The sequence below is a fragment of the Pseudomonas koreensis genome, assembly GCF_012986595.1.
In the GTDB taxonomy this organism is placed as follows: Bacteria; Pseudomonadota; Gammaproteobacteria; order Pseudomonadales; family Pseudomonadaceae; genus Aquipseudomonas; species Aquipseudomonas koreensis.
In genome coordinates this window covers 738,345-956,496 of record NZ_JAAQYM010000002.1, presented here as the reverse complement: position 1 = coordinate 956,496, position 218,152 = coordinate 738,345, and the positions used below count along the sequence as shown (strand labels likewise).

The following is a 218,152-nucleotide window of genomic DNA, read 5'->3' as shown; positions in this document are numbered from 1 at the left end:
GAACTCAGAAGTGAAACGATGCATCGCCGATGGTAGTGTGGGGTTTCCCCATGTGAGAGTAGGTCATCGTCAAGATTAAATTCCGAAACCCCAATTGCGAAAGCAGTTGGGGTTTTGTTTTGCCCGCAGGAAAGTTTTTACTTAGCGTGCGAACAAATTTGCACAGTTATTTTCGAATCAGAACACTAGAATAGCCCCATCTTTTTCGGAGCCAATGCCTTTATGTCAGAGTCGGTTGACGCTTCCGGGCTGTCAGATTTGCCGCTGGAAGACTTGGTGGCCTGTCACGAGTGCGACCTGCTGATGCGCAAGCCAAAACTTGCCCACGGCGAGAAAGCCCTCTGCCCACGCTGCGGTTACGAGCTGTACGCCCACCGCCATAACGTGGTGCAGCGCAGCCTTGCCCTGGTCATCGCGGCATTGTTGCTCTATATACCAGCGAACTTTTTACCCATCATGCAGCTCAATCTACTCGGACAGTCTTCGAATGACACGGTCTGGAGCGGCGTGGTCGGTCTGTTCAACACCGACATGCAGGGCGTGTCGATCGTCGTGTTCCTCTGCAGCATGGCCATCCCGCTGATCAAGTTGCTGTGCCAGTTGATTGTGTTGGTGACGATCCGCTTCAACATCGGCCGCAGCTACGGCCTGCTGCTCTACCGCATTTACCACCACCTGAGAGATTGGGGAATGCTCGAGGTTTACCTCATGGGCGTCCTGGTGGCGATCGTCAAACTGGCGGACATGGCTGCAATCACCGTCGGCCTCGGGTTGGTGTGTTTCATTGCGTTGTTGTTGGTGCAGGTCTGGCTGGAAGTGGTGATGTCACCGCATCAGATCTGGCAGGCGCTATCAGGAGAAGACCCCCATGCGGGCGATTGATGCGGGCATTCTGATCTGTACCGAATGCCACGAGTTGAACAGGCAGGACGCGGACACCGACGAGCAAACCTGCACGCGCTGCGGAGCGCTGGTGCATGCCCGCCGGCCGAACAGCCTCGCTCGAACCTGGGCACTGCTGATCACCGCGGCGATTATCTACATTCCGGCCAACGTGCTGCCGATCATGACCGTCAGTTCACTGGGGCAGGGCGATCCGAGCACGATCATGTCCGGCGTGATCCAGCTGGTGCAGCACGGCATGATCCCGATCGCCGCCGTGGTGTTCATCGCCAGTATTCTGGTGCCAACCTTCAAACTGGTGGGCATCGCGCTGCTGCTGTTTTCGGTGCAGCGACGCCAGCCATTGTCTGCACGGCAGCGCATCTGGATGTACCGCTTCATTGAGTTCATCGGACGCTGGTCGATGCTCGATATCTTTGTGATCGCCATTCTGGTGGCGGTCGTCAACTTCGGCCGGCTTGCCAGTGTCGAAGCCAACCTTGGCGCCATCGCCTTCGCCAGTGTGGTGATTCTGACGATGCTTGCCGCAGTAACTTTCGATCCCCGACTGATTTGGGATAACACGGAGTCGGACGACGACCATGACTGATCTGCCTGTAGCGAAAACCCGACCGGCCTCGAACTGGTCTGCCATTTGGGTCCTGCCCCTGATCGCCCTGATCATCGGCGGGTGGCTCGGCTGGCGTGCCTATAACGAAACCGGCATCGAGATTCAGGTGCGCTTCGAAAGCGGTGAGGGCATCCAGGCCAACAAGACCGAGGTCATGTACAAAGGCATGTCGGTCGGTAAGGTGAAGACGCTGAAGCTCGACGACGAAGGCAACTCCAAAGGGGTGATCGCCACCGTCGAGATGAACAAGGACGTCGAACAATACCTCAAGACCAGCACGCGTTTCTGGCTGGTGAAGCCGAGCGTGACCCTGGCCGGTATCACCGGTCTGGAAACCTTGGTTTCGGGTAACTACGTCGCCATCAGCCCCGGAGAAGGCGAGCCGACCCGCAAGTTCAAAGCGCTGGCCGAAGAGCCGCCGCTGTCGGATTCCAAGCCGGGTCTGCACCTGACCATCAAGGCCGATCGCCTGGGTTCGCTGAACCGTGGCAGCCCGGTGTTCTACAAGCAGATCAAGGTTGGCCAGATCAAAAGCTACGTGCTCTCCGAAGACCAGAGCACCGTTGAGCTCAAAGTGTTCATCGAGCCGACCTACGCCAAACTGGTGCGCAAACACACGCGTTTCTGGAACGCCAGCGGCATCAGCATCGATGCCAACCTGTCCGGGGTGAAAGTCCGCAGTGAATCCCTGGCGAGTATCGTTGCCGGCGGTATCGCCTTTGCCACACCGGAGAACCGCAAGGACAGTCCGCCGACTGATCCAAGCCTGCCGTTCCGCCTGTATGAAGATTTCGACGCGGCTGCGGCCGGCATTCGGGTCAAGGTCAAACTCAGCGACTTCGAAGGCCTGCAGGCCGGCCGTACGCCGGTGATGTACAAGGGCATTCAAGTCGGCAACCTGAAAGCGTTGAAAATCGATCCGGACCTGAACAGCGCCACGGCCGAGCTCACCCTTGATCCTCTGGCCGAAGACTATCTGGTCGACGGTACGCAATTCTGGGTGGTCAAACCGTCGATTTCCCTGGCCGGTATTACCGGGCTCGAAGCATTGGTGAAAGGCAACTACATCGCCGTACGCCCCGGTGACAAGGGGGCCGCGCCGAAGCGCGAGTTCGAGGCCCGGCCAAAAGCCCCGCCATTGGATCTGCGTTCCCCGGGCTTGCACCTGGTGTTGTTCACCGACGTTCTGGGTTCGATCGAAGTCGGCAGCCCGATTCTGTATAAACAGGTCAAGGTCGGCTCGGTGCAGAGCTATCAGTTCTCCAAGACCAAAAAGCAGATTGTCATCGGCGTTCATATCGAGAAGGAATACGAAAACCTGGTCAACGCGTCGACGCGCTTCTGGAACGTCAGCGGCATCACGCTTACCGGGGGATTGACCGGCGGGATTCAAGTAAAAAGCGAGTCACTGCAGACGCTGATGGCTGGCGGTATCGCGTTCGAAACGCCACAAGCCAAGGCGCCGTTGCAAAAGCGTATTCCGCGTTTCCGACTGTTCGCCAACCATGATGAGGCCAACCAGAAAGGCACGCTGGTGACGATCAAGGTCGACCGCGCCGATGGCTTGCGCCCAGGTACGCCGATTCGTTTCAAAGGGCTGGACGTCGGCAAGATTGAAGACGTCGACCTGACCGACGATCTGCAATCGGTGATGATCACCGCGCGGATCACTGAAGTGCCGGAGAAGATTGCGCGGGTCGGCAGTCAGTTCTGGGTGGTGAAGCCTGAGTTGGGACTGATCAAGACCCAGAACCTGGAAACCCTGGTCACCGGTCAGTATCTGGAAGTGCTGCCGGCGGCAAAGAATCTTGGCCCGCAAAAGAACTTCGTTGCGCTGGCCAATCCACCTGAGGTGGTCAAGCAAGAGGCCGGTTTGAGTCTGGTACTGAGCGCGGCTCGCCGTGGTTCGCTGAAACCTGGCGTGCCGGTGACCTACCGCGAAATCACCGTGGGCAAGGTCACGGGTTATGAACTGGGCCAGACCGCTGACCGGGTGCTGGTGCACATTTTGATCGAGCCGAAATACGCGCCGCTGGTGCGCAGTGGCAGCCGTTTCTGGAACACCAGTGGTGTCGGTTTCGACATCGGCTTGTTCAATGGCCTGACGGTACGCACGGAGTCGCTGGAGACGGCGATTCAGGGCGGCATTGCCTTCGCCACGCCGGACGGTGAACGCATGGGCAACCCGGCGCGGGCTGAGCAGACGTTCCCGCTGTTCGACAAGTTCGAGGATGAGTGGCTGACGTGGGCGCCGAAGATTCCGCTCGGTAAGTAACCTTGCGGCGTCTGTAAGGACGCCATCGCGAGCAGGCTCACTCCTACAAGGGAACGCATTCCATCTGTAGGAGTGAGCCTGCTCGCGATAGGGCCCGTAAAATCAACACAAACCCCAAGCCATAAAAAAGGGCCGCGATCCCATCAGATCGCGGCCCTTTTTATTGTCTTCAGTTAACGCCGATCAAACCTCATCCAGCTCCGGTTCATCCGCTTCAACATTGACGGTGGCTTTCACCGCATCGTGGCGACGGATGTATTTCCAGTCCGCCTCGTCGATGTAGATGCCCGCCGGGCCGCTGCCGCCTTCCAGGTCGATGGCGACACTGGCGCAGACCTGCGGCTTCACACTTGCCAGAATCGGCACGAAGCCCAGTTGCAGACTGGTTTCCAGCAGCGCAGCCTGGTTCTTCTCGTCGATGTCTGCCGCCTCGTCGAGGTAGTACGGCAGGCGCACGCGACCGGCCAGATCACGGTCCATCAAGTGCAGCAACAAATACATGTTGGTCAGCGCCTTGATGGTCATGGTGGTGCCGTTGGAGGCCGCGCCGTCGATGTCGGTGTGGATCACCGGCTGACCATTGACCTTGGTGATCTCGAACGCCAGTTCGAACAAGTCCTTGAGGCCGAGCTGGTTGTGGTTCGCCGCCACCAGCCGTGCCAGATATTCCTTGGCCTCTTCGTTCTTGTTGTCCTGCTCGGCGCTCTGGCTCAGATCGAACACCGACAGGGTTTCGCCTTCTTCGTACTGGCCGGCGCTGTGGATGATCTGGTCGATGTGCTTGAGCGCTTCCTTGTTCGGCGCCAGGACGATGCGGAAGCTCTGCAGGTTGGAGACCTGACGCTTGTTGATCTCGCGGTTGAACAGCGCCAGTTGATGCTCGAGGCTGTCGTAGTCGCTGCGGATGTTGCGCAGGGTTCGGGCGATGTCGGTGACGGCCGCGCGGCGGGCTTTGCCCAGCGTCAGCGCCTCATCGGTACGGTGCGCGTAAGCGTTGATCAGCAGTGACAGACGGCGCTCCATATCGTCTTCGCTGTCGAACTTGGCCACGCCTTTGAGGCGCACCTGTGCGTACAGCGCTTCGATCTGACCGTCGGCGCGCAGCAGGCCTTGCCAGCTGTCCTGATAGTCGTTGAGCAGCGGCAGCAGGTTGTCCATCGAATCGTCGACCGGATCCATGAACGGCGTACCGAACGGCAGGTCCGCCGGCAGCAGCTGACGACGGCGCAGCGCGTCGTCGAGGGTGCGTTGCTTGGCTTCCATGTCGGCGATCTGCCGGCCGACCAGTTGCAGCTTCGCCGACAGTTGCTGGACGCGCTCGGTGAACGCATCGCTGGAGCGCTTGAGTTCGTCTTGCGCGGCTTCCATCTGCGCCAGTTGCTCGAGCTTGTCGCCTTCTTCGGCGCTCAGGGTCTGGGTGCGACGGAAGTCTTCCAGGGCTTTCTGCGCGTCGAGCACTTGCTGGTACAGCGCTTCGGTCTGGGTCTTGCTCGCGGCGCGGTCGGCGGCCACAGCCTGTTGGGTCTTGAGTTGCTTGAGTTCTTTTTCCAGACGCTCTTTCTGGTCGCGCAGTGCGGCGCGATCGGCCAGCGCTTGCAGAGCCGGCGGCTCGATGTGCGAGATGTCGATCGACAGGCCCGGCACTTCGAAACGCTCGCCCTTGAAGCCATCAAGGATCAGCTCGACCGATTTGACCCACTGGCCATCCTCGTCGAGGGTGATGCCATGTTCGCCCAGCGGCAGGCTGAACAGCGCACTGTTGAACAGGCGCATCAGGCGTTCGACGTCCTGCTGCGAGAACTCTTCGCGCAGACGGGCGTAGCTGTTGTTGTCCGCGTGATCGAGTTGCTGTTTCACCGACTTCAGGCGTTTTTCCAGATCGCGCAGACGCTCTTCCAGATCCTCGGCGCTGAACTGACGGGACTGTGCCAGCGCACCGGCCAGTTCGTCGTGGGCGTCCTTGGCCGCGAGCAATTGTTGCTCCAGCACTTTGACGTCATCGACCAGCGCGAAGCGGTTCTTCAGCACCGACAACTCGCCGAGCCAGCGCTGGATGCCGGAGATTTCCCGCTCCAGACGCATCAGCTCCTGCGTGCCGCCGCGTTGATCGTTTTGCAGATCGTCCTGCTCGCGACGGTAGTGCTCGGCCTGAATGGTCAGCTCTTCCTTGCGCGCACTGGCGTAGTCCGACCAAGTGCCGAGCAACGAGTCGAGCAGCGGCGACAGGCGATGCAGTTTGCCGCGTAGCACGTCGCGCTGTTTCACGCCATTGGCCAAGGCTTCGACCAGTGGGCCGGCAGCGACCAGCGAGTTGTAGTCCTGCTCCATGCGGCGCACGTCGCGGAAGGCTTCTTCGCACGCGGCGATGTAATCGACGCTGCCGGAACGCAGGCTGTGCTCGAAGGCATCGAGAAACAGTTGTTTCAACTTGGCCGCAGTGATTTCGCGCATGTGCAGCAGGTTGATGAACAGCGCGCGGAAGGTCTTCAGGCTCTGCTCGCTGGTGGAGCGCAGCGGGATCAGCGTCAGGTCCAGCGGGATCGAGGTGTGACCGCCGACCAGCAAGCGCCGCAGTTCGTCCGGCTTGAGCTCGTAGGCTTTCAGGCCTTCTTTCTCAAGGTTGCTGAACAGCTCTTTCTGGCGCAGGCAGGTGTCGTTCTTCTGGTAATGGGCCAGGTCGAGCTTGCCGGCATAGGCGAAGAACTGGTGACCGAAACCACCACCCGGGCCGCGACCGACCACGCCGATCACGTGCGGACCGTGCGGCAGGTTCACTTCGACGAGGATGTAGCTGGTGTCGGAGGCGAAGTAGAAGCGCCGCGATTGTTCCAGACTGTATTTGCCGAAACTCATGTCCGACATGCGCGCCAGAATCGGAAACTGCAGGGCGTTGATCGACGCCGATTTACCGAGGTTGTTCGCGCCGTAGACCGACAGCGGTTCTTCCAGCGGGAACAGGCCGAGGCTGTAACCGGCGGTGTTCAAAAGGGCAAAGCGGCGGATGCCGTAGCGTTCCTGGCTCATGCGTCAGACTCCTGTTCTTCGGCAATGGCGCGGGCCAGTGCGTCTTCTTCGCTTTCTTCTTCAAATTCGGACAGATCCAGCGGATCGTCGGTCTCGAGGAATTTGGCTTCGGCGGCTTCGTCGATCAGCACCGGGGCCGGCAATGGCAGAACGCTGTGCACGCTGGCGGCCAGATCGCGGTCTTGCTGCACCGACAGGCACACGTCGAGGAAACGGTGCATTGGCGGAAGGAAGCGGTACACGCCGTTTTCTTCGCCGGCGAAACCGAGCTGGGTCATGCGGCGCATGATTTTTTCTTCGAGCTCTTCAACCGTCTGCACTTCGGCCTGAATGAACAGGTCGCGGTATTTATCCAGCAGCGACGGCAATTCTTCGCGACCGAGACTGCCGCCATCGAGCACGGCGATCGGGTCACGGCCCTGGTCAGCCAGATGCTCGACAAGGATGAAGGTGAACAGCGCCAGACGCTGGGCCGTCTTGTTCACCGCCGCAGCGGCCATGTCCGGCACGAAGTAGTAGAAGCCACGGGTGTCGCAGACCAGCTCGAACCCCAGCGCCTTGAACAGCGTGCGGTATTGATCCTGGAAGTTCGACAGTTGCGCGTACAGTTCCGGGTCGCGGCGGCTGACGTGATAGCCCTTGAACAGTTCGCGGAAGATCGGCGCCAGTTGGGACAGTTCGGATAGATCAAGATGCATTTGGGATGCTCGCAGAATCCTCGGCGGCGGCAGGGTCGCGGGCCGAGAGCAGGGCGAAGGAGCGCAGGCTGACCTGGTGCTCGTGAGTGTGGTATTCGCGGCGTTCCAGACGCTCGCGCTTGAAGCGTTTTTCCCGCGACAGGCGCGAGAACCAATAAAGCAATTCGTCAGTGGCGCCGTCCGGTTCCTGCTCCAGCAGCCAGGTCATCAGATCCGGCATCGGCAGGGACTCTTCACAACGCTCGACCATCTCGCGCACGGTGCGTGGTGCACGTGGCGCGTCGCCGGATTTCTGCGTCTTGTGCGCCTTGGGGAAGCGCGCCGGTTTCGGCTCGAAACGCGCCAGGGCGTAGACGTAAGCCTCGACCTGACTGGCGCTGCCGAGGAAGGTGCTCTGCGGCCGGGTGAACAGCGGCATTGCCGCTTGCGGCACGGCATCGATGCCTTTACGGCGAATCGCCGCAAGCGCCAGCGCGGCGCCACGGGTCACGGCGTTGTGCCGGCGCGCCTCTTCACGCAGCGGCAGCAGCAGTTCGCGTGCGTGACGCAGGGTCAGTTGGGCGCTGGTCTGCATTTCGAGGATGCGCGCGTGGGTGCGCAGCAGCATGTCGTCGTCGACCAGATGACCGAGCCGCTGCTGTTCGCTGAGCATCTTCAGCAGCACGGTTTCGACCTTGCGTACGCCTTGTTCGAAGGCACCGTCGGCGTTCACCAGGTCGATCATCGGCTCGACGTATTCGTCCCAGGTCGCCAGTACTTCGGCGTAACGCTGGCGCAGCGGGATCTGCCGGTCGCTGGTCTTGGCCCGTTCGGCCACGGCCACCAGGGCCTGCTCGTCGTTATCGAGCTTTTTCAGCACGTCGCGCACGCGCATGTCGAGCAAGCGCAGCTGGCGGGCGAGATCGTTGCCGTCGCGAACGTCGAACGCGTCCTGAATGTAACCGGCGAGACGTTCGAGGTGGCGCAAGTAGGCTTCGATCTCCAGGCACAGGCCCAGCCGGTGCTCGCGGCGCAGGTAGGCGAGGAAGTCGTGGATCTGCGCGTTGAGCTCGAAACGGTTCGGGCTTTTCGCCACGGGGACCAGAATGTCGAGACGAATCCACACGTCGAGCAGGCTGGTGATGTCCTGCGGCGTGCTGTCCAGTTGTTGGGCGGCCAGTTGCGTGCGCAGTTCGTTGAGGCTCAGGGTGCCTTGGTCGAAGTGCTCGCACAGTGGCTCCAGAAGTGCCCAGTGTTCAGCGAGGGCGCGCAAGACGCGCTTGGGTTCGATCATCGGAATGGCCGGCTGGTTGGCGATTAAAAGCCGCGATTGTACTGCATCATGAACGCTGCGATTCACTCTCGGGACGGGCTGTCGCGTTTTCTGCGGCAAGCGCGTGGCCCAAGACGATCGATCAACAGCAAGCGATCTTGAGCGAAGGGCGGTAGAATCAGCGCACTTTCAGTTATCCACAAGTGGCCGACCTTTGCTTATCGAGTCCCGCCGCCGCGCCTATTTGAACGCCATGCAGGTGGTCAACTGGCTGCCGCGCACCGAATTGCCCTTCGCCGCCCCGTCGCGGCCCGAGCTGCTGGACATGCCCGAGCCCGAGCCAGAGGTGGCGCTGATGCCGGTCGTGCAGGCCGAAGCGGCGGTGCAACCGGCCGCGCGTCCGGTCGAGCGGCCGAAAATCGAAGTCCCGCGTCCGTCGCTTGCCAGTACCCGCAATGGCGCCAAACCGGTGGAAGAGGTTGAAGAGGCGCCGGTCGTCGTCAAACCCGCACCCGTGCCGCCACCGCGTTTCGCCCTGCAATTGCTGCGCGCCGGGGCTTGTCTGCTGCTGGTGGAGTTACCCACAGGCGAAGCGTTCCAGAGCCGTGACCCGGCCTATCTGCTGCTCAAAGACATGCTGCGCGCCGCCGGTCTGCCGGATGCGCCGCAAATCGTCGGCGAGCCGGTGCGCTGGCCATGGCTGAACCGCGGCACCATGGATCAAGGCCCGGAAGCGGCCCGCGACTTTGTGCAGGGCTTCCTCTCGGTGCAAATAGAAGCGGCGCCTTGCGCCTGCCTGTGGCTGATCGGCCTGCCGGCAGTGCGCTTTGCCGGTGAAGCGGACGCCGAAGCATTCAACAGTGAATTGCAGATTGAAGGCCTGGGCCTGGCCTGGGCTATCCCCGGTCTGGAATTGTTAATGGAAGAGCCACAGCGCAAAGCCGCTGTGTGGCAAGCCATGCGTCGGCTGATGGCGCGCTGGAAAGAATCGAATGAGTGAAGCTGTATCGTTCCGCCCGATGACCGAGGCGGACCTGGACGCGGTATTGAAGATTGAATACGCGGCGTACAGCCATCCCTGGACCCGCGGGATTTTTCTCGACGGACTGGGCAAGTACCAGATCTGGCTGATGTTCGAAGGCCAGCAGCAGGTCGGCCACGGGGTGGTGCAGATCATTCTGGATGAAGCGCACCTGCTGAACATCACGGTCAAACCGGAGAATCAGGGGCGCGGGCTGGGCCTGACATTGCTTGAGCATCTGATGTCGCGGGCGTATGCGGCCTCGGCACGGGAATGTTTTCTGGAAGTGCGTGACAGCAATACCGCAGCGTTCAGGCTGTATGAGCGCTATGGCTTCAACGAGATCGGCCGGCGCCGGGATTACTATCCGGCGGTGGGTGGGCGTGAAGATGCCGTGGTGATGGCCTGCACCCTGGTTGACTGAATACTGTAGGCGCTGCCGAAGGTTGCGATTTTTTGATCTTGACCTTCAAAAATCAAAGTCAAAAGATCGCAGCCTGCGGCAGCTCCTACAGGGGATCGCATGATGGCGGGTGATCAGCGGTTGCCATCAATCGGATCACGCCGCGCCAATTCCGCCTCATCCAGACCATTGCCGCCACCGATGTCATCTTCATCGACCACGCTCAAATCCCAATCCGCCGGATTGTCTTCGCCCGTTTCACCGGCGTCCCGTGCCCCATCTTCATGGATCAGTGTTTCCGGGCTCATATCATCATCAGTCGGTTCATGATCAGCAGTCGATGCACCTGTGAGCCCCGCCTCACGCACACGCTCCTCTGGCATCAACTGCTCGCGTTCGCGTTCGGGCAATTCATCACCGATCTTCGCGCTGGGCTGTTCGTCGTCGAAATCCAGCTCATGCACCGAGCCCATACGGTCTTCGTTATCATCGATGGGTTCAGGTTGCACCGCATCGTACGGACGTCGTGAATCAGTCATGGCTATTCCTCATACTGTGGGCCTTACTAGGTGGACTCACCGGACACCCAAGAATTCCAACGAAAACACTTTGCGATCCTTACGTGACCCCGACGGGTGGCCGTCTGTCATACCAGCGCATCTTTCTTGAGGCCTTACACCATGCACGACTTACAAGACCTGATTGATAACAACGAGCGTTGGGCTGACGCGATCACCAAGGAAGATCCGGAGTTCTTCGCCAAACTGGCACGCCAGCAGACCCCGGAATATCTGTGGATCGGCTGCTCCGACGCACGGGTGCCGGCCAACGAGATCGTCGGCATGTTGCCGGGCGATCTGTTCGTTCACCGCAATGTCGCCAACGTGGTGCTGCACACTGACCTCAATTGCCTGTCGGTGATCCAGTACGCGGTCGACGTGCTCAAGGTCAAACACATCCTCGTCACCGGTCACTACGGTTGCGGCGGGGTGCGGGCGTCGATGCAGGATCGTCAGTTCGGCCTGATCGATGGCTGGCTGCGCTCGATCCGTGACTTGTATTACGAAAAACGTGAAGAACTGGCCAAGCTGCCGACCGAGGAAGAGCAGGTCGATCGGCTGTGCGAACTCAACGTCGTCCAGCAAGTGGCCAACGTGGCCCACACCAGCATCATTCAGAACGCCTGGCATCGCGGGCAGAGTCTGTCGATCCACGGTTGCATCTATGGCATCAAGGACGGTCGCTGGAAGAGCCTGAACACCACCATTAGCGGTTTCGAGCAACTGCCGCCGCAGTACCGTTTGCGTCCGATCGGCGCGTTGTAAGTCCGGTCAGTGCGTATGCCACCAGCGCTGCAGGAAGTGCTGGCCCTCGATACTGGGTGGTTCATCGTAACCGGTGATCCACCCACGGCAGCGCGGCCCGCCGCAAGTACAGGCGAACTGCTGCAAGAGGCGGTCTTCGGTGGCGGTGAAGTCGATGGTCAGGCGTTCACCCTGATGAATATCGCGCAACGCCCATAGCCACAGTTCGCTCATGTCGAGGAACGCGTTCGGGTCGCAGGCATGTTCGAGCAGCCCGCAGAAGCGCGGGTCGTAGATATGGATGCCGGTGAGTAGCTGGCGGGTCTGGCGGCACCGATAGGGCAGCAACTGCCCGGAAATGCGGCACATGCGGGTGGTGCGCAAGAAATCCCGGCGTGCCACCACGGCCACAGGGCCATGCTCATCCTGAATGACTTCGAAATCGACGGTGGACGGGAAGCCCAGGCGCACAGGCAACCCGGCAAACGGGTAGATGCCGGGGGCATCGCGGGAGACGTGGTGCTGAAGTGCGTGAGTGTTCATAACGGTCCCTGTCAGCAAATGCTGCGACTTCTCTGGTCTGACATCCTGTCAGCGCTGCAACACTATTTAGATTCGATCATTTCGCGGATCTCACGATCCGTCTACTGTCAGATCTGACAGGCGAACTTCGCTACTTCCCGCGTCAGTCATCACTTACACGGGAAGTATTTTCAGCGAATCACAGGTGAGGCGCGGGCACCGCAGTGGCCGGCAATTCTCCCTGAAGCTGTTGCAGCTGCGCCTTGACCGGCGTGGTCGAGCACTTGGCGGCAGCCTGCGCCGGGGTCAGGTTGCGGATCGAGGTGTAGAACAACTCGCAAGTCTTGACCTTTTGCGTCACTTGCCAGGTCTGCGTGCAGCTGTTGAGCAGGGTTTTCGGATCGGTACCCGGTTTGCTGCCCATGCCCGCTTGCCAGCAGGCCGCACTCAAGTCCTGGCCCATTACTTTCAGCCCGGCGGCATCGGCCTTGGCTTCATCGCCGTTGTAGCTGGCCGGGTCGGCGGCGTACCAGATGTAACTCGGGTGGTTGGAGCCCAGCACCGGCACATTCACGCCCGTGCTCGGGCTGATGGTCGCCAGCCCCAACACGCCGACGGTCGGCCCGTATTGCTGCTTGATCCAGTTACGCACCGGCGCGCCGAAGGCCACCATCGGCAGCGTCGTGCCGCTGGTGGTCTGGCTGAACTGCTTGACCAGTGTGGTCTGGTAATCCTTGAAGTAGTCGTAGACCCCTTCCAGATCACTGCCAGCGTTGGACGGCGCCGCGATTGGCGCGATGTCGATGATGGTCTGATACGCCGGGGTCTGGTCAGCCGGAATGCCGTTGTCGCTCAGCAGGGTGGCCCAGCGATCAGTGGTGTTCGAGCGCAGGTAGTCCTGAGCCTGGGTCAGCGAATAGTCCGGCGGGAAGTGCAACAGCTCGACACTCTTGCGGTTTTCCAAAGCCATGCCCAGCGGCAGGAACAGGTACCAGCTGTAGGCCCATTTGCCATCGGCGTTGAGCTTGCTGGCGCCGTTATAGGCCAGATCGCCGGCATCGAGCAGCGCCGACAGCGGCTTGTCGTAGCCTTGCGGTACGCCGCTGATTTCGACGTAAACCTGCCCGTTATCATTCTTCACCAGCACCTTGGCATTGGCGTAGCCGTCGCGTTGCACGCTCTGGCTCAGGTAGTGGGCGACGGTCTGTTCCAGCGACCAGTTGCGATAGCAGATCACACTGCAGTTGTTGGGGTAGGCGAAGAGGCGGGTGACGCGTTCGGTGCTGCCCAGTTTCAGGTCGACATCGGCGTGGGCGGCCGCGCTCAGGGTGAGCGCGGCGAGGGCCATTGCAGCGGGGGTGAGTCCTGCGAGTTTGAACATGCTCAGATCCTTTTCAGCGTGGGTTCCCCGGAAGTTTGGGGCGCTTCATATTGGATCAGCCGTGTTGCACAGAGAAGCCGTCATTCACGGTTTTTTGCGTCAGCCCGCAGAACCCGATTTCAAGCCTGAAAATGCAGGGCGTTGGTCAAGTCGCCCATGGGTTTCTGACCGCGGGCGATCATCGCCTCGTCACGTTGTTTGAGACCGTCCAGGGTTTCCAGTTGAAACACCCGAGTGATCAGACGCAGGATCGACGCCGTGTCGTAGACCGTGTGATCCACCGTGCCTTTGCGCGCGAACGGCGACACCACCAGCGCCGGCACCCGCGACCCCGGCCCCCAGCGGTCACCCTTGGGCGGCGCCACGTGGTCCCACCAGCCGCCGTTTTCATCGACGGTGACGATCACCACCATGTTTTTCCACTGCGGGCTTTCGCGCAGCACCTTCAGGGCGCGGACGATGTGCCGGTCACCGGAGGCGACGTCGGCATAACCGGCGTGCATGTTCAGGTTGCCCTGGGGCTTGTAGAACGTCACCGCCGGCAGCTTGCCGGCCTCGGCATCGGCGAAGAATTTGTTGGTGCTCGATTCATCGCCCAGGCCGGCATCGCGCAGGCGTTTGTTGCGCTCTTGCGGGTTCTCCGGACCTTGCTGCTTGAAGTAGTTGAACGGCTGGTGGTGATACTGGAAGTTGGGGATCTTCGGAATCCCGCCGGAATCCTTGTACTGCTCCAGCGTTGCCTGCCAGGCGCCGGCGTACCAGGCCCAGTCGACGTTCTTCTTCGACAGCTTGTCGCCGATGTGTTCGTGGGTCTGCGGTACCAGTACGTTGGGCAGATCGGCCTTGGAATATTCCGGGCGTTCCGGGTCGCGAATCCACGTTGGCCAATAGGGCGGGGCGAGGGTGTTGACGCCAAAGCCGTCCGGGGTCAGTGCACTCGGGCCGAACTGCGGCGGGCCACTCATGGCGCTGGCCGGCGACTGCTCCAGCGGCTTGAGGCGCGGATCGGTCGGGTCATTACTTTGCAGCGTGGCGATCTGCGACTTGGCCACCGAATTGGCGGCGTCCGGATAGAACGGCGCGGTGGCGCTGATCAGGTATTGATGGTTAAGGAACGAGCCACCGAAGGTACCCTGGAAGAAGTTGTCGCACAGCACGAACTCCTGCGCCACATCCCACAGGCGCAGGGAATAACGGCTCTGGGCGTAGTGCCCCATGGTCAGGCCACCGGAGTCAGCCCAGGCGACGAAACCATCGTTCTTGCCGCCGTTGATCTGCATCTGGTTCTGATAAAACACGTGCCACAGGTCGCGGGTGACCAGGCCGAACGGCAGGTCTTCGCCATTCGGGCCTTTGAGGGCGAACGGCGCGTTGGGCAGGTTTTCCTGAAACTGCGTGGCGCTGGGGTAGGTCACGCCATCGAGGGTTTGCGGGCCAATCTGCAACACGCCGCCCCAGACCGGTGGCAGGGTCTGCAGCAGGCTGCCATCGCGGTCACGTTGCTGGTAATCGGCAGGCTTGAGCGCCGACAGCGGCTTTTCGACACCGGGGAAATCACCGAACAGGTTGTTGAAGCTGCGGTTCTCGGCGTAGATCACCACCACGGTTTTCACCTGCTCGCGCAGGGCTTTGTCCAGCTCGGTCGGGGTCAGCGGGCGTTCGGCTGGTTTGCCCGGCTGGTCGCTGGCGTTACCGCAGCCGGCGAGCGTGGCACCCACGCCGAGGACGGCAACACCGCCGAGAAAACGGCGGCGACTGGTGTCGGTGGGATCGTTGGATTCAGGTGCGTCAGTGCCGTCTTTCTCGTCTTTCATCTGTCAGCCCGTTCTGCTTAATTGTTTCAGATTGTTTCGGGCGGACGCTAGCAAGGGAATGTGACGGTTGGGTGACGATTTGAGGTGCGGCAAAAAAATGTGGGAGCGACCAGGTCAGCTCCCACAGGTATTCACTCGATTACAAAAGGCGCAACGCAAGCTCACTGCCTGCACGCAGGTATTCGACCTGGGCGGTGACCGCATCTTTGACAATGGCTTCGCCGGTGTCAGTCAATCGGGCTTTCTTCGCATCAATGACAGTGGTCTGCAGCAATTGCATCGCAACATCCATTGCTTTCTGGAAAGCCGTCAGGTTGTTGTGCTGGCCGAACTCTTGAATGACCGCCTCCATGCGTCGGTCGGCATCGTCGCGCAGTGTCTTGTACTCGACTACGGAGACGCTGCCGTCCTGATAAATTTCACGGATCAGTTCTTCAAGCGTTTTGGATATCGGTGTCATCGGTTCTTCCTTGGACAGGTTTTTGGTCCTGGACAAGCTAAACGAAGACACGGCCAGGAACTGTCAGCACTGTCCTGTGTGTTGCGTGGGACAGTGCGACAGCCTGTGTAAGAAGAGGATCTCTACGTTGTCGGAGTCCTCCAGCCCGCTGTTGTTCTAGCCGGGCATCAGCGAGTGCAAGGAATAGCCGAGCCTGCTGGCCGCCGTTATCGCGGTCATCACCACCAGAAACAGCAGTTGCAGCGGACTGAAGTGCGCCCAGTGCAGCGCGGTCAGCCAAGGGTGGTTATTGCTCAGCTGTGGGTCGAGCGACCCGATTCGTCGTTTGTGTACCAGTCCGATCAGGATCACGCCCATGTAAGTGAGCGCGCCCAACGGCCCGAGCAGCAGCGAAAACAGCAGCACCATGACCGCCTGCGGCACCCCGTGGCGTATTACCAGCCAGTGGGTATCAGGATTCCATCGGCGCGGAATCAGCCCTTCGGTCAGCCACAGATCGGCAACGATCACGTGAGATGTGAGCACCACCCACCAACTCAGCGCAAAACGAAAGAACCACACCGGCACGCACGCAAAGATCATCGGAATCAAGAACAGGGTTACCGCGTCTTTTTGGTGCGAGGGCAGATAGAACAGGAACAGCGCCAAGGCAATGGCCGTCCACACCCGCACCCAGGTTTCGGCAGCGATGGGCCGTGGCAAAAACCGCCGCCAGTAAAAAACGTCAGCGTAAGGCAATCGCGCGAGCAGCTGCGGGAAGCGCCATTTGAGCTTTTCCGACAGATCGTGGCAGGCCTGCCATTCATTCTGCCCAAAGCCGTCGATGATCTTCTTCTGTTGCAGGGGCTTTAACGGGTTGAGCAACAGATGCGCCGCCTGAACGTCGGCCGCCCACGTCCGGTCGCTTTCAGCCTTGGCCCGCAGGTTGTCGTAGAAACTTTCCTGATTGCAGCGTTCGATCAACGTTTCCCAGAGCCAGTCCGGTTGCGGGTGCAAGCCTTTGGTGTGATCCCAGCCGAACAATTGGCCGATCCGGTCGAACAGCGGCACGCTCCACTCATGGTCATTGAGCAGATGCAGCAGATTTTGCTGCCATTGCTCGCGGCGATCGAATACCTGGAGCCACGGCTGGCCGCTGTAGTGCTTGAGCAAGTTGAGAAACTCACGTTCGCTCTGGCTTTCGAGCAGCACCTGCAAGGCGTTTCGATAGTCGGCCATCAGGTTCTCGGCGAGCATGGCGCGCTGGCGATCATTCATCAGCACTTCTTGCCAGGGCCCCAACCATCCAAGCTGCTCCACGGCCCAGTGCAGTATCGGGCCGCGTAGTGGTTGATGTTCAATACACCGTTGCAGCAACAGCGTTTCGAAGGCCTTTGCGCAGCCTTGTTGTTGCGCCTGATCCCAGCGCTCGCCGAGGTTTTCTGGCGACAGGTTTTGAAGCAGTTGCCATGCGGCTTGCGCTTCAAGCCTGTACGCGTCGACGCCCCCGTCCGTAGTCAGCGGCTCGACACGCAGGACGTCGTCCATCGCTGGCGGCGCAAACGGCTCCGGGGCTGCCGGACTGACGGGCGAAAACCCCAGCGCGGCAAAATCCCACGGCTGGTTTTGCGCCTGGCCGGGGCTGTTGGCCAGTGCATTATCGAGCGCCAGCGCGGCAAACGCACTGGACGCGGTGGCGACTGGGACGTCGGTGTCATCGTCTTCCTGTTCGGCGTTTTCCAGGCGCCATTGGGCAATCGCCAGCGCGCGTTCGTAGGCTTCGCGCAAGCGCTGGAAGCCTTCGGGATCCTCATCAGGCCTGAAGGTTTTCAGCAGGCGCGCATAGCTGCGCTTGATATCGCGAACTTCGGCGTCATCGGACAGGTGCAGAACGGACCAGCAATCCATGGCCAGTCTCCTTATTGCCACGGTGTGCGATCAAGCTCGCTCAGACGCTTGCTCAGTTCGGTGCGCACCTCACGAATCTGACGCTCGTCCTGCGAGTCGAGCGCGATCTGGAATTGCTTGGCCCAATCGCCCATCTGATCGCGCAGGTCGCCCAGGCTTTCCTGGTAGAGCCGTTCCAGGCGGGCACTGAGCAGCGTGTTGACCTGCTGCTCGCGCGGATGAATCTTCAACTGCGCCAGGTTCTGCAGGCGTTGTTGAATCTCTTCAGGCGTGAGCACGCCGGGGTTGTTTTCGATGACCAGCGAATGCTGTTGCCCGGTCAGCGGAATACTCACCTGGGCCTCCAGCAGGCCGTTGTTGTCATAGGTGAAACGCACATCGAGGGACACTTCGCCGGCCTTGCGTTTCGGCACCTTGATCGCCAGTTCTCCAAGCGCCACGTTGTCTTTGACCAAGCGGCTTTCGCCCTGGAAGATCCGCACGACCACCTGTTCCTGATTGTCCTGCAGGGTGTACACGGTTTTGACCCGACTGACCGGCACGATGCTGTTGCGCTCGATGATCGGAAGATAGTGGCCGCTTTCATAATTGCGGCCGATCTGAGTCGAGGTCTCGATGCCCAGCGTGTAGGAGCAGACATCGGTCAGCACCACCTCTTCAAGCGCGGCCGAGCGGGCCTTGAGTGCTGCCTGAATGGCTGCGCCTTGCGCCACCACTTGATCCGGATCGAGGGTGATCGACGGAAATCGGCCAAACAACCCGGCGGCGAGTTTGCGCACCAGCGGCATCCGGGTGGTGCCGCCGACCAGCAGAATCTCATCGAGGTCGCTGACCCGGATGCGTGCGTCGCGCAGAGCCCGTTCGATCGGCGCACGCAGGCGCTCGAGCAGTGGCATGTAAAGCGTCGCCAATTCTTGCTGGGTGATGGTGTGGGTCCAGTGGCGGTCACCCAGTTGCAGCCGGAACTCGGCGCTGCTGTCCTGGCCGAGGGCCTTGCGCACGCGCTCAGCCTCGCGGCGCAGCGGCTGGATGACGCTGTTGCGATCAGGAAAGTCTGCGACCGAGCGGTGCTGGTCGATAAAGTGTTCCAGCAGCACGCTGTCGAAGTCTTCACCACCGAGGAAGTTGTCGCCGGCGCTGGCGCGGACCTCCATCACCCCTTCGAACAACTCCAGAATCGACACGTCGAACGTGCCGCCCCCGAGGTCGAACACCAGGAACGAGGTTTCCTTGTCGCGTTGGTGCAGTCCATAAGCGAGGGCGGCGGCGGTCGGTTCGTTGATCAGTTTCTCGACCTTCAACCCGGCCAGCTCGCCGGCGATCCGCGTGGCTTTACGTTGAGCGTCACTAAAATAGGCCGGGACGCTGATCACTGCTTCAGTGACGGTTTCGCCATAAGTCCGTTCGACGTCTTCTTTCAGACTTTTGAGCACCAGCGCGGACAGCTCTTCCGGACGAAACGCCTTGTCCGCCAGATAGACTTCCGTGGCGCTGCCCATGTGGCGCTTGAACAGCGAGGCGGTCAGGCGCGGATGCGTGTGCAGACGCTCGCGCGCAGCCTGACCGACCAGAATTCGCCCTTGATCATCCAGCCCCACCACGCTCGGTGTCAGGAACTGACCGAGGGCATTGGGCACCAACTCGGAGGATTCGCCACGCCAGACGGCGACGAGGCTGTTGGTGGTTCCCAGGTCAATCCCTACGATCATTGCAACAACTCCCTTGGCGCGTGGCAAAAAAATGAAACATATTTTCGGCGCGCAAGGATATTACCGAGGCTGTGATGCGGTAAAGGAAGATGATGGCTCGGAGCCATTATTTGCGACAGAAAGCCATGTCGGCGACGACACAGCGCTGTCAGGAAAGGAAGGCGGGGCGTCGGCGGATGGATCGCGCCCCGCACTGACTCAAGGGATAACGGGCGGCGTATACGCCAATGTCGTGCCCAGAACCCACAGCAAGAACAGCACCAGCGGCGTGTGCACCAGCAATTGCACGAACGAGAAACCGATCAGGTCCCGCGCCTTCAGGCCAAGCACGCCCAGCAGCGGCAGCATGTAGAACGGGTTGATCAGGTTTGGCAGCGCTTCGGCGGCGTTGTAGATCTGCACCGCCCAGCCGAGGTGGTATTGCAGATCGTTGGCAACTTGCATCACGTACGGCGCTTCGATGATCCACTTGCCGCCGCCGGACGGGATGAAGAAACCGAGAATCGCCGAGTACACGCCCATCAACAGCGCATAGGTGTCGTGGGACGCGATGCTGACGAAGAAGGTCGAGATGTGATGCGCCAGGGTCTGTGCATCGGCGCCTTTGACCGTGGTCAGCAGCGCGGCAATCGAGCCGTACAGCGGGAACTGGATCAGCACGCCGGTGGTGGTCGGCACCGCCCGGGCCACTGCATCGAGGAAGCTGCGCGGACGCCAGTGCAGCAGGGCGCCGAGCATGATGAACAAGAAGTTATAGGTGTTGAGCCCTGAGATTGCGGTGATCGCCGGTTTGGTCGAGAACTCGTGGAACAGCCAACCGGCCGCCAGCAGCACCAGCAGAATGATCAGCAGCGGGCTGTGCTCCAGCCATTCCCCCGGCCGGGTACGCGGTTGCAATGGCGGCAGGTTGAAGGCCGGGTCGATTCCGCAATCCTTGGCGTCGCGCGCAGAGTTCGGGCCAGGTGCGGTGGCGTAGGCGACGATGATCGAAACCACGATCAACGCCAGCAGCATGGCCCCGGACTGCCACAAGAAGATGGTCTGGGTGAACGGAATCACCCCGGTGATCGACAGGATCGCCGGCGGCAGGCTGGCCGGGTTGGCCTGCAACTGCGCCGCCGATGACGACAGGCCCAACGCCCAGACCGCGCCCAGGCCGAGATAGGCCGCCGCGCCGGCCGCGCGGTAATCCATTTTCAGATCGGTGCGGCGGGCCAGGGCGCGGACCAGCAAACCGCCGAACACCAGCGACAGGCCCCAGTTCAACAGCGAGGCGACCATCGAGATCAGCGCCACCCAGGCTACGGCCGAGCGGCCGTTTTTCGGGATACGCGCCAGTTTGTCGATCAGCTTCACCGCCGGCGGCGAGCTGGCGACCACGTACCCGCCAATCACCACGAAGGCCATTTGCATGGTGAACGGAATCAGGCTCCAGAACCCGTCGCCGAACGCCATCGCGGCATCGGTGGGTTTGGCGCCCATGGCCAGGGTGGCCAGCGCAACAATGATCACGGCCAACGCGGCGAACACCCAGGAGTCGGGGAACCAGCGTTCGGCAAAGCTTGAACAGCGCAAGGTAAAGCGCGCGGAGCGGCTATCTTCGATATCAACGGCCACAGGGAATACCTCGGATTTTTATGGTTATTGTGGTCCGCAGGAGCCGCCAATTCTGTCAGTCAGATCAATCTGTGGCGAGGGAGCTTGCTCCCGCTGGACTGCGTAGCAGTCCCCCTTCTTTCAAGGAGCAGAGGGGGCCGCTTCGCGACCCAGCGGGAGCAAGCTCCCTCGCCACAGAGGTGAAAACCGATTCAGGTGTGTCCTGCTGGACAGGCATTAACAGTAATTCAACTGCCAGTGCTTTGTGAGCAGGTTTTGCAAAACCGGGACTATGGTCTAACGGGTTGTCCCCAGGCAGATTTGCGTAGACCATGAGCGCCTTGGTTTTTTGCCTGCCAGAGTTCTTTGCCATGACTGCCCATTCCACAGCCCGACCGGCGCCGTTCAGCCGTTCCGACTACAAGACCCTCGGCCTTGCGGCCCTCGGCGGGGCGCTGGAGATCTACGATTTCATCATCTTCGTGTTCTTCGCCCTGACCCTCAGCCAGTTGTTCTTCCCGCCGGAAATGCCCGAGTGGCTGCGCCTGCTGCAAAGCTTCGGGATCTTCGTCACCGGTTATCTGGCGCGGCCGCTGGGCGGGATCCTGATGGCGCATTTCGCCGACAAACTCGGGCGCAAGAAAGTCTTCAGCCTGAGCATCCTGATGATGGCGCTGCCGTGCCTGCTGATCGGGATCATGCCGACGTATGCCCAGATCGGTTATTTCGCACCGCTGCTGTTGCTGGCGCTACGCATTCTCCAAGGCGCGGCGGTCGGCGGGGAAGTGCCGAGCGCCTGGGTGTTTGTCGCCGAACATGCGCCAACCGGCCATCGCGGTTACGCGCTGGGCTTTTTGCAGGCCGGGCTGACCTTCGGCTACTTGATTGGCGCGTTGACCGCGACCTTCCTTGCACAGGCGTTCACCCCGGCAGAAATCCTCGATTACGCCTGGCGTTATCCGTTTCTGCTCGGTGGGGTGTTCGGCGTGATCGGCGTTTACCTGCGGCGCTGGTTGAGCGAAACCCCGGTGTTCATGGCCATGGAAGCCCAGCGCGAGGCGCGGGTCGAACTGCCGCTGCGCACCGTGTTGCGTGAGCATCGGCTGGCAATGTTGCCGGCCATGTTGCTGACTTGCGTGCTGACTTCGGCGGTGGTGGTGTTCGTGGTAATCACCCCGACCATGATGCAGAAAACCTTCGGCATGACCGCCAGCCACACCTTCGCCCTCAGCGCGTTGGGCATCGTCTTCCTCAATATTGGCTGCGTGATTGCCGGGTTGCTGGTCGATCGCCTCGGCGCCTGGCGCACGGTCATGCTCTATAGCCTGCTGCTGCCCTTGGGCATCGGCGTGCTTTACAGCTGCTTGATCACGGGGGGCGACTGGGTGGGGCTGGCGTACGCCATCGCCGGTCTGGGCTGCGGTGTGGTCGGCGCGGTGCCGTCGGTGATGGTCGGGCTGTTCCCGGCGCGTATCCGGGTATCCGGCATTTCCTTCACCTACAACATTGCCTACGCCGCGTGGGCGAGTATCACACCGCTGTTGCTGATCGGTCTGATGCCTTGGAGCCCATGGATCTGCGTGATGTTCTGTGCGGTGATGGGTGCGGTCGGCATCGGCAGCGCGGCGTACTTCGGCTCGCGCATGAGTGGTGTCGGGCGCCAATCCGTGGCGCCCTGTTCCTGACCGCTGTCAGGTCAACCAGTGCCACCACAGCAACGTCCCGACCAGTCCCACCACCGAAACAATGGTTTGCAGGATCGACCAGACCCAGATCGTCTGTTTGAGCTGCAAGCCAAAGTACTCGCGAACCATCCAGAAGCCGGCATCGTTCACATGGCAGAAGAACACTGAGCCGGCACCAATCGCCAGCGCCACCAACGAACTTTGCGTCGCGGCGAGCCCTGCCATCATCGGCGCCAGAATCCCCGCTGTCGTGGTGGTGGCGACCGTCGCCGAGCCGGTGGCCTGACGCAACGCCACGGCAATCAGCCAGGCCAACAGCAGATACGGCATGTGCGCGCCTTCGGCGACTTTGCTGATGGTCTGGCTGACGCCGGCATCCAGCAAGGTCTGCTTCAGGCCGCCACCGGCACCGATGGTCAGCAACAGCACGGCAATCGGCGCCAGGCTTCTGCGCAGGGTGCCGCCGACTTGATCGCGCGGCATGCCGTTGGCCCAGCCGAGGCAGATCACCGCTGCCATCACCGCAATGCCCAGCGCCACCAAAGGCTCGCCGAGGAACTTCAGGGTCAGGGCGACGCTGCTTTCCGGGCTCATCGCGACTTTCGCCAGGGTGCTGCCGAGCATCAGCAACACCGGCAACAGAATGATCAACAACGACAGGCCGAAACCTGGCTGACGCGGCGCTTTCGGCGGGGCGCTGAACAGTGCGCCAAGCTCTGCCGGTTCATCGACGTGCATGCGTTTCGACAGCCAGTTGCCGTACAGCGGCCCGGCCAGAATCACTGCGGGAATGGCGATGCTGAACCCCAACAACATGGTCAGCCCAAGGTCGGCATGCAACGCGCTGACCGCGATCAACGGCCCGGGATGTGGCGGCATCAAGGCGTGCAGGGTGGTCATCCCGGCCAGCGCCGGAATCGCGATTTTCAACAGTGGCTGACCCGAACGGCGGGCCATGACGAAGATGATCGGCACCATCATCACCAGCCCTACCTCGAAGAACAGCGGCAGGCCGATCACCATCGCCACCAGCGCCATGACCCATGGCAGGGACTTGCCTTTGCCCAACCCGAGCAAGGTCGAGGCGATGCGGTCGGCGGCGCCGGATTCCGCCATCAGTGCGCCGAGCATCGAGCCCAGCGCAATGATGATCCCCGCCTCACCGAGAATCGCCCCGGCGCCTTTGCTGAACGCCTTGGCCACGTCTTCGGGCGGCAAACCGGCGCCGACACCGGCAATGAACGTGCCGATCAGGATCGACAGAAACGGCGGAAGTTTAGTGGCGCTGATCAGCACAATGATGGTGGCAATCGCCAGCAGGCAGCAAAGTATCAAGCGCGTGTCGTGAACCATCCAGGCAGCGGTCGATAAATCCAAAACGGCACTCCTTATCGGGCGGATACCTGCAACATGTTGTTGCAATTTGCCTTGAGGATACCTGAAGTGGCCGGGCCAGAGCGCTGGGTTTTACCTCCGGTCTTCGGGGGGTAAACCAGATCGATCGCCAGTCGGGATTATTTTTGACCGGCCGGTCTCAATCGCTCTTCAGAAAAGTTTTCCAAGGCCGATGGTTAGGCTGCATCCCGCTTTCTACCCTGCCTATCGGTACTTTCCCATGTTCAACAAACGCCTGAAGCAAGAGCTGGCCACTCTTCGTGAAGAACTTTCCAGCCTGCTGCAAGTGAAGGAAAGCCTGGAAAGCGAGATGCTGGTGCTGACGCTGGAGCCCGACGGACGCGTGCAGTCGGTCAATCAAAACTTTCTCGCCGAGATGCTCTACAAGAGCCAGGATCTGGTGGGGCGCGCCATTGAGGACATCGTTCCGGCGCATGTGAAGTCCGATGAATTCCATCATCGCTTCAAGGCTGCGCTGACCCGTGGCGAGCATTTCGCCGGGGCCGTGCGCCTGCTTCGCGGTAATGGCGAAGAGGCGTGGCTGCGCTCCATCGTGCAACCGGTGCGTTCTTCGGACGGGCGGATCAAGCATTTCTCGATTTTCTCCAGCGACCTGACCCGCACCATCGAAGCCTCCCGCGAGCACGAAAACCTGATTGGTGCGCTGGTGCGCTCCACCGCGGTGATCGAGTTCGACCTCAACGGCAACGTGCTCAACGCCAACGAGCGCTTCCTCAGTGGCATGGGTTACAGCCTGGCGCAGATCAAGGGCAAGCATCACCGGATGTTCTGCACGCCTGATGAGTACAACAGCGCCGAGTACCAGAATTTCTGGCGTCGCCTGAACAACGGCGAGTTTGTGGCTGAGCGCTTCAAGCGGGTCGACAGCCATGGCCGTACGGTGTGGCTGGAGGCGTCCTACAACCCGGTGCTTGATGCCAACAACAAACTGTACAAAGTGGTGAAATTCGCCACAGTCATTACCGATCAGGTCAATCGCGAACAAGCGGTAGCCGACGCGGCCAGCATCGCCTACAGCACTTCGCAGCAAACCGACAGCACCGCCCAGCGCGGCACCACCGTGGTGACTGAAGCGGTGAATGTGATGCGCGATCTGTCGCGACACATGCAGGCTGCCGGTGAAGGCATTGAGGCGCTGAACGAGCAGTCGCAGGTGATCGGCACCATCGTCAAGACCATCAGCGGCATTGCCGAACAGACCAACCTGCTGGCGCTCAACGCTGCCATCGAAGCGGCCCGCGCCGGCGAGCAGGGTCGAGGCTTTGCAGTGGTGGCCGACGAAGTGCGGCAACTGGCGTCGCGCACCAGCCAGGCGACCGAAGAGATCGTCACCGTGGTGCGGCAGAACCAGGAAATGGCCCGCAATGCTGTGGCCCTCATGACCGACGGCAAGCTGCAGGCCGAGCAAGGCCTGGCGCTGGCGGCAGAGGCGGGCACGGTGATCGTCGAGATTCAGGACGGCGCGCAGAAAGTGGTGGATGCAGTCGGCCAGTTTGCCAACCAACTCTCCAACTGATTTACACGCAGATCCCTGTAGGAGCTGTCGAGTGAAACGAGGCTGCGATCTTTTGATTTTGATCTGAATTCAAGCATCAGAGCCAGAATCAAAAGGTCGCAGCGCCTACAGTTTTTCACCAGCAGATCTTTCGGTGCTGGCGCTACAATCGGCTCCTTTTCCCCCGGAGCAGATCCCCATGAGCGCTTCCCACCGCCACCCGGTTCCCTTGAACAAAGCCTACCGTCTGCTCAATCACGGGCCGACCGTGCTGGTCAGCGCCGCCCATGACGGCCAGCGCAACATCATGGCTGCCGCCTGGGCGATGCCGCTGGATTTCGAACCGCCGAAAGTCGCGGTGGTTCTCGACAAGTCCACCTGGACCCGGCAGTTGCTCGAAGCCTCGGGCACCTTCGTGCTCAACGTGCCGTGCGCCAATCAGGCCGACATCGTGCAAACCGTCGGCAACACGTCGGGGCTGGAGATCCAGCAGAATCAGGGGCATGACAAGTTTCAGGCTTACGGCCTGCAAACCTTCGCCGGCGAAACAGTCGAAGCGCCGCTGCTCGAAGGCTGCGTCGCCTGGCTCGAATGCCGCTTGCTGCCGGAGCCGCGCAATCACGAGCAGTACGACCTGTTCCTCGCCGAAGTCATCGCCGCCCACGCCGATGAGCGCGTGTTCAGTGACGGGCGTTGGCATTTCGAAGGGCATGACGGTTTGCGCACGTTGCACCATGTGGCGGGCGGGCATTTCCTGACGATTGGCGAGGCGGTGGTTGGCAAGACGCTAGCGGTTTGAATAATAGCTTTGCGTTCATGTTTGACCTTTGACCCAATCAATAAAAATCCGATGCCTGTACGGGCATCGGATTTTTTATGCGCGGCAGTAACTACGCGTTGGGCAGAACGTTATCCAGCGCCTGATTCACCGCCAGCTCGCTCAACATGACGATTTGCGCAATACCCAGTGCGGTCTTGCGGTGCGAGGTGTCCAGTACGGCGGCGAAGTTGTTTAGCATCTCGGTGACCGAGCCGAGGGTTTCGCTGGCATTGGCCAATAGGGATTCTGTGTCGTACACCGGCCTGCCTTGCGGCAAGCCTTTTCTTCGCATCTTGTCGCCTCAATCCCCCAACGCTTCCCCTTCACGTCGTGGATCCGCACCACCCGTCAACGACGCTTTCCCTTGTGCATCCTTGACCCGCACGATGGCCTGGGTGCCGCTGGTCATGTCGATTTCATTCACCGTGTGACCTTTGTCCTTCAGCGCCTGAATCAGCGCCGGGCTGAACTGGCCTTGTTCCAGTTCGGTCGGGCCGTTGCGGCTGCCGAAGTTGGGCAGGCTGATGGCGCTTTGCGGGTCGAGGTTCCAGTCGAGCAGGCCGACGGTGGTCTTGGCCACGTATTCGATGATCTGCGAGCCGCCCGGTGAGCCGACGCTGGCGAGGAATTCGCCGCTGTGGCGATCGAAGATCAGGGTTGGCGCCATCGACGAGCGTGGGCGTTTGCCGGGTTCGACGCGGTTGGCGACTTTCTGCCCGTTCTCTTCGGGAATGAACGAGAAGTCGGTCATCTGATTGTTCAGCAGGAAGCCTTGCACCATCAGATGCGAGCCGAACGCCGCTTCGATGGTGGTGGTCATCGACACCGCGCCGCCCATGTCATCCACTGCCACCACTTGCGAGGTGGAGATGCGCAGCGGCGAGCGATCCGGGGCGTAGGCCACTTGTACGCCCGGCGGGGTGCCCGGCTTGGCGCTGCCCATGCTGCGTTCACCGATCAGGCTGGCGCGGCTGGCGAGATAGCCGGGGTCGACCAGGCCTTTGACCGGCACCGGGACGAAATCGGTATCGGCGACGTATTGCGCGCGGTCGGCATAAGCCAGGCGTTCGGCTTCGGCGATCAGGTGCACCGCTTGGGGATCGGGTTCGATGCCGGCCGGTTTGTTGGTTTTCAGCGGTTTGAGCGGAGTGAGTGACAGACGCGGGTCGCGGGTTTCCAGGGCCTGCAAGGTGCCGAGAATCTGCGCCACGGCGATCCCGCCGGACGACGGTGGCGGCATACCGCAGACCTGCCAGCGTTTGTAGTCAGTGCACAGCGGTGCGCGTTCTTTGGCCTTGTAGCCTTGCAGATCCTGCAACGACAGGCTGCCGGGGTTGCTGTGGCCTTGCACCTTGGCGACGATCTCTTCGGCGATCGGGCCTTTGTACAGCGCGTCCGGACCTTCGTTGGCGATGCGCCTGAGCACAGCGGCCAGCGCCGGGTTTTGCAGGCGGGTGCCCACGGCTTTGACGCTGCCGTCGCGGTTGAGGAAGTACGCGGCCATGTCGGGTGACTTTCGGATCACCGGGTCGGATTCCAGCAACGAATGCAGGCGCGGGGAAATCGCAAAACCCTGCTCGGCGAGTTTGATCGCCGGCTCGAACAGCGTGGCCCACGGCAGGCGACCGTGTTGTTGGTGCGCCAGCTCCAGCGCACGCAGCACACCCGGTGTACCGACCGAGCGCCCGCCGATCTGCGCCTGCGGGAACGGCATCGGTTGGCCGTCGGCTTGCAGGAACAGTTTCTCGGTGGCACCCGCCGGTGCGGTTTCGCGGCCGTCGTAGGTGCGTACCTGTTTGCCGTCCCACAACACGATCATCGCGCCGCCGCCGATTCCGGAGGATTGGGGTTCGACCAAGGTCAGCACCGCCTGCATGGCGATCGCCGCGTCGATGGCCGAGCCGCCCTTGCGCAGCATCTCGCGCCCGGCCTCGGCGGCCAGCGGATTGGCGGCAGCGGCCATGTGTTTGCTGGCATGACGGGTCTGCAGATCGGTGCGATAACCGGACGCAGCTTCCGGGGCCAGCGGCAAGGTCGAGGAGGGCGGGGCGTTGCACGCGGTGAGGGTCAGGGCGCTGATGATCAGCGTCAGGGCAGGCAGGCGAAAGCGGCTCAGGGGCAGGGCTGGAAACACGTGGTGCTCTCCGTCCATGGGGTGAAAGGTCTGACGGACTTTATCGACCGGTCGGTCGCGACGCAAACCGATGGGCATTTTTGTCTTTCTTTTCGGGGCGGATGTTCGCTAGGGTCAACCGCAATCGACCGACCGCACACGTCCTTTGTAGGAGTGAGCCTGCTCGCGATAGCGGTGGGTCAGTCAGCAATGATGTTGAATGTGATGAGCGCTATCGCGAGCAGGCTCACTCCTACAATGACTAGATCAACAAGAGACTGATATGCACAGCGAGTTCCCCACCGAATCCAGTTACCGCAATCAACGCGAGCAGTTTCTCACCGCCGCCCAGGCCGCCGGCGCCACGCTCACCTCGTACGCACATCCGCGATGCGGCCCTTTTGGCGAACCGCTGAGCACCGATGTCGCCGTGCTCGGCGATCCGCAGGCCAAACGGCGGCTGGTCGCACTCAGCGGCACTCACGGGGTCGAGGGCTATTACGGCTCGGATTGCCAGATCGAATGGCTGAAGACCTTTGTGCCGGGCTCGCTGCCCAAGGATGTCGCGGTGGTGATGGTGCACCTGATCAATCCGTGGGGCACCGCGTGGCTGCGGCGGGTCAACGAAGACAACATCGACCTCAACCGCAATCATCTGGATTTCGCCGGGCCGTTGCCGGACAACCGCGCTTACGCAGCCTTGCACGAGATTTACGCCTGCACCGATCTGAACGGTCCGGAGCGCGCGCGGGCCGACGCCTTGCTCGATGCGCAGATTGCCGAACACGGCTGGCCGGCGGTGATGTCGATAGTCGAGGGCGGTCAGCACAGTCACCCCGATGGTCTGTTCTACGGCGGCCGCGCGCCGAGCTGGTCGAATCGCACCTTGCATCAAATCATCGACGAGCACCTGGCAGGCGCTGAAACCGTGATGTGCTTCGACCTGCACACCGGCGCCGGCGAGTACGGCCATCCGATGTTGCTGACCATCACCCAAGCGTCTTATCCGGCACTCGCGCACGCCCAATCAATCTACGGCCCATGGCTTTACACGCTGCACACCGGAGCCGACACTTTGAGCGAAACCGGTGTCGCGGCGACCGCCACCGGCTACACCTCGCAGGCGTTGCTCAATGCATTGCCAGGCGTGCAACTGATGCCGTTCGTGATCGAGTGTGGAACGTATCCGGGACCGGAGGTGCATCGATATTTGCGCGATGACCAGTGGCTGCATCTGCATGGCAATCCGCTGGATGCGACGGGGCGGGCGATCAAGTTGAATCTGCTGGAGCAGTTTTATCCGGGCGATCCGGACTGGCGGGCGATGGTTGGTTTGCGCACTCGGCAGATCTGGGCGAAGGGGGTGGTGGCTCTGTCGGCAAAATAGGTTTGGCATCTCGCCAAAGGTTCGGTGGTTTTCTTGAGGTGTGGGGCGCTTATTGCTTGAAGCCAGCCAGTCCGTTGGCCTCGCGCCACCTTTTCACGGTTTCAATGATTCCTTCATTGGAATTATCCGCCCCATCTTCTGGGTAATAGATCAAATCCGTTCCATCTGGATGTCCGGTGATGGTGCAAAAGTGGCTTAACAGCGGGTCGAGAACTTCATCGGGAGCGTTTTTGTTGGCGGCTCTAATCTCTTGCAGAAAGCTTAGAAACTCTGCTTCGGTATAGTCAGAAAGACGGCTTTTCATTGAATTATTTCCGATGAATATCTGCGTGGTTTTTTGGCGTATTGATCCGTAAATTGTCTACGTGATAAACCTCGCCACCCTTTGAGACTGGATTGACATGATGAATTTCAAAGGAGCCTTTTGAGCCATTGGAATCCCTGTAGCGGGCTTTTGGCGCATTACCATTCTGCATTCGCTCAATATTGTCCGGGATGAATTGGCTGCGCAAACCTGGATCATTCACAACCTCGATCCAAAGCGCTTTTCTGAAGGCGTCAAAGGTTGAAAACTCCCGCCCTCTAAGCCTGTCCGCAATCCGTGTCGGAATCGGCGCACCGATCCCCGTTCCCGCTCCAGCAAGCCATATCCCCGGAACATCCTCGCCAATCCCCGTTACCGTACCCGGCGTCAGTCTGGCCGGCCTCGAAAACACCACATACAGCGACTTCAGCCCGGTGTCCGCCGGGAACACCAGAATACAATCCTCGGCAGTCATGTCCTCGCCGGGCAGGCCTTCTATCTGGCTATCCGTGTTCTCGGCGATCGGGTGCACGAGGATCGTGTTCAGTGGCTCGCCGTGGTCGGGATAGACCAGCGGCGGCATAGAACCGAGCGGGCCGCGTTGCGGCGTCCATAAAATCGTGATGCCGTTGAGCTTGGCTTCCATCGCCGTTTTGTCGCGGTTCCACTCGACTTGGACGGTGCGCACCGAGTCATCGCCCGAGGCGCCAGTGTGGAGGCCGTAGACCTGCATGACCCCTTCGGCATCGCGCCGAAACTGGAAGCGCACGCGAGTGGTGGCGCGGCTCATGCGGCGTAGCTGTTCGTCGGTGTGCAGCGTGCCGTCGCCCATTCGGGTCGGCAGCATCCCGAGCACGAACACGCTGGCCGGCCCACCCGCACCGCGAACTGCCCAGTTGAGGCGTTGTTGCAGAATCCCGCCGCCCGCCAAACGCCCCAAGGCCAGATCGGCACCAATCGCCGTCGCTACAGCAGTGCTGGGAGAGGGCAAGAGCATGGCACCGGCGACCATGATCTTGCCGAAGTTGGCGGCGGGTTCGAGGACCGTGCCAGCGTCGGTTCGACACCAGTTTCCCGCCGTGCAGGACTTGGCGAACACCAGATCTTGACGGGGCTTGGGCGTTGGCCATTCATCCTTTTCGATGTACACCGGCTCCGGCGCTTCAGGCACAGGCCACGAGCCCCATGAAGCGCCACCGCTATAGCGTTTCCAGAGCCAGTCATCATCGAAGAGGGATTTGAATCGAGCCATGACCACTCCCTGTATGGCTTTGAATCGAGCCAGGGGAGCTTGTCGGTCAATGGGGATTTCGGGCAAACCGATGGGGTGAGTTTCACGCGCCTGGATTTACGAAAAATCCAATTCGTACCTGGAACGAACCGGTTTCCTACAGCGCTCTCTGTTTATAAAGATCTGCTCGGGGTTCCCTCTCACGGAGACGCCCAGGCGCAGCTTGACCTCGACATGGTACCGAGGGCGGCAGTCCATCAATCCGCTTCCGAAGGTCCAACAGAAGATCATCGCGCAGATGCTCGACGGCCTGATCGCACAGGCAGCGATCAGAACGAGCAACGAGGAAAGAGAAGTTTGAAGTCAACCGAAGAACGCGGAACCAAGGTGCGACAACACCTTTGGAATAACCGACTACCGAGACTTTTCTCGGGGCATAAAAAAACGGCCTACCTTTCGGTAAGCCGTTTTTAGTACTTGGTGGCTACACAGGGACTTGAACCCCGGACCCCAGCATTATGAATGCTATGCTCTAACCAACTGAGCTATGTAGCCAAGTGGCGCGCATTATTCCCCTGAAATGGAAAAGCGTCAAGCGTAAATTTAAAATATTTCTTCTTATTTTCAACCGCTTATCCTCCAGCCCGGAAAATCCGGGCCGGGCGGGGCATCAACGCAGCTGAAATCTTGCCGTATTGGCGCTCAAGGCATGGCTGCCCTGGCTCAGGGTGTCCGCCGCCAGATTCACCGCACGCGCACCTTCCAGCAAACGCACGGCCGCTTGATCGACCTGCTGGATATTGCCGCTGACCTCATCGGCAGTGCTCGCCTGTTCCTCCACCGCCGTGGCGATCTGCGCCAGGGTGTCGGTGACGCTCTGTACCGCACTGGCGATTTCGCCCAAGCGTTCGCCCAGCCCGGTCACCGCTTCGGCGTCGGTTTGTGCCTGGCCGCACGCCGCTTCCATCAGGCTCACCGCTTCGTTGACCGTGGCGCGCAGGCTGTCCACCGTACCGGCGATCTGCGCGGTCGATGACTGGGTGCGTTGCGACAGGCTGCGCACTTCATCGGCGACCACGGCAAAGCCGCGACCCTGTTCACCGGCGCGTGCTGCTTCGATCGCGGCGTTGAGCGCCAGCAAGTTGGTCTGCTCGGCCACGCCGCGAATGGTGTCGACCACCATTTGAATCTGCTGGCCTTGTTCGCTGACCCGGCCCAGCGCCGCCGCCGTGTCGTTCAAACGTTGATTGAGCTGCTGAATGCTCGCCGTGGTGCGCTGGCTGTCGCGGCTGCTGTCGGCGGCGATGCGCCGGGTGTGCTGGGCGCTGCCGGCAGCCTGTTCGCAACTCTGCGCCACGCCTTGTGAAGTGGCGGCCAGTTGCGTCGCGGCGGCGGCGATCTGGCTGATCTGCAATTGCTGCGCTTCGACTTCGCTCAGCGCGCCGCTGGAGTGATCGTTGAGGCTGCGCACGGCGTGGCTCAGTTGCGAGGTTTCGTGATCGACGCCAAGCAAGCTGTTGCGCAGTTGCACCACGGCGACATTGAGCGCAGTGCTGATCGCCGCCAGCTCATCGCGGCCCACTACTGGCACTTGCAGGCTCAGGTTGCCGTCACGCAGGGCTTCGGCGAGCAAGGTGATGCCGCTGGCGCTGCGCCGGATCGAGGCTTGCAGGCAGACGAACAGATACAGCGCCGCCAGCAACAGGCAGCCGAACACCGCGGCGACCAGCATGAGCTGGCGAATCGCCGAGGTGTGATAGGCGTCGAGGCGCTGATCCAGCGACAGCAGCGATTGCTGGCGCAACGAGGCAAGATCGCCGAGCAGTGCATCGAGGCTGCGCTCGAAGTCTTCAGGCTTGAGGCTGATGCTGCCGCCGAACACCCCGTCATCCAGCACCTTGAGACCGGCATCAAGGCGTTTGAGGCTGTCGTGGTATTGGCCGGCCCAGGTCTGCAGATCACTCGGCAAACGCGCTTCGAGCAGGCCGGCGGTTTTCACCAGTTGTTCGCGGGCATCACCAATCCGGCCGCGCAGGTCGCGCAATTGCAGGCGGCTCTGCAGGGTGAACTGGCCCGAGACGACCGAAGCCTGACCGACCGCCGCGAGGCGGCCGACGCGCTCGATCAGGTCCGGGGCGTGCTGCGTGGAGATCTGCGTCAGCAGGTAGGTTTCCAGCCACGGTGCGAGGGTCAGGCGGTTGTCCATGACGATCTGCTCGCGCAATGCTTGCAGGGCGCTGAGGGCGTTGGTGAAACGGTCATAGCCATCCGGCCACCAGCCGACGCTGCTCAGGCTTTTCGAATCCAGACCGCCGAGTGCGCTTTGCAGGGCTTGATAGCGGACGAGGGTTTCACCTTCGGCACCTTCCTTGCTCAGTGCATTGCCGAGGTCGCTGGTGGCTTGCACGAGCGCCGGTTGCACGGCGTCGAACGCGGCCATCGCAGCGAGCGTGGCCGGAGTCGGCTGGCGATTGGTCTCGGTGGCGCGCCAGCGAGCGGCGCGGTCGCGCTGTGCGGCGAGCAGGTTGTCCAGCGCATCGAGGCTGAGCAACTGGCGCACGCCAGCACGTTCGCCGGAAATCAGGTTGAGCTTGTCGCGATAGTCCTGGCCGATCATCAACAGGCTGCCGGCCAACGGCAGAATGAACAACAAAAACAACAGCTGGAATTTACGCGCGAATCCAAACCGCCCCAGCAATTTGATCCCCGGTGACAAGAAAGCCTGCATGCCTCATGACTCCTCTGGACACCACGCACCAATGGCGTGCATCGCGGTTGTACAACCTCGATGTGGTGCCCTGCTAAAAGGCCTCGAAAGTTCACTCTCGCCCGCTCTGTAGGCCGGCTCTGTAGCGAAACTTCCCATTCTCGGCGACCTTTGTAAGGCCGCCGCGTTCGAGGGGAGAAGCAAGGCAAGATTCAGACCATGGCGTTGCGCTATCACCTGGGCGATCGCATATCCCATGTAGGAGCTGCCGCAGGCTGCGATCTTTTGACTGTGCTTTAAAAAAACAACATCAAAAGATCGCAGCCTGCGGCAGCTCCTACAGGGATTGATGGGTTATGGAGTTGGACGTTAGTTAGCTCGCTAAGGGGATGGCGTTGGCGCACCGAAAAATGGCACATTGACGCACCTGCCTGCGGGCACCCATCTGCTGTCCGGAAATTCCCATGGCTATCAGCAACGCTCAGACCGCCGCTGCCTCGGCGCCCGCTGCTCCGCAAAGCAGCCCACTGGTGATGCGCATCATCGGCGCCGTGGCGCTGGCGCATTTGATCAACGACCTGATTCAGTCGGTGCTGCCGTCGATCTACCCGATGCTCAAGGCCAACTATGGCCTGAGCTTCACCCAGGTCGGCCTGATCACGTTGACGTTTCAATTGACCGCATCGCTGTTGCAACCTTGGGTCGGTTACCACACCGACCGTCATCCGAAACCGTGGCTGTTGCCGGCGGGTTCGATTTGCACGCTGATTGGCATCGTGATGATGTCGGTGGTCGGCAGTTTCCCGCTGATTCTGTTGGCGGCGGCGCTGATCGGTATCGGTTCCTCGACGTTCCACCCCGAGGCCTCGCGGATTGCGCGGCTGGCGTCGGGTGGGCGCTTTGGTCTGGCGCAATCGACCTTCCAGGTCGGTGGTAACGCCGGCTCCGCGTTCGGCCCATTGCTGGCGGCGGCGATCATCATCCCGTTCGGCCAAGCCAATGTGGCGTGGTTTGGCCTGTTCGCGGTGTTTGCCCTGTTCGTGCTGTACCGCATCAGTCGCTGGTATGCCCATCACCTCAATCTGTTCAAGCTCAAGGCCGGCCAGGCCGCGACTCACGGGTTGTCGAAGGGCAGGGTGACCAGTGCGTTGGTGGTGCTGGGGCTGTTGGTGTTTTCGAAGTATTTCTACATGGCCAGCCTGACCAGTTACTTCACGTTCTACCTGATCGAGAAGTTCGACCTGTCGGTGGCCAGTTCGCAACTGCACTTGTTCCTGTTCTTGGGCGCGGTAGCGGCAGGCACGTTCTTCGGCGGGCCGATTGGCGACAAGATCGGGCGTAAGGCGGTGATCTGGTTCTCGATCCTCGGTGTGGCACCGTTCACGTTGCTGATGCCTCATGTTGATCTGTTCTGGACCACCATCCTCAGCGTGGTGATCGGCTTCATTCTCGCCTCGGCGTTCTCGGCGATTGTGGTGTACGCGCAGGAACTGGTGCCGGGGAATGTCGGGATGATTGCCGGGGTGTTCTTCGGTTTGATGTTCGGGTTTGGCGGAATTGGTGCGGCGTTGCTCGGGCATCTGGCGGACGTGCACGGGATTGAGTACGTGTATTTCCTGTGCTCGTTCTTGCCGTTGTTTGGCGTGTTGGCGATCTTCTTGCCGCGGACCCAAAAGGCCTAAGAACATGATTCCCCTTGTGGGAGCGAGCCTGCTCGCGAATGCGGTGTGTCATTCGCAGAGATGTGGCTGACACTCCCACTTCGCGAGCAGGCTCGCTCCCACAAGGAAAATGTGTTCAGGCATAAATTTCAGGCACAAAAAAGCCGCGTATCAAACGCGGCTTTTTCTTGGACGTATCGCTTACACGTTGAAACGGAAGTGCATCACGTCGCCGTCTTTGACGATGTAGTCCTTGCCTTCCAGGCGCCATTTACCGGCTTCCTTGGTACCGGCTTCGCCCTTGTACTGGATGAAGTCGTTGTAGGCGATGACTTCGGCGCGGATGAAGCCTTTCTCGAAGTCGGTGTGGATCACGCCGGCAGCCTGAGGTGCGGTGGCACCGACTTTGACGGTCCAGGCGCGGACTTCTTCGACACCGGCGGTGAAGTAGGTCTGCAGGTGCAGCATTTCGTAACCGGCGCGGATCACACGGTTCAGGCCAGGCTCTTCCAGGCCCAGGGCCTCGAGGAACATGTCTTTCTCTTCACCGTCGTCGAGCTCGGCGATTTCCGCTTCGATCTTGTTGCAGACCGGAACCACCATGGCGCCTTCTTCTTCGGCGATGGCCTTGACCACGTCCAGGTGCGGGTTGTTCTCGAAGCCGTCTTCAGCAACGTTGGCGATGTACATGACCGGTTTGGTGGTCAGCAGGTGGAAGCCTTTGATCACGGCTTTCTCATCGCTGCTCATGTTCTTCATCAGGCTGCGCGCAGGCTTGGCTTCGGTGAAGTGAGCGATCAGTTGCTCCAGCAGGGCTTTCTGAACGACAGCGTCCTTGTCACCGCCCTTGGCGTTGCGCGCGACTTTCTGCAGTTGTTTCTCGCAGCTGTCGAGGTCGGCGAAGATCAGTTCCAGGTCGATGATTTCGATGTCGCGCTTCGGGTCGACGCTGTTCGATACGTGGATCACGTTGTCGTCTTCGAAGCAGCGCACAACGTGAGCGATGGCGTCGGTTTCACGGATGTTGGCCAGGAACTTGTTGCCCAGGCCTTCACCTTTCGAGGCGCCGGCTACCAGGCCTGCGATGTCGACGAATTCCATGGTGGTCGGCAGGATGCGCTTCGGATTGACGATGGCCGCCAGTGCTTCCAGACGTGGATCCGGCATCGGCACGATGCCGCTGTTCGGCTCGATGGTGCAGAAGGGGAAGTTCTCGGCCGCGATACCGGATTTGGTCAGGGCGTTGAACAGGGTGGACTTGCCGACGTTAGGCAGGCCGACGATGCCGCAATTGAATCCCATGGTGTTTCCCCTCGGATTAGAGTCAGGCCTTCTGGCTGTGCAGGTTTTTCATCGCGCGGTTCCATTCACCGGCGAGGATATCCGGCAGCACGCCGAGGGCAAAGTCGATGCTGGCATCGAGTTTTTCCTGTTCGGCGCGTGGCGCACGACCCAGGACGAAATTTGAAACCATACTGGCGACGCCCGGGTGGCCGATGCCAAGCCGCAGGCGGTAGAACGTATTCTGATTGCCCAGTTGCGCGATGATGTCGCGCAACCCGTTGTGACCGCCATGGCCGCCGCCCTGCTTGAGCTTGGCGACGCCCGGAGGCAGATCGAGTTCGTCGTGCGCCACCAGGATTTCTTCAGGCTTGATGCGGAAGAAACCGGCGAGTGCCGCCACGGCCTGGCCGCTGCGGTTCATGTAGGTGGTGGGAATCAGCAGGCGAACATCCTGACCCTGATGCGAATAGCGCCCGGTCAGGCCGAAATATTTGCGATCGGCCACAAGGTTGACACCTTGCGCGGCTGCGATGCGCTCAACAAAAAGGGCCCCTGCGTTATGCCGGGTCTGGTCGTATTCGGCGCCTGGATTTCCCAGGCCAACGATCAGTTTGATGGCAGTCACGATAGGGGCCCTTCCTTGGAGTGGTGGATAACATCGCCGCGATCAGGGAAAGCGGCGAAAGTGGACGAAAAATGCTCATTTACCATGATGTAAACTCCGCGTTCTCGCCCGCTTTCTCGCTACGTTCCAGTCCGCGATGTTACTTGCTCACTCAGGCATGACAGAGTGAATTACTCTGCTGCGCCTTCTTCGGTAGCTTCTGGAGCAACACGTGGAGCGTGGACGTTGGCAACAGCCTTGTCATCGCCGTGTGCCAGAGCAACGAATTCAACGCCTTTCGGAGCTTTGAGGTCCGACAGGTGAACGATTGCACCGATTTCCAGAGCCGACAGGTCGACTTCGATGAACTCAGGCAGATCTTTCGGCAGGCAAGTTACTTCGATTTCGTTCAGGACGTGCGAGATCTCGCCGCCTTTCTTGACCGGAGCTTCTTCACCAACAAAGTGCACAGGCACGATAGCGGTCAGTTTCTGACCCGCTACAACGCGTACGAAGTCAGCGTGCATCACGTGGCCTTTAGCCGGGTGACGTTGCAGAGCTTTGATGATGACGTTCTGCTTTTTGCCGCCAACGTTCAGTTCGATAACGTGGCTGTAAGCAGCATCGTTTTCGAGCAGTTTGGCAACTTCTTTGGCCAGCATGCTGATGGATTCAGGGGCTTTGTCGCCACCGTAAACAACAGCTGGAACCAGGGCGGCGAGACGACGCAGGCGGCGGCTCGCACCTTTCCCCAGGTCGGAACGCACTTCAGCATTCAGAGTAAAATCGTTCATTTTGTATCTCCAAAATAGCCATGACCGAGTGGCGTTTGCGACCAGCGCCGAACACGGTATGGGCAAAAAAGCCCCGCCCCGGCAGGAATGCCGGGGCGGGGCGCTTTTCGTCAACGAGACATTTCGAGAAGGGCAGGGCCCTTAACGGAACATTGCGCTGATCGATTCTTCATTGCTGATGCGGCGAACCGCTTCGGCAACAACCGGTGCGATATCCAGTTGACGGATACGTGCACAGGCTTGTGCTGCAGCGGACAGCGGGATGGTGTTAGTCACCACCAGCTCGTCCAGCACGGAATTTTCGATATTCTCGATGGCCCGACCCGACAGCACAGGGTGTGTGCAGTAGGCAAAGACCTTGGCTGCGCCATGCTCTTTCAAGGCCTTGGCCGCGTGGCACAGAGTGCCGGCGGTATCGACCATGTCATCGACCAGAATGCAGGTACGCCCTTCGACATCACCGATGATATGCATCACTTCAGAGTGATTGGCTTTCTCACGGCGTTTGTCGATGATCCCGAGATCCACGCCCAGGGATTTGGCAACAGCACGTGCACGCACGACGCCACCAATGTCCGGGGACACGATCATCAGGTTTTCGAAGCGCTGATCTTCAATGTCATCCACCAGAACCGGGGAGCCGTAGATGTTATCTACCGGAATATCGAAGAACCCCTGAATCTGGTCAGCATGCAGATCAACCGTGAGAACACGGTCGATGCCGACTACGGTAAGCATGTCAGCGACGACTTTCGCGCTGATAGCCACACGTGCGGAACGCGGACGGCGATCCTGACGGGCATAACCAAAATAAGGAATAACAGCAGTAATACGAGTAGCCGAGGAGCGGCGGAAGGCATCAGCCATCACTACCAGTTCCATCAGGTTATCGTTGGTCGGAGCGCAAGTCGGCTGAATAATGAAAACGTCTTTACCGCGAACGTTTTCATTGATCTCGGCAGTAATTTCGCCGTCGGAGAACTTACCGACAGAGATGTCACCGAGAGGGATATGCAGCTGACGTACAACACGCCGAGCCAGATCGGGGTTAGCGTTCCCCGTAAAGACCATCATCTTGGACACGCGCAGTACCTAGAGGCTGAGGGTAACCTGGATGAGTATAGAAAATGGCAGGGGCGGCTGGATTCGAACCAACGCATGGCAGGATCAAAACCTGCTGCCTTACCGCTTGGCGACGCCCCTGTATCTGTTGCTTCAAGTGCCTGGCACTTGATTCCTTTTAGAGCAGACTTTGCAGCTTGCGATGCAACATCGAAACGTTGCTTCCTTTTGCTACAAACCCTGTAAGGGTCTCTGTCAGAAGGGCCGAGACTTTATCAGCTTCAGCTTTGCTTGGGAAGCCCCCAAACACACAACTTCCAGTGCCGGTGAGTTTTGCTTCGGTAAATTTACCTAACAAATCCAATGCGTTACGTACCTCTGGATAACGCCTTGCAACCACCGGTAAGCAGTCATTTCGACTGTTTCCCTCGGGAACGGGGCGCACTTTAATGGGCGGCGTGTTACGTGTCAACAAAGGATCGGAAAAAATTTCTGCCGTACTTACAGAGACTTGCGGAACGAGCACCAGATACCACGGTTCTTCGGGTTCGACCGGGGTCAGTTTCTCGCCCACGCCTTCGGCAAATGCCGCGTGGCCCCGGACGAAAACCGGAACGTCGGCACCCAAAGCCAGACCCAGTGCGGCCAGGCGATCTTCATCCCAGCCCAGCTGCCACAAGTGATTGAGCCCGAGCAGGGTGGTGGCCGCGTTGGAGCTGCCGCCACCGATACCGCCGCCCATGGGCAGCACCTTGTCGATCCAGATGTCGATGCCCAACGTGCAGCCGGATTGCTGTTGCAGCATTTTCGCCGCGCGCACGATCAGGTTGCTGTCGTGAGGCACGCCGGCAAATTCGGTATGCAACTGGATCACGCCGTCATCGCGCACGGCGAAGGTGATGTCGTCGCCGTAATCGACGAACTGAAAAATGGTCTGCAGTTCGTGATAGCCATCTTCGCGACGACCGAGAATATGCAACATCAGATTGAGCTTGGCTGGCGACGGCAGCGTCAGGCGTGGAGCGCTCATGCTTATTGCCCCAGCTTGCGCGGCTGCCAGGTCTTGATCACCAGCGTCACGTCCAGATCGGTGCCGTGCAGTTTGATCCGCTCGGGCAGCCAGTAACCGTTTTGCTCGGCGTAGCTGAGGTACTCGACCTGCCAGCCATCCTGTTCCAGGTTGGCCAGGCGACTGTTGTTATCGAGGGACAAGCGGCTTTTGCTGCTTGGCGCAGGCAGGCCACGAACCCACCAGGCCAGATTGGACACCGGCAGTTTCCAGCCGAGTTGCTCTTCGAGCAGCGCTTCTGGCGACTCGGCGTCATAGCGGCCCTGGTTGGCAACTTCCAGCGAAACCTTGCCCGGACGCCCGGTCAGACGCGCAGCGCCACGACCCAGCGGGCCGGACAGGCGAATGTCGTAGTAATCCTGACGCTGCAGCCAGAACAGCGTGCCGCTGCCGGAATCTTTCGGCGCGCGAATACCGATCTTGCCGTCGATCTGCCAGCCGTCGAGGCCGGTCAGCTGCTGCTTGTTCGCGGCCCATTGAGCCGGACTGCCGTGGCCCTCGACCGATTCGCGAGCGCCGAAGCCCGCGCAACCGGCGAGCAGGGCGATGAAGCTGAAAACAATAACGTGGCGCAAAAACATGAGTTAAAGAGTCTCGGATCCGGTCAGGCGCTTGATGGTGCTGCGCAGGATAGTGCTGTCGGGCTGATCCTTGAGGAACTTGCCCCAGATTTGTTTGGCTTCACGCTGATTGCCCTTGGCCCACAGGACTTCGCCCAGGTGCGCGGCAACTTCGTGGTCCGGGAAACGCTCCAGCGCCTGGCGCAGGTATTTCTCGGCATCGTCCAGATTGCCCATGCGGAAGTTGACCCAGCCAAGGCTGTCGAGCACGGCAGGGTCTTCCGGGTTGATCCGGTGCGCCTGTTCGATCAGATCCTTGGCTTCCGCGTAGCGGGTGGTGCGATCGGACAGGGTGTAACCCAGGGCGTTGAGCGCCATGGCGTTGTCCGGATCGCGCTTGATGATCAGGCGCAGGTCTTTTTCCATCTGCCCCAGGTCATTGCGTTTTTCCGCGAGCATGGCCCGGGTATAGAGCAGATTCAGGTCGTCGGGGTATTGCAGCAGGGCTTGCTGCAAGACTTTCCAGGCCTTGTCGTCCTGTTTGTTGGCCGACAGGGTTTCGGATTCGATCAGGTACAGCTGGATCGCATAATCCGGTTGCGCATCGCGCTCGGTCGCCAGTTTGCTTTGCGCTTCGGCGGTCTTGCCGTTGTTCATCAGAATGTCGGCCTGACGCAACTGCGCCGGCAGATAGTCATTGCCTGGGCCCACCTGCGCGTATTCGATCAGCGCGCCCTGCGGGTCGTTGCGTTCTTCGGCGATGCGACCGAGGTTCAGGTGCGCCGAATCGACGTGGCTTTCCCGGGCGATCAGGTCTTCCAGGTAACCCTTGGCCTCGTCCCAGGCCTTGGCTTCCAGGCACACGAGTGCCAGCGAGTAACGCAGTTCGTCGTCTTCCGGGTATTGCTGAACGAGGGTGGAGAACTCGACCTTGGCGTCGTCCATCCGGTCCTGTTCGACCAGCGTGCGCGCATAGGTCAGGCGCAGGCGCTTGTCCTCCGGGTACTTCTTGATGTTTTTGCGCAGCAGCGGCAGGGCTTCGTCGCCACGATTCATGGTTTGCAGCAGACGGGCGCGCAGCAGGATCGGAGCGATCTCGCCGTCTTCCGGCGGGTTGTCTTCGAGCAGGGTCAGTGCGGCCTTGTTGTCGCCGTCCTGTTGCAGCAGCAGGGCCTTGCCGAAAATCAGCTGGCTGTTCTTTGGGTGGCGCTGCAGCAGGCGATCGAAACTTTTCATCAGGCCGTTGCGGGTTTCCTGATCGGTGTCGGCGGCCGACAGCGCGAGGAAATCGAAATGGGTGTCGCCCTTGCCCTGCAGGACTTTCTCCATATAGACCATGGAGTCGTCATAACGCCCGGCGCGGGCCAGTTGCACGGCGGCGGCGCGTTGCGCTTCGAGGTCGTCCGGGGCGTTTCTTGCCCAGATCAGTGCGGTGTCCAGCGCAGGCTGGTCGGCGCCCAGGTACTCGGCGATGCGGAACGCGCGCTCGGAAACGCCCGGATCCTGGGTATTGATGGCCTGGGTCACGTAGTTGTCCAGGGCAATGTCGAAACGATTGCGCTGGCCGGCGAGTTCGGCGCTCAACAGGCTGAAAACGGTTTCCTCGCTGAACGAGCTGTAAACCTTGGGCTTTTCAGGCGTGGGCGTGGTGTCTTCGACCGGCGGGGTACCGTCCGGCGACACGGGTGCCATGGCCTGGCAGCCGCTGAGGAAGACAAAAGCAAGGAGCAACGCGGAAGATCTATTCATATAGGAAGAGGACGACTAACCTGCGGTCGGATCATCATGACACAAGCCTTCGGCCAAACATAACCGCTCAGGCAATTTACGCTATCCCGTGCAGGAGCTGCCGCAGGCTGCGAGCTTTTGATCTGGCTTCTGATCCGCAAAAACCAGAATCAAAAGATCGCCGCCTGCGGCAGCTTCTACGGGGGCGATGTGTACATGAACGAGAATGGATCGCAGCAGGCAGTGGATACAATAAGGGCGATAGATATCCAATAGTTGTTCTGAATCTGACGAAGTAGGACAATTGCCGGCTTCACGTCACCATCAGCGACCATGAATGGCCTTCCTTGCACTCGGTATTAACCACAAGACTGCTTCAGTAGACGTCCGCGAGCGCGTGGCCTTTACCCCTGAGCAGCTGGTGGAGGCCTTGCAGCAGCTCTGCCGACTCACCGACAGCCGCGAAGCTGCGATCCTCTCCACCTGCAATCGCAGTGAGCTTTATATAGAACAGGATCAGGTTTCTGCTGATCTGGTCCTGCGCTGGCTGGCTGATTATCACCATTTAAGCCTCGATGAGCTGCGCGCCAGTGCTTATGTGCACGAAGATGATGCGGCAGTTCGTCACATGATGCGCGTCGCCTCCGGGCTCGACTCGCTGGTGCTGGGCGAACCGCAGATCCTCGGGCAGATGAAATCGGCCTACGCCGTGGCCCGCGAGGCCGGCACCATCGGCCCGCTGCTGGGGCGCCTGTTTCAAGCGACGTTCAATGCCGCCAAGCAGGTGCGCACCGACACCGCCATCGGCGAAAACCCGGTGTCTGTGGCGTTTGCCGCGGTCAGTCTGGCCAAGCAGATTTTCAGCGACCTGCAACGCAGTCAGGCGCTGCTGATCGGCGCCGGCGAGACCATCACCCTGGTCGCCCGCCATTTGCATGAGCTGGGGGTCAAGCGCATCGTGGTTGCCAACCGTACGCTGGAGCGCGCCAGTCTGCTGGCCGAGCAGTTCGGCGCGCATGCGGTGTTGCTCTCGGACATTCCGGCGGAGCTGGTGCGCAGCGATATCGTGATCAGTTCGACCGCCAGCCAGTTGCCGATTCTCGGCAAGGGCGCGGTCGAAAGCGCGCTGAAGCAGCGCAAGCACAAGCCGATCTTCATGGTCGACATCGCCGTACCGCGGGATATCGAGCCGGAAGTCGGCGAGCTCGACGACGTTTACCTCTATAGCGTCGACGATCTGCACGAAGTGGTCGCTGAAAACCTCAAGAGCCGGCAGGGCGCAGCCCAGGCGGCGGAGGAGATGGTTTCGGTCGGCGCCGACGATTTCATGGTGCGCCTGCGCGAACTGGCGGCGGTCGATGTGCTCAAGGCCTATCGGCAACAGAGTGAACGCCTGCGCGACGAGGAGCTGCAAAAAGCCCTGCGTCTGCTGGCCAACGGCGGCAACGCCGAAGAGGTGCTCGGGCAACTGGCCCGTGGCCTGACCAATAAACTGCTGCATGCGCCTAGCGTGCAACTGAAAAAGCTTTCTGCCGAAGGCCGCCTCGATGCGCTGGCCATGGCCCAGGAACTCTTTGCCCTCGAGGGCTCACCGGATAGTTTTTCGGATAAAAAACCGCAATGAAAGCGTCACTGCTCAACAAGCTGGACATCCTCCAGGACCGTTTCGAGGAACTGACCGCGCTGCTCGGCGACGCCGAAGTCATTTCCGATCAGGCCAAGTTCCGCGCCTATTCCAAGGAATACGCCGAAGTTGAGCCGGTCGTCGCCGCCTATAAAAAGCTGCTCAGCGTGCAAAGCGATCTTGAAGGCGCCCAGGCGCTGCTCAAGGACAGCGACCCGGACATGCGCGAAATGGCCGTGGAAGAAGTCCGCGAAGCCAAAGAACTGCTGATCACGCTGGAATCCGACCTGCAACGCATGTTGCTGCCCAAAGATCCGAACGACGGGCGCAACGTGTTCCTCGAAATCCGCGCCGGCACCGGTGGTGACGAGGCGGCGATCTTCTCCGGCGACCTGTTCCGCATGTATTCGCGTTACGCCGAGCGCCGTGGCTGGCGTGTGGAAATTCTCTCGGAGAACGAGGGCGAGCACGGCGGCTATAAAGAAGTCATTGCCCGGGTCGAAGGCGACAATGTCTACGGCAAGCTGAAGTTCGAGTCCGGCGCGCACCGCGTTCAGCGTGTACCGGCCACCGAATCCCAGGGCCGCATCCACACCTCGGCGTGCACCGTGGCGGTGTTGCCGGAGCCGGACGAGCAGGAAACGATCGAGATCAACCCGGCGGACTTGCGCGTCGACACCTACCGCTCCTCCGGGGCCGGTGGTCAGCACGTGAACAAGACCGACTCGGCGATCCGCATCACTCACTTGCCGACCGGAATCGTCGTCGAGTGCCAGGAAGAACGTTCCCAGCACAAGAACCGTGCGCGGGCGATGGCCTGGCTGTCGGCCAAGCTCAACGATCAGCAGACCGCCGCAGCGGCCAACGCGATTGCCAGCGAGCGCAAGCTGCTGGTGGGTTCCGGCGATCGCTCCGAGCGCATCCGCACCTACAACTTTGCCCAGGGCCGGGTCACTGACCATCGCGTCAACCTGACCCTGTACTCCCTCGACGAAATTCTTGCCGGTGGCGTTGACGCGGTGATCGAGCCTTTGCTGGCCGAGTACCAGGCCGACCAACTTGCGGCGATAGGTGAATAAATGACCATCATTGCCAGCTTGTTGCGCGCCGCCGAACTGCCGGACTCGCCCACCGCGCGCCTGGATGCCGAGTTGCTGCTGGCGGCGGCGCTGGGCAAGCCGCGCAGCTTCCTGCACACCTGGCCCGAGCGCATTGTGCCCAGCGAAGCGGTGCTGGTTTTTACCGAGTATCTGCAGCGACGTCGCAGCGGTGAGCCGGTGGCTTACATCCTCGGTCAGCAAGGTTTCTGGAAGCTCGACCTGGAAGTCGCGCCGCACACCCTGATCCCGCGTCCGGACACCGAATTGCTGGTCGAAGCTGCACTGGAATTGCTGGCGGCAACCCCGGCAAGCGTCCTCGACCTGGGCACGGGCAGCGGCGCGATCGCCCTGGCCCTGGCCAGCGAACGCCCGGCGTGGCAGGTCACGGCGGTGGATCGCGTGCTCGAAGCCGTGGCCCTCGCCGAGCGCAATCGCCAGCGCCTGAACCTGAGCAACGCCACGGTGTTGAGCAGTCACTGGTTCAGCGCCCTCGCAGGCCAGCGTTTCAATCTGATCATCAGCAACCCGCCGTACATCGCCGCCACCGACCCGCATCTGGTCGAAGGCGATGTGCGCTTCGAGCCGGCCAGTGCACTGGTCGCCGGTGTCGACGGGCTCGACGATCTGCGCCTGATTGTCGCCCAGGCTCCGGAGCATCTTGAAGCCGCTGGCTGGCTGATGCTCGAACACGGCTATGATCAAGCCGAGGCCGTGCGTGATCTGTTGCTTACTCGCGGTTTCGAAGAAGTCCACAGCCGTACCGATCTGGGCGGCCATCAACGGATCAGCCTGGGGCGCCTGCCGTGCTGAATGATCAGGAGTTGCTGCGCTACAGCCGGCAGATTCTGCTGCAACACATCGACATCGATGGGCAACTGAAGCTCAAGGACAGCCGCGTGTTGATTGTCGGCCTTGGCGGACTCGGCGCGCCGGTTGCGCTGTATCTGGCGGCGGCGGGTGTCGGTGAGCTGCACCTGGCGGATTTCGACACGGTCGACCTGACCAACCTGCAGCGCCAGATCATCCATGACACTGACAGCGTCGGCATGAGCAAGGTCGACTCGGCGCTCAAGCGCCTGGGCGCGATCAATCCCGAGATTCAACTGGTTGCCCATCGTCAGGCGCTGGACGAAGACTCGCTGGCCGCCGCCGTTGCCGCAGTGGACCTGGTGCTCGACTGCTCCGACAATTTTTCCACCCGCGAAGCGGTGAATGCCGCTTGCGTCGCGGCGTGCAAACCGTTGGTCAGCGGTGCGGCAATTCGTCTGGAAGGGCAGTTGTCGGTGTTCGACCCGCGTCGCCCGGAAAGTCCGTGCTACCACTGCTTGTACGGGCATGGCAGCGAGGCCGAGCTGACTTGCAGCGAAGCCGGTGTGGTCGGGCCGTTGGTAGGGCTGGTCGGCAGTCTGCAAGCGCTGGAAGCGCTGAAGGTGCTGGTCGGTTTCGGCGAGCCACTGGTCGGCCGCTTGCTGCTGATCGATGCCTTGGGTTCACGCTTCCGTGAATTGCGGGTCAAGCGCGACCCGGGCTGCAGCGTTTGTGGTTCGCAGCATGCGTGAGGCACCAATCGCGGTGTTCGATTCCGGTGTCGGCGGCTTGTCGGTACTGGCCGAGATCCAGCGTTTGCTGCCCCATGAATCCCTGCTGTATTTCGCCGATTGCGGGCACATTCCCTACGGTGAGAAATCCCCCGAGTTCATCCGCCTGCGCTGTAACGTGATGGCCGGATTCTTCCGCGAGCAGGGCGCCAAGGCCTTGGTGATCGCCTGCAACACCGCCACGGTGGCCGCTGTCGCCGACCTGCGCCGGGATTTCCCTGACTGGCCAATCGTTGGCATGGAGCCGGCGGTCAAACCCGCCGCTGCCGCGACCCGCAGCGGTGTGGTCGGGGTGCTCGCCACCACCGGCACGTTGCAGAGTGCCAAGTTCACCGCGTTGCTCGACCGCTTCGCCACCGATGTGCGGGTCATCACCCAGCCGTGTCCTGGTCTGGTGGAGCTGATTGAAAGCGGTGATCTGCACAGCGCCGAGTTGCGCGCATTGCTGCAGCACTATGTCGAGCCGCTGCTGGCCAATGGTTGCGACACGATCATCCTCGGCTGCACCCACTATCCGTTTCTCAAGCCGATGCTCAAGTCGATGCTCCCCGAAAGCATCAGCCTGATCGACACTGGCGCGGCTGTGGCGCGGCAACTGCAGCGGTTGCTGGCCGAACGTGATCTGCTCGCCGCGGGGCCGAACCGACCGGTCAGATTCTGGACCAGTGCCGATCCTCAGTTCTTCCGCAACACCCTGCCCCTGCTGGGCCAAGTCGCCGGTGACGTTGAAAGATTCAGCTTGTAAAAAAAATGTGAAATATCTAAAAAGTCAGCTGAACTTCTTCTCAAGCGCTGATTTCTATACCGCTGGGTTTACTAGAAAACCAAACGATCGTTCCGGAAAAGGAAGTTTCAAAGTGAAGCGACTATTCTGCTTGGCCGCGATTGCGGCTGCACTAATGGGGCAAAGTTTTACCGCACAAGCCGCAGGCGTTGAGTTTGCAGTGGGTGCAACCAGCGATTCGACAATGACTTATCGCCTGGGCATGAATTTCGACTGGGATCAGAGCTGGCTGCAAAGTGATGTCGGTCGTGTGACCGGTTACTGGAGCGGCGCTTACACGTATTGGGAAGGCGACAAGACGTCGAGCAACAACAGCTTGTCGTTCTCGCCGGTGTTCGTCTACGAGTTTGCCGGTCAGTCGGTCAAACCGTATGTTGAAGCGGGGATTGGTGTAGCAGCGTTCTCCAACACCAAGTATGAAAGCAACAACATTGGCGGTTCCTTTCAGTTTGAAGACCGTATCGGTTTTGGCCTGCGTTTCACTGGTGGGCATGAAGTCGGTATCCGTGCGACGCACTATTCCAACGCCGGCCTGAGCAGTAACAACGACGGTGTAGAAAGTTACGCGCTGCATTACACGATGCCGCTGTAAAAGCTACACACCTGACCTTTGTGGGAGCGAGCCTGCTCGCGAAAGCGGAGTTTCAGTCACTATTGATGTTGGCTGATACACCACCTTCGAGAGCAGGCTCGCTCCCACATTGGTTTGTGGTGTTGCAAGATCAGCGGTACGCCGTGGCAATTCCTTTGCGCTCTTCAAGGCACTCCGGGGCGCCCATCTCGAACTCCCGGCAGATCAGCGGACGTTTCTCGTAGATCGTGCACATCATGCTGTCGCGATCCAGCGCCGCACACCAGCCGTCGTCCAGACGCAGCATGACTTCACCGCCCCATTCATCGGTATCGATAAAGCGCTCAGGCACGCCGGTATCGGTGATCAGCATCACTTCAAGCTGACAGCAACAAGCGGCGCAGGTCGAGCAGGTGACTGCGGGTTCGTCGATTTGATGGTGGGCAATGGTTTTCATGGCGGCAGTGTAAGGCAGTGGCCGGTGACTGTGTGAAAGCCCTGACAGACGCTCAGTGGCTCAGGCGCCGGGCCATGTAATGCAACAACGGAAACAGCAGCGCCCATAGCAGACCGATGCCGATCAGGGTCGGCCATTCGCCGTAGGGAAATTGCACCCCGGCCAACTGTCCGCCCCCGTAGTACGACACGGCACCGCCCACTGCACCGAGTACGCTGGCCAGCCACCACGGCCGGGCGCTCCATTGCAGGCAGTGGCGCAACGTGGTCGCGAGCAGGGCCCAGAGCAGCATCAGCCACAGTGGAATCAGCGGTGACGGATCCTCAAACGCGAACACCCCGGCGGCCCGCAACACGCTGTCCACCGCCGTGCCGACAAGCACCACGCTGAGGATCAAGCGACCTTCCGCCGCCCAACTGCTGATCCAGCCCAGATGGATCACCAGCACCGCCAGTGCCAACAGCAGCCACAGGCTGTTGCCGCCGATCACGCAGGCCAGCCAGCCGACCTGGAACAGCACGGCATTGGCCAGTCGTTCAGGCATCGAAGCGCCCGAGCAGCGGCGCCGGCATCGCCGCCGGTTTGGCCAGGACCAGTTGCGCGGTACCGATGGTGCGCTCCAGGAACCCGCCTTCGCAGTAGCACAGGTAAAACTCCCACAACCGCAGGAAGTAATCGTCGTAACCCAGCTCAGTCAGGCGCCCGTGGGCACGGCGAAAGTTTTCGTGCCACAGGCGCAGGGTGCGGGCGTAATGCAGGCCGAAGTCTTCCATGTGCAGCAGGTTCATGTCGGTCTCGCGGCCGACGATTTCCAGCATCTTCTGCACGCAGGGCAGGGCGCCTCCGGGGAAGATGTAGCGCTGGATGAAGTCGACGCTGCGCCGGGCTTGTTCATAGCGCTGCTCGCGGATGGTGATCGCCTGCAACAGCATCAAGCCGTTGCTCTTGAGCAGTTGCGCGCATTGCTTGAAATAGGTCGGCAGGAAGCGATGGCCGACTGCTTCGATCATCTCGATCGACACCAGTTTGTCGTATTCGCCGGTGAGGTCGCGGTAGTCCTTGAGCAGCAGCGTCACCCGATCCTGCAAGCCCAGTGCCTCTACGCGCTGGGCGGTAAATGCGTACTGCTCTTTCGACAGGGTGGTGGTGGTGACGCGGCAGCCGTAATGCTGCGCCGCGTAGATCGCCATGCTGCCCCAACCCGTGCCGATTTCCAGCAGGTGGTCGCTGGGCTTGAGGGCGAGCTTCTGGCAGATCCGTTCCAGCTTGTTCAGTTGTGCCTGTTCCAGCGTGTCTTCAGGGGTGAGGAACTGCGCGGCCGAATACATCATGGTCGGGTCGAGAAATTGTTCGAACAGGTCGTTGCCGAGGTCGTAATGCGCGGCGATGTTTTTCTGCGAACCCTTGCGCGTGTTGCGATTGAGCCAGTGCAGGCCTTGCACCAGTGGCCGGCTCAGGCGCGCCAGACCGCGTTCCATGGCGTCGAGCACGTCGAGGTTGCTGACGAATACGCGAACCACGGCTGTCAGGTCCGGCGAACTCCAGTAACCGTGGATAAAGGCTTCGCCAGCGCCAATCGATCCGTTGCCGGCCACCATCCCCCAGACCGCTGCATCCTGCACATGGATTTCGCCAAGCAGGTGGCTGCCAGGCGTGCCGAACATCAACCGCTCGCCGTCCTCGACTACCAGCAATTGCCCGTTTTTGAGTTGACTGAGTTGCCGCAAGACGCCGCGACGAAGCAGCGAACCGGTCAAACCGTTGGTGCTGAGGCGACTGACCGACAGGCTAGAGGATTTCATGGCGGTGCTCCTTGGGAGGCACAGTGGCGATTTGAAAGCTGCCGTCGGCAGCCTGATGAGCAAAAATCGGAGCACGCTTGAGCAACAGACGCACGGCCTGCCAATAAATCGCCAGGCAGGTTTTCGCGGTCATCCACGGAAAACGCCACAAGTAGCGATGCAGGCTGCGACGGTCGAGGGGCTCGCGCTGCAAGTTGAGCGTGGCGTCGAACAGTTTCTGCTCGCCTTGCCAGTCGGCCATGTGTACGCCGAGGGTTTGCGCGGCCGGGCTGAAACTCATGCGGTATTCAAGATCGCGCGGCAGGAACGGCGAGACGTGAAAGGCCTTGGCCACCGCGAAATGCTGGTGAAAGTCCTGCAGATCGACCGGTGCACGGGCCGGCAACACGTAGTGGTAACGCTCGCGCCACGGGGTGTTGGTCACCTCGCAGAGAATCGCCGCCAGCTGCCCATCGGCTTCATGGCAATAAAAGAAACTCACCGGATTGAAGGCCAGACCCCAACTGCGCGGTTGGGTCAACACGCAGACCGCGCCTTGCGGCTCATGACCGAGGGCGGCACCGACCTGTTGGCGCACCGCATCGATCAGGCGCATGCCGCTGCCGGTGAAGGTTTTCAGGTAGTCGGTTTCGCGAAACGAAAAGGGCGCAAAGCGGCTGCGGCTGGCGAGTTTCGATAGCCCGAACACGGCGTCCTGCTCGGCCAGATCGAGGTACAGCAGACCGATCCGGTAGCGGAACTCATGGCGTCTGGGCGCAAAGCGTCGATGGCCGATCCAGCCGCTGTACAGGGCGCTGTTCATAAGTTTTCCCCGAACGCGGCCGCCACACGCAATGCACTGACCACGCCGTCCTCATGGAAACCGTTGGCCCAATAGGCACCGCAATAGTGGGTGTGCTGTTCGCCATCCAGCTCGGCCCAACGATTCTGCGCTGCGGCCGCCGCGAGGCTGAATTGCGGGTGGGCGTAGGTGTATTTGGCGAGCACCTTGAACGGGCTGATGCCGGCGCTCTGATTGAGGCTGACGCAGAAGGTGGTATCGCTCTTGATCCCTTGCAGGATGTTCATGTCGTAGGTGACGGCGGCGTGGGTGTGGCCGGCGCCATTCAGCCGATAGTTCCAGCTGGCCCAGGCGAGTTTGCGGGTCGGCAGCAGGCGGGTATCGGTGTGCAACACCACTTCGTTATCGGCATACGGCAGGGCGCCGAGGATCGTACGTTCTGCCTGACTCGGGTCGGCCAACAGTTGCAGGGCCTGGTCGCTGTGGCAGGCAAGCACGACTTTATCGAAACGCTCGATGCCGGCCGGGCTGTGGATCACCACGCCGTGTTCGTCACGGTCGATGCGGGTCACCGGGCAGTTAAGGCGAATCTTGTCATTGAACGCCGCCGTCAGTGGCGCAACGTAGGCGCTGGAACCGCCCTCGATCACCTGCCATTGCGGGCGATCGCTGACCGACAGCAGGCCATGGTTCTTGAAGAAACGCACAAAGAACTGCAGCGGAAAATTGAGCATCTCGGCCATCGGCATCGACCAGATCGCCGACCCCATCGGCACGATGTAATGCAGGATGAAACGTTCGCCGTAGCCGCCGGCCTTGAGGTAATCGTCGAGGGTGGTGTCGGCGGCGATGCGCTGTTCGGCGAGGTCGCGCTGGGCTTCTTTATTGAAGCGCAGGATGTCGCGCAACATGCCCCAGAAACCCGGCGACAGCAGGTTGCGCCGCTGGGCAAACAGGCTGTTGAGGTTATTGCCGTTGTATTCCAGGCCGGTGTCCGGATCGGTCACCGAAAAGCTCATTTCGGTGGGTTTGAACGACACGCCGAGCTGGCCGAGCAAACGGATGAAGTTCGGGTAGGTCCAGTCGTTGAACACGATGAAACCGGTGTCCACGTTGTATTCGCGGCCATCGACGGTCACCTGCACGGTGTGCGTGTGGCCGCCGACCCAGTCGCTGGCCTCGAATACCGTGATTTCATGTCGGCGGTTGAGCAGGTAGGCGCAGGTCAGGCCTGCGATCCCGCTGCCGACAATGGCGATTTTCATAGTGGATCCCGCAGCGGTGGGTTGCTGCGCACCATGCGCTTGCCGATCGCCAGTTGCAGGCGCGCCGGCAATTTCGACAGAGGCCACAGTCCCGCCATGAACAGTGCTGGAAAGGCGATTTCCAGAGGGCGATCCTTGAGCTTGGCGAAAATGTGCCGGGCGGCTTTATCCACAGGCCAGCTCAATGGCATCGGGAAATCGTTTTTGGCCGTCAGCGGCGTTTCGACAAAGCCCGGGCTGATGATGGTGACTTCAATGCCCTCTTCCGCCAGATCAATACGCAGCGATTCAAACAGGTAACGCAGCCCGGCTTTCGACGCGCCATAGGCTTCGGCCCGGGGCAGCGGCAGGTAGGTCACGGAGCTGGCCATTCCCACCAGATGCGGCGCGGTGCCTTTGCGCAGCAGCGGCAGGGCGGCCTCGATGCAATAGCTGCTGGCGAGCAGATTGGTGCGCACCACGTGTTCGATGATCGAGGCGTCGAACTGCCGGGCGTCGACGTACTCGCAGGTGCCGGCATTGAGGATCACGCTGTCGAGCGAGCCCCACTCCTGCTCGATCTGCTGGCCGATCTCGCGCACGGTCTGACTGTTGGTCAAATCGCCCGCGACCACCAGCACTTGCCCCGGGTAGCGTTGCGACAACACTTTTAGCGGCGCCGTCTGCCGCGAACTGACAGCCAGGTGCGCACCGCTTTTCAAAATATCTTCGGCCAGCGCTGCACCGATGCCACTGCTGGCACCGGTCAGCCAATACCGCCGTGGAGCTGTACGACTCATCCCATTCTCCTTTTCAGCCAAGCGATCACCCGGCCCAATACGGGTAAATGTTCATAAAGCAGTGCCCCGGCATCGAAGTAATCCCGGTGGCGATAAACCTTGTCGCGCCACAACAGGTGCGAGCACCCGGCCACGCGAATCATTTGGCCACCCGCCAGCCGCGGGTGGCGGTAACTCATGACCCAGCGCAAGTAACCTTCACCGTCGCCGGTCTGGTCGAATCCGTGGAAGTCGAAGCGTAGTTCGCTGACGTTGGCGTACAGCTCGCTGAAGTAATGCCGCAGTTGCGTCAGGCCCTGGACTTCATGCAGCGGGTCGGTGAAATGAATGTCGTCGCTGTACAGCTCGCCCAGGCGTTGCAGGTTGTCCTTGTCCAACTCGGCAAACTGGCGGGCGAAGCGGCGCAGGAATTCACTCATGGAACTCTCCCGTGGACGCACGCGCGGGCAGGTTCTTGAAGGCGGCCAGCGCCCGTTCCCGTGAGGCCCCAAGATTGACGATCGGCGACGGATAGTCTGCGATGCCGAACAGCCCGCCGGCACTGGCCGGGTTGTGCACTTCTTTCTTGTTCAGCCCGGCCAGCTCAGGCAGCCAGTGCTTGATGAACAGGCCTTCGCTGTCGAATTTTTCCGATTGGCTCAGCGGGTTGAAAATGCGGAAGTACGGTGCCGAATCGGTACCGGTCGAAGAGCTCCACTGCCAGCCGCCGTTGTTCGCCGCCAGATCGCCGTCGATCAAATGTCGCATGAAGAAACGTTCGCCTTCACGCCAGTCGATCAGCAGGTTTTTCGTCAGGAACATCGCCACCACCATGCGCAGGCGGTTGTGCATCCAGCCGGTTTCCAGCAGTTGGCGCATGGCCGCGTCGATGATCGGCAAACCGGTGCGCGCCTCTTGCCACGCGGCCAGATCCTCGGGCGCGTTACGCCAGGCCAGGGCTTCGGTTTCCGGGCGAAAGGCGCGATGACGCGAGACCCGTGGATAACCGACCAGAATGTGCTTGTAGAACTCGCGCCACAGCAGCTCGTTGATCCAGGTCACGGCGCCGACCTTGCCGCTGTCGAACTCGCCCTGATTGCTTTGCAGCGCGGCGTGCAGACACTGACGCGGCGAGATCACCCCGGCGGCCAGATAGGCCGAGAGTTGGCTGGTGCCGGGCTTGGCCGGAAAGTCGCGCTCGCTCTGGTAGTAGTCGATCTGCGCATCGGCAAAGGTATCGAGGCGACGCCGGGCTTCCTGTTCGCCGGCCGGCCACAGTGCGCGCAAGGACTCGCCAGGCGTTGCAAAACCCTCGACGGATGCCGGTACCGGATCGCTGTCGATTTTCAGCTTCGCCTGTTTGCCCGGCGTCTTGACCAACGCGGGTATTGAGCGGTGCAGGCGTTCGTAACAGACCTTGCGAAACTGGCTGAATACCTGGAAATAAGTCTCGGTCTTGGTCAGGACCGTACCGGGCTTGAACAGCAGCTGATCAAGGTAACTGTGGAAGGCGATGCCTTTGGTCTTCAGGCTCACGGCCACCGCTGCGTCGCGACGGCTTTCGTGAATGCCGTACTCTTCGTTGACGTGCACCGCCTGGATATTCAAACGCACGCACAGGTCGAGCAGCACCGCCGGGGCCTGATCCCAATGGGCAGCCGTGCGGATCAGCAACGGGATGTTCAGCTCGCCGAGGGCGGCGCTCAGTTCACGCAGATTGCGCAGCCAGAAATCGACCTTGCACGCGGCATCGTCATGCTCCAGCCATTGCTGCGGACTCAACAGATACACGGCCACCGTCGGGCCGCGCGCAGCGGCAGCCTCGAGGGCAGTGTTGTCATGTTGGCGCAAGTCGCTGCGCAGCCAGATCAATTGCATGGCGGTGTCCATTAAATCAGCCCGCGCTGAACGAGTGCCTGGTGTGCCGAGAGCGAATCTTCAGCCAGGAACAAATCAGCGATTTCAGTTGTTCTTACGGACAACTCGGTCTGGTGGATGCATACCGTTGGTCCGACCAGCATTTTTGGAGCACTGACGCCATTCAGCAGTTTTGGCAGCTGCGCCAGGTTCATGGCTTTACTGGAATACAGCAGTACGCAACGTGCCTGCAGGTGCTCGACCGCCAGTGCCAGTTCTCCGGCCGGTAGCGGCCAGTCGAATACTTGCACCGGGCAATCGGCACTGCTGATCAGCCACGCGCACAGCCACAGGTGCGGTTCCAGTGGCAGGTCGGAGTGATTGATCAACAATAGCGGCGCGGTGTGCAGCTGTCGGTTGTTATGGTAGATGCGCGCACCGAATTTGCTGCGCAACCACGAATAAAAGAACACCCGTTCCATCTGCGCACCGAACTGGCCCTGCCAGCGCTGCTCCAGTTCTGTCAGCAGCGGCAGCAGCAATTGCTCGCACAGCGTGCGTGGCGGATACAGCGCCATGGCCTGGTTGATGTTGTCGTCGAGATCGCGTTCATCAAGCTGGGTGACGGCGCTGAGCAAGGCCTGACGCAGGCGTTGCCAGTCACTTTCCACCGATTCGGCGAAGGCTTGCGGAGTGTCGAGCAGGGGCTTGACCTGACTCACTGCCACACCGCGGTTAAGCCAGGTGAGGATGGTCAGGATTCGCTGCACGTGTTCGCTGGAGTACAGGCGATGGCCCTTGGGTGTTCGCTGCGGCACGATCAAGCCGTAACGACGCTCCCAGGCGCGCAGGGTGATGGCGTTGACGCCGGTCTGGCGCGCGACTTCGCGGATGGGCAGCCAGCCCTCGTCGAGGGCTTTCTTGAAGTCTGCACCCAGGTCTTCCCGGGCGCTGCTGTCGAGTGTGTCGTTCATTAAATGGCGTTTCGCAGGCTGAGGTTTTCCGGATGCGGCTGCAGGTAAACCTGCTGCGCAATGTAAGGATCCGGGTGTTGGCGAAAGTGATGCTTGAGCAGCGTCAGCGGCACCACCAACGGTACGATGCCGTGACGGTACTGGCCGATGATGTGCTGCACTTCCTGTTTGTCTTCGGCACTGAGGGCTTGCTTCAGGTAGCCGCTGATGTGCTGCAGGACATTGCTGTGGGTGCGGCGGGTGGCGCATTTTTTCAAGGCTGCCATCAGCTCACTGAAGTAGCGCGGGCCCAGCTCGACCGGATTGGTCTTGCCCATGTTGCCCAGCAGATTGCCCAGCGCTTTGTACTGCACCGGGTTGTGGGCCATCAGCAGGTATTTGTAGCGCGAGTGGAATTCGGTGAGTGCGCGACGGCTCAGGCCTTGTTTCAGCACGTGTTGCCATTCGCTGTAGGCGAGCACGCGGGTGATGAAGTTTTCTCGCAGCACCGGATCGTTCAGGCGCCCGGCTTCTTCCACGGGCAAATCCGGGTGTTGCGCACAGAACGCCTGAGCGTAGATGCCACGTCCGCCGCCGTTCACCGGTGCGCCGTTGGCGTGATAGACCTTGACCCGTTCCAGACCGCAGGACGGCGATTGCTGCATGAAGATATAGCCGCAGATGTCTGTGAGCTCTGCGGCCATTTTCTCGCCGTAGGCCGCCAAGGGCTGGGTGACGTTGATCGCCGGGTTGACGGTGCCGACTGCCTCAGGATTGTCCGGGTTGCCCACGAGGCGGATCGGCTCACGAGGAATCCCCAGGCCGATCGCGACTTCAGGACATACCGGGACGAATTCGAAATGCTCGGCCAGGGTGCGGCTGCACAGCCGCGATTCCTTGTGCCCGCCGTTGTAGCGCACTTCGGCGCCCATCAGGCAGGCGCTGATGGCGATTTTGGGCCGGATAGCAGAAAGGTCGGACATGCACACCTCGAATCTATTCCTGTACAGGATGTTATTCCTGTACAACTTTTAACAGCATAGATTCATGCGTGTACAAGTCAAATGGTTTGTATAAGTTTTTGCGGACTCCCCAATCCGCTGCAGGAGTGAGCCAACATTGGTGTTGAATGAAACGACGCCCTCGCTAGCAGGCTCACTCCTGCAGGATGTTTATTTCCAGCCCAATAGCCAGTGATCTTTGTTCTTCAGCGTCTGCCAATCGAGGCGTTCGGCGCGTTTGGTCAGCACTGCCTGCAACTCGATCTCCAGCACCGTGCCTTCCTCGTCGCAGAACAACTCGGTCACCAGAAAATGTTTTTCGCGGTTTTGCGGGCGGGCTGCTGTCCACTTCGACAGCAGCAATTTACGCGGATTGATACGGTTCACTGCAGATGCTCGTGCAAACGCCGCGCGGCTTCCTGACCACTGAGCCAGGCACCTTCGACGCGTCCGGACAGGCACCAGTCGCCGCAGGCGTACAGGCCCAGATCGGCATCGGCCAGTGTGCCCCATTCGTGGCCGCTCGCCGGGCGTGCGTAGAGCCAGCGGTGGGCGAGGCTGAAGGTCGGGGCGGGCATGGCGCTGTGCAGCAGTTCGGCGAACGCACCGTGCAGATGCTCGATCACCGCTTCCTTGGACAGGTCGATGTGTTGCCGGCTCCAGGCACTGCTGGCGTGCAGCACCCATGTGTCGCACGTCGTGTCGCGCCCAGGTTTGCTGCGGTTGCGCGCCAGCCAGTCGAGCGGGCTGTCCTGCACGAAGCAACCTTCGATCGGCGTATCCAGTGGCGTGTCGAAGGCGAGGGCGACGGCCCAGGTCGGGTCCATTTTCACTCCGGCGGCGGCGCCGGCGAGCTTCGGTGCGGCAGCCAGCAACGCGGTGGCTTGTGGCGCCGGGGTGGCGATCACGACATGGCTGAAGGGGCCATGGGTGAAGCCTTCGGCGTCCTGCAGGTGCCAGTGTTCTTCGCCGCGAAAGACTTCGGTGATGCGGCAGGCGAAGTGCACTTCCAGACCATCGAGCAAACCGCGGGTAATGGCGCTCATACGCGGCGTGCCGACCCAGCGGGTCTGCTCGTCCGGCGACAGATTCAACTGGCCGCCCTGATAGGTGTAGAGCTGCGGTTGCCATTCGGCGACCCAGCCCAGGCTTTGCCAGCGTTGCACCTCGGTGACGAAGCGCCGATCGCGGGCAGTGAAATATTGCGCGCCCATGTCCAGTGAACCGGCGTCGCTGCGTTTGCTCGACATGCGCCCGCCACTGCCTCGGCTTTTGTCGAAGAGTTGGACGGTATGTCCGGTCTCTGTCAGCGCCTGGGCGGCGGAGAGTCCGGCGATGCCGGTGCCGATGATTGCGATAGGTACAGTCATAGGGGCCTCGTTTACCTTTCTGTACAGACTACGCCGTGAATGAAACCTGTACAATTTTGTTTTTTGGTATAACTTCTAGCGTTCTCGATCTGACAGCTTGGCCTATGGTTAAACAATAGAGCCTGCCCGATAGAAAAGATCCCTGCTTATAAAAATAGACTAGTGATCCGGGTAAAACGCCACGCGAGGAAGATGTCATGCGCATATTGCTGACCGGCGGTACTGGTTTGATAGGACGTCAGCTCTGCCGACACTGGTCAGGGCAGGGGCATGAACTGACAGTGTGGAGTCGGCGTCCGGAAAAAGTCGCGCAAATCTGTGGTGCACAGGTGCGTGGCATCGCGCGTCTGGAGGACCTCGGTGACGAGCCGCTGGACGCGATCATCAATCTGGCCGGTGCGCCGATTGCCGATCGGCCATGGACCCATCGGCGCAAGGCGCTGTTGTGGAGCAGCCGCATCACCCTGACCGAAACCCTGCTGGCTTGGCTGGAAACGCGTGAGCAGAAGCCGGCGTTGCTGATTTCCGGCTCGGCCATCGGCTGGTATGGCGATGGCGGTGAGCGCGAGCTGACCGAAGATTCGCCGCCGGTTATCGACGATTTCGCCAGCCAGTTGTGCATTGCCTGGGAAGAAACGGCCCAGCGAGCCGAAGCCCAGGGCGTCCGCGTGGTGCTGGTGCGCACCGGGCTGGTGCTGTCGGCGGAGGGGGGCTTTTTGTCGCGGCTGTTGCTGCCGTTCAAACTCGGGCTGGGCGGGCCTCTGGGCAATGGTCGGCAGTGGATGCCGTGGATTCATATCGAGGACCAAATCGCCCTGATTGATTTTCTTCTGCACCGCAATCAGGCGAGCGGTCCTTATAATGCCTGCGCACCCAACCCGGTGCGCAATCGCGAGTTTGCCAAGACGCTGGGCAGCGTGCTGCACCGTCCGGCGTTCATGCCAATGCCGGCCCTGGCGCTGAAAGTCGGGCTTGGCGAAATGTCATTGTTGTTGCTGGGCGGCCAACGGGCCATGCCGGCACGCTTGCTGGAAGCGGGTTTCACTTTCCAGTTCACGGATTTGCGCGCGGCCCTGGATGATCTCTCCGGCCGCCTTTGAAATAGGACGATGCATGACCGATCACGCCTTGCTTCTGGTCAACCTGGGTTCGCCGGCCTCCACCTCGGTGGCCGATGTACGCCGCTACCTCAATCAATTTCTGATGGACCCGTACGTGATCGACCTGCCATGGCCGGTGCGGCGTCTGTTGGTGTCGCTGATTCTGATCAAGCGGCCCGAACAATCGGCCCATGCCTACGCCTCGATCTGGTGGGAGGAGGGCTCGCCGCTGGTGGTGCTCAGCCGTCGTTTGCAACAGCAGGTCACTGCGCAATGGAGCCACGGCCCGGTGGAACTGGCGATGCGTTATGGCGAGCCATCCATCGAGACGAAGTTGCTGCAATTGGTCGCTGCCGGGCACAAGCGCATTACCCTTGCGCCGCTTTATCCACAGTTCGCCGACAGCACCACCACCACGGTGATCGAAGAAGCCAGGCGGGTGATTCGCGAGCACAAACTCAGTGTTCAGCTTTCGGTGCTGCAACCGTTTTACGATCAGCCGGAATACCTCGACGCTTTGGTCGCCAGTGCGAAACCGCATCTGCAGCAGGACTACGATCACTTGTTGCTGAGCTTCCACGGCTTGCCCGAGCGACACCTGACCAAGCTCGACCCGACCGGCAATCACTGCTTCAAGAACGAAGACTGCTGCAAGAACGCTTCGCCGGCCGTGCTGGCGACCTGTTACCGCGCCCAATGCCTGCGCACGGCGGCCTTGTTCGCCGAACGCATGGGCTTGCCGGAGGGCAAATGGTCGGTGTCGTTTCAGTCGCGTCTGGGGCGGGCCAAGTGGATCGAACCCTACACCGAAGCGCGGCTCGATGAGCTGGCGAAAAGCGGCGTGAAGAAGATTCTGGTGATGTGCCCGGCGTTTGTCGCCGACTGCATCGAGACGCTGGAAGAGATTGGCGATCGCGGCAAGGAGCAATTCCGCGAAGCGGGGGGCGAGGAGTTGGTGCTGGTGCCGTGCCTGAATGACGACCCGCAATGGGCGAAGGCGTTGGCAACCCTCTGCGAACGAGCGCCGCTGGCCCTGTAGCAGTTGTGGCGAGGGAGCTTGCTCCCGCTGGGCTGCGCAGCAGCCCCAAACCCTGCGGACGCGGTTCAAAGCAATACCGCATCTGCCGAGTTTATGACTGCTTCGCAGTCAAGCGGGAGCAAGCTCCCTCGCCACAGGTAATAAGCCAGATTTTAGATCAGCGGCTCATCCGCCTTCTTGTGCTTCCAGCTGTCATTGCCCGGCAGAATCAGGTTCAGCGCAATCGCCACCACCGCGCACAGCGCGATGCCTTTGAGGCCGAAATCGTCCGGACCGGTGCCGGTGCCGACCAGCACACCGCCGATACCGAATACCAGGGTCACCGAGACGATCACCAGATTGCGCGCTTCGCCCAGATCGATCTTGTGACGGATCAGGGTGTTCATGCCCACCGCCGCGATCGAACCGAACAACAGGCAAAGAATCCCGCCCATCACCGGCACCGGAATGCTTTGCAGCAGCGCGCCGAACTTGCCGATGAACGCCAGGGTAATAGCAAAGATCGCCGCCCAGGTCATGATTTTCGGGTTGTAGTTCTTGGTCAGCATCACCGCGCCAGTGACTTCGGCGTAGGTGGTGTTCGGCGGGCCGCCAAACAGGCCGGCGGCGGTGGTAGCGATACCGTCACCGAGCAGGGTGCGATGCAGACCGGGCTTCTTCAGATAGTCACGGCCGGTCACGCTGCCGACGGCAATCACGCCGCCGATGTGCTCGATCGCTGGCGCCAGGGCTACTGGAACGATGAACAGGATCGCCTGCCAGTTGAACTCCGGTGCGGTGAAGTGCGGCAGGGCGAACCATGGCGCCGCCGCAATCTTCGCGGTATCGACCACGCCGAAATAGAACGACATGGCAAAACCGACCAGCACACCGGAAATGATCGGCACCAGACGGAAGATGCCTTTGCCGAACACCGCCACGATCAACGTGGTCAGCAGTGCCGGCATCGAGATCATCATCGCGGTCTGGTAGTGGATCAGTTCTGCACCATCGCCAGCCTTGCCCATCGCCATGTTTGCGGCAATCGGTGCCATGGCCAGGCCGATGGAGATAATCACCGGACCAATCACCACTGGCGGCAGCAGACGGTCAATGAAACCGGTGCCTTTGATCTTCACGGCCAGGCCGAGGAAGGTGTAGACGAAACCGGCCGCCATCACGCCGCCCATGGTCGCGGCGAGGCCGAACTGACCCTTGGCGAGAATGATCGGGGTGATGAAAGCGAAGCTCGACGCGAGAAACACCGGCACCTGACGCCCGGTGACGATCTGGAACAGGATCGTCCCCAGACCTGCGGTAAACAGTGCCACGTTCGGGTCAAGGCCGGTGATCAGCGGCATCAGCACCAGGGCGCCGAAAGCCACGAACAGCATCTGGGCGCCGGACAGCACCGTGCGCCAGAGCGGATCGTTGAACTCTTGCTGCATGCTCACGCGTCCTTCTGCTTGGTGCCGAAGATCTTGTCACCGGCATCGCCAAGCCCTGGGATGATGTAACCGTGTTCGTTCAGACGTTCATCGATAGAGGCGGTATAGATGGTCACGTCCGGGTGAGCCTTCTCGACGGCAGCAATGCCTTCCGGCGCGGCAACCAGCACCATCGCGCGGATGTCCTTGCAACCGGCCTTTTTCAGCAGGTCGATGGTCGCAACCATGGAGCTGCCGGTGGCGAGCATCGGGTCGATGATCATCGCCAGGCGTTCGTTGATTTCCGGAACCAGTTTTTCCAGGTAGGTGTGCGCTTGCAGGGTTTCTTCGTTGCGGGCGACACCCACAGCGGAAACCTTGGCACCCGGGATCAGGCTCAGCACGCCTTCCAGCATGCCGATACCTGCGCGCAGGATTGGCACGACGGTGATCTTCTTGCCGGCGATTTTCTCGACCGACACGGTGCCGCACCAACCTGGAATATCGTAGGTTTCCAGGGGCAGGTCTTTTGTAGCTTCATAGGTCAACAGGGCGCCGACTTCCTGAGCAAGCTCACGGAAATTCTTGGTGCTGATGTCAGCGCGGCGCATCAGGCCGAGTTTATGGCGGATCAGCGGATGGCGGATCTCGAGGATGGGCATGGAAAAACTCCGGCGGCGGGCAAAAAAACCGGCCTAGATTAATCTATCCGAGGGTGATGTCCTATAGGACATACAGTACGTTAGTCCACAAATGCTTGATTCGGCCGTGCTGGATGCGTACCTTTGGCCGCTTTTCCGAATTCCGCCACCCCTTGGAGAGCGCCAATGTCCGCTGATCTCGAGCATATCCGTCAAATCATGCGAGAGGCTGACTGCCTGTACACCGAATCTGAAGTCGAGGCCGCCATCGCCCGCGTCGGTGCACAAATCAACGAACAACTGGCCGACAGCAACCCGGTGGTGTTCTGCGTGATGAACGGCGGTCTGATCTTCTCCGGCAAACTGCTGACTCACCTGCAGTTCCCGCTGGAAGCGTCCTACCTGCACGCCACCCGTTATCGCAACGAAACCAGCGGCGGCGACCTGTTCTGGAAAGCCAAGCCGGAAGTTTCGTTCATCGACCGCGACGTGCTGATCATCGACGACATCCTCGACGAAGGTCACACCCTGGGCGCGATCATCGATTTCTGCAAACACGCCGGCGCGCGCAAAGTGCACACCGCCGTGCTGATCGACAAGGACCACGACCGCAAGGCACGTCCAGACCTGAAAGCAGACTTCGTCGGCCTGCCATGCGTTGACCGCTACATCTTCGGTTACGGCATGGACTACAAAGGCTACTGGCGCAACGCCAACGGGATTTTTGCCGTCAAAGGGATGTAATCCATGAACACGCCGGGCTTTCTTGATCAAACGCTGTTCGCTGAATTGGCCGAGAAAGCTGCGGCCAACCCTCGTGGGCGTCAGCACCACAACTTCCACCAGATGGAAGAGGCGTGCCATCGCATGGCCGTGGGCTTGCAACCGAGCACTTATATTCCGCCGCACCGGCATCTGGGTGAGAACAAGGCGGAAACACTGCTGGTGCTCAAGGGCCGGCTGGGTCTGCTGATCTTCGATGAAACCGGTGCCGTGGTGAAAAAGCAGGTTCTGCACGCCGGTGGCGAGTGTGTCGGTGTCGATCTGCCGACGGGCGTCTTCCATGGTCTGGTGGTTCTGGAAGCCGACAGTTTGATGTTCGAGTGCAAGGCTGGCCCCTATCGTCCGGTCGGTGAAGGCGAACTTGCTCACTGGGCCCCGCGGGAAGGCGAGGCCGGTGTGGCTGAATACCAGGCGTGGATGCGCGCGCAGTTCGATTGATGCGAGGCTGGAACAAAAAAGGTGCAGGCCGCTGATAACGCGACCTGCACCTTTTTTGCTTTGCAGGACTGCGCAAAACCCGGCTAGAGTGCTCGGCCCCGCCTCCGGAGCCTGTCATGCGCCTTCTGATCCGCAGCCTTGCCGCCCTGTTGTTGGCCCTCAGCTTGCCTCTGGCCGCCGCTCCGGCGCCGATGCACAGTCAATTTCTGCCGCCGGACGACCTGACCCTGCGCGATGCCGAACCCGAGCAGCAGCAACTGTTGCAGGTCACTGACTATTCGGTGGTGGTCGGCGCGCAACGCCAGTCCAATCAACAACCGATTCCGGTGACCTCTTCGCTGATGATCCGCCTCAAGGGCAAATCCCTGAACAAGGGCGCGTCCATCACCCAGGTATTGGTCAACTTCGATGGCGAAAGCAAAAGCCTGAAAAAACCGGTTTACGATGACAAGAGCAAAACCCTGACGCTGTATTACCCGCTGGCGCAATACCGGGTGGTGATCGACCTGCTGCGCAATGACACCGTGTATGTGCAGTTCCTCAGTTACGCCAACGGCCATATCTGGGCCGATTTGCACACCGGTGCCGTTCGATCGCGTTGAGCCCGGCGCCCGGGCAGGGGTAAACTGCCCGCCCCGTGTAATGTCTGCGAGCTGGAGTCGGCAATGCGTAAAGATAAGAAACAGGTGATTGGTGACGAGATCGGCGATGAGCAGATCAAGCTGTTCCTCGATTTCGAGCCGGTCGACGCCACTTCGCCTTCGCTGCACAAACTGGTCAAGGCCTACCGTGGCCTGCGCATCGACGATTTCGAGCGCTTCCTGACGTTCTTCGTGGCTGCCGGTTACGACGTGGATGGCAAGGATGAGCAGGGCCAGACGTTTGTTGACCTGATCAAGGATCAGCGCAACGCTCCGGACTACATCGAGTTGATCGAAAAAGCCCGCGGCTGATTGTTCGCTAACATCAATTTCTGTGGCGAGGGAGCTTGCTCCCGCTTGAGTGCGCAGCGCTCATAAGGTTTTGGGGCCGCTGCGCAGCCCAGCGGGAGCAAGCTCCCTCGCCACAAGGGTCGATGTTTTAAATGTTGGCCATAAAAAACGCCCCGCACTCACTGAGTACGGGGCGTTTTTTATGCCGCGAGATCAAGCGAAGCTTGGGGTCTCGCTGCTCTCTTCAACCAGTTCCAGCGCGATGTTGTTCTGCGTGTTGATCTTGCGATACAGCGCAGCATCGGTTTCCAGGACTTTTTCGCGGGCCGGGAAAATCTCTGCCAGTTTGGCAGCCCACTCACCCTTGGCCTTGGCCGGGAAGCATTTCTCGATCAGTTCCAGCATGATCGAAACGGTCACCGATGCACCTGGGGAAGCGCCGAGCAGGGCGGCGAGGGAGCCGTCTTTCGCCGCGACCAGTTCGGTACCGAACTGCAGGATGCCGCCTTTTTTCGGGTCTTTCTTGATGATCTGTACCCGCTGACCAGCCACTTCCAGACGCCAGTCTTCGGCTTTCGCCTCCGGGTAGAAACGGCGCAGGGAATCCAGGCGCTGCTCCATCGATTGCATCACTTCGCTGACCAGGTACTTGGTCAGGTCCATGTTGTTTTTCGCCACCGCCAGCATCGGCCCGATGTTGCCGGCGCGCACCGACAGCGGCAGGTCCATGAAGGAACCGTGCTTGAGGAACTTGGTGGTGAAACCGGCGTATGGCCCGAACAGCAGGGATTTCTTGCCGTCGACTACACGGGTGTCCAGGTGCGGCACGGACATTGGTGGCGAACCCACTGCTGCCTGGCTGTAGACCTTGGCCTGGTGGTGCTTGACCACGTCCGGGTTGTCGCAACGCAGCCACTGGCCACTGATCGGGAAGCCGCCGAAGCCTTTGCTTTCTTCGATGCCCGAAGCCTGCAGCAGCGGCAGGGCCGCGCCACCGGCACCGAGGAAGACGAATTTGGCGTCGACTTCACGGCTGCTGCCGCTGTTGACGTCCTTGATGCTGACGGTCCAGCCGCTGCCGTTACGCTTCAGGCCGGTCACACGCTTGCAGTATTTGACCTGGGTGTCGGGAGCGCTGGTCAGGTGCTTGAGCAACTGATTGGTCAGGGCGCCGAAGTTGACGTCGGTGCCGTTCATCACGCGGGTGGCGGCCAGCACTTCGTCCGGCGAACGGCCCGGCATCATCAGTGGCATCCACTCGGCCATCTTGGCCTTGTCTTCGGTGTATTCCATGTCGGCGAAGGCGTGGTGCTTGTGCAGCACGTTGAAGCGTTCCTTGAGGAACGACACGCCTTTGTCACCCTGGACGAAGCTCAGGTGCGGCACCGGGCTGATGAAGGATTTGCACGAGCCGAAGGTGCCTTTCTTGGTCAGGTACGACCAGAACTGCTTGGACACTTCGAACTGGGTGTTGATGTGCACGGCTTTCTTGATGTCGACGCTGCCGTCGGCCGCCTGCGGGGTGTAGTTCAGCTCGCACAGGCCGGCGTGGCCGGTACCGGCGTTGTTCCACGGGTTGGAACTCTCCGCCGCACCGGAATCCATCAACTCGACGACTTCCAGCTTGATCGCCGGGTCGAGCTCTTTGAGCAGTACTGCCAGGGTGGCACTCATGATGCCTGCCCCAACCAGAACTACGTCGACTGCTTCGTTATGCGCCATTTAACGCGTCTCCAAAATCTGCAGCACCAAATTGTCGGCATGGCTGCCAGGCGTTCCGGGACAGGTCAGTGATGCCCCAGGTAACGGTGGTCAGGTTCGCCATGTCCGAATCTTCGCAATTTTTCGCAACTTCGACGGATGCATGCGGCCTGGCTTCAAGAGCTCAATGAACTCATTTCAGCACGCGGCTGGCAATTCGACTTATGGTCGAGACATCCGTTTTGTGCAACCAAATCCGTAGCGGACAGGCTTCAGGCTCCGATGTTCGAGGTATCCCCGGTCCTGTGTCGTTGGGCTGTTTCAGACGCTAATGGTGCATGTTCAGACGCAAAACTATTCATTTGCTCGCCACACTCTTGTGAAGTTGTGAAAACCCGTTTTTTTCACGCTCTTTTGAAGACGTGAACCTCAAAAAAGGGCTGTCCCAGCCTGGCACCATGCCGCAAGGGCAAAACAACGCGGTGGCCGAGCGTATGACAGCTCTGCAGATTCGCGAAAAGCGGGGTTTTGCCGGAAGAACAGGCAAGCGCGCCAACTTCACTCGATCTGTGTGGGCGGCTCTCTGTGGGCGATTTTGAGTGCCAATGCCTGGGCATTGACGGTGTTGCGAGGCCCGATCAGGAGACGTCCTTATAATCGGGGGGAGATTGTATCGAAGAAATGCGGGCAGTTGGTCGAGTTTAATGACTTTTATTAGGCATCCGGTCAGATGCTCAACATCGCTTGCACCCGTGCGCGAGGCTGCGACGCTATGACGCGGGCACTGGCAGGCAGTGGCTGGTGCAACCAGTTGAGACGGATTTCTTCGATTTCCACCCAGCCATCGCCCATCGGTTGCAGGCTGCACTGCTTGAATGCCTGGCAATGACCGTTACGGTCGAGCAAGGCGAAGCAGCGGTGCAATGGGCGTGGGGCGAACAACGAGATCAGATAGCGCATGGCCGGGTACCTTGTCTGGAGGACTGGTTTGAAGCTTGCCGAGCGGCCGTGACGCCGAGGTGTATGGGCGGTGAATAATCTGTGACAGGAACCGCATTCCTCAGGGTTTGTCAGACATTTCAGTATTCACTGTCGAGTGCTGGTTACCCGCAGTGGCCCACCGCTATACTGCCGGCCTGTTTGTGCCTGATTCTGGAGAAAAGAGCATGTTGCAACGCCTGTTGTTCGGTTTGATCACTGTGACCAGTTTGACCCTGGTTGGCTGCGCCCACAGCCCGCAACAACTGAGCCCGGAACCGAAGCTGACCACGCAGCTGGCGCCGGTCGGCCATGGCCAGCAAGTGGTGGTGCGCGTGGTTGACGGTCGTCCGTCGCCAACCCTCGGCACCCGTGGCGGCCTGTACCCGGAAACCAGCGCCATCACCGTGCAGCGCGAGCAGATCCTGCCAAAGCTGCAGGCCCAGGCTGAAGCCGCCGTGCGTCTGCTCGGCTTCACCCCGACCAGCAACGCGATGAACGCGCCGCAACTGACCGTGACCCTGACCGAGCTGAAGTATCAGTCGCCGAAAGAAGGCATGTACGTGACCGAGGCCACCATCGGCGCGACCTTCCGCTCCGACGTGCAGAGCGGCAACCGTCGCTACAGCGGTCGCTACGGCGCTTCGCTGGACCAGCGTTTCGGCATGGCGCCGAACCAGGAAACCAATACCAAACTGGTCAGCGATGTGTTGAGCGATGCCTTGACCCGTCTGTTCAAGGACCCGACCGTGGGTCAGATCCTCGCCGAGTAAGCTGTACGGCTGATGTGAAAAAGCCCGGTGCCAGTGATGGCCCCGGGCTTTTTTGTGTCCACTGATTCCCCGCCAATCCGCTGTAGGAGCTGCCGCAGGCTGCGATCTTTTGATCCTGCTTTTGAAAATCAAAGTCAAAAGATCGCAGCCTGCGGCAGCTCCTACAGGAGGGGCGGTATTGCTCAAGCGGCCTGGGAGTAGAAGTCGAGGACACTCACGCCGGTCAGCAGGTCGGTCTCGGGCAAATCCGCATGCTGATGCCCGCCGAGCGCGCAATACACCAGCCAGTGGCGATCCTGGACATTGAAGGCGAGGCTGCCGACGAGGCTTTGTTGTTCGTCGGTCGGGGTGATGAGGTACAGGCGATCCTGGTTTTCAGCGTGGAGCATGTCGCGTTCCATGTGTGTTTCGAGGCGCGCATGGTGGCCGATGTAAATGACGATGCCGTGACACAGGGCAGCCATCGGTCGATTGTCAGGTTATTTGTCGTAAAGGGTAGGGTGGTGGCGGAGGGTTTCGGTAGAATCCGCGCCGCAGTCGTCGATCGGGCGCCTGCCACACCGATTCAGTTCCGAGGTCTGTGATGTCGCTGCACTTGATGACGCTATTTACCGCCCATCCCGCCAAATTGATCAACCTGCTGGCACTGGCGTTGGCCTTCCCGGGCAGTTGGCTGCTGCACGCGACCCGCCGTCGTGAACAACGCGCGATGGCCAGCATTGCTGCTCAGCGTCAGGCGCAACCTAACGCCGAGCCAATCCTCGATTGGGCGACGCTGCGCATGAACCGGTTTTTCTATCGTTTCGGGTTTGCCTGCCTGGGTCTGGCACTGATCATCTCCTGGATCAGCACCCGATTCTAAGGACAGCACAAACCCTTGTGGCGAGGGAGCTTGCTCCCGCTGGGCTGCGAAGCGGCCCCGATTCAGGTAAACGCGGTTTTTCAGGTATTCCGCGTGATGTGGTTTTGCGACTGCTGCGCAGCCGAGCGGGAGCAAGCTCCCTCGCCACAAGGGTTGATTGAATCAGATAAAAAAACGGCGCCCCGAGGGCGCCGTTTTTGCGTCGAGTGGAAAGCGCTTACAACGGCAACCCAGCCTTGACCCGGTACTGATTGCGCACCGGCGTCGCATATTGCAGCACCAGGTACGGACGGTGTTCTTCAGGGCAGGCATCCAGCCGGCTCTGCCATTCTTCCTGCGCCTTGGCCAGTTCCTCGGCCGGGAACACCTCGGCGGCTTTCGGCACATTCAGTTGCGGATCAGCCTCCGCCCACTGCGCGTACGCCAGGTAATGCACCGGGAACAGGCGATATCCGCCGAGAATCTGCTTGTCCATTTCGATCGCCAACTGCTTGGTGTCTTCGAACAATTCAGTGATCGGCGCGGCGAAGTTCACATGCACCCGGCCCTTGTAGCCGGTGATGCCCTTGGCAATGCTCACGTCATCCTCGCCCGGCGCCTTGGCGTAAGTGCCGGTGGTGGCGCGGATGTACAGCTCGCGGGCCTTGGCCTGGTCGCACGGGTCGTATTCGTAGCTGATCGACACCGGGGTCAGGTTCAGCGACTGGATGACTTCGCCGAACGGCTCATCCTTGCGGCTCATGTGGAACATCTTGAGGATCGCCGACTCGGTACGGTCGTCGCCGTCCTTGGCCCGGCCCTCGGCCTGGGCGATCCAGATCGAAGCGCAGTCATTGCGGATCGAGTGGTTGATGTACGCCGACAGCAGCTGGTACGCGGCCATTTTCTCGCGGCGGCCGGTGATTGAGCGGTGCACGATAAAGCTCTTGTTCAGACGCATCAGGTCGCTGACGAAAGGCTTCTGCAGCAGGTTGTCGCCGATCGCGATGCGCGGGGTCGGCAGGCCGGCGTGGTACACGGCGTAGTTGACGAAGGCCGGGTCCATCACGATGTCGCGGTGGTTGGCGATGAAAAGATAGGCGCTGCCGGACTTGAATTGCTCGACACCGGTGTAGGTCACGCCGTCGGTGGCGCGCTCGATGGTGTGGTCGACGTAGAACTCGACTTTGTCCTGCAACGTTGCCACCGAATTGACGTCGGCAAACTCACGACGCAGCCGATGGGCTATAAGTGGTTTGAGCATCCAGCCGAAGGCACCGGCGAAACGCGGGAAGCGGAAGTGGGTGAGGATATCTAGAAACGCCTTGTCGCCGAGCAGTCTTGCCAGTACCGCAGGTACTTCGCTGTCGTCGTAAGGTCGGATGGCATCGAATTCGCCCATCATGCTCTCTTGTTGGAAACGGCTAGGGTAAGTAAAGGTTTTGATCGAAAACCAACGGGGCACGGTCTGAAAAAGTAGCCAGACAAAAATAGCCCTGCAAATAGACCGGCGATTATACGCACAAGTCACCTGGGAGACCGCGATGCTGGAAAGCGCCTATTACGATTGTCCTTATTGTGGGGAAACGGTCGAGACAACAGTGGACTTGTCTGGCGGCGATCAGACTTACATCGAGGACTGTCAGGTGTGTTGTCGACCGATCACGTTTGTCTTGCAGGTGCATGGCGAGGATTGGTTTCTGGAAGCTTTCAGCGAAAACGAGTGAGGGGGCGCCCATGCAGCGAATCTACGAGCCGGAAAACCTGATGGAAGGCGAGATGCTCAAGGGCATGCTCGCCAGCGAAGGCATCGAGGCGCATCTGGTGGGCCGGGATCTGCTCGGCGGCACGGGTGAGTTGCCGATTTTTGGGCTGCTCGGCCTGTCGGTCGATAACGATCAGGCCGAGTACGCCCGCGAACTGATCACCGCGTACAATGCCGCGCTGCCGCTGCCCGGCGATGAACCGGAGAGTTTCCCCGGGACGCTGGTCTGTTAGGCTGACGTTCGTTTTACTTCTGAGTCGTGTTGCCCCATGTGTGGACGTTATGCCCTGTTTCGCTGGAACCGCGACTTCGCGGCCCTGCCTGGTTTTCCCGCCGATCAACAGGCGCAGTGGAACATTTCCCCCAATGATTCGGTGTTGATGCTGCGCGCCGAGGCCGACGGCCAGCGCTCGCTGGCCCGCGCCCGTTGGGGGCTGACGCCGCCGTGGCTGACCGATCTGTCGAAAACACCGGCGCATGCTCGGGCCGAAACCGTGGCCGAGCAACCGATGTTCCGCGAGGCGCTGCGCCTGCGCCGCTGCCTGTTGCCGGCCAACGGTTTCTACGAATGGCGTGGCACCGTGCGCAAACGCCCGTACTGGTTGACGCCGGGGGAGGGTTCTTCGCTGTTTTTCGCGGCGATCTGGGAAGCGTATCCGGTGCAGGAGCAGGTGTGGCTGAGTACCGCCGTCATCACCCAGCCGGCGGCCAGTCAGCGCCGGCCGCTGATTCTCGATGAAGCGGGGCAGGCCGCCTGGCTCGATCCCGAGACGCCGCTGCATGTGCTGCAGGGCTTGCTCGCCAGTGAGCCGGCGGCGTTGCGCGAGCGGGTGTTGGCGAATCTGGTGAATGATCCGAAGCTCAATGGGCCGGAGTGCCTGACCCCGGGTTGATGTGAAAAGCGAAAAGATCGCAGCCTGCGGCAGCTCCTACAGGGAAACGCATATCCCCGTGTAAGAGCTGCCGCAGGCTGCGATCTTTTGATCTTGCTCTTAAACCTTGAACTGATTGATCAGCCGCCGCTGCTGCTCCGCCAGTTTGGTCAGGCCGGCACTCGCCGAACTCGACTCATCTGCGCCACCCGCCACTTCATTGGCCACCTGACCGATATTGATCACGTTGCGGTTGATATCGTCAGCCACCGCGCTCTGCTCTTCCGCCGCACTGGCGATCTGCGTGTTCATGTCGTTGATCACCGACACCGCCTGGGTAATCGTCTCCAGCGCTTCAGCGGCTTTCGCGGCGTGCTGCACGCTTTCGTCAGTGCGGTTCTGGCTGTCTTCCATGACCCGCACCACATCGCGGGTGCCTTGTTGCAATTGCTGGATCATGCTCTGGATTTCTTCGGTGGCCTTCTGGGTTTTCTGCGCCAGATTGCGCACCTCGTCCGCTACCACCGCAAAGCCGCGACCCTGTTCGCCGGCCCGCGCCGCTTCGATCGCCGCGTTCAGTGCCAACAGGTTGGTCTGCTCGGCGATCCCGCGAATCGCGGTGAGGATCGCGTTGATGTTTTCGCTGTCCTTGGCCAGGTTCTGTACCACTTCCACGGCCTTGCCGATTTCCACCGCCAGCACGCCGATCGAATTCGACGTGTCCCGCACAATCTGCATGCCCTGGCCGGCGGCCTGATCCGCGTGACTGGCGGCTTGCGCAGCCTGGGTGGCGTTGCGCGCCACGTCTTGCGCGGTCGCGGTCATCTCCTGCACTGCGGTGGCGACCTGATCGATCTCGGCCATTTGTTTCTGAATGCCGATGTTGGTGCGAATGGCGATGTCGGCGGTGTGTTCGGAAGAGTCGCTGACGCTCTGCACTGACGTCACCACCTGCGTGATCATCGCCTGCAACTTGGCGAGGAAGGTGTTGAAGCCCTTGGCAATCGAACCCAGTTCATCGCTGCGATCACTGCTCAGACGACGGGTCAGATCGCCTTCACCTTTGGCGATGTCATCGAGCATGGCGACCATTTGTTTGAGCGGTCGGGCGATACCGTGACCCACCAGCCAGATCACCAGCAGACCGATGGCGGCGATGATCAGGCCGACCATGGCCATGCCGAAGGTGTCGGATTTGCGCTGGGCGTCGAGGTCGCCTTGGAGTTTCTGCAGATCGGCCATCACCGCGTTCAGCGGCAGTTGCAGCATCAGCGTCCAGCGCGCGTCGGTCTGGCCGATGCCGAACGGCAGGTACAGTTCGATGCGGCCCTTGTCCTTGTTGACGGAATAAGTGACTTCGCCGCGCTTGAGGTTGGCCAGGTTGGCGATTTGCTCAGCGTCGAGAATGTCGCTGACCTTCTCACCGAATTTGCTTGGATCCTTGGTGTAAGCAACGATCCGGCCATTGCCGCCGATCAGGGCCATTTGCCCGGCGCCGCTGTAGAGTTTCTGGTTGGCGCCCAGGAGCATTTCCTGGATGAAGTTCACCGACAGGTCGGCGCCGACGATGCCCTGGAACGCGCCATTGAGCATGATCGGCTCAATGAATGAAGCAAGCATCACGACCTTGTCGCCGACCTTGTAGGGCGCCGGGTCGATCACGCAGGATTTCTTGCTCTCTTTCGAGCACAGGTAGTACTCGCTGGCGCGCACGCCGGTGGACAGGACTTTCTGGTCGTCGACGTCCACCAGTTTATCCAGGCCGAGGGTGCCGTCGTCATTGCGGAACCACCACGGCAGGAAGCGCCCGTTGGCCGAGTCGATGCCGACCACGCTGGTGCCGACGTAGGCGGCGTCGTTGTGATCAAGGGCGTTTTTTTCCCAGCCGATGTAAGTGCCGAGAATCTTCGGGTTCTTTTCGACGTTCTCTTTGATCAGGCTGATCAGTTGTTCGCGGCTGACGGTCAGGCGCGGCTGGCCATCGGCGCCCGGCGTGCCGAGCAGGGCGTTGACCCGTACCAGGCCGCCGGCAATCAGCAGCGGCGCTTCGAGTTCGCGCTGGATCTGGCTGACCTGAGTCTGCGCCAGCGAGGTCAGGCGTTGTTCGATGACTTGCTCGAACTGCGCCTGGGTGCGCTGTTGCACCATCTCCTGGGTGCGGGCGCCGGAAAACAGCGCGTACAGCACCAGCGCGGCGACCACGCTGAGGACGATGGCGCCGGCCAGGGCGGCGACGGAAAACTGGATCGACTTGAACTTCATGGGAGCTCCGCACGCAAGAGGACGTCTGCGCTGTTGTATCGGCAGCGGGCATTGCGCCATGAGTGCCGAGCGGAACAAAGAGCGGGGCATGTCGCAAATGGATCGGTGCGCGACGCAGTGGGCGGGTCTGTCGGGTGCTGTGAATTTTTTACGACAGCAGAAGTGGGAAACATCCGAAAGACACTGCAACACGTCTGTTGTATCTGGCGCCGATACAATTACCCGCCTAGGATACGCGGCATGTTTTCAGGGAGCTTTTGAATGAACAAGACATTGGTTGTAAGTGCACTGAGCGCAGCGCTGTTGCTGGCCGGTTGTCAGTCGGTCAACACCACCAGCGGCGGAGCCGTAGGGGTGGAGCGCAAGCAGTACATGTTCAGCATGCTGTCCTCGCAAGAGGTCGACCAGATGTATGCCCAGTCCTATCAGAAGACCGTTGGCGAGGCGTCGAGCAAAGGCGTACTGGACAAGACCAGCCCGGAGGCCAAGCGGGTTCAGGCCATTGCCAACCGCCTGATCGCCCAGGCGCCGAATTTCCGCCCCGATGCCGCCCAGTGGCAGTGGGAGGTCAACCTGATCAAGAGCGATGAGCTCAACGCCAACTGCGGCCCTGGCGGCAAGATCATTTTCTACACCGGGCTGATCGACAGCCTGAAACTCACCGACGATGAGATCGCCGCGGTGATGGGCCATGAAATCGCCCATGCCCTGCGCGAGCACGGTCGTGAAGCGATGTCCAAAGCCTACGGGATTGAGATGGCCAAGCAGGGTGCCGGTGCATTGTTAGGTCTGGGTCAGGACAGCCTGGCGCTGGCCGACACCGTGGCCAACTACGGCATGACCTTGCCCAACAGCCGTGCCAACGAAAACGAAGCCGACCTGATCGGCCTCGAACTGGCCGCCCGCGCTGGGTACAACCCGAATGCGGCGATCACCTTGTGGAACAAGATGAGCAAGGCCTCGGAAGGCGCACCTCCGGAATTCATGAGCACTCACCCGGCCTCGTCCAGCCGGATCGCCTCGTTGCAGGCAGCGATTCCGAAAGTGATGCCGCTGTACGAAAAAGCCCCGAAGTCCTGAGTTCATCGCGGTTTCTGTGACTGATCTGATAAATGGACTGAAGGGATCCATTGTGGCGAGGGGATTTATCCCCGATGGGCTGCGAAGCAGCCCCAAACCCTAAACATGCGGTATGTCTGACACTCTGAGGCATCAGGTTTTGGGGGCGCTTCGCGCCCCATCGGGGATAAATCCCCTCACCACAGGTCTGTGTCAGATCAGAAAAAGGGGTTAAACCCAGCCACTGCTCTGCATCGCCTTGTACACCGCAACGATCGCCAGAATCAGGAATGCCGAAGCCGCCAGGCGACGGATCAGTGTCAGCGGCAGTTTCTCCGCGGCAAAGTTACCCGCCAGGACCACCGGCACGTTGGCAATCAACATGCCCGCCGTGGTGCCAATAATCACCAGCCACAGCTCAGGGTATTGCGCCGCCAGCATCACGGTGGCGATCTGGGTCTTGTCACCGATTTCCGCGAGGAAGAACGCAATCAGCGTGGTCAGGAACGGGCCGAACTTGCGTGCGGTGCTGGCTTCATCATCGTCCATCTTGTCCGGGACCAACGTCCACAGCGCAGTGGCGGTGAAGCTTGCGGCAAGAATCCAGTGCAGAACAGAGTCTGAGAAGAAACTGCCGAACCAGGCGCCGACCGCACCGGCTGCCGCGTGGTTGGCCAGAGTCGCGGCGACGATGCCGGCAATGATCGGCCAGGGTTTGCGAAAGCGAGCGGCGAGAATCAGCGCGAGCAGTTGCGTCTTGTCGCCGATTTCGGCCAAGGCAACGATTGCGGTGGGAACGAGTAACGAGTCCAGCATCAGGATTTCCTAAGGGGCGGGTCGACACGGCTATGACACGTACAGCCTTCCCGCCCCGGGTAAGGTGTGCGTGTCATAGGTCTTGTCAAACCCTGCGATCCGTCTGGTGCGGACGCTTGGGTCGCATACGCCATGATCTGAGGATCAAGTATGTTGACGTATGCCGGACGAGCTTGGCGCTCGTGGGAGACTACTCCCCTAGGACGGAGCGGATTCTGCCTAGGCAGAATCCATTCGGCAAGTGCTAATTTTCAGCCGCGCTTGGCCCGGTAAATCCGGAAACCATTGCCTTCGGCCTTGATCGCACACACGCCCAAGTGCTCTTCGATCAGCGGCTGATACTTCAGGAAACTGTTCGCCACCAGCCGCAGTTCGCCGCCGTTTTTCAGATGTTTGGCCGCTTTTCGCAGCAAGTTCTCGGTGGCGAAATAATCGGTGTGGACCCCGACATGGAACGGCGGGTTGCTCAGAATCGCGTTCAAACCCATCGGCGCGGCGTCGATACCATCACCGGTGATCACCTCGGCTTCCAGTCCGTTGGCCGCCAATGTCAGGCGACTGCTGGCGGCAGCAAAGGCATCGACGTCGAGCAAGGTCACTTGATTGTGCGGATACCGCCGTTTGACCGCCGCCCCCAGCACGCCCGCGCCACAGCCGAAATCGAGCAGATGGCCGCTCGGCAATTTGTCCAGATGCTCCAGCAGCAGGGCGCTGCCGCGATCCAGGCGACCATGGCTGAACACACCCGGCAGGCTGATAACTTTCAACGGGCCTTCGGCCAATGGCAGCTCATAAGTCTGCGCCAGGCTTTCCAGGGATTTGGTTTGCGGCGCGTTGGCCACGGTGACCTGCCACAGTTGGCAGTGGCGCGCGCTGTCGAGTTTGCGCGGCTTGCCGAACGGGTTGAGCTGTTTCGATGCGCCCTCGATGCCGCTGCGTTTTTCGCCGACCAGAAACACCTCACGCCCGGCCAGTCGTGCAGCCACGGCGTTGAGGATGTAGTCGGTCAGATCCTTGGACTTGGGCAAGAACACCACGGCGCTGTCGAACGCGCGCTCCGGCACGTTCACGCCAAAATGGCTGCGACCCTCGAAGCGTGCATCGAGTGCGGCCTGATCGCCGGCGTGCCAGCACCAGCCGAACGCATTGGGCAGGCGCCCGAGCAGATCGTCGGCAGGCAAACCGGCCAACAGCAGCGAACCCTGGAATAACTCGGCCTGACGAAGCAGTACTTCACTGCGCGGATCCATAACTGCTCCTTGAAAAAAAAGTGCCGCAGTTTATCAACTGACGACCCGCAGCGCTGTACCGCTGAAGAACGCCTGGGCGTTTTCGATCAATTGGCCGACGATGCGTTGCCGTGCCTCGCGACTGCCCCAGGCGTTGTGCGGGGTGACGATCAGCCGTGGAATGTCGGCGGCCAGCAATGGATTGCCGTTGACCGGCGGCTCGACACTGAGCACATCGGTGGCCGCGCCGCCGAGGTGACCGTTGCGCAACGCATCGGCCAAGGCCTGTTCATCGATCAAGCCACCACGGGCGGTGTTGACCACAAACGCGCCGGGCTTCATCGACGCCAGCTCGCGGGCACCGATGAAGTGGCGGGTGTGTTCATTGAGTGGGCAGTGCAGGGTCAGGGCGTCGATCTGCGGCAGCAATTCGTTCAGCGGCAGACGGTCCGGGCGGGCAGGGCGGCCGGGAATCTGCCCGAGCAGTACGCGCATGCCAAACGCTTCGGCCAGTCGCGCGACCGCGCCGCCGAGTTCGCCGTGACCGAGCAGGCCAAGGGTTTTGCCTTCCAGTTCGACGATCGGGTAATCCAGCAGGCAGAACTGTTTGGCTTGCTGCCAGCGACCTTCGCCGACGGCTTTCTGGTAGTCGGCCAGGCGCGTGGCAAGGTTGAGCAGCAACATGATCGTGTGTTGCGCCACCGATGGCGTGCCGTAACCCTGACAGTTGCACACGGTGATGCCGTGGGCGCGGGCCGCTTCCAGATCGACGTTGTTGGTGCCGGTGGCGGTGATCAGGATCAGCTTCAGGTCCGGGTTGGCGGCCATCGCGGCGGCGTCGATGCGGATCTTGTTGGTGATCGCCACGCTGGCACCCTGCAGGCGCTCGCTGACCTGTTCGGGCAAGGTCTGGGCGAACAGTTGCAGATCGCTGAAGCAGGCGCGCAACGGGCTGAGGTCGAGATCGCCGAGATCCAGAGACGGGTGATCGAGGAATACGGCGCGGTGCGGATTGCTCATCAACTGTACCTTTTGTGCGGTGAACGGAAGGCGTAATCTGCCGAGCCTACCAGATGAAACAATTGGTTACGCACAGCGCCCGCAATACCCTGTGGCGAGGGAGCTAGCTCCCGCTGGGCTGCGAAGCAGACCCAAACCCATTCACCGTACTGTGTCAGGCACACCGGTGTTTCAGGTTTTACGACTGCTGCGCAGCCGAGCGGGAGCAAGCTCCCTCGCCACAGGGTTTGAGCCAGTTGATGAATTGTTTTTACTCATTAAAGAGGAGCCCCCCATGTACTGGACCGAGTTCTTGACCGTTGCACTGATCCATCTGTTGGCCGTGGCCAGCCCCGGCCCAGACTTTGCCGTAGTGGTGCGCGAGAGCGTGACCCATGGTCGACGCGCCGGCACCTGGACCGCGCTGGGCGTGGGCTCGGCGATTTTCCTGCACGTGGGTTATTCGCTGCTGGGCATCGGCCTGATCGTGTCGCAATCGATCGTGCTGTTCAACGCCTTGAAATGGGCCGCCGCCGCTTACCTGCTGTACATCGGCTTCAAGGCCTTGCGCGCGCAACCGGCGCCAACCGTCACCGATGACCTGCACGAAGAAGCCGGTGTGCGTACTGCGCGCGGCGCTTTCACTTCGGGTTTCGTCACCAACGGCCTGAACCCGAAAGCCACGCTGTTCTTCCTATCGTTGTTCACCGTGGTGATCAACCCGCACACCCCGCTGGCGGTGCAGGCCGGATACGGGGTTTATCTCGCCGTTGCGACGGCGATCTGGTTTTGCCTGGTGGCGATGCTGTTCAGCCAACAACGCGTGCGCGCCGGCTTCGCCCGCATGGGGCACTGGTTCGACCGCACCATGGGCGCGGTGCTGATCGCCATCGGCGTGAAACTCGCGTTCACCGAGATGCATTGACCAACACTCACTTGTAGGAGCTGCCGCAGGCTGCGATCTTTTGATCTTGTCTTTGAGGATTAAAAGATCGCAGCCTCGTTTCACTCGACAGCTCCTACACGAGTTCGCTCAGCTTGCTCAGGGTATGCAGATATTCCCGAGGATTGTCCCCGAGCAAACGGCGAAACATCGCGCTGAACGCCCGCGCGCTGCCGTAACCCAAATCCTGTGCCACGCTTTGCACGCTGTCCCCGGCGAGCAGGCGCGGCAGGGCTTCCATCAGGCGCAGTTGCTGGCGCCAGGCGTTGAAACTCATCTTCAGTTGTCGCTGGAACAGCCGCGCCAGAGTGCGCGAGCTGGCGCCGACCTGCTGCGCCCAGTCTTCCAGGGTGTTGGGATGATCGGGGGTGTGCAGCAAGGCCAGGCAGATGTTTTGCAGGCGCCGGTCAGTGGGCATCGGAATGTGCAGCGGCAGGTTTTCCAGCCCGGCCAGTTCTTCCAGCATCAATTGCTGGATCAACGGATTGTCCGCATGCGGTGGACCCTGCACGGCGCGCAGGATCAACTCGCGCAACAGCGGCGTCACTGCCAGCACGCAGCACTGTTGCAGGCTGGCCGGTGACAGTTCGGGGGCGATGAACAGCGAGCGCATCTGCACATCGCCGGACATGAAAATCTCGTGCGCGACCTCCGGCGGAATCCATACCGCGCGGCTCGGCGGAATCACCCAGGCACCGAGATCGGTGACCACGCGCATTATCCCTCTGACGGCATACAGCAACTGCGCTTCGCGGTGCAGGTGCAGTGGTTGGTGGGCACCGTCCAGATAATCCCGGGGATAGGCGCTCACCGGGCCGTGTTCGAAATGGCTGATCAACATGTCGGGTTTGATGACCTGAATGGCAGATATGCGCTTTTTCGCCAATTTAGCATAGGCCGCTCATCACAATCCGCCCACAACACACCCAAGCGTGCTGCCATGAATCAAGCCCGAAACGTCATACGCTACGTCAACGCTGCCCATGTGATCGATCACATGTTCATGCTGATTTTTCCCGCCGCCGTGCTCGGCATGATCCAGGCCTTTGGCCTCGATTACGCCGCGCTGATCGGTCTGTCACTGGGCGGCTTCATTGCCTTCGGTGCCTGTTCGCTACCGGCCGGCTGGCTGGGTGATCACTGGAGCCGGCGGCAGATGATGCTGGTGTTTTTCTTTGGCATCGGCGCCTCGGCGATCTTCACCGGGTTGAGCAGCAGCCCGACGATGCTGGTAATCGGGCTGACCCTGATCGGCATTTTCGCGGCGATCTACCACCCGGTGGGGACCGCGATGCTGGTGGCCTATGCGCAGAACCGTGGCCGGGAAATCGGCATCAACGGCATGTGGGGCAACCTCGGCGTGGCGTTTTCGGCACTGCTCACCGGGTTGCTGGTGGCGCAATTGGGCTGGCGCTCGGCCTTTGTGTTACCGGGCGTGGTGGCGATCGTGCTGGGGTTCGGTTTTGCCTTGCAGGTGCGTGAAGAGCCGATCCCGCAGCGTCCGCACACCGCCCTGAAACGTGCTGCCGGTCAGCGGATTTCGATGATCATCGTGTTCGCTGTGCTGGCGCTGGCGACTGCCACTGGTGGTGTGGTGTTCAACGCCACCACCATGACCTATCCGAAGCTGTTTCAGGAGCGTTTGCATGACCTGTTCGCCTCGCCGCAAACCCTTGGCGTGGTGGTCAGCCTGGCGTATGCCTTCGGCGCGGTAGCGCAGTTGAGCATCGGGCAGGTGCTGCACCGGGTCAGTCTGAAATGGCCGTTTCTGGTGCTCACGCTGTTTCAGGCTCCGCTGCTATACGGCATGGCCTATGTCGACGGCTGGGCAGTGATCGTGCTCGGTGCGGCGTTCATGTTCGTGGTGTTCGGCCAGGTCACGGTGAACGACTCGATGGTCGCCAATTTCGTTGCACCGCAGTGGCAATCCCGGGTGTTCGCCCTGCGTTACTGCCTGTCGTTCGGTGCCAGTGCAACGGCGATTCCGCTGATTGCCTACGTCGAGCCGCGCCATGGTTTCGTCGGGCTTTACCTGATTCTGGCGGGTTTTGGTGCGTTGACCTTCCTCGCTGCTGTAGGTTTCCCACGTACACCCTCCGAAGCAGCTGTAGGACAAGCCGCCTGAGTGGAGCTGAATAGCGACAAATGCTGGCGCAAAGCTAGCATTTGTACGGCTGTGCAAATCATTCCTTTGGCTGATTTGGCTGGGGTATAACGGCTCTAGAGTTACGCTCTCTACGCCAACACCGTGCAGCCAGAAAAGGGATTCATATGTTGCAGACTCGCGTCATTCCCCCGGCCGATGGGGCCTACCAGTATCCATTGCTGATCAAACGGCTGCTGATGTCCGGCGCCCGTTACGAGAAAACCCGCGAGATCATCTACCGAGACCAGTTGCGCTACAGCTATCCGACCCTGATCGAGCGCGTGGCGCGGCTGGCCAACGTGTTGACGGCGGCCGGGGTGAAGGCGGGTGACACCGTGGCGGTGATGGACTGGGACAGCCATCGCTACCTGGAATGCATGTTCGCCATTCCGATGATCGGCGCGGTGATTCACACCATCAACGTGCGCCTGTCGCCGGAGCAGATCCTCTACACCATGAACCACGCCGAGGACCGCTTCGTGCTGGTCAACAGTGAGTTCGTCGGGCTGTACCAGGCCATCGCGCCGCACCTGACCACGGTGGAGAAAACCCTGCTGCTGACCGATCTGCCAGAGAAGACCGCCGACCTGCCGAACCTGGTCGGCGAGTACGAGCAACTGCTGGCCGCCGCGAGTCCGCAGTATGACTTCCAGGATTTCGACGAAAACTCGGTCGCCACCACGTTCTACACCACCGGCACTACCGGCAACCCGAAAGGTGTGTACTTCACCCATCGGCAACTGGTGCTGCACACCATGGGGGTGTCGACCATCATGGGCGCGATCGACAGCGTGCGCCTGCTCGGCACCAACGACGTGTACATGCCGATCACTCCGATGTTCCATGTGCATGCCTGGGGGCTGCCGTACGTGGCGACCATGCTCGGGCTCAAGCAGGTTTATCCGGGGCGTTACGACCCGGAATTGCTGGTCGAGCTGTGGCGCAAGGAGAAGGTCACGTTCTCCCATTGCGTGCCGACCATCCTGCAAATGCTGCTCAACGCCAAGGGCGCGCAGGGCACCGATTTCGGCGGCTGGAAAATCGTCATCGGCGGCAGTGCGCTCAACCGCACACTGTATGAAACCGCCAAGGCGCGGGGCATTCAGCTGACGGCGGCGTACGGCATGTCGGAGACCGGGCCACTGGTTTCCTGCGCGCATTTGAACGACGAACTGATGGCCGGCACCGAAGACGAGCGCACCACTTACCGGATCAAGGCCGGTGTGCCGGGGCCGCTGGTGGAAGCGGCGATCGTCGACAGCGAAGGCAACTTCCTGCCCGCCGACGGCGAAACCCAGGGCGAACTGGTGCTGCGCGCGCCGTGGCTCACCGAAGGTTATTTCAACGAACCGCAGAAGGGCGCCGAACTGTGGGCCGGCGGCTGGCTGCACACCGGCGATGTGGCCACCCTCGACAGCATGGGCGTGATCGATATCCGCGACCGGATCAAAGACGTGATCAAGACCGGCGGCGAATGGATCTCCTCGCTGGACCTCGAAGACCTGATCAGCCGTCACGTCGCGGTACGTGAAGTAGCAGTGGTGGGGATTGCCGATCCGCAGTGGGGCGAGCGGCCGTTTGCGTTGCTGGTGATCCGCGAAGGGCACGAGATCGGTGCCCGCGAGCTCAAGGAACACCTCAAGCCATTCGTGGAATTGGGCCACCTGAGCAAGTGGGCGATTCCGAGCCAGATCGCCCTTGTTACGGAAATTCCCAAGACCAGTGTCGGCAAGCTCGACAAGAAGCGCATCCGCCTCGACATCACCGAATGGCAGGCCAACAACAGCACCTTCCTCTCGACGCTCTGAGCGTCTGCTGGCGCGCCGAAAACGGCGCGCCAGACCCACCAAGCAAGCGCTTGGCTTGTTAAATCCGAATTTTCAGCCATCCTTGCCGTGCCGACATGTGTCGGACTGGCGAAAGGACTGTTCCAGAGTGGCCGGCAGCTGCAAATCACACTTTAGAGGGATCAAGCAGTAGCACCTGCTGGCTATAGTCCGCTCAAGGATTTTTAAGAACGGGGCACACGCACAAACGGGGCGATGCAATTTTGGAGTGACGTCGGGCGGCTACTGGCTCCCGGTCTTCCAGGCGTTTTTAAAAGTACTCACTGCCATAACAATAATGCACATGGAGTAGCGTCGATGACATCAGTAAACCAGTTCTGGCGCCGGGCTAAACTGCCTCTGGCCGTCAGTCTTGCCTCTACGCTCGCCGGGCCCGCATTCGGCGTCAGTTTCAACGTCGGTGAAATCGAAGGTCAGTTCGACTCCTCGCTCTCCCTGGGCATGAGTATTTCGACCCAGCAGCCGAACAAGGACCTTATTGGTGTCAACAACGGCGGCAAGGGCCTGTCCCAGACCTCCGACAACGGCCACCTGAACTTCAAGAGCGGGCAAGCCTTCTCGAAGATCTTCAAGGGCATCCATGATCTCGAACTGAAATACGGCGACACCGGGGTCTTCGTCCGGGGCAAATACTGGTACGACTTCGCGCTGCAGAACCAGGACCTGGAATACAAGGACGTCAGCAACCACAACCGCGATGTCGCGGCGCGTTCTTCCGGCGGGCAGATCCTCGACGCCTTCGTTTACCACAACTACTCGATTGCCGATGAGCCAGGTTCGGTGCGTCTGGGCAAGCAGGTGGTGAACTGGGGTGAAAGCACCTTCATCGGCGGCGGCATCAACTCGATCAACCCGATCGACGTGTCCGCGTTCCGCCGTCCGGGTGCCGAGATCAAGGAAGGCCTGATCCCGGTCAACATGTTCTACGTGTCCCAGAGCCTCACCGAAAACCTCTCGGCTGAAGCGTTCTATCAGATCGACTGGCAGAAGACCGTGACCGACAACTGCGGCACGTTCTTCTCGCAGCCGGACATCGTCACCACCGGTTGCGACGACAACCTGCGCGTACTGAACAAGCGTTCGACCATTCCGGCCATCGCACTCGGCCCGTTGGCTGGCGCTGGCGTCGACGTCAACGATGAAGGTGTGCTGGTGCGCCGTTCGCCTAACCGCAACGCGCGTGACAGCGGGCAGTGGGGTGTTTCTGCCAAGTACATGTTCGACCCGCTGGCCACCGAGTTCGGTGCCTACTTCATGAACTACCACAGTCGTGCGCCGATCTTCAGCGCGACCGGTGCGCCACAGCGGATCTATAACGGCGTGGCGGCATTGCCCGGTCCGTTCCAGGCACTGGGGCCATTGGTGGTGGCGGGTAACTCGAACTACTTCATCGAATACCCTGAAGACATCCGCCTGTACGGCTTGAGCTTCTCCACCACCCTGCCTACCGGTACGGCGTGGAGCGGTGAGGTCAGCTACCGGCCGAACGCGCCGGTGCAGTTGAACTCCACCGACATCCTGTTCGCCGGCGTGCGTCCGCTGGGTGGCGCGTTGACCAATGCGTCGATCCTCAACGGCGTGCCGGGCCAGGACCTGCACGGTTACAACCGTAAAGAGATCACCCAACTGCAAACCACCCTGACGCACTTCTTCGATCAGGTGATGGGCGCCAACCGTCTGACCCTGGTGGGTGAAGTCGGTGTGACCCACGTCGGTGGTCTGGAAAGCAAATCCGAAGCTCGCTATGGCCGCGATCCAGTGTTCGGCCCGGGTGAGTTGCCGTCGACCGGTGGCCTCAACACCTGCTCGCAGATCCTCAACACCTCCACCATCAACGGTGCCGGAGCCGGGGCTTCGCGGGATAACGTCTCCAGCAACTGCAACAACGACGGTTTCACCACCGCCACCTCGTGGGGCTATCGCGCTCGTGCGATCTGGGATTACAGCGACGTGTTCGCCGGTGTGAACCTCAAGCCGAACGTGGCCTGGTCGCATGACGTGAAAGGTTACTCGCCAGGTCCTGGCGGCAACTTCGAGGAAGGTCGCAAGGCCATCAGCCTGGGTCTGGATGCCGAATACCAGAACACCTACACGGCGAGTGTGGCCTACACCAACTTCTTTGGTGGCGACTACTCGACCGTGGATGACCGTGACTTCGTGGCCCTCAGTGTTGGCGTGAACTTCTAAGCACAGTTTTTTTCAGGACGAACATACATATGAAAATAACAAAGAGTCTGTTCCACGCCGGTGTTCTGGGATTGTCGCTGCTGGCAACCAGCGTGATGGCGGCCGTTCCCGCCGCCGAAGCCGACAAGCTGGGCAAGAGCCTGACCCCGATGGGCGCCGAGATGGCGGGTAATGCCGACGGTTCGATCCCGGCCTGGAAACCGCTGGCGAAAAATGCCGGCACCGTCGACAGCAAAGGCTTCCTGTCCGATCCGTACGGCAGTGAGAAACCGCTGTTCACCATCACCGCGCAGAACGTCGACCAGTACAAGGACAAGCTTGCGCCGGGCCAGTACGCGATGTTCAAGCGTTACCCGGATACCTTCAAGATGCCGGTCTATCCGTCCCATCGCGGTGCCACCGTGCCGGATGACGTGTTCGCCGCCATCAAGAAAAACGCAACGACTACCACACTGGTGGCCGGTGGTAACGGCCTGGAAAACTTCCAGACCGCCATCCCGTTCCCGATCCCGAAAGACGGTCTGGAAGTCATCTGGAACCACATCACGCGCTATCGCGGTGGCAGCGTGACCCGTCTGGTGACCCAGGCGACGCCGCAGACCAACGGCTCGTTCAGCCTGGTGTATTTCCAGGACCAGTTCGTGTTCCGCGACAAGATGAAGGACTACGATCCGGCGAACCCGGGCAACATCCTGTTCTACTTCAAGCAGAAAGTGACCGCGCCGGCACGTCTGGCCGGTACCGTGCTGCTGGTGCATGAAACCCTCGACCAGGTGAAGGAGCCACGCAAGGCGTGGGTTTACGCCACCGGCCAGCGCCGTGTGCGTCAGGCACCGCAAGTGTCCTATGACGGTCCGGGCACTGCGGCGGACGGTCTGCGGACCTCCGACAACCTGGACATGTACAACGGTGCACCGGATCGTTACGACTGGAAGCTTGAAGGCAAGAAAGAGATGTACATTGCCAACAACAGCTACAAGATTGATTCGCCGACTCTGAAGTACGCCGACATCATCAAGGCCGGTCATATCAACCAGGACCTGACCCGTTACGAGCTGCGTCGTGTCTGGCACGTGGTGGCCACCCTGAAACCGGGTCAGCGCCATATCTATGCCAAACGTGACTTCTACATCGACGAAGACACCTGGCAGGCAGCGGTCATCGACCATTACGACGGTCGCGGTCAGCTGTGGCGTGTGGCCGAGGCGCATGCCGAGGACTACTACGACAAGCAAGTGCCGTGGTATGCGCTGGAAACCCTGTATGACCTGCAATCGGGTCGCTACCTGGCACTGGGCATGAAGAACGAAGAGAAGCAGGCGTATGACTTCGGCTTCTCTGCTACCAAGAGCGAATTCCAGCCAGGCAACCTGGGCCAGGACGGTATCCGCTAAGCTTTGACCCGAGGCCGCATCCTCGAAAAAACGCCCCGACTGGTTCGGGGCTTTTTTTTGCTTTGATTTTGTAGGCGCTGCCGAAGGAGGGCGTAAGCTTGTGCTGGCTCGATCACGGCGTCTGACACCTTTGGTTGTAGTCTTTTTGTAGTCATTTGTAGCAATAACCTTCAAACCCTCTACGTTTACCGCTAGTCTGCGGACATCTGCTACGCCGCCAATAGCCCTACAAACAAGAGCCGGCCATGACTGATCTGTCCCCGCTTCCGGGTCCTGCAAGCGTTGCTGTCGCGACACTGGACGGGCGTTTTTTTCGCCCGCCGTTGCCCGAGGGTTACGTATTGCGACCGCGCCTGTGTGAACGCCTGAGCGCCGGGCTCGGTGGACGCCTGTTGCTGGTCTGCGCCCCGGCGGGTTTCGGCAAGAGTTCGCTGGCGGTGGAGTTCTGCCAGAGCCTGCCGGCGCACTGGCAAAGTCTGTGGCTGGGCCTGAGCCCGCGGGATAACGATCCGGGGCGGTTTCTCGAGCGGTTGCTGGAGGGGCTGCAGGATTACTTTCCGGATCTGGGCAGCCGCGCGCTTGGCCTGTTGAAGATGCGTCAGCGTCATCAGCCGTTCGCCTTCGAAGAATGGCTCGACGGCTTGCTCGATGAACTGGCCCTGCAACTGCAACCCACGGCGCCGTTGTTGCTGGTGCTCGATGATTACCATCTCGCCCAAGGCCCGGTGCTTGACCGCTGCCTGCAGTTTTTCCTCAATCATTTGCCCGATGGCTTGCTGGTCATGGTCACCAGTCGTCAGCGCCCGGACTGGCATCTGGCGCGCCTGCGCCTGTCGCGGCAGTTGCTCGAACTGCATGAACAGGATCTGCGCCTGACCCACGATGAAGCCCTGACGCTGCTTGATCGACACAGCAGTTCATTGCGCGGCGAGGCCCTGGAAAACCTGATCCAGCGCAGTGAGGGCTGGGTCGCCGGGCTGCGTTTCTGGTTGCTCGCGGTCTCCGAGGCCGGCAGCGAGGCGGCGTTGCCTCCGGCGCTGAACGGCGGGGAAGGGCTGATTCGCGATTACCTGCTGGAAGAAGTCATCGATTGCCTGCCGGCCGAGGTGCAGTCATTTCTCTACGACACCGCCCCTCAAGAGCGCTTTTGCAGCGAGCTGTGCGATGCGGTGCGCGAAGCCCACGACAGCGGCGAAATCCTGCGTTTTCTGTTGGCGCATCAAGTGTTTCTGGTGCCGTTGGACGAACACGGTCACTGGTATCGCTACCACCATCTGTTTTCCGATTTGCTGCGCAGCCGACCCGTCACGCAGACGCTGGTGCCGGCGGCCACCTTACACCTGCGCGCCTGCCGCTGGTTCAATGCCCAGGGGTTGCTGGACGAAGCGGTGGAGCAGGCCTTGCGTGCCGGGCATCTGGATGTGGCGGCGAATCTGGTGCAGAACCTGTCCGAGGAACAACTGCTCGCCGAGCAGAATGTCGGCATGCTGCTGCGCTGGAAAATGGACTTGCCCGACAGCCTGCTGATCAGCACGCCACGCTTGATCGTGCTGTACAGCTGGGCGCTGGGGCTGGCTTGTCAGCTCGATGCGGCTGAAGAGTTGTCCAGTCATCTGAGCCGCTTTCTGCCGGCGCCTTCGGCCTCCGCGCAGAAGTCGATGCTCGCGCAGTGGCTGGCGCTCAGCGGGATCATCGCCCGGGGCCGCGGGCATCGTGAGCTGACTCAGCGCTATTGCAGCGAGGCGTTGGAAAGCCTGCCGGTCAAGCGTTACGGGCAACGCCTGATGTGCCTGTCGACCTTGTCTAATCTGGCGATTGCCGACGGCGACCTGTGGCGGGCCCGGGGCTTGAATCGCGAGTCCCTCGAGCTGGCGCAGCGGGTAGGCAACCCGTTGTTCGAGGCGCTGGCGCATTACGACCGGGCTCGGGTACTGCAAGCGCGTGGAGAAATTCTGCGCGCACTGGATGAGGTGCATCAGGGCCTCGATCGTCTGAGCGGGCTGTCGGCGCAACGTCTGTACGCAGTGCGTGCGCGACTGGTCCTGTATGAAGGTTTTCTGCTGTCGATGCGCTTGCAGCCGCAGCAGGCCCGGGCGCGATTGCTGACCGGTCTGGCCGAAGCGCGGGCCTGTCGCGATATCAGCGTGTTGATCGGCCACTGCGTGATCGCCCGTCTGGACGGCAGCGCTGGCGAATTTGCCAAGGCCTTCGCCGAACTCGCCGAAGCCGAGCGCCTGATGCACATCTGGGACGTGCCGCCGATCTACTACCTGGCGATGATCACCCTGGTCAAATGCGAACTGTGGCTGGCGCAGGGCCGTACCGATCTGGCCGAGGCGTGGCTGGCGCGTCTGGGCCAGACCTACACCGGCGAGCGTGCAGCGGCGCCCCCGGAATTTCATCCTCAGCTGCCATTGCACGTCGAGCTGCAGCAGGCGTTGCTGGATGTGATTCAGGGGCAGCCGATGCTCGCTGAAGGGCGGTTGAATGTGTTGCTGGAAAACGGTCAGCAGACCGGACGACAGCTGCTGTGTGTGATGGCGCTGGCGCAGAAGGTGATGTTGCTGCTGGGCAGTGGTCGCGAACCCGAGGCGCGCAAGGCGTTGAACCAGGCGCTGGAAGCTGCGGTTGGCGGCGTGATACAGCCATTTGACGCCCTGGTCAGAGAACATCCGGATTGGCTTCGCAGCCAATTGCAGAACTCACCGGCGCTGGCGGGACAGCAGTTGCTGGCGCATTTTCCGCAGGTGGCTGCCCGGCCCGTGATTGAGTCTTCCGCCGCCGAACAACTCAGCACTCGCGAACTGGCGGTGCTGCGTTTGATTGCCCAAGGCTGTTCGAATCAGGAAATCAGCGAGCAATTGTTCATCTCGCTGCACACCGTGAAAACCCATGCCAGCCATATCAACAGCAAGCTGGGGGTCGAGCGGCGCACGCAGGCGGTGGCGCGGGCCAAGGCACTGGGGTTAATGATCTAGTGCCGGTAAAATCTTCGGCATCAGCGGGTTCCACCGCCGTCGAATATTGATCAGGATTATCCCATGACTGTTCCAGCGCCTGCGCTCATCCGCGAAACCTTCCCCGTCGGCCCGCTGCAGTGCAACTGCACGATCATCGGCGATCCGATCAGCAAAAAGGCTATCGTCGTCGATCCGGGCGGCAATCCTGACCTGATCATGGCGCGCCTCGATGCTCATGGTCTGAAAGTGGTCAGCATCATCCACACTCACGCACATCTCGATCATTTTCTCGCCTCCGGGCAGATGAAGGAAAAGACGGGGGCGACCCTCCATCTGCATAAAGAAGATCAGTTCCTGTGGGACAACCTTGAGATGCAATGCCAGATGTTCGGCGTGCCCTACACCCCGGTGCCGTCGCCGGATCGCTGGTTGAGCGACGATGAGGAACTGGCCTGTGGCTGTGGCGTGGCGCTACATACGCCGGGACATACGCCCGGTTCCATGAGCTTTTGGTTTTCCGAGGCTAAGCTGTTGATTGCCGGCGACACGTTGTTTCGTCGCGGGGTAGGGCGCACGGATTTGTGGGGTGGCGATCAGGCGACCATCGTGCGATCGATCAAACAGCGGCTGTACACCCTGGACGAAGACGCAACCGTGGTTACCGGGCATGGTCCGGACACGCGTCTTGGGGATGAAATGCGCGAAAACCCGTTCGTACGCGCCTAAACATTTTGTCACGAGTGTGCGGCGGAATTTTTGTGCATTGTCATGATCCAACGCCCGCAAAGGTCTATTGCCTAGGGCCGCTGCCACACAGAATGCAAAAACCAGGAGCTCTTCATGTTCACCACGCCTCGTTTGATTATTGTTGCTACCGCTGTGGCCATGTTGGCCGGTTGCGCCTCGCCTAACCCTTATGACAACCAGGGCCAGGCCGACGGCGGCGGTGTGAGCAAGACCGCCAAGTACGGTGGCCTCGGTGCTCTGGCCGGTGCCCTGGCGGGTGCGGCCATTGACCACAACAACCGTGGCAAGGGCGCCTTGATCGGCGCAGCAGTCGTCGGTGCTTCGGCGGCCGGCTACGGTTACTACGCCGACCAGCAAGAGAAAAAGCTGCGCGCCAGCATGGCCAACACAGGGGTTGAGGTGCAGCGCCAGGGCGATCAGATCAAGCTGATCATGCCGGGCAACATCACCTTCGCCACCGATTCGGCGAACATCGCTTCGAGCTTTTACCAGCCGCTGAACAACCTGGCGAACTCGCTGAAAGAGTTCAACCAGAACCAGATCGAAATCGTCGGCTACACCGACAGCACCGGCAGCCGCCAGCACAACATGGACCTGTCTCAGCGTCGCGCACAGAGCGTGGCCACCTACCTGACCTCACAAGGTGTCAGCGGTGCCAACCTGTCGGCCCGTGGTGCCGGTCCGGATAACCCGATTGCCAGCAACGGTGACGTCAATGGCCGCGCGCAGAACCGCCGCGTTGAGGTCAACCTGAAGGCGATCCCGGGCCAGCAGTATGGTGGTCAGCAGCAACCGCAGCCGGGTACGGTTCAGCAGTATCCGTAAGTGAGGCTTGAGTGAAGAAATGCCCGGTCCTGTGACCGGGCATTTTTTTTTCAGGCCTGTATGACCTCATCCACTCCTAGCGGGGAATGCATTTCAAAATGTAGGAGCGAGCCTGCTCGCGATGGCGATCAAATCGGCACCACAGAACCATCAGATACAAAAAAGCCCCCGGACAACCAAATTGTCCGGGGGCTTTTAGTTGGGCGCGAAACCTGATTACTTCTTCAGGCCGTAATGCTCATCAAGCATGCCCGGCGAGTTCGGGGCTTTCGGTGCGTAGTCGCGTGGCGGCTCCTGATCGCGCGGTGGCGTCAGGCGTTCGCGCGGTGCGTGCGCGGCATCGGCGTGCAAAGCGGCGATCAGGCGTTGACGGGTCTGCTCGTCCAGGGCCAGACGGTTGGCGCCCTCGGCGAGATGATCCTGCACTTCCTGATAGCTCTGGGTCAGCTTCTTGACCAGCGTCGCCGTGCTGTTGAAGTGGGTGACCACCTCGTTTTGATAACTGTCGAAACGCTCCTGGATATCATCCAGTTGACGCTGCGTGCGGCTCGGCGCGGCATTTGGCGCGACGCGAGCGATCAGGAATCCAATGGCGACACCCACAACCAGGGCAAGAGTCGGTAACAACCAAACTAAGAGCGAGTGTTCCACGAGTCCTTCCTCTATAAACGGCTTTGCTTTACGTTAACGGCTCGAACCTGCGCTGTATACCGCGATTCACTCGCAATAGATTGGCACAGACAATTTGCTAGACGAGTCGACCCGATTCGAGGTCACGGAGTTCCTTCCTTGCTGATGCGTGAAACCCCTGTAGTGATTGATGGCCCAGTCGGCCAAATCGAAGCGCTGTACCTCGATAACGAGCAGCCAAACGGCATCGCGCTGATCTGCCATCCGAACCCGGTGCAGGGCGGCACCATGCTCAACAAGGTCGTCTCGACCCTGCAGCGCACCGCGCGCGACGCAGGTCTGATCACCTTGCGCTTCAACTATCGCGGCGTCGGCGCCAGCGAAGGTGCTCACGACATGGGCAGCGGTGAAGTCGACGACGCGCAGGCTGCCGCCGCCTGGCTGCGGGAAAAGCACCCGGATCTGCCATTGACCCTGTTCGGTTTCTCCTTCGGCGGATTTGTTGCAGCAAGTCTCGGCGGTCGTCTTGAAGCTCAAGGCGTGCAGCTCAAACACCTGTTCATGGTCGCGCCGGCGGTGATGCGCCTGGGCGATCACGATCAACTGCCGCAGCACGGCGAGCTGACCGTGATCCAGCCGGAAACCGACGAAGTGATCGATCCGCAACTGGTTTACGACTGGTCCGAAAAACTCCAGCGCCCCCATGAGCTGCTGAAAGTGGCAGAATGCGGACACTTTTTTCATGGCAAGCTGACCGATCTCAAGGATCTGATCCTGCCGCGTCTCTCGAATTGATTGCAGTCTGACAAGCGATTACCCATGACGAACCGTACCCGTATCCTCACCGGCATCACCACCACCGGCACGCCGCATCTGGGCAACTACGCCGGCGCCATCCGCCCGGCGATCCTTGCCAGTCGCGACAGCAATGCCGACTCGTTCTACTTCCTGGCCGATTACCACGCCCTGATCAAATGCGATGACCCGCTGCGCATCCAGCGCTCGCGTCTGGAAATCGCCGCGACCTGGCTGGCCGGTGGTCTGGATGTCGATCGCGTGACCTTCTATCGCCAGTCCGACATTCCGGAAATCCCCGAGCTGACCTGGCTGCTGACCTGCGTCGCAGCCAAGGGCCTGCTCAACCGTGCGCACGCCTACAAGGCTTCGGTGGACAAGAACATCGAAACCGGTGAAGACCCGGATGCCGGCATCACCATGGGCCTCTACAGCTACCCGGTGCTGATGGCGGCGGACATCCTGATGTTCAACGCGCACAAGGTGCCGGTCGGTCGTGACCAGATCCAGCACGTGGAAATGGCCCGCGACATCGGCCAGCGCTTCAACCACCTGTTCGGTCAGGGCAAAGAGTTCTTCACCATGCCTGAAGCGCTGATCGAGGAAAGCGTGGCGACCTTGCCAGGCCTCGACGGGCGCAAGATGTCAAAAAGCTACGACAACACCATTCCGCTGTTCTCCAGCGCCAAAGAGATGAAGGACGCGATCTCCCGCATCGTCACCGACTCCCGCGCGCCGGGCGAGGCGAAAGATCCGGACAACTCGCACCTGTTTACCCTGTTCCAGGCATTCGCCACGCCGGCTCAGGCTGACGAATTCCGCAGCGAACTGCTCGGCGGTCTGGGTTGGGGCGAGGCGAAGAATCGTCTGTTCCAGTTGCTGGATAACCAGCTGGGCGAGTCCCGCGAGCGTTATCACCAACTGATCGAGCGTCCGGCAGATCTGGAAGACATCCTGCAACACGGCGCGAAAAAGGCCCGTGCCGTGGCGACACCGTTCCTCAACGAACTGCGTGAAGCGGTCGGCCTGCGTTCGTTTGTCAATCAGGTGCAAGTCGCGGCGACCACCAAGAAGAAGGCGGCAAAAGCTGCACGCTTCGTCAGCTTCCGTGAAGACGATGGCAGCTTCCGCTTCCGTCTGCTGGCGGCCGATGGCGAGCAACTGCTGCTGTCGCGCAACTTCGCCGACGGCAAAGCTGCAGGCCAGGTGACCAAACAGCTGCAATCCGGCCAGCCGCTGGATGTACGCAATCAAGACCTGAGCTTCAGCGTGTGGCTGGAAGGCGAGTGCGTCGGCGACAGCCCGGCGTTCGCTGATGCTGCTGCGCGGGACGCGGCTATCGAAGCTTTGCGTGTTGCACTGACCCCGGTTCAGGACTAATCCGCGGCACGGCCCGACCAAGGGCTGATTGCCATTCCTACGGGCCGTCGCTACAGTGACGGCCCGTTTTTGTTGCCTTGCTAACGAATTATGACGCCCCTAGAACGATACCAAGCTGATCTGAAACGCCCGGACTTCTTCCATGACGCCGCGCAGGAAACTGCTGTGCGTCATCTGCAGCGCCTGTACGACGATCTGATCGCAGCCGAGCAGAACAAGCCGGGTTTGCTGGGCAAACTGTTTGGCAAGAAGGATCAGACGCCGGTCAAGGGTCTGTATTTCTGGGGCGGCGTGGGTCGCGGCAAGACTTACCTGGTCGACACCTTCTTCGAAGCGCTGCCGTTCAAGGAAAAGACTCGCACGCACTTCCACCGCTTCATGAAGCGTGTGCACGAAGAGATGAAAACCCTCGGCGGCGAGAAAAATCCGCTGACCATCATCGCCAAGCGCTTCGCGGCCGAGTCGAGGGTGATCTGCTTCGATGAGTTCTTCGTCTCGGATATCACCGACGCGATGATCCTCGGCACGCTGATGGAAGAGCTGTTCAAGAACGGCGTGACCCTGGTCGCGACTTCGAACATCGTTCCGGACGGCCTGTACAAGGACGGTCTGCAGCGCGCGCGCTTCCTGCCGGCCATCGCGCTGATCAAGCAGAACACCGAGATCGTCAACGTCGACAGCGGTGTCGACTACCGTCTGCGCCACCTCGAACAAGCGGAGCTGTTCCACTATCCGCTGGACGAAGCCGCCCACGAAAGCCTGCGCAAGAGCTTCAAGGCACTGACCCCGGAATGCACGGCGGCGGTGGAAAACGATGTGCTGATCATCGAGAACCGCGAAATCCGTGCCCTGCGCACCTGCGACGACGTGGCCTGGTTTGACTTCCGCGAACTGTGCGACGGTCCGCGTAGCCAGAACGATTACATCGAACTGGGCAAGATCTTCCACGCCGTGCTGCTCAGCGGCGTCGAGCAGATGAGCGTCACCACCGACGACATTGCTCGCCGCTTCATCAACATGGTCGACGAGTTCTACGACCGTAACGTCAAGCTGATCATTTCTGCCGAAGTCGAGTTGAAGGACCTGTACACCGGGGGACGCCTGACGTTCGAGTTCCAGCGTACGCTGAGCCGCCTGCTGGAGATGCAATCGCACGAATTCCTGTCCCGGGCACACAAGCCTTAAACAGATTCGGCAAATAAAAAGGGCCTGCAATTGCAGGCCCTTTTTATTTGCACTGATTTCCCCTGTGGGAGCGAGCCTGCTCGCGAAGGCGGTGTGTCAGCCAACAATTTTGTTGAATGTGAAACCGAATTCGCGAGCAGGCTCGCTCCCACATTGGAATTGCGCTGTTGCAGGAAAGTTATGCAGCCTGCTGAAACTGCTGCCGATACTGATTCGGCGACAGTTCAGTGTGCTGGCGGAACAGCCGCGCAAAGAAGCTCGCATCGTCGTAGCCGACCTCATAACTGATGGTCTTGATGCTCTTGCGACTGCCGGACAACAGGCCCTTGGCGGTCTCGATGCGCAGGCGCTGCAGGTAGTGCAGCGGCTTGTCACCGGTGGCGGTCTGGAAGCGGCGCATGAAGTTGCGGATGCTCATGCCGTGCTCGCGGGCCACGTCTTCGAAGCGGAACTTGTCAGCGAAGTGCTCTTCGAGCCAGTGCTGGATCTGCAGGATGATTACGTCCTGGTGCAGCTTCTGCCCACCGAAGCCGATACGCCCCGGCGAATAGCTGCGCTGCACTTCGTAAAGGATGTCGCGAGCCACGGCTTGCGCCACGTTGGCGCCGCAGAAGCGTTCGATCAAGTAGATGTAGAGGTCGCACGCCGACGTCGTGCCTCCAGCGCAATACAGATTGTCAGCGTCGGTCAGGTGCTTGTCCTGATTCAGGTAAACCTTGGGGAAGCGTTCGGCGAAGGCATTGAAGAAGCGCCAGTAAGTGGTCGCTTCCTTGCCATTGAGCAATCCGGCCTCGGCCAGCCAGAACACCCCGGTGGCTTCGCCGCAGAGCACGGCGCCACGGGCGTGCTGTTCGCGCAGCCACGGCAGGATCTGTGGATAACGGCTGCACAATGTATCGAAATCGTCCCAGAACGCCGGGAGGATGATGACGTCGGCGTTTTCCAGGCCGCCGTCCACCGGCATCACCACGTCACTGAAACTGTTCACCGGTTTGCCATCGGGGCTGACCAGGCGCGTTTCGAACGCCGGTGTCAGGCCGTGGCCCAGTTGTTTGCCGTAACGCAGGCTGGCCAGATGGAAGAAATCCTTGGCCTGCATGAGTGTGGATGCGAAAACCCGGTCGATTGCCAGGATGCTGACGCGCCGCAAGGGCGTGGAGACTTGCTTGGACATAATTCAACTTTTGTTTTGTTTTTATAAGGGAAAGTGGTCACCAGACGGCTGGATCGTCTTATTTTTTGTCGGATGTGTCCAGTGTCCTGTATCAGAGGTGAGGCTTAGTCTCTGAGGGAGACATCCCTCCAACAAGACAGAAAGGTGCCGCATGATCCCCAGAACCTTGTTCAGCTCCGAGCACGAATTGTTCCGCGACAGCGTACGAACCTTCCTCGAAAAAGAGGCCGTGCCGTTCCATGCTCAGTGGGAGAAACAAGGCCACATCGACCGCAAGCTGTGGAACAAGGCAGGGGAGGCGGGGATGCTCTGCTCGCATCTGCCGGAAGAGTACGGTGGCCTGGGCGCGGACTTTCTGTACAGCGCCGTGGTGATCGAGGAGGTGGGTCGTCTTGGGCTGACCGGTATCGGTTTCTCGCTGCATTCGGACATCGTTGCACCGTACATCCTGCATTACGGCAGCGAGGCGCTGAAGCACAAGTACCTGCCGAAACTGGTCTCGGGCGAGATGGTCACGGCGATTGCCATGACCGAACCGGGCGCTGGTTCCGACCTGCAAGGGGTCAAGACCACGGCGGTGCTGGACGGTGACGAGTATGTGATCAACGGCTCCAAGACCTTCATCACCAACGGCTTTCTGGCTGACTTGGTGATTGTCGTGGCGAAGACCGATCCGAAGGCTGGCGCCAAGGGCACCAGTCTGTTTCTGGTGGAGGCGAATACGCCGGGCTTCGAGAAGGGCAAACGCCTGGAGAAGGTCGGAATGAAGGCCCAGGACACGTCGGAATTGTTCTTCCAGGACGTGCGCGTACCGAAGGAAAACCTGCTGGGGCAGGCCGGGGCGGGGTTTGCCTATTTGATGCAGGAGTTGCCGCAGGAACGTTTGACCGTGGCGATCGGCGGTCTGGCCTCAGCCGAGGCTGCGCTGAAGTGGACGCTGGATTACACCCGTGATCGCAAGGCGTTCGGCAAGGCGATTGCCGATTTCCAGAACACGCGCTTCAAGCTGGCGGAGATGGCAACTGAAATCCAGATCGGTCGAGTGTTCGTCGATAAATGTCTGGAACTGCACCTGCAAGGCAAGCTCGACGTGCCCACGGCGGCGATGGCGAAATACTGGGGCACCGACCTGCAATGCAAGGTGCTCGACGAGTGCGTGCAGTTGCATGGCGGTTACGGGTTCATGTGGGAATACCCGGTGGCCCGGGCGTGGGCGGATGCGCGGGTGCAGCGGATTTATGCCGGCACCAATGAAATCATGAAGGAGATTATTGCGCGCTCGCTTTGAGATTTCGGGGACCGCCAGACCGTTATCGCGAGCAGGCTCACTCCTACAGGGAAATGCATTCCAAAATGTAGGAGTGAGCCTGCTCGCGATTGGCTCTATGAATCAATCAAGGTGCCGGATTCGGATGATCCTTGTGAATCGCCTCGATCCCGGCCAGCACTTCGTCGGAAAGCTTCAGGTCGAAACTGGCAATGTTGCTGTCCAGTTGCTCGAGCGTCGTCGCACCAATGATGTTGCTGGTGACGAACGGTTGCTGGGTAACGAACGCCAGGGCCATTTGCGCCGGATCCAGGCCGTGTTCGCGGGCCAGTGCCACGTAGCGGCTGCAAGCGGCTTCCGATTGCGCGTTGAAGTAGCGGCTGAAGCGGCTGTAGAGGCTCAGGCGGCCTTTCGGCGGACGGGCGCCACCTTCGTACTTGCCTGAGAGAAAGCCGAACGCCAGCGGCGAGTAAGCGAGCAGCCCGCACTGTTCGCGGATGGCGATTTCCGCCAGACCGATTTCGAAGCTGCGGTTGAGCAGGTTATACGGGTTCTGGATCGACACCGCGCGCGGCCAGCCACGGGCTTCGGCCAGAGCGAGGAAGCGCATGGTGCCCCACGGCGTCTCGTTGGACAGGCCGATGTGGCGGATCTTGCCGGCCTTCACCTGTTCGTCGAGCGCTTCGAGGGTGTCTTCGAGCGGGGTGAGGTTGGCTTCGATCTTGTGCTTGTAGCCCAGCTGTCCGAAAAAGTTGGTGCTGCGCTCAGGCCAGTGCAGTTGATAAAGATCGATGTAATCGGTCTGCAGGCGCTTGAGGCTGGCATCCACCGCTTCGGTGATGTGCTGGCGGTTGTGGCGCAGGTTTTTGTCGCGGATGTAGTCGATGGTGTTGCCCGGGCCTGCGATCTTGCTGGCGAGGATCCAGTCAGAGCGGTCGCCGCGACTCTTGAAATAATTGCCGATGTAGCGCTCGGTAGTGGCGTAGGTTTCAGCTTTCGGCGGCACCGGGTACATCTCGGCGGTGTCGATGAAATTGATCCCGGCTTCCTTGGCCCGTTCGATCTGGGCGAAGGCTTCAGCTTCGGTGTTTTGCTCGCCCCAGGTCATGGTGCCGAGGCAGATTGCACTCACGTTCAGGTCGGTACGGCCTAGCTGGCGATAGTCCATCGGGTGCTCCTTGGGCAAAACAATCATAAAAGCAGGTTGAAAAATTTTTCGCAATCTGCATAATTGCCGACCTCTTTCTGCAGTGGAAGTGATGCGCCGCCGCCGAAGAATCTTGCCGTTGAACGGACGCGCCGACCCGAGCCCCCGAAAGCGTCTGTATCCGGCTGCCTTTGACTTGTCAAAGTACGCACTATTCAGTAAGATCCGCCGTCTTATTTACAGGCGGCCCCTGAGGCTATAAAGAATGAAAACTTTTACTGCTAAACCGGAAACAGTTAAGCGCGACTGGTTTGTCGTCGACGCTGCTGGTCAGACCCTGGGTCGTCTGGCCACCGAAATCGCGAGCCGTCTGCGTGGCAAGCACAAGCCTGAGTACACTCCTCACGTTGACACCGGCGACTACATCGTCGTAATCAACGCCGAGCAGATCCGTGTTACCGGCGCTAAAACCACTGACAAAATGTACTACTCCCACTCCGGTTTCCCGGGCGGCATCAAGTCGATCAACTTTGAAAAGCTGATCGCTAAAGCCCCTGAGCGCGTGATCGAGACCGCGGTTAAAGGCATGCTGCCTAAAAACCCACTGGGTCGCGACATGTACCGTAAGCTGAAAGTCTATGCGGGCGCTGCACACCCACATACTGCTCAGCAGCCCCAAGAACTGAAGTTTTAACGGAATAGTACATTATGTCGGCGACTCAAAATTACGGCACTGGCCGTCGCAAGACCGCAACCGCACGCGTTTTCCTGCGTCCGGGTACTGGTAACATCTCCATCAACAACCGTTCGCTGGATAACTTCTTCGGCCGCGAAACTGCCCGCATGGTAGTTCGTCAGCCGCTGGAGCTGACCGAGACTGTCGAGAAATTCGACATCTACGTCACCGTGATCGGCGGTGGTGTAAGTGGTCAAGCTGGCGCAATCCGCCACGGCATCACTCGCGCTCTGATGGACTACGACGAAACCCTGCGTGGCGCTCTGCGCAAAGCTGGCTTCGTTACTCGCGACGCCCGTGAAGTTGAACGTAAGAAAGTTGGTCTGCGTAAAGCGCGTAAGCGTCCGCAGTACTCGAAGCGTTAATTCGTTTCCACGTTCAAAAAAGAACGCCCGATTCCTCACGGAACCGGGCGTTTTTTTATGCCTGCGATTTATTAAAGAATTGCGCTGTGACAACTTGCCACATTCGTAGACCCCCTATACTACAAGGCTTGAGGGTGGGAGCCCCGGGTAATTCCCTTGTCAGAATTGGGGCTTTTCATTACCATCTCGGCAAAATTTTTATAAGTAACATTGATTTATTTAGTAGATGCCTGATTTAACAGGCCACAAAGCTGATGGGAGAGGACTGAATGAGCAATGACGGCGTGAATGCAGGCCGGCGTCGCTTCTTGGTAGCAGCCACATCCGTGGTGGGTGCTGCAGGAGCGGTGGGGGCTGCGGTCCCGTTCGTGGGGTCATGGTTTCCCAGTGCCAAGGCGAAAGCCGCCGGTGCACCGGTGAAAGTGAATGTCAGCAAAATCGAGCCAGGACAGCAGATGATTGCTGAATGGCGCGGCCAGCCGGTGTTCATTGTCCGCCGTACTGCGGAAATCCTGGGGAATCTCAAGAAGATCGAGGGCCAGCTCTCCGATCCGACTTCCAAAAACTCCACGCAACCTACCTATGTCGACCCTGAAGTGCGTTCGATCAAGCCGGAGATTCTGCTGCTGATCGGGATCTGCACACACCTGGGTTGCTCACCAACCTTCCGTCCCGAAGTGGCACCTGCGGATCTGGGCAAAGACTGGGTTGGTGGCTATTTCTGCCCTTGCCACGGCTCCCACTACGATCTGGCTGGTCGCGTCTACAAGTCGCAACCCGCGCCTTTGAACCTGCCAGTTCCCCCGCATTCCTATGAGACCGATGACCTGATTGTCATTGGCGTCGATACGGAGAAAGCGTGATGAGCAAGTTCATGGATTGGGTTGATGCGCGCTTTCCTGCGACCAAAATGTGGGAAGACCATCTCAGCAAGTATTACGCGCCAAAAAACTTCAACTTCTTCTACTTTTTCGGCTCGCTGGCACTGCTCGTTCTGGTCAACCAGATCGTCACCGGTGTTTGGCTGACGATGAGCTACACGCCGTCGGCAGAAGAGGCGTTCGCCTCCGTCGAATACATCATGCGCGACGTCGAGTACGGCTCGATCCTGCGTCTGCTGCACTCCACCGGTGCTTCGGCGTTCTTCATCGTGGTCTATCTGCATATGTTCCGTGGCCTGCTCTACGGTTCGTACCAGAAACCCCGAGAGCTGGTGTGGGTCTTCGGCATGCTGATCTACCTGGCGCTGATGGCTGAAGCCTTCATGGGTTACCTGCTGCCGTGGGGCCAGATGTCCTACTGGGGTGCCCAGGTGATCATCTCGCTGTTCGGTGCGATTCCGGTCATCGGCAACGACCTGACCCAGTGGATTCGTGGTGACTACCTGATTTCCGGGATCACCCTGAACCGCTTCTTCGCGCTGCACGTCGTGGCCCTGCCAATCGTGATTCTCGGTCTGGTGGTGCTGCACATTCTGGCGCTGCACGAAGTCGGTTCGAACAACCCCGATGGCGTCGACATCAAGAAGCACAAAGACGAAAACGGTATCCCGCTGGACGGCATCGCCTTCCACCCGTACTACACCGTGAAAGACATCGTCGGTGTGGTGGTGTTCCTGTTCATCTTCTGCTTTATCGTGTTCTTCTTCCCGGAAATGGGCGGTTACTTCCTCGAAAAACCAAACTTCGAGCAAGCCAACCCGTTCAAGACGCCTGAGCACATTGCACCGGTCTGGTACTTCACGCCGTTCTACGCCATCTTGCGGGCAATCCCGGACAAGCTCATGGGGGTTATCGCCATGGGCGCGTCGATTGCCTTGCTCTTTGTCCTGCCATGGCTTGATCGCAGTCCGGTCAAATCGATGCGCTACAAGGGCTGGATGAGCAAGATCTGGCTGGTGGTGTTCTGCATTTCCTTCGTGATCCTCGGCATTCTGGGCGTACTGGCGCCGACGCCGGAGCGCACGCTGGTGTCGCAGGTCTGCACCTTCCTGTACTTCGCCTACTTCATTCTGATGCCGTTCTACACCAGGCTCGAGAAGACCAAACCGGTTCCGGAAAGGGTGACTGGCTGATGAAAAAGTTATTTTTTGCTCTGATTTTTGCTGCGCTGCCTGTGCTTTCTTTTGCCGCTGAACACGGTGGTCCGGAGCTGGAAAAAGTCGACATCGACGTGTCCGACAAGGCTGCCCTGCAAGATGGCGCACGAACCTTTGCCAACTATTGCATGGGTTGCCACAGTGCCAAGTTCCAGCGTTATGAGCGGGTGGCCGATGACCTCGGCATTCCACACGAAATGATGCTGGAGAAGCTGGTGTTCACCGGCGCCAAGATCGGCGACCACATGAACATCGGCATGCAGCCGGCAGACGCCAAGACCTGGTTCGGTGCGGCACCGCCGGACCTGACCCTGGTGGCTCGCGTGCGTGGCACCGACTGGCTCTACGGTTATCTGCGCTCGTTCTACGAGGATCCGGCGCGCCCATGGGGCGTGAACAACAAGGTCTTCCCGAACGTTGGCATGCCTAACGTGCTGGTCGGCCTGCAAGGGCGCCAGGTGGTTGGCTGCAAGCAAGTGCAGATCGTCGAAGACGGTAAGAAGCAATACGATCCGCTGACCGGTACGCCGCTGACTCATGAAGCGTGCGATCAGTTGACCATCGTGCCGAAAACCGGTGCTCTGAACGAAGAGCAGTTCGATGAGAAGGTCAAGAATCTGGTAACCTTCCTGGCTTACTCGGCTAACCCGGTTAAGCTGCAACATCAGCGCATCGGTACTTACGTCTTGCTGTACCTGGCGTTCTTCTTTGTGTTCGCCTACCTGCTCAAGCGTGAATACTGGAAAGACGTGCACTGATACGCTTCAAGCATTGCTGTTAATCGCGCGCGCCCAAGGGTGCCTCCGATAACGCAACGTCTGGTCAGCCAGGCATTGCGGGAGGCGCCCTCTGGGCGCGCGCGTTTTTCCGGTTCCGATAATTTCAACAAGCGAGGAGGATCGCCATGGGCGTGACCAATCGGTTGGCCTGTTACTCCGACCCCGCCGACCACTATTCCCACCGAGTGCGCATCGTGCTTGCAGAGAAGGGTGTCAGCGCCGAAATCATTTACGTGGAAGCTGGTCGCCAGCCGCCTAAACTGATTGAGGTGAACCCTTACGGCAGTCTCCCGACACTGGTCGATCGCGACCTGGCGTTGTGGGAGTCGACCGTGGTGATGGAATATCTGGATGAGCGTTACCCGCATCCGCCACTGATGCCGGTTTACCCGGTGGCGCGTGCCAACAGCCGTTTGCTGATTCACCGTATTCAGCGCGACTGGTGTGGTCTGGTGGATCTGATCCTGGATCCGAAAACCAAGGAAGCCGCGCGTGTCGTGGCGCGCAAGGAATTGCGTGAAAGCCTGACGGGCGTGTCGCCGCTGTTTGCCGACAAGCCGTTTTTCCTCAGTGAGGAACAAAGTCTGGTGGATTGCTGCCTATTGCCAATACTCTGGCGTTTGCCGATTCTGGGTATTGAACTGCCGCGGCCGGCCAAGCCGCTGCTTGATTATATGGAGCGCCAGTTTGCGCGTGAGGCTTTCCAGGCGAGTCTGTCTGGCGTCGAACGCGATATGCGCTAAGGCTTAAGGAGCCGCTATGAACTCCAGTCGACCTTATCTGGTCCGCGCGCTCTACGAGTGGATTGTGGATAACGATTGCACCCCGCACATGCTGGTCAATTCCGAATACCCGGCGGTGCAGGTGCCGCAGGGTTTTGCCAGTGACGGGCAGATTGTCCTGAACATCTCGCCCAGCGCCGTGCGGCATTTGCACATGGACAACGACGTGGTGACCTTCGAGGGTCGCTTCGGTGGTGTTCCGCACAGCCTGTACGTGCCGATCAGTGCGATCCTGGGTATCTACGCCCGGGAGAATGGTCAGGGCATGGTGTTCGACCTCGAGTCGCCGATGGATGACGAAGACGATATCGAGTCGGATGACGACTTGCCGCCGCCGGACAGTGAGCCGCCGCGCCCAAGTGGCCGGCCAAGCCTGAAAGTGGTGAAGTAATAAAAAAGGCGACCCGAGAGGGTCGCCTTTTTTATTACGTAGGAGCTGCCGAAGGCTGCGATCTTTTGATCTTGATCTTCAAACACAAGATCAAAAGATCGCAGCCTTCGGCAGCTCCTACAGGGGGGGTGGTCAGTCGATGTATTCGAACAGCTTCACGATCTTCTGCACACCGGAAACGCTTTGCACCAGATTGGTCGCCTGTTGGGCTTCCTGCTTGGTCAGCAGGCCCAGCAGATAGACGATGCCATTCTCGGTCACGACCTTGATGCGCGAGCCGGGAATGCTGGCATCGGTCAGCATCTGGGTCTTGATCTTGGTGGTCAGCCAGGCGTCGTTTTGACGGGCGAGGAAACTCGAAGGCGCGATCACTTGCAGCTCGTTGTGGACCTTCTTCACGCGCTGGACGTTGGCAGCGGCCTGTTCGGCCTTGGCCTTGAGGTCTTCGCGCGGCGTCTGGCCGGCGAGCAGCACCACGCCGTTGAAGCTGGTGACGACGATGTGCGAGTCCTTGTCCAGGGCCGGGTCGGCCTTGGCGACGTTGACGCCGACTTTGGTCTCGATCAGCGAGTCGTCGATTTTGCTGCCGAAGGTTCGGGTGCCGCGGTCGTCTTCAATCGGCGCTTCACGGCTGGCGTTTACCACCGAGGTGCAGCCGCTGATGCCGAGGCACAGGGTCAAGGCCAGAAGGCCAAGGCGATTAGGGGTCATTCTTCACTCCCGAACAGTTGGCTGTCGATCAGATCGCAGAGGCAATGGATCGCCAGCAAATGGACTTCCTGAATACGTGCAGTGACATGGGCCGGTACGCGAATCTCGACATCTTCAGGCAGCAGCAGTGAAGCCATGCCGCCGCCGTCACGGCCAGTCAATGCTACGACAATCATTTCGCGATCATGTGCGGCCTGGATCGCTTGAATAATGTTTGCCGAGTTGCCACTGGTCGAAATCGCCAGCAACACATCGCCTGGTTGGCCCAGTGCGCGAATCTGCTTGGAGAACACTTCGTTGTAGCTGTAGTCATTGGCGATCGAGGTGATCGTCGAGCTGTCGGTGGTCAGGGCAATGGCGGGCAGGCTCGGGCGTTCGCGCTCGAAGCGGTTCAGCAACTCCGAAGAGAAATGCTGGGCGTCGCCGGCAGAGCCACCGTTGCCGCACGAAAGCATTTTGCCTTCGTTGAGCAGGGCGTTGACCATGATCTGGCTGGCTTGCTCGATGTGCGGTGCAAGTACGTCCATCGCCTGTTGCTTGGTGTCGATACTGGCCTGGAAAAGCTGGCGAATTCGGGATTGCATGTCCATCTGTGTGACCTTAAGTAGCGCGGCTGTTCGGCACGTGAATGTGCAGCCCGCAAAGCAAAGAGCAAAAATTGTCGGTGAAAGTGTCCGGGGTGGTGTGCAGAGAATCAACCATCGAAAGCATTCTGCAACCAGTTCAACTGATCCGGGTGCCTGTCGATGGCCACGACGTCGAAGCGGCAAGGGGAATCGGCCCAGCGCGACTCGCGCTGAAGAAAATACTGTGCGGCGAAAATCAGTTTCTGCCGTTTGCGCTCATCGATGCTAGCGAGCGCGCCACCCCATTGAGTGTTTTTTCTGTAGCGGACTTCGACGAATACTACTGTATCGCCATCAAGCATGACCAGATCAAGCTCGCCGCGTTTGCATGACCAGTTCTGCGCCAGCAGGCGCAGACCCTGGTGTTGCAGATGCTCGAGCGCCTGGCGCTCGGCATCTTTACCGCTTTGCAGGTGCGAGCTGTCGGGCATCAGCGCGGAGTGTCCGGCAGGCGTTGAACCTGACCGTTGACGAACTGCGCCCATGGCAACTGACGCACTACACGCTGAGTCTGGGTCATGCCCAGGCTGCCCGACTGACCTTCGATGCGGCTGTCCGGCAGGGCCTTCAGCTGACCCAGGCGCGGCGCCAGGCGGTAGGCGTCGACGCCCATCGCGTACAGGCGGCCGAGGCTGCCAGCGGCTTGTGGCCATTGTGCGGTGACTTGCTGGCGCAGCGGGTCGTTGGCTTCGAGCAACCAAGGGGTTTCGCAGAAGCGCACGCCGTTCATGTCGTTGTACTGGTTCACGTCGCCGCTGGCGCTGTAGACGTGGGAGGTGGCGTAGACCGGAACGTCACCGGCGTACTGGAAGTTCAGGGTCGGCTTGATCTGCTGCGCCTGTTGCGGCGTGGCAGCCAGGAAGATGAACTCGATATCCTGACGACGCGAAGGCTGCGCGGCGACATTGGTGCCGGCGGCATTCTGCAGGCTCTTGGCGCGGGCTTCGCTTTGACGCAGTTGGAACATGTCGGCGATCTGCTGGGCCAGTTGCACTGGCTGATCAACCCGTTCGGTGGCGACGATGCTGCCGCCGTTGGCCTGCCAATCCTGGCTGAACGCACGCAGTACGCGGTCGCCCCATTCGCCTTTCGGCACCATGATTGCGGCACGGTGCAAGCCGTCGGCACGGGCGCGGCGCGAGACTTCGCGGGCTTCGTCTTCAGCGGCCAGACCGAACTGGAACAGTTGCGCCGGGCCTTGGTCACCTTCGCTGTAGTTCAGCGCGAGGGTGGTGATCGGCAGTTGCGGGCGAGTGCTCAGTTGTTTGACCAGTGGCTTTTCCAGTGGACCCACCACCAGTTGCACGCCATCGGCCTGAGCCTTGCGGTAGAACTCGTCCATCGAGGTCAGCTTGGAGCTGTCGTAGAACTCGATGGCTGGCGGTTTCTGGCCAGCCTGTTGTGCCTGGTAGTGCGCAGCCATGAAGCCTTCACGCAGGGCTTTGCCGACCGAGGCCAGCGGGCCGTCTTGCGGCAACAGCAGGGCGATCTTGCTCAGCGGCTGGCTGGCCAGCTCTTTGAGTTTGGTCAGCGGCAGCGGCAGGTTGATTGCAGCCGGGTGTTTTGGATTTTGCGCGCGCCACGCATCGATCGCGGCTTGCTGCTGTTCCAGGGTGCCGGCGGTTTTTACTGCCAGCGCCAGGCCCATCCAGCCGCCGAGATCATCGGCGGTGTTGGGTTGCAGTTGATCGGTCGGCAGCGAGGCGATCAGGGTCCAGATCGCTTCGTGGTTCTTGCTGGCGGCTTCACCTTTGAGCATTGGCGCGATGAAGATGCGCTCGCGAGCGGCCGCCAGGGTCTGGCCGTCGGCTTCAAATGCGCGGGCATGCACGGTGCCGGTGCGCACCTGCTGCTCTTCCGGCATCTCGCCCAGGTGCTGCAGGCTCGGATGGCTCAGGGCGGTCAACGCCGCTTTCGGCTGATTGCGCGTCATCGCCAGTTCAGCAGACAAGGTGCTGGCGAAGATCTGCTGGCCTGGCTTCAACTGCTCCATTGGCACTTGTTGCAGGATCTGCGCGGACTGGCCAGCGTTACCCTGGCGATAAGCCAGATCGGCCGCGCTCAGGCGCAACAGGGCGGCTTTTTCCGGCGTCTTGGCCTGGGTCGCCTGTTCGAGCAGTTGCTCGATGCTGGCGTCCGGGGTCCGTGGAAGTTCGCCAAGGCTGGAGGAAGGGGAGCTGGCGCAAGCCGCCAGCAAGGCAGCGAGGCAGAGGGCAGTGAACAGCCGCAGGCAAGCGATCATGTAAGTGTTCCTGATACTCGATCAAATTAGCGTGGAATTGTACCCAAGCACTGGCCGGGGCGCGATGTTACTGGCGTTAAACCGTCAATTTAGCTGAAGCAAATGTTGCGGGGCCGCACAAAGACGCGCAAAACCGAGGTCGGCCGGAACGCATCGCAAGCCTCGTGACGCGTTACAATGCCGGCTTTTACCGATCATGAGGTGTGCGCTTTGACTGCTCCAGGTCCTTTGAATTCCGCTGCTGGCTCGCTTTATGTGGTGGCGACGCCCATCGGCAACCTGGACGACATCAGCGCCCGGGCTCTGAAAATCCTTCGCGAAGTGGCACTGATCGCCGCCGAAGACACGCGGCACTCGGCGCGGTTGATGCAGCACTTCGGTATTTCCACGCCGTTGGCCGCGTGCCACGAACACAACGAACGTGATGAAGGTAGCCGCTTTATTACCCGCTTGCTGGCGGGCGACAACGTTGCACTGATTTCCGACGCCGGGACGCCACTGATTTCCGATCCGGGTTATCACCTGGTGCGACAGGCGCGGGCGGCCGGGATCAATGTGGTACCGGTGCCGGGTGCCTGCGCGTTGATCGCGGCGTTGTCGGCGGCAGGGCTGCCCTCCGATCGCTTCATCTTTGAAGGGTTTCTGCCGGCCAAATCGGTGGGACGCAAGGCGCGTCTGGAAGCGGTCAAGGAAGAGCCGCGCACGCTGATTTTCTATGAGGCGCCGCACCGTATCCTCGAATGCCTGCAAGACATGGAAGCGGTGTTCGGCGGCGAGCGTCAGGCGCTGCTGGCCCGTGAGATCACCAAGACCTTTGAAACTCTTAAAGGTCTGCCGTTGGCCGAGCTGCGAGCGTTTGTCGAATCCGACAGCAATCAGCAGCGCGGCGAATGCGTGGTGCTGGTGGCCGGCTGGTCTGCACCGGAGTCCGAAGATGCGGTCAGCAGTGAAGCCATGCGCATCCTTGATCTGCTGCTGGAAGAGATGCCGCTCAAGCGCGCCGCGGCGTTGGCGGCGCAAATCACCGGTGAGCGCAAAAACGTGCTGTATCAGGTCGCGCTGGAACGGCAGAAGGGCGAGTAACCCGTCGCGCAGACGGGTTTCGCGGCTATTAGCGCTTGTTCTTCGGGCGCTCTGCCGTTAACCTTCGCGGCGGAGAGTCGATCGGACAGTCGCTGCCCTCTATGAAAATTAGGGGGGGGAGGAAAGTCCGGGCTCCATAGGGCGAAGTGCCAGGTAATGCCTGGGAGGCGTGAGCCTACGGAAAGTGCCACAGAAAATAACCGCCTAAGCGCTTCGGCGCCGGTAAGGGTGAAAAGGTGCGGTAAGAGCGCACCGCACGTCTGGCAACAGTTCGTGGCTAGGTAAACCCCACTTGGAGCAAGACCAAATAGGGTCCCAAGGCGTGGCCCGCGCTGGGACCGGGTAGGTTGCTAAAGATGTCCAGTGATGGCCATCGTAGACGAATGACTGTTCAAGACAGAACCCGGCTTACAGATCGACTCTCCACCTTTTTCTTTCCCTGCTTGAAACAAAGGCATCAGGGCTGTGTAATATCAGCAGGCCTGCCCTGAAAGTTCGGCAGCGGCGTTTGTGGTAATAGCCATTTCCCACCTGCTTCAATCAACAGCAGAAGCGCTTTTGTAATACCGAAAAAATCTTACTCTTAACAAATTACTTTAACTTCCGAGCGCAGCTATCAGTGCTGTATCAAGTTATTGGTCAAAAGTATCCGCCAGATTCTCGTTACCCCTCCTTTTAAGCTCCTAAATCTCCGTTCTGTAAGGGTTTTCCTTTAATCCGCGCCTTGACGGTGTGGTGGGCGCATTCCTATAGTGTGCGCAAGTGGCGGAAAGTGGCATGAAGTGGGTTTTTTGAGCTCAAAACGATAAAAATTGGAGAAACGCTGACGTGTTTCGCGGAGCTAACGCTATCAGTCTCGATGCAAAGGGCCGTCTCGCCATGCCGAGCCGGTACCGTGACGAGCTCGTTTCGCGTAGTTCCGGCCAATTGATCGTGACCATTGATGCCGTTGATCCATGCCTGTGTGTCTACCCGCTCGACGAGTGGGAAATTATTGAAACCAAGTTGCGCGCGCTCCCTTCGCTCCGCGAAGAGAACCGTCGCCTGCAACGTTTATTGATTGGTAATGCCGTCGACCTCGAACTCGATGGCAGTGGTCGTTTTCTGGTTCCACCGCGTCTGCGCGAATACGCAAAGCTTGATAAGAAAGCGATGCTGGTGGGCCAACTGAACAAGTTCCAATTGTGGGACGAGGATGCATGGAACGCGGTGTCTGCCGCTGACCTTGCTGCTATTCAACAACCGGGCGCCATGCCTGACGAACTGCGTGATTTGATCCTGTGACTATTGATAGCGGCTTTAACCACATCACCGTACTGCTTGACGAAGCCGTCGAGGCTCTCGCCGTACGTCCTGATGGCTGCTATCTGGACGGTACGTTCGGACGCGGCGGGCACAGCCGGCTGATCCTCAGCCAGCTCGGGCCGGACGGTCGGCTCATCGGATTCGACAAAGATCCACAAGCGATTGCCACCGGGCAAACGCTAGCGGCCGAAGACGGCCGCTTTGTCGTTGTGCAGCGCAGCTTTGCCGAGCTGGGTTCGGAAGTCGCCGAGCGCGGTCTGGCCGGCAAGGTCAGCGGCATCCTGCTGGATCTCGGCGTGTCGTCGCCGCAGCTCGACGATGCCGAGCGCGGCTTCAGCTTCCTCAACGACGGTCCGCTGGACATGCGCATGGATCCTTCGCGTGGCATCAGCGCCGCCGAATTCGTCAACACCGCGCCGGTGGAAGAAATCGCCCGGGTGTTCAAGGAATACGGTGAAGAACGTTTCTCCGGCCGCATGGCCCGAGCCGTGGCTGAGCGCCGCGACATCAAGCCGTTCGAGCGCACTGCCGACCTGGCTGAAGTGTTGAAAGTCGCCAACCCGGCGTGGGAGAAGGGCAAGAACCCGGCGACCCGTGCGTTCCAGGGTTTGCGCATTCACGTCAACAACGAACTGGGCGATCTGGAAACCGGCCTCGAAGCTGCACTGGATGCACTGGAAGTGGGTGGCCGTCTGGTGGTCATCAGCTTCCACTCGCTGGAAGACCGCATCGTGAAACTGTTCATGCGCAAGCTGGTGAAAGGCGAAGCCGACAACCTGCCGCGCAACCTGCCGGTTCGCCACGTGGCGTTCGAACCGAAAATCAAAGTCCATGGCAAAGCGCAGACGGCCTCCGATGCCGAACTCAAAGCCAACCCACGTTCCCGTAGCGCCGTCATGCGTGTCGCGGAGAAGTTGCGGTGAGCAAGCTTTTCGCCAAGCCCCTGCCGGGCGGCAGCTTTTTCATGCTGCTGCTGTTTATCGGCGTGCTCGTGTCGGCCATCGGCGTGTCTTACAGCGCGCACTGGAATCGGCAGTTGCTCAACACCCTGTACAACGAACTCAGCGTGCGCGACAAGGCGCAGGCCGAGTGGGGGCGCCTGATTCTCGAGCAAAGCACCTGGACCGCGCACAGCCGCATCGAAGTGCTGGCCACCGAACAATTGAAAATGCACATTCCTGGCGCGGCTGACGTGAAGATGGTGGCGCCATGATGAAGCTCGAAGGGGCACTCTTCCCGTGGCGCTTCCGCTTGATGGTGGCGCTGCTCGGCGTCATGGTCGCGGCAATCTGCTGGCGCATCATCGACCTGCAAGTGGTCGATCGTGACTTCCTCAAGGGGCAGGGCGACGCGCGCAGTCTCCGCCACATCCCGATTCCGGCTCACCGTGGTCTGATCACCGACCGTAACGGCGAGCCTTTGGCCGTGAGTACCCCGGTGACGACGCTGTGGGCCAACGCCAAGGAAATGCAGACGGCCAAAGAGAAGTGGCCAGCACTGGCGGCAGCGCTGGGGCAGGACCCTAAAGCCCTGGCCGAACGCCTTGAAGCCCAGGCCAACAAAGAATTCATTTACCTGGTGCGCGGGCTGACCCCCGAGCAGGGCCAGGCCGTGCTCGACCTGAAAGTGCCGGGCGTTTATGGCATCGAAGAATTCCGTCGCTTCTATCCAGCCGGTGAAGTCACCGCGCACATGGTCGGCTTTACCGACATTGACGACCACGGGCGCGAAGGCGTCGAACTGGCCTACGACGAATGGCTGGCCGGGGTGCCGGGCAAACGGCAGGTCATCAAGGATCGGCGCGGTCGGCTGATCAAGGATGTCCAGGTCACCAAGAACGCCAAGGCCGGCAAGCCCTTGGCGTTGTCGATTGACCTGCGCCTGCAATACCTGGCCAACCGCGAGCTGCGCAACGCGATCATCGAGAACGGCGCCAAGGCCGGCAGCCTGGTGATCATGGACGTGAAGACCGGCGAGATCCTCGCCATGGTCAACCAGCCGACCTACAACCCGAACAATCGTCGCAACCTGCAGCCGGCGATGATGCGTAACCGCGCGATGATCGACGTGTTCGAACCGGGTTCGACCATGAAAGCGATCTCGATGAGCGCCGCCATCGAGTCCGGCCGCTGGAAACCGACCGACACCGTCGAGGTGTATCCGGGCTCCCTGCAGATCGGCAAATACACCATCAAGGACGTTTCGAAGACCGAAGGCCCGGTGCTGGACATGACCGGGATTCTGATCAACTCCAGTAACGTCGGCATGAGTAAGGTCGCGTTCGATATTGGCGGTGAGACCATTTACCGTCTCGCGCAAAAAGTCGGTCTGGGCCAGGACACCGGCCTCGGCTTCCCCGGCGAGCGCGTCGGCAACCTGCCGAACTACCGCGACTGGCGCAAGGCTGAAACCGCGACCCTGTCCTACGGCTACGGTATTTCCGTGACCGCGATTCAGCTCGTGCACGCGTTCTCGGCGCTGGCCAACAACGGTCGTCTGGCACCGCTGACCCTGATCAAAACCGACAAGCCGCCGCAGACGACCCAGGTGCTGCCTGAAGCCGTCGCGAAAACCATGCAGGGCATGCTGCAGCAAGTGATCGAAGCACCGCGCGGCGTGTTCCGGGCGCAGGTGCCGGCGTATCACGTGGCGGGCAAGTCCGGTACTGCACGTAAAACGTCGGTAGGCACCAAGGGCTACGCCGAAAACTCGTACCGTTCGCTGTTCGCCGGCTTCGGGCCGATGAGCGATCCGCGTTACGCCATCGTGGTGGTGATCGATGAACCGTCCAAGGCCGGTTACTTCGGTGGTCTGGTATCGGCGCCGGTGTTCAGCCGTGTGATGTCCGGCACCCTGCGTCTGATGAACGTGACCCCGGATAACCTGCCGACCACCCAACAGGCCAACGCTACCCCGGCCGTTCCGCTGAAAGCCAATGGAGGGCGCGGCTGATGTCATTAAGTCTGAACAAGATATTCCCCCACGCCGGCCACGATCTGTTGATCCGAGAATTGGCGCTCGACAGCCGCAATGTTCGCGCGGGTGATCTGTTCCTCGCCGTGCCGGGCGGCAAATTCGATGGCCGTGCGTACATCGCCGATGCCTTGCAGCGCGGCGCCGCGGCAGTGGCTTATGAAGTGGAAGGCGCCACTGTGCTGCCGATCACTGAAGTACCGTTGATTCCGGTCAAGGGGCTGGCGGCGCAGCTGTCCGACATCGCCGGACGTTTCTACGGCGAACCGAGCCATCACCTGAACCTGATTGGCGTGACCGGCACCAACGGCAAGACCAGCGTGACCCAACTGGTCGCGCAGGCTCTGGATCTGCTCGGCCAGCACTGCGGCATCGTCGGCACGCTGGGCTCGGGCTTCTATGGCGCGCTGGAAAGCGGCCTGCACACCACACCGAATCCGATTGCCGTACAAGCGACCCTGGCCGACCTGAAAAAGGCCGGGGCCAAAGCCGTGGCCATGGAAGTCTCGTCCCATGGTCTGGACCAAGGCCGGGTCACCGCGTTGGCGTTCGACGTGGCGGTGATGACCAACCTGTCCCGCGATCACCTGGATTATCACGGCACCATGGAGGCGTACGCCGAGGCCAAGGCCAAGCTGTTCGCCTGGAATGACTTGAAGTGCCGCGTGGTCAACCTCGACGACGATTTCGGCCGGCAACTGGCCGCGCAAAAGTGCGAGTCGCGTTTGATCAGCTACAGCCTGCTCGACAGCAGCGCCTACCTGTATTGCCGTGAAGCGCAGTTCGATGACCACGGCGTGCGCGCCACGCTGGTCACGCCACAAGGCGAGCACCATCTGCGCAGCACACTGCTTGGCCGCTTCAACCTGAGCAACGTGCTGGCCGCCGTCGGCGCGTTGCTCGGTCTGGACTATGCCCTCGACGAAATTCTCAAGGTGCTGCCGAAGCTCGAAGGCCCGGCCGGACGCATGCAGCGTCTGGGTGGCGGGACTCAGCCGCTGGTGGTGGTTGATTACGCCCACACCCCGGATGCCCTGGAAAAAGTGCTGACCGCGCTGCGTCCGCACGTCAAAGGCCAATTGCTGTGCCTGTTCGGCTGCGGCGGTGATCGCGATCGCGGCAAGCGTCCGCTGATGGCCGAAGTGGTCGAGCGTCTGGCTGACGGCGTGCTGGTCACCGATGACAACCCGCGCACGGAAGATCCGGCGCAGATTTTCGACGACATCCGCGCGGGCTTCACCGCTGTGGATAAAGTCACCTTTGTTGCCGGCCGTGGTCAGGCGATTGCCCAACTGATCGCCAGTGCTTCGGCGGATGACGTGATTGTCCTGGCCGGCAAAGGTCACGAGGACTATCAGGAAATCAACGGCGAGCGCCACGCGTTCTCCGACCTGGTCGAAGCCGATCATGCCCTCACTGCATGGGAGGTGGCCCATGCTTAAGGCCCTGACATTGAGCGAACTGACCAACGTGCTCGACGCACGGCTGATCAGCGGCGATGCCAGCTTCGACGGCGTCAGCATCGACAGCCGCGCGATCAAGCCCGGCCAGCTGTTTATTGCCCTGACCGGTCCGCGTTTCGACGGTCATGACTACCTGAACGAGGTTGCCGGCAAAGGCGCGGTCGCTGCGCTGGTCGAACGCGAAGTGCCGGACAGCACCTTGCCGCAACTGCTGGTCAAGGACACCCGTCAGGCCCTTGGGCAGTTGGGGGCGTTGAACCGTGCCGCCTTCACTCAGCCGGTCGCGGCCATCACCGGCTCCAGTGGCAAGACCACCGTCAAGGAAATGCTCGCCAGCATCCTGCGCACTCGCGGCGCTGTGCTCGCCACTCGCGGCAACCTGAACAACGACCTGGGCGCTCCGCTGACCCTGCTTGAACTGGCTCCGGAACACACGGCGGCCGTGATCGAACTGGGCGCTTCGCGCCTGGGCGAAATCGCCTACACCGTCGGGCTGACCAAGCCGCACGTGGCGATTCTGAACAATGCCGGCACCGCCCACGTCGGTGAATTCGGCGGCCCGGAAAAAATCGTCGAGGCCAAAGGCGAGATCATCGACGGTCTGGCGGCGGATGGTGTTGCCGTGCTGAACCTCGACGACAAGGCCTTCGGTATCTGGAAGACCCGCGCCGGCGCACGCAAGGTGCTGACCTTCGCCCTGAGCAATCCTCAGGCAGATTTCTACGCCAGCGATCTGAGCACCGACGCTCGGGGTTGCCCGGCCTTCAACCTGCATACACCTGAAGGTGTCGAACATGTTCAGCTGAACCTGCTTGGCACCCATAACGTCGCCAATGCCATGGCCGCCGCCGCTGCTGCTCACGCCTTGGGCGTGTCGCTGTTCGGCATTGCCACCGGACTTGGCGCCGTGCAACCGGTCAAGGGTCGCACCGTCGCGCAACTGGCGAAGAACGGCATGCGCGTGATCGATGACACTTACAACGCAAACCCCACCTCCATGTGCGCTGCCGTTGATATACTCGCCGGCTTTTCCGGCCGCACCGTCCTGGTGCTCGGAGATATCGGCGAGTTGGGCGACTGGGCGGAGCAGGGGCACCGCGACGTGGGCGAATACGCCCGGGGCAAGGTTTCCGCGCTTTACGCGGTCGGACCGAACATGGTTCACGCCGTGAACGCATTCGGTAAAGAGGCGCATCACTTCGGCACGCAAGCCGAACTGATCCAGGCCCTCGACGCCGAGCAGGACACAAACACCACCATTTTGATCAAGGGTTCGCGCAGTGCAGCGATGGAAAACATCGTTGCGGCTCTGTGCGGGTCCAGTCTGGAGAAACATTAATGCTGCTGCTGCTAGCGGAGTATCTGCAACAGTTCTACAAAGGCTTCGCGGTCTTCCAGTACCTGACCCTGCGCGGGATCCTCGGTGTGCTGACCGCGCTGGTTTTGTCGCTGTGCTATGGCCCGTGGATGATCCGCACTCTGCAGAACCGTCAGATCGGCCAGTCCGTGCGTAATGACGGCCCGCAATCGCACCTGTCCAAGTCGGGTACGCCGACCATGGGCGGCGCACTGATCCTGTCCTCCATCGGTGTCAGCACCCTGTTGTGGGCTGACCTGAGCAACCGCTACGTGTGGGTCGTGCTGCTGGTGACCCTGCTGTTCGGCGCCATCGGCTGGGTCGACGACTACCGCAAGGTCATCGAAAAGAACTCCCGTGGCTTGCCGAGCCGCTGGAAGTATTTCTGGCAGTCGGTGTTCGGCCTGGGCGCGGCAATCTTCCTTTATATGACCGCCACCACGCCGGTCGAAACCACGCTGATCCTGCCGATGCTCAAGGACTACAGCATTCCGCTGGGCGCCGGTTTCATCGTGCTGACCTACTTCGTGATCGTCGGTTCGAGCAACGCGGTCAACCTCACCGACGGCCTCGACGGTCTGGCGATCATGCCAACCGTCATGGTCGGCGGCGGTCTGGGCATTTTCTGCTACCTGTCGGGTAACGTGAAATTCGCCGAATACCTGTTGATCCCTTACGTGCCGGGCGCGGGCGAGCTGATCGTGTTCTGCGGCGCACTGATCGGTGCCGGCCTCGGATTCCTCTGGTTCAACACCTACCCGGCGCAAGTGTTCATGGGCGACGTCGGTGCTCTGGCACTTGGCGCGGCACTGGGCACTATCGCGGTGATCGTGCGTCAGGAAATCGTGCTGTTCATCATGGGCGGTGTGTTCGTGATGGAGACCCTGTCCGTGGTGATCCAGGTTGCTTCTTTCAAAATGACCGGTCGCCGCGTGTTCCGCATGGCACCGATTCATCACCACTTTGAACTCAAGGGCTGGCCCGAGCCACGCGTGATCGTCCGTTTCTGGATCATCACCGTGATTCTCGTGCTGATCGGCCTTGCCACCCTGAAGCTGAGGTAGAACGAGTGTCTCTGATCGCTTCTGACCACTTCCGCATCGTTGTCGGCCTCGGCAAGAGCGGCATGTCCCTGGTTCGCTTCCTGGCGAACCGGGGCGTGTCGTTTGCCGTCGCCGATACGCGGGACAATCCACCGGAACTGGCCACGCTCAAGCGTGACTATCCGCACGTGGAAGTGCGTTGTGGCGAGCTGGACGTCGAATTCCTGTGCCGTGCCGACGAGCTCTACGTGAGCCCCGGTCTGGCGCTGGCGACCCCGGCCCTGCAAGCCGCCGCGGCCCGTGGCGTGAAGATGTCCGGCGACATCGAGCTGTTCGCGCGTAACGCGCGGGCGCCGATCGTGGCCATCACCGGCTCCAACGCGAAAAGCACCGTCACCACCCTGGTCGGCGAGATGGCGGCTGCGGCCGGCAAACGCGTCGCGGTGGGCGGCAACCTCGGGACGCCGGCGCTGGACTTGCTCAGCGACGACATCGAGCTGTACGTGATGGAGCTGTCGAGCTTCCAGCTGGAAACCACCGACCAGCTCAACGCCGAAGTGGCCACCGTACTGAACATCAGCGAAGACCACATGGACCGCTACAGCGGCCTGCCGGCTTACCACTTGGCCAAGCACCGGATCTTCCGTGGGGCGAAGCAGTTTGTGGTCAACCGTCAGGACGCACTCAGCCGTCCGCTGATTGGCGAGGGCCAGCCGTGCTGGACCTTCGGCCTGAACAAACCAGATTTCAAGGCATTCGGTCTGCGAGAAGAGGGCGGGGAGAAATACCTGGCCTTTGAATTCCAGAACCTGATGCCGGTGCGCGAACTGAAAGTGCGCGGCGCGCATAACCAGTCCAACGCCCTCGCGGCGCTGGCGCTCGGTCATGCGGTCGGCCTGCCGTTCGACGCCATGCTTTCGGCGTTGCGCAACTTCACCGGCCTCGAACACCGCTGCCAGTGGGTGCGGGATCTGGACGGCGTCGGTTACTACAATGATTCCAAAGCCACCAACGTCGGTGCGGCGCTCGCGGCCATCGAAGGCCTGGGTGCGGATATCGATGGCAAGGTCATTCTGATCGCCGGTGGCGACGGCAAGGGCGCCGAGTTCAACGACCTGCGTGCTCCGGTAGCGGCCAACTGCCGCGCCGTGATCCTGATGGGACGCGACTCCGACAAGATCGGCGCTGCCATCGGCGACGCCGTGCCGCTGATTCGCGCCACGTCGTTGGTCGACGCTGTCGAGCAGTGCCGCGCGGTCGCCCAACCCGGTGACGTAGTGCTGCTGTCGCCGGCCTGCGCCAGTTTCGACATGTTCAAGAATTACGAAGACCGTGGTCACCAGTTCGTCCGCGCCGTGGAGGATCTGGCATGAGCCTGCGCAATATCATCAAGCCGTACCCGTCGCCGATTATCACCGGCCGTGGCATCGACCTCGACTTCCCGATGCTCGCCGGCTGCCTGGCGCTGCTGGGCCTGGGCCTGATCATGATTGCCTCGGCGTCCACCGAAGTGGCGGCGGCGCAATCGGGCAGCGCGCTGTACTACATGATTCGCCACCTGATCTACGTGGCGCTGGGCCTGGGTGCCTGCATCGTCACCATGATGATTCCGATCGCCACCTGGCAGCGTCTGGGCTGGATGATGCTGATCGGCGCATTCGGTCTGCTGGTGATGGTGATCGTTCCCGGGATCGGCCGTGAAGTGAACGGTTCGATGCGCTGGATCGGTTTCAGCTTCTTCAACGTGCAGCCGTCCGAGATCGCCAAGGTATTCGTGGTGATCTACCTCGCCGGTTATCTGGTGCGGCGCCAGAAAGAAGTGCGCGAGAGCTGGATGGGCTTCTTCAAGCCGTTCATCGTGCTGCTGCCGATGGCGGGCCTGTTGCTGATGGAGCCGGACTTTGGTGCCACCGTCGTGATGATGGGGGCCGCAGCGGCCATGCTGTTCCTCGGCGGGGTCGGGTTGTTCCGCTTCTCGCTGATGGTGGTGCTGGCGGTCGGGGCCGTGGTCCTGCTGATTCAGATGCAGCCGTACCGGATGGCGCGTCTGACCAACTTCGCCGACCCGTGGGCCGACCAGTTCGGCGCCGGCTATCAGCTGTCGCAGGCGTTGATTGCCTTCGGTCGCGGTGAGTGGCTGGGCGTCGGCCTGGGCAACAGCGTACAGAAACAGTTCTACCTGCCTGAAGCGCACACCGACTTCGTGTTCTCGGTGCTGGCCGAAGAGCTCGGCGCCGTCGGTTCGCTGTGCACCGTGGCACTGTTCGTTTTCGTATGTATCCGCGGCATGTACATCGGTCTGTGGGCCGAGAAAGCCAAGCAGTTCTTCGCCGCTTATGTGGCCTACGGTCTGTCGTTCCTGTGGATTGGTCAGTTCCTGATCAACATCGGAGTGAACGTCGGCCTGCTGCCGACCAAGGGCCTGACCCTGCCGTTCCTCAGTTATGGCGGCAGTTCCCTGGTGATCTGCTGCGCCTGCCTCGGTTTGTTGCTGAGGATTGAGTGGGAGAGTCGAACCCACTTGGGCAGTGAAGAGATGGAGTTCCATGAGAGCGACTTCGCCGAGGAGCCGAATCATGGGCGCTAATGTATTGATCATGGCCGGCGGTACCGGCGGTCACGTGTTCCCGGCGCTGTCCTGTGCCCGCGAGTTTCAGACGCGCGGCTACACCGTGCACTGGCTCGGCACACCACGCGGGATCGAAAACGATCTGGTGCCGGCTGCAGGTCTTGAACTGCACCGCATCAATGCCACGGGTTTGCGTGGCAAGGGCAAGCTGTCGCTGCTCAAGGCACCGTTCATGCTGCTCAAGTCGGTGTGGCAGGCGCGGGCGGTGATTCGCACACTGCGTCCGGTGTGTGTGGTCGGCTTCGGTGGTTATGTGACTGGTCCTGGTGGTATCGCCGCCAAACTGGCCGGCGTGCCGGTGATCGTTCACGAGCAGAACGCCGTGGCCGGCACCGCCAATCGGTTGTTGGTGCCGTTCGCCGCGCGGGTGTGTGAAGCGTTCCCCGACACCTTTACTCTGTCGGACACCCGCCGTACCACCGGAAACCCGGTGCGCAGCGAGCTGTTCCTCGAAACATCGCGACCTGCCCTGGCCGGCCGCAAAGCGCGTTTGCTGATCCTGGGCGGAAGCCTGGGCGCAGAACCGTTGAACAAGTTGCTGCCTGAAGCCCTGGCGCAAGTCGCTGCCGATTTGCGTCCGGAAGTGTTTCATCAGGCCGGCAAAAATCACGATGAAGTGACTGCAGAGCGCTATCGCGCCGCCGGCGTGGATGCGCAGGTGCAGCCGTTCATCAAAGACATGGCCCAGGCCTATGGCTGGGCTGACCTGGTGGTGTGCCGCGCTGGCGCGCTGACCATCAGTGAGCTGGCTGCCGTCGGTCTGCCCTCGATGCTGGTGCCTTTGCCCCACGCGATCGACGATCACCAGACCCGCAACGCCGATTATTTGGCCCGTGAAGGCGCTGCCTTCCTGATGCCGCAAAGAACGACTGGTGCCGCGGACCTTGCCGCGCGCCTGACAGAGGTCTTGATGCAACCGCAACGACTCGAAGAAATGGCCCAAGCGGCCCGCCGTCTGGCCAAACCCGATGCCACCCGTAGCGTGGTCGATACCTGCCTGGAGGTGGCCCATGGTTGAGAATCAGAAAGCCATGCCACAACCGGAAATGCGCCGCATCCGTCGCATCCACTTCGTCGGTATCGGCGGCGTGGGCATGTGCGGTATCGCTGAAGTGTTGTTGAACCTGGGCTATGAAGTGTCCGGTTCCGACCTGAAAGCGTCGCCGGTGACCGAGCGCCTGGAATCGTTCGGTGCGCACATTTATATCGGCCACCGCGCCGAGAACGCCGCGACCGCCGATGTGCTGGTGGTTTCGAGCGCCGTCAACACCTCCAACCCGGAAGTGGCGACCGCGCTGGAGCGCCGCATTCCGGTGGTGCCGCGTGCCGAAATGCTCGCCGAGCTGATGCGCTATCGCCACGGCATCGCCGTCGCCGGTACCCACGGCAAAACCACCACCACCAGCCTGATCGCTTCGGTGTTCGCGGCCGGTGGCCTGGATCCGACCTTCGTCATCGGTGGCCGTCTGAATGCAGCGGGTACCAATGCCCAGCTCGGCACCAGCCGCTACCTGATTGCCGAAGCGGACGAAAGCGACGCGAGTTTCCTGCACCTGCAACCGCTGGTGGCGGTGGTGACCAACATCGACGCCGACCACATGGCGACCTACGACGGTGACTTCAACAAACTGAAGAAAACCTTTGTCGAGTTCCTGCACAACCTGCCGTTCTATGGTCTCGCGGTGATGTGCCTGGACGACCCGGTGGTGCGTGAAATCCTGCCGCTGGTCAAACGTCCGACCGTGACCTACGGCTTCAGCGAAGACGCTGACGTGCGCGCGATCAATGTGCGCCAGCAAGGCATGCAGACCTTCTTCACGGTGCTGCGCCCTGACCGCGAGCCGCTGGATGTATCGGTGAACATGCCGGGCAACCACAACGTGCTCAACTCGCTGGCGACCATTTGCATCGCGTCCGACGAAGGCGTCAGCGATGAAGCCATCGTCCAGGGCCTGTCCGGGTTCCAGGGCGTGGGCCGACGCTTCCAGGTCTACGGCGAACTGCCGGTAGACGGCGGCAACGTGATGCTGGTCGACGACTACGGTCACCACCCGACCGAAGTCGCCGCTGTGATCAAAGCCGTGCGCGGTGGCTGGCCGGAGCGCCGACTGGTGATGGTTTACCAGCCGCACCGTTACAGCCGCACCCGCGACCTGTACGACGATTTCGTCAATGTACTGGCCGACGCCAACGTGCTGTTGCTGATGGAAGTCTATCCGGCTGGCGAAGAGCCGATTCCGGGCGCCGACAGCCGCAAGCTGTGCAACAGCATCCGTCAGCGCGGTCAGCTCGACCCGATCTACATCGAGCGTGGTGTCGATCTGGCGCCGCTGGTCAAGCCGCTGCTGCGTGCCGGCGACATTCTGCTGTGCCAGGGCGCCGGTGATATCGGCGGTCTCGCGCCGAAGCTGTTGAAAAGTGAATTGTTCGCCGGCGCCGTGGCCGCGTCGGTCGAGGGGAAGTTGAAATGACTGCTGCCTACGCCAACCTGTTCTCCACCATTGCGCCGAAAGACTTCGGCCGCGTCGCCGTGCTCTTCGGTGGCATGAGTGCCGAGCGTGAGGTTTCGCTGAAGTCCGGTAACGCCGTGCTCGACGCGCTGCAAAGCGCCGGCGTGGACGCGTTCGGGATCGACGTCGGCGAGGATTTTCTGCAGCGTCTGCTGAATGAAAAGATCGACCGTGCGTTCATCATCCTCCACGGTCGTGGCGGTGAAGACGGCTCCATGCAGGGCCTGCTCGAATGCGCCGGCATTCCGTACACCGGCAGCGGCATTCTGGCCTCGGCACTGGCGATGGACAAACTGCGCACCAAGCAGGTCTGGCACAGCCTCGGGATTCCGACGCCGCGTCACGCCGTGCTGTGCAGCGAAGCCGATTGTATTTCCGCGGCGACGGAACTGGGCTTCCCTTTGATCGTCAAACCGGCGCATGAAGGTTCAAGTATCGGGATGGCCAAAGTGAGTTCTGCGTCCGAGTTGATCGACGCATGGAAAGCGGCCAGTACCTACGATTCGCAAGTCTTGGTGGAGCAATGGATTCAAGGTCCGGAGTTCACCATCGCCACCCTGCGTGACCAGGTGTTGCCTCCTATCGCCCTGGGTACACCGCACACGTTCTACGACTACGACGCCAAGTACATCGCCAACGATACCCAGTACCGCATTCCGTGCGGGCTGGATGCCGCCAAGGAACAGGAACTCATGGATCTCACGGCCAAGGCCTGTGAGGCGCTGGGTATTGCCGGTTGGGGCAGGGCGGACGTGATGCAGGACGCCGACGGGCAGTTCTGGTTCCTGGAAGTGAACACCGCACCGGGCATGACCGATCACAGCCTGGTGCCGATGGCGGCGCGTGCTGCCGGTCTGGATTTCCAGCAATTGGTCCTGGCCATTCTGGCTGCCAGTGTTGAATGCTCCGGTAATAAAGAGGCGCGAGGTTAAGACCATGCAAGGCGCTCAGCTCAGACATCAGCCACCCGCACCCGGCCGCAAGCCGGTGCCGCGGGGTGCCAGCCGAATGGTGGCCAAAGAGCCGATGTCTGCGCGCCTGCCGAAAGCCAATTTCGGCTTTCTGAAAAGCCTGTTCTGGCCGGTGCTGCTGGTGGCGCTGGGGTTCGGTACTTACGAAGGCGCCCAGCGTTTGCTGCCGTACGCCGACCGGCCGATCACCAAGATCGCGGTGCAGGGTGACCTGAGCTACATCAGCCAGCAGGCGGTGCAGCAGCGAATCGCCCCGTACGTGGCGTCGAGCTTCTTCACCATCGACCTGGCCGGCATGCGCACCGAGCTTGAGCAAATGCCCTGGATCGCCCACGCCGAAGTCCGCCGGGTGTGGCCGGACCAGGTGGTGATCCGCCTCGAAGAGCAACTGCCAGTGGCCCGTTGGGGCGACGAGTCGCTGCTGAACAACCAGGGCCAGGCATTCACGCCCAAGGAACTGGCGAATTACGAACACCTGCCACAGCTGTTCGGTCCACAACGGGCCCAGCAGCAGGTGATGCAGCAATACCAGGTGCTGAGCCAGATGCTCAGGCCGCTGGGCTTCTCGATTGCACGCCTGGAATTGCGTGAACGCGGCAGTTGGTTCCTGACTACCGGTGCCGGCAGTTCCGGCCCCGGCATCGAGTTGCTGCTGGGACGCGGCAACCTGGTGGAAAAGATGCGCCGCTTCATTGCCATCTATGACAAGACGCTTAAAGACCAGATTACGAACATTGCGCGCATCGATCTGCGCTACGCCAACGGCCTTGCTGTTGGCTGGCGGGAACCAGTAGCGCCGACGACAGCCCAACCCGCTGTCGCAAAGAATTAAGAAGAGGCAGGACCCATGGCAAACGTGCAAAGCGGCAAAATGATCGTCGGTCTGGATATCGGCACCTCCAAGGTGGTGGCGCTGGTAGGCGAGGTCGCGGACGACGGCACGCTGGAAATCGTCGGTATCGGTACTCACCCGTCCCGCGGCCTGAAGAAGGGCGTGGTGGTGAACATCGAGTCCACCGTGCAATCGATCCAGCGCGCGATCGAAGAAGCCCAACTGATGGCGGGCTGCCGCATTCACTCGGCGTTCGTCGGCGTGGCCGGCAATCACATCCGCAGCCTGAACTCCCACGGCATCGTGGCGATTCGTGATCGCGAAGTCAGCTCGGCCGACCTCGAGCGTGTGCTCGATGCCGCCCAGGCCGTGGCGATCCCGGCTGACCAGCGCGTGCTGCACACCCTGCCGCAGGATTACGTGATCGATAACCAGGAAGGCGTTCGCGAGCCACTGGGCATGTCCGGCGTACGTCTGGAAGCCAAGGTCCACGTGGTCACCTGCGCCGTCAACGCTGCACAGAACATTGAAAAATGCGTGCGCCGCTGCGGTCTGGAAATCGACGACATCATTCTCGAGCAACTGGCCTCGGCCTACTCGGTGCTGACCGACGACGAAAAAGAACTGGGCGTGTGCCTGGTCGACATCGGTGGCGGCACCACCGACATCGCGATCTTCACCGAAGGCGCGATCCGCCACACCGCAGTGATCCCGATTGCCGGTGATCAGGTGACCAACGACATCGCGATGGCGTTGCGCACCCCGACCCAGTACGCCGAAGAGATCAAGATCCGCTACGCCTGCGCCCTGGCCAAACTGGCCGGTGCCGGCGAAACCATCAAGGTGCCGAGCGTAGGCGACCGTCCACCGCGCGAACTGTCGCGTCAGGCCCTGGCCGAAGTGGTCGAGCCGCGTTACGACGAACTGTTCACCCTGATCCAGGCCGAGCTGCGTCGCAGCGGCTACGAAGACCTGATCCCGGCGGGCATCGTCCTGACCGGCGGTACGTCGAAGATGGAAGGCGCCACCGAGCTGGCCGAAGAAATCTTCCACATGCCGGTGCGCCTGGGCGTGCCGCACGGCGTGAAGGGCCTGGATGACGTGGTCCGTAATCCGATTTATTCCACTGGCGTTGGTTTGTTGATGTACGGCCTGCAGAAGCAGTCCGACGGGATCTCGTTCTCGGGCATCGGCAGCCGCGACAGCTACAGCAACGATGAGCCACAGGCGCCGTTGCTGGACCGATTGAAGAAGTGGGTTCAAGGCAACTTCTAACGCTTTACCGCAACACCGCTACAAAAATGCAGTAGGCGAAAAAACTAGAGAATGTAAGGAGAGGGAAAATGTTCGAACTCGTAGACAACATCCCCGCAAGCCCGGTAATCAAAGTTATCGGTGTTGGCGGTGGCGGCGGCAACGCTGTCAACCACATGGTCAAGAGCAACATCGAAGGCGTTGAATTCATCTGCGCCAACACCGATGCTCAAGCGCTGAAAAACATCGGCGCGCGCACCATCCTGCAACTGGGCACCGGTGTGACCAAAGGCCTGGGCGCCGGCGCCAACCCGGAAGTCGGCCGTCAGGCTGCGCTGGAAGATCGCGAGCGCATCGCTGAAGTGCTGGCCGGCACCAACATGGTGTTCATCACCACTGGCATGGGCGGTGGTACCGGTACCGGTGCTGCGCCGATCATCGCCGAAGTGGCCAAGGAAATGGGCATCCTGACCGTTGCGGTCGTGACCCGTCCGTTCCCGTTCGAAGGCCGCAAGCGTATGCAAATCGCCGACGAAGGCATCCGCATGCTCTCCGAAAGCGTCGACTCGTTGATCACCATTCCTAACGAGAAGCTGCTGACCATCCTCGGTAAAGACGCAAGCCTGCTGTCGGCTTTCGCCAAGGCTGACGATGTACTGGCCGGTGCCGTGCGCGGTATCTCCGACATCATCAAGCGTCCGGGCATGATCAACGTCGACTTCGCCGACGTGCGTACCGTGATGAGCGAAATGGGCATGGCGATGATGGGCACTGGCTGCGCCAGCGGTCCGAACCGTGCACGTGAAGCCACTGAAGCGGCGATCCGCAACCCGTTGCTGGAAGACGTGAACCTGCAAGGCGCGCGCGGCATCCTGGTGAACATCACCGCCGGTCCTGACCTGTCCCTGGGTGAGTACTCCGACGTGGGTAGCATCATCGAAGCCTTCGCTTCCGAGCACGCGATGGTCAAGGTCGGTACCGTTATCGATCCGGACATGCGCGACGAGCTGCACGTGACGGTGGTTGCCACCGGTCTGGGCGCGAAAATCGAGAAGCCTGTGAAGGTCATCGACAACACCGTTCACACCTCCATGGCTGCTGCTCAGGTTCAACAACCGGCCGCTGCACGTCAGGAAGCACCGGCGGTGAACTACCGTGACCTGGACCGTCCGACCGTCATGCGCAACCAGGCTCAGGCCGGTGCTGCGACTGCCGCGAAGATGAACCCGCAGGACGATCTGGATTACCTGGACATCCCGGCATTCCTGCGTCGTCAGGCCGATTGATGGAATGTATCAGGGCTATGACGGTGATTGGTGTTCAGCAAAGGCTCGGTCTGCTATTATCGCCAGCCTTTGTTGATACCAGTTCGCAATTTGCGCTGAAGCGGCCCAAGCCATGATTAAACAACGCACACTGAAAAATATTATCCGTGCCACAGGTGTAGGCCTGCACTCCGGGGAGAAGGTCTACCTGACCCTCAAGCCTGCGCCTGTCGACACTGGCATTGTGTTTTGTCGCGCTGACCTCGACCCTGTGGTGCAGATTCCTGCCCGCGCGGAAAACGTCGGTGAAACCACTATGTCGACGACGCTGATCAACGGCGACGTCAAAGTGGACACGGTAGAGCACTTGCTCTCGGCCATGGCTGGCCTGGGCATCGATAACGCCTACGTCGAGCTCTCCGCGTCCGAAGTCCCGATCATGGATGGCAGCGCTGGACCGTTCGTATTCCTGATTCAATCGGCAGGCCTGGAAGAACAGGACGCCGCCAAGAAATTCATCCGCATCCTGCGTGAAGTGACAGTGGAAGACGGCGACAAGCGCGCCACTTTCGTTCCTTTCGAAGGGTTCAAGGTGAGCTTCGAGATCGACTTCGATCACCCGGTTTTCCGGGACCGCACCCAAAGTGCAAGCGTGGATTTTTCCAGCACTTCGTTCGTAAAAGAAGTCAGCCGCGCCCGTACTTTCGGTTTCATGAGTGACATCGAGTACCTGCGCAAGCACAACCTCGCACTCGGCGGCAGCGTTGAAAACGCGATCGTAGTGGATTCCGATGGTGTACTGAACGAAGACGGCCTTCGCTACGAAGACGAATTCGTGAAGCACAAGATCCTTGATGCGATTGGCGACCTGTACCTGCTGGGCAACAGCCTGATTGGTGAGTTCAAAGGCTTCAAGTCCGGTCATGCACTGAATAACCAGCTGCTGCGCAAGTTGATTGAGCAGACAGATGCGTGGGAAGTCGTGACGTTCGAAGACGCCAGCACTGCACCGATCTCTTACATGCGCCCGGTTGCGGCGGTGTAAGTAAAAAACCTCTCTAGTTTTTTGAAGGCCATCCTCGGATGGCCTTTTTTTATGCCTGCGGTTTTTGTGTTACCTGGGCCGGCCTATTCGCGAGCAGGCTCGCTCCCACATTTGAAATGCATTCTCCCGTGGGAGCGAGCCTGCTCGCGAAGGCGCCGGTGCAATCGCCATAGAACGCTCAGGAAGCCACCACCACTCGATTGCGCCCACCTTCCTTGGCCTGATACAACGCCTTGTCCGCCGCAAACAGCAGCTGCTCCAGCGATATCTCGACCGCCGCCGTCCAGGTGCTGATGCCGATACTGACGGTCATCGCCACGTCCGCGCCTTCGACCCGAGGCATCTGCTCGACGGCCTGGCGGATATGCTCGGCAATCTGCGCGGCGCCAGTGCTGTCGGTTTCGGCGAGGATCACCGAGAACTCCTCGCCGCCATAACGGGCCACCAGATCCCCCGGTCGTCGCACGTTCGCCGTGATCACCTTGGCCAGTTCGCGCAGCGCCCGATCGCCGGCCTGATGCCCATGGCGGTCGTTGAAGGCCTTGAAGTGGTCGGCGTCGATCATCATCACCGACAACGGCTGGCCTGAACGCTGGGCGCGGAACCACTCGTGGCGCAGCGACTGGTCGAGCATCCGACGGTTGGCGACACCGGTCAGCGCATCGGTGGCGGCCAGTTGTGCCAGCTCGCGTTCGGCGCGTTGGCGCAAGCGCAGTTCGCGGGCGAGCAGCCACGTCAGCCACAGCAACCCCGCACAGAGCACGCCGGTGGCACCGCTGATCAATATCGCGGTACGCCGCCAGGTGCCGAACACCTCGTCGCTGGACAGCGCGACCATCACCGTCAGCGGCAAGTTGCCGACCCGCGAATAGGTGTAGAGGCGCTGTTGGTGGTCCATGCTCGAGGTGCTGGTGAAGCTGCCACTGCCATCCTTGTCGCCGAGAATCCGCACCACGTTCGGCCGGGTGCCGAAACTCTTGCCGATGGAGTCGCTTTGCAGATAAGGCTTTTGCGCCAGCAGCACGCCGTCGCTGTTGATGATATTCAGTGTGCTGCCTTTGCCGATATCCAGGCTGTTGAACAGTTGATCGAAGTAATCGAGCTTCATCGACGCCACCGCCACACCCATGAATTCGCCGGTGCCCGAGGAGATCCGCCGACTGAAGCTGATGCGCCACTGGTTCGCTTCGTCGCAATCGCAGCGGGTCTTGAACGGGCGGCTGATGAACATGCCCATGTCGCGGTTGAAGGCGTGGGCGAGGAAGTAATCGCGGTCGGCAAAGTTGCCCGGTTTAGGTTCGACTCGCGATGAGTCGGCGACCACATCGCCATGCTTGTCGAGCAGCAGGATGTCGCCCTTGAAGCGCGCGGTGGTCGAGCGGTCGAACAGCGCCAGATGGCGGATCTGCGGAGTGACGTCGCGCAAGTCATCGCGCTGCGCGGCGGCGATCAGGCCTTGCAGGGTCAGGTCGTACAGCTCGACGGTGCGCAGGACGTCGGCGTCGATCAGTTGCGCAATGGTGGTGGCGCTGCGGGTGGCCGATTCTTGAGCATTGGCGTGCTCGCGGATCAGCAGAAACGTGACGATGCACAAAATCGCGATCACGGTCAGCGAGCTGCCGCAGATCAGCAGCAATTCGGGGCGTCCGGTCTTGCCCGCCAGAGGTGGGGTACGGCTCGCGATCATGATGGGCTGTCGGTTGGGGAGTCTTATAAGCGTAGTTGTACAAACACAGAACCCTCTGTGGCGAGGGAGCTTGCTCCCGCCGGGTCGCGCAGCGACCCCTCGCTTTCGAGGAGGGGCCTGCTGCGCAGTCCAGCGGGAGCAAGCTCCCTCGCCACAGGTTTTTTGCCAGTCGCGACTGACCTTGAGGTGATCTTAGAAGACGTTGATCGGGTAGTCGACAATCACACGGTATTCATCTGTGTCAGTGTCGATCGCGCCGTAGCCGTTGCCGCCACGGTTGGACGCCCACTGCAGGCGTACCGCGAGATCCTTCGCCTGGCCGCTCTGCACCACGTACTTCAGGTCGATGTCGCGCTCCCAGTGCTTGGCATTGCGACCGTCGGCGCTGTACCACGAAGCATAGCCTTTGCTGGCCGGGTCGACCTTGGTCAGGTCCACGGTGCCGCGCGAGTAGGAGACCGCCGAGGTCAGGCCCGGCAGGCCGAGGCCGGCGAAGTCATAGCCGTACTTGAGCTTCCACGAGCGCTCGTTGGGGCCGTTGAAGTCCGAGTATTGCTGGGAGTTGTCGAGGTAAACGCTGTCGCCCTGGCTGATGTAGTCGAACGGCGTGTTGCCGTTGACCCGTTGGTACGCGGCAGTGATGCTGTGGCTGCCGATGCCGACGGTGAAATGCAGGCTGTAGGTGTTGTTGTCGATGTCACCCAGCAGCGCGTCGCCAGTGTCTTGCGTGTGATAGAAGTGCAGGCCCGGGTTGAGGCTGACCAGATCGTTCAACTGCCAGGTGTAATCCAGGTCGTAGTAGTACTGGTTCCAGACGTCCTTCAGCTCGGCGGCGTACAGGTTGCTGGTCAGGCCTTCGACGCCGCTCCAGGAAACCCCGGCCCAGTTCAGGTGACGACTTTCGTCGCCCTCGGCGAGTATGCCGTACGAGGTGCCGATGCGCTGGCGACCGCTCTGGTTGTAAGGCTTGGTGAAACTGGCCTGGCCACCTTCGAACATCCAGCCGTCGAAGCTGTGGTTGGTCAGGCTGACGCCACGAAAGGTCTGCGGCAGCATGCGGCTTTCACCGCCGGCAATCACCGGGTTGGTGAGGAACAGGTCGCCGGCCTTCAGTTCAGTATCAAACGCACGCATTTTCAACGTGCCGCCCGCCGTCGAGAACGAGCCGGGGGCTTTGCCGTTGCCATCGCTGATCGGCAGGATGCTCGAGCCATCGGTACCGCCACCGCCATCGAGCTTCAGCCCGAGCATGGCGTGCGCATCGATACCGAAACCGACCGTGCCTTCGGTGTAACCGGACTGGAAGATTCCGAGAAAACCCTGGCCCCACTCAATGTTGTCGTCCGTGTGCTGCAGACGGTTGCGATTCATGTAGTAGTTGCGAGCGTTGAGGTTGAGGCTCGAACCTTCGACGAATCCCTCCTTGGCGGCTTCGTCGGCGTGGGCGGCGGGGGCAATCGTTGCGGCAATTGCAATGAACAGCGGGGTGAAGCTGACTGGGTAACGCACTTGCGATGGAGCTCCTTGGGTCAACTGACACTTCAATGTCTTGAGGTGCGGGTTATTTCTTGTTGTTACAGACGAACCAAACGGCTTTCAGACCACAACGAAAAAAGGCCGCTGAAAGGCAGCGGCCTGGAAGGACGACGGTTGAACGGGAAGAGCCAAACAACCGCGTCGAGGGAAATGTTTCGCGGTGCGCGACTCAGCTGTCTTTCTCGGCCGCTTGCGTCTGGGAAGTGGCGGCCTGAGGTGCTTGCGTAGCGTCTTGCGACTTGGCCATCACTTCTGCCTGAGACTGTTCGAAGGCGTGAGCGCGAGCGGCATTCTGCGCTACGAACGCCTGCGATTCTTCAGCCATCGCCATTGGCGACAGGATCAATGAGGACAAAACGAAAGCGCTGGCAATACCCATACTGTTGGACATTCTGAAAACCTTCTTGCTTGGCAAGTGCTGTTTGGTGCGGGCAAAGATAAGGTTGCCGGGCGTCGGGAAACAGCGTGATTTTCATAAATGACTGTTACAGCACAAGCAAAGATCAAGAGGGGGGACTCTATTCTCTGTGGTGAGGGGATTTATCCCCGATGGGCTGCGAAGCGGCCCCAAAATCAGCGATCGCGATCCTCCTGACACAACTTGCACAGAGGATTCAGGGCTGCTTCGCAACCCATCGGGGATAAATCCCCTCGCCACAGGGGACTTTAATTAGCGGTTAAACCGGAAGGTGGATGCCGAAGGTATTCATCCCGCGATCACTGCGCACAAACACATCCCCACCATGCATCAGCGCAATCGCCTTGACGATCGCCAGTCCCAACCCATGGTTATTGCCACTGTTGCTGCGTGATGCATCCACCCGATAAAAGCGCTCGAACAAGCGTGGCAAATGCTCGCTGGCAATCGGCGAACCGGGGTTGGCCACACCAATACTCACCTGATGGTCCTCGACCTCGATCCGCACCTCGATCACCTGTCCCGGCCCTGTGTGCTGCACCGCGTTGCTCAACAAATTGATCAACGCCCGACGCAAATGGGCGACCTCGATCTGCACCTGCGCATCACCGCTGACCTGCACCTGAACCTGCGCGTCTTCAAGAATGAAATCCAGATATTCCAGGGTCGTCGCCACCTCATCAGCCAGTGACGTCGAGGTCAGTTTGGTCGCCTTGTTGCCCTGGTCGGCACTGGCCAGAAACAGCATGTCGTTGATGATCGAGCGCAGCCGTTCGAGCTCTTCCAGATTCGATTGCAGCACTTCGAAGTAATGCGCGGCAGAGCGGCCGCGCGTCAGCGCCACTTGCGTCTGGCCAATCAGATTGGTCAGCGGCGAGCGCAGTTCATGGGCGACGTCGGCGTTGAACGACTCCAGCCGCGAGTAAGCCTGCTCAACCCGCTCCAGCGTCGAGTTGAACGAGTCGACAAACTGCTCAAGCTCCGGCGGCAACGGCGACATTCGCAGGCGTCCGGCCCGCAGTGGCGGCGCCAGGCGCTGGGCTTCGTGGGACAGTTTGATCAGCGGCTTAAGGCCGATCCGCGCGACCCAATAGCCCAGCGCCGAAGCCATCAGCACACCGATAATGGCCAGGCTGACGAGAGCGATCAGCAGGTTGTGCTGAGTCTCGTGAAAGGTCTCGGTGTCGATGCCGATCATGAACCGTAGCGGCGGGCGTTGATCTTTGGCCGGCAGTTCGGTCAGCAGCACTTTCAGTGGATAAGGCTGGTCGGGCAACTGCAGGTCATGCATGCCCAACGGGCCTTTGGCGAAGGCGCGGATCCGGGCGTCCGGCTCGCCATACTCGTAGCCGGGATCACCGCTGACCACCCAGAAACGAATGCGTTTGTCCTCTTCGCCGAGCAGCTTCAGCTTGGCGTTGATCTTCGCCCAATGCTCGGGTGTGCCGAAGCGATTGAGTGCTGATTCGAGCACGCTGTAACGCGCATCCAGCTCGGCTTCCGGCAGCAGGCCCAGGCCCTTGTCGACCTGTTGATACAGTGCGCCGCCGATCAACAGAAACACCAGCAGCGCCACCAGCGTGAACATGCCGCTCAGGCGAAGGGCAATCGAGTTACTGGACACCGCGGCTCTCCAGCACGTAACCCATGCCTCGGATGGTGTGCAGCAGTTTCTCGTCGAACGGTCCGTCGAGCTTGGCGCGCAGGCGTTTGATCGCGACTTCGACGACGTTGGCATCGCTGTCGAAATTGATGTCCCAGACCATCTCGGCAATCGCGGTTTTCGAGAGGATTTCACCTTGCCGGCGCGCCAGAACGCTGAGCAGCGAGAACTCTTTCGCCGTCAGGTCCAGCCGCGTGCCGGCCCGGGTCGCCTTGCGGCTGATCAGATCGATCCACAAGTCGGCGATGCTCACCTGCACCGGTTCATGGCCGCCGCTGCGCCGGGTCAGCGCTTGCAGGCGGGCCACCAGTTCAAGGAAAGAAAACGGCTTGCCGAGGTAATCGTCGGCGCCATCGCGCAGGCCCTTGATCCGGTCTTCGACGCGCTCGCGGGCGGTGAGCATGATCACCGGGGTCTGCTTGCGTGCACGCAACGCGCGCAGCACGCCGAAGCCGTCCAGGCCCGGCAACATCACGTCGAGGACGATCACCGCGTAGTCGCCTTCCAGCGCCAGGTGCAGGCCCTCGACACCGTCGCGGGCCAGATCCACGGTGTAACCCTGTTCCGTCAGACCGCGATGCAGATAGTCCGCGGTTTTTTCCTCGTCTTCGATAATCAGAACGCGCATGACCCTGCCTCAGTCTGTGGTCGCCAGTGCCGGTGGGGGCGATGATGCTTCTGGGTGTGAGCGCCGATGGAACAGCCGCTCAAGCCACAAGTATATGACCGGCGTGGTAAACAGCGTCAGCATCTGGCTGACCAGCAAGCCGCCCACCACCGCAATCCCCAGCGGCTGGCGCAGTTCGGCGCCAGTGCCGTAGCCGAGCATCAGCGGCAGCGCGCCGAGCAGGGCGGCGAGGGTGGTCATGATGATCGGCCGGAACCGCGTGATGCACGCTTCGAAGATTGCATCTTGCGGCGCCAGTCCGCGATTGCGCTGGGCTTCCAGGGCAAAGTCGATCATCAGGATGCCGTTTTTCTTGACGATACCGATCAGCAGCACCAGCCCGATCAGCGCCATGATCGAAAAGTCCTGACCGCAGATCCACAGCATGATTACTGCGCCCAGACCTGCCGCCGGCAACGTCGAAATGATTGTCAGCGGATGCACGAAGCTCTCATAAAGCACGCCGAGAATGATGTACACCGCCACCAGCGCCGCGAGAATCAGCCACGGCTGACTGGCCAGCGAACTCTGGAACGCTTGCGCCGCACCCTGGAAGTTGCCACTGATCGCGGTCGGCATGCCGATCTCGGCCTTGGCCTGATTGAGCAGGATCACCGCATCACCCAGCGCCACCCCGGGCGCGAGGTTGAATGACAGGTTGGCGGCCGGGAACATGCCGTCGTGGGCAATCGACAGCGGGCCGATGGTCGGCGCGTCGAATTTGGCCAGCGCCGACAGCGGCACCATCTCGCCACTCAGCGGCGAGCGCAGGTAGAAATAATTGAGGCTTTCGGCCTTGCCGCGCTGTTTGGTGTCCAGCTCCAGAATCACGTTGTACTGGTTGACCTGGGTCTGGAACTCATTGATCTGCCGCTGACCGAAGGCGTCATACAGCGCCTCGTCGACATCGCTGGCGGTCAGGCCGAAACGTGCGGCGGCGCTGCGGTCGATGCTGATGTGGGTGATGCTGCCGCCCAGTTGCAGGTCGTTGGAAATGTCGCGGAACGCCGGGTTGCTGCGCAGTTTTTCGGTCAGGCGTTGCGTCCATGTCGCGAGGGTCGCGCCGTCGTTGCTCTTGAGCACGTATTGATACTGCGCGCGGCTCGGGCCGGAACTGAGGTTGATGTCCTGGCCGGCGCGCAGGTACAGGACGATGCCCGGGACTTTCATCAGTTGCGGACGAATCCGGTCAATGAACTGGCTGGCCGAGACATCACGGTCGCCACGTTTTTTCAGGGCAATCCAGAAGCGCCCGTTGGCGATGGTCTGGTTACTGCCGGACACGCCCACCGAGTGGGAAAACGCTTCGACAGCGGGGTCGGCCGCGACGATTTCAGCCATCGCCAAGTGTTTTTTTACCATGTCGCCGTAGGAGATATCCGCAGCGGCTTCGGTGGTGCCGAGGACGAAACCGGTGTCCTGCACCGGGAAGAAGCCCTTGGGGATAAAGATGTAACCGCCAATCGCCATCGCCAGTGACAGGCCGAACACGCCGATCATCAGCTTCTGATGGGCGAGGGCGCGGCGCAGGCCTTTTTCGTACCAGCCGAGCAGGCGTTCGCTGAAGCCCGGTTTATCGCTGGCGTGATGCACCGGTTTGCGCATGAACAACGCGGCCAGTGTCGGTGCCAGCGTCAGCGACACCACCACGGAAATCATGATGGTCGAGGTCGCCGTCAGGGCGAATTCCTTGAACAGCCGCCCGACCACGCCACCCATGAACAGCAGCGGAATGAACGCCGCCACCAGCGAGAAACTGATCGAGACCACGGTGAAGCCGATTTCGCCGGCGCCCTTGATCGCCGCCTCGCGCATGCTGTCCCCGGCCTCCAGATGCCGGTGGATGTTCTCCACCACCACAATTGCATCGTCCACCACAAACCCCACCGCAACGACAATCGCCACCAGCGTCAGGTTGTTCAGGCTGAACCCCAGCAGGTACATCAGGGCGAAACTGGCGGTCAGCGACACGCCGAGCACGGCCGAGACGATCATGGTCGCCGACAGCTGGCGCAGGAACAGCGCCATCACCGCCACCACCAGCAGGATCGCGATCAACAGGGTGATCTCGACTTCATGCAGCGAGGCGCGGATGGTCTGGGTGCGGTCGATCAGGGTTTTCACCTGCACCGAGGCCGGCAACATGGCTTCGAGGCCGGGCAGGGCGGCTTGAATGCGGTCCACGGTTTCCACGATGTTCGCCCCGGGCTGGCGCGAAATCACCAGGTTCACCCCGGGTCGATCACCGGCCCAGGCTTGCACGTAGGCATCTTCCGAACCGTTGACGACTTTGGCGACATCACGCAGATGAACCGGGGCGCCGTCCTTGTAGGAAACGATGAGCTGGCTGTAGTCCTCGGGGTGGAACAACTGGTCGTTGGTCGACAGCGTGGAAATGCTCGATTCGCCGTACAGCGCACCTTTGGCGAGGTTGAGGCTGGTCTGCTGGATCACCAGACGAATGTCGGCCAAGGTCAGGCCGATGGCCGCCAGTTTGTCCGCTGAGGCCTGGACGCGGATCGCCGGACGTTGCTGACCGGTAATGTTGATCTGGCCTACACCGTCGATCTGGCTGATCTGACGTGACAGCAGGGTTTCCACCAGGTCGCTGAGTTCGGTGCCGGGCATTTGCGTCGAGCTGACACTGAGGATCAGCACCGGGCTGTCGGCCGGGTTGACCTTCTTCCAGGTTGGCAGCGTCGGCATGTCCTTGGGCAGTTTGCCGGCGGCGGTGTTGATCGCCGCTTGGACTTCCTGGGCGGCGGTGTCGATGCTCTTGTCGAGGGTGAATTGCAGGGTCAGCAGGCTGGAGCCGAGCGCACTGCTGGAGGTCATCTGGGTCATGCCGGGGATGGCGCTGAATTGCACCTCCAGCGGCGTGGCGACGGAAGAGGCCATGGTGTCGGGGCTGGCGCCGGGCAATTGCGCCGAGACCTGAATCGTCGGAAATTCCGCTTCCGGCAGTGGGGCAATCGGCAATCGCGGGAAGGCAATCGCACCGACCAGCACCAAGGCTATGGTCAGCAGAATCGTCGCGACCGGGTGATCGATGCACCAGGTGGAGACGCCTTTGTGCGCCTTCATGGTTTCGGCTCCGCTTGCACCACCTGCGGCGGCTCACTCATGACCTGCACGGTGGAACCGGGTTTGAGCCGCGATTGGCCATCGGAGACCAGCACGTCACCGGCCTTCACGCCTTTGATGATGTCCTGGCCGCTGCCCTGATAAACCATCTGCACCTGCACCGCTTCGACCTTGTCGCCGTTGACCCGATACACAAAGTGCTGATCGAGACCGCGTTGTACGACGGTGGGCGGTACCACCAGCGCATCTTTGTCGAGGGCTGTCTGAATTTTTACCGTGACCAGCAGGCCCGGCCAGAGCTTCTGGCTGGCGTTGTCGAACTCAGCCTTGGCGCGGATTGTGCCGGTGTTGGCGTTGATCTGGTTGTCGATCAGGGTCAGATGCCCCTCGCCGAGCAGGTTGCCGGTTTCGCCGTCGGTGTCGGCGCCGATGTAGGCCTTGACCTGCGCGTGTTGCGGGTCGTTGATCAGGCCTTGCAGGGTCGGCAGCATTTGCTGGGGCAGGGAGAATTCCACGGCAATCGGGTCGATCTGGGTCACGGTGAACAGACCGGCGGTGTCGGTCATGCGCAGGAAGTTGCCTTCATCGACGGTGCGAATACCGACGCGACCGGTAACCGGGGAGCGAATCTGCGTGTAGGAAAGTTGTACCTGCGCCGCGTCGATCGAGGCCTGGTTGCCTTGGGCGGTGGCTTTCAATTGGTTGACCAGCGCCTGCTGCTGGTCGTAGGTCTGTTTGGAAACGCCGTCGTCGACGCTGAGCAGTTTGTAGCGCTTTAGGTTGACCAGGGCGACTTGCAGTTGTGCCTGGCTTTCGCCCAGTTGCGCGCGGGCCTGGTCGAGGCTGGCGCGGATCGAGCGGTCGTCGATGGTCGCAAGCAGGTCGCCAGCCTTCACCAGTTGGCCTTCCTTGACGAAGATTTTGGTGAGGATGCCGTCGACTTGCGGGCGCACTACCACGCTGTGCAGCGAGAGTACCGAGCCGATGCCGCTGGTGTAGCGGGGGACGTCTTTTTCACTGACGGTGACGACGCGCACCGGGATGGCGGTCGGGGTGGCCAGTTTGGTCGGGGCGGGTTTCGTTGCCCACCATATGCCGGCGGCGGCCAAAGCGATCACGAGGGCTAGCAGGGCTTTGTTTTTCTGGATTCGCATGCGATGGGGCGCCAGGGTCTGGAGTTTGGGCAGGTTGGGTAGTTATAAACTTGTTTGGGGGTCAGGAGGGTGACGGCTGGCTGTCAGCGCTGTCAGTTTTCTCTGTGTGTATATCCGTTTTTGCGGGTGTGGCTGATTACGGTTCCGCCCTTACGGCGGGTCACTTTTGGCAAACGCCCCAAAAGTAACCAAAAACGCTTGCTCCTACGTACGGCCCGCTCGCTGGGGCTCGGGGTTCCTTCGCTGCGGGATCGATCCGGGCGCAGCGTCTACGGTTTGCTTCGCTGCACCTCCTCTCGCTGTGTTTGGCTTCGCCAAACGGTCGCTACGCTCCCACGCCCGGATCAATCCCTGCGCTCAGCCTTCCGACGTCGCCCGTGGATCAAGATCAAGAGCTGCAGCCGAGCTAACGCTCATCCTGTTGAGTGGGGCGGCTGCGCCGCGTTCGGGGCAGTCTGCTGGCGATGGCGGCCTGACAGCCGACCTGTTTCTAACTGAATAAGCCCAATCCCCCTGTAGGAGCTGCCGAAGGCTGCGATCTTTTGATCTTGCTTTTGAGTTGTAAAAGCCAAAGTCAAAAGATCGCAGCCTTCGGCAGCTCCTACAGTGAGTGTGGTTGTGTTTAAGAGTGTGTGGGATAACCAGAACCTTCCCACAAGGTTTTCAGGTTGTCCGTCGGACATGCGCTCTCTAGTCTTGGGTCGTCGCTGAAAACTCGGCGACCGGGTGTGAGAACCTGGAAAAATTAGTGATTCACTCCACGTGTCCGCATAATTGCCGGCGGCTATCCGCTGCCTGCAAATACGTTATGGCGGTTATGTGCGGGCAGACTTCGGTCTGGCCGGTTTCCTATTTTTCCGGTTTCTCACCCCGCACATAGCTGCCACCCACTTCGCCGCGTGAGAAACGGCAAGGGATGGCTCCCATTTGCAAAATAGGGTTTCCAATGACTAAGCCAGTTCCAGATCCACCCATCGATTCCACCACCCCACTCGAAGACGCCATCCGCGCCGAAGATCAGATCAAAACCCGCGAAGCCATAAAACGCGCCCTCGACTTCTACCTCTGCCCCGAACCGGTCAAACCGCGTCAGCCCAGTACGATGTTCCTCATCCATCCGAATATCGACACCGAAAACCTGCTCGCCCATGCCTGCGAATCGCTGGCTTCAGCCAATGTCATGGCCGGTGATCTGGCCGATCAGCTCAGTCGCCCGCAGCGCAGTACGGCGCTGGCGATCCAGCAGATCGTCATGCTTGCCGAGCTGGCGGTGAACCGGGCGCTGGATCGGGTTGATCCGCAGACGTAATCCGTCCGAACAGCATGTCATGGTGCTGCGCGAATAGGCTCGCTTCTACAAGGGGGACCGCATTCCATCAGTAGGTGTGAGCCTGTTCGCGATGGCGATTGTTCTGTGGCTGCAGTCTCTGAAAATATTCGAAAGGTTGATAAGTCCCAAAAAGGGACCTATCGTTCCCTTTTTGGGACTCTTTGGCCTTCACAGTGGAAACGATCTCTCTAAGCGAAGCGCTATTTACCACCACTCAACAAAAAGTGTTGGGTCTGCTGTTTGGTAAGCCTGACCAGACTTTCTATGCAAACGAGATCGTGCGCTGGGCGCGTGTTGGCAAAGGCAGTCTTATGCGTGAACTCGACCGTCTGCAGCGAGCCGGTGTGTTGCGCATGACAAAGGTGGGCAATCAGAACCATTACCAGGCTAATCCCACATGTCCCATCTATGCCGAACTACTGGGCATCGCTCGCAAGACGTTTGGCATAGCCGAGCCTCTGCGTCAGGCATTGCAGCCGTTTACCGAGCAGATCACCTGGGCGTTTATCTATGGCTCCATAGCTAAAGACACAGCAAACACACTCAGTGACATTGATCTCATGCTGATCGGCGAAGGCCTGCACTACAGTGACGTCATGGAACGGCTCATGCCCATGGAGGAACAATTGGGTCGTCCCATCAACCCGACGCTTTACACCCCGCAAGACTGGGCGGCGAAACTGGCTGCGCAAAACAGCTTTGTCTTGCGGGTGGCGCAGCAGGAAAAAATCGATCTTTTAGGGGCAAACCCTTTGGAGTCCAAGGATGGGCAGCAACGAGAGTCTGGAGAATCTTCTACGTAGTGGTGGGCTGAAAGCGGAGCCGCCGGATCGCAAGGAGTGTGAGGGCTTGATGCGCTCGGCCGTGGATCGGCTCCAGGATGCGCAAACTTCTACCTTGTCTTTTTCCAGCCGTTTCGACCTGGCTTATAACGCAGCGCACGCGTTGGCGCTGACAGCGCTCCGATTGAGTGGCTATCGATCGGATAAACGCTATCTGGTCTTTCAATGTCTGGTGCATACGGCGCATATCAGCAAGGTTCAGGTGCGATTGTTCGCGTTGTGTCATGAGCGGCGCAATCTCGCGGAATACGAAGGGTATATGGATGAGGATGACGCACTTTTGGCGCAGTTGTTGGAAAGCGCTTCGCAATTGTTGAGTAACGTCCAGCAACGAATGAACTGACATCCGGCATGGCTTGCGATCCTGATTAATCTCTTAAAGATCCGCCTCTATGAGCTGATACAGCTTGTATGGCTCAGGCCGCGCACGGCCTAAATCTCTCTGGGCCGTCCACTTCGGGAGTGTCTTGAAATGAAGCTGAAAACCGCTGTGCCGTATGTGCTTCTGTTGGTTCCATTCACCGCGTTTGCCGCGCCGGCCAGTCAATCCGGCGAGATCCGTTTCACCGGGCAGATCGTCGATTCCGGTTGTGCGGTGGAGCGTGCCGGGGCGTTGAGTTCCAGTGTGTCCCGGCAGGTCGAAATCAAACCGGGTCTGCAAGTCGATGTGGACACCTATCGCAACGCTTGCAGCCATCAGGTGCTGCCGTTTTCGATGACGTATGAAGCGTTGAAGACGTCGAGCGACAAAGGCATCGTGACCATCACTTACCTGTAAGCCGTTCGGCGTCAGGTGCAAATCTTCAGGTGCTGACTTTGGGCGCACAGGTATACTGCGCGCCTTCGCGGCTCACTCACCGGGCCCGACTTTTTGCTTTGCGGAGCCCCCATGACTTCCCCGACCCAACCGCCGGTTGACGACGCTGTGAGCGATGTCCCGGCCGAACTGGCTGACGCCAGCGAGAGCAAACCCGAGATCCCGGCCTTCAAGTTCCCGTTCAAACCGGGCGAACTGGCCGCAGCCAAAGGCTCGAACCAGCCGTGGTACAAGAACGGCGCCAAGAACGGCCACACCAAGACCCCGGGCATGGCGCCGCCGGGCACCCGTCGTTCGATGGGCAAGCGCTGAGTTTCATCCCGCCTTCAGTCATCGACTGCGATTCTCCGTCGCAGTGATGGCGCGATTCTGAAGATATGGCGGGGCTGGCGGGGGATTTGAGGTTGTTGGCGCGGAAGGTTCGGGATTGATGTCGCCCGGGCCGGCCCCTTCGCGAGCAGGCTCGCTCCCACATTTGAAATGCGATTCATTGTGGGAGCGAGCCTGCTCGCGAAGGGGCCATTCGCCCCGACGAAAATTCCGGATCAAGCCGCCCGCAGAGAGATAAACGCATACGTTTGCGCCGGCTCTGTCACCACTTGCGCCCCAGCCGCCAACAACTGCCCGGCCACGTCATCACCGGACAAATGAAACACCCATTCGCTGGACGCTTCACTCAGCGGCTGCGCAGTAACTTGATCAATCACCGCCGCAAACGCACTCATCTCCGGCAAATACGCGGTAAAGCCATCGCCCTTGAGCGCCGTGGTGCGAATGCCCAGCGCGGCGCAGATCGCATCCTTGGTGCGGATGTCATCGCGATCGGCCTGCCGCGAGCGTTGAATCAATTCAACCAGTTCCTGATCGACCAACGCCCCGCCGGCAATCAGCAGCGGCCCCTGTTGCCACGACTCCGGCGGGCAATCCTTGGCGACTGGGTCGAGCGGGATGTGCGGGTTGATTTCCGCAGGGTAAATCCTGCACACCAGCGGCCGGCGTTCGTAGATGCGGCACAGGTTGTCTTCGTCAAGATTCCGGCAGCGTCCGACGTTGTACGCGGCGAAGGTGATTGCCACGTGGGCATCCGTGTTGCCGCTGCGCACTGCCAGCGAACGCCGTTCGGCGTGCTCACGCTGCTGCGCCGGCAAACCCAGGCCGTTGCCGAGAAAAGCCTCCACCAGCACGATCACCTGCCCGCCATCCGCCGCCCACATACGGGCTTCGGCGAGGGTCAGGGGCACATGGTGGTCGGTGCAGCATTTGCCGCAACCGACGCAGGAAAACGTCGTATTCATGGGGCGATCGGTCTTCAATCAGGGGGTGAATCGGCGACGTAAAGCCGCCAGGCAGAACCGGATCAAAGCAAGTTATGCGCCATTCACTGCGCCTTGGCGCGTGGGCGGATCGAGTCCCATTCGGTGACGAACGCGGTTTTCGACTTTTTGTTGTACAGGCACAACTCGCTGCCTTGCTGGCCTTTCATGTGTTTTTGCGGGTATTGGCCTTGCAACAGCACGGCGGTGTAGCCGACGCGGTCATCGAATTGCGCGGGTGTGCCGACGGGCTTGGCGTCTTTTAGGCCGCTGGCCTTGGTGCAACTGGCGAGCACGGCTTTGTCGTAGGCGGCCCAGGCGTCGGGGCTGGAGGCGTGGGCCTGGGAGGTGAGGGCGGCGAGGCAAAGCAGGCTGGCGGTGAGGGCTTTCATGGTCGGCTTCCTTGGTGGTGTGTGGCCAAGGTTGGAGTGTGCCCGAGAAGGGAAGTTGCCTGTGCCGGCCTCTTCGCGAGCAGGCTCGCTCCCACCGTTTGAAATGCATTCCAGGGTGGGAGCGAGCCTGCTCGCGAAGACGGTCGATCAGTCCGGCACCCGTTCCCGGCGGACCACATACATCCCGGCACTTTCATACAACCGCTGCGCCCGCCGGTTGTCTTCCAGCACCTTCAGATCAACAAACCCTTCACGGCGTTGCTGAAACACCTTGAATGCATTGAGCAACAACGCCCGGCCCAATCCGCGCCCCTGCATGCGCGGATGCACCACCAGATTCTTGATATAGGCGCTGGTCCAGCATTGCGCCACACCGACCACACCTTCTGCATCACGGGCAATTAAACACAGGCTCGGATCGTATTCAGGATCGGTTTCGAACTGCCGCTGCCACACGTCCAGCGCCGGCACTCGGCCGCCACCTTCGCGGTAGCCGAGTTGCATCAAGTCATGCACGTCCGCCGCCAGTTCGACGGAGTACGTGCACAGTTCGATGCCTTGGGGCAAAGGAGCATCGGGTGCGTCCTGACCAAGATCGCGCCGCATCAGGAAGCAATAGCTCTGCGCCAAGACTCAGTGACCGTTGGCCGCGACGTGTTTGGCCGCTTCGATCAGGCGCTGGGTCAGTTCTGGCGAGGAGAACTTGGTCAGCACCGCGTTGGCGCCAGCCAGACGGGCTTTTTCACTGTTCATCGCGCTGTCGAGCGAGGTGTGCAGCAGCACGTAAAGATGGGCGAAGTCCGGGGTTTCGCGCAGGGTGCGGGTGAAGGCGTAGCCGTCCATCTCGGACATTTCGATGTCGGAGACGATCAGGTTGATCTGCTGCGCGGTGCCCTGCAGATCGAGCAGGCAGTCGATGGCTTCCTTGGCACTGCGCGCGGTGTGGCACTGCAGGCCGAGATTGCGCAGGGTGTGCACCGATTGTTGCAGCGCCACCTGGCTGTCGTCGACCACCAGTATGCGTGCGTTGCCGAGCACTTCGGCGTCTTCCATGGTCAGGTCGGTCGGGGCCATTTCGATCTGCGCCGGGGCGATGCTGTGGATGACTTTTTCGATGTCGAGCACCTGCACCAGCGTGCCGTCCACCGAGGTCACGCCGGTGATGTAGGCGCGCGAACCGCCGGAGCCGAACGGCGGCGGCTTGATGTCGGTGGTCAGGCAATGGACGATCTTGCTCACCGCCTGCACGTGCAGACCCTGCTTCGAGCGGCTGACGTCGGTGACGATCAGGCAGCCGCCGTTCGGGTCTTCCAGGGGCCGTTCGCCGATGGCGCGGCTGAGGTCGATAACCGACAGCGAGGCGCCGCGCAGGGTCGCAATGCCTTTAACATGCGGGTGCGACTCGGGCATTTTGGTCAGCGGCGGGCAGGGGATGATTTCACTGACTTTCAGCAGGTTGATCGCCATCAGCTTGCCGCTGCGCAAGGTAAACAGCAGAAGCGAAAGTGAATCTGCGCGGGCTTTGGTGGAAGACATATAAACCTTCTGTGGAAAAAGGTGATGGGCGAGGGTGCAAATCGCCAAAAACTATTGATGCCGGGTTATCGACTTGTCGGGGGCAGGCTTTAGGCTCAATCCCCAATCTCGGCCGAACGGCGGCGAATGCCCTGTGGCGAGGGAGCTTGCTCCCGCTGGAGTGCGAAGCGCTCCCAGTGTCGGTTGCTTGTGCGACTGCTGCGCAGTCGAGCGGGAGCAAGCTCCCTCGCCACAATGGAGGCTTATCTCATTCCAAGGCGTTTAGCCATGCGCCCAAGATTCGCCCGGTCCAGCCCCAACTCCCGGGCCGCGCTCGCCCAATTATCCTGATTACGCTCAAGCGCCGCACTGATCAACTGCCGCTGATATTGCTCGGTCGCACTGCGCAAATCGCCGCTGATCAACGGCATCGCGGGGACCTCGGCAACCGGCTCAACCGAGTTATCCACAACCTCATGCGGCAAATCCAGATCCGCCGCGCTCAAACTGAGAATCTTCGGTCGTACCTTGCAGTTACCCAGCGCTTTCAATGCGCTGCGGCCAATCAAGTGTTCCAGTTCGCGCACATTGCCCGGCCAAGTGTAGGCGAGCAGCGCGTCCTGGGCGTCGCTGCTCAGGCGCAAGCTGTTGAGGCCCATGCGTGAGCGGTTCTGTTCCAGAAAGAAGCCGCTGAGCAGTAACACGTCGCGGCCGCGATCACGCAATGCCGGGACTCGCAGCGGGTACACGCTCAAGCGGTGATAGAAGTCGGCGCGGTAGCGGCCGCTGCGCACTTCTTCGGCCAAATCGCGGTTGGTCGCGGCGATCAGGCGCACGTCGACCTGATGCTCCTTGTCCGAACCCAGTCGCTGCAACTGGCCGCTTTGCAGCACGCGCAACAACTTGGCCTGCACGGTCAGCGACAGCTCGCCGACTTCATCTAGGAACAGCGTGCCGCCGTTGGCCAGTTCGAACTTGCCGCGACGGTCGCTGGTGGCGCCGGTAAAGGCGCCGCGCACGTGGCCGAACAGTTCGCTTTCGACCAGGGTGTCGGGCAGCGCGGCGCAGTTGAGGCTGATGATCGGTTTGTCGGCGCGCGGGGAGGCGGCGTGGATCGCCTGCGCCACCAGTTCCTTGCCGACCCCGGTTTCGCCGGTGATCAGCACGGTCAGGTCGCTGCCGCCGACCAGATTGATTTCCTCCACCAGCCGCTTGTGCGCCTTGCTCTGGCCGATCATTTCGCGCTGCTGCTGACCGCTGGCCTGGCGATAGACCTCGGCGCGCTGGTGTTCGTCTTCGGCACGCAGCGCCAGGCGTTCGATGCGCTCGGCGGCGTTGACCGTGGCTGAGGCGAGGCTGGCGAAGGCTTGCAGGGCGTCGAGTTCGATCGGTTCGAAACGCTCCGGGTCGAGGGCGTCGAGGGTGATCAGGCCCCAGAGTTGTTCATCGACGAACAGCGGGCAACCGAGGCAATCGTGCACTTCGAGGTGATCGCCGTGGCCGTCGACCAGCCCGTCATACGGGTCGGGCAAGTCGCTGTCGGCGGCGAACCGGGTCGGCCCGGCGCCCTCCAGCAGGATGGTGAAACGTGGGTGTTCGCTGACCTTGAAGCGCCGGCCGAGGGTGTCGGTGCTCAAACCGTCCACCGCCAGCGGCACCAGCCATTCGCCGTCCAGGCGCAGCAGCGCGGCGGCGTCGCACGGCAGTAGGGCGCGCATGGCTTCGAGCAGGCGCCGGTAGCGCTCGCCTTCGGGCAGTTCACGGGACAGGTCGGAGACCAGTGGCAGTAAAGCGGTGAGCAGGGATTTGGCAGTCATGGTCTTGTAGTCAAAGAGACACGGTGTAGTCGATGTGACTATAAATCCGTCTAGGTCTAAATGACTACTTAAAATACAACTAGTTGATTTATATGGATAAAAAACATGGCACGAAAACTGATATGCCTAGGGTAATTCTCAAGAAAGCTCAGGAGTCACTCTTATGCTCAGCGTCCAGGATCGTGCCATCGTCAAATCCACCGTGCCTTTGCTGGAAAGCGGCGGTGAAGCGCTGATAACGCACTTCTACCGCATGATGCTCTCCGAATACCCTGAGGTGCGCCCGCTGTTCAACCAGGCGCACCAGGCCAGTGGCGACCAGCCGCGTGCCTTGGCCAATGGCGTGCTGATGTACGCCCGGCACATCGACCAGCTCGATCAGTTGGGCGATCTGGTGGCGAAAATCATCAACAAGCACGTCGCCCTGCAGATCCTGCCGGAGCATTACCCGATCGTCGGCACCTGCCTGCTGCGCGCCATCTCCGAAGTGCTTGGCGACGAGATCGCCACCCCTGAAGTGATGAGCGCGTGGGGCGCCGCTTACGGCCAACTGGCCGAGATCCTGATCGGCGCCGAAGCGGCGATCTACGACCAGAAAGAACAAGCCGTTGGCGGCTGGCGCGGGGCGCGGGAGTTCATCGTGGTGGACAAGGTCGAGGAGAGCGCGGAAATCATTTCGTTCTACTTCGAACCTGCGGACAAGGGGCCGATCCTCGCCGCCGAGCCGGGCCAGTACATCGGCATGAAGCTGATCCTCGACGGCGAAGAAGTCCGCCGCAACTATTCGCTGTCTGCACTGGCCAATAAAGGTCAGTACCGGATCAGCGTCAAACGTGAACCGGGTGGTCGCGCCTCCAACCACCTGCACGATCAACTGCACGTCGGCGCGAGCATTCAGCTGTTCCCGCCATCGGGCGAGTTCACCCTGACCGCCAGCGACAAACCGCTGGTGCTGATCAGTGGCGGTGTCGGCATCACGCCGACCCTGGCGATGCTCGAAGCGGCGCTGCAGACCGAGCGCCCGGTGCACTTTATCCACTGCGCGCGTAACGGCAGCGTGCACGCGTTCCGCGACTGGATCGACGGACTGGCGGCGCGTCATCCGCAGCTCAAGCGCTTTTATTGCTATGCCGAAGACGACGGCGTGAGCCCGGCGGCGGACAAGGTCGGCCTGCTGGATCAGGCCCTGCTTGGCGAATGGTTGCCGGCGCAACGGGATGTCGACGCTTACTTCCTCGGGCCGAAAGGTTTCATGGGGGCGATCAAGCGCCATCTGAAAGCGCTGGGCGTGCCGGAGCAGCAGAGCCGGTATGAGTTCTTCGGGCCGGCTGCGGCTTTGGAGTGATCTGATACCGGGTTGTGTTCATTCGCGAGCAGGCTCGCTCCCACAGGATTTGTGTTCGCCGCAGGTCCAATGTGGGAGCGAGCCTGCTCGCGAAGGCCGTTACACGGTCTGGATTCTTAAAAAGTGTTTAAAGGTTAATCGTTTCTTAACCGGTTTATCGTTTATTCCCCGATGCTGATGATAGGCGCTCGTTCGTTTAACTGATCAGGATCGCCCCATGTCGCACATCATCTTCTCCCCTCGTTTGAGCCTGGCAACCCTAGGCCTGTCGGCCGCGTTGCTGGCCAGTCCGTTTGCCTCGGCCGAATCGGCGTTGATTACACCGCAGAGCCTGATCGTCGATCAGAGCCTGCCCAAGGCGCAGCAACAGGCGATGGAGTTGGCGGCGCGGCGTTACGGCAGTTTCTGGAACAGTGGGGAAGAGGCTCTGGCCACGGCAGCCTTGTCGCCGCAGTTTGTCGACAAGACCCCGCCAGAAGGTCGGGTGCAGGGGCCGACTGGACCCTTGCTGGCGTCGAAGTTCTTTCGCACGGCAGTGCCGGACCTGAGTTGCGAGATCGAGCAAATGATCATCGCCGGTGACCGCGTGGTGGTGCATCTGCACTTTCGCGGGCACTTCAGTGGCACGTTCAAGGCTCTCAAAGGGCAGGGCCAGCGTGTAGACTTCCGGGCAACCGATATCTATCAGATCGACAACGGTCGCATCGCGGCCAATTGGCATATCGAAGACAACATCAGCCTGATGGCGCAACTGCAAGCGCAGCCGCCGGCCAGCTGAACCATGGACATACAAGGGAAACGCGATGAGCGAGGAAACGATTCGACTGGGACGTGAGCGGCGCTTTCTGGTGCTGCTGGGCATCATCTGCCTGGCGCTGATTGGTGGCGCGCTGTACATGCAGATCGTGCTGGGCGAGGCGCCATGCCCGCTGTGCATTCTGCAGCGTTACGCATTGCTGCTGATCGCGCTGTTCGCCTTCATTGGCGCGGCCATGCGCACGCGACGCAGCATCACCGTGTTCGAAGTGCTGGTGGTGATCTGCGCGATTGCCGGTGCGGGTGTCGCCGGGCATCACGTCTACACCCAGTTCTATCCGGCGGTGAGCTGCGGCATCGACGTGTTGCAGCCGATTGTCGACGACCTGCCGCTGGCGAAGATCTTCCCGCTGGGCTTCCAGGTCGACGGTTTCTGCTCGACGCCGTACCCGCCGATCCTCGGCCTGTCGCTGGCGCAATGGGCACTGGTGGCCTTCGTGCTGGTGGTGATCCTGGTGCCGCTGCTGACCTCGCGTAACCGAAAAGCACTGCGCTGAATCAACTCTTCGGCGATTTGGCCGATACAGAAAACGCCCCGATTTGCGGATCAGCCGATCGAGGCGTTTTGCATTTCAGAGTGATTGTGAAATCACCGTGACGAACGGCAATGGAGCGTGCGACAGGTGTGCGACATGTTGTCACACACGACATGTCGCAGGGCATGGCGCCGAGCCGGAATGGCGTAATGTTACAAAAAAGGATTGGTCTGTTCAGGCATTTTTCTGGTTTTGCACGCGTGTGCCAGATCAGACAGTTTTAACAGGTGTCGGTAGATGGCCAGAGGCCTTTGAATATCGGGCTTTGCGCCGATTCGGCTCTGTGAAAAAGCCTTCAGAGCTGTCTGAACTGAGGTGGATAGGCCTACATTTTTTGGTGTTTTTGTTGAGAATTGATTTCGATAACATGCGGAACTTTTGCAAAAACGGTGATGGATTGTTGCTCTGAGCGATAAAAATTATTTCGGGATAAGACATGGTGTATAGGGCGCTACCTATCTACAATCGCCCGCATTGAATTCCCGGCACTGTTCAACCTTTATTAAGGAACTGGACAGGAAGTCGGGTGTCGAGCAGGCCGAAAGGCTTTTGAGACACCCAGGTGTCGGTGCCTTCCAACTTTCCGCACCAAATGGAATTGGTCTGTAACAAGGCCTTTGACCACGAATTCGAATAAGAACTGACCGCTGTCCCAAGGTTTTGTCGAGCGTCTGACGCGCGACGGGCGGCCCTTATTCAATCCAAAGAAAATGCCAACCCTTGGCAGGGTGAAGTGTTGGCGATCAAAACCCAACTGCATTGCGCAAGCTGCTTTAGAGGTCGTGAGATGAGTAAAAACAGGTACCCCAGATTACTAGGCCTAGTGCCGCTGCTCGGCACGTTGTTGCTGGGAGGCTGCAACATGACCCTGCTCAATCCAACGGGCCAGGTCGGCCTGGAACAGCGCAACCTGATCATCACCGCCACACTGCTGATGCTGTTGGTCGTTGTGCCGGTTATCGTCATGACCTTCCTGTTCGCCTGGAAATACCGCGCCTCCAACAAGGACGCCGTCTACACCCCGAAATGGTCGCACTCGACCAAAATCGAAGTGGCGGTCTGGACCATTCCGGTCCTGATCATCATCGCCCTGGGTTACATCACCTACATTTCGACCCACAAGCTGGACCCGTATCGTCCGATTGAATCCGACGTCAAGCCGGTGACCATCGAAGTCGTTGCGCTGGACTGGAAGTGGCTGTTCATCTACCCGGAACAAGGCATTGCCACGGTCAACAAGATCGTGTTCCCGGCGCACACCCCGGTCAACTTCCGGATCACTTCGGACGCCGTGATGAACTCGTTCTTCATCCCGGGCCTGGGCGGCCAGATCTACGCGATGGCGGGCATGACCACCAAGCTGCACCTGATCGCTGACCGCAACGCTGAAATGGACGGTATCTCCGCCAACTACAGCGGCGCTGGTTTCACCGGTATGAAATTCAAAGCGATCGCAACTTCTCAGGAAGATTTCGACGCCTGGGTAAGTGAAGTCAAAAAGGCACCTAAACAGCTTGAACAAGCTGAATACGCAGCCCTTGCCAAGCCAAGCCAGAACAATCCAGTCGAGCTCTACTCCTCGGTCACGCCGAACCTGTTCCAGACCATCGTCGACAAGTACGAAGGCATGAAACCGGGCAAGCCGCTGAAGCACGAGAAGAAAGAGAAAGAAGTGGCGGCAACGGACATGGACTCGAATTCGCATTCAGCTGCCGGGGCAGAGGAGTAAACGATGTTTGGTAAATTAAGTTGGGAAGCGATCCCTTTCCACGAGCCGATTGTCATGGTGACCATCTCCATGATCGCGCTCGGTGGTCTGGCGTTGTTCGCTGCAATCACCTACTTCAAGAAGTGGACCTACTTGTGGACCGAGTGGCTGACGTCGGTCGACCACAAGAAAATCGGCGTGATGTACATCATCGTTGCCATGGTCATGCTGCTGCGTGGCTTTGCCGACGCCATCATGATGCGTACCCAGCTGGCCATGGCCACCGAGGGTTCGCCTGGCTACCTGCCGCCTGAACACTATGACCAGATCTTCACCGCTCACGGTGTGATCATGATCATCTTCATGGCGATGCCATTCTTCACCGGCCTGATGAACCTTGCAGTGCCGCTGCAGATCGGCGCGCGTGACGTTGCCTTCCCGTTCCTGAACTCCCTGAGTTTCTGGCTGCTGGTGTCCGGCGTTGTCCTGATCAACCTGTCCCTGGGCGTCGGCGAATTCGCCAAGACCGGTTGGGTTGCGTATCCACCGCTGTCGGGTCTGCAATACAGCCCTGGCGTGGGGATGGACTACTACATCTGGGCGCTACAGCTATCCGGGTTAGGTACGACGCTGACGGGGGTCAACTTCCTGGCCACCGTGCTGAAAATGCGTACCCCTGGCATGAAACTGATGGACATGCCGATCTTCACCTGGACCTGCACCTGGGCAAACGTTCTGATCGTGGCTTCGTTCCCGATCCTGACCGCTACCCTGGCACTGCTGACCCTTGACCGTTACATGGATTTCCACATTTTCACCAATGAACTTGGTGGCAATCCAATGATGTACGTCAACCTGTTCTGGGCCTGGGGCCACCCTGAGGTTTACATCCTGATCCTGCCGGCCTTCGGCATCTTCTCGGAAGTGATCTCGGCGTTCACCGGCAAGAAACTGTTCGGCCACCACTCGATGATCTACGCTTCGGGCGCGATCTCGGTACTGGGCTTCATGGTATGGCTGCACCACTTCTTCACCATGGGTTCGGGTGCCAGCGTCAACGCCTTCTTCGGTCTGGCGACGATGCTGATTTCCATCCCGACGGGTGTGAAACTGTTCAACTGGCTGTTCACCATCTACCAGGGCCGTCTGCGCTTCACCAGCCAGGTTCTGTGGACCCTGGGCTTCATGGTGACCTTCGCCATCGGCGGCATGACCGGCGTACTGCTGGCCATCCCGGGTGCTGACTTCGTTCTGCACAACAGCCTGTTCGTGATCGCGCACTTCCACAACGTGATCATCGGCGGCGCGGTATTCGGCTACATCGCAGGTTTCGGCTTCTACTTCCCGAAAGCGTTCGGCTTCAAGCTGCACGAAGGCTGGGGTAAAGCAGCGTTCTGGTTCTGGATCTCGGGCTTCTTCGTCGCGTTCATGCCGCTCTATGCACTGGGCTTCATGGGCATGACCCGTCGTCTGAACGCCACCACCAACCCTGAGTGGGTACCGTACCTGTACGTTGCCATGTTCGGTGCGGTGATGATCGCTGTCGGTATCGCCTGCCAACTGATCCAGCTGTACGTCAGTGTGCGTGACCGCAACAAGCCAGAGAACATGTGCGAACACGGTGACCCGTGGAATGCCCACACTCTGGAATGGTCGACCTCGTCGCCACCTCCGTTCTACAACTTCGCTGTGCTGCCGAAGGCTGACTGCATCGACCCGTTCACCGAAGCCAAGGAAAACGGTACCGCGTACCAGGCTCCGGCCAAGTACGAGCCGATCCACATGCCGAACAACACCGCCACTGGCGTGGTGATGGGCGCACTGCTGACCGTCTTCGGTTTCGCGATGATCTGGCACATCTGGTGGTTGGCGATCGCCAGCCTGGCCGGCACTGTCATCTACTTCGTGATCCACGCCGCTCGTGACGACCAGGGCTATATGGTTCCGGTTGAAACGATCGAACGCATCGAAGCCGAGCAGCACAAGCGTCTGGTCGCGGCAGGGAAAATCCCGGCCAATGCCACCCGTGTAACCTCGTTGGAACAGGCTTAAACCATGTCGAACTTAGTGACCAATGTTGGACACGCCCATGGTGACCATGGGCACGATGACCATCACCACGACTCGGGCGAGATGACCGTATACGGTTTCTGGCTCTACCTGATGACCGACTGCATTCTGTTTGCGTCGATCTTCGCGGTGTACGCAGTACTGGTAAACAACGTCGCCGGTGGCCCGTCGGGCCACGACATCTTCGAACTGCCATACGTGCTGGGCGAAACCGCTCTGCTGTTGTTCAGTTCGATCACCTACGGCTTCGCCATGCTGGCGTTGTACAAGGGTAAAAAGCAGCAGGTCCTGGGCTGGTTGTTCATGACCTTCCTGCTCGGCGCAGGCTTCATCGCCATGGAGATCAACGAGTTCCACCTGCTGATCTCCGAGGGCTTCGGTCCTAGCCGTTCGGGCTTCCTGTCGGCGTTCTTCACCCTGGTCGGTACCCACGGTCTGCACGTATCCGCGGGTCTGATCTGGATGGGCATCATGATGTACCAGGTCAACAAGCACGGCCTGACGGCGACCAACAAGACCCGTCTGAGCTGCCTGAGCCTGTTCTGGCACTTCCTGGACGTGGTGTGGATCTGCGTATTCACCGTTGTTTACCTGATGGGGACTCTGTAATGGCTAATGCACACTCCCATGACAGCCATGATGCTGGCCACGGCAGCGTAAAGTCGTACGCCATTGGCTTCATCCTGTCGGTGATCCTGACTGCCATCCCGTTCGGCCTGGTGATGTTTCCGACATTGCCGAAGTCGACCACGCTGGCAATCGTCCTGCTGTTCGCGGTAATCCAGGTGATCGTTCACCTGTACTACTTCCTGCACCTGGACCGTTCGATTGCACAACGTAACAACGTGATCGCGTTTGTCTTTACGGCCATCGTGATCCTGCTGCTGGTTGGCCTGTCGCTGTGGATCATGTTCAGCATCCACACGTACATGATGGCGAAGTGAGGTAGACCCGATGTCGCTCAAGCACTTTATCCAAATCACCAAACCGGGGATCATTTTCGGTAACGTGCTTTCTGTGGCAGGCGGGTTCTTCCTGGCCTCGAAAGGGCATGTAGATCTGGCGGTGTTCCTGGCCGCCATGATCGGCACTTCCCTGGTCGTGGCCTCCGGTTGCGTGTTCAACAACTGCATCGACCGCGACATCGACCTGAAGATGGAACGCACCAAGAACCGGGTGCTGGTGCAGGGCTTGATCTCCCTGAAACTGGCCCTGGTCTACGCGACCATCCTGGGTGTTCTCGGCGTTGCCTTGTTGTACAAGGTGGCCAACCCGTTGGCCGCCCTGTTCGCGGTAATCGGCTTCATCATCTACGTCGGCTTCTACAGCCTGTACCTCAAGCGCAAGTCGGTTCACGGCACGCTGGTGGGCAGTCTGTCGGGCGCCATGCCGCCAGTGATCGGTTACGTTGCCGTAACCAACAGCTTCGACATGGCCGCACTGACCCTGCTGGTGATGTTCAGCCTGTGGCAGATGCCGCATTCCTACGCCATCGCGATCTTCCGCTTCAACGACTACCTGGCCGCATCGATTCCGGTGTTGCCAGTCAAGCGCGGAATCGAAGTGGCCAAGAAGCACATCCTGCTCTACATCCTGGCGTTCCTCGTGGCGACCCTGATGCTGACCTTCAGCGGCTACGCCGGTATGAGCTACCTCGCCGTTGCCGCGGCCATGGGCATGTACTGGTTGTACATGGCCTGGACCGGCTACAAGGCGGTGGATGACACGGTCTGGGCACGCAAGCTGTTCGTGTTCTCGATCTTCACCATCACCGCCCTGAGCGTCATGATGTCTCTGGACTTCAAGGTGCCGGCCGAGTTGCTGCTGACGTACGCGCCGTAAGGCTGTAAGGCTTCAAGAAAAACCCCGCACATTGAGAGATGTGCGGGGTTTTTTGTTGAGCGGACGTTTATCAAGGGTCGAATTTGTTGATAGTCTGTCTATGGGCAAGTTGCCTATAGTTTGTTCATGCGAACCGTATTTTTTGAAACCACAATATTTACCGCGAGCGTTGGTCGTTATCTGACGGACGATGAGTATCGGGAGTTGCAGAATTATCTGCAGTGCAATTCAGTGGCGGGCGACGTAATACCGCGGACTGGTGGCTTCCGAAAATTACGTTGGTCTGATGCCCGACGAGGCAAAGGGCGACGAGGTGGCTTGCGGGTCATCTACTATTGGCTTATGAATGATCGTCAGTTTTGGATGTTTGCGATTTATGACAAAGATGAGCTTGAAAATCTGTCAGCCGAGCAAGAGAAGGCGCTCAAAAAAGCCATTGAAATAGAGTTGAAAAAACGAGGTACCCCATGAAAAAGCGCGACCTGTTTGCGGAATTGATGCAGGGCGTTGAAGAGATGGCCGCCCATCGCGAAGGTAAAATCACGTTGCGCAATACGGTCGTCGAGGACAAGCCGGTTCCCGAGGTTGGTGCACAGGAGATCGTTGCACTGCGTGAAAAATTACACATGTCACAGGCGGTATTTGCAAAGCGAATCAGGACCAGCCCGAGTACATTGAGAAATTGGGAGCAGGAGAAGTCAAAACCCAATGCTCAGGCGGCACTGTTGATCCGCTTGGTGGAGAAATTCCCTGATATGGTTGAGCGATTAGGCGCTGTCTAGATTATTCGTTGATATACGTCCTCAAGCCCCGCGATTCGAGAGAGTCGTGGGGCTAGTCGTTCAGGACGACAGGTTGCGGTATGGTCGCGAACCTTCTAGATTTGGATCCAACCTTCAGTGATAGCGCCATGCCATTCCCTCGGCGCTCAACTGTTCTACTCCGCGAAATTTCACGCATCGATTCAGAGGCTGGGCGAAATGACTGAGAGGATGACCTGCGACGAGCGCTTCATTGCCCTGGCACAAGAGCTGAATTACGACATCTATGGCGAGAACACTGCCGGCGGCAATTACGCGCCGCTGATCCGTCATCGCGATGAGTTGTACATCAGCGGCATGGTGCCGAGGGTCAATGGCCGGATTCTGTATCCCGGCCGCGTCGGTCTGGAGTTGACCCTCAAGGATGCCCAAGCCGCCGCCAGCATCAGCGCCATGCGTTGCCTGGCGCTGATCGTCGATGCGGTGGGGTCGCTGGACAAGATCCGGGCGTTGTTGCGGGTCACGGTGTATGTGAAGTCCACCCCGGACTTCGTTGACCTGAGTGAAGTGGCCAACGGTGCATCGGACGTGTTTAGTCATGTGCTCGGCGACGCCGGCCGGCACACCCGCACCACGGTCGGTGTGTACCAGTTGCCGAAGAACGCGGCGCTTGAAGTCGACATGATCGCGGCGGTGCACCCGGAAGCCTGACCCCTGCGCCGCCCAACAAAAAGCCCCGACTGAACCTCAGAGCGGGGCTTTTTCGTCTGCGCCGGATTTACTGCGCGGCGATGCTGTAGCCATCGAACGCGGTCTGCTGTTGCAGGGCGGTGATGATGTTCTTGCGGTTGATCGCGTGTTCGGTGCCGGCGTTGTCGAGGAAGGTTTCGCCCTTCAGCTCGGCTTCTTCGCCTTCACCGACGAAGGTGAAACCGAGGAACTCCAGCGCTTCGCGGTCAACGCTCAAGCGCGAACGTGGAGTGCGCAGCGGCAGGGTCACACTGGCGCCGTCCTTGCTGATGGTGAAGATTTCGAGTTCTTTCTTCTTGGCGGCCTTGCTCTTGCCGCCACTCGGGTTGCTGATCGCCTGATGGGTCTGGTTCAGCACTTTGAGGGCCAGGCCGTAGACGATTTCCTGAAACGCCGGATCGTCCTTGAAGCTGGACAGGATGCGGCCGATCGAGAACTTGCTGCTCAGGTCTTCGAGGGCGGCGATGTCGGCGGCTTCGGCGTCCTTCAGGCGCTTGAGTTCGCCCATCAGCTCGTAGGCCTTGTCGTCATCGAAGCTGTCATGCGCCTGACGAATCGCCGCGCGCAGCTCGCGGATCTGGTCGCTTTCGCGGGTCGACTGGAAAGCGTCCAGGACCATCTCGCTGATGATTTTGGCTTGTGGAAGGTGTTGTGAAAGATTGATGGAGTTTTCGTATTCCGCTTTGGACGATTCGGTGACTACGGATTCAGCGGTGTTGAAATCGGACATTGAAATTTCACTACTTTTTTAACTTGAGTGGAGATGAGAAAGCGCGAGGTCTTTTTCAGGCCGGTTAATTTAGGGGAGCGGGGCGGTGTTGTCACGGAACAACAGGCCGGCGGTGCGGATTATTTGACCGGGGTGTGCGAATTCATCGAGCGCATCATCCACTGTTCAGCGGTTTGCTGATCGGTCGGCAGCGAGAAGCGAAAAGTCGCGCCGCGCCCCGCGACATCCAGCAACTGAATCTCGCGCCCGTGCAGTTGCAGAATGCGGTGCACGATGCGCAGGCCCAATCCACCGTCGCGCCGCGCGCCGCCGATATTGAACGGCCGCAGGAACAGACCTTCGCGCAACTCCGGGGCGATGCCCGGACCGGTGTCGCTGACCGTCACTTCCACCAAGGCGCCACGCGGCTTCAAATCCAGCGCAATCTCGCCGCCCTGAGGGGTATGGCGCAAGGCGTTGTCCACCAGGTTGGTCAGCACCCGTTCGATCAGCCCGAGGTCGGCGCAGACCGTCGGCAGGTTCGGCACGAAACTGGCCTTGAGTTCGACGTGGCGTGCTTCAGCGGCCAGTTCGAATTTCTGGAAAATGTCCTGCAGCAGATCGATCAGGGAGAAGCGCTCCAGCACCGGCTGCACGAAACCGTGTTCCAGGCGCACCAGTTCCAGCAGCGATTGCGCCAGTCCGCCAACCTTGCGGCTTTGATCCAGGGCGATGCCCAGATAACGCCGGCGCTCTTCGGCGGTGAGCGTGGCGTCCTTCAGCGACAGGGTTTCCAGATACCCGTGCAGCGAGGCCAGCGGCGTGCGCAGGTCGTGGGAGATGTTCGCCACCAGCTCTCGACGTTCCTGATCCTGCCGGGTCAGCGAGCGCCACTGTTCACCGAGACGGGTCTGCATCTGCCGGAAGGCGGCGTCGAGCACGGCGATTTCATCCGGGTCAGCGCTTTTATCCACAGCGGTGAACGGGGCCGGCAGCGCTTGCGGCGCGCCGTCGATATCGAAGCGGCTGACGGTCTCGGTCAACCGGCGTAAGGGCCGGGTGATCAGGTTGAATGCGGTGAGACCGGCAATCAGGCACAACAGCGCGACCAGCCCGATCGACAGCAATGCCGTGTTCAGCGCGGCGCTGGTGGCACCGCGTTCGGCGAAGCGATCGTGTTCTTCACTGAGCAGCACCACGTACAGGTAGCCGGCCGGCTGGCCGTTGACCCGCAACGGCGCGGCACTGAACACCTTGCGCCCGTCGGCACTGCGCGGGTCATCGCCGAGGATCGGCAGCGGCTGGTCATTGAGCAGCCGGCGGATCGGCGCCAGATCGACCGTCTCCCGGCGCAGATGTCCCTCCGGCGCCGCGTTGCCGACAATCCGCCCCTCAGTGTCGAGCAGGTAAACCTCGACGCTCGGGTTGACCAGCATCAGCTTGCTGAACAACTCGCGCACGGCACCGGGCATCAGGCCATTGCTGTCCATCAGCACCGTGTCATGGGCGATGTGTTGCGCCAGGTCCCGCGACAAGCCTTGCACCACTTCCAGTTCATGCATCTTGCTCGAGCGCACCTGCAGCCATGCCGAGGTGCCGCAGCACACCAGCAGCAACACGGCGAACACCAGCGACAGGCGCTGCGACAGGGTCAGTTTCATGGTTGTTCCGTGCCGAATTTATAGCCACGACCCCACACGGTGAGGATGCGGGTCGGTTGCGCCGGATCGCGTTCGATCTTCGCCCGCAGGCGATTGATGTGGGTGTTGACCGTGTGCTCGTAACCTTCGTGGCTGTAGCCCCACACCGCGTTGAGCAGGTCCATGCGCGAGAACACCTTGCCCGGCTGGCGGGCGAAAAAATACAGCAGGTCGAACTCCCTCGGGGTGAGGTCCAGGCGGGCGCCATTGAGGGTGACGTCGCGGGTAATCGGGTCGATGTTCAGGCCATCGAGGCTGAGGCTGCCGGCGTCCATCTTCAGGTTGCGTGCCATGGCGTCGACCCGGCGCAGCAAGGCTTTGACCCGAGCCACCAGTTCCAGCATCGAGAACGGTTTGGCCAGGTAGTCGTCGGCCCCCAGCTCCAGACCGAGGATGCGGTGCAGTTCGCTGGAGCGCGCGCTGGTGATGATGATCGGTGTGTAGCGCGCCATCGCCCGGGCACGGCGACAGATTTCCAGGCCGTCGACGCCCGGCAGCATCAGGTCGAGGATCAGCGCATCCCATTGCCCTTGCTGCAACAGGCGCATGCCTTCATCGCCGTCGGCGCTGTGCACGACGTCGTAATGCTCATCGCGCAGGTGCAGGCAAATCAGGTCGGCGATGTGTTGATCATCCTCGACCACGAGGATGCGTCTGGTCGGTTCCATCAAGCTCAGTCCTTCGGCGCAGTGAACGCATTGTGCGGCTTTTCCCCGCGGCGAGTTATCACGAATTCGTTAACTTCCCGTGAGGATTTGGCGATCAACCCAAGCCTAGGCTGTGTTCCATGACAGGCACCTGGAATTTTTGGAGACGGCCATGTTTTCACGGCGACAGATTCTCGTAGCGAGCGGCGGGCTGGGGCTTGCAGCCCTGGTGGTGGGTGTATTGCCAAAATTGTCCCCGGGCACCGCGCTGATTGATCAGGCGCAGGCCGATGAGGTGTTTGAGGTCTCCCACAGCGACAGCGAATGGCACGCGCGGCTCTCCGACGAGCAGTTCGCCATCCTGCGTGAAGAAGGCACCGAACGCGCCTATACCAGCCCGCTTAACGACGAGCATCGCAACGGCACTTTCGCTTGCGCGGGCTGTGACCTGGCGCTGTTTTCATCGGCGACCAAATTCGACAGCCGCACCGGCTGGCCGAGTTTCTGGGCGCCGCTGGAGCATGTGGTGGCGACGCGACAGGACCGCTCCTTCGGCATGGCCCGCAATGAAGTCCACTGTCGACGTTGCGGCGGGCACCTAGGGCATGTCTTCAACGACGGCCCGAAACCCACTGGCCTGCGCTATTGCATGAATGGCCTGGCAATGACCTTCAAACCCGTGGCGGCATGAGCCATGACACGTATTCGCTCTTCACTTTCTACAGGACGACACCATGTGGCTCTTGGTTCTCGCTTATCTGGGCGGTGTGCTGACAATCGTCAGTCCGTGCATCCTGCCTGTTCTGCCTTTTGTCTTCGCTCGCACCGGGCAGCCGTTTATCAAGAGTGGCTTGCCGCTCTTGGCCGGGATGGCGCTGACCTTCGCCCTCGTCGCCACGCTGGCAGCGGTGGGCGGCGGTTGGGTGGTGCAAGTCAATCAGTACGGTCGCTGGCTCGCGTTGCTGTTCGTTGCACTGTTCGGGCTGACGCTGCTGCTGCCGCGCCTCGCCGAGCGCCTGACCCGGCCACTGGTGTCGGCCGGCAGTCGCCTGTCCGAGGCCGCCGGGCAGGACAATCGTCCGCGTCCCGGCGCCTCGTTTCTGATCGGCGTCGCCACGGGGCTGCTCTGGGCGCCGTGCGCCGGACCCATTCTCGGCTTGATTCTGACCGGAGCCGCGCTGCAAGGAGCAAGCATCGCCACCACGCTGTTGTTGCTCGCCTACGCGGCGGGCGCCGCGACTTCGCTGGCGGCGGCACTGCTGCTGGGCGGTAAGGTATTTGCGCTGATGAAGCGCTCGATCGGCACCGGTGAATGGATCCGGCGCGGGTTGGGCGCGGCGATGCTCGCGGGTGTCGCGGCGATTGCGCTGGGCCTCGACACCGGGCTGCTGGCACGGCTGTCGACGGCATCCACTGGCGGGATTGAACAAGCGCTGGTCGGCCAGCTGTCCGGCAAGTCTCCGTCGGGTAACGCAACGATGATGGCGCAGATTCCTGCGGTGGGCGTTGCGATGAAAGTCGCCGACAAGGCCCCGGGAACACTGCCGATCGAAGGCCAGTTGCCGCCGCTCAATGGCGCCGTGCACTGGCTCAACTCGCCACCGCTGGACGTCCAGGCACTCAAGGGCAAAGTGGTGCTGGTGGATTTCTGGACCTACTCCTGCATCAACTGCCTGCGCACGCTGCCGTACGTCAAAGCCTGGGCCGAGAAGTATCGCGATCAAGGCCTGGTGGTGATTGGCGTGCACGCCCCGGAATTCGCCTTCGAGCGCGATGTGGGCAACGTCACCAAAGCCATGAAAGAGCTGGGCATCAACTACCCGGTGGCGATTGATAACGACTACAAGATCTGGCGCGCTTTCAACAACGAATACTGGCCGGCGCATTACTTTGCCGACGCCCAGGGACGCATTCGCTACCACCATTTTGGCGAAGGCGACTACGCCGAATCGGAGCGGGTCATCCAGCAGTTACTGCGTGAAGCCGGGTCGAAAACCGTGGCCGACGGCTTGATCAACGCCGATGCCAATGGTGTGCAACAGGCGCCGGACATGCATCAGGTGCTGTCGCCGGAAACCTACGTCGGCTACCAACGCGCGGAACATTTCGTACCGGAAACCGGCCTGGTGCCTGACAAGGTCGCGACCTATATCCCACCGAGCAACCTGAACTTGAATGACTGGAGCCTCGGCGGCCAATGGGCCGTCGGTGGCGAGCGCGCCACCGCCAGCGCGCCGGCCAGTCGCATCGTCTACCGCTTCCACGCCCGCGATCTGCATCTGGTGCTGGGCCCGGGCGCGGATGGCAAACCGGTGCGTTTCAACGTGTCGATTGACGGGCAGGCGCCGGGTGACGCCCACGGTGTGGATGTCGCCCCGGATGGCAGCGGTCGCGTGACCGAACAGCGCCTGTACCAGTTGGTGCGGCAAACCGATGCGGTGAAGGATCGCACCTTCACCATCGAATTTCTTGACCCGGGCGTATCGGCCTACGCCTTCACCTTCGGCTGAGCGGGAGTGCGCAACATGAAAACTCAAAACAACTGGCGACGCGGATTGTTGGGCGTCGCGATGGCCGGCGTGATCGGTCAGTGCTCGGCGTTTTCTTTCGGGGCTGAAGACGCGGCGGTCATTGCGCCGCCGACCCTTGATGAAACCACCCAGGCGCACAGTGAAACTGCCGTGTTCGCCGGTGGTTGTTTCTGGGGTGTACAAGGCGTTTTCCAACACGTCAAAGGCGTGCAGAAAGCCGTCTCCGGTTACGCCGGCGGCGCGGCGAACACGGCGGAATACGAGCGGGTCAGTGAAGGCGACACCGGTCATGCCGAGTCGGTGCAAGTCACCTTCGACCCGACGCAAGTCAGCTACGGCAGCCTGTTGCAGATCTACTTCTCGGTGGCCCACAACCCGACCGAACTCAACCGCCAGGGCCCCGACAGCGGCACGCAATACCGCTCGGCGTTGTTCCCGGTCAACGCCGACCAGCAACGCGTGGCCCAGGCCTACATCGCCCAACTCGACGCAGCGCATGCCTACAGCCAACCGATCGTCACCAAACTGGAAACCTACAACGGCTTCTACCCGGCGGAGGACTACCACCAGGACTTCCTCACCGAACATCCGACCTATCCGTACATCGTGATCAACGACATGCCGAAGGTCGCGCAGTTGAAGCAGTTGTTTGCGCAGCGTTATCAGGAGAAGCCGGTGTTGGTGAAGGACGGCTCCTGATTCATTGTGCGGTCAATCCCGGGCGTTGCGCCTGAAGCAAGCGCAGCAACCGGTAGTACTTCAGCGAACGAGCGCCTATCAACCCACAGACGAAACCTGACATTGCAGCTTTGAACTGCAGCATATCCGGAGCAGAGGCTTGCTCCGGATGCACGTCATCCTGATAGCCAAAGTAGTAATTCACGGCAAAAAACAGCAGGTACAACATCAGCACTTTCCATGTGCCGGGCAAGATCAGTCCTGTTTGCGAATCATCAAGCGTCACGTATTGCGCCGAAAACATTAGCCATGCCGTAACGCCGCCCAGCAAGAGGGCGCCGATCCAGCAACTGAGGGACAGGGCTGGGTCAAGCGTCAGATTTATTGAAAAGAGAGACCAGGCTATCAACGCTGGCGGTGTGACCAGCATTGCTAAACGGCTCTTGGGGCTGGGCGTGCGAGCCTTGATCCCGAAATAAACGAGTACCAGGAAAACCGCATAAACCCACAGTGGGGTGTTTTGCAGAGTGATTAGCATCAATGGGCGTCCGTGCTTGAAAGAGAAGATCAATCATAGCGGTTGCCATGGTCGGCGCCGGTTATTTCAAGCGCGGCCGTTCCATGGCAATCAGCGATGTTTCAAACCCCAAACTGGCAAAAAAAGTCTCCGCACCTTCGCGCCCGGCGCGCAGGACCCAAGTGATCTCGGGGTTGTCACCCATCACATGCTCGACCAGCGCGCGGCCGACGCCTGCGCGTCGATGCTGGTCATCGACCACGACCATCGACAGATAGCCGTTGGACAAACCATCGGTGATGCCTCGGGCGAAACCGATGATCTGCTCGCCGCTCAGCGCGACGGCAGTGCGTTGGGAGTTGTCGATGAGTTGGGCGAAGTGGTCGCTGGAGCCTGTTCGGTGGCTCCAGCCATTTTGCCCAAGGAACTGTCGCACTGGCTCCACTTCCACGGGTAATAGATGACGTACGGTGATGTTGTTCATTGGCTGGCAGCGTCCTTGTTGGCAGTTATTCGAGCGTAGTTGATCGCAATCCGCGTCAGGACCTGCCCCAGGTTTGCATCGCAAACTCGACAAACCGACGCAGCTTCGGCAAGCGATAACGATCCGGCGCGTACAGCAGATGCAACGGGCGGCTCGGGGGCTGGTAATCGGGGATCACTGTCACCAGTTTGCCGTCGCGCAAATCCTGTTCCACCAGCGCATCCGGCAACATCACAATGCCCATCCCGGTGCGTGCCGCCTGATGCAGGCCGGCGGAGGTGTTCATCAGCATCGGCCCGCTGACGTCGACCAGAATCTCGCCGTCCGGGCCGCTGAGGCGCCAGCGTTTTTCCACCGATTGCCAGTCATCGCCGGCGGGGTAGGCGAACGACAGGCAGTCATGTTGTTGCAGGTCTTCCGGAGTGATCGGCATGCCGCGTCGGGCGACGTAGGCCGGAGAGGCGCACACGGTCAGGGTGTAGTCGATCAGCGGCCGGGCGATCAGGTTCGATTGCTCGAAATGCCCCAGCCGAAACGCTACGTCGAGGCCACTTTCCAGCAGATCCGGTCGGCTGTTGGTCAGCACCACATCCATTTTGACCTGCGGGTATTGCAGGGAAAACTCGCTGAGCGCGGGGGCCAGGCGTTCGACACCAAAGGTCAGCGGCGCGGTGATGCGCAGCAGGCCGCGCGGCTCATCGAGAGCCTGTTCAGCCAGTCGTTCGGAGTCGGCCACCAAACCCAAAACGTCCAGGCAGCGCTGATAATAAACACTGCCAAATTCGGTCAAGCGCTGCCGCCGGGTAGTGCGCTGCAGCAGTTGTACGCCGAGCCGTTGCTCCAGCGCGCGCAGGTGATTGCCGACCATGGTCGTGGACATTTCGCACTGCAACGCGGCCGCCGTCATGCTCCCGGCTTCCACGACCTTCACGTACACGCTCATCGCCTGCAACAGGTCCATTATCAAGCTCAGCTGTTAAATGATTGAAGTTTCGCCGAGTTTATCCAGTTCTGGTGGCTAACCATACTGCAAACACACCGACCTTCCTGGAGTTTGAAGTCATGACCGCCGCCCTGATGAACACCTACCAACCGCTCGCCCTGAGTTTCATCAGAGGCCTGGGCACTCGCCTGTGGGACCAGGCCGGTCGTGAATACCTGGATGCCGTCGCGGGCGTGGCGGTGACCAATGTCGGGCACTCGCATCCGCGCATCGTCGCGGCCATCAGCGAGCAGGCTGGAATGCTCCTGCACACCTCCAATCTGTACAGCATCGACTGGCAGCAACAGCTGGCGCAGAAACTCACGCAGCTGTCGGGAATGGACCGGGCGTTCTTCAACAACTCCGGCGCCGAGGCCAACGAAACAGCGCTGAAACTGGCGCGTTTGTATGGCTGGAGCAAAGGCATCGACCAGCCGCTGGTGGTGGTCATGGCCAACGCGTTTCATGGCCGCACGCTGGGGACTCTGTCGGCGAGCGATGGGCCGGCGGTGCGTCTGGGCTTTAACGAGCTACCGGGGGATTTCGTCAAAGTGCCCTTCGGTGATCTGGCCGCGCTGGAGCAGGTGCAGCAAAAGCATGGCGAGCGGATCGTGGCGATTCTGGTCGAGCCGATTCAAGGCGAAAGCGGCGTACAACTGGCGCCGCCCGGTTACCTCAAAGCCCTGCGTGAACTGTGCAATCGCCACGCCTGGCTGCTGATGCTCGACGAAATCCAGACCGGTATCGGCCGCACTGGCCAGTGGTTCGCGTTTCAGCATGAAGGTATTGTTCCGGACGTGATGACCCTGGCCAAAGGCCTCGGCAACGGCGTACCGATCGGCGCCTGTCTGGCGCGGGGCAGGGCGGCGGAGCTGTTCACCCCCGGCAGTCATGGCAGCACGTTTGGCGGTAATCCGCTGGCCTGTCGGGTCGGCTGCACGGTGCTGGACATCATCGAAGAACAGGGGCTGCTGGAGAATGTCCGGGTGCAGGGCGAACGCCTGCTGACTCGTCTGCGCGCCGAGCTGGCGGACAACCCCAATGTGCTGGCGATTCGTGGGCATGGCTTGATGATTGGAATCGAGTTGAAACAGCCGATCCGCGATTTGACGCTGATTGCGGCGCGGGATCATGGGTTGCTGATCAATGTGACGCGTGGCAAGACGATACGGCTGCTGCCGCCGCTGACGATTGATGAGCGGGAGGTGGGGATGATTGTCAGAGGTGTCGGGCTTGCTGTAACCGCGCACTGACAGCCGATAACCCCTGTGGGAGCGAGCCTGCTCGCGATGGCGGTGGGTCAGTCGATATTTATATTGAATGATCAATTACCTTCGCGAGCAGGCTCGCTCCCACATTGGAAAATGGGTAACACTAATCAGGATAATCCCCCAACGCCGGCGCCAGCATTCGCGTCTTCAGCGCCGCGTTCGAGTTGTGCTGAATGATCTCGCTCGGCTGCCCCTGGTCATTGAAAAACACCTGGCCGATCCCCGCCGAATTCCATAGGCGCTCGCCCGCTTCGGCATGTTCCGGGGTGTACGGCACGATGCGCATGCGGCGGCGTTTGGTGAACCAGTTGAGTGGCGAGCGTGGCGAGTAGAGCCAGCGGTTGAGGCGGTCGAACCATTCCAGCAAGGTTTTCGGGAACTCATTCTTGATCCCGCTGCTGGTGATCTGCCAGATCCGCGGCCCCGCTTTACGGTGTCGGATAAGCACTTCGTAGACGAAGGAATAATGCACATCGCCGGACAGCACCACGTAGTTACCGGGTGTGCGTGAGTGTCGGAAAATGTTCAGGATCACCTGCGCGGCGCCACGGTGCGCCATCCAGTTTTCCGCGTCGACCAGCAGCGGATAACCGCACCAGCTGAACACCTTTTGCACGGTTTCGATCAGCTTCACGCCGAAGATCGGTGCCGGTGAAACGATGATCGCCGACGGATGATCGAGCAGTTCTTGCTGCAATTCGCTCAGCGCCTCCCAATCCAGAAGCCCCGACGGTTGCTTGAGCGCCATCTCGCTGCGCCAGCGCCGGGTGCGGGTGTCGAGCACCACCAGTGCCGGGCTGGTCGGCAGCACGAAATGCCAATGCTGAAAGCGCAGCAGGTCATCGATCAACGCGTCCTGCACCGGGCTGTCGAGATAGCGATCATCACCGCTGGCGCTCAGGCGTCGGGTGTTCTCCAGCAGATCCTTGAACGCATCCGGATTGTTGCCCCAACCCTGGCACAACATGTAGGCGATCAAGGCGTTGCCGATGATGCGTTTGGAGAACGGATGACCGTAGGCGGTTTCCTCCCATTGCGCGGAAAGGTTCCAGTCATCGGTGATGTCGTGGTCATCGAAAATCATCAGGCTCGGCAGGTGCGCCAACGCCCGGGCGACCCTGCCCAAACCGGCCTTGAAGGCATCGATGCGGGTGTGTTCGAGGGTATAGCGCTGCAAGCGTTCCGTCGTCAGCGAGGGCGCTGTCGGATTGATCAGCGTCCACGCAACCGGCGACCACACCAGCAAGTACATCGCCATGACTTCGGCGAACGTGACCAAGTGATTGTCGGCGCTGCTGCTGGTGAAAATCGGCTTACGCGCGCCGCCGAAAAATCGCTCGCGCAATGTCTCGTTGCTCTCCAGCGCCGGTAACAGATCCGCGCGGTGATAGTAGCTGGCAGGGTGTTCGTAAAGCTTGGCGCTGTCGCTGACCACGGCACCGTCGAGGTGTTCGTCGAACAGACCGAGGCGTTCGATCAAGCCATGAATGGCACGCAGCATCGGGCCGGCAACGTCGTCGGCGTAGACCTGATCGCCGCTCATCATCAGCAGGGCGGGGCGTTGCTGCGGAGCGGTTTCTGCCGCCAACAGTTGATCGACACAGAGCAGACCGTCAGCGGCCGGGTGATGAGGCTTGCGGCAGGAGCCGTGCAGCAACTGATCAATTCGCGAACGCAGCACAAGGTTCGGGCAGCGGGCATCGCCGTACAGCAGATGCGGCGCCCAGTCGGCGATGGGCGTCTGGCCGTCGATCAGCAGGTCATAGTCGATGCGGCTGTCAAAGGGCAGGGCGCTGTCGAGTGTGACGTCAATCAGATGGACGAACGCGTGACGGCCTACAGGAATGACCGTGCATTTCCCGGCATCGAGAGGAATCTCTCCTACACCTTGCAAGCGCAGGGTCAGCGCCAGCTCGCGGCTGCCGACCAGCCACAGCACCAGTCGCGTCGGTTCCAGCCGGCGCAGCAGCGGGCCGGCCAACACGGGAGGTAGCGGGTTCAGGTCAGCAGGTATCGGGGACATTCGGAGGCAAAGCTCAAGGCGCACTGGCTGGCGATGATAGCGCAGCCGGCGCCTTGAACCCTTAAACGAGGCTTAAGAGTCGGTCTTCTGCAGCTTCAGCGCCAGCAGTCGCCATTCGGCAGACGCGGGTTGCTCTTGCACTGAGCAGTCGAAGCGATAAGTGACGTCATCGCCGTTCATGTTGCGCGCGGTGATCTTGTTGCTCAGGGTGTAGACCTGATCCTTGAAGCGCTGGGTGACAATGGCAGAACTGTCGGCAAAGCGCGCCGACGCCGGGAAGCGCAGCGTGCTGGTGACCAGCGGGCTGCACATGACATAGGCGAGCATCGATTTATCGCTGTCGGCGTTTTTCCCAAGCTTGTCGCGCAGCGCGTTAAACGCTTTGCGGCCTTGCGCGTCGCTCTGATCCAGAACGGCTTGTTCCGCCATCGATTTCGGTGCGCGGCTGGCGTAGTTCGGCAACAGTGCGGAGTCCGGCGGCGAAGGTTGGTTGTCCGGCTCGATCGCGGCAAAGCCCGGCGCGTTTTCCAGCGTCGCGGACGTCGAGTCCGACTCGGCTTCCGGCAGCAGACTGGTGGTCACATCGCTCTGCGTGATCACCTCTTCGGCGGGCGCACGATCGTACTTATGCGCCGACGGGAACAACGACAGGAAGATCGACAGCACCACCATGCCGACAATGAAACCGCCCGCCGCGCCAACAACGTTGCCGTAGAACAGATTCCAGCTGCCACGGTTTTTCACCACCCAGCGCCACATGAAACCCCAGGCGGCGATAAATGCCAGAAAACTCAGAAACTCCATTCGATCCTTTCCTTAAACCTGCAAAAACCTGAAATCAGCACACTGCGGATGATCAACCATAACGATGGGCGGCAAGATACCAAAATAGAGGTCTGACGCCACGAAGACATTCACATGCCGAGATTTGGCGGATTAATCTGCGCAAAAAACATGATCGCCGTGATGCCGGCCACAATGCCGCAAAGGCCGGCCAGCAGTTGGCGAAGAACCGGATGTTCGACCTGCGAGCGGTGGGCTACCAGCATCCATACGCCAATCACGGCGGCAGCGAATGACAGCATTTCCACCACGGTGCGCATGAGGCTGGGGACGGTTGGCCGGGGCGCTCCGAACAAGCCCACGTAAAGCTGCTCGACCACCACACCCACCATCAATCCGCTGGCGGCGCCCAGCAAGTTGGCGAGGAGCAGATTCCAGCTGCTACGGTTGCGGACGACCCAGACCCACATGCCTGCCCAGGCGATAAAGAAAAACAAAACATCCATCGTATCCATCCTTCGCAATCAGTTGCAGTGCCTGCCTCAGACACGCTTACCGGCAATGGACGGCAAGATAACAAAATAGTAGCGTCGCGCCACTTTCTTGATTCCTGTAATGGACTACTCATGTCAAAAGTTGCTTCTGCTCTACATACGCTCTGTGCAATCGCACTCGCCAGCGCCATCACCCCGGCACTCGCCGCCTGGAAAGAGCCTCCGGAGAGCAGTTGGCAGTATTACCTCGCCAACTGCCAGCGAATGCAGGAAAAAATGGCCGACGTCCAGAGTGGTCGCGTACCCAGCGCTTATGAGGTGGTCGGCGACCTGGAGAACAGCCTGCGGAGCATGAACCAGCGCCGCTCGAACCTGACGCCCCAATACCTCGGCTCCCGAGAATTCGCTCAATGCGAAAATGTCGCCGCCCAGGCCGAGGCAACCATTGCTCAAGGCAATGCCGAGTTCGCCGCCAGAATGAACCAGGCCGCCGAGCAAGGCCGCATCGCCCACCAGAACTCCCCCGAATATAAACGCGCCCGTTCACTCGGCTACAGCGACGTTGGCGACATCTCCTTCCTGAAACTGCACGAAGACATGGACGGCGAAGCCCGCCTGAAAACCATGCTGATCACCGTCGACGAAATCTGCGGCCAGTACTTTCGCGCCACGCAATATGTGAAACCGTACGTGATCTACACCGTTCGCCCATCCGATGGCGGCTGTGGCGAGGAAAAACGCGTGGCCATCGTCGGTGGCCGGTCGGTGGAGAAGGGTGATTACATCGATGAGCGGGGCGAGTTTCAGTACGTGGGCTGGAAGAAGATTGTCGGTGCGGATGGATTCGCGACGGATATTCGGGTGTTGAAGGCGCGCCGCTAAGGCGCGACGTCAGGTCGGTCAAAGAATGTCTTTCAAATAGCCTTTGAGCGCGAGGAGCGGCGGAGCAAGCTGCTCCAGCGACTGCGCCTGGCTGAAATCGGCTGACAGCTTGTGCAGCTCGCGGCCCAACGGTTTCTCGACGCCGCCCAAGGCTTCCATCGCCAAACCCAGGCACTCATTCATTTTGAACTGAATGGTCTGCACATCCCCACGGCGCACCAGCAATTCGAACACGTCTTTCTGATAATCCCCCATGACCATGTCATCGCGCAGAATCGGGCTCAGGCCCTCTTCTTCGTAAGCGAGTTTGAGGGAGAACAGGGCGACTGTTTCCAGTGAGGTTTCCATGGTTGGCCTTGGATGTCCTTGAGCATGAGTCTTGAAATTCGGTACGACCAACGAAAGCCGCAACGGGCGGCAGACCGCCTGTAGGCGGGGGGTGATTATACTGAGTGGACGCATCAGATGCAGTCCCGAGGCAAAACAGGTTGCACGTACCGCGCTGGAATATTCAATGACCTAAGCAACAGAGCGAGTTTCTCAGGATGGCCAGTGAGAATGAGGTGCCACAAAAACTCGACGTTAATTCAGACATATGAGCGGAGCGACGATCATGGAATACGATGAAAAGTTGATTGATGAGGCTGTGCTTGGCCTTTTGGCCGCGTTCAGTTCCGACGAAGGCAATGCATGGAAAGGGTTCGATTTTGAAGTCATGAACCGATTGCATGAGCAGGGTTTCATCAGTGATCCGGTAAACAGGAACAAATCGATCTGGTTGACGGAGGAAGGCCAGGAACGAGGTCTTCAGATAGCTGAGCGTTTGTTTGGGGGAGGGTCTCAAGCCGAGCGTACGCCTGATCCAGATATCTGAGTTCCTGTCTCGGCTCGTCGTTTGAACTGCGCCGCGCCAGTGGAACGCAACTGGAGGAGTTTTCTCGTTGGAGCATTTTCTGAATGAACCACAACTGACAGAAGTGAGAGCTGCACTCTCTGAGCCATTCAATGATTTTCCCGTAGAATATGACTACGTGTCGGATAAGGTAAGAGGCGTCGCCCCTGAAATACTTTACGAAATTCTTTATTCAGAGGTTGCGCCGGTGTGCTTCACCAATCTCGTTGCAGCTGTGCCTCCGGTGTGGACTGGGTTCGATCCCGACAAACTCAGACAGTCGATAGAAGAAAGGCTGGCAGCTAGAGAGCGCAGCTGGTTTCTTAGGCAGTTCGATAAAGTGCTGGTTCGTTGGCTGAAATACAACTACGCCTACATCTGGAAGGAAGTCGCCAGTAGGCTTTGAACCCAAGCGTTCAATGGACTAGGCGACCATGGCAAGGACTCAGTTGTGGCACAACCTGCAGCACGTTTAACCGATGCGGCCAGTCGCCCATTGCCACGGCATGGCGCCAAAGTCATAGCTGCAGATTCTCTTGCATATTGCTGTGATCAATCGCTCAGCGTTTAGCCCACACTTCTCGTAGCACGGTTACGCAAAAATAATTGCCCAACTTTTCAGCAGACGAAAAAAAAGGCCTTGCTAAGCAAGACCTTTCTTAATTTTGGTGCCCCGAGGGAGACTGGGATTTTCCAGTAAACTCATGGCCTTCAGAGAGGTTTGCTACGGTTGGGATACATTTAGGGATACATGATCGCGTGCGCTGCCCTAGTATGAATAATAGATTCGGTACCATGCAATCCAATCGACAGCCACAGATCGTTACATTCAAGCCCATTTACGCCCGTATTAGAGGGAGCCGGTTTTGGTGCAGTGCGAATGTCGGCACACGCTCTGTGCTTTTCGCATGGGGCCTCCGCTCATTGGTTCGTAGGCCGATTTGACGGAGGGCTACCTGACTCAACAAGGGTTAGGAAATTCCGTATATGCGGGCTCGCCGAGTGAATGCTTCCCTAGCCCCTTCTAGAATCTTGCAGGCGGCATCACGGGCATTGATATCATCAATTGACCCTCTAGCAACAATTTTACTTGTTTCACTATTGCTCTTGAAGACAATGAGCTGCTCTGCATCACCAAGAACAGCAATATTGGCGTTATGAGTGACAATTATAACCTGTCGACGTTCTTTAGCCCTACGGAGCACGGGAACGAATGTATGGAAGATGAATTCGCTGTCTAGATTGTCTTCTGGCTGGTCAATTATCATTGGTCGTTTGCTATCAGATGAAAGTATTAATGCGAGCAGTACGGATTGTTGCTGACCTAACGATAGACGAGAGAAGTCTCTGTGAATATATTTCGGACTCGGTCCCTCATCAATGCGTCGAGTTACCATTAACTTTGGAAGGTCGTCGACGTGACATGTTTCTAACGCCGCGCGAACTGATGGATCTCCTAACTGTGCAATAATGTCTCTGGCGTCTCCAGTTGTGAAGAGCTTTACATTTTTCTCAATTTCGATATCTGATACCGAGCTATATTGCGACTTGGTTATTGCGCTAAGTAATCCGGGGATAGTTAGTTTTTCTACAATTGCTCGGGCTTTAACATGGTTTGATGTACGCCATGTCATTGCTGTGGCAATTATTGAAACGGCTTCTTCGGAATAAGCGCTGTCTATATATTGAAGTTTGACCTGAAGGTCTGATAGGACTTCTGCTAAAGCTTTGGAGGCTTTAACTGCATAGGCTTGTCTCAGTGAAGAAATTTTTCTCCGTGCAGCCCATCTTCGAGCCAAGGCCTCTGAGTAATCCTTATGTAAAGATTTTAAAACAGGTTCCCAAGCTCTTAAGCTAATTAGTGTTTTTTGATGGGTTGCCTCGTCACTGGCTAGCTTAGTGATGTGAGACATATCTAGTTTTACGCCATTCTGTTCAAGCTGCTTTCTCTTTTCTTCAACTTCGTCTCGAAGTGGTTGTTCTTTTGCAGTCCAATCTTCAATTGCTGCTAATGTCGTCTTTTGCAGATGGGTGTATGCACTTTTTATCGCGGCTTTGGCCAAATTTACTGCTTCTGAAAAAACATCCATCTGAGCAATAATTTCAGCTGCTTCGGTTTTTCCAGTCTCAATGCCGTCCGTATCAACAAGAGTCCTTAGCGCAGTAAGTTTTTCATTAAGTTCGTCGCTTTCTACGAGAAGCTTTAGTTCTTTTAGTTTCTCTTGAAGGCTTGTTTTTAGAGCCTTTTCAGTGGCTAGACCCCGTTGAAGCTTAATTATTTCAGAGCCTTTTGCCGCTTCGAACGCTTGGAGCTGTTGCTGTAGAACAGTTAGAGCCCGCTGGGTTTGAGGAATTGCATCTACGTTCTTTCTCGCCATATTTATATCGTTTTGTATCTTCAGTAAGTTATCCAACTCAACCTGTTCTTCCTGTATCGCTTCACCCACGTGAGTGAAAGTATCCAAATACTTCATCAGAGCTAAGGGGTCTGCCTTCGCCTGTTCTCGAACCCTGGCGGCCTCCCCTTGTCCAAAACAATCGATTTCAAAAGCTATGGGTCCATCTAGAGGGTCATCAATATTGACAAGATCACCGCGCATCGCGCGAGAAAGGGTGTGCATTTCTCCTGCTTCGTCTTGCCAGAATAAATCTAATCTCTGCGGCCATACTTCAGAATCTACAACATCAGCATCTGATGGGGACCCAGTAAGGCAGCGTACTGCTTCAAAGGTAGTGGATTTACCAGTTCCGCGGCCTCCGATAATGCAGTTTAAGTTGCTATTGAAGTGAATACTTTGGTTGTTCAGGAAACCACCACCAATCGACACCCCGAGTATGAAAGGGGTGCTCGTTGGGATCTCATCTTCTAGACGTATACGGGAGTCGCCTTCTTCAAGCGCTAGCTGTAAACCACCAAATGATGGCTTCGCCATCTTATAACGAGTCAGTCTTCTATCCTGTGCCGCATTGCGTCCCAAGGCATTAAGAGTATGAGAGTCGGAACTTAAAACTCTTGCCAGGTATTGGCGCTCGCCAAGGCCTAGCCTTGCAGTTCGCTCCTTTCCTATTTGAATTCGAACCGGATCAACGTCTTCAGGAGAGTAGCGAACAACTGATGCTGCGTTTTTTAACTCAATAGCTAGGAGTGCGGGATGACAGATGATGTCTACTTTGTGGGGAGATCCACCTGGATCATTTGTTTCTAAGCCATTCCCACCATCTACATGTGCAAGAATACCAAAGCCACCAAGGGCTTTTATTATTTCTAAGCAAGCATGCATCGAAGTTCGGCATCGGCTATTTGGCAGTCCTCGGTCTGCCAAGTCTAATCGTCCGTGAAAACTAGCGAGTGTTTCATAGGTAGGGAAATAACAAAGTAAATGTCCCTCCGGAGTCGAAAGCTCAACAGCCGGGATTACCAAAATTCCGGCATCACTCCCAGCCTTCAATGCAGCTTGAATGTTAGTTATTTCGTTGTGGTCCGCGATAGCGATAATTTTTAAGTTTTCGCGGACTGCAGTGGCAACGATGGCTTGGGGTGTCATTTCACTGTCGGTCACATCGTGTGACGCTGAATGAGAATGAATATGAAGATCTCCGCGATAAAATCGGGAACCGCTTTCAAGTTCAATGCATTGGCTCAATGCGTCCGACATTTTTGGTAATCCTTGTCGTCTTCGTTTTTGTAGTGGCTGCTGTACCGAAAACAATTTAGCTCAAAAATGTCATGTCCGTGGCTTTCTCAATTTCTTGTGAGCGTATCCGTTCGATAGAAGCAGCTTGTGTCTGAGCGCGGTTTGCTAGGCTTCAAACGGCTGAGGAATGTACCGATCACGGTTTGCGATGTGGATAAGCTGTTGTGCCCTCTCGAGGCGTATGAGCTTTTGAGCTCCGGTATCAGCTGCATTTAGGGCTCATCTCTTTAGGATCATCAGTTCTTGGTGCAGTCTGCCGGGCTGCCGCTTTCCATATGAGGTAAAAACTAATGAGTTCGCTGACTATCTCCATTAAGCATTATTCGTGTTTATTAATTTTATCGGTCTGCGTGGTGGTTTTTTCTTTTGCTAAGTTCATGAGGTTCTCATCCGCGTCAGTCAATAGGATTCGGGAATTAAGTTTTTCTACAATGGCGGCGCTACACATTTGGCGCAGCGAAGAATAAGGCTTCGATAAGTCCGAGATCCAGTCGCTAGGGATTTCTAAAAAATAGTCGTTGCAAGCCTTGGTGATTTCAGCTGTGCTGGCTTGGATGAACTCCGGCAAGTGATCTCTTTTCTGTCCCTCAATAATCTCATCTATCACAGTGGCGTTAAAGACGATGCCTAATTGTGCATCAGCGTCCACACGGGGTTTTGTGAGTTTATTGGTTTTATGTGGAGTGCTGATTCCATTTCCAATCCTACCTACATAAACACCAGCAAGAATTGCAGCCGGCTTTCCAAGCTGATAACTGTGGTTTCCATAACGTACTAGACCAGAGCTATTGTAATAAAGAACTGGTGCGCCGGACATTCCGCTTCGGGACGCACTGTCCACTAAAAACTTTCTTTCTCGATTCCAGCCGGTTTGTATAGATGAAGCGACCGTAGCCCTTTTCCATACGGGTTGATAGGTTCGGTCTTGAACATTCATTGGGTAGCCAGGAATAAATAGCTCGTCAGTCACGTCGACTTTTTCGAACCATTCCTTTACTACGCTTTTGTTTTCTATCAAGTAGTTTTGTATCGGAAATAGCTCGGCGTTGACATAGGCAGGATTGCCAGCTAGATAAAGGCGAAGCGAGTCAGTTGCTCCGTTCTCGTTGGGTAAATTTGCAATGTGTTCTTCTTTTGGGTCGAATGGGATTGCTACTACATCTATCCTTGGATAATTGGTTGGATGTATAAAGTAGTTAGAGGTTTCCTCTCCAAGGATCGGCAGTATTAGTCTTTCACGTAAAACTACTCCGCCTCCTTTTACCGAGATGTTCACAGCCAGGTAATCAGGTACGGCACCCATATCGCTAAGGGTTTTAAGAGTTTCTGGGTGTCTGCCGGTCACATTGTGCCAGGCGGTAATAATGTAATGCTGAGCTTTGTGTAAATAAATAAATCCGGTTCCAATTGCAAGCTCCATGTTTCTGAAGTACATAGTGAGATGAACGACTGAATGGTTTAGTTTTGACATGAGATTACCCAGCGCATGTAATTGGTCAGCGTATTGCACGCATCACTTTGAACGGGAGAGTATGCATCTCTAACCTGACATGCAATGGATCCGTGGAATAAGCCCAAGAACAATAAAGACGGACATCGCTGAAAAAAACTCAGCTAGAGGAAATCCGCGAGTCTGATAACCCGTGTAGGGCCCCCCTTAGGGAGGACCCGTAAAATCTGACGCTCCGACTCCTTCGCCTGGGAGGAATCGGACACAGCAGATCGGCGGATCTGGAGCGATCCGTCGCGTCCGCTCGCGCTGAAGGTTCACGCCGTGAGAAGGGGCGAGGGGAACGCTTATCCATAGGTAGCGAAAACACGGTGTTCCATTTGTTCCATGTGTTCCAGAAACGCTGGACGCCAAGTAAACAAAGGCTTTCAGAGGTGGAACACCAAGTGCGATAAACCAGAACACCAGTTATGCGGAACACGTTTGGTGTTCCGCGAGTGATGTTCCGGTTTAGGGGGAGGAGCGTCACGACTGGTAGTGGCGACGCGGGCAATCAAGCGGCGATCAATTGCTCAATGGAGATTGCACCTGCCTTTGCAGTGACCGTATCTACATTGATTGACCTCGATCCGAACGGTACATGCAGTGGTACGTAGAGGTCAGTCAGAGAGCTTGAACGCCCCATCGCCTTTTCCGTCGCGTGCAGGTGTGCTGCGATGGCGGCGAAGTCCTGAGCTGCCTTGCCTGGGCGGTCGGCCCACATGAACCGTGCTGCACGTAGCTGCTGGTGTCGCAGATCTTTCAAGGTCTGGTTGCTCTCTGCAATGGCTGCTTCTGCTATCTGGTGTAACACTTCTGATGCATGAGAAATGAATGAGCGAGGTCAGGCCAATGATGCAGAAGGACAGAGTGCTACCGCCCCGGCCTGCCCAATAGATACGGTTAGCGGTGTTTAATCATCAGGCCTCCAGCTGTGCGAGCGATTAGACGACAGTAGCAACAGGCCGCTTACGGCCAGAAGATGCTAGTCACAAAAAGTTGTTTTCGACCCAAAGCGGACAATACGGAGAACCTATGTACACAGTGACCGTCGTTAGCGAACGGCCCGACTTCAGGTGTTTTCTGGATTTGCTCTATGGCCCTGGGCGAAACGTAGACACGGATGGTGATTCATACCCTGTGAACAGCCGCTCTTGGACATACCTGTACGTGAAAGACAGAGAGAGCGATGACCCTTGCATCGAAATCCATGCGAGCGAGGTAGATGTCTCAAGGTTTACCGTGCAGTCCGACTCGTCGAGGCTGGAGGCGCTGGCTGCGTTGTACTTGTACCTGACCTGTGGTGGGTCAATCTCTTCTTCAGATCAGGCGCTTGATAAAGCCGCCATCGAAATGTTGTGCGACAGATATTCCGTTGAGCTCTGCCGAGCCCATGGATCTATTTGGCATCAGTCGGCAGATAACGCGCCTTAATCACAGGAGTGAACGACTGCTTGTTTCGAGCGCGCAAACGTCCGCTCTTGGCTGTGGATTCAACCGGTCGAGAAATCCATCCTGCGGGCTATTGCTGAAACTCAGTCTAAGCGGTCCGGGTCTATTGATTTCTGATAAGGTCGCTTTCATAGGCGATCATGACAAGGAGTCAATTGTGGCGAAGCCCGCAGCACGTTTAACCGATCCAACCAGTTGCCCAATGCCAGGACATGGCGCCAAAGCCATCGCCTCAGGCTCTGCTGACGTTTTCTTCGATGGACTTGCTGCCGCTCGAAAGGGTGATACCTGCACATGTGGCAGTGCATTGGTATCAGGTGTATCAGCGACCGTTTTTATCAACGGGAAAAACGCAGCTTTGGTTGATACTGTCGGAACGCATGGTGACGTCGTAGTCGGCGGTTCCGGCACCGTAATCATCGGTGATTCGCATACGCCAGCCCCGTTCGTGCCTCCGACTCCGCTTGCCATCCAGAAATCCTACGGCCAGTCCTTCAGCATCACCGACAGTGAGACAGGCACACCGTTGGCTTTCCGAGACTTCGTGGCGACAGTCAACGGTATAGAGACCACGGGTGTTACCGATGCCAATGGCATTGCCCACGTCAAGACACCTACTCCCGGTGCGAAGATCTCACTGCACGTCATGTTCAGCGCTCCGGCTCGGACGCTCCATGAGCTGGCGGAGGGAGCGCAATGACCAATCCGTTTGCAACTCAAGCCACCGCCCAGGAGCTCAAGCCCGGCGAGTTCATGTGTCCGATACCGATTACTGTGAATGATCGAGCGGCGACGCGTGAAGCGATCATCAAGAAGGTCCGTTCACTGAACACGACGTTTGTAGAGCGATCCTCGTGGGGAGCGGTGAAGGGTAAGCCGGATATGGTGATGGACTGGGATTACACCATGATCGCCCTGCATCACGCTGGGAGAAGCCATAGCTGTACGCCTGGTGCGGAGCAAATGCAGGAGATCCAGAAAGGGCACCTTAGTCAGAAGTACGACGATATCGGGTATCACTTCGGTATTGATTGCACTGGTCAAGTTTACGAGGGGAGAGACATTCGCCTTCAGGGTTCGAGTGTCTTGAAATTCAATACAGGCTTGATCGGCATTGTGTTGCTGGAGAACCTAACGACTCCAGAAGAGGGCGGCGACTGGGTCGCGAAGGGCCGGGTTGCGCTCGACAGTCTCGGATACAGCACGACCAATGTGATACCTGCTGCTCAGATCACCGCGTTGATGCATCTGATTGACGCGCTGAAAAGTGTGTTTGTGATCAAGCATTTTGGCGGTCACCGGGAATACCCAGGTCAAGCATCTGAAGGCAAGATCTGTCCCGGAAATATTGGCATGGAGTTGGTCAGGAATCTCAGAGCAAAAACCCAACTCCTCCCACCTCCGGCGCCGCAACAATGAAGAAACTGATTGCCCTGCTGGTTCTGGTTCTGGTGACGGTGCTTTACGTTGGGTATTACGAAGCGCTGGAAGACGGAGACATCGAAACCATTCTGTTCATCAAGAAGCATCCGACGTTTCAGATGAAGTTTTACAACATCCATGCCAATGACGGGGAGATTCGCCAAGTCGAACGACTCACGGAGCAGGAGCGCAAGTGGATCATTGATTACTGCAGGTATCGGCTCGGCATCGACACCGATCTGAAAACACAAAACGATGTAGAAATTTGCAGGAAGAAATAGCTGATTGGGATAAAGGAAAAGGCCTCAGTAGAGGCCTTTTCTCATCGGGTCGCTGATCACTTTTTCATGGGCGAAAAAAAAGGCCTTGCTAAGCAAGACCTTTCTTAATTTTGGTGCCCCGAGGGAGACTCGAACTCCCACTCCTTTCGAAAACGGATTTTGAATCCGCCGCGTCTACCAATTCCGCCATCAGGGCTCAATGGCGGCGAAGTATAGAGAGGTGATTACCGTTGGTCAATCACGTTTCATGGTCAATTTTTGATAATTCCGCTAGACTTTCCGGCCCTGCTAGACGAACCCCATCATGCGCGTTGCTGACTTTACCTTCGAGCTTCCTGATTCGCTGATCGCTCGCCACCCTTTGGCCGAGCGTCGCGCCAGTCGCCTGTTGACCCTGGATGGGGTCAGCGGCGCCCTCGCACACCGTCAATTCACTGATTTGCTTGAGCATTTGCGCCCGGGCGATTTGATGGTGTTCAACAATACCCGGGTGATTCCGGCGCGGCTGTTCGGGCAGAAAGCCTCGGGCGGCAAGCTGGAAATCCTCATTGAGCGGGTGCTCGATACGCACCGCGTGCTGGCCCATGTGCGTTCCAGCAAGTCGCCCAAACCGGGGACAAAGATTCTCATCGACGGCGGTGGCGAAGCCGAGATGCTCGCGCGTCACGATGCGTTGTTCGAGTTGGGCTTCGATGAAGAAGTGCTGCCGCTGCTCGATCGCGTCGGGCACATGCCATTGCCTCCTTATATAGACCGCCCGGACGAAGGTTCGGATCGCGAGCGCTATCAGACCGTGTACGCCCAGCGCCTCGGTGCGGTGGCGGCGCCGACGGCGGGGTTGCATTTCGATCAGCCGCTGATGGAGGCGATTGCCGCCAAGGGCGTCGAGACCGCGTTCGTGACCCTGCACGTCGGTGCCGGCACGTTCCAGCCGGTGCGTGTCGACAAGATCGAAGACCACCACATGCACAGCGAGTGGCTGGAAGTCGGCCAGGATGTGGTCGACGCCGTTGCCGCGTGTCGCGCGCGTGGTGGTCGGGTGATTGCTGTTGGCACCACCAGCGTGCGTTCACTGGAAAGTGCTGCGCGCGATGGCGTGCTCAAGCCGTTCAGTGGCGACACTGACATCTTTATCTACCCGGGCCGGCCGTTCCATGTGGTCGATGCCCTGGTCACCAACTTCCATTTGCCCGAATCCACGCTGTTGATGCTGGTTTCGGCGTTCGCCGGTTATCCCGAAACCATGGCCGCCTATAAAGCCGCCGTCGACAACGGGTACCGCTTTTTCAGCTACGGTGATGCGATGTTCATCACCCGTAATCCCGCCCCGACTGCCCCTGAACAAACAGGCCCAGAGGAAACAGAATGAGTCGCGAATGTCGCATGTCCTTTGAACTCCTGGCCACCGATGGCAAGGCCCGTCGTGGTCGGCTGACTTTCCCGCGTGGCACCGTCGAGACCCCGGCCTTCATGCCGGTGGGCACCTACGGCACGGTCAAGGGCATGTTGCCGCGTGACATCGTGGCCACCGGCGCGGAAATCATTCTGGGCAACACCTTCCACCTGTGGCTGCGCCCGGGCACCGAGGTGATCAAGGAACACGGCGATCTGCACGATTTCATGCAGTGGAAAGGCCCGATCCTCACCGACTCCGGCGGCTTCCAGGTGTTCAGCCTGGGCGCGATGCGCAAGATCAAGGAGGAGGGCGTGACCTTCGCTTCTCCGGTCGACGGCTCGAAAGTGTTCATGGGCCCGGAAGAATCGATGCAGGTGCAGCGCGACCTGGGCTCCGACATCGTGATGATCTTCGACGAATGCACGCCGTACCCAGCTGACGAAGATGTTGCGCGGGTATCGATGGAGCTGTCGCTGCGTTGGGCCCAGCGTTCGAAAAACGCGCATGGCGACAACACGGCGGCACTGTTCGGCATCGTTCAGGGCGGCATGCACCAGGATCTGCGCATGCGCTCGCTGGAAGGCCTGGACAAGATCGGCTTCGATGGCCTGGCCATCGGCGGTCTGTCGGTGGGCGAGCCCAAGCACGAGATGATCAAGGTGCTGGATTATCTGCCGGGCATGATGCCGGCTGACAAACCTCGTTACCTTATGGGCGTTGGCAAACCGGAAGATCTGGTTGAGGGTGTGCGCCGCGGTGTGGACATGTTCGATTGCGTGATGCCAACCCGTAATGCCCGCAATGGGCATCTGTTCATTGATACAGGCGTGCTGAAGATCCGTAACGCGTTCCATCGCCATGATGATTCGCCGCTGGATCCGACCTGCGATTGCTATACCTGCCAGAACTTCTCCCGCGCTTATCTGCATCACCTGGACAAGTGCGGCGAAATGCTCGGCAGCATGCTCAATACCATCCATAACTTGCGCCATTATCAGGTGCTGATGGCTGGTTTGCGCGAGGCTATTCAACAGGGTACATTGGCCGCCTTTGTCGATGCCTTCTACGCCAAACGCGGGCTCCCCGTTCCGCCTTTGGACTGAGTTTTCTGACCCCAAGATTCAACATTTGCAACTGGAGTGCTAAATGAGCTTTTTTATCTCTAACGCCATGGCTGACGCAGCTGCACCGGCTGCTGCAGGCCCAATGGGCGGCGGCTTCGAGTGGATTTTCCTGGTCGGCTTCCTGGTCATCTTCTACCTGATGATCTGGCGTCCACAGGCCAAGCGCGCCAAAGAGCAGAAGAACCTGCTGAGCAGCCTTGCGAAGGGCGACGAAGTGGTCACCACCGGCGGCATCGCCGGCAAGATCACCAAAGTGGCCGATGACTTCGTGGTTCTGGAAGTTTCCGACACCGTGGAAATGAAATTCCAGAAGGGCGCCATCGCCGCCACGCTGCCAAAAGGCACGCTGAAAGCGATCTAAGGTTCCAACTTCTACTCAATCGACGGGGCGCGCAAGGCGCCCCGCGTTCATAACGGGCGGCGTGATGCTGAACAAATATCCTCTGTGGAAATACATTCTGATCCTGGCGGTGCTGGCGATCGGTCTGATTTATTCCGCTCCCAATCTATACCCCGATGACCCGGCCATTCAGATCAGTGGTGCCAGCACGGCGCTGCAGGTCAATCAGGCCGATCTGGATCGCGTCAGCACGGCGCTGCGTGAGTCCGGAATCAACGTCAAGGCTTCGAGCCTGGCGGCCAACGGCAAGGGCGGCCTGATCCGTCTGACCAAGGCTGAAGACCAGCTGCCGGCCAAAGACGTTGTGCGCAAGGCATTGGGTGATGACTACGTCGTCGCATTGAACCTGGCACAAACCACCCCGCAATGGCTGCGCAATCTGGGCGCGCACCCAATGAAGCTGGGTCTGGACTTGTCCGGTGGTGTGCACTTCCTGCTGGAAGTGGATATGGACAAAGCCCTCGACGCCCGCCTGAAAGTCTACGAAGGCGACGTCAAGAGCCTGCTGCGCAAAGAGAAGCTGCGCTATCGCAGTCTGCCGCAGCTCAATGGCGCCATTCAGCTGGGCTTCAGCGATGCTGACTCCCGCGAACAGGCCCGTGCGCTGATCCGCAAGAACTTCAACGATTTCGACATTGTTCCGGCCGACCTCAACGGTCAACCGGTGCTGCGTCTGGCGATGACCCCGGCCAAGCTGGCGGAAATCCGTGAATACTCCATCAAGCAGAACTTGACCACGGTACGTAACCGCGTCAACGAGCTGGGTGTTGCCGAACCGATCGTTCAGCGTCAGGGCGCCAACCGCATCGTGGTTGAGCTGCCGGGCGTGCAGGACACTGCCGAAGCCAAGCGTATCCTCGGCAAGACGGCCAACCTCGAGTTCCGTCTGGCGGCTGAGCCAGGTGCTTCGAAAGCCACTTCCGAAACCTTCGAGTTCCGTGAAGGCAAGCGTCCTCCTGCACAGATCGAGCGTGGCCTGATCATCACCGGTGACCAGGTGACTGACGCCAAGGCTGGTTTCGGCGAGCACGGCACTCCGGAAGTGAACATCCGTCTGGATGGTCACGGTGGCGAGCTGATGAGCCGCGCGACCCGTTCGAACGTGGGTCGCAGCATGGCGGTGATCTTCATCGAACAGCGTCCGGTGACGACTTACACCAAGCAGGTTGTGGACGGCGTCGAGAAAGACGTGCCGGTACAGACCTTCAAGGAAGAGAAGAAGATCATCAGCCTGGCGACCATTCAGTCGCCGCTGGGTGCGCAGTTCCGTATTACCGGCCTGAACGGCCAGGGCGAGTCGTCCGAGCTGGCGCTGCTGCTGCGTGCCGGCGGTCTGGCCGCTCCGATGTACTTCGCTGAAGAGCGCACCATTGGTCCGAGCCTGGGTGCTGACAACATCACCAAAGGTATCGATGCATCGCTGTGGGGCATGCTGTTCGTCTCGCTGTTCATCATCGCCATCTACCGCTTCTTCGGCCTGATCGCCACCGTCGCGCTGGCGGTGAACATGGTGCTGCTGCTGGCGCTGATGTCGCTGCTGGGTGCAACGCTGACCCTGCCGGGTATCGCCGGTATCGTGTTGACCATGGGTATGGCGGTCGACGCCAACGTGCTGATCTTCTCGCGGATCCGTGAAGAGATCGCCGCCGGCATGACTGTACAGCGTGCAATCAACGAAGGCTTCGGCCGGGCATTCACCGCGATTCTCGACGCCAACCTGACCACTCTGCTGGTCGGCGGCATCCTCTTCGCCATGGGCACCGGCCCGGTGAAGGGTTTCGCAGTGACCATGTCCCTCGGGATCTTTACCTCGATGTTCACGGCCATCATGGTGACCCGCGCAATGGTCAACCTGATCTTTGGCGGACGTGACTTCAAGAAGTTGTGGATTTAAGGGGCTGCCATGTTACGTACAATCAACTTCATGGGCGTTCGCAACTTCGCGTTCGGCGTCACAGTGTTTCTCACGTTGCTGGCTATTTTCAGCGTCTTCCACAAGGGCATGAACTGGGGCCTGGACTTCACCGGCGGTACGCTCATCGAGCTGACCTACGAGCGTCCGGCTGATGTCACCAAGGTGCGTGAGCAACTGGTGACTTCCGGCTATCACGAAGCTGTCGTGCAGAACTTCGGTGCAACTACCGACCTGCTGGTGCGCATGCCGGGTGAAGACCCCCAGCTGGGCCATCAGGTGGCGGACGCTCTGCAGAAAGTCGGCGGCGACAACCCGGCGACGGTCAAGCGTGTCGAGTTCGTCGGCCCGCAGGTCGGTGAAGAACTGCGCGACCAGGGCGGCCTCGGCATGCTGCTGGCGCTCGGCGGCATCCTGATCTACCTGGCTTTCCGCTTTCAGTGGAAATTCGCAGTCGGCGCCATCGTTTCGCTGATTCACGACGTGATCGTGACCGTGGGTATCCTGTCGTTCTTCCAGATCACCTTCGACCTGACGGTGCTGGCGGCGGTACTGGCGATCATCGGTTACTCGCTGAACGACACCATCGTCGTGTTTGACCGGGTCCGTGAGAACTTCCGTGTGCTGCGCAAGGCTTCGCTGATCGAGAACATCAACATCTCGACCACCCAGACCCTGCTGCGGACCATGGCGACGTCGATCTCCACTTTGCTGGCGATCGCTGCACTGCTGTTCTTCGGTGGCGATAACTTGTTCGGCTTCTCCATCGCCCTGTTTGTTGGTGTGCTGGCGGGTACTTACTCGTCGATCTACATCGCGAACGTGGTGCTGATCTGGCTGAACCTGAGCACCGAGGACCTGATTCCTCCGGCCAACACCGAGAAGGAAGTCGACGACCGTCCATAACGGCCATCGCTTTTCCGGCTGTCAGCCCGAAAAAGGCGCGAGTTGAACTCGCGCCTTTTTTTATGCTCCAAGGCTGGGAGAAGCGCGGGCGTGTCCCGCATGTGATGGTCAGGAGGTTCATGTGAACAAGTCGTTGCTGGTTGGTGCGGTATTGGGTGCTGTCGGTGTGACTGCCGGGGGTGCTGTTGCCACCTACAGCCTGGTTAAAAGCGGCCCTGAGTATGCGCAAGTGCTGGCTGTTGAGCCGGTCAAAACACAGATCAAGACTCCACGTGAAGTGTGCAAGGATGTTGCTGTAACCCGTCAGGCGCCGGTCAAGGACCAGCACCAGATCGTGGGTACGGTGCTCGGCGCGGTAGGCGGTGGCCTGCTGGGCAATATGGTCGGCGGCGGTAACGGCAAGAAGATTGCCACCGTTGCTGGCGCGGTCGGTGGCGGTTATGCCGGTAACAAGGTGCAGGAAGGCATGCAGAATCGCGACACCTACACCACCACTCAGACTCGCTGTAACACCGTGAACGACATCAGTGACAAGGTTGTCGGTTACGACGTGCGTTACTCGCTGGATGGCAAGGAAGGCAAAGTGCGGATGGATCGTGATCCGGGCAACCAGATTCCGGTCGATAAGGAAGGTAAGTTGATTCTGTCGCAGAATCAGCCGGGTCAGTAAGGACCGACTGTTAACAAGAAGCACCCTGCGGGGTGCTTTTTTGTGCCCCATTTAAGCCGCACAACAAATCCTCTGTAGGAGTGAGCCTGCTCGCGATAGCGTTTTTCCATTCAAAACAAGTGGCGACTGATACACCGCTATCGCGAGCAGGCTCACTCCTACATAGGGCCGGAGGTGTGTCGGGTGACGAATTTCAGGCATAAAAAAAGCACCCCGCAGGGTGCCTTTTTCGTTTCGCGGGAAGCTTAGCGCTTCAGCGAAGCCGGCAGGTGCGGCTGGATGGCCGTCAGTACTGCCTTGAAGCATTTGGTGTTGCCGGCAACGATGTGGCCTTTTTCAAGGAAATCGTGACCGCCGGTGAAGTCGCTCACCAGGCCGCCAGCTTCCTGGATCAGCAGGGCGCCGGCAGCCATGTCCCACTCGGACAGACCCGATTCCCAGAACGCGTCGAAACGACCGGCAGCCACGTAGGCGAGGTCCAGGCTGGCGGAACCGGCGCGGCGGATGCCGGCAGTCTGGCCAACCAGGGCGCGGAACATGCCCAGGTAGTTGTCGAGGTTGTCCATCTGGTCATCGCGGAACGGGAAGCCCGTGCCCAGCAGAGCGCCGTCGAGGCTGGTGCGACCGCTGACGCGCAGACGACGACCGTTCAGTTGAGCGCCGCGACCACGGCTGGCGGTGAATTCTTCCTGGCGAACCGGATCCAGAACCACAGCGTGTTCCAGGCGGCCACGATATTTGCAGGCAATGCTGACAGCAAAGTGAGGGATGCCGCGCAGGAAGTTGGTGGTGCCGTCCAGCGGATCGATGATCCACAGGTACTCTTCGCCTTCGATGCCGTTACCGACGTGCATGCCGGTCTCTTCGCCCTGAATCGAGTGATTCGGGTAAGCCTTGCGCAGGGCATCGATGATTTTCTGTTCGGCGGCGCGATCCACCTCGGATACATAATCCTTGGCGTCTTTTTCGTCGACCTTGATGGTATCCAGGCGCTCGATGGAGCGGAAGATCAGTTCACTGGCGCTGCGGGCGGCGCGCAGCGCGATATTCAGCATGGGCTGCATGGATGTGTCACCTAAGGTTGTTAAAGAAAGCCGCGCATTCTATCAGAACTTTTCTTCAGGTGAAGGTCGCTGTTCGCATTCATAGCTTAACGGTAGGCTGTTCTGTAAGATTTGCACCCCTTTACTGTGTCCGAGAGCGCCTCCCTTGCTGCAGAACATCCGTGTCGTCCTGGTCAATACCAGCCACCCCGGCAACATCGGCGGGGCCGCGCGCGCCATGAAAAACATGGGTCTGTCGCGCTTGGTGCTGGTCGAACCGCGGTTGTTTCCGCACCACGAAGCCGATGCACGAGCTTCCGGTGCCGGGGATATCCTTGAAAACGCTCAAGTCGTCGCCACCCTGGAAGACGCGCTGGTCGGCTGCAATCTGGTGCTGGGCACCAGTGCCCGTGACCGGCGCATCCCCTGGCCGCTGCTCGATCCGCGCGAATGCGGGAGCAAAGTGGTCGAGGAAGCCGGGCAGGGCGCGGAAATCGCGTTGGTCTTCGGTCGTGAAGACTCCGGCCTGACCAATGACGAGCTGCAGCGATGTCACTTTCACGTGCACATCCCCTCCGACCCAGGGTTCAGTTCGCTGAACCTCGGGGCGGCGGTGCAGGTGTTGAGCTATGAAGTGCGCATGGCCTGGCTGGCCGCTCAAGGGCAGCCGACCAAGATCGAGAAAGAAGAAGTGGCTTCGGTGAAAAGCGCCGAGCTGGCGACCATGGATGAGCTGGAACGCTTCTATGAGCATCTGGAGCAGACGCTGGTCGCCATCGAATTTCTCGATCCGGAAAAGCCGCGACACTTGATGGCGCGCCTGCGCCGGTTGTACGGACGCAGCTCGGTCAGCCGGGCGGAAATGAATATTTTGCGTGGCATCCTCACGGAAACCCAAAAAGCGGCCCGTGGTGAGCTTCTTAAGCGGAAGGACTAAATGATGTTTGAGCGTTTGCGTGAAGATATCCAAAGCGTATTCCATCGAGATCCGGCGGCACGTAACGCTTTTGAAGTCCTGACCTGCTACCCCGGCATGCATGCGATCTGGATCCACCGGCTGGCCGGGATGCTGTGGCGCAACGAGCTGAAATGGCTGGCGCGCCTGGTGTCGAACTTCGGTCGCTGGTTGACCGGCATCGAGATTCATCCGGGGGCCAAGGTCGGTCGGCGCTTCTTCATCGATCACGGCATGGGCATCGTTATTGGTGAAACTGCCGAAATTGGCGATGACGTGACCATTTACCAGGGCGTGACTCTCGGCGGCACCAGCTGGAACAAAGGCAAGCGCCATCCGACGCTGGGTGACGGGGTTGTCGTCGGTGCTGGTGCCAAAGTGCTGGGGCCGTTCACGGTGGGGGCCGGGGCCAAAGTCGGCTCCAATGCCGTGGTCACCAAGGAAGTGCCGCCGGGCGCCACGGTGGTGGGGATTCCGGGGCGCATCATCGTCAAGTCCGATGACGAACAGGATGCCAAACGCAAGGCGATGGCCGAGAAGATCGGTTTTGATGCCTATGGTGTCAGCGAAGACATGCCCGACCCGGTGGCGCGGGCCATTGGTCAGTTGCTCGATCACCTGCAAGCGGTGGACGGGCGGCTGGAGGGGATGTGCGGCGCCCTGAAGGATCTGGGCAGTAATTACTGTGCGAAAGATCTGCCTGAACTGCGTGAAGAAGACTTCGCCTGCGTCAAAGGCAAAGACGAATCCAAAGCTGGCTGACGCCTCTCTGTAGGAGTTGCCGCAGGCTGCGATCTTTTGATTTGCGCTTCTGTAAGATCAAAAGATCGCAGCCTGCGACAGCTCCTACACAGGCAGGCGGCAACCGGTGTGCCATTAGGCCGCAGACCCTGCTATCATTCGCGCGCTCTTTTGCGGGTAAACCCGACTAAAGCACTAGGTCTTATAGTTGACTTAAATGCTCGGGAATTGCATACTCCCGCCCATTCCGAACTCCGTGGTAATTGTCCATGCGACTGACTACAAAAGGCCGATACGCCGTGACCGCCATGCTTGACCTGGCGTTGCACGCGCAGCACGGGCCGGTGTCCCTGGCCGATATCTCCGAGCGCCAAGGCATCTCCCTGTCCTATCTCGAACAGCTTTTCGCCAAGCTGCGCCGCAGTAACCTGGTTTCCAGTGTTCGCGGTCCAGGCGGTGGTTACCAGCTGTCGCGCGACATGCAGGGCATCCAGGTGGCGCAGGTGATCGATGCGGTCAACGAATCGGTCGACGCTACCAAGTGCCAGGGCCAGGGCGATTGCCATTCCGGCGACACCTGCCTGACCCATCACCTGTGGTGCGACCTGAGCCTGCAGATTCACGAATTTCTCAGCGGTATCAGCTTGGCCGACCTCGTAACTCGCCGTGAGGTGCAGGAAGTGGCCCAGCGTCAGGATCAGCGTCGTTGCAATGGCAAGGCGCCGCGCCTGGACAAGATTGAAGCGTCCGCCGTCGAATGACAGCCAAAGAGCTAGCGGCACGCCAGCCAGCCTGATTTAGGAGATAGTCCATGAAATTGCCGATTTACCTTGATTACTCTGCGACCACCCCGGTCGATCCGCGCGTTGCGCAAAAGATGAGTGAATGCCTGCTGGTCGACGGAAACTTCGGTAACCCGGCGTCCCGTTCCCACGTGTTCGGCTGGAAAGCTGAAGAGTCCGTCGAAAACGCCCGTCGTCAGGTGGCCGATCTGGTCAACGCCGACCCGCGTGAAATCGTCTGGACGTCCGGCGCCACTGAATCCGACAACCTGGCAATCAAGGGTGCCGCGCATTTCTACGGCTCCAAGGGCAAGCACCTGATCACCAGCAAGATCGAGCACAAGGCCGTTCTCGACACCATGCGCCAACTGGAGCGTGAAGGTTTCGAAGTGACCTACCTCGAGCCGACTGAAGACGGCCTGATCACCCCGGCGATGATCGAAGCGGCCCTGCGTGAAGACACCATTCTGGTGTCGGTCATGCACGTGAACAACGAAATCGGCACCATCAACGACATCGCGGCCATCGGCGAACTGACCCGTTCCAAGGGCGTCCTGCTGCATGTTGACGCGGCTCAGTCCACTGGCAAAGTCGAGATCGACCTGCAGAAGCTGAAAGTCGACATGATGTCGTTCTCCGCCCACAAAACCTACGGCCCTAAAGGCATCGGCGCGCTGTACGTCAGCCGCAAGCCGCGTGTGCGCATCGAAGCGACCATGCACGGCGGCGGTCACGAGCGTGGCATGCGTTCCGGCACCCTGGCGACCCACCAGATCGTCGGCATGGGTGAAGCTTTCCGTGTAGCCAAGGAAGACATGGCTGCCGAAAACGTGCGCATCAAAGCCCTGAGCGACCGCTTCTACAAGCAGGTCGAGCACCTGGAAGAGCTGTACGTCAACGGCAGCCTGACCGCCCGCGTTCCGCACAACCTGAACCTGAGCTTCAACTACGTTGAAGGCGAGTCGCTGATCATGGCGCTCAAGGATCTGGCGGTATCGTCCGGTTCGGCGTGCACCTCGGCATCGCTTGAGCCTTCGTACGTACTGCGCGCCCTGGGCCGCAACGACGAACTGGCACACAGCTCGATCCGTTTCACCTTCGGCCGTTTCACTACCGAAGAAGAAATCGACTACGCCGCGCAGAAAGTCTGCGAGGCCGTTACCAAGCTGCGCGCTCTGTCGCCGCTGTGGGACATGTACAAAGACGGTGTCGACATTTCGAAAATCGAGTGGGCGGCACACTGATTTCAAGTCGCCGCGAACCGGCCCTGCGACCTCAGGTTGCGGGGCTTAAAGAGCGACTCTCTGATGAGTGAGGATTAAGCACCATGGCTTACAGCGAAAAGGTCATCGACCACTACGAAAACCCGCGTAACGTCGGCAAGATGGACGCGGAAGATCCGGATGTCGGCACCGGCATGGTCGGCGCTCCGGCGTGCGGCGACGTGATGCGTCTGCAGATCAAGGTCAACGACCAGGGCGTTATCGAAGACGCCAAGTTCAAGACCTACGGCTGCGGTTCGGCAATCGCTTCCAGCTCCCTCGCCACCGAGTGGATGAAGGGCAAGACCCTGGACGAAGCCGAGACCATCAAGAACACTCAGCTGGCCGAAGAGCTGGCCCTGCCGCCAGTGAAAATCCACTGCTCGGTACTCGCTGAAGACGCCATCAAGGCGGCCGTTCGCGACTACAAGCAGAAGAAAGGCTTGATCTAAGCATTGGGCGACGAGTAAGGAGTCAACGATGGCTATCAGCATGACAGAAGCGGCTGCTCGACACGTGCGACGCTCCCTCGACGGGCGCGGCAAAGGTGAAGGGATTCGTCTGGGTGTTCGCACCACGGGCTGTTCCGGCCTTGCCTACGTGCTGGAGTTTGTCGACGAGGTGGTTGCAGAGGATCAGGTGTTCGAAAGTCACGGCGAGAAAGTGATCATCGACCCGAAAAGCCTGGCCTACCTGGACGGCACCGAGCTCGATTTCGTCAAGGAAGGGTTGAACGAAGGCTTCAAGTTCAACAACCCCAACGTACGCGGTGAATGTGGCTGCGGCGAAAGCTTCAACATCTGAGGCTTGTCGTGGGTATTCCTTGTCATTTCGCTTTATTCGAGCTGCAACCGAGCTTCCGTCTGGATCTCGAGCAGTTGGCCACGCGCTACCGTGAGTTGGCGCGCGGTGTTCATCCTGACCGCTTTGCCGACGCTTCCGAGCGTGAGCAGCGGGCGGCACTCGAGCAGTCTGCGCGGCTCAACGACGCCTACCAGACGCTCAAGAGCCCGGCTCAGCGCGCACGTTACCTGCTGAACATCGGCGGGCATGAAGTGCCGATGGAAGTCACGGTCCATGACCCCGAGTTTCTTCTGCAGCAGATGCAATGGCGTGAAGAGCTCGAAGACCTCCAGGATAGCGCCGATCTCGCCGGTGTCGCGGTGTTCAAGCGTCGCTTGAAAGCCGCTCAGGAACAGTTGAACGAAAGCTTCGCAGCCTGTTGGGATGATGCGGCGCAACGCGATCAGGCCGAACGCCTGATGCGGCGCATGCAGTTCCTCGACAAGCTCACCTACGAAGTGCGCCAGTTAGAAGAGCGCCTCGACGATTAACCCAGTGCCGCTCCGGTCGCACGCCTGATATACAGATAAGTCCTGATCACGATGGCCCTACTGCAGATCGCCGAACCCGGCCAAAGTCCTCAACCGCACCAGCGTCGTCTGGCTGTGGGGATCGACTTGGGCACTACCAATTCGCTGGTCGCTGCGTTGCGCAGTGGTCTTTCCGAGCCGCTGGCCGACGCTGACGGGCAGGTCATCCTGCCGTCCGCCGTGCGTTATCACGCCGATCGCGTCGAAGTTGGCGAGTCGGCCAAGCTGGCCGCATCCTCCGATCCCTTGAACACTGTGCTGTCGGTCAAGCGCCTGATGGGTCGTGGTCTGTCCGACGTCAAGCAATTGGGCGATCAACTGCCGTACCGCTTTGTCGGCGGCGAATCGCACATGCCGTTCATCGACACCGTGCAAGGCCCGAAAAGCCCGGTCGAAGTCTCCGCCGATATCCTCAAGGTGCTGCGTCAGCGCGCTGAAGCGACGTTGGGTGGCGAGCTGGTCGGTGCGGTGATCACCGTGCCGGCGTATTTCGACGACGCACAGCGCCAGGCCACCAAAGACGCGGCGAAACTCGCCGGTCTGAACGTGCTGCGTCTGCTCAATGAGCCGACCGCTGCCGCAGTGGCTTACGGTCTGGATCAACATGCCGAAGGCCTGGTCGCGATTTATGACCTGGGCGGCGGCACCTTCGATATTTCGATTCTGCGTCTGACCGGCGGTGTTTTCGAAGTGCTGGCGACTGGCGGCGACAGCGCGTTGGGCGGCGACGACTTCGATCACGCGATTGCCGGCTGGATCATCGAGAGCGCGGGTTTGTCCGCCGACCTCGACCCGGGCGCGCAGCGCAATCTGCTGCAAACCGCTTGCGCGGCCAAAGAAGCCCTGACCGATGCCGACAGCGTTGAAGTCGCCTACGGTGACTGGAAAGCGCAACTGACTCGCGAAGCCTTCGATGCGTTGATCGAGCCGATGGTCGCGCGCAGCCTGAAAGCCTGCCGCCGTGCCGTACGTGATTCCGGTATCGAGCTGGAAGATGTGCACGCCGTGGTCATGGTCGGTGGTTCGACCCGCGTGCCGCGTGTTCGCGAAGCCGTTGCCGAAGCCTTCGGTCGTCAGCCATTGACTGAAATCGACCCGGATCAAGTGGTGGCCATCGGGGCCGCGATCCAGGCGGATACGCTGGCTGGCAACAAGCGCGATGGCGGCGAACTGCTGCTGCTCGACGTGATTCCGCTGTCCCTGGGACTGGAAACCATGGGCGGGCTGATGGAGAAGGTGATTCCGCGCAACACCACCATCCCGGTTGCCCGCGCTCAGGATTTCACCACTTATAAAGACGGCCAGTCGGCCATGGCGATCCACGTGTTGCAGGGCGAACGCGAGCTGATCAGCGACTGCCGCTCTCTGGCGCGCTTCGAACTGCGCGGCATTCCAGCGATGGTGGCCGGCGCGGCGAAGATTCGCGTGACCTTCCAGGTCGATGCCGACGGTCTGCTCAGTGTGTCTGCCCGTGAACTGGGTTCGGGCGTTGAGGCGAGCATTCAGGTCAAGCCGTCCTACGGTCTGACCGACGGCGAAATCGCCAAGATGCTGAAAGATTCGTTCCAGCACGCCAACGACGACAAGGTCGCCCGAGTCCTGCGCGAACAGCAGGTCGATGCCCAGCGCCTGATCGAAGCGGTGCAGGGTGCTCTGGAGGCGGATGGCGAGCGCTTGCTCGACGCCGAAGAGCGCATGGTTATCGACCTGCAGGTGCAGGAACTTACCGAACTGATGAAAGGCACCGATGGTTACGCCATCGAGCAACAGACCAAGCGTCTGTCGCAAGTGACCGATGCTTTTGCTGCCCGCCGCATGGATTTGACGGTGAAAGCCGCTCTGTCGGGGCGCAACCTGAATGAAATCGAGGATATCTGATGCCGCAGGTCATTTTTCTGCCCCACGAGAAGTTCTGCCCTGAAGGCATGGTGGTCGAGGCTGCGCCCGGCACCTCGATTCTCGAACTGGCCCACGAACACCACATCGAGATGGAAAGCGCCTGCGGCGGCGTCTGTGCCTGCACCACTTGCCACTGCATCATCCGCGAGGGTTTCGACTCGCTGGAAGAGGCTGACGAGCTGGAAGAAGACTTCCTCGATCGTGCCTGGGGTCTGGAAGCGCAATCGCGTCTGGCCTGTCAGGCTATCGTCGGTGAAGAAGACATCACCGTCGAGATTCCCAAATATTCGCTTAACCATGCGGCCGAAGCGCCGCACTGACTGGTAAGACTGTCATGAGCTACGGTTGGAATGATGTTCAACGTATTGCAGAAGAGCTGGCCGAGGCCCACGAGGGGCTCGATCCGTATTCTGTAGGTTTTGTCCGTCTGCAGCATATGATCGAGGAACTGCCTGACTTCGATAAGGCTTCTGGTCGCGTTGGCGAGAAGGTCTTGGAAAGGGTTCAGGAGCTTTGGGCCGCAGAATTGGACTGATCGTCTCGCAGGTTAGGCAATACCCAAGAACCCGCGTATAATTCGCGGGTTTAATTTTTCGCAAATTACCGTTTCTGGAGTTACACCATGGCTGTTCAACGCACTTTCTCCATCATCAAGCCTGACGCTGTTGCAAAAAACGTCATCGGCGAAATCACCACTCGTTTCGAAAAAGCCGGCCTGCGCGTTGTAGCTTCGAAACTGAAGCAACTGTCCAAAGCCGAAGCTGAAGGCTTCTACGCTGAGCACAAAGAGCGCGGTTTCTTCGGTGACCTGGTTGCTTTCATGATCTCCGGTCCTGTTGTTGTTCAGGTTCTGGAAGGCGAAAACGCTATCGCTCTGAACCGTGAGCTGATGGGCGCTACCAACCCTAAAGAAGCTGCTCCTGGCACCATCCGTGCTGACTTCGCTGAGTCGATCGACGCCAACGCCGTTCACGGTTCGGACTCCGAAGCCGCTGCTGCTCGCGAAATCTCGTACTTCTTCGCAGCTACTGAAGTAACCACTCGCTAAGCATTGGCTTAAGAGTGAAGGTGAATCCATGACTACATCGACTGTTAAAACCAACCTGCTGGGGCTGACCCAGCCGGAAATGGAAAAATTCTTCGACTCAATCGGGGAGAAGCGTTTCCGTGCCGGTCAGGTAATGAAATGGATTCACCACTTTGGCGTCGATGATTTCGACGCCATGACGAACGTCAGCAAGGCCTTGCGCGACAAGCTCAAGGCGATTGCCGAGGTCCGTGGTCCCGAAGTGGTCAGCGAGGACATTTCCAGCGACGGCACTCGTAAGTGGGTGGTGCGCGTGGCGTCCGGCAGCTGTGTCGAGACCGTGTACATTCCCCAGGGCAAACGCGGCACTCTGTGCGTTTCGTCCCAGGCAGGCTGTGCCCTGGACTGCAGTTTCTGCTCCACCGGCAAGCAAGGCTTCAACAGCAACCTCACCGCCGCCGAAGTCATCGGTCAGGTGTGGATTGCCAACAAATCTTTCGGCAGTGTTCCAGCTACCATCGACCGCGCCATCACCAACGTGGTGATGATGGGCATGGGCGAACCGCTGCTGAACTTCGACAACGTCGTGGCCGCCATGCATCTGATGATGGATGACCTGGGCTACGGGATCTCCAAGCGCCGCGTGACCCTGTCCACTTCGGGCGTGGTGCCGATGATCGATGAGCTGGCCAAGCACATTGACGTCTCCCTGGCGTTGTCGCTGCACGCACCGAATGACGCATTGCGTAACCAATTGGTGCCGATCAACAAGAAATATCCGCTTAAGATGCTGCTCGAGTCGTGCCAGCGCTACATGTCCGCCCTGGGCGAGAAACGTGTGCTGACCATCGAGTACACCTTGCTCAAGGACGTCAACGACAAGCTTGAGCACGCGGTGGAAATGATCGAGCTGCTCAAAGACATTCCGTGCAAGATCAACCTGATCCCGTTCAACCCGTTCCCGCATTCCGGGTACGAGCGGCCGAGCAACAACGCCATTCGTCGGTTCCAGGATCAGTTGCATCAGGCCGGTTTCAACGTCACTGTTCGCACCACCCGTGGTGAAGACATCGACGCAGCATGCGGTCAATTGGTAGGGCAGGTGCTGGATCGCACCCGTCGCAGCGAACGTTACATCGCCGTGCGCGAATTGAGCGCCGACAGCGATCTGGCACAGAACGCCGCGAACACTAACTAAGAGAGGATCTCTATGTCCCTGCGCTTTGCGCTGCTGTTGCTGATGGCCAGCCTGTGTGCTGGTTGTGTCCTGTCGGGTGACTACAACCCGATGAAGACCAGCAAGGGCCGCGATGAAGCGCGTGCTGCCTACGTGCAGCTGGGACTGGGATACTTGCAGCAAGGGATGACCGAGCGGGCCAAGGTGCCGCTGAAGAAGGCGCTGGAACTGGACGGTTCCGATCCTGATGCCAACGCTGCGCTAGGTCTGGTGTTCCAGGCCGAAATGGAACCGAAACTGGCCGACGAACACTTTCGCAAAGCCCTGTCCTCCCGTCCCGCCGACGCGCGCATCCTCAACAATTACGGCAGTTTTCTCTACGAAGAACAGCGTTACAAGGAAGCCTACGAGCGTTTTGAACAGGCGGCCGCCGATACCCTGTATCCTGAGCGTTCGCGGGTGTTCGAGAACCTCGGCATGACCGCGGCGAAGCTCGGGCAGCGGGAACTGGCGCAGCAGCAACTGGAAAAAGCCCTGCGGCTGAACCGTCAACAACCGCGTGCTTTGCTGGAAATGGCTGAGTTGTCCTTCGAAGACAGGCATTATGTGCCCGCGCGTGACTATTACGACCGTTTCAGCCTGCTAACCGAGCAAAATGCACGTAGTCTATTGCTCGGCGTTCGGCTGGCAAAAGTGTTTGAAGATCGCGACAAGGCCGCCAGTTATGGCCTGCAACTAAAACGACTCTATCCCGGTACGCCGGAATATCAGCAATACCTGTCGGAGCAATGATGAAAGCGGCGCATCCCGAAGTTGTAGCAGCGACTCGCGTTAATCCCGGTGAGACTTTGCGCCAGGCCCGCGAAAGCAATGGCTGGTCGCTGGCCGAAGTGGCCCTCAAGCTCAACCTCACCGTGACTTCCCTGAGCAATCTTGAAGCTGGCGCTTTCGACAAGCTGCCGGGGCATACCTTCGCTCGCGGTTACATTCGCGCCTATGCCAAATTGCTCGGCATGGACCAGACCGTTCTGGTTCAGCAATTCGACCAGTCCACCGGCACCGATTCCCAGGGCAGCAATGTGCATGCGCTGGGCCGTATCGAAGAGCCTGTGCGGGTGTCCCACACCATTTTGCGCATCGTCAGCCTGTTGTTGCTGATTGCGGTCATCGGCGGCGGTTTCGTCTGGTGGCAGGATCAGACCTCGCAGCGCACCAAAGACTTGACCAGCCTGGCCCCGGAGCACGTTGAAGTCGAAGGCGCCGATGGCACCACGCAGATTCACCCGATCGACGAGCCGGAAGACCAGGCCGTCGCCGAAAATCAGGCCGAGGGCGCGACCGCTCTGGCGCTGCCACAATCCGAAACCACCGCTGAATCGACCGGCGCCGAGCCTGCGGCTCCGGCCACTGCGCCGGCCGCTCCGGCTGCAACGCCAGCTGCACCTGTTCACACCCCGGCCCCGGTGGTTGCTACGCCGGCTGCCTCGGCAGCGAACGTTCCGGCCACTCCGGCACCGACCGTGACTGCGCCTGTTGTCGCGGCTGCCCCTGCACCTACCGCGGAAGCGGCTGCGCCGGCTGCCGGCGATGGCCAGGTGCAACTGCAGTTCACCGCCGATTGCTGGGCGCAGGTGACTGACGGTCGCGGCAAGGTGCTGTTCAGCGGTCTGAAACACAAAGGCGACAGCGTCTCGGTTTCCGGCAAGCCGCCACTGGCGGTACGCCTGGGTGTGGCTCGTGCCGCGCAGGTCAGCTACAACGGCCAACCGGTCGATATCGCTCCGTTCACCAGTGGCGAGACTGCTCGCCTGAAGTTGGGTCAATAAGTCATGCACGGCGAATCTCCAATCAAACGTCGCGTTTCGCGCAAGATCTGGGTTGGTAACGTACCTGTCGGCGGCGATGCGCCTATCGCTGTGCAGAGCATGACCAACAGCGACACCAATGATGTGGCTGCCACCGTCGCCCAGATCAATCGTCTGGAAGCGGCCGGCGTCGACATCGTCCGCGTTTCGGTACCGGACATGGACGCCGCCGAGGCGTTCGGCAAGATCAAGCAACTGGTCAAGGTGCCGCTGGTTGCCGACATCCACTTCGACTACAGGATCGCCTTGCGCGTGGCCGAACTGGGTGTGGACTGCCTGCGTATCAACCCGGGCAACATCGGTCGCGAAGACCGTGTGCGTGCCGTGGTCGATGCCGCCCGTGACCGCGGGATCCCGATCCGCATCGGCGTCAACGCCGGTTCTCTGGAAAAGGATCTGCAGAAAAAGTACGGCGAGCCGACCCCGGCCGCGCTGGTCGAGTCCGCGCTGCGTCACGTCGAGCACCTCGAACGCCTGAACTTCCAGGACTTCAAGGTCAGCGTGAAAGCTTCCGACGTGTTCATGGCCGTCGAAGCCTACCGCTTGCTGGCCAAGGAAATCGTCCAGCCGCTACACCTGGGCATCACCGAAGCCGGTGGATTGCGTTCGGGCACAGTGAAATCCGCCGTAGGCCTAGGTATGCTGCTCGCCGAGGGGATTGGCGATACTATCCGCATCTCGCTGGCGGCCGACCCGGTCGAGGAAGTGAAGGTCGGTTACGACATTCTCAAGTCTTTGCACCTGCGTTCCCGTGGCATCAACTTCATCGCCTGCCCGAGCTGCTCGCGGCAGAACTTCGATGTGGTCAAGACCATGAACGAGCTGGAAGGGCGCCTTGAAGACCTGCTGGTGCCGCTGGATGTCGCGGTCATCGGTTGCGTAGTCAACGGCCCCGGCGAAGCCAAGGAAGCCCATATCGGCTTGACCGGCGGCACGCCAAACCTGATTTACATCGACGGCAAGCCGTCGCAGAAATTGACGAATGACAATCTGGTGGACGAGCTGGAAAAGCTGATCCGCCAGAAAGCGGCCGAGAAGGTCGAAGCTGACGCAGCGGTTATCGCACGCGGCTGACCTGACTGAAGTGCCGAACGAATTTAAGGATTTAAAGTGAGCAAGTCTCTGCAAGCCATTCGTGGCATGAACGACATCCTGCCCGAACAGACCCCGCTGTGGCGTTATTTCGAGGGCACTGTCGCGCGTCTGCTGGATAACTACGGTTACAAGCAGATTCGCATGCCGATCGTCGAATTCACCGAGCTGTTCAAGCGCTCGATCGGTGAAGTCACCGACATCGTCGAAAAAGAGATGTACACCTTCGAAGACCGCAACGGCGACTCCCTGACCCTGCGTCCGGAAGGCACCGCGGCGTGCGTGCGTGCCGTGCTCGAGCACGGCATCACCGGCGGTGGCCAGGTTCAGAAGCTCTGGTACATCGGCCCGATGTTCCGTCACGAGCGTCCACAGAAAGGCCGCTACCGCCAGTTCCACCAGATCGGTCTGGAGGTGTTCAACCTCGACGGTCCGGACATCGACGCCGAACTGATCATCATGACCTGGCGTCTGTGGGGCGAGCTGGGCATTCGTGATGCGGTCAAGCTCGAACTCAACAGCCTGGGCACCAGCGAGTCCCGTGGTCGCTATCGTGAGGCGCTGGTCGAGTACCTCTCGGCGCACCACGACAAGCTCGACGAAGACAGCCAGCGTCGCCTGAAAACCAACCCGTTGCGCGTGCTCGACACCAAAAATGCCGACACGCAGGCGGTATTGGTCGATGCACCGAAAATGGCGGACTACCTGGATGACGAGTCCCGTGCCCACTTCGAAGGGCTGAAGGCGCGTCTGGATGCCGTTGGCATTCCCTACGTGCTCAACCCGAAACTGGTGCGCGGCCTCGATTACTACAGCAAAACCGTATTCGAATGGGTCACCGACAAACTCGGCGCCCAGGGCACTGTCTGCGCGGGCGGTCGTTACGACGGTCTGGTCGAGCAGATGGGCGGCAAGCCGACTACAGGCGTCGGTTTCGCCATGGGCATCGAGCGTCTGGTGTTGATGCTCGAAACCCTGGAGCAGATCCCGGAAGAAATTTCCCGTCAGGTCGACGTCTACCTCTGCGCCTTTGGCGAGCAGGCCGAACTGGCCGGTCTGGCCTTGGCCGAGCGGGTGCGTGACCAGCTTCCAAACCTGCGCCTGCAAGTCAATGCCGGCGCCGGCAGCTTCAAAAGCCAGTTCAAGAAAGCCGACAAGAGCGGTGCGCTGTACGCACTGATCCTGGGTGACGACGAAATGGCCCAGCAAGTGGTAGGTTTCAAACCCCTGCGTGGCCAGGGCGAACAACAAAGCATTGCCTGGGATGCGCTTGCCGCTCACCTGGCCACCTGCGTCGTGCAGGGTTGAAGCTGTCTAAACAGCCGATTTAGCGATTAAGGAGTATTGGGGTGTCGAGTACCGAAGACGAACAGTTGGCGGATTTGAAGGACTGGTGGACACGCAACGGCAAACCTCTGGTCACCGGCGGCCTGTTGGCGCTGGTCATCGTGTTCGGCTGGCAGGCTTTTCACAAGTATCAGAGCAACCAGTCGCAAGGCGCCTCGGTGCTCTATCAGCAACTGCTGGAAACCACGCTGACCCCGGATGGCAAGCCTGACGCTGCACGCGTTGCGGATCTGGCCGGCAAGCTCAACAGCGAGTTCGGCGGCACCGCGTACGCACAGTACGGCAGTCTGTTCGTGGCAAAGGTAGCGGTCGACAGCGGCAAGCTGGACGACGCAGCCACCGAGCTCAAAGCCATCGTAGCCAAACCGGCGAACCCGGCGCTGGGCGAAATCGCCCGTCAGCGTCTGGCTCAGGTGCTGGGTGCGCAGAACAAGGCCGATGAAGCCCTGAAGCTGCTCGACGGCGACGCCGACAAGGCGTTCCTGGCCACTCGCGAAGAACTCAAGGGTGACCTGCTGGTGCAGCTGGGTCGTACCGACGAGGCGAACACCGCGTATCAAAAAGCCAAGGCGGCACTGTCGGATGAAGCGGCAGTCGGTGGCCTTCAAATCAAGCTCGACGACCTGGCCAAAGGGGATGCGTGACGTGATCCGTTGGAAGCATGCAGCATTGCTGGCTCTGGCCATTCTGGCCGCGGGTTGCAGCAGCAACAGCAAAAAAGAACTGCCACCGGCCGAGCTGACCGACTTCAAAGAAGAAGTGGTCCTGCAAAAGCAGTGGAGCCGTTCGATCGGTGACGGTCAGGGCGAAACCTACAACATGCTGGTGCCGGCGATCGATGGTGACACCATCTACGCTGCCGATGTCACCGGCGTGCTGATGGCCATGGATCGCAGCAATGGCGACGTGAAGTGGAAAAAGGATCTTGAACTGCCTGTGTCCGGCGCCGTTGGCGTGGGTTACGGTCTGGTCACGATCGGTACCCTCAAGGGTGAAATCGTTGCCCTCGACGCCATCAACGGCGAAGAGAAGTGGCGCGCCCGGGTGTCCAGCGAAGTCCTCGCGCCGCCGGCCAACAACGGTGACGTGGTGGTGGTCCAGACTCAGGACGATCGTCTGATCGGCCTGGACGCGGCCACCGGCGACCGTCGCTGGACCTACGACAGCACCCCTGCGGTACTGACCCTGCGCGGCACCAGCGCGCCAGTCGTGACCAACCGCCTCGCGGTGGCGGGTCTGTCGACCGGTAAAGTGGTTGCCCTGGACATTTCCAACGGCGTGCCGGTCTGGGAACAACGGGTCGCGATTCCAACCGGTCGTTCGGAACTGGAGCGCGTGGTCGACATCGACGGCGGTCTGCTGCTGTCCGGCGAAACCCTGTACGTCGCCAGCTATCAGGGCCGCGTCGCGGCACTCGATCTGCAAAGCGGTCGTCAACTCTGGCAGCGCGATGCGTCGAGCTATGCCGGTGTCGCCCAGGGTTTCGGCAGCGTCTACGTGAGCCTGTCTTCGGGCACCGTTGAAGGCGTCGACGAGCGTTCGACCACCGCACTGTGGAGCAACGATTCGCTGGCCCGCCGTCAACTGTCGGCGCCGGAAGTGTTCTCCAGCTACGTAGCCGTCGGTGACATGGAAGGTTACCTGCACCTGTTGAGTCAGGTGGACGGTCGTTTTGTAGGTCGTGAGCGTATCGACAGTGACGGCCTGCGTGCCCGTCCGCTGGTGGTAGGCAACACGATCTATGTGTATGGCAACAGCGGCAAACTGGAAGCCCTGACCATCAAGTAACAACTATGCTTGGGGTTAACCCCCCAGGCGGCCCCGGATTCATGGGGCTTGCAGCGCGTACAGGCGTTGCCCCGAGCACCAGCCGCTGCCTCGCAGCGGCTTTTGTATTTTCTGAAATAACGAAGTGGAGAGCCGCATGGTTCCCGTAATCGCCCTGGTGGGCCGACCGAACGTCGGCAAATCCACCTTGTTCAACCGCCTGACCAGGACACGTGACGCCATCGTCGGCGACTTGTCCGGTCTGACCCGTGATCGCCAGTACGGTGAGGCCAAGTGGCAAGGGCGTTCCTACATTCTGATCGACACCGGCGGTATCTCCGGTGACGAACACGGTATGGACGAAAAAATGGCCGAGCAGTCGCTGCTCGCCATCGAAGAAGCGGATGTTGTGCTGTTCCTGGTAGATGCCAAGGCCGGTTTCACCGCCGCCGACCAGATGATTGCCGAGCACCTGCGCAAACGTAACAAGCGTTCTCACGTGGTTGCCAACAAGGTCGACAACATTGACCCGGAAATGGCCCGCGCCGAATTCGCTCCGCTGGGCATGGGCCACGCGATCCCGATCGCCGGTGCTCACGGCCGTGGCATCACTCAACTGCTGGAAGCAGCACTGAGCGATTTCCCGCGTGACGAAGACGAACCGCAGGAAGGCGAAGAGGAAGAGATCGTCGCTGAAGGCGAGGAAGCCAAGCGCATTCCTGGCCCGAGCGAAAAAGACGGGATCAAGATCGCCATCATCGGCCGTCCGAACGTCGGCAAGTCGACCCTGGTCAACCGCATGCTCGGTGAAGACCGGGTTATCGTCTACGACCAACCCGGCACCACCCGCGACAGTATCTACATCCCGTTCGAACGGAATGAAGAGAAGTACACGCTGATCGACACCGCCGGTGTGCGCAAGCGCGGCAAGATCCACGAAGAAGTCGAAAAGTTCTCCGTGGTCAAAACCTTGCAGGCGATCAAAGACGCCAACGTGGTGATCTTCGTGATGGACGCCCGCGAAGGTGTGGTCGATCACGACCTCAACCTGTTGGGCTTCGCGATCGAGTCCGGTCGTGCGCTGGTTATTGCGATCAACAAGTGGGACGGCATGACGCCGAGCGAGCGCGACTTCGTGAAAGTCGAGTTGCAGCGTCGGCTGTTCTTCGTTGATTACGCCGATATCCACTTCATCTCGGCCCTGCACGGCACCGGCGTGGGTAACCTCTACGCTTCCGTACAGAACTCGTTCAAGTCGGCGGTCACCCGCTGGCCAACCAACCGTCTGACCCAGATTCTGGAAGACGCCGTTGGCGAGCACGCGCCACCGATGGTCAACAACCGCCGGATCAAGCTGCGTTACGCTCACCTGGGTGGCGCCAACCCGCCGATCATCGTGATCCACGGTAACCAGATCGAGAAAGTGCCGAAGTCGTATGTGCGCTATCTGGAGAACACTTACCGCCGTGTGCTGAAGCTGGTCGGTACGCCGATCCGCATCGAGTTCAAGGGCGGCGAGAACCCGTACGAAGGCAACAAGAACACGCTGACCGACCGCCAGGTCAACAAGAAGCGTCGCTTGATGTCGCACAACAAGAAAGCCAGCAAGAAGCGCCGCGACAAGAAGTGATTTATCACTTCGTGTAGGAGCTGCCGCAGGCTGCGATCTTTTGATTTTGCTTCAAAGACAAGATCAAAGGATCGCAGCCTTCGGCAGCTCCTACATGGGTTCGGCGATAAGAAGGGCGCTCACCAGAGCGCCCTTTTTTTATGGGCGCCGGATGGGCTATCCTCGGGCTCTCCCGCGCCGCCGTCAGAGCCGGGTGTAGAGCAGGGAACCCCCGATGATCACCAGTAAGCTGCCGAATGTCGGCATCACTATTTTCACGCAGATGTCTCAGCTCGCGGCGCAGACCGGAGCCATCAACCTGTCCCAGGGTTTTCCTGATTTTGACGGCCCGCAGTCGCTGCGTGACGCGGTGGGTCGGCATATTGCCAGTGGCCATAACCAGTATTCGCCGATGACCGGCCTGCCGGCGCTGCGCGAGCAGATCGCGGCGAAAATCGCGCGCAGCTATGGGGTGAAGGTCGATGCCGACAGCGAGGTGACGGTGACGCCGGGCGCGACCCAGGCGATCTTCTGTGCGATTCAGGCGGTTATCCACAGCGGCGACGAAGTCATCGTGTTCGACCCTTGCTACGACAGCTACGAGCCGGCGACGGAGTTGGCGGGCGGTCGGTGTGTGCATGTGCAACTGAACCCGAACGATTTCTCCATCGATTTCGACAAGCTCGCGGCGGCCCTGAGCTCGCGCACGAAAATGATCGTCATCAACACCCCGCACAACCCCAGCGGCGCACTGATCAGCCGCGCCGAGCTGGATCAACTGGCGGAGTTGATCCGCGGCCGCGACATCTATCTGATCAGCGACGAGGTGTACGAACACCTGGTGTTCGACGGCGTGCCACATGTCAGCGTGCTGGCCCACGAAGAGCTGTATCAGCGCGCCTTTGTGGTCAGCTCGTTCGGCAAGACCTACCACGTCACCGGCTGGAAAACCGGCTACGTGGTCGCACCACCGGCGCTGACCGCCGAGTTGCGCAAGGTGCACCAGTACGTCAGTTTCTGCGGGGTCACGCCGCTGCAATACGCCTTGGCCGATTACATGGCCGAGCATCCGGAGCACGTTGAAGAGCTGCCGGGTTTCTATCAGGCCAAGCGCGACCTGTTCTGCGACTTGCTGGCGCCGTCGCGCTTCACCTTCACCCGCGTCACTGGCACTTACTTCCAACTGGTCGACTACTCGCAGATTCGTCCTGACTTGAACGATGTCGACATGGCGATGTGGATGACCCGTGAACACGGCGTGGCGAGTATCCCGGTGTCGGTGTTCTACCAGAATCCACCCGAAGGCCAGCGCCTGGTGCGCTTGTGCTTCGCCAAACGCGAGGAGACGCTGCGCGAGGCAGCGGCGAAACTATGCGTGATCTGAGTGCGTTGCCCGATCTCAATCTGGCGCTGATCCAGACCAGCCTGGCCTGGCATGACCGTCAGGCCAACCTCGAGCACTTCGACGTGCTGTTGGAGCAAGCCCGGGGCGCAGACCTGATCATCCTGCCGGAGATGTTCACCACCGGTTTCTCGATGGAGTCCGAGACCCTCGCTGAAGCCGAGAACGGCCCGACCAGCAAATGGCTGCGAGTTCAGGCGGCCAAGCTGAATGCCGTGATTACCGGCAGCGTGATCATTCAGGCGGCGGATGGCAGCCATCGCAACCGCCTGCTGTGGGCGCGGCCCGACGGCGAAGTCTGGCATTACGACAAACGCCACTTGTTCCGCATGGCCGGCGAGCACAATCACTACACCCCCGGCGAACGTCAGGTGCAGTTCGAGCTCAAGGGTTGGCGCATCCGTCCGTTGATTTGCTACGACCTGCGTTTCCCAGTGTGGAGTCGCGACGCACAGGACACCGATCTGCTGCTGTACACCGCCAACTGGCCGGGTGCCCGGCGTCTGCACTGGAACCGCCTGCTGCCGGCGCGAGCGATTGAAAACCTGTGCTACGTGGCGGCGGTGAATCGCATCGGCACAGACGGCAAGGGTTTTGCCTACACCGGTGACAGTCAGGTGCTGGATTTCCAGGGTGAGACATTGTTGGCGGCGGGGGAGGCGGACGGCGTGTTCAAGGTTGTGCTGGAGGCTGCGCAATTGGCGGCGTATCGCGAGCGCTTTCCGGCGAATCTGGATGCCGACACCTTCGAGTTCACCTGAAAAGCAAAAGATCGCAGCCTTCGGCAGCTCCTACATCGGGACGGTGTACATCCTGTAGGAACTGCCGAAGGCTGCGATCTTTTGATCCTCAATAAAAAGGCCCCGGAGTTCGCACTCCGGGGCCTTTTGCATTTCAGCGATCGATTACGCCGCTTTCGCCTCAGGCTGGCTCAGCGAGCGGTTCAGTGCACTGAACAGCGCCTTGAAGCTGGCGGTGGTGATGTTTTCATCGATGCCCACACCGTGCACCGCACGCTCACCGTTCACGCGCAGCTCGATGTAAGCCGCGGCCTTGGCGTTGGTGCCTGCGCCGATCGCATGTTCGTTGTAGTCCATGATTTCCACTGGGATCGGCAGGCCGGCCACCAGGGCTTCCAGCGCACCGTTGCCCTTGCCGCGCCAGTGCAGGTTGGTTTCGCCCTGCCCCTTGCTCGCCACTTCCACTTCGACGGCGCTGTTGCCGTTTTCTTCCTGCAGGCGATGGCTGACCAGCGCGTACGGGGTGTTGGCTTGCAGGTATTCGCTGATCAACAGCGCGTGGATCTGCTTGGCGGTCATTTCCAGGCCGAGGCGGTCGGTTTCACGCTGCACGACCTGGCTGAACTCGATCTGCATGCGACGCGGCAGGCTGATGCCGTATTCCTGTTCCAGCAGGTAAGCGATACCGCCCTTGCCCGACTGGCTGTTGACGCGGATCACCGCCTCGTAGCTGCGACCGATGTCGGCCGGGTCGATCGGCAGGTACGGCACTTCCCACAGGGTGTCCGGTTTTTGCTGGGCGAAGCCCTTGCGGATCGCGTCCTGGTGCGAGCCGGAGAATGCGGTATGCACCAGGTCGCCGACGTACGGGTGACGTGGGTGCACCTGGATCTGGTTGCACTCCTCGACGACTTTGCGCACGCCATCGATGTCGGAGAAGTCCAGCTCAGGGTCGACGCCCTGGGTGTACATGTTCAATGCCACGGTGACGAGGTCTACGTTACCGGTACGCTCGCCGTTGCCGAACAGGCAGCCTTCGACGCGATCCGCACCGGCCATCAGGCCCAGTTCGGTGGCGGCGACGCCGGTGCCACGGTCGTTGTGGGTGTGCAGGCTGATGATCACGCTGTCACGACGGTTGATGTTGCGGCCGAACCATTCGATCTGGTCGGCGTAGACATTCGGGGTCGCGCATTCGACGGTGGCCGGCAAGTTGAGGATCATCTTGTGCTCAGGCGTCGGGTTCCAGACCTCGATCACCGCGTCACAGACTTCCTTGGCGAATTCCAGCTCGGTAGCGCTGAAGGTTTCCGGCGAGTATTCGAAGGTCCACTCGGTATCCGGCTGCATCGCCGCGTATTTGACGAACAGCTTGGCCGCATTGACCGCGATGGCCTTGATGCCGTCCTTGTCCTGGTTGAAGACGATGCGACGGAAGGAAGGCGAGGTGGCGTTGTACAGGTGAACGATGGCTTTCTTCGCCCCGCGCAGGGATTCGAAGGTGCGCTCGATCAAGTCTTCACGGCCCTGGGTCAGCACCTGAATGGTGGTGTCGTCCGGGATATGGCCTTCTTCGATCAGGGTCCGCACGAAGTCGAAGTCGGTTTGCGAAGCGGCCGGGAACGAGGCTTCGATTTCCTTCACGCCCACCTGAACGAGGGTTTTCCAGAAGCGCAGCTTTTTCACCGCGTCCATCGGCTCGATCAGCGACTGGTTGCCGTCACGCAAGTCGGAGCTGCACCAGATCGGCGCGGTGTCGATGGTTTTCGACGGCCAGGTGCGATCCGGCAAGTTGATGACGGGGAACGCGCGGTATTTCGAAGACGGGTCTTTGAGCATGCTCATCGGGAAATTCCTTATTGTCTGGGCCGAAAAGAGGCGGCCTGCCGGTGGAACGAATGTTCGGGAAAACGCTTGGGACGAGGCGCAGCGATTCAGCCCGGCAGTCGTGCGCTGACGAGGCACAAACTGCGGTGCTGGCGAAGCTGAATAAGGGTGTGAGAGGTTTTCATGTCTTCAACCCTAACCGCGAGGGGAGAGGATGGCAAGCAGTCGAAAAAAATTGAGAGGAATACTCGAAAAGCGAGATTTTGCGCGATTTTATTGTGCGTAATAAACGTGATCGTTTTGTTTTTTGCGCGAGGTTTGATAGGGGCGCAATTGAGGTTTATAGCAATTCAGTAAGTATTGATGTGCTGTATAGGCCGCATTCGCGAGCAGGCTCGCTCCCACAGGGGATCTTTGTTGTGAATAAGATCCAGAGTGGGAGCGAGCCTGCTCGCGAAGAGGCCGATCGCCTCAATACATATTCAGGGCTGGAACGCACCAATGAAAATCGCCGGATCCACCCGCGCATCGTTCAGGCTGATGTTCCAGTGCATGTGCGGTCCGGTCGCCCGGCCGGTCGAGCCGACCTTGCCGACCACCGCGCCGCGGGCCAGTTGATCACCGACCTTCACATCGATTTTCGACATGTGGCAGAACATGCTGATAAAGCCCTGGCCGTGATCGACAAACACCGTGTTGCCGTTGAAGAAATAGTTGCCGGTCAGAATCACCTTGCCCGCCGCCGGGGTCTTGATCGGCGTGCCGGCCGGCACCGCGAAGTCGAGGCCGGCGTGAGGATTGCGCTCTTCACCGTTGAAGAAACGGCGCACGCCGAACTTGCTCGACAGCGGCCCGTTGACCGGTTTGTCCAGCAACAGGTTGCTCGGGGTGTTCGGGCTGAAGCTGCGGTAAGCCTTGATCTGCTCGGCCAGTTCGCCCTCGATGCGCTTGAGGTTGGCCGGGTTCGGATTGACCTGCTGAGTGTTCTTCAGGGTGATGTGCTGTTCCGGGTATTTCTTGTTGCCGACCGTGAACGGCAGATTGCGCCCGCCGCTGCTGATCTGCTGACTGCCGGGTTTGACCGTCAGCGGCACGCCGACAATCGCCAGCCAATTGTTCTGTTCCTTGACCACCAGTACCGGTTTGCCTTGATAAGTGGCTTTCGGCGCCTGCGCGGCGCTGCCCAGATCAACCACTGCCACGCCGCCCGGCACCGGTTTGTTCAGCAGGCGGGTGATGTAGCTGTCGGCATGGGCGTTGAAGGTGGTCAGGCACAGCAACAATAACGGAGCAAAAAAACGCGGCATGGATCAGTCCAGTAAAGAGAGGGTGACGGGCGTCAGGTGATTGTCCTCGACGCGCACTTGCAGTTCGCCTTCGCCCAGTTTGGCTTTAAGGCGCTGGCCGGTGTGGGTCTGCGCGGCGCTGCGGATCGCGTGTCCGCGCTCATCCAGCAGAATGCTGTAGCCACGGCCGAGGGTCGCCAGCGGGCTGACCACATGCAGCGTCTGCATCTGGCTGTGCAGTTGCAAGCGACGGCTTTTCAGGCCTTCGCGCATGGCCCGGGGCAAGCGTTCGGCGAGGCTGTCCAAACGCTGGCGCAACATCGCCAGCTGGCGTCCCGGATGCTGCCCGGCGAGGCGGGTCTCCAGGCGGATCAGACGTTCGCGACGGGTATTGAGCTGACGCTCGAAGGCGCGGCGCATGCGCATGTCCAGATCATCCAGACGCTGAGCCTGCTGGCGCAGACGCTCGCCGGGATGGCGCAAGCGACGGGCCATGCCTTCCAGGCGCAGGCGATCACGCATCAGGCGGTCACGCATGCGCATCACCAGACGGCGATGCAGGCTTTCGACCTGACGGATCAGATGACTGGAGTCCGGGGCGAGCAATTCGGCAGCGGCGGAAGGCGTCGGTGCGCGGACGTCGGCGACAAAGTCGCTGATCGACACATCGGTTTCATGTCCGACGGCGCTGACGATGGGTGTCACGCAGGCATCCACTGCGCGGGCCACGGCTTCTTCGTTGAAGCACCAGAGGTCTTCCAGCGAACCACCGCCGCGGGCGAGGATCAGCGCGTCAAAACCACGGGCATCGGCCATCTTCAGCGCGCGGACGATCTGCGCCGTGGCTTCGCGGCCCTGCACGGCCGTGGGGATCAGCGTCAGTTGCACCTGCGGCGCGCGGCGGCGGAACACGCTGATGATGTCGCGAATCACCGCACCGGTCGGCGAACTGATGATGCCGATGCGCTGCGGATGTGCCGGCAGCGGCACTTTGCGTTCGGCGCTGAACAGGCCTTCGGCGCTGAGTTTTTCCTTCAGCGCATCGAACGCCAGGCGCAGCGCGCCGTCGCCGGCCGGCTCCACGGTGTCGAGAATCAGCTGATAGTCGCCACGCCCTTCGAACAGCGAGACCTTGCCGCGCACTTTCACGGCCAGACCGTCTTTCAACGCCTGACGCACCCGCGCCGCATTGTTGCGAAAGAGCGCGCAACGCACCTGCGCACCGCTGTCCTTGAGGGTGAAATACACATGGCCGGACGCCGGGCGAGCGAGGTTGGAGATCTCGCCTTCGACCCAGATGTTGCTGAACACGTCTTCGAGCAGCACCCGCGCGCGGCCGTTGAGCTGGCTGACGGTCAGGACTTCACGGTCAAGGCCGAGCCTTGAAAAGGGATCTTTAATCATGGGACGCAGTTTAAAGGCATTGTCGCCGTCATTGCACGATCCCTACAGGGGGGTAGTGAAGGTCTGGATGAAGTGTTGGATCAGGGGAGTGGGATTCTGGCGGTAGGCGAGGGCGACGGTGCTTTGGCAATCGGGATCGCGCAGCGGCAGAAAGCGTACGCCGCCGGGCGCAATGTCCTGCATCGATTCGGGCAGCAAGGCGATACCGAATCCGGCCTGGATCAGTTGCAGCTGAGTGGTCTTGCGCGACATCACCCGCGCCGCCTTGGGGAAGAAGCCCTGACGCATGCACAGGTCGGCACACAGGTAGCTGAGCCCGCCACGCTGCGGATGCGGGATCGAAATGAACGGCTCGTCCTTCAGTTGCGCCAGATCGACAGAGCCTGAATCGGCCAGGCGATGAGCGTTCGGCACCGCCAGCAGCAGGCGTTCAGTGAACAGCGGCACCACCTGAATGCCTTCGCGCTGACGCAATACCGGCAGGCGCAGCAGGCCGATGTCGAGGCGACCTTCGGCCAATTCCTCAAGCTGCGCCTCGGAGGAGAGTTTGCCGATGTCCAGCGACACGCCAGTCTGCTGATCCAGATACGTGCTGATCCGGCGTAATAAATGCCCGCTGAGCGACACGGTGCTGGAATGACTCAGGCGCAAAGTCCCCACTTGCCCGTTGCCGACGTCGGTTGCCATCGCGCTGGCTTTGCTCAGTTCATTGAGCAGATTTCTGGCGCGGGGCAAAAATGCCGCGCCTGCCGCCGTGAGCCGGGGCTGGCGCGCGGTGCGTTCGAACAGCGGCGTTTGCAGGCGGGTTTCCATGTCCTTGATTTGCCGACTCAGAGCCGACTGCGCGATGAACAGACGTTCAGCGGCAGCACTGAAGCTGCCGCATTCGGCGATTTCCACGAAGTAGCGCAGTTGACGGGTCGAGAGCACAAGGTATGCCTTTTCGAGATGAGTAAGCGGCTGTGAACATATTAGTCGCAACGCTGGGCGCTGGCTAAAGTCATCTCAGGCTTATAAAGGAAGCAGATTGATGAGTGTGCTGGGGTTGTTGAGCGAGTGGTCGTGGGGCGCGGGCGGCTGGGCGGTGATCGGCTTGGGGATCGCGCTGGCCTATATCGTGTTCGGGATTGCCGGCTTCGGCACGGCGCTGGTCGCCGGACCGATCCTGATTCTGTTCATGCCGTTGTCGAAAATCGTGCCGCTGCTGGTGTTGCTGGATTTCGTCGCGGCGTTCGGCAATCTGCTGCCCTCGCGCCGGGACGTGGCCAAGTCCGAGTTGTTGCGGCTGCTGCCGTGCATGGCGGTGGGGTGCACGTTGGGGGTGATTTTCCTGCTTAATCTCAAATCCGATCTGTTGCTGCTGTTGATGGGCCTGTTCATCAGCGCTTATGCGATTTACAGCCTGTGGGTGAAAACCCGGCCGACGCAGTTGTCCGCCGCATGGGCGCTGCCGATGGGCACGGTGGGCGGGCTGTTTGGGGCGCTGTTTGGCAGTGGCGGCTTTTTATATGCGATCTATCTCAACAGCCGCTTGCCGAAAGACCCGGCCCGGGCCACGCAAAGTGCGTTGATCAGTTGCAGCACGGTGGTGCGTTTGAGCCTGTTCGCCATCGCCGGGGTGTATGCCGAGCTACCCTTGTTGATGCTGGCGGTGTGTCTGTTGCCGGCCATGGCGCTGGGGCTGTGGATCGGGCGGCGATTGACCCTGCGTTTGTCGCGCGAGGCGTTTGTGCGATTGGTGACCTGGCTGGTGCTGGCGAGCGGGATTGCGTTGATCGGGCGTTATCTCAGCACTTGACCGGATTTCGTCAGGGATTAAGCTGCCGGCCGCACTGATGCCATCGCTGGCAAGCCAGCTCCCACAGAGTTTCGGTCGCTCACAAATACTGTGTGCACCAGAAAAACCCGTGGGAGCTGGCTTGCCAGCGATGGCGTCGGAGAGAGCACCGCAGAACTTCCATTTGACGTCACAGGCTGTACCCATGAATTCGCAAAGCATCATCGTCCCGAAAATCTCCACCCTGCCGGTCCACGAACCCCGGGCGCGGGCGATCGTGCGCTGGCTGGTGCGCAAGAACATCATCGAAGAACAGCTGACGACTTGCGGCCGCACCGGCAACCGCATGGCCCACGCGATTGCCGATGGCGCGCGTGCGGTGGTGCTGCACCCGGAAGCGCTGCCGTTCGGTGAGCCGATCAATGGCCTGGAGATCATCGTCAAGCGCTGCATCTACACCCCGGCCAAGGGCTTTCTCGAAGAAGCCGGTTGCGCCGAGTGCCGCCGCGAAGTCGGCGAAGCGCTGTTCGAAAGCCTTGAAGACTGGTTCCCAGGCCGCACCGACAACTTCACCTGCCCGGAATGCGGGCATGAAGACGACATCAACGGCTTTCTGTATTTGCAGGAATGCGCGTTTTCCAACCTGGGGTTCATTTTCAACAACTGGCTGGAAGCCGGCTTCAAGCAGAGCTTTATCGATGAATTTGCCGATTGGCTCGACCAGCCTGTCAGCTGGGTAAAAGTCGAACTCTGAACCTGTAGGAGCTGCCGCAGGCTGCGATCTTTTGACGTGGTTTTTTACAGGCAAGATCAAAAGATCGCAGTCTTCGGCAGCTCCTCCAGAAAACAGCGGGCCCCGTACATCAATTAGGCTGAGTTTTACATTGAACAGCAGGGGGTGTCTGACTATAATGGCGCGCTTCCATTTTCCCGCTCGGGAGCCCCCGCGATGCTGCGTATCAGCCAAGAAGCTCTGACATTCGACGACATTCTCCTAGTGCCCGGTTATTCCGAGGTGCTTCCTAACGAAGTCAGTCTCAAGACCCGCCTTACCCGTGGCATCGAACTGAATATTCCTCTGGTTTCTGCTGCAATGGACACCGTGACTGAAGCCCGTCTGGCAATCGCCATGGCTCAGGAAGGTGGCATCGGCATTATCCACAAGAACATGACCATCGAGCAGCAAGCTGCCGAAGTGCGCAAGGTCAAGAAGTTCGAAGCCGGTGTGGTCAAGGATCCCATCACGATCGAGGCTGATGCCACGGTACGTGATCTGTTCGAACTGACCCGTCTGCACAACATTTCCGGCGTTCCGGTACTGCACGATGGCGACCTGGTCGGCATCGTCACTTCCCGTGACGTACGTTTCGAAAATCGTCTGGAAGCCACTGTCCGTGAAGTGATGACGCCTAAAGAGCGTCTGGTCACGGTCAAGGAAGGCGCCGACAAGAACGACGTACGCGAACTGCTGCACAAGCACCGCATCGAGCGCGTGCTGATCGTCGACGACAAATTCGCCCTCAAAGGCATGATGACCGTCAACGACATCGAAAAAGCCAAAGCCTACCCGCTGGCCAGCAAGGATGACCAAGGTCGTCTGCGCGTTGGCGCTGCCGTCGGTACCGGTAAAGACACCGGTGACCGCGTTGCCGCGCTGGTCAATGCCGGTGTGGACGTGGTGGTGGTCGACACCGCACACGGTCACTCCAAGGGCGTGATCGACCGCGTTCGCTGGGTCAAAGAGAATTTCCCTGAAGTGCAGGTGATCGGCGGCAACATCGCCACCGGCGCCGCTGCCAAGGCCCTGGCCGAAGCTGGCGCTGATGCGGTCAAGGTCGGTATCGGCCCTGGCTCGATCTGCACCACCCGTATCGTCGCCGGTGTCGGCGTGCCGCAAATCAGTGCCATCGCCAACGTTGCCGCTGCCCTCGAAGGCACTGGCGTTCCGTTGATCGCCGACGGCGGCATCCGCTTCTCCGGTGACCTGTCCAAGGCCATCGTTGCTGGTGCATCCTGCGTGATGATGGGCTCGATGTTCGCCGGTACCGAAGAAGCGCCGGGCGAGATCGAACTGTTCCAGGGCCGTTCGTACAAGGCTTATCGCGGCATGGGTTCGCTGGGCGCCATGTCCCAGGCGCAAGGCTCGTCCGACCGTTACTTCCAGGACTCCTCGGCAGGCGCCGAGAAACTGGTTCCGGAAGGCATCGAAGGCCGCGTGCCATACAAAGGCACTCTGAGCGCGATCATTCACCAGTTGATGGGCGGTCTGCGTTCCTCGATGGGTTACACCGGCAGCGCCAACATCGAAGAAATGCGCACCAAGCCTGAGTTCGTGCGGATCACCGGTGCCGGCATGGCCGAATCCCACGTTCACGACGTGCAGATCACCAAGGAAGCGCCAAACTACCGCGTAGGTTGAGGCTTCAAGCAAATCATCAAGCAACCGGGGCTGTTTTATTCAGCCCCGAGTTGTTTCTGAATCACGACTGTTTCTGAATTACTTAAGACGAGACTGAATCATGGCCCTCGACATTCACGCTCACCGCATCCTGATCCTCGACTTCGGCTCCCAGTACACCCAACTGATTGCCCGCCGCGTGCGCGAGATCGGTGTGTACTGCGAACTGCACCCGTTCGACATGGACGAAGAGGCGATCCGCGAATTCGCGCCTAAAGGCGTCATCCTCGCCGGCGGCCCCGAGTCCGTGCACGAAGCCAACAGCCCGCGCTGCCCGCAAGCGGTGTTTGATCTGGGCGTACCGGTCTTCGGTATCTGCTACGGCATGCAGACCATGGCCGAGCAACTGGGCGGCAAGGTTGAAGGTTCCGAACTGCGTGAGTTCGGTTACGCCCGCGTTGACGTGGTCGGCAAGAGCCGCCTGCTCGACGGCATCGAAGACCACATCGACGCCGACGGCCTGTTCGGCCTCGACGTGTGGATGAGCCACGGTGACAAGGTCACCAAGATGCCGCAAGACTTCCACATCCTCGCCAGCACCCCGAGCTGCCCGATCGCCGGCATGTTCAACGACGAACGCGCTTACTACGGCGTGCAGTTCCACCCGGAAGTGACCCACACCAAGCAGGGCGGTCGTATCCTGTCGCGCTTCGTGCTGGACATCTGCGGCTGTGAAGCCCTGTGGACTCCGTCGAAGATCGCTGAAGACGCCATTGCCAACATCCGCGCACAAGTCGGTACCGACAACGTGCTGCTGGGCCTGTCCGGCGGTGTTGACTCCTCGGTGGTTGCCGCACTGCTGCACAAGGCCATCGGCGACCAGCTGACCTGCGTCTTCGTCGACAACGGCCTGCTGCGTCTGCACGAAGGTGAACAAGTGATGGCCATGTTCGCCGAGAACATGGGCGTCAAGGTGATCCGCGCCAACGCTGAAGAGCAGTTCCTCAACAACCTGGCCGGCGAAGCCGACCCGGAGAAGAAGCGCAAGATCATCGGCCGTACCTTCATCGACGTGTTCGATGCCGAATCCTGCAAGCTGGACAACATCAAGTACCTGGCTCAGGGCACCATCTACCCGGACGTGATCGAGTCGGCTGGCGCGAAAAGCGGCAAGGCGCACGTGATCAAGTCGCACCACAACGTGGGCGGCCTGCCGGAAGAGATGAACCTGAAACTGGTCGAGCCTCTGCGCGAACTGTTCAAGGACGAAGTCCGTCGTCTGGGTCTGGAGCTGGGCCTGCCGTACGACATGGTCTACCGTCACCCGTTCCCGGGCCCGGGCCTGGGCGTGCGCATCCTTGGCGAAGTGAAGAAGGAATACGCCGACCTGTTGCGTCGTGCCGACCACATCTTCATCGAAGAGCTGCGCAAGGCCGACTGGTACCACAAGGTCAGCCAGGCGTTCGTGGTGTTCCAGCCAGTGAAATCGGTTGGCGTGGTCGGTGATGGCCGTCGTTACGCCTGGGTCGTGGCCCTGCGTGCCGTAGAAACCATCGACTTCATGACCGCGCGTTGGGCCCACCTGCCTTACGAACTGCTGGAAACCGTTTCCGGCCGCATCATCAATGAAATCGAAGGCATCTCCCGCGTCACTTACGACGTGTCGAGCAAGCCGCCAGCGACCATTGAGTGGGAGTGATCGTGTCTGAGCCGGTCGCTGCCGGTTCGATACGCTAGCAACCAGAAAGGCCCCCGATCGTGAGATCGGGGGCCTTTTGCGTTTTTGCTGAGCATGCGTTACAGCGGCAAGCGACCTACCAGGTCCATGCCCATTCGGCTCAGTCCCCACGACAACTCGACGATGGTGTCGTAAGGCACTTGATTGACCTCGGTCCATGACGGGCGATTGATCAGATAACGCCCGTCGGCTGTGCGTTCGACCAGCGTGCGTGCAATGTGGCCATCGCGGCCGCGATGCAGCAGTGTCCACGTGCCCTCGGACTTCTCGAACGTGAACATGCCCTGGCGGCTCAACAGCCGTTCGAGTTCTTTCGGTGTTCGCGTGAGCAATGGCAGGGGCGTCTGCAGATTCATGTCGGCATACAGCGTGTCGGAATCGCCTTCGAGGGACTCAGGTTGAGAGGCATAGCCACGCCCCAACTCGATGCCCCGGTCTGTTTCGATCAGCGCAGGGTTGGCCGGCAACACTTCCTCGACCCGTAGACCGATGCCCCCCTGCAGTTCGCTGATACCCGCGATACCCCGGAAGGTGTTGGTGTTTTGCTGATCGGTGAGGACCACCCATTTACCGCCGCCGTTGAGGGCCTTGTCGGCTTGCATGATGGTGTGGGTCAGGTAGGTCTTGATGGTTTGCTCGTGCATATCGGGAAGCGGCGCACCCGGATAGCGATAGCTGGCCAGGCAATCGGTGGCCTGCACCCGAATGCCATTGCGCTGCGCAGCTTTGACCACTTCTAGCGGGGTGAAGCGTCCCGTGGGATCGCTTTGCAACTGTCGAAGGTACTGTTCAAGATCGCTGGTCATCTCACCGGAGCGGAAGAACTTGTCGAGTTGCACTTGGTTGAAGTCATTGAGCAGACGCTGGAAATAAAGCGTTTCGACCTTTTGCTCAGCCAGCGCCTGCATGTTCTCGATCAGGAACTGCATGCTGGCGATGCGATCCTGGCTTTCGCCAATGACCAGGCCTGGTGCGACCTCGTAAACCCGCTGAATCAATTGCGATGCGCTGGTCGAGGTGGCCACGTCCGCCATTGGCGGGCGTGCGGGCAGCGTGCGGGTCAGGCCTTCCCGGGACATGAACTGGCGGGCGTCCCGGGATAGATCGGCCCGATGGGGCGCGACATATTCTTCGAAGGTCGGAATTCCTTTCAAACTGCCGTCCGGCTGATGAACGACCTTGAGGTGGGTTTCCCTCTCGCCCATCGCCAATTGTCTGACTCGGGCTCGGGGGGGCGTGTCGTATGACGTGGTCGGGCCGCGCAGCTCTGGACTCACTTGCGCCTGCAGCGGTTGCCGAGACGTTGTCTGCACCGCACTCGCCTGCGCTTGCGGCGGTCGCTGAGCAGCTACCGGCGCGCGAGGGCGTGAGCCGCGGGGCTGAAGGTTGCCGCCCCCCTTGAGCCCGGCTCGCGGCGCCAGTTCCCATTCACCCTCGGCGTTGAGGCGCACGGGGATCGATCCTGAAAAGGCATTCGGTTGCTGTGGGTCAATGATGGCCCAGACCCCGCCGCCGTTGGCGTCGCTTTCATAGCGCACGTAATACGCGCAATCGTCGAGCATGATCGCGGTGGATGGATTCGAATCGAGCCGGTAGATGCCCTGAAATTTTCCGGGTGTGGCATCCGGGGAGAGGTTTTCGAGCAACTCGTTGGCTTCCCAGTTGGCCGGGATGACGGACTGCTCGAGTTCCGGTGATGCCTCGGCAAGCGATTCGACCGGCGACACGCTGCTCATCGCTTCGCCAGCCGCTGGCGGCCATCCCTTGGGCTGCATGCCTTTACTGATCAGGGCCTGTTTCAGCTCCTCCAGAGAGTCCACGGTCATGGATTCGTAGGTGGGGGCGAGCGGTGTATCGAGGTTGATCCGCCCGCCGGGCGTCGAACGAATCACGCTGTCGGCCATCGCGCCGTTGGTGTTGCGATAGACCACCAGCACATTGCTCCTGTAGCGCTGCAGGGTGAACATGCCCGGTTCCGGCAGCAGTGAACGCAGTTCCTGGGATGTGCGGTAGGCCCAGACGCTGGGCAGTTGCACGCGCCAGTCGCCTTTGATCGGCGCCTGAACGCTGTTCAGATCAATCTCACCGTCGACCACTTCATGCACCGAGGAACCGGGATTGTCGTCGTATTCCACGGCCAGTCCGGGGTCGCTGCCGAGCGGTTGCTCGCGGCCCGGAGCGACGTCTTCGAAGCGCGCACACAAGGCATCGGTCTGTTCAGTGATGCCCTGATAGCCCCGGAAGGTGGTCATGTTTTCCTGATTCACCAAGGCAATCCAGCGCCCCTGGCCGTTCAGTTGCTGGTTGAAGCCGATGACCTCGCTGGCAAAGAAGCTGCGTGACATCTGTCTTTGCGGACTCTGGGTGATCGGGCCCTCGTTGATGTGCCAGGTGGTTGTCATGTCGATGGCCTGGACCCGGATGCGCTGGGCATTGGCGGCCTTGACCAGGGCCAGCAGGTTGAATCTGCCTTCGGGATCGTTGCCGGCCTTGAGGTCGAGTTTGTTCAGATAGTTCTGCAACTCCTCGGACATTTCCCCGGTTCTGGCGAACGTATCCAGATCCAGCTGATTGACGTTGGCCAACAGCTCTTGCAGGTACAAGGTCTTGACGTTTTGCTGGGCAAGGGCCGCCATGTTCTCGATCAGAAAGCGTTTGCTGGCGATGCAGCCAGTGCCCTCACCGAGCACCAGCCCCGGCTTTTGCGCGAAGGCGTAATCGAACAGTGCGTCCGGTGTAGTGATCACCGGCGCCGATGTCAGAGGCTGCCGTGAAACAGGCGGACGGTTTGCGTAATACGCGTTGGCGTCGCTGATC

The 218,152-nt window shown here is 60.0% G+C and carries 206 protein-coding genes, 3 tRNA genes, 1 rRNA gene, 1 other RNA gene, 3 pseudogenes and 1 riboswitch (1 of these 215 running past the window's edge); of the genes and pseudogenes, 125 read left to right on the top strand and 89 right to left on the bottom strand.

Annotated features, from left to right (window positions below; all coding sequences use genetic code 11):
• From rrf to HBN98_RS09555, 4 genes are all read left to right on the top strand, one after another.
• Positions 1–75: ribosomal RNA gene (gene rrf, locus HBN98_RS28405) — 5S ribosomal RNA — on the top strand; the annotation flags it as partial.
• Positions 76–222: 147 nt separating this feature from the next.
• Positions 223–882 carry a paraquat-inducible protein A gene (locus HBN98_RS09565; RefSeq protein WP_064589199.1) on the top strand — a complete coding sequence of 220 codons (660 nt, stop codon included), beginning with the start codon at positions 223–225 and terminating at the stop codon, positions 880–882.
• Complete coding sequence (locus HBN98_RS09560; protein ID WP_083367911.1) at positions 869–1,492, top strand: paraquat-inducible protein A; 624 nt, start codon at positions 869–871, stop codon at positions 1,490–1,492. The genes HBN98_RS09565 and HBN98_RS09560 overlap by 14 nt, the downstream gene beginning before the upstream one ends.
• Complete coding sequence (locus HBN98_RS09555) at positions 1,485–3,788, top strand: PqiB family protein (protein ID WP_064589197.1); 2,304 nt, start codon at positions 1,485–1,487, stop codon at positions 3,786–3,788. The genes HBN98_RS09560 and HBN98_RS09555 overlap by 8 nt, the downstream gene beginning before the upstream one ends.
• Before the next feature lie 183 nt (positions 3,789–3,971).
• Here HBN98_RS09555 and mksF read toward each other — a convergent pair whose 3' ends face one another.
• The 3 genes from mksF to mksB are packed head-to-tail and all read right to left on the bottom strand — an operon-like array spanning position 3,972 to position 8,783.
• Complete coding sequence (gene mksF, locus HBN98_RS09550; protein ID WP_083367912.1) at positions 3,972–6,812, bottom strand: Mks condensin complex protein MksF; 2,841 nt, start codon at positions 6,810–6,812, stop codon at positions 3,972–3,974.
• Entirely contained in the window at positions 6,809–7,510 is a 702-nt protein-coding gene (gene mksE, locus HBN98_RS09545) for an Mks condensin complex protein MksE (protein ID WP_064589195.1), read from the bottom strand. Before mksE ends, mksF begins: the two co-directional genes overlap by 4 nt.
• Positions 7,500–8,783, bottom strand: a complete 1,284-nt coding sequence (gene mksB, locus HBN98_RS09540) for an Mks condensin complex protein MksB (protein WP_064589194.1) — start codon at positions 8,781–8,783, stop codon at positions 7,500–7,502. The genes mksE and mksB overlap by 11 nt, the downstream gene beginning before the upstream one ends.
• A 232-nt stretch (positions 8,784–9,015) precedes the next feature.
• Between mksB and HBN98_RS09535 the strand changes: the two genes are divergently transcribed.
• Positions 9,016–9,762, top strand: coding sequence for an energy transducer TonB (locus HBN98_RS09535; RefSeq protein WP_083367913.1), 747 nt, complete (start codon positions 9,016–9,018; stop codon positions 9,760–9,762).
• Positions 9,755–10,207, top strand: a complete 453-nt coding sequence (gene rimI / locus HBN98_RS09530; protein ID WP_064589192.1) for a ribosomal protein S18-alanine N-acetyltransferase — start codon at positions 9,755–9,757, stop codon at positions 10,205–10,207. Before HBN98_RS09535 ends, rimI begins: the two co-directional genes overlap by 8 nt.
• A 113-nt stretch (positions 10,208–10,320) precedes the next feature.
• Here the strand turns inward: rimI and HBN98_RS09525 are convergent, their stop codons facing one another.
• Positions 10,321–10,725 carry a serine kinase/phosphatase gene (locus HBN98_RS09525; RefSeq protein WP_083367914.1) on the bottom strand — a complete coding sequence of 135 codons (405 nt, stop codon included), beginning with the start codon at positions 10,723–10,725 and terminating at the stop codon, positions 10,321–10,323.
• Between the two features lie 141 nt (positions 10,726–10,866).
• On the opposite strand from HBN98_RS09525, the gene can reads away from it, so the two are divergent.
• Positions 10,867–11,511 carry a carbonate dehydratase gene (can, locus tag HBN98_RS09520; protein WP_064589190.1) on the top strand — a complete coding sequence of 215 codons (645 nt, stop codon included), beginning with the start codon at positions 10,867–10,869 and terminating at the stop codon, positions 11,509–11,511.
• A 6-nt stretch (positions 11,512–11,517) separates the two neighbouring features.
• Here the strand turns inward: can and HBN98_RS09515 are convergent, their stop codons facing one another.
• From HBN98_RS09515 to HBN98_RS09485, 7 genes are all read right to left on the bottom strand, one after another.
• On the bottom strand, positions 11,518–12,033 hold the full coding sequence (locus tag HBN98_RS09515) for an SET domain-containing protein (protein ID WP_083367915.1): 516 nt from the start codon (positions 12,031–12,033) through the stop codon (positions 11,518–11,520).
• 178 nt (positions 12,034–12,211) lie between these two features.
• Entirely contained in the window at positions 12,212–13,393 is a 1,182-nt protein-coding gene (locus HBN98_RS09510) for a hypothetical protein (protein ID WP_083367916.1), read from the bottom strand.
• A gap of 119 nt (positions 13,394–13,512) precedes the next feature.
• Entirely contained in the window at positions 13,513–15,207 is a 1,695-nt protein-coding gene (locus tag HBN98_RS09505) for an acid phosphatase (protein WP_083367917.1), read from the bottom strand.
• 139 nt (positions 15,208–15,346) lie between these two features.
• Positions 15,347–15,667 carry a hypothetical protein gene (locus HBN98_RS09500; RefSeq protein WP_064589186.1) on the bottom strand — a complete coding sequence of 107 codons (321 nt, stop codon included), beginning with the start codon at positions 15,665–15,667 and terminating at the stop codon, positions 15,347–15,349.
• Between the two features lie 156 nt (positions 15,668–15,823).
• The gene (locus HBN98_RS09495; protein WP_083367918.1) at positions 15,824–17,554 is read right to left on the bottom strand and encodes a J domain-containing protein; all 1,731 of its coding nucleotides are present in this window, start codon (positions 17,552–17,554) and stop codon (positions 15,824–15,826) included.
• A gap of 11 nt (positions 17,555–17,565) precedes the next feature.
• The gene (locus tag HBN98_RS09490) at positions 17,566–19,263 is read right to left on the bottom strand and encodes a molecular chaperone HscC (RefSeq protein ID WP_064589184.1); all 1,698 of its coding nucleotides are present in this window, start codon (positions 19,261–19,263) and stop codon (positions 17,566–17,568) included.
• 198 nt (positions 19,264–19,461) lie between these two features.
• Positions 19,462–20,880: a short-chain fatty acid transporter gene (locus HBN98_RS09485; protein WP_083367919.1), complete on the bottom strand. Its 1,419-nt coding sequence runs from the start codon at positions 20,878–20,880 to the stop codon at positions 19,462–19,464.
• Positions 20,881–21,230: 350 nt separating this feature from the next.
• Between HBN98_RS09485 and HBN98_RS09480 the strand changes: the two genes are divergently transcribed.
• Positions 21,231–22,544, top strand: coding sequence for an MFS transporter (locus HBN98_RS09480; RefSeq protein ID WP_083367920.1), 1,314 nt, complete (start codon positions 21,231–21,233; stop codon positions 22,542–22,544).
• Positions 22,545–22,550: 6 nt separating this feature from the next.
• Here the strand turns inward: HBN98_RS09480 and HBN98_RS09475 are convergent, their stop codons facing one another.
• Complete coding sequence (locus HBN98_RS09475; protein ID WP_083367921.1) at positions 22,551–23,921, bottom strand: GntT/GntP/DsdX family permease; 1,371 nt, start codon at positions 23,919–23,921, stop codon at positions 22,551–22,553.
• Between the two features lie 190 nt (positions 23,922–24,111).
• Here HBN98_RS09475 and HBN98_RS28250 point away from each other — a divergent pair.
• From HBN98_RS28250 to HBN98_RS09465, 3 genes and pseudogenes are all read left to right on the top strand, one after another.
• Positions 24,112–24,936 (top strand): annotated as a pseudogene (locus HBN98_RS28250) (PAS domain-containing protein); the annotation flags it as partial.
• 84 nt (positions 24,937–25,020) lie between these two features.
• On the top strand, positions 25,021–25,476 hold the full coding sequence (locus tag HBN98_RS28245; RefSeq protein WP_373292973.1) for a methyl-accepting chemotaxis protein: 456 nt from the start codon (positions 25,021–25,023) through the stop codon (positions 25,474–25,476).
• A 178-nt stretch (positions 25,477–25,654) separates the two neighbouring features.
• Positions 25,655–26,254 carry a flavin reductase family protein gene (locus tag HBN98_RS09465; RefSeq protein WP_083367923.1) on the top strand — a complete coding sequence of 200 codons (600 nt, stop codon included), beginning with the start codon at positions 25,655–25,657 and terminating at the stop codon, positions 26,252–26,254.
• A gap of 91 nt (positions 26,255–26,345) precedes the next feature.
• Here HBN98_RS09465 and HBN98_RS09460 read toward each other — a convergent pair.
• Together HBN98_RS09460 and ggt are read right to left on the bottom strand one after the other, a co-directional pair.
• Positions 26,346–26,537, bottom strand: a pseudogene (locus HBN98_RS09460) (DUF6124 family protein); the annotation flags it as partial.
• 39 nt (positions 26,538–26,576) lie between these two features.
• On the bottom strand, positions 26,577–28,409 hold the full coding sequence (gene ggt, locus HBN98_RS09455; protein ID WP_083369400.1) for a gamma-glutamyltransferase: 1,833 nt from the start codon (positions 28,407–28,409) through the stop codon (positions 26,577–26,579).
• 262 nt (positions 28,410–28,671) lie between these two features.
• Here ggt and HBN98_RS09450 point away from each other — a divergent pair, with 262 nt between their 5' ends.
• A complete protein-coding gene (locus tag HBN98_RS09450) occupies positions 28,672–29,775 on the top strand; it encodes a DUF2817 domain-containing protein (protein ID WP_083367924.1) in 1,104 nt (367 codons plus the stop codon).
• Positions 29,776–29,824: 49 nt separating this feature from the next.
• Here HBN98_RS09450 and HBN98_RS09445 read toward each other — a convergent pair whose 3' ends face one another.
• From HBN98_RS09445 to HBN98_RS28240, 4 genes are all read right to left on the bottom strand, one after another.
• Positions 29,825–30,079: a bacteriocin immunity protein gene (locus HBN98_RS09445; RefSeq protein WP_083367925.1), complete on the bottom strand. Its 255-nt coding sequence runs from the start codon at positions 30,077–30,079 to the stop codon at positions 29,825–29,827.
• 4 nt (positions 30,080–30,083) lie between these two features.
• Complete coding sequence (locus tag HBN98_RS09440) at positions 30,084–31,331, bottom strand: S-type pyocin domain-containing protein (RefSeq protein WP_083367926.1); 1,248 nt, start codon at positions 31,329–31,331, stop codon at positions 30,084–30,086.
• Positions 31,332–31,788: 457 nt separating this feature from the next.
• Positions 31,789–31,865: transfer RNA gene (locus HBN98_RS09435), tRNA-Met, on the bottom strand.
• A 115-nt stretch (positions 31,866–31,980) separates the two neighbouring features.
• On the bottom strand, positions 31,981–33,042 hold the full coding sequence (locus HBN98_RS28240) for a methyl-accepting chemotaxis protein (protein ID WP_420875951.1): 1,062 nt from the start codon (positions 33,040–33,042) through the stop codon (positions 31,981–31,983).
• A 1,439-nt stretch (positions 33,043–34,481) separates the two neighbouring features.
• Between HBN98_RS28240 and HBN98_RS09425 the strand changes: the two genes are divergently transcribed.
• Entirely contained in the window at positions 34,482–35,699 is a 1,218-nt protein-coding gene (locus HBN98_RS09425; RefSeq protein ID WP_083367928.1) for an MFS transporter, read from the top strand.
• A 180-nt stretch (positions 35,700–35,879) separates the two neighbouring features.
• Here the strand turns inward: HBN98_RS09425 and ychF are convergent, their stop codons facing one another.
• The 8 genes from ychF to HBN98_RS09385 all read right to left on the bottom strand — a co-directional run bounded on the left by ychF (position 35,880) and on the right by HBN98_RS09385 (position 42,800).
• Entirely contained in the window at positions 35,880–36,980 is a 1,101-nt protein-coding gene (gene ychF, locus HBN98_RS09420; protein ID WP_064589175.1) for a redox-regulated ATPase YchF, read from the bottom strand.
• 22 nt (positions 36,981–37,002) lie between these two features.
• Positions 37,003–37,587: an aminoacyl-tRNA hydrolase gene (gene pth / locus HBN98_RS09415; protein WP_064589174.1), complete on the bottom strand. Its 585-nt coding sequence runs from the start codon at positions 37,585–37,587 to the stop codon at positions 37,003–37,005.
• 170 nt (positions 37,588–37,757) lie between these two features.
• Positions 37,758–38,360 (bottom strand): 50S ribosomal protein L25/general stress protein Ctc, encoded by a 603-nt coding sequence (locus HBN98_RS09410; protein WP_064589173.1) that lies wholly within the window; start codon positions 38,358–38,360, stop codon positions 37,758–37,760.
• 141 nt (positions 38,361–38,501) lie between these two features.
• Positions 38,502–39,443: a ribose-phosphate pyrophosphokinase gene (locus HBN98_RS09405; protein ID WP_003171603.1), complete on the bottom strand. Its 942-nt coding sequence runs from the start codon at positions 39,441–39,443 to the stop codon at positions 38,502–38,504.
• Between the two features lie 45 nt (positions 39,444–39,488).
• Positions 39,489–39,563: transfer RNA gene (locus HBN98_RS09400), tRNA-Gln, on the bottom strand.
• Between the two features lie 37 nt (positions 39,564–39,600).
• On the bottom strand, positions 39,601–40,452 hold the full coding sequence (gene ispE / locus HBN98_RS09395; RefSeq protein ID WP_064589172.1) for a 4-(cytidine 5'-diphospho)-2-C-methyl-D-erythritol kinase: 852 nt from the start codon (positions 40,450–40,452) through the stop codon (positions 39,601–39,603).
• 2 nt (positions 40,453–40,454) lie between these two features.
• Positions 40,455–41,072, bottom strand: coding sequence for a lipoprotein insertase outer membrane protein LolB (lolB, locus tag HBN98_RS09390; protein ID WP_064589171.1), 618 nt, complete (start codon positions 41,070–41,072; stop codon positions 40,455–40,457).
• A gap of 3 nt (positions 41,073–41,075) precedes the next feature.
• Complete coding sequence (locus HBN98_RS09385) at positions 41,076–42,800, bottom strand: tetratricopeptide repeat protein (RefSeq protein ID WP_083367929.1); 1,725 nt, start codon at positions 42,798–42,800, stop codon at positions 41,076–41,078.
• Positions 42,801–43,116: 316 nt separating this feature from the next.
• On the opposite strand from HBN98_RS09385, the gene hemA reads away from it, so the two are divergent.
• The 6 genes from hemA (at position 43,117) to HBN98_RS09355 (ending at position 48,477) form a co-directional block, all read left to right on the top strand.
• Entirely contained in the window at positions 43,117–44,403 is a 1,287-nt protein-coding gene (hemA, locus tag HBN98_RS09380; protein ID WP_064589169.1) for a glutamyl-tRNA reductase, read from the top strand.
• Complete coding sequence (gene prfA, locus HBN98_RS09375) at positions 44,400–45,482, top strand: peptide chain release factor 1 (RefSeq protein WP_064589168.1); 1,083 nt, start codon at positions 44,400–44,402, stop codon at positions 45,480–45,482. The genes hemA and prfA overlap by 4 nt, the downstream gene beginning before the upstream one ends.
• Positions 45,483–46,313 carry a peptide chain release factor N(5)-glutamine methyltransferase gene (prmC, locus tag HBN98_RS09370; protein ID WP_064589167.1) on the top strand — a complete coding sequence of 277 codons (831 nt, stop codon included), beginning with the start codon at positions 45,483–45,485 and terminating at the stop codon, positions 46,311–46,313.
• Positions 46,307–47,062, top strand: coding sequence for a molybdopterin-synthase adenylyltransferase MoeB (locus tag HBN98_RS09365; RefSeq protein WP_064589166.1), 756 nt, complete (start codon positions 46,307–46,309; stop codon positions 47,060–47,062). The genes prmC and HBN98_RS09365 overlap by 7 nt, the downstream gene beginning before the upstream one ends.
• A complete protein-coding gene (murI, locus tag HBN98_RS09360) occupies positions 47,055–47,846 on the top strand; it encodes a glutamate racemase (RefSeq protein ID WP_083367930.1) in 792 nt (263 codons plus the stop codon). Before HBN98_RS09365 ends, murI begins: the two co-directional genes overlap by 8 nt.
• 112 nt (positions 47,847–47,958) lie before the next feature.
• Positions 47,959–48,477, top strand: coding sequence for an acyloxyacyl hydrolase (locus HBN98_RS09355; protein ID WP_064589164.1), 519 nt, complete (start codon positions 47,959–47,961; stop codon positions 48,475–48,477).
• 130 nt (positions 48,478–48,607) lie between these two features.
• On the opposite strand, the gene HBN98_RS09350 is transcribed toward HBN98_RS09355, so the two are convergent.
• From HBN98_RS09350 to HBN98_RS09295, 12 genes are all read right to left on the bottom strand, one after another.
• On the bottom strand, positions 48,608–48,913 hold the full coding sequence (locus tag HBN98_RS09350) for a YkgJ family cysteine cluster protein (protein WP_064589163.1): 306 nt from the start codon (positions 48,911–48,913) through the stop codon (positions 48,608–48,610).
• Between the two features lie 52 nt (positions 48,914–48,965).
• Complete coding sequence (locus HBN98_RS09345; RefSeq protein ID WP_083367931.1) at positions 48,966–49,457, bottom strand: DUF2878 domain-containing protein; 492 nt, start codon at positions 49,455–49,457, stop codon at positions 48,966–48,968.
• A complete protein-coding gene (locus tag HBN98_RS09340) occupies positions 49,450–50,715 on the bottom strand; it encodes an SAM-dependent methyltransferase (protein WP_083367932.1) in 1,266 nt (421 codons plus the stop codon). Before HBN98_RS09340 ends, HBN98_RS09345 begins: the two co-directional genes overlap by 8 nt.
• Positions 50,702–51,517, bottom strand: coding sequence for a DUF1365 domain-containing protein (locus HBN98_RS09335; protein ID WP_083367933.1), 816 nt, complete (start codon positions 51,515–51,517; stop codon positions 50,702–50,704). Before HBN98_RS09335 ends, HBN98_RS09340 begins: the two co-directional genes overlap by 14 nt.
• Positions 51,514–52,761: an NAD(P)/FAD-dependent oxidoreductase gene (locus HBN98_RS09330; RefSeq protein ID WP_083367934.1), complete on the bottom strand. Its 1,248-nt coding sequence runs from the start codon at positions 52,759–52,761 to the stop codon at positions 51,514–51,516. Before HBN98_RS09330 ends, HBN98_RS09335 begins: the two co-directional genes overlap by 4 nt.
• The gene (locus tag HBN98_RS09325; protein WP_083367935.1) at positions 52,758–53,540 is read right to left on the bottom strand and encodes an SDR family NAD(P)-dependent oxidoreductase; all 783 of its coding nucleotides are present in this window, start codon (positions 53,538–53,540) and stop codon (positions 52,758–52,760) included. The genes HBN98_RS09330 and HBN98_RS09325 overlap by 4 nt, the downstream gene beginning before the upstream one ends.
• Positions 53,537–53,959 (bottom strand): nuclear transport factor 2 family protein, encoded by a 423-nt coding sequence (locus tag HBN98_RS09320; RefSeq protein ID WP_064589157.1) that lies wholly within the window; start codon positions 53,957–53,959, stop codon positions 53,537–53,539. Before HBN98_RS09320 ends, HBN98_RS09325 begins: the two co-directional genes overlap by 4 nt.
• Entirely contained in the window at positions 53,952–55,397 is a 1,446-nt protein-coding gene (phrB, locus tag HBN98_RS09315) for a deoxyribodipyrimidine photo-lyase (RefSeq protein ID WP_083369401.1), read from the bottom strand. The genes HBN98_RS09320 and phrB overlap by 8 nt, the downstream gene beginning before the upstream one ends.
• 11 nt (positions 55,398–55,408) lie before the next feature.
• Positions 55,409–56,350 (bottom strand): MerR family transcriptional regulator, encoded by a 942-nt coding sequence (locus tag HBN98_RS09310; RefSeq protein WP_064589156.1) that lies wholly within the window; start codon positions 56,348–56,350, stop codon positions 55,409–55,411.
• Positions 56,350–57,312 (bottom strand): YbgA family protein, encoded by a 963-nt coding sequence (locus tag HBN98_RS09305; protein ID WP_083367936.1) that lies wholly within the window; start codon positions 57,310–57,312, stop codon positions 56,350–56,352. The genes HBN98_RS09310 and HBN98_RS09305 overlap by 1 nt, the downstream gene beginning before the upstream one ends.
• Before the next feature lie 189 nt (positions 57,313–57,501).
• Positions 57,502–57,717 (bottom strand): TIGR02450 family Trp-rich protein, encoded by a 216-nt coding sequence (locus tag HBN98_RS09300; RefSeq protein WP_064589154.1) that lies wholly within the window; start codon positions 57,715–57,717, stop codon positions 57,502–57,504.
• Positions 57,714–58,700: an NAD(P)/FAD-dependent oxidoreductase gene (locus HBN98_RS09295; RefSeq protein ID WP_083367937.1), complete on the bottom strand. Its 987-nt coding sequence runs from the start codon at positions 58,698–58,700 to the stop codon at positions 57,714–57,716. Before HBN98_RS09295 ends, HBN98_RS09300 begins: the two co-directional genes overlap by 4 nt.
• A gap of 197 nt (positions 58,701–58,897) precedes the next feature.
• Between HBN98_RS09295 and HBN98_RS09290 the strand changes: the two genes are divergently transcribed.
• Positions 58,898–59,800: a TIGR01777 family oxidoreductase gene (locus HBN98_RS09290; RefSeq protein WP_083367938.1), complete on the top strand. Its 903-nt coding sequence runs from the start codon at positions 58,898–58,900 to the stop codon at positions 59,798–59,800.
• 13 nt (positions 59,801–59,813) lie between these two features.
• Positions 59,814–60,839: a ferrochelatase gene (hemH, locus tag HBN98_RS09285; RefSeq protein ID WP_083367939.1), complete on the top strand. Its 1,026-nt coding sequence runs from the start codon at positions 59,814–59,816 to the stop codon at positions 60,837–60,839.
• A 152-nt stretch (positions 60,840–60,991) separates the two neighbouring features.
• Here the strand turns inward: hemH and HBN98_RS09280 are convergent, their stop codons facing one another.
• Both HBN98_RS09280 and upp read right to left on the bottom strand, forming a co-directional pair.
• The gene (locus HBN98_RS09280) at positions 60,992–62,266 is read right to left on the bottom strand and encodes a uracil-xanthine permease family protein (protein WP_064589150.1); all 1,275 of its coding nucleotides are present in this window, start codon (positions 62,264–62,266) and stop codon (positions 60,992–60,994) included.
• A 2-nt stretch (positions 62,267–62,268) separates the two neighbouring features.
• The gene (gene upp, locus HBN98_RS09275; RefSeq protein ID WP_064589149.1) at positions 62,269–62,907 is read right to left on the bottom strand and encodes a uracil phosphoribosyltransferase; all 639 of its coding nucleotides are present in this window, start codon (positions 62,905–62,907) and stop codon (positions 62,269–62,271) included.
• A 165-nt stretch (positions 62,908–63,072) separates the two neighbouring features.
• Here upp and HBN98_RS09270 point away from each other — a divergent pair, with 165 nt between their 5' ends.
• The 4 genes from HBN98_RS09270 (at position 63,073) to HBN98_RS09255 (ending at position 65,060) form a co-directional block, all read left to right on the top strand.
• Complete coding sequence (locus HBN98_RS09270; RefSeq protein ID WP_003228116.1) at positions 63,073–63,630, top strand: hypoxanthine-guanine phosphoribosyltransferase; 558 nt, start codon at positions 63,073–63,075, stop codon at positions 63,628–63,630.
• 3 nt (positions 63,631–63,633) lie between these two features.
• Positions 63,634–64,107, top strand: a complete 474-nt coding sequence (locus HBN98_RS09265) for a WbuC family cupin fold metalloprotein (RefSeq protein WP_083367940.1) — start codon at positions 63,634–63,636, stop codon at positions 64,105–64,107.
• A gap of 116 nt (positions 64,108–64,223) precedes the next feature.
• Positions 64,224–64,709 (top strand): hypothetical protein, encoded by a 486-nt coding sequence (locus HBN98_RS09260; RefSeq protein ID WP_083367941.1) that lies wholly within the window; start codon positions 64,224–64,226, stop codon positions 64,707–64,709.
• A 63-nt stretch (positions 64,710–64,772) separates the two neighbouring features.
• Positions 64,773–65,060, top strand: a complete 288-nt coding sequence (locus HBN98_RS09255) for a PA4642 family protein (protein WP_083367942.1) — start codon at positions 64,773–64,775, stop codon at positions 65,058–65,060.
• Between the two features lie 192 nt (positions 65,061–65,252).
• Here HBN98_RS09255 and mqo read toward each other — a convergent pair whose 3' ends face one another.
• Both mqo and HBN98_RS09245 read right to left on the bottom strand, forming a co-directional pair.
• Positions 65,253–66,761 carry a malate dehydrogenase (quinone) gene (gene mqo / locus HBN98_RS09250; protein WP_064589145.1) on the bottom strand — a complete coding sequence of 503 codons (1,509 nt, stop codon included), beginning with the start codon at positions 66,759–66,761 and terminating at the stop codon, positions 65,253–65,255.
• Positions 66,762–67,466: 705 nt separating this feature from the next.
• On the bottom strand, positions 67,467–67,700 hold the full coding sequence (locus HBN98_RS09245) for a hypothetical protein (protein WP_064589144.1): 234 nt from the start codon (positions 67,698–67,700) through the stop codon (positions 67,467–67,469).
• A 206-nt stretch (positions 67,701–67,906) separates the two neighbouring features.
• Here HBN98_RS09245 and HBN98_RS09240 point away from each other — a divergent pair, with 206 nt between their 5' ends.
• Positions 67,907–68,491 (top strand): YajG family lipoprotein, encoded by a 585-nt coding sequence (locus tag HBN98_RS09240; RefSeq protein WP_025109324.1) that lies wholly within the window; start codon positions 67,907–67,909, stop codon positions 68,489–68,491.
• A 182-nt stretch (positions 68,492–68,673) separates the two neighbouring features.
• Here the strand turns inward: HBN98_RS09240 and HBN98_RS09235 are convergent, their stop codons facing one another.
• Positions 68,674–68,880: a hypothetical protein gene (locus HBN98_RS09235; protein WP_027612213.1), complete on the bottom strand. Its 207-nt coding sequence runs from the start codon at positions 68,878–68,880 to the stop codon at positions 68,674–68,676.
• A gap of 194 nt (positions 68,881–69,074) precedes the next feature.
• On the opposite strand from HBN98_RS09235, the gene HBN98_RS09230 reads away from it, so the two are divergent.
• Positions 69,075–69,353: a hypothetical protein gene (locus HBN98_RS09230; protein WP_064589143.1), complete on the top strand. Its 279-nt coding sequence runs from the start codon at positions 69,075–69,077 to the stop codon at positions 69,351–69,353.
• Between the two features lie 217 nt (positions 69,354–69,570).
• On the opposite strand, the gene HBN98_RS09225 is transcribed toward HBN98_RS09230, so the two are convergent.
• The gene (locus HBN98_RS09225) at positions 69,571–70,734 is read right to left on the bottom strand and encodes a 1-acyl-sn-glycerol-3-phosphate acyltransferase (RefSeq protein ID WP_169844042.1); all 1,164 of its coding nucleotides are present in this window, start codon (positions 70,732–70,734) and stop codon (positions 69,571–69,573) included.
• A 142-nt stretch (positions 70,735–70,876) separates the two neighbouring features.
• On the opposite strand from HBN98_RS09225, the gene HBN98_RS09220 reads away from it, so the two are divergent.
• From HBN98_RS09220 to HBN98_RS09210, 3 genes are read left to right on the top strand one after another with little or no spacing between them, the layout of a single operon-like run.
• Complete coding sequence (locus HBN98_RS09220; protein ID WP_083367944.1) at positions 70,877–71,059, top strand: CPXCG motif-containing cysteine-rich protein; 183 nt, start codon at positions 70,877–70,879, stop codon at positions 71,057–71,059.
• A gap of 10 nt (positions 71,060–71,069) precedes the next feature.
• Positions 71,070–71,330, top strand: coding sequence for a putative signal transducing protein (locus HBN98_RS09215; RefSeq protein WP_025109321.1), 261 nt, complete (start codon positions 71,070–71,072; stop codon positions 71,328–71,330).
• Positions 71,331–71,366: 36 nt separating this feature from the next.
• Positions 71,367–71,990: an SOS response-associated peptidase gene (locus HBN98_RS09210; RefSeq protein WP_083367945.1), complete on the top strand. Its 624-nt coding sequence runs from the start codon at positions 71,367–71,369 to the stop codon at positions 71,988–71,990.
• 99 nt (positions 71,991–72,089) lie between these two features.
• On the opposite strand, the gene HBN98_RS28235 is transcribed toward HBN98_RS09210, so the two are convergent.
• Both HBN98_RS28235 and HBN98_RS28230 read right to left on the bottom strand, forming a co-directional pair.
• Positions 72,090–72,833: a methyl-accepting chemotaxis protein gene (locus tag HBN98_RS28235; RefSeq protein WP_373292972.1), complete on the bottom strand. Its 744-nt coding sequence runs from the start codon at positions 72,831–72,833 to the stop codon at positions 72,090–72,092.
• Between the two features lie 111 nt (positions 72,834–72,944).
• A pseudogene (locus HBN98_RS28230) lies at positions 72,945–73,142 on the bottom strand (HAMP domain-containing protein); the annotation flags it as partial.
• A gap of 1,350 nt (positions 73,143–74,492) precedes the next feature.
• Here HBN98_RS28230 and HBN98_RS09200 point away from each other — a divergent pair.
• The gene (locus tag HBN98_RS09200; protein ID WP_027612207.1) at positions 74,493–75,311 is read left to right on the top strand and encodes a M48 family metallopeptidase; all 819 of its coding nucleotides are present in this window, start codon (positions 74,493–74,495) and stop codon (positions 75,309–75,311) included.
• 210 nt (positions 75,312–75,521) lie between these two features.
• Here the strand turns inward: HBN98_RS09200 and HBN98_RS09195 are convergent, their stop codons facing one another.
• The 3 genes from HBN98_RS09195 to HBN98_RS09185 form a co-directional block, all read right to left on the bottom strand.
• The gene (locus tag HBN98_RS09195) at positions 75,522–76,106 is read right to left on the bottom strand and encodes a TMEM165/GDT1 family protein (RefSeq protein ID WP_064589138.1); all 585 of its coding nucleotides are present in this window, start codon (positions 76,104–76,106) and stop codon (positions 75,522–75,524) included.
• Positions 76,107–76,193: 87 nt separating this feature from the next.
• Positions 76,194–76,318, bottom strand: a riboswitch (yybP-ykoY riboswitch).
• Positions 76,319–76,357: 39 nt separating this feature from the next.
• Positions 76,358–77,356 (bottom strand): class I SAM-dependent methyltransferase, encoded by a 999-nt coding sequence (locus HBN98_RS09190; RefSeq protein WP_083367947.1) that lies wholly within the window; start codon positions 77,354–77,356, stop codon positions 76,358–76,360.
• Between the two features lie 33 nt (positions 77,357–77,389).
• On the bottom strand, positions 77,390–78,355 hold the full coding sequence (locus HBN98_RS09185) for a 2-hydroxyacid dehydrogenase (RefSeq protein ID WP_083367948.1): 966 nt from the start codon (positions 78,353–78,355) through the stop codon (positions 77,390–77,392).
• 274 nt (positions 78,356–78,629) lie between these two features.
• Between HBN98_RS09185 and HBN98_RS09180 the strand changes: the two genes are divergently transcribed.
• A complete protein-coding gene (locus tag HBN98_RS09180) occupies positions 78,630–79,259 on the top strand; it encodes a LysE family translocator (protein WP_064589135.1) in 630 nt (209 codons plus the stop codon).
• A gap of 94 nt (positions 79,260–79,353) precedes the next feature.
• Here HBN98_RS09180 and HBN98_RS09175 read toward each other — a convergent pair whose 3' ends face one another.
• Positions 79,354–80,118 carry an AraC family transcriptional regulator gene (locus HBN98_RS09175; RefSeq protein WP_064590088.1) on the bottom strand — a complete coding sequence of 255 codons (765 nt, stop codon included), beginning with the start codon at positions 80,116–80,118 and terminating at the stop codon, positions 79,354–79,356.
• 99 nt (positions 80,119–80,217) lie between these two features.
• Here HBN98_RS09175 and HBN98_RS09170 point away from each other — a divergent pair, with 99 nt between their 5' ends.
• From HBN98_RS09170 to HBN98_RS09140, 7 genes are all read left to right on the top strand, one after another.
• Complete coding sequence (locus HBN98_RS09170) at positions 80,218–81,402, top strand: MFS transporter (RefSeq protein WP_083367949.1); 1,185 nt, start codon at positions 80,218–80,220, stop codon at positions 81,400–81,402.
• Between the two features lie 146 nt (positions 81,403–81,548).
• A complete protein-coding gene (locus HBN98_RS09165) occupies positions 81,549–83,231 on the top strand; it encodes a fatty acid--CoA ligase (protein ID WP_064589133.1) in 1,683 nt (560 codons plus the stop codon).
• 336 nt (positions 83,232–83,567) lie between these two features.
• Entirely contained in the window at positions 83,568–85,457 is a 1,890-nt protein-coding gene (locus tag HBN98_RS09160; RefSeq protein WP_083367950.1) for a DUF1302 domain-containing protein, read from the top strand.
• 29 nt (positions 85,458–85,486) lie between these two features.
• Complete coding sequence (locus tag HBN98_RS09155) at positions 85,487–86,851, top strand: DUF1329 domain-containing protein (protein WP_064589131.1); 1,365 nt, start codon at positions 85,487–85,489, stop codon at positions 86,849–86,851.
• Between the two features lie 245 nt (positions 86,852–87,096).
• Positions 87,097–89,829: a winged helix-turn-helix domain-containing protein gene (locus HBN98_RS09150; protein ID WP_083367951.1), complete on the top strand. Its 2,733-nt coding sequence runs from the start codon at positions 87,097–87,099 to the stop codon at positions 89,827–89,829.
• Between the two features lie 63 nt (positions 89,830–89,892).
• Entirely contained in the window at positions 89,893–90,537 is a 645-nt protein-coding gene (locus tag HBN98_RS09145) for an MBL fold metallo-hydrolase (protein WP_064589129.1), read from the top strand.
• A 114-nt stretch (positions 90,538–90,651) separates the two neighbouring features.
• The gene (locus tag HBN98_RS09140; RefSeq protein ID WP_064589128.1) at positions 90,652–91,383 is read left to right on the top strand and encodes a YiaD family glycine zipper/OmpA-like lipoprotein; all 732 of its coding nucleotides are present in this window, start codon (positions 90,652–90,654) and stop codon (positions 91,381–91,383) included.
• A gap of 216 nt (positions 91,384–91,599) precedes the next feature.
• Here the strand turns inward: HBN98_RS09140 and HBN98_RS09135 are convergent, their stop codons facing one another.
• A complete protein-coding gene (locus tag HBN98_RS09135) occupies positions 91,600–92,034 on the bottom strand; it encodes a Z-ring associated ZapG family protein (protein WP_083367952.1) in 435 nt (144 codons plus the stop codon).
• 144 nt (positions 92,035–92,178) lie between these two features.
• Between HBN98_RS09135 and HBN98_RS09130 the strand changes: the two genes are divergently transcribed.
• The 3 genes from HBN98_RS09130 to zapE all read left to right on the top strand — a co-directional run bounded on the left by HBN98_RS09130 (position 92,179) and on the right by zapE (position 95,373).
• Positions 92,179–92,808, top strand: a complete 630-nt coding sequence (locus HBN98_RS09130; protein WP_064590087.1) for an alpha/beta hydrolase — start codon at positions 92,179–92,181, stop codon at positions 92,806–92,808.
• A gap of 24 nt (positions 92,809–92,832) precedes the next feature.
• Complete coding sequence (locus HBN98_RS09125; protein ID WP_083367953.1) at positions 92,833–94,188, top strand: tryptophan--tRNA ligase; 1,356 nt, start codon at positions 92,833–92,835, stop codon at positions 94,186–94,188.
• 90 nt (positions 94,189–94,278) lie between these two features.
• On the top strand, positions 94,279–95,373 hold the full coding sequence (gene zapE / locus HBN98_RS09120) for a cell division protein ZapE (RefSeq protein WP_007961607.1): 1,095 nt from the start codon (positions 94,279–94,281) through the stop codon (positions 95,371–95,373).
• 178 nt (positions 95,374–95,551) lie between these two features.
• Here zapE and HBN98_RS09115 read toward each other — a convergent pair whose 3' ends face one another.
• Positions 95,552–96,448 carry a GlxA family transcriptional regulator gene (locus tag HBN98_RS09115; protein ID WP_169844048.1) on the bottom strand — a complete coding sequence of 299 codons (897 nt, stop codon included), beginning with the start codon at positions 96,446–96,448 and terminating at the stop codon, positions 95,552–95,554.
• A gap of 250 nt (positions 96,449–96,698) precedes the next feature.
• On the opposite strand from HBN98_RS09115, the gene HBN98_RS09110 reads away from it, so the two are divergent.
• On the top strand, positions 96,699–97,835 hold the full coding sequence (locus tag HBN98_RS09110; RefSeq protein ID WP_083367955.1) for an acyl-CoA dehydrogenase family protein: 1,137 nt from the start codon (positions 96,699–96,701) through the stop codon (positions 97,833–97,835).
• A 106-nt stretch (positions 97,836–97,941) separates the two neighbouring features.
• On the opposite strand, the gene HBN98_RS09105 is transcribed toward HBN98_RS09110, so the two are convergent.
• Positions 97,942–98,982: an NADP(H)-dependent aldo-keto reductase gene (locus HBN98_RS09105; protein ID WP_083367956.1), complete on the bottom strand. Its 1,041-nt coding sequence runs from the start codon at positions 98,980–98,982 to the stop codon at positions 97,942–97,944.
• Positions 98,983–99,226: 244 nt separating this feature from the next.
• Here HBN98_RS09105 and rplM point away from each other — a divergent pair, with 244 nt between their 5' ends.
• The 7 genes from rplM (at position 99,227) to HBN98_RS09070 (ending at position 104,112) form a co-directional block, all read left to right on the top strand.
• Entirely contained in the window at positions 99,227–99,655 is a 429-nt protein-coding gene (rplM, locus tag HBN98_RS09100) for a 50S ribosomal protein L13 (protein ID WP_007917032.1), read from the top strand.
• Positions 99,656–99,669: 14 nt separating this feature from the next.
• Positions 99,670–100,062, top strand: coding sequence for a 30S ribosomal protein S9 (rpsI, locus tag HBN98_RS09095; protein ID WP_003205364.1), 393 nt, complete (start codon positions 99,670–99,672; stop codon positions 100,060–100,062).
• Between the two features lie 269 nt (positions 100,063–100,331).
• Complete coding sequence (gene petA, locus HBN98_RS09090) at positions 100,332–100,925, top strand: ubiquinol-cytochrome c reductase iron-sulfur subunit (protein ID WP_003228055.1); 594 nt, start codon at positions 100,332–100,334, stop codon at positions 100,923–100,925.
• Positions 100,925–102,136 (top strand): cytochrome b, encoded by a 1,212-nt coding sequence (locus tag HBN98_RS09085; RefSeq protein ID WP_064589124.1) that lies wholly within the window; start codon positions 100,925–100,927, stop codon positions 102,134–102,136. Before petA ends, HBN98_RS09085 begins: the two co-directional genes overlap by 1 nt.
• Entirely contained in the window at positions 102,136–102,918 is a 783-nt protein-coding gene (locus HBN98_RS09080; protein ID WP_064589123.1) for a cytochrome c1, read from the top strand. The genes HBN98_RS09085 and HBN98_RS09080 overlap by 1 nt, the downstream gene beginning before the upstream one ends.
• Positions 102,919–103,064: 146 nt before the next feature.
• Positions 103,065–103,682, top strand: a complete 618-nt coding sequence (locus tag HBN98_RS09075; protein ID WP_003228048.1) for a glutathione S-transferase N-terminal domain-containing protein — start codon at positions 103,065–103,067, stop codon at positions 103,680–103,682.
• A gap of 16 nt (positions 103,683–103,698) precedes the next feature.
• Positions 103,699–104,112 (top strand): ClpXP protease specificity-enhancing factor, encoded by a 414-nt coding sequence (locus tag HBN98_RS09070; protein ID WP_064589122.1) that lies wholly within the window; start codon positions 103,699–103,701, stop codon positions 104,110–104,112.
• Positions 104,113–104,244: 132 nt separating this feature from the next.
• On the opposite strand, the gene HBN98_RS09065 is transcribed toward HBN98_RS09070, so the two are convergent.
• The 4 genes from HBN98_RS09065 to HBN98_RS09050 form a co-directional block, all read right to left on the bottom strand.
• Positions 104,245–104,823, bottom strand: a complete 579-nt coding sequence (locus HBN98_RS09065) for a BON domain-containing protein (protein ID WP_064589121.1) — start codon at positions 104,821–104,823, stop codon at positions 104,245–104,247.
• Entirely contained in the window at positions 104,820–105,413 is a 594-nt protein-coding gene (locus tag HBN98_RS09060; RefSeq protein WP_007961622.1) for a phosphoheptose isomerase, read from the bottom strand. Before HBN98_RS09060 ends, HBN98_RS09065 begins: the two co-directional genes overlap by 4 nt.
• A gap of 104 nt (positions 105,414–105,517) precedes the next feature.
• Entirely contained in the window at positions 105,518–105,880 is a 363-nt protein-coding gene (locus HBN98_RS09055; RefSeq protein WP_025109296.1) for a YraN family protein, read from the bottom strand.
• Positions 105,880–107,691, bottom strand: a complete 1,812-nt coding sequence (locus HBN98_RS09050; protein WP_083367957.1) for a penicillin-binding protein activator — start codon at positions 107,689–107,691, stop codon at positions 105,880–105,882. Before HBN98_RS09050 ends, HBN98_RS09055 begins: the two co-directional genes overlap by 1 nt.
• Positions 107,692–107,868: 177 nt before the next feature.
• Here HBN98_RS09050 and rsmI point away from each other — a divergent pair, with 177 nt between their 5' ends.
• From rsmI to lpxC, 18 genes are all read left to right on the top strand, one after another.
• Complete coding sequence (gene rsmI / locus HBN98_RS09045) at positions 107,869–108,774, top strand: 16S rRNA (cytidine(1402)-2'-O)-methyltransferase (protein ID WP_083367958.1); 906 nt, start codon at positions 107,869–107,871, stop codon at positions 108,772–108,774.
• Between the two features lie 73 nt (positions 108,775–108,847).
• An RNA gene (gene rnpB / locus HBN98_RS09040) (RNase P RNA component class A) lies at positions 108,848–109,201 on the top strand.
• Between the two features lie 401 nt (positions 109,202–109,602).
• Complete coding sequence (gene mraZ, locus HBN98_RS09035; RefSeq protein ID WP_003228026.1) at positions 109,603–110,058, top strand: division/cell wall cluster transcriptional repressor MraZ; 456 nt, start codon at positions 109,603–109,605, stop codon at positions 110,056–110,058.
• Positions 110,055–111,002 carry a 16S rRNA (cytosine(1402)-N(4))-methyltransferase RsmH gene (gene rsmH / locus HBN98_RS09030; RefSeq protein WP_083367959.1) on the top strand — a complete coding sequence of 316 codons (948 nt, stop codon included), beginning with the start codon at positions 110,055–110,057 and terminating at the stop codon, positions 111,000–111,002. Before mraZ ends, rsmH begins: the two co-directional genes overlap by 4 nt.
• Positions 110,999–111,292, top strand: a complete 294-nt coding sequence (gene ftsL / locus HBN98_RS09025; protein ID WP_007956777.1) for a cell division protein FtsL — start codon at positions 110,999–111,001, stop codon at positions 111,290–111,292. The genes rsmH and ftsL overlap by 4 nt, the downstream gene beginning before the upstream one ends.
• Complete coding sequence (locus tag HBN98_RS09020) at positions 111,292–113,031, top strand: peptidoglycan D,D-transpeptidase FtsI family protein (protein WP_169842444.1); 1,740 nt, start codon at positions 111,292–111,294, stop codon at positions 113,029–113,031. Before ftsL ends, HBN98_RS09020 begins: the two co-directional genes overlap by 1 nt.
• On the top strand, positions 113,031–114,494 hold the full coding sequence (locus HBN98_RS09015; RefSeq protein WP_083367960.1) for a UDP-N-acetylmuramoyl-L-alanyl-D-glutamate--2,6-diaminopimelate ligase: 1,464 nt from the start codon (positions 113,031–113,033) through the stop codon (positions 114,492–114,494). Before HBN98_RS09020 ends, HBN98_RS09015 begins: the two co-directional genes overlap by 1 nt.
• Positions 114,487–115,854 (top strand): UDP-N-acetylmuramoyl-tripeptide--D-alanyl-D-alanine ligase, encoded by a 1,368-nt coding sequence (locus HBN98_RS09010; protein WP_083367961.1) that lies wholly within the window; start codon positions 114,487–114,489, stop codon positions 115,852–115,854. The genes HBN98_RS09015 and HBN98_RS09010 overlap by 8 nt, the downstream gene beginning before the upstream one ends.
• A complete protein-coding gene (mraY, locus tag HBN98_RS09005; protein WP_007961631.1) occupies positions 115,854–116,936 on the top strand; it encodes a phospho-N-acetylmuramoyl-pentapeptide-transferase in 1,083 nt (360 codons plus the stop codon). The genes HBN98_RS09010 and mraY overlap by 1 nt, the downstream gene beginning before the upstream one ends.
• 5 nt (positions 116,937–116,941) lie before the next feature.
• Positions 116,942–118,288 carry a UDP-N-acetylmuramoyl-L-alanine--D-glutamate ligase gene (gene murD / locus HBN98_RS09000; RefSeq protein WP_064589115.1) on the top strand — a complete coding sequence of 449 codons (1,347 nt, stop codon included), beginning with the start codon at positions 116,942–116,944 and terminating at the stop codon, positions 118,286–118,288.
• A complete protein-coding gene (ftsW, locus tag HBN98_RS08995) occupies positions 118,285–119,502 on the top strand; it encodes a putative lipid II flippase FtsW (RefSeq protein ID WP_047296416.1) in 1,218 nt (405 codons plus the stop codon). Before murD ends, ftsW begins: the two co-directional genes overlap by 4 nt.
• On the top strand, positions 119,492–120,562 hold the full coding sequence (gene murG, locus HBN98_RS08990) for an undecaprenyldiphospho-muramoylpentapeptide beta-N-acetylglucosaminyltransferase (RefSeq protein WP_083367962.1): 1,071 nt from the start codon (positions 119,492–119,494) through the stop codon (positions 120,560–120,562). The genes ftsW and murG overlap by 11 nt, the downstream gene beginning before the upstream one ends.
• Positions 120,555–122,015 (top strand): UDP-N-acetylmuramate--L-alanine ligase, encoded by a 1,461-nt coding sequence (gene murC / locus HBN98_RS08985; RefSeq protein ID WP_025109285.1) that lies wholly within the window; start codon positions 120,555–120,557, stop codon positions 122,013–122,015. The genes murG and murC overlap by 8 nt, the downstream gene beginning before the upstream one ends.
• The gene (locus tag HBN98_RS08980; RefSeq protein ID WP_064589113.1) at positions 122,012–122,986 is read left to right on the top strand and encodes a D-alanine--D-alanine ligase; all 975 of its coding nucleotides are present in this window, start codon (positions 122,012–122,014) and stop codon (positions 122,984–122,986) included. The genes murC and HBN98_RS08980 overlap by 4 nt, the downstream gene beginning before the upstream one ends.
• Positions 122,987–122,990: 4 nt before the next feature.
• Positions 122,991–123,857: a cell division protein FtsQ/DivIB gene (locus HBN98_RS08975; protein WP_041073143.1), complete on the top strand. Its 867-nt coding sequence runs from the start codon at positions 122,991–122,993 to the stop codon at positions 123,855–123,857.
• Between the two features lie 15 nt (positions 123,858–123,872).
• Positions 123,873–125,132: a cell division protein FtsA gene (ftsA, locus tag HBN98_RS08970; protein WP_003228014.1), complete on the top strand. Its 1,260-nt coding sequence runs from the start codon at positions 123,873–123,875 to the stop codon at positions 125,130–125,132.
• 68 nt (positions 125,133–125,200) lie between these two features.
• Positions 125,201–126,397 (top strand): cell division protein FtsZ, encoded by a 1,197-nt coding sequence (gene ftsZ, locus HBN98_RS08965; RefSeq protein WP_083367963.1) that lies wholly within the window; start codon positions 125,201–125,203, stop codon positions 126,395–126,397.
• A gap of 112 nt (positions 126,398–126,509) precedes the next feature.
• Complete coding sequence (gene lpxC / locus HBN98_RS08960) at positions 126,510–127,421, top strand: UDP-3-O-acyl-N-acetylglucosamine deacetylase (RefSeq protein WP_007961638.1); 912 nt, start codon at positions 126,510–126,512, stop codon at positions 127,419–127,421.
• A 178-nt stretch (positions 127,422–127,599) separates the two neighbouring features.
• Here the strand turns inward: lpxC and HBN98_RS08955 are convergent, their stop codons facing one another.
• From HBN98_RS08955 to HBN98_RS08925, 7 genes are all read right to left on the bottom strand, one after another.
• Complete coding sequence (locus tag HBN98_RS08955; RefSeq protein WP_083367964.1) at positions 127,600–129,108, bottom strand: sensor domain-containing diguanylate cyclase; 1,509 nt, start codon at positions 129,106–129,108, stop codon at positions 127,600–127,602.
• Positions 129,109–129,300: 192 nt separating this feature from the next.
• On the bottom strand, positions 129,301–130,617 hold the full coding sequence (locus HBN98_RS08950; protein WP_083367965.1) for an OprD family porin: 1,317 nt from the start codon (positions 130,615–130,617) through the stop codon (positions 129,301–129,303).
• Positions 130,618–130,813: 196 nt separating this feature from the next.
• A complete protein-coding gene (locus HBN98_RS08945; RefSeq protein WP_083367966.1) occupies positions 130,814–131,035 on the bottom strand; it encodes a hypothetical protein in 222 nt (73 codons plus the stop codon).
• Positions 131,036–131,321: 286 nt separating this feature from the next.
• Positions 131,322–132,686, bottom strand: coding sequence for a heavy metal sensor histidine kinase (locus tag HBN98_RS08940; RefSeq protein WP_083367967.1), 1,365 nt, complete (start codon positions 132,684–132,686; stop codon positions 131,322–131,324).
• Positions 132,676–133,353: a heavy metal response regulator transcription factor gene (locus tag HBN98_RS08935; RefSeq protein WP_025109277.1), complete on the bottom strand. Its 678-nt coding sequence runs from the start codon at positions 133,351–133,353 to the stop codon at positions 132,676–132,678. The genes HBN98_RS08940 and HBN98_RS08935 overlap by 11 nt, the downstream gene beginning before the upstream one ends.
• A gap of 9 nt (positions 133,354–133,362) precedes the next feature.
• On the bottom strand, positions 133,363–136,476 hold the full coding sequence (locus tag HBN98_RS08930; protein ID WP_083367968.1) for a multidrug efflux RND transporter permease subunit: 3,114 nt from the start codon (positions 136,474–136,476) through the stop codon (positions 133,363–133,365).
• Positions 136,473–137,630, bottom strand: a complete 1,158-nt coding sequence (locus HBN98_RS08925) for an efflux RND transporter periplasmic adaptor subunit (RefSeq protein ID WP_083367969.1) — start codon at positions 137,628–137,630, stop codon at positions 136,473–136,475. The genes HBN98_RS08930 and HBN98_RS08925 overlap by 4 nt, the downstream gene beginning before the upstream one ends.
• A 946-nt stretch (positions 137,631–138,576) precedes the next feature.
• On the opposite strand from HBN98_RS08925, the gene HBN98_RS08920 reads away from it, so the two are divergent.
• From HBN98_RS08920 to HBN98_RS08900, 5 genes are all read left to right on the top strand, one after another.
• Positions 138,577–138,939: a DUF6124 family protein gene (locus HBN98_RS08920; RefSeq protein WP_083367970.1), complete on the top strand. Its 363-nt coding sequence runs from the start codon at positions 138,577–138,579 to the stop codon at positions 138,937–138,939.
• A 194-nt stretch (positions 138,940–139,133) separates the two neighbouring features.
• Complete coding sequence (locus HBN98_RS08915; RefSeq protein WP_083369402.1) at positions 139,134–139,763, top strand: nucleotidyltransferase domain-containing protein; 630 nt, start codon at positions 139,134–139,136, stop codon at positions 139,761–139,763.
• On the top strand, positions 139,726–140,145 hold the full coding sequence (locus HBN98_RS08910) for a hypothetical protein (RefSeq protein ID WP_064589105.1): 420 nt from the start codon (positions 139,726–139,728) through the stop codon (positions 140,143–140,145). The genes HBN98_RS08915 and HBN98_RS08910 overlap by 38 nt, the downstream gene beginning before the upstream one ends.
• 129 nt (positions 140,146–140,274) lie before the next feature.
• Complete coding sequence (locus HBN98_RS08905) at positions 140,275–140,580, top strand: hypothetical protein (RefSeq protein ID WP_083367971.1); 306 nt, start codon at positions 140,275–140,277, stop codon at positions 140,578–140,580.
• A 111-nt stretch (positions 140,581–140,691) separates the two neighbouring features.
• On the top strand, positions 140,692–140,931 hold the full coding sequence (locus HBN98_RS08900; RefSeq protein WP_064589103.1) for a hypothetical protein: 240 nt from the start codon (positions 140,692–140,694) through the stop codon (positions 140,929–140,931).
• 233 nt (positions 140,932–141,164) lie between these two features.
• On the opposite strand, the gene HBN98_RS08895 is transcribed toward HBN98_RS08900, so the two are convergent.
• The 5 genes from HBN98_RS08895 to norR form a co-directional block, all read right to left on the bottom strand.
• A complete protein-coding gene (locus HBN98_RS08895) occupies positions 141,165–141,914 on the bottom strand; it encodes a YkgJ family cysteine cluster protein (protein WP_083367972.1) in 750 nt (249 codons plus the stop codon).
• A gap of 83 nt (positions 141,915–141,997) precedes the next feature.
• On the bottom strand, positions 141,998–142,324 hold the full coding sequence (locus tag HBN98_RS08890; protein ID WP_083367973.1) for a hypothetical protein: 327 nt from the start codon (positions 142,322–142,324) through the stop codon (positions 141,998–142,000).
• A 147-nt stretch (positions 142,325–142,471) separates the two neighbouring features.
• A complete protein-coding gene (locus tag HBN98_RS08885; protein ID WP_083367974.1) occupies positions 142,472–142,930 on the bottom strand; it encodes a GNAT family N-acetyltransferase in 459 nt (152 codons plus the stop codon).
• Between the two features lie 27 nt (positions 142,931–142,957).
• Positions 142,958–143,860 (bottom strand): chemotaxis protein CheV, encoded by a 903-nt coding sequence (locus tag HBN98_RS08880; RefSeq protein WP_064589100.1) that lies wholly within the window; start codon positions 143,858–143,860, stop codon positions 142,958–142,960.
• 242 nt (positions 143,861–144,102) lie between these two features.
• Positions 144,103–145,656, bottom strand: coding sequence for a nitric oxide reductase transcriptional regulator NorR (norR, locus tag HBN98_RS08875; RefSeq protein WP_083367975.1), 1,554 nt, complete (start codon positions 145,654–145,656; stop codon positions 144,103–144,105).
• Positions 145,657–145,819: 163 nt separating this feature from the next.
• Between norR and hmpA the strand changes: the two genes are divergently transcribed.
• From hmpA to HBN98_RS08820, 11 genes are all read left to right on the top strand, one after another.
• Positions 145,820–147,001 carry an NO-inducible flavohemoprotein gene (hmpA, locus tag HBN98_RS08870; protein WP_064589098.1) on the top strand — a complete coding sequence of 394 codons (1,182 nt, stop codon included), beginning with the start codon at positions 145,820–145,822 and terminating at the stop codon, positions 146,999–147,001.
• A gap of 217 nt (positions 147,002–147,218) precedes the next feature.
• Positions 147,219–147,779, top strand: a complete 561-nt coding sequence (locus HBN98_RS08865; RefSeq protein WP_083367976.1) for an ester cyclase — start codon at positions 147,219–147,221, stop codon at positions 147,777–147,779.
• 25 nt (positions 147,780–147,804) lie between these two features.
• Positions 147,805–148,314 carry a disulfide bond formation protein B gene (locus HBN98_RS08860; RefSeq protein WP_025109264.1) on the top strand — a complete coding sequence of 170 codons (510 nt, stop codon included), beginning with the start codon at positions 147,805–147,807 and terminating at the stop codon, positions 148,312–148,314.
• 826 nt (positions 148,315–149,140) lie between these two features.
• On the top strand, positions 149,141–150,082 hold the full coding sequence (gene cyoA, locus HBN98_RS08855; protein WP_027612162.1) for a ubiquinol oxidase subunit II: 942 nt from the start codon (positions 149,141–149,143) through the stop codon (positions 150,080–150,082).
• A 3-nt stretch (positions 150,083–150,085) separates the two neighbouring features.
• Positions 150,086–152,113, top strand: a complete 2,028-nt coding sequence (gene cyoB, locus HBN98_RS08850) for a cytochrome o ubiquinol oxidase subunit I (RefSeq protein ID WP_007968380.1) — start codon at positions 150,086–150,088, stop codon at positions 152,111–152,113.
• A 3-nt stretch (positions 152,114–152,116) separates the two neighbouring features.
• Positions 152,117–152,740: a cytochrome o ubiquinol oxidase subunit III gene (gene cyoC, locus HBN98_RS08845; protein WP_003227982.1), complete on the top strand. Its 624-nt coding sequence runs from the start codon at positions 152,117–152,119 to the stop codon at positions 152,738–152,740.
• On the top strand, positions 152,740–153,075 hold the full coding sequence (cyoD, locus tag HBN98_RS08840) for a cytochrome o ubiquinol oxidase subunit IV (protein WP_003227981.1): 336 nt from the start codon (positions 152,740–152,742) through the stop codon (positions 153,073–153,075). Before cyoC ends, cyoD begins: the two co-directional genes overlap by 1 nt.
• A gap of 10 nt (positions 153,076–153,085) precedes the next feature.
• Complete coding sequence (gene cyoE, locus HBN98_RS08835; RefSeq protein WP_003227980.1) at positions 153,086–153,973, top strand: heme o synthase; 888 nt, start codon at positions 153,086–153,088, stop codon at positions 153,971–153,973.
• Positions 153,974–154,099: 126 nt separating this feature from the next.
• Entirely contained in the window at positions 154,100–154,444 is a 345-nt protein-coding gene (locus tag HBN98_RS08830) for a hypothetical protein (protein WP_064589096.1), read from the top strand.
• A complete protein-coding gene (locus HBN98_RS08825) occupies positions 154,441–154,755 on the top strand; it encodes a helix-turn-helix domain-containing protein (protein ID WP_047599259.1) in 315 nt (104 codons plus the stop codon). Before HBN98_RS08830 ends, HBN98_RS08825 begins: the two co-directional genes overlap by 4 nt.
• Before the next feature lie 198 nt (positions 154,756–154,953).
• Positions 154,954–155,445 (top strand): RidA family protein, encoded by a 492-nt coding sequence (locus tag HBN98_RS08820; RefSeq protein WP_083367977.1) that lies wholly within the window; start codon positions 154,954–154,956, stop codon positions 155,443–155,445.
• 67 nt (positions 155,446–155,512) lie between these two features.
• On the opposite strand, the gene HBN98_RS08815 is transcribed toward HBN98_RS08820, so the two are convergent.
• From HBN98_RS08815 to HBN98_RS08805, 3 genes are all read right to left on the bottom strand, one after another.
• Positions 155,513–156,214, bottom strand: a complete 702-nt coding sequence (locus tag HBN98_RS08815; RefSeq protein WP_083367978.1) for a hypothetical protein — start codon at positions 156,212–156,214, stop codon at positions 155,513–155,515.
• A 119-nt stretch (positions 156,215–156,333) separates the two neighbouring features.
• Entirely contained in the window at positions 156,334–157,854 is a 1,521-nt protein-coding gene (locus tag HBN98_RS08810; protein WP_083367979.1) for a sensor histidine kinase, read from the bottom strand.
• Positions 157,851–158,561 carry a response regulator transcription factor gene (locus tag HBN98_RS08805; RefSeq protein WP_064589092.1) on the bottom strand — a complete coding sequence of 237 codons (711 nt, stop codon included), beginning with the start codon at positions 158,559–158,561 and terminating at the stop codon, positions 157,851–157,853. The genes HBN98_RS08810 and HBN98_RS08805 overlap by 4 nt, the downstream gene beginning before the upstream one ends.
• A gap of 151 nt (positions 158,562–158,712) precedes the next feature.
• On the opposite strand from HBN98_RS08805, the gene msrB reads away from it, so the two are divergent.
• From msrB to msrA, 3 genes are read left to right on the top strand one after another with little or no spacing between them, the layout of a single operon-like run.
• Complete coding sequence (msrB, locus tag HBN98_RS08800) at positions 158,713–159,231, top strand: peptide-methionine (R)-S-oxide reductase MsrB (protein WP_083367980.1); 519 nt, start codon at positions 158,713–158,715, stop codon at positions 159,229–159,231.
• A 43-nt stretch (positions 159,232–159,274) separates the two neighbouring features.
• Positions 159,275–161,050 (top strand): cytochrome c biogenesis protein DipZ, encoded by a 1,776-nt coding sequence (locus HBN98_RS08795; protein WP_083367981.1) that lies wholly within the window; start codon positions 159,275–159,277, stop codon positions 161,048–161,050.
• A gap of 15 nt (positions 161,051–161,065) precedes the next feature.
• Positions 161,066–161,770, top strand: a complete 705-nt coding sequence (gene msrA, locus HBN98_RS08790; protein ID WP_083367982.1) for a peptide-methionine (S)-S-oxide reductase MsrA — start codon at positions 161,066–161,068, stop codon at positions 161,768–161,770.
• 1 nt (position 161,771) lies between these two features.
• Here the strand turns inward: msrA and HBN98_RS08785 are convergent, their stop codons facing one another.
• Genes HBN98_RS08785 through HBN98_RS08775 form a run of 3 tightly spaced genes read right to left on the bottom strand, consistent with a single transcriptional unit; the run spans position 161,772 to position 163,711 of the window.
• Entirely contained in the window at positions 161,772–162,290 is a 519-nt protein-coding gene (locus tag HBN98_RS08785) for a hypothetical protein (RefSeq protein WP_373292971.1), read from the bottom strand.
• 58 nt (positions 162,291–162,348) lie between these two features.
• Complete coding sequence (locus HBN98_RS08780; protein ID WP_083367984.1) at positions 162,349–162,750, bottom strand: GNAT family N-acetyltransferase; 402 nt, start codon at positions 162,748–162,750, stop codon at positions 162,349–162,351.
• A gap of 55 nt (positions 162,751–162,805) precedes the next feature.
• A complete protein-coding gene (locus HBN98_RS08775) occupies positions 162,806–163,711 on the bottom strand; it encodes a LysR family transcriptional regulator (RefSeq protein WP_064589086.1) in 906 nt (301 codons plus the stop codon).
• A 101-nt stretch (positions 163,712–163,812) separates the two neighbouring features.
• Here HBN98_RS08775 and HBN98_RS08770 point away from each other — a divergent pair, with 101 nt between their 5' ends.
• A complete protein-coding gene (locus tag HBN98_RS08770; protein ID WP_083367985.1) occupies positions 163,813–164,985 on the top strand; it encodes an aspartate aminotransferase family protein in 1,173 nt (390 codons plus the stop codon).
• Between the two features lie 121 nt (positions 164,986–165,106).
• Here HBN98_RS08770 and HBN98_RS08765 read toward each other — a convergent pair whose 3' ends face one another.
• From HBN98_RS08765 to HBN98_RS08755, 3 genes are all read right to left on the bottom strand, one after another.
• Positions 165,107–167,026, bottom strand: coding sequence for an alkaline phosphatase D family protein (locus tag HBN98_RS08765; protein WP_083367986.1), 1,920 nt, complete (start codon positions 167,024–167,026; stop codon positions 165,107–165,109).
• 72 nt (positions 167,027–167,098) lie between these two features.
• Complete coding sequence (locus HBN98_RS08760; protein WP_083367987.1) at positions 167,099–167,830, bottom strand: hypothetical protein; 732 nt, start codon at positions 167,828–167,830, stop codon at positions 167,099–167,101.
• Positions 167,831–167,940: 110 nt separating this feature from the next.
• Entirely contained in the window at positions 167,941–168,315 is a 375-nt protein-coding gene (locus HBN98_RS08755; RefSeq protein WP_083367988.1) for a hypothetical protein, read from the bottom strand.
• Between the two features lie 120 nt (positions 168,316–168,435).
• On the opposite strand from HBN98_RS08755, the gene HBN98_RS08750 reads away from it, so the two are divergent.
• A complete protein-coding gene (locus tag HBN98_RS08750; RefSeq protein ID WP_083367989.1) occupies positions 168,436–169,185 on the top strand; it encodes a hypothetical protein in 750 nt (249 codons plus the stop codon).
• Between the two features lie 18 nt (positions 169,186–169,203).
• On the opposite strand, the gene HBN98_RS08745 is transcribed toward HBN98_RS08750, so the two are convergent.
• On the bottom strand, positions 169,204–169,533 hold the full coding sequence (locus HBN98_RS08745) for a hypothetical protein (RefSeq protein WP_083367990.1): 330 nt from the start codon (positions 169,531–169,533) through the stop codon (positions 169,204–169,206).
• A gap of 265 nt (positions 169,534–169,798) precedes the next feature.
• On the opposite strand from HBN98_RS08745, the gene HBN98_RS08740 reads away from it, so the two are divergent.
• Positions 169,799–170,059: a DUF6429 family protein gene (locus HBN98_RS08740; protein WP_083369403.1), complete on the top strand. Its 261-nt coding sequence runs from the start codon at positions 169,799–169,801 to the stop codon at positions 170,057–170,059.
• A 67-nt stretch (positions 170,060–170,126) separates the two neighbouring features.
• Complete coding sequence (locus tag HBN98_RS08735) at positions 170,127–170,483, top strand: DUF7079 family protein (protein WP_083367991.1); 357 nt, start codon at positions 170,127–170,129, stop codon at positions 170,481–170,483.
• A gap of 565 nt (positions 170,484–171,048) precedes the next feature.
• On the opposite strand, the gene HBN98_RS08730 is transcribed toward HBN98_RS08735, so the two are convergent.
• The 3 genes from HBN98_RS08730 to HBN98_RS08720 all read right to left on the bottom strand — a co-directional run bounded on the left by HBN98_RS08730 (position 171,049) and on the right by HBN98_RS08720 (position 176,027).
• A complete protein-coding gene (locus HBN98_RS08730; protein WP_083367992.1) occupies positions 171,049–173,733 on the bottom strand; it encodes a TrlF family AAA-like ATPase in 2,685 nt (894 codons plus the stop codon).
• A gap of 358 nt (positions 173,734–174,091) precedes the next feature.
• Positions 174,092–175,243, bottom strand: a complete 1,152-nt coding sequence (locus HBN98_RS08725; protein ID WP_151101715.1) for a hypothetical protein — start codon at positions 175,241–175,243, stop codon at positions 174,092–174,094.
• A 532-nt stretch (positions 175,244–175,775) separates the two neighbouring features.
• Positions 175,776–176,027 (bottom strand): hypothetical protein, encoded by a 252-nt coding sequence (locus tag HBN98_RS08720; RefSeq protein ID WP_151101712.1) that lies wholly within the window; start codon positions 176,025–176,027, stop codon positions 175,776–175,778.
• Positions 176,028–176,870: 843 nt separating this feature from the next.
• Between HBN98_RS08720 and HBN98_RS08715 the strand changes: the two genes are divergently transcribed.
• Genes HBN98_RS08715 through HBN98_RS08705 form a run of 3 tightly spaced genes read left to right on the top strand, consistent with a single transcriptional unit; the run spans position 176,871 to position 178,416 of the window.
• Positions 176,871–177,413, top strand: a complete 543-nt coding sequence (locus HBN98_RS08715; protein WP_083367996.1) for a PAAR domain-containing protein — start codon at positions 176,871–176,873, stop codon at positions 177,411–177,413.
• Entirely contained in the window at positions 177,410–178,132 is a 723-nt protein-coding gene (locus tag HBN98_RS08710) for an N-acetylmuramoyl-L-alanine amidase (RefSeq protein ID WP_083367997.1), read from the top strand. Before HBN98_RS08715 ends, HBN98_RS08710 begins: the two co-directional genes overlap by 4 nt.
• Positions 178,129–178,416: a hypothetical protein gene (locus HBN98_RS08705; RefSeq protein ID WP_083367998.1), complete on the top strand. Its 288-nt coding sequence runs from the start codon at positions 178,129–178,131 to the stop codon at positions 178,414–178,416. The genes HBN98_RS08710 and HBN98_RS08705 overlap by 4 nt, the downstream gene beginning before the upstream one ends.
• Positions 178,417–178,527: 111 nt before the next feature.
• Here the strand turns inward: HBN98_RS08705 and HBN98_RS08700 are convergent.
• Positions 178,528–178,612, bottom strand: a tRNA-Leu gene (locus HBN98_RS08700).
• 108 nt (positions 178,613–178,720) lie between these two features.
• Here HBN98_RS08700 and queA point away from each other — a divergent pair.
• The 6 genes from queA (at position 178,721) to HBN98_RS08670 (ending at position 184,824) form a co-directional block, all read left to right on the top strand.
• The gene (queA, locus tag HBN98_RS08695) at positions 178,721–179,785 is read left to right on the top strand and encodes a tRNA preQ1(34) S-adenosylmethionine ribosyltransferase-isomerase QueA (RefSeq protein ID WP_064589078.1); all 1,065 of its coding nucleotides are present in this window, start codon (positions 178,721–178,723) and stop codon (positions 179,783–179,785) included.
• 14 nt (positions 179,786–179,799) lie between these two features.
• Positions 179,800–180,915: a tRNA guanosine(34) transglycosylase Tgt gene (gene tgt / locus HBN98_RS08690; protein ID WP_161794909.1), complete on the top strand. Its 1,116-nt coding sequence runs from the start codon at positions 179,800–179,802 to the stop codon at positions 180,913–180,915.
• A gap of 43 nt (positions 180,916–180,958) precedes the next feature.
• Positions 180,959–181,297, top strand: coding sequence for a preprotein translocase subunit YajC (yajC, locus tag HBN98_RS08685; RefSeq protein WP_003227923.1), 339 nt, complete (start codon positions 180,959–180,961; stop codon positions 181,295–181,297).
• A 64-nt stretch (positions 181,298–181,361) separates the two neighbouring features.
• On the top strand, positions 181,362–183,230 hold the full coding sequence (gene secD / locus HBN98_RS08680; RefSeq protein ID WP_064589077.1) for a protein translocase subunit SecD: 1,869 nt from the start codon (positions 181,362–181,364) through the stop codon (positions 183,228–183,230).
• Positions 183,231–183,239: 9 nt separating this feature from the next.
• The gene (secF, locus tag HBN98_RS08675) at positions 183,240–184,154 is read left to right on the top strand and encodes a protein translocase subunit SecF (RefSeq protein WP_064589076.1); all 915 of its coding nucleotides are present in this window, start codon (positions 183,240–183,242) and stop codon (positions 184,152–184,154) included.
• 121 nt (positions 184,155–184,275) lie between these two features.
• Positions 184,276–184,824 carry a glycine zipper 2TM domain-containing protein gene (locus tag HBN98_RS08670; protein WP_025109224.1) on the top strand — a complete coding sequence of 183 codons (549 nt, stop codon included), beginning with the start codon at positions 184,276–184,278 and terminating at the stop codon, positions 184,822–184,824.
• Positions 184,825–185,069: 245 nt separating this feature from the next.
• Here the strand turns inward: HBN98_RS08670 and suhB are convergent, their stop codons facing one another.
• On the bottom strand, positions 185,070–185,888 hold the full coding sequence (suhB, locus tag HBN98_RS08665) for a type III secretion system regulator SuhB (RefSeq protein WP_003227916.1): 819 nt from the start codon (positions 185,886–185,888) through the stop codon (positions 185,070–185,072).
• 145 nt (positions 185,889–186,033) lie between these two features.
• On the opposite strand from suhB, the gene trmJ reads away from it, so the two are divergent.
• From trmJ to HBN98_RS08560, 21 genes are all read left to right on the top strand, one after another.
• Entirely contained in the window at positions 186,034–186,804 is a 771-nt protein-coding gene (gene trmJ / locus HBN98_RS08660) for a tRNA (cytosine(32)/uridine(32)-2'-O)-methyltransferase TrmJ (protein ID WP_064589075.1), read from the top strand.
• Between the two features lie 3 nt (positions 186,805–186,807).
• The gene (cysE, locus tag HBN98_RS08655; RefSeq protein ID WP_064590079.1) at positions 186,808–187,584 is read left to right on the top strand and encodes a serine O-acetyltransferase; all 777 of its coding nucleotides are present in this window, start codon (positions 186,808–186,810) and stop codon (positions 187,582–187,584) included.
• 248 nt (positions 187,585–187,832) lie between these two features.
• Positions 187,833–188,324, top strand: coding sequence for a Fe-S cluster assembly transcriptional regulator IscR (gene iscR / locus HBN98_RS08650; RefSeq protein ID WP_007956690.1), 492 nt, complete (start codon positions 187,833–187,835; stop codon positions 188,322–188,324).
• Between the two features lie 50 nt (positions 188,325–188,374).
• Positions 188,375–189,589 carry an IscS subfamily cysteine desulfurase gene (locus HBN98_RS08645; protein ID WP_047599294.1) on the top strand — a complete coding sequence of 405 codons (1,215 nt, stop codon included), beginning with the start codon at positions 188,375–188,377 and terminating at the stop codon, positions 189,587–189,589.
• Positions 189,590–189,672: 83 nt separating this feature from the next.
• The gene (gene iscU, locus HBN98_RS08640; RefSeq protein WP_064589074.1) at positions 189,673–190,059 is read left to right on the top strand and encodes a Fe-S cluster assembly scaffold IscU; all 387 of its coding nucleotides are present in this window, start codon (positions 189,673–189,675) and stop codon (positions 190,057–190,059) included.
• A 28-nt stretch (positions 190,060–190,087) separates the two neighbouring features.
• Positions 190,088–190,411, top strand: coding sequence for an iron-sulfur cluster assembly protein IscA (gene iscA / locus HBN98_RS08635; RefSeq protein ID WP_003227904.1), 324 nt, complete (start codon positions 190,088–190,090; stop codon positions 190,409–190,411).
• Positions 190,412–190,419: 8 nt separating this feature from the next.
• Positions 190,420–190,941: a co-chaperone HscB gene (hscB, locus tag HBN98_RS08630; RefSeq protein WP_083367999.1), complete on the top strand. Its 522-nt coding sequence runs from the start codon at positions 190,420–190,422 to the stop codon at positions 190,939–190,941.
• Between the two features lie 51 nt (positions 190,942–190,992).
• Positions 190,993–192,858, top strand: a complete 1,866-nt coding sequence (gene hscA, locus HBN98_RS08625) for a Fe-S protein assembly chaperone HscA (RefSeq protein ID WP_064589072.1) — start codon at positions 190,993–190,995, stop codon at positions 192,856–192,858.
• Positions 192,858–193,199 (top strand): ISC system 2Fe-2S type ferredoxin, encoded by a 342-nt coding sequence (gene fdx / locus HBN98_RS08620; RefSeq protein WP_025109219.1) that lies wholly within the window; start codon positions 192,858–192,860, stop codon positions 193,197–193,199. Before hscA ends, fdx begins: the two co-directional genes overlap by 1 nt.
• A gap of 14 nt (positions 193,200–193,213) precedes the next feature.
• Positions 193,214–193,414, top strand: a complete 201-nt coding sequence (iscX, locus tag HBN98_RS08615) for a Fe-S cluster assembly protein IscX (RefSeq protein WP_064589071.1) — start codon at positions 193,214–193,216, stop codon at positions 193,412–193,414.
• Between the two features lie 87 nt (positions 193,415–193,501).
• The gene (gene ndk, locus HBN98_RS08610; protein ID WP_064589070.1) at positions 193,502–193,927 is read left to right on the top strand and encodes a nucleoside-diphosphate kinase; all 426 of its coding nucleotides are present in this window, start codon (positions 193,502–193,504) and stop codon (positions 193,925–193,927) included.
• Positions 193,928–193,955: 28 nt separating this feature from the next.
• Positions 193,956–195,104, top strand: a complete 1,149-nt coding sequence (rlmN, locus tag HBN98_RS08605; RefSeq protein ID WP_003227893.1) for a dual-specificity RNA methyltransferase RlmN — start codon at positions 193,956–193,958, stop codon at positions 195,102–195,104.
• A 12-nt stretch (positions 195,105–195,116) separates the two neighbouring features.
• Positions 195,117–195,875 (top strand): type IV pilus biogenesis/stability protein PilW, encoded by a 759-nt coding sequence (gene pilW / locus HBN98_RS08600; RefSeq protein ID WP_025109217.1) that lies wholly within the window; start codon positions 195,117–195,119, stop codon positions 195,873–195,875.
• Positions 195,875–196,909 (top strand): RodZ domain-containing protein, encoded by a 1,035-nt coding sequence (locus HBN98_RS08595; RefSeq protein ID WP_083368000.1) that lies wholly within the window; start codon positions 195,875–195,877, stop codon positions 196,907–196,909. The genes pilW and HBN98_RS08595 overlap by 1 nt, the downstream gene beginning before the upstream one ends.
• A gap of 3 nt (positions 196,910–196,912) precedes the next feature.
• Complete coding sequence (ispG, locus tag HBN98_RS08590; protein WP_064589068.1) at positions 196,913–198,022, top strand: flavodoxin-dependent (E)-4-hydroxy-3-methylbut-2-enyl-diphosphate synthase; 1,110 nt, start codon at positions 196,913–196,915, stop codon at positions 198,020–198,022.
• 36 nt (positions 198,023–198,058) lie between these two features.
• Entirely contained in the window at positions 198,059–199,348 is a 1,290-nt protein-coding gene (gene hisS, locus HBN98_RS08585) for a histidine--tRNA ligase (RefSeq protein ID WP_007964435.1), read from the top strand.
• A 41-nt stretch (positions 199,349–199,389) separates the two neighbouring features.
• Positions 199,390–200,031, top strand: a complete 642-nt coding sequence (locus HBN98_RS08580; RefSeq protein ID WP_007964436.1) for a tetratricopeptide repeat protein — start codon at positions 199,390–199,392, stop codon at positions 200,029–200,031.
• A complete protein-coding gene (gene bamB, locus HBN98_RS08575) occupies positions 200,024–201,175 on the top strand; it encodes an outer membrane protein assembly factor BamB (protein ID WP_064589067.1) in 1,152 nt (383 codons plus the stop codon). The genes HBN98_RS08580 and bamB overlap by 8 nt, the downstream gene beginning before the upstream one ends.
• A gap of 136 nt (positions 201,176–201,311) precedes the next feature.
• Complete coding sequence (gene der / locus HBN98_RS08570) at positions 201,312–202,784, top strand: ribosome biogenesis GTPase Der (protein ID WP_064589066.1); 1,473 nt, start codon at positions 201,312–201,314, stop codon at positions 202,782–202,784.
• A 214-nt stretch (positions 202,785–202,998) separates the two neighbouring features.
• Positions 202,999–204,147 carry a pyridoxal phosphate-dependent aminotransferase gene (locus tag HBN98_RS08565; RefSeq protein WP_064589065.1) on the top strand — a complete coding sequence of 383 codons (1,149 nt, stop codon included), beginning with the start codon at positions 202,999–203,001 and terminating at the stop codon, positions 204,145–204,147.
• Positions 204,135–204,926: an amidohydrolase gene (locus tag HBN98_RS08560; protein WP_083369404.1), complete on the top strand. Its 792-nt coding sequence runs from the start codon at positions 204,135–204,137 to the stop codon at positions 204,924–204,926. Before HBN98_RS08565 ends, HBN98_RS08560 begins: the two co-directional genes overlap by 13 nt.
• A 144-nt stretch (positions 204,927–205,070) precedes the next feature.
• On the opposite strand, the gene leuA is transcribed toward HBN98_RS08560, so the two are convergent.
• The 4 genes from leuA to HBN98_RS08540 form a co-directional block, all read right to left on the bottom strand.
• Positions 205,071–206,750 carry a 2-isopropylmalate synthase gene (leuA, locus tag HBN98_RS08555; protein ID WP_064589063.1) on the bottom strand — a complete coding sequence of 560 codons (1,680 nt, stop codon included), beginning with the start codon at positions 206,748–206,750 and terminating at the stop codon, positions 205,071–205,073.
• Positions 206,751–207,214: 464 nt separating this feature from the next.
• Positions 207,215–208,039 carry a peptidoglycan DD-metalloendopeptidase family protein gene (locus HBN98_RS08550; RefSeq protein ID WP_007964447.1) on the bottom strand — a complete coding sequence of 275 codons (825 nt, stop codon included), beginning with the start codon at positions 208,037–208,039 and terminating at the stop codon, positions 207,215–207,217.
• A gap of 3 nt (positions 208,040–208,042) precedes the next feature.
• Entirely contained in the window at positions 208,043–209,422 is a 1,380-nt protein-coding gene (gene xseA / locus HBN98_RS08545; protein ID WP_083368001.1) for an exodeoxyribonuclease VII large subunit, read from the bottom strand.
• A 42-nt stretch (positions 209,423–209,464) separates the two neighbouring features.
• Positions 209,465–210,352, bottom strand: a complete 888-nt coding sequence (locus HBN98_RS08540) for a LysR family transcriptional regulator (RefSeq protein ID WP_083368002.1) — start codon at positions 210,350–210,352, stop codon at positions 209,465–209,467.
• Between the two features lie 100 nt (positions 210,353–210,452).
• Here HBN98_RS08540 and HBN98_RS08535 point away from each other — a divergent pair, with 100 nt between their 5' ends.
• From HBN98_RS08535 to guaA, 4 genes are all read left to right on the top strand, one after another.
• Complete coding sequence (locus tag HBN98_RS08535) at positions 210,453–211,220, top strand: sulfite exporter TauE/SafE family protein (RefSeq protein WP_083368003.1); 768 nt, start codon at positions 210,453–210,455, stop codon at positions 211,218–211,220.
• A 184-nt stretch (positions 211,221–211,404) separates the two neighbouring features.
• Complete coding sequence (locus HBN98_RS08530) at positions 211,405–211,953, top strand: sugar ABC transporter ATPase (protein ID WP_083368004.1); 549 nt, start codon at positions 211,405–211,407, stop codon at positions 211,951–211,953.
• 195 nt (positions 211,954–212,148) lie between these two features.
• Entirely contained in the window at positions 212,149–213,618 is a 1,470-nt protein-coding gene (gene guaB, locus HBN98_RS08525; RefSeq protein WP_064589058.1) for an IMP dehydrogenase, read from the top strand.
• 100 nt (positions 213,619–213,718) lie between these two features.
• Positions 213,719–215,296, top strand: coding sequence for a glutamine-hydrolyzing GMP synthase (gene guaA / locus HBN98_RS08520; protein ID WP_064589057.1), 1,578 nt, complete (start codon positions 213,719–213,721; stop codon positions 215,294–215,296).
• Positions 215,297–215,394: 98 nt separating this feature from the next.
• Here the strand turns inward: guaA and HBN98_RS08515 are convergent, their stop codons facing one another.
• Positions 215,395–218,152, bottom strand: partial view of a membrane-targeted effector domain-containing toxin gene (locus HBN98_RS08515; protein WP_083368005.1) — the 3' portion only. The gene runs 2,033 nt beyond the window's last position; 2,758 of the gene's 4,791 nt are visible here — the last part of the coding sequence; its start codon lies off the right edge, out of view; its stop codon occupies positions 215,395–215,397.

Excerpts from the sequence above, each read along its gene's own strand:
- HBN98_RS09565 (WP_064589199.1), top strand. The coding sequence starts at position 223 with ATGTCAGAGTCGGTTGACGCTTCCGGGCTGTCAGATTTGCCGCTGGAA.
- HBN98_RS09560 (WP_083367911.1), top strand. The coding sequence starts at position 869 with ATGCGGGCGATTGATGCGGGCATTCTGATCTGTACCGAATGCCACGAG.
- HBN98_RS09555 (WP_064589197.1), top strand. The coding sequence starts at position 1,485 with ATGACTGATCTGCCTGTAGCGAAAACCCGACCGGCCTCGAACTGGTCT.
- mksF (WP_083367912.1), bottom strand. The coding sequence starts at position 6,812 with ATGAGCCAGGAACGCTACGGCATCCGCCGCTTTGCCCTTTTGAACACC.
- mksE (WP_064589195.1), bottom strand. The coding sequence starts at position 7,510 with ATGCATCTTGATCTATCCGAACTGTCCCAACTGGCGCCGATCTTCCGC.
- mksB (WP_064589194.1), bottom strand. The coding sequence starts at position 8,783 with ATGATCGAACCCAAGCGCGTCTTGCGCGCCCTCGCTGAACACTGGGCA.
- HBN98_RS09535 (WP_083367913.1), top strand. The coding sequence starts at position 9,016 with ATGCAGGTGGTCAACTGGCTGCCGCGCACCGAATTGCCCTTCGCCGCC.
- rimI (WP_064589192.1), top strand. The coding sequence starts at position 9,755 with ATGAGTGAAGCTGTATCGTTCCGCCCGATGACCGAGGCGGACCTGGAC.
- HBN98_RS09525 (WP_083367914.1), bottom strand. The coding sequence starts at position 10,725 with ATGACTGATTCACGACGTCCGTACGATGCGGTGCAACCTGAACCCATC.
- can (WP_064589190.1), top strand. The coding sequence starts at position 10,867 with ATGCACGACTTACAAGACCTGATTGATAACAACGAGCGTTGGGCTGAC.
- HBN98_RS09515 (WP_083367915.1), bottom strand. The coding sequence starts at position 12,033 with ATGAACACTCACGCACTTCAGCACCACGTCTCCCGCGATGCCCCCGGC.
- HBN98_RS09510 (WP_083367916.1), bottom strand. The coding sequence starts at position 13,393 with ATGTTCAAACTCGCAGGACTCACCCCCGCTGCAATGGCCCTCGCCGCG.
- HBN98_RS09505 (WP_083367917.1), bottom strand. The coding sequence starts at position 15,207 with ATGAAAGACGAGAAAGACGGCACTGACGCACCTGAATCCAACGATCCC.
- HBN98_RS09500 (WP_064589186.1), bottom strand. The coding sequence starts at position 15,667 with ATGACACCGATATCCAAAACGCTTGAAGAACTGATCCGTGAAATTTAT.
- HBN98_RS09495 (WP_083367918.1), bottom strand. The coding sequence starts at position 17,554 with ATGGATTGCTGGTCCGTTCTGCACCTGTCCGATGACGCCGAAGTTCGC.
- HBN98_RS09490 (WP_064589184.1), bottom strand. The coding sequence starts at position 19,263 with ATGATCGTAGGGATTGACCTGGGAACCACCAACAGCCTCGTCGCCGTC.
- HBN98_RS09480 (WP_083367920.1), top strand. The coding sequence starts at position 21,231 with ATGACTGCCCATTCCACAGCCCGACCGGCGCCGTTCAGCCGTTCCGAC.
- HBN98_RS09465 (WP_083367923.1), top strand. The coding sequence starts at position 25,655 with ATGAGCGCTTCCCACCGCCACCCGGTTCCCTTGAACAAAGCCTACCGT.
- HBN98_RS09450 (WP_083367924.1), top strand. The coding sequence starts at position 28,672 with ATGCACAGCGAGTTCCCCACCGAATCCAGTTACCGCAATCAACGCGAG.
- HBN98_RS09445 (WP_083367925.1), bottom strand. The coding sequence starts at position 30,079 with ATGAAAAGCCGTCTTTCTGACTATACCGAAGCAGAGTTTCTAAGCTTT.
- HBN98_RS09440 (WP_083367926.1), bottom strand. The coding sequence starts at position 31,331 with ATGGCTCGATTCAAATCCCTCTTCGATGATGACTGGCTCTGGAAACGC.
- HBN98_RS28240 (WP_420875951.1), bottom strand. The coding sequence starts at position 33,042 with ATGCTGGTCGCCGCGGTGTTCGGCTGCCTGTTGCTGGCGGCGCTGTAT.
- HBN98_RS09425 (WP_083367928.1), top strand. The coding sequence starts at position 34,482 with ATGGCTATCAGCAACGCTCAGACCGCCGCTGCCTCGGCGCCCGCTGCT.
- ychF (WP_064589175.1), bottom strand. The coding sequence starts at position 36,980 with ATGGGATTCAATTGCGGCATCGTCGGCCTGCCTAACGTCGGCAAGTCC.
- HBN98_RS09410 (WP_064589173.1), bottom strand. The coding sequence starts at position 38,360 with ATGAACGATTTTACTCTGAATGCTGAAGTGCGTTCCGACCTGGGGAAA.
- ispE (WP_064589172.1), bottom strand. The coding sequence starts at position 40,452 with ATGAGCGCTCCACGCCTGACGCTGCCGTCGCCAGCCAAGCTCAATCTG.
- lolB (WP_064589171.1), bottom strand. The coding sequence starts at position 41,072 with ATGTTTTTGCGCCACGTTATTGTTTTCAGCTTCATCGCCCTGCTCGCC.
- HBN98_RS09385 (WP_083367929.1), bottom strand. The coding sequence starts at position 42,800 with ATGAATAGATCTTCCGCGTTGCTCCTTGCTTTTGTCTTCCTCAGCGGC.
- hemA (WP_064589169.1), top strand. The coding sequence starts at position 43,117 with ATGGCCTTCCTTGCACTCGGTATTAACCACAAGACTGCTTCAGTAGAC.
- prfA (WP_064589168.1), top strand. The coding sequence starts at position 44,400 with ATGAAAGCGTCACTGCTCAACAAGCTGGACATCCTCCAGGACCGTTTC.
- prmC (WP_064589167.1), top strand. The coding sequence starts at position 45,483 with ATGACCATCATTGCCAGCTTGTTGCGCGCCGCCGAACTGCCGGACTCG.
- murI (WP_083367930.1), top strand. The coding sequence starts at position 47,055 with ATGCGTGAGGCACCAATCGCGGTGTTCGATTCCGGTGTCGGCGGCTTG.
- HBN98_RS09350 (WP_064589163.1), bottom strand. The coding sequence starts at position 48,913 with ATGAAAACCATTGCCCACCATCAAATCGACGAACCCGCAGTCACCTGC.
- HBN98_RS09345 (WP_083367931.1), bottom strand. The coding sequence starts at position 49,457 with ATGCCTGAACGACTGGCCAATGCCGTGCTGTTCCAGGTCGGCTGGCTG.
- HBN98_RS09340 (WP_083367932.1), bottom strand. The coding sequence starts at position 50,715 with ATGAAATCCTCTAGCCTGTCGGTCAGTCGCCTCAGCACCAACGGTTTG.
- HBN98_RS09335 (WP_083367933.1), bottom strand. The coding sequence starts at position 51,517 with ATGAACAGCGCCCTGTACAGCGGCTGGATCGGCCATCGACGCTTTGCG.
- HBN98_RS09330 (WP_083367934.1), bottom strand. The coding sequence starts at position 52,761 with ATGAAAATCGCCATTGTCGGCAGCGGGATCGCAGGCCTGACCTGCGCC.
- HBN98_RS09325 (WP_083367935.1), bottom strand. The coding sequence starts at position 53,540 with ATGAGTCGTACAGCTCCACGGCGGTATTGGCTGACCGGTGCCAGCAGT.
- HBN98_RS09320 (WP_064589157.1), bottom strand. The coding sequence starts at position 53,959 with ATGAGTGAATTCCTGCGCCGCTTCGCCCGCCAGTTTGCCGAGTTGGAC.
- phrB (WP_083369401.1), bottom strand. The coding sequence starts at position 55,397 with ATGCAATTGATCTGGCTGCGCAGCGACTTGCGCCAACATGACAACACT.
- HBN98_RS09310 (WP_064589156.1), bottom strand. The coding sequence starts at position 56,350 with ATGAACGACACACTCGACAGCAGCGCCCGGGAAGACCTGGGTGCAGAC.
- HBN98_RS09305 (WP_083367936.1), bottom strand. The coding sequence starts at position 57,312 with ATGTCCGACCTTTCTGCTATCCGGCCCAAAATCGCCATCAGCGCCTGC.
- HBN98_RS09295 (WP_083367937.1), bottom strand. The coding sequence starts at position 58,700 with ATGACTGTACCTATCGCAATCATCGGCACCGGCATCGCCGGACTCTCC.
- HBN98_RS09290 (WP_083367938.1), top strand. The coding sequence starts at position 58,898 with ATGCGCATATTGCTGACCGGCGGTACTGGTTTGATAGGACGTCAGCTC.
- hemH (WP_083367939.1), top strand. The coding sequence starts at position 59,814 with ATGACCGATCACGCCTTGCTTCTGGTCAACCTGGGTTCGCCGGCCTCC.
- HBN98_RS09280 (WP_064589150.1), bottom strand. The coding sequence starts at position 62,266 with ATGCAGCAAGAGTTCAACGATCCGCTCTGGCGCACGGTGCTGTCCGGC.
- upp (WP_064589149.1), bottom strand. The coding sequence starts at position 62,907 with ATGCCCATCCTCGAGATCCGCCATCCGCTGATCCGCCATAAACTCGGC.
- HBN98_RS09270 (WP_003228116.1), top strand. The coding sequence starts at position 63,073 with ATGTCCGCTGATCTCGAGCATATCCGTCAAATCATGCGAGAGGCTGAC.
- HBN98_RS09265 (WP_083367940.1), top strand. The coding sequence starts at position 63,634 with ATGAACACGCCGGGCTTTCTTGATCAAACGCTGTTCGCTGAATTGGCC.
- HBN98_RS09260 (WP_083367941.1), top strand. The coding sequence starts at position 64,224 with ATGCGCCTTCTGATCCGCAGCCTTGCCGCCCTGTTGTTGGCCCTCAGC.
- HBN98_RS09255 (WP_083367942.1), top strand. The coding sequence starts at position 64,773 with ATGCGTAAAGATAAGAAACAGGTGATTGGTGACGAGATCGGCGATGAG.
- mqo (WP_064589145.1), bottom strand. The coding sequence starts at position 66,761 with ATGGCGCATAACGAAGCAGTCGACGTAGTTCTGGTTGGGGCAGGCATC.
- HBN98_RS09245 (WP_064589144.1), bottom strand. The coding sequence starts at position 67,700 with ATGCGCTATCTGATCTCGTTGTTCGCCCCACGCCCATTGCACCGCTGC.
- HBN98_RS09240 (WP_025109324.1), top strand. The coding sequence starts at position 67,907 with ATGTTGCAACGCCTGTTGTTCGGTTTGATCACTGTGACCAGTTTGACC.
- HBN98_RS09235 (WP_027612213.1), bottom strand. The coding sequence starts at position 68,880 with ATGCTCCACGCTGAAAACCAGGATCGCCTGTACCTCATCACCCCGACC.
- HBN98_RS09230 (WP_064589143.1), top strand. The coding sequence starts at position 69,075 with ATGTCGCTGCACTTGATGACGCTATTTACCGCCCATCCCGCCAAATTG.
- HBN98_RS09225 (WP_169844042.1), bottom strand. The coding sequence starts at position 70,734 with ATGGGCGAATTCGATGCCATCCGACCTTACGACGACAGCGAAGTACCT.
- HBN98_RS09220 (WP_083367944.1), top strand. The coding sequence starts at position 70,877 with ATGCTGGAAAGCGCCTATTACGATTGTCCTTATTGTGGGGAAACGGTC.
- HBN98_RS09215 (WP_025109321.1), top strand. The coding sequence starts at position 71,070 with ATGCAGCGAATCTACGAGCCGGAAAACCTGATGGAAGGCGAGATGCTC.
- HBN98_RS09210 (WP_083367945.1), top strand. The coding sequence starts at position 71,367 with ATGTGTGGACGTTATGCCCTGTTTCGCTGGAACCGCGACTTCGCGGCC.
- HBN98_RS28235 (WP_373292972.1), bottom strand. The coding sequence starts at position 72,833 with ATGGCCGAGATCGATCAGGTCGCCACCGCAGTGCAGGAGATGACCGCG.
- HBN98_RS09200 (WP_027612207.1), top strand. The coding sequence starts at position 74,493 with ATGAACAAGACATTGGTTGTAAGTGCACTGAGCGCAGCGCTGTTGCTG.
- HBN98_RS09195 (WP_064589138.1), bottom strand. The coding sequence starts at position 76,106 with ATGCTGGACTCGTTACTCGTTCCCACCGCAATCGTTGCCTTGGCCGAA.
- HBN98_RS09190 (WP_083367947.1), bottom strand. The coding sequence starts at position 77,356 with ATGGATCCGCGCAGTGAAGTACTGCTTCGTCAGGCCGAGTTATTCCAG.
- HBN98_RS09185 (WP_083367948.1), bottom strand. The coding sequence starts at position 78,355 with ATGAGCAATCCGCACCGCGCCGTATTCCTCGATCACCCGTCTCTGGAT.
- HBN98_RS09180 (WP_064589135.1), top strand. The coding sequence starts at position 78,630 with ATGTACTGGACCGAGTTCTTGACCGTTGCACTGATCCATCTGTTGGCC.
- HBN98_RS09175 (WP_064590088.1), bottom strand. The coding sequence starts at position 80,118 with ATGTTGATCAGCCATTTCGAACACGGCCCGGTGAGCGCCTATCCCCGG.
- HBN98_RS09170 (WP_083367949.1), top strand. The coding sequence starts at position 80,218 with ATGAATCAAGCCCGAAACGTCATACGCTACGTCAACGCTGCCCATGTG.
- HBN98_RS09165 (WP_064589133.1), top strand. The coding sequence starts at position 81,549 with ATGTTGCAGACTCGCGTCATTCCCCCGGCCGATGGGGCCTACCAGTAT.
- HBN98_RS09160 (WP_083367950.1), top strand. The coding sequence starts at position 83,568 with ATGACATCAGTAAACCAGTTCTGGCGCCGGGCTAAACTGCCTCTGGCC.
- HBN98_RS09155 (WP_064589131.1), top strand. The coding sequence starts at position 85,487 with ATGAAAATAACAAAGAGTCTGTTCCACGCCGGTGTTCTGGGATTGTCG.
- HBN98_RS09150 (WP_083367951.1), top strand. The coding sequence starts at position 87,097 with ATGACTGATCTGTCCCCGCTTCCGGGTCCTGCAAGCGTTGCTGTCGCG.
- HBN98_RS09145 (WP_064589129.1), top strand. The coding sequence starts at position 89,893 with ATGACTGTTCCAGCGCCTGCGCTCATCCGCGAAACCTTCCCCGTCGGC.
- HBN98_RS09140 (WP_064589128.1), top strand. The coding sequence starts at position 90,652 with ATGTTCACCACGCCTCGTTTGATTATTGTTGCTACCGCTGTGGCCATG.
- HBN98_RS09130 (WP_064590087.1), top strand. The coding sequence starts at position 92,179 with ATGCGTGAAACCCCTGTAGTGATTGATGGCCCAGTCGGCCAAATCGAA.
- HBN98_RS09125 (WP_083367953.1), top strand. The coding sequence starts at position 92,833 with ATGACGAACCGTACCCGTATCCTCACCGGCATCACCACCACCGGCACG.
- zapE (WP_007961607.1), top strand. The coding sequence starts at position 94,279 with ATGACGCCCCTAGAACGATACCAAGCTGATCTGAAACGCCCGGACTTC.
- HBN98_RS09110 (WP_083367955.1), top strand. The coding sequence starts at position 96,699 with ATGATCCCCAGAACCTTGTTCAGCTCCGAGCACGAATTGTTCCGCGAC.
- HBN98_RS09105 (WP_083367956.1), bottom strand. The coding sequence starts at position 98,982 with ATGGACTATCGCCAGCTAGGCCGTACCGACCTGAACGTGAGTGCAATC.
- rplM (WP_007917032.1), top strand. The coding sequence starts at position 99,227 with ATGAAAACTTTTACTGCTAAACCGGAAACAGTTAAGCGCGACTGGTTT.
- rpsI (WP_003205364.1), top strand. The coding sequence starts at position 99,670 with ATGTCGGCGACTCAAAATTACGGCACTGGCCGTCGCAAGACCGCAACC.
- petA (WP_003228055.1), top strand. The coding sequence starts at position 100,332 with ATGAGCAATGACGGCGTGAATGCAGGCCGGCGTCGCTTCTTGGTAGCA.
- HBN98_RS09085 (WP_064589124.1), top strand. The coding sequence starts at position 100,925 with ATGAGCAAGTTCATGGATTGGGTTGATGCGCGCTTTCCTGCGACCAAA.
- HBN98_RS09080 (WP_064589123.1), top strand. The coding sequence starts at position 102,136 with ATGAAAAAGTTATTTTTTGCTCTGATTTTTGCTGCGCTGCCTGTGCTT.
- HBN98_RS09075 (WP_003228048.1), top strand. The coding sequence starts at position 103,065 with ATGGGCGTGACCAATCGGTTGGCCTGTTACTCCGACCCCGCCGACCAC.
- HBN98_RS09070 (WP_064589122.1), top strand. The coding sequence starts at position 103,699 with ATGAACTCCAGTCGACCTTATCTGGTCCGCGCGCTCTACGAGTGGATT.
- HBN98_RS09065 (WP_064589121.1), bottom strand. The coding sequence starts at position 104,823 with ATGACCCCTAATCGCCTTGGCCTTCTGGCCTTGACCCTGTGCCTCGGC.
- HBN98_RS09060 (WP_007961622.1), bottom strand. The coding sequence starts at position 105,413 with ATGGACATGCAATCCCGAATTCGCCAGCTTTTCCAGGCCAGTATCGAC.
- HBN98_RS09055 (WP_025109296.1), bottom strand. The coding sequence starts at position 105,880 with ATGCCCGACAGCTCGCACCTGCAAAGCGGTAAAGATGCCGAGCGCCAG.
- HBN98_RS09050 (WP_083367957.1), bottom strand. The coding sequence starts at position 107,691 with ATGATCGCTTGCCTGCGGCTGTTCACTGCCCTCTGCCTCGCTGCCTTG.
- rsmI (WP_083367958.1), top strand. The coding sequence starts at position 107,869 with ATGCCGGCTTTTACCGATCATGAGGTGTGCGCTTTGACTGCTCCAGGT.
- HBN98_RS09020 (WP_169842444.1), top strand. The coding sequence starts at position 111,292 with ATGAAGCTCGAAGGGGCACTCTTCCCGTGGCGCTTCCGCTTGATGGTG.
- HBN98_RS09015 (WP_083367960.1), top strand. The coding sequence starts at position 113,031 with ATGTCATTAAGTCTGAACAAGATATTCCCCCACGCCGGCCACGATCTG.
- HBN98_RS09010 (WP_083367961.1), top strand. The coding sequence starts at position 114,487 with ATGCTTAAGGCCCTGACATTGAGCGAACTGACCAACGTGCTCGACGCA.
- mraY (WP_007961631.1), top strand. The coding sequence starts at position 115,854 with ATGCTGCTGCTGCTAGCGGAGTATCTGCAACAGTTCTACAAAGGCTTC.
- ftsW (WP_047296416.1), top strand. The coding sequence starts at position 118,285 with ATGAGCCTGCGCAATATCATCAAGCCGTACCCGTCGCCGATTATCACC.
- murG (WP_083367962.1), top strand. The coding sequence starts at position 119,492 with ATGGGCGCTAATGTATTGATCATGGCCGGCGGTACCGGCGGTCACGTG.
- murC (WP_025109285.1), top strand. The coding sequence starts at position 120,555 with ATGGTTGAGAATCAGAAAGCCATGCCACAACCGGAAATGCGCCGCATC.
- HBN98_RS08980 (WP_064589113.1), top strand. The coding sequence starts at position 122,012 with ATGACTGCTGCCTACGCCAACCTGTTCTCCACCATTGCGCCGAAAGAC.
- HBN98_RS08975 (WP_041073143.1), top strand. The coding sequence starts at position 122,991 with ATGCAAGGCGCTCAGCTCAGACATCAGCCACCCGCACCCGGCCGCAAG.
- ftsA (WP_003228014.1), top strand. The coding sequence starts at position 123,873 with ATGGCAAACGTGCAAAGCGGCAAAATGATCGTCGGTCTGGATATCGGC.
- ftsZ (WP_083367963.1), top strand. The coding sequence starts at position 125,201 with ATGTTCGAACTCGTAGACAACATCCCCGCAAGCCCGGTAATCAAAGTT.
- lpxC (WP_007961638.1), top strand. The coding sequence starts at position 126,510 with ATGATTAAACAACGCACACTGAAAAATATTATCCGTGCCACAGGTGTA.
- HBN98_RS08955 (WP_083367964.1), bottom strand. The coding sequence starts at position 129,108 with ATGATCGCGAGCCGTACCCCACCTCTGGCGGGCAAGACCGGACGCCCC.
- HBN98_RS08945 (WP_083367966.1), bottom strand. The coding sequence starts at position 131,035 with ATGTCCAACAGTATGGGTATTGCCAGCGCTTTCGTTTTGTCCTCATTG.
- HBN98_RS08935 (WP_025109277.1), bottom strand. The coding sequence starts at position 133,353 with ATGCGCGTTCTGATTATCGAAGACGAGGAAAAAACCGCGGACTATCTG.
- HBN98_RS08930 (WP_083367968.1), bottom strand. The coding sequence starts at position 136,476 with ATGAAGGCGCACAAAGGCGTCTCCACCTGGTGCATCGATCACCCGGTC.
- HBN98_RS08925 (WP_083367969.1), bottom strand. The coding sequence starts at position 137,630 with ATGCGAATCCAGAAAAACAAAGCCCTGCTAGCCCTCGTGATCGCTTTG.
- HBN98_RS08920 (WP_083367970.1), top strand. The coding sequence starts at position 138,577 with ATGACTAAGCCAGTTCCAGATCCACCCATCGATTCCACCACCCCACTC.
- HBN98_RS08910 (WP_064589105.1), top strand. The coding sequence starts at position 139,726 with ATGGGCAGCAACGAGAGTCTGGAGAATCTTCTACGTAGTGGTGGGCTG.
- HBN98_RS08905 (WP_083367971.1), top strand. The coding sequence starts at position 140,275 with ATGAAGCTGAAAACCGCTGTGCCGTATGTGCTTCTGTTGGTTCCATTC.
- HBN98_RS08900 (WP_064589103.1), top strand. The coding sequence starts at position 140,692 with ATGACTTCCCCGACCCAACCGCCGGTTGACGACGCTGTGAGCGATGTC.
- HBN98_RS08895 (WP_083367972.1), bottom strand. The coding sequence starts at position 141,914 with ATGAATACGACGTTTTCCTGCGTCGGTTGCGGCAAATGCTGCACCGAC.
- HBN98_RS08890 (WP_083367973.1), bottom strand. The coding sequence starts at position 142,324 with ATGAAAGCCCTCACCGCCAGCCTGCTTTGCCTCGCCGCCCTCACCTCC.
- HBN98_RS08885 (WP_083367974.1), bottom strand. The coding sequence starts at position 142,930 with ATGCGGCGCGATCTTGGTCAGGACGCACCCGATGCTCCTTTGCCCCAA.
- HBN98_RS08880 (WP_064589100.1), bottom strand. The coding sequence starts at position 143,860 with ATGTCTTCCACCAAAGCCCGCGCAGATTCACTTTCGCTTCTGCTGTTT.
- norR (WP_083367975.1), bottom strand. The coding sequence starts at position 145,656 with ATGACTGCCAAATCCCTGCTCACCGCTTTACTGCCACTGGTCTCCGAC.
- hmpA (WP_064589098.1), top strand. The coding sequence starts at position 145,820 with ATGCTCAGCGTCCAGGATCGTGCCATCGTCAAATCCACCGTGCCTTTG.
- HBN98_RS08865 (WP_083367976.1), top strand. The coding sequence starts at position 147,219 with ATGTCGCACATCATCTTCTCCCCTCGTTTGAGCCTGGCAACCCTAGGC.
- HBN98_RS08860 (WP_025109264.1), top strand. The coding sequence starts at position 147,805 with ATGAGCGAGGAAACGATTCGACTGGGACGTGAGCGGCGCTTTCTGGTG.
- cyoA (WP_027612162.1), top strand. The coding sequence starts at position 149,141 with ATGAGTAAAAACAGGTACCCCAGATTACTAGGCCTAGTGCCGCTGCTC.
- cyoB (WP_007968380.1), top strand. The coding sequence starts at position 150,086 with ATGTTTGGTAAATTAAGTTGGGAAGCGATCCCTTTCCACGAGCCGATT.
- cyoC (WP_003227982.1), top strand. The coding sequence starts at position 152,117 with ATGTCGAACTTAGTGACCAATGTTGGACACGCCCATGGTGACCATGGG.
- cyoD (WP_003227981.1), top strand. The coding sequence starts at position 152,740 with ATGGCTAATGCACACTCCCATGACAGCCATGATGCTGGCCACGGCAGC.
- cyoE (WP_003227980.1), top strand. The coding sequence starts at position 153,086 with ATGTCGCTCAAGCACTTTATCCAAATCACCAAACCGGGGATCATTTTC.
- HBN98_RS08830 (WP_064589096.1), top strand. The coding sequence starts at position 154,100 with ATGCGAACCGTATTTTTTGAAACCACAATATTTACCGCGAGCGTTGGT.
- HBN98_RS08825 (WP_047599259.1), top strand. The coding sequence starts at position 154,441 with ATGAAAAAGCGCGACCTGTTTGCGGAATTGATGCAGGGCGTTGAAGAG.
- HBN98_RS08820 (WP_083367977.1), top strand. The coding sequence starts at position 154,954 with ATGACTGAGAGGATGACCTGCGACGAGCGCTTCATTGCCCTGGCACAA.
- HBN98_RS08815 (WP_083367978.1), bottom strand. The coding sequence starts at position 156,214 with ATGTCCGATTTCAACACCGCTGAATCCGTAGTCACCGAATCGTCCAAA.
- HBN98_RS08810 (WP_083367979.1), bottom strand. The coding sequence starts at position 157,854 with ATGAAACTGACCCTGTCGCAGCGCCTGTCGCTGGTGTTCGCCGTGTTG.
- HBN98_RS08805 (WP_064589092.1), bottom strand. The coding sequence starts at position 158,561 with ATGGAACCGACCAGACGCATCCTCGTGGTCGAGGATGATCAACACATC.
- msrB (WP_083367980.1), top strand. The coding sequence starts at position 158,713 with ATGTTTTCACGGCGACAGATTCTCGTAGCGAGCGGCGGGCTGGGGCTT.
- HBN98_RS08795 (WP_083367981.1), top strand. The coding sequence starts at position 159,275 with ATGTGGCTCTTGGTTCTCGCTTATCTGGGCGGTGTGCTGACAATCGTC.
- msrA (WP_083367982.1), top strand. The coding sequence starts at position 161,066 with ATGAAAACTCAAAACAACTGGCGACGCGGATTGTTGGGCGTCGCGATG.
- HBN98_RS08780 (WP_083367984.1), bottom strand. The coding sequence starts at position 162,750 with ATGAACAACATCACCGTACGTCATCTATTACCCGTGGAAGTGGAGCCA.
- HBN98_RS08775 (WP_064589086.1), bottom strand. The coding sequence starts at position 163,711 with ATGGACCTGTTGCAGGCGATGAGCGTGTACGTGAAGGTCGTGGAAGCC.
- HBN98_RS08770 (WP_083367985.1), top strand. The coding sequence starts at position 163,813 with ATGACCGCCGCCCTGATGAACACCTACCAACCGCTCGCCCTGAGTTTC.
- HBN98_RS08765 (WP_083367986.1), bottom strand. The coding sequence starts at position 167,026 with ATGTCCCCGATACCTGCTGACCTGAACCCGCTACCTCCCGTGTTGGCC.
- HBN98_RS08760 (WP_083367987.1), bottom strand. The coding sequence starts at position 167,830 with ATGGAGTTTCTGAGTTTTCTGGCATTTATCGCCGCCTGGGGTTTCATG.
- HBN98_RS08755 (WP_083367988.1), bottom strand. The coding sequence starts at position 168,315 with ATGGATGTTTTGTTTTTCTTTATCGCCTGGGCAGGCATGTGGGTCTGG.
- HBN98_RS08750 (WP_083367989.1), top strand. The coding sequence starts at position 168,436 with ATGTCAAAAGTTGCTTCTGCTCTACATACGCTCTGTGCAATCGCACTC.
- HBN98_RS08745 (WP_083367990.1), bottom strand. The coding sequence starts at position 169,533 with ATGGAAACCTCACTGGAAACAGTCGCCCTGTTCTCCCTCAAACTCGCT.
- HBN98_RS08740 (WP_083369403.1), top strand. The coding sequence starts at position 169,799 with ATGGAATACGATGAAAAGTTGATTGATGAGGCTGTGCTTGGCCTTTTG.
- HBN98_RS08730 (WP_083367992.1), bottom strand. The coding sequence starts at position 173,733 with ATGTCGGACGCATTGAGCCAATGCATTGAACTTGAAAGCGGTTCCCGA.
- HBN98_RS08725 (WP_151101715.1), bottom strand. The coding sequence starts at position 175,243 with ATGTCAAAACTAAACCATTCAGTCGTTCATCTCACTATGTACTTCAGA.
- HBN98_RS08710 (WP_083367997.1), top strand. The coding sequence starts at position 177,410 with ATGACCAATCCGTTTGCAACTCAAGCCACCGCCCAGGAGCTCAAGCCC.
- HBN98_RS08705 (WP_083367998.1), top strand. The coding sequence starts at position 178,129 with ATGAAGAAACTGATTGCCCTGCTGGTTCTGGTTCTGGTGACGGTGCTT.
- queA (WP_064589078.1), top strand. The coding sequence starts at position 178,721 with ATGCGCGTTGCTGACTTTACCTTCGAGCTTCCTGATTCGCTGATCGCT.
- tgt (WP_161794909.1), top strand. The coding sequence starts at position 179,800 with ATGTCCTTTGAACTCCTGGCCACCGATGGCAAGGCCCGTCGTGGTCGG.
- yajC (WP_003227923.1), top strand. The coding sequence starts at position 180,959 with ATGAGCTTTTTTATCTCTAACGCCATGGCTGACGCAGCTGCACCGGCT.
- secD (WP_064589077.1), top strand. The coding sequence starts at position 181,362 with ATGCTGAACAAATATCCTCTGTGGAAATACATTCTGATCCTGGCGGTG.
- secF (WP_064589076.1), top strand. The coding sequence starts at position 183,240 with ATGTTACGTACAATCAACTTCATGGGCGTTCGCAACTTCGCGTTCGGC.
- suhB (WP_003227916.1), bottom strand. The coding sequence starts at position 185,888 with ATGCAGCCCATGCTGAATATCGCGCTGCGCGCCGCCCGCAGCGCCAGT.
- cysE (WP_064590079.1), top strand. The coding sequence starts at position 186,808 with ATGTTTGAGCGTTTGCGTGAAGATATCCAAAGCGTATTCCATCGAGAT.
- iscR (WP_007956690.1), top strand. The coding sequence starts at position 187,833 with ATGCGACTGACTACAAAAGGCCGATACGCCGTGACCGCCATGCTTGAC.
- HBN98_RS08645 (WP_047599294.1), top strand. The coding sequence starts at position 188,375 with ATGAAATTGCCGATTTACCTTGATTACTCTGCGACCACCCCGGTCGAT.
- iscU (WP_064589074.1), top strand. The coding sequence starts at position 189,673 with ATGGCTTACAGCGAAAAGGTCATCGACCACTACGAAAACCCGCGTAAC.
- iscA (WP_003227904.1), top strand. The coding sequence starts at position 190,088 with ATGGCTATCAGCATGACAGAAGCGGCTGCTCGACACGTGCGACGCTCC.
- hscA (WP_064589072.1), top strand. The coding sequence starts at position 190,993 with ATGGCCCTACTGCAGATCGCCGAACCCGGCCAAAGTCCTCAACCGCAC.
- fdx (WP_025109219.1), top strand. The coding sequence starts at position 192,858 with ATGCCGCAGGTCATTTTTCTGCCCCACGAGAAGTTCTGCCCTGAAGGC.
- iscX (WP_064589071.1), top strand. The coding sequence starts at position 193,214 with ATGAGCTACGGTTGGAATGATGTTCAACGTATTGCAGAAGAGCTGGCC.
- ndk (WP_064589070.1), top strand. The coding sequence starts at position 193,502 with ATGGCTGTTCAACGCACTTTCTCCATCATCAAGCCTGACGCTGTTGCA.
- rlmN (WP_003227893.1), top strand. The coding sequence starts at position 193,956 with ATGACTACATCGACTGTTAAAACCAACCTGCTGGGGCTGACCCAGCCG.
- pilW (WP_025109217.1), top strand. The coding sequence starts at position 195,117 with ATGTCCCTGCGCTTTGCGCTGCTGTTGCTGATGGCCAGCCTGTGTGCT.
- HBN98_RS08595 (WP_083368000.1), top strand. The coding sequence starts at position 195,875 with ATGAAAGCGGCGCATCCCGAAGTTGTAGCAGCGACTCGCGTTAATCCC.
- ispG (WP_064589068.1), top strand. The coding sequence starts at position 196,913 with ATGCACGGCGAATCTCCAATCAAACGTCGCGTTTCGCGCAAGATCTGG.
- bamB (WP_064589067.1), top strand. The coding sequence starts at position 200,024 with ATGCGTGACGTGATCCGTTGGAAGCATGCAGCATTGCTGGCTCTGGCC.
- der (WP_064589066.1), top strand. The coding sequence starts at position 201,312 with ATGGTTCCCGTAATCGCCCTGGTGGGCCGACCGAACGTCGGCAAATCC.
- HBN98_RS08565 (WP_064589065.1), top strand. The coding sequence starts at position 202,999 with ATGATCACCAGTAAGCTGCCGAATGTCGGCATCACTATTTTCACGCAG.
- HBN98_RS08560 (WP_083369404.1), top strand. The coding sequence starts at position 204,135 with ATGCGTGATCTGAGTGCGTTGCCCGATCTCAATCTGGCGCTGATCCAG.
- leuA (WP_064589063.1), bottom strand. The coding sequence starts at position 206,750 with ATGAGCATGCTCAAAGACCCGTCTTCGAAATACCGCGCGTTCCCCGTC.
- HBN98_RS08550 (WP_007964447.1), bottom strand. The coding sequence starts at position 208,039 with ATGCCGCGTTTTTTTGCTCCGTTATTGTTGCTGTGCCTGACCACCTTC.
- xseA (WP_083368001.1), bottom strand. The coding sequence starts at position 209,422 with ATGATTAAAGATCCCTTTTCAAGGCTCGGCCTTGACCGTGAAGTCCTG.
- HBN98_RS08535 (WP_083368003.1), top strand. The coding sequence starts at position 210,453 with ATGAGTGTGCTGGGGTTGTTGAGCGAGTGGTCGTGGGGCGCGGGCGGC.
- HBN98_RS08530 (WP_083368004.1), top strand. The coding sequence starts at position 211,405 with ATGAATTCGCAAAGCATCATCGTCCCGAAAATCTCCACCCTGCCGGTC.
- guaB (WP_064589058.1), top strand. The coding sequence starts at position 212,149 with ATGCTGCGTATCAGCCAAGAAGCTCTGACATTCGACGACATTCTCCTA.
- guaA (WP_064589057.1), top strand. The coding sequence starts at position 213,719 with ATGGCCCTCGACATTCACGCTCACCGCATCCTGATCCTCGACTTCGGC.